The organism is Paenibacillus sp. M2 (genome assembly GCF_046713495.1).
GTDB classification, from domain to species: domain Bacteria; phylum Bacillota; class Bacilli; order Paenibacillales; family Paenibacillaceae; genus Paenibacillus; species Paenibacillus amylolyticus_B.
Map to the genome: position 1 here is coordinate 1,153,431 of NZ_CP169648.1, position 230,686 is coordinate 1,384,116.

The following is a 230,686-nucleotide window of genomic DNA, read 5'->3' on the forward strand; positions in this document are numbered from 1 at the left end:
TCCGGATCGGATCTATGAGCGTCCTGCGGGTTTTTATTTTAGATTCCACAACGCTGATTAGGTGTACGAGCAATTAAAGCAATGTATTCAGTACTTCAAGGGTAACCTTGAGTGGACGATTCATGTAAGTCCGTTAACCAAAAACCAAAATTACGTTATTGAGCCGGCAGATGTTTACCATGCAAAACAAACGGAAGCATATCAGGTGAATTTGGAAATTGAGGAAGTGCTTCAAGATTCATATAAAGAAATCTGTGAGCAAGCGATTCACGACATTCCAGTGTTATGTGACCATATTGAGCAATGGTTCGACTTGAAACATAAACAACTATACCTACCTACAATACCGAATTAAAAACATTAGGATAGAATTATATGATGTAAGAAGGTTTGGCTATGGAACGCTTGGAAATGATTTTAATTGAGTTTAGCAAAAACAGCCTGGATCAATTCATTAAAAATGATTTGAACATTCAGGTGGATCGGATCAAAAGTTCTCACTTTTATGATAACCGTAGTGAAAACGATATTGAATTTCAGCAAATAGAGAGCCTTGAAGAGATTCTTTCTCCTAAGGGAACGGGGAATATATTATTATCTCAGCTTAACCTAGGTCATACCTATAACGACGTGATGATTGTAATTTCATTCGATGAGGAATCTGGAGATATCGTTATGAATTTTCCTGAAGAGGAGTTGTTCAGCGGAGAAAAATCAGAGACAATGTTAAAAGCTCATAAGTTAATAGAGTATATTCTTGATATTAAGAAGAAGTATGCAATTGAGAAAGTTAGAATCGGTTATGAACCAGCTATGGATGATGACACTTGCTTGGTCGAGATTGATAAAGAAATGATGGATACGAATGTTATTGTCTCAAAACTGTTGGCTTAGATCCTTCTGAACCAGAGTTTGATGCAGAACAATTAGACATTAATAATGGCAGAAAGCCCATTTCAACTCGAATACGAGTAGTCATGGGTTATTTTTATCTCCTCATTCCATCCCAACCACTTTACAAAATCAACCCATCGCCCTCCATGGCAAGTGGAATAATGAAAAAAAAGGATATTATGTCGAAAAGCTGGAAAACCTCCAAAGCAGAAAGGATGTTATACCACATGCCTACATACAACAAATTGGTACGGGACAAGATTCCGCATATTATCACATCCAGTGGTAAGGAATGCCGCACACGTATTCTGGACCCAAAGGAGTATAAGCAGGAGTTAAGAACGAAGTTGAGTGAAGAGTCCGAAGAATACATGAGTGCAGGAAACGATCAAGAAGCGTTGGAAGAACTGGCAGACATTCTGGAAGTCATTCGAGCGCTGGCGGAGGTACACGGTGCCAATGCGGCACAGCTAGACAAGCTGCGGGCAGACAAAGCCGAGGAGCGTGGTGGATTCCAGGAACGGGTGTATCTGATCGATGTCGATTAAGCTTAATGTTAAACGCAACTCATTACAGATCACTTGGCAGATGAACTGATCACCCGGATGCATCATGCGTCCGGGATTATTTTGTTACTGTGAAATAGCTTCCCTTGCCGGAAATAATAGTGAGTTCATCAATTCTTACAGTCAAGCGTTGATGTTGCGCTGCTGGTTCTCTGAATGACTCTTCATCTTCATGGTAAATACCAGACCAGACAGGATATAGATTAGGCTTAACAAGAGATAAGGGAGTTGCAGCGAGAAGACGCGATCGAACGTCGTTTCACTGATCCGCACCAATAGCCCACCGAGAAGCGTACCGATGGCACTAATGCCAAAGGATAGAAAGCGAAACACGCTTCCCACCCTGCCAAGCATCTCATTAGGAACGGAACGTTGCAGGATGGAGGAACGGGTAACATTGTAGACAATGATGAAAAAAGCAGCACAGAAATACAGTCCACCTACCATATATGCATTAGTGGTTAGACCCACCATACCGTAGATGATTCCCATGCACAGAATGGAGGAGATAATTAATTGTTTTGTGCTCCATTTCTTGCGCATATATGCAACAGCCTGACTGCCTACAATGCTGCCGATGGTTGCGATGGAGATGAGCATACCGAATGCAAAAGCATCCAACTGAAGCACATCTCGTACAAAGAAGATCTGAGTAGCCAGGATGACGGAATACATCAGCGTAATTGTGACAGACAGAATGGCTAATCCGCGGAGAAAACGATCATGATAGACATATCGAATACCGGACCACATCTCGCGTTTCCAATTATTCATCGGGCGAACTTCCTTCCTAGTTGTTTCGGTATCCCCCGGGTAGAAGTTTCCCTTCATACTGATTAAAAAGAGCAGAGCAATAACAGCCGTTACGGCGTCTATGGCAAAAGGAAAAACAATATGCAGGGTGATGATGAACCCTCCCAGCGCAACGCCCAGAATATCACTTGTGATTAACTGTCCGGCGGTGAACTGCCCATTGGCTTTTTCCAACTTACTCTCATCTACCAGTTGAGGAATCACCGTCTGCACCGTACTGTCGAATACCACCCGGCTAAGGCCGATCCCGAACATGAACAGAGCCAGAATCGGAATGCTCACCCATCCTCCCCAGATACATAACGTCAGAGCGAGCAGAAGAATCATTCGTGTAAAGCCAGCCCAAATCAGCATATGTTTGCGTGAGTAACGGTCGATGAGAACACCCACGGGCAGACTGAAGAGAAGCCATGGTAAACGAAGTGCCGTCATGGTGACAGAGGCATACAGCGTATCGCTTGTAAGAGTGGATATGAGCCAAGGAACCGCAGCAAGCGTAAGTCCATCACCCAAAAATGTAAGCGAAAATGCACCGAATAACTTGGTATAGTTCGACTTAATTTTCATCGTTCCCTCCACCAATAAGATGTAAAGCATAGCTATAATAAGATTGGGAAATAATGTGTTTTCACTTAATAACAATGTAAGTTATTGCAAAATGGTTTTCAATCCTATTTTTACAATAAATAACTTCACAAAACGCTTACAAACTTTCAATTCTACCCTACCTTTTCCGCTGTGAAGCTGAGATAATGGGAGAGGAATAAGGCATGAAACAGATGCGACAACCATGTTCACCAACAGCCCAAAAATAAAAGCTGCACATCCATAGGAGGATTATTAATGACGACACAACCATTGAATCTGATCCAATCCACGGAGGGCCAAGCGTTGCTTGCCCAAATGTATGGACAATCACAAGTAGAGGAACAGACTGCACGTTACACGAAGCTGAACGCAACGTTCCAAGAGTACTTTGGCGCGCAAGAAGGAAGCAAACTGTTCAGCGCGTCAGGACGCAGTGAGATTGGGGGCAATCACACGGATCATAACCATGGGAAAGTGCTGGCGGGCAGCATCACGCTGGATACGATTGCAGTGGCAGCACCAACTGCGGAGTCGGTTATTACCTTTTACTCAGAAGGCTATGACAAGAAATATGTAATCGATCTCACGGACCTCACGCCAAATACGGAAGACGATGGCACAACAGCATTGATTCGCGGTATGGCTGCGGGATTTGGAGAATTCGGATATAAAGTAGGTGGCTTTCAGGCGTACCTGTCAAGTAACGTGTTCTCGGCATCTGGGGTGAGTTCCTCGGCGTCATTCGAGATGTTGATCTGTACGATTTTGAATCACTTCTATAATGATGGAACAATGGATGTTGTTACTTTGGCCAAAATCGGTCAGTATGCGGAGAACCATTATTGGAATAAACCTTCCGGTCTGCTGGATCAGATGGCTTGTGCATACGGCGGGCTCATTTCTATTGACTTTGAAAATCCAGCACAGCCGGTTATCGAGCCAGTTCAGTGGGATTTCCAACAGATTGGTTACTCATTGGTCATTGTGAATACAGGTGGCAACCACGCCGATCTGACGGAAGATTACGCGGCTGTGCCCAATGAGATGAGAGCGGTTGCTCAGGCGCTGGGCAGTGAGTATGTTCGGGAAATTACGGCAGACGCAATCTACTCCAATCTCAAAAAGGTTCGTGAAGCGGCTGGGGATCGTGCCGTGCTGCGCGCGCTTCATTTCCTGGAGGAAAACAATCGTGTCGATGGTCAGGTTCAGGCGTTGCGGGATGGACGTTTTGCTGATTTCCTGAAACTGATTACAGCATCCGGTAACTCATCATGGAAGTGGCTGCAGAATGTGTATCAGAGTGGTGCTGTGAAGGAGCAAGAGATTGGCATCGCGCTGGCACTGACCGAGAATTATCTGCAAAACCTGGGTGACGGCGCTTGTCGTATTCATGGTGGTGGATTCGCAGGGGTTATTCTTACAATTCTTCCGAACGAAAAAGTGGAAGAGTATATGTCCTGGATGCACGACATGTTGGACACGCCAATTATTGTTGTTAATGTGCGTGCACAAGGCGCAGTATGTCTGAATGCATTAATCTCTAACGCAGGCTAAAAGCACTCAGATAAATAGTTCTAACATGTTTCTACGAAGTCCGGGCTAAGCTCGGGCTTTTTGGCCTGTTCATTTTTTGAAAAGACTTCAAACTTTTAAGGTCAGTAATGTGTTATTTAAGTAGTGGTTTAGTTAGGTTGGTAGTGACTAGAATACAGGCGTATTAATGATGGTTCGATTAGGTGAGAGGCTGTATCTCAATAATGTTCTCATGGGAGGAAGGATCAGATGATTACACCTACAGTGGCTGGGCAGGAAGAGGCTCAATTATACGAGGAGATGCGGCGTGCGATCGATGAATTCGAAGAGGGCGAGCAGCGGCAAATCATTCTGAATCGGATGATAAAACAGCTAAGGTTCGCCAAGTGGCGCAAAGATCGGATGTGCAAGGTCGATGCATACTGCCAAAGGATCAAGCCCGCGACACTTTGGATCATATTAGCCACAGGCGCACTTGCACCAGTCTTGTTATTTAGCATGTTCATCTGGGTATCGTTGTGGGTGGAATGAAGCTGTAAAGAAGAGGAAAAAGTGTGAAAGCCAGGCGCTGACTGTGGTGGTGTAAAGTGAATTACTGTGTCTGCTGCTCGTAATCCAATTGATGAATCAGGAGGGCTTCATATTTCACGTATCTGATTCGAGTGAGGAGCTAGCATTATGAGTGTATAGGCAGTGACGAGTGTAAAGATGTATATGAAGCGTCGCTGCCTGAAAAAATTATAAACCATTACTTTCACATATTTATGCAAATTGCTGAAATTATTCTGGTAACAACGTCCTATAACTAATAATGTGTAAGATTTAATGCCTGAAATTTATAAAGACTTTGTGCTCATTTCTTATATGTCGTATACACGATTAACAGAAGATGGACTATAATGATTCTACTTCTTTGGAAAAAAGAGGATGAGATTAGGCTATGAAATCCCTATTATTACATATGAAAGAGCCATGTATCTGTACAAGGCCCTAAAGTTTTGAAAGTTAATATTTCTTATAAACTACTTAAGAGGTTTGATGTCTTCGGGCACTGAGCCTGTTTTGACTTCATAAGTATCATAATCCACCATTGAGAATATTTCTTGGGTCTTATTTCCTTTTACATACCCTGTCAGTGACACCGTATGAGACAAGTCAGACGGAATGAACTTGTGGCCTGTAAACTCAACATCAATTCCATAGGTTTCTTTAAAATAAGTTAGGCTTGCGATCTCGGCTTTTTGTACAATTTCTTTTTGCTGGTTGAACATGCAACCGCAAAATACAGTGATACTTATACTAATCAATATTAATAGGGTTAGAGGTGTACGATATTTAATAATAAGCATATCTACTACTCCTTGTTGGAACTTACTTGATTTTTTGGTCAAGTAACTCTTTCGGTACAACGGCTGTTTGAACTTCAAACGTGTCATAATCAATGAGGATGGTGATTTCGGTTTCTTTATTATTTTTAACATGACCACTCAAACTGATATTGTGACTAAGATCTTTTGGCATAAATTTATGATCAGTGAATTCCACTTCAGTATTATAGTGATCAATAAAGTATTGATGACCCACTTGAGTTGCTTCTTCAATAATTTTGTCTTGATTCGGCATAGAATTACATCCTCCCAATATAAGGGCTAAGATTATAAGTAGAATAGATACAAATTGAATATTTTTAAAAATATTCTTCAACCTCCTATATATGTGAACTTAACACTTTATAAATATACTTTAACTTTTTAGTTCAGTAAACAGAGAGGAGTTTTTATGGATACCTATATAACTGATAAAACATATAAGGAAATTTCGGAACTGGCCTATCTTAATTTGAATGAAGGAGATTACCCTGATACATTGGATTCGGCTAATTGGAAAGTGATTGAGCCAGATGGAGCAAGATTGCATAGAAGGTCTGGGTTCGACGCAGTTGTTTTAAAGAATGATCTTACAGATCAGATTGTCATCGGTTATCGAGGAACTGAACCAGAAGGGAAGTTGACAGATATATTCGCGGATTGGGAGACAGATGCTTTTGATGTCGTAGGAGGAAGAACGAGAAAGCTTGAAGATTCCATAACCGACCCAGAGCGTCATAATATCTTCAAAAATAGTCCATTCAAACTCATGATGGATAATTCAAGTTGGGAAAACAATCAGTTTCATCAAGCTGAAGAATTGTATGAGGCTGTACAGAAGGCTTATCCTGATTCAGATATTTCGCTAACAGGCCATTCTCTTGGCGGTGGTTTAGCTCAATATGTAGCTGCTCGTCATGATGTATCTGGTATGACGTATAGTGCTCCAAGTGTAATGAATCTGCTGGATGATATAAGTTTGGCTAAGGTGAATGAAGGTCACTTTGACAACAAAATGGTTAATGTGGTTCATCCGAGTGATTCTGTAGGAGCTGGCGGAGTAAGTGAATATGACAGGCACGTTGGACTTACGGTGTACAAGGGACAGGATTTTGATACCGCTAATGCAATGTATCAGAACTGGAAGTTTCAATTACAGTTAAAGGTCCCTTTTCAACCTCTCGGTGCAGGCTCCCCGATGTTGGTTCATGACGTTGGAATAGATGTAGATTTAGATAAGCTGTACATTGGAAATATCGTTAGATTATTGGATTCCTTCTCCAAGGACGAAGGCAAGGGGTACCACTCCATGAAGCAATATGAGTTTGATAAGGAGGGCAACTTAATTGGCCCGTTAATCGATCGGAGTACGGGAGAGACGCTTGATATTTCTCCAAGATGGACTGCACATCAGAAAGCAATGGCTGTGTTCTCTAATGTGATGTCTGGTGCAGTAGCTTCGTTTATATCTGGAGTAGGTAGTTCTGGTGGCGGTAAGATTCAATTAACACCGGAAGAATTAGCGCAGTCTGCTCGAGAAATGAGACTGAGTTTGAGCGGATTTTCCAACGATGCACAAGCTTCTATTCAGATGTTCCAGACCCATATAGCAACGAGCGAAAGTCAGTCTTTTACACCTATTGCTTATAATGCAACAGCTACTTTGCAACAAATTAACCGTTGGTACCAGGAATCCATAAGTGAGATTGCAGATTATATTGAACGAAAGAGAGAGGATTTCGTAATCGCCGATCAGTAAAAATAATAATGGAATTTATATAGATAGATTAACAGGAGGAAACTGGACATGGGCAGAATATCCGTATCCCTGTCGGATTTACGAAGAGCCGTTCAACAATGCGAACAATTGCAGCAACGGCTTATACAACAGGAACAGAAGATGCGTACGATTCATGGAAGGTTGCAGCAGGATTGGGTAGGGACATCAGCATCGGTGCTAACTTTCAAGATGCAGTCTTTTGTTGAAGGTGCTGCTGTTAGATTAAGTGAACTTGAAGCTCATAAGGAGGAATTGAAGCAATACATTCGCAAGATGGAGGAAGCGGACAGAGAGGATCAAAGAAATCGCAGCAGGATACAGTGATTGTCTATATCTGCTCACGCGTAAATAGTCAGATAGGAAGTAATCTTCCCACCTAACTATTGTTGCTTCGTTCATACAATTGTATCGATTGAAGTCACTTGCGCAAGCAGCTATTACTAATTAGTGTAAATCAGTATTATTCTTGTTCAAAGTTTGAATTTTCTCTTGGATATACTGGTGGTAATCGTGGAAGCTGCTGATGTGATGCAAAGAATCGGAGTTCTCAGACTGGATCTTAATTTTACCGTCCTGAGGCAAATTTTTCATCTCAGCAATGACCGATTTGGAACCTTGGATATCACCAGACATCTCCTGAATTCGCTGTAATAATGCGGGATGGCCTTCGTACTGGAGCATCTCAGCGAGGGGTCTCATCTCCTCCAACTTTTGGCTCGATCGTTCAAGTGTGGTCATCACCTTGTCTCCATCTGTACTTGCGCTAAGCGAAACCATTCGGTGGATGTGATCTTTCTCCATACGCTCAAGCGCCTCCAAATGGGAAGCTTCCAGTCGTTTGGGATCGCTCCAACTCTCCGATCGAACGGTGTCATTCTGTTGCTGGGAAGTATTATTCGCAGTGCCATTGCCACAGCCCCATAACAGAGATGAGCAGGTTAACACGGCTCCAACGGCGATGATACTTTTTAACCTCATGCTGTCACTCCTTCAATAATTTCCTGAAGGTAGTATGAGCTATATTATCCAAAATCATGCTTCATCTGTTCATTTCTTTCCCATAATTAACAAAGGCAAAGAACGAGCTAACTGTATGTATCATTGCAGTGTAGCCGGATCTTATTTTTTGGGATTGCGGCTATCGATGAACCAACCCGGTCCTGTCACACTGATGACTTCAACTGTGTCATAGTTATATGAAACGGTAATATGCTCATCTTCGTGACCTGTTACATGACCATATAGGTACAAGCGGGAATGGACTGAAGGGTCGTCAATATCATGACTCGTGATGACAAAGTCTGCGTCATAATACTCCTTAATGTATTGGATGCTGACGGGTGTAGCTTTTTCAAGAATGATTTGCTTATCTGATGTGGACAGGCTAGAACATCCTCCGATTGCAAGTGTAAAAACAAGTAAGTATAGAGCCATAAGTTTTGTTTTGATCAAGCTTTCATTCTCCTTTTTGGTGATAAACTCTAACGACACTTTTATTCTAATTTTTCTGCTAGTACAATTGCAACGGTAGTAATGAGGTGAGAAGCTTTATGAATCTTTATACTAATAACATATGGCGCTGGACCATCAACCTTCTTTATCCTGCCATTATCTTTGTCTTTCAGAGCTGGGGACCAATATTGGATTCTTGGACAGGTCCTATTTTGTTCGTCGCGGTGTTCTGCTTTCTGTGGAGCGATGTAAAAGACATGTTCGTTTCGACAGGACTAACATGGTTTATTGCCATCCCGTGCTGGTGGTATTGGATTGAGCGCCCGGAACCATCATTCGGTGCGGAGAATTTTGCCGCGCATCTATGGTTAATTGTACTTATGTACATTGTCTTCGTGCTTATTCCTCAGACCTTAATCCTGACTACGCGGTTGCGGGTAATGGATTATTATAAAAAGTGAAAATCAATTTAGAATAGGCGGACGTACAAGGATTAGGAGGTAGTATATGAGTCGCTTAAAAAGGATCAACAAGCCTTACCTCATTTTCCTCATCTGGAACGTACTCATGATCGGTGCTGTACGTGGATTAACCTTCCAGCATGAGCCGGGTAGAGGGGTATCTGGTAACGGTAACCTGGGACTTCTGGTGTTAGCTCCATCTCTTCTGACCTTTCTCATTCTCTGTATCTGGACGATGTTTCTATCCAAATGGTGGTTGTACGATCAGCGTCAGCGCTGGGGAGGGAAGATACATGCCTGTGTACCCTTCGCGGCTCTCTTGCTGTGTGTGTTGTCTGTCGCTTGGGAGCTACACACCATCAATGACCTACGCCTCCAGCTCAACGGATTTACGAATGATCCGGATTCGGCCGTGTACCGTTTTGGTTGGCTGAACCAGTACACGAACACCTTGTTTTATAACGTTCCGATTCTGCTGTTCGGTCTGTCATTCTCCATATTTATAAGCTGGCTGATGGAATGGAAACTTCGCAGTCCTAGGTCCACCTAATCCGAACTGCAAACGAAATATATCCTTCATCAACACAAACACCCCTCATCCGTCGTATCAGACGGGCAAGGGGTGTTTCGAGTCATACTACACTTTTCTTTTATATTTCCCTGTATACGGGATGGTGAGATGGATTTTCAGATCCTGGATCGAGTCTTCGGTAAGCATCATCTTGCTGCCATTGTTTGATAACTTACGCCAGAGCTTCGGATTTTTGCGATACAGTTTCTCCTGAAGGCCGTAAATATCCACACCACGCTCAAGGCCGTGACGATAGGTCTGCATAATCTGCTCTCGCAACTTCACTTCACTAATCTGGATCATCTCCTCATAAGAGGTGGGCACCAGATATTCATACAGGGCAGTTAGGTATTGGGCGTCAATATTAAACTTGACCTCTTCACCCTGAATGACAGGCTTGATTTTGATCTTTGGTAAACCTACACTGAGTGCCCCATAGATCGTTCCATCCTTCTGCACAAGCAAGGGAGCACGCCGCATGTCCTTGATCAGCCAGTGATAACCGGGAAGCTGACTGCGTGGAAGGTATTCAAAGTCAACACCTGTCTTTTCGAAAAAGGCCCCCTCGATTAGAAATAAATCCTTTTTCTTCTCGTTCTCGGCCCATTGGGAATTGTTCAATGCAATACTGGGCAGATACGTCGTGGTAGCCGGATCATTATGCGTTGCAATGAGCTTGAAGCTAAGCACGGGCGGATACAACGATTCTTCCAGATAAGTCGGGAGCGGATTATGAAGAATGCTATCCAAGGGCGACATATTATAGATGGACGTTGCACTGAGAATTTTCTCCAGTGGTTCGCGGGTTCCGTAGACCCAGGTCGTATAACGGGATTCTGGGAACCGTCCCAGCATATCGAACACTTCTTTGATATGTTTGCTGGTGAGCACACCTTCCGCCATAACGATGGCTGTCACATGCCCCCAAGCCATGTGTAATTGAGCTGTACGAAACAGTTCGTTCAGCGCCAGACTCATGGTTTTCCCTTCGGCATGTCCGACCCATACAGGTGGCGTATCTGCACTTTTGGTTGAACTCTCACTTTTGGCGACACTGGCAAAATCCAGCGTTTGTACATACAGGTGATACATCCCGTCTTTGTAATCAATGCCAAAGGCTTTGGCGTAGTCCACCTGTTGGATCTCAAAGGCACTCCAGCATCCACTTGTCATCACGCACATCGATAGGCTTAACAGACCCAGCGTACATCTCCGCAACAAACGCTTCATCTTCCGTTTCCTTTCTTACGCGGTTCTTGAGTCTCAAGATAGACGGGTCTGCGTTTACCCAACCCTTTTGGCAGTTTGAATAATGAAGCTATCGCTTGTTTAAAATGAAGCGGTGTTAACGGCGTGAGATACGGAATGCCAAATGATTTGAGATCGGTCAGGTAGATGAGGAACAGAATCAACGACAGGATGAACCCAAAGATGCCGAGGGAAGCTCCCAGGACAAAACAAAGGAAGCGCAGGATCAGCACAGAACTGGTCATAACCTGATTCACAATGGTTGCTCCAGCTACGACGGTAACTGCGATGATGACAATCATGAGGGGAGAGACCATGCCGGCTCGAATGGCGGAATCCCCTATGATCAGACCTCCAACCACAGTTAATGTCTGGCCGATGGCACTTGGTAGACGTACCCCCGCCTCTCGGAACAGCTCCATGAGCAGCATAATGAGAAACATCTCCACTCCCGATTCCATTGGCAGTCCCATACGTCCTACCGATATCGTGGCAACCAGTGGGAAAGGAATCTGATCCATATGAAATGAAGTCAGCGCAATATAGAATCCGGGCAGGAACACGGTGATCATCAGGCCAAGAAAGCGCAGCATCCGCCCTACGTTGACAGCTAAGAAGGGAAAGCTGGCATCTTCCGGTGATTTGAGCAAAAGAAACAGATTGACTGGCCCAATAATGGCGCTGGGATTGCCGTCGACAATGAGGATAAAACGTCCGTTCAGGAGACATTCTGCAGCAAAGTCAGGCCTGCCCGTATAATGGGTGACGGGAAACAAAGTGATTTTCGAAGGTGACAGCAATTCTTCCAGTTCATTGGCGGTCAAGATTCGTTCGATCTCAATCTTACGCAACCGATCCTGGACGTCTTCGATCAGCTCCGGATTGGCGATATTTTTGATATACATCAATGCCACCTTGGTTGCAGAACGTGTACCGATCAGTTCGATATTGCAGGCAAGTTGGTTCGTACGCAGACGGGTGCGTATCAAGGCAACATTGACGGCAAGGGGTTCAATGAACCCATCTCTTGCCCCGCGGATCGAAACTTCGGTGGTCGATTCCTCCGGTGTTCGAGTAGGGATGTTAGATATATCAATACTCCACATGGCTTGAAGAGATGGTATACAGATTAGCATATGGCCTTCAAAAACACGGAGAGACATCAGTTCTGTTCCAAATGCCGGATCTTGCAGATCCATTCGGGTCCAATCCAGGCTGATGCATTTTTCAATGTCGGATGTACGGATAAAGTGTGTATCTTCATATGTTCGTTTGAGTTCCGGGAGAATAATATCGTAGATCGCTTCACTATCCACCATACCGCTGCAATAGGTCATAAGGAGTTGCATCGGAGGTTCTCCGAACATGTGACTATTGATGATGACATCATCAGATCCCGCAAAAAAGGTGTTCAGGTTATGCTCGTTCATTCGGAACGGTTCAACTTCACGATTATTCTTGGGCTGGGTTGAGATCGGCACGTTTGGGAGCCTCCTTGTCCTTTTTGTGGATTAATGCGGCAATGGTTAATATCACGGTAACGATTGAGACATAGGCCAGCATGACCGGGAACTGAATATGATCTACGTAATAGTCGACGTAATCAATGCGCCACCATTGCATCGCCATAAAGCTCATGATGACGGTGATGGTGAGAATCGCGATATATCGTTTCTTCGGTCTGCGGAAATTCAGCAGATCCACGATGAGATACATAGATATAGCGACCCTTGCGAAGGAACCACTAAGCCATTGATAGATGGACAAAAAATCAACGTGTTGCAGCAGCTTGCCGATATTCACAAGTTTCCATTGCTCATAGGGACTGTTTCGTTGTTTTGCTGCTTCTTCTGGACCAAACTCGACGATGGCTCCGATCGTGGGACCGATCGCCATACTGAGCATAAACACGCCGAGGATCAAAACATGCCACCAACGAATTTTGCCTTTGACTTCATGTTGGAACAACATAAGAATCCAGATTTCCATAAGCCCGGCAAGAGAGTAGATCATGCCCCGCCATACGGGACCCATGCCGTTCTCCATAATCGGGAACAATAGACTGTAGTCTTTGTATTTCATATTGGCGGACATTACAAAATAACCAAGTAAAATTACAAATGGCAGCAGCAGACTGGAAGTCATCGCAATGGAGCGTATGCCTTTAGCCGCTGCCCACGCGGCAACCAGTGCTCCGCCACCAGCCAGAACGTAAGGTGGCGTGAATTGAAGATATGTGGACACGGTCCAGTTAGTTGTCTCATACAGCGTATGTGTGCCAAGCGTGAACAGTAGAATGGAAGCGGAGATCCGGAAGATCCAGGAAGGAATCGGTCCGAATTCTCGCGTAATCCAATCTGTTAATCGCTGTCCACGTACTCGCCGAATGATGATATACATCATACATAGAAACAGCATGAAAAAAGGTCCTGCCGCCACGACAGACAACCATCCGTCTCTGCCGCCTGCTTCGAGAATTGCTGGGATGGACAAGACATGGCAGACCAGTCCGGCACTTAATAAAATGATGGAAAAGGACAACCAGATGGTAATTTGACCTTTCTCACGACTCATGCGAATCCTCCTTTCCAATGAAGGAAGTTTCCGTTAGGTTGTACAGCATACAGGAAGTTGATTCCTTTTTCAGATTTTTTCACAGAAAGTTGCAACCGATATGGACGGACTAAGCAGAAAGCTTTAACATACAGATATAGCAATGTCGAAGACAAGCACTGAGCGAAGCATAGAGAAATAGGGAGGAAACCTGCGATGACAAATACAACGAAGGCACCTGGAGAGACGAAAGTTGGCTTTATTGGTACAGGCGTGATGGGTAAAAGCATGGCTGGGCACATCCAGCAAGCGGGATATCCGCTGCATGTGTACACGCGAACTGCTGCCAAAGCGGAAGCATTGGTGAAGGAAGGTGCCGTATGGCATGACACACCAGGCAAACTGGCTGCCACGTGTGATGTCATCATCACAATGGTGGGGTATCCGAAGGATGTCGAGGAGATTTATCTCGGTGAGGATGGTCTCGTAGCCAATGCCAAACCAGGGTCATATCTGATTGATATGACAACATCCAGTCCGTTACTGGCTGCACGAATCTTTGAAGCTGCGGAAGCCAAAGGACTGCATGCACTGGACGCGCCTGTATCGGGCGGTGATATCGGAGCGCAGAACGCGAAGCTGTCCATTATGGTTGGAGGTAGTTCGGAGGCCTTTGAAGCCGTGCGTCCGCTGTTTGAGCAGATGGGCACCAACATTGTGCTGCAAGGCAAGGCGGGAGCCGGGCAGCATACCAAAATGTGCAACCAGATTGCCATTGCCTCTGGCATGATGGGCGTGTGTGAAGCACTCGCCTATGCCAAGACGTCTGGTCTGGACGCGGAGACCGTGCTGAAGAGCATTGCTACCGGTGCAGCCGGAAGCTGGTCTCTCAGCAATCTCGGTCCGCGCATGATCGCAGGCGATTATGAGCCTGGATTCTATGTGAAACATTTTATCAAAGACATGGGAATTGCACTGGAGTCAGCAAAAGCGATGGGCATGAAAACGCCTGGTTTGGCTCTGGCTGAATCCCTGTATCAGGAAATAGCGAATAATGGTCTGGAAGAGAAGGGTACTCAGGTGCTCTACACCTATTATCTTCAGGCTTAACATCCAAGAGAACAGCAGCGTATTCTTTTTCTATTCAGGAAAGGGTTGCGCTGTTTTTTTTAATTTTGCGGTTTGTTTATGCGTCTAAAGTCACGGAATTGGTTAAATGTTCATATGTACTTTGCGTATTGGAGAGATTTTGATCGTTTTCCCTTTATTTTTACCCCGCTTTATCCGACATAAGTAATAGAAGTTTACATAATGAATGTGTCAAAGGATGTTATTCCTCCTGTAATGGTCACCCGTAACCCACACTATAATAGAACGGAGCTTGCCCATGTTCAAGAAAATCCTGTCTCTGTTCAAGACACAACCAGAGCTTGCGAACCAGATTACAGCCTCCGCTTCAGCGTTACCATCGACGACAACCATTCCCCCGCGTATGGTCCGTAGTAAGCGCAAGAAAAAGGCGGAAGGGGATTGGACACGCCAGCCGGAGGAACCTAGTACAGCAGATCAGCTGATCGGTCTTCCAAGTCAATATAAAGTGCTGAACGACCTGCTCGTTACCAATCCGAAGTCACGCTCCGGTTATTCGCAGATTGATCATGTCGTAATCGGTCCGCGGGCAATCTTTGTGATCGAAACCCGAAATCTGACAACAGGTGAGATTCGCGGCGGAAGAAGAGAGGCCAATTGGTCAGTCAGCAGCAGTCGGGTCAAAATGTACAATCCGCTTATGCAGCATCGTGCACATGTGGAAGCCATCCATGCGCACCTCGGAGACTACAAAAGAGTACGTCTCGTCTCCATGGTGACCTTCACCAACCGTTGCCGCATCAGTGTTGATCCTGCTGTGAGGTATGTGAATTCGGATGAACTGATCATCTACGATCATGAATTGGTGGAAACGATTCAGCGCAAGACAGAACGACTTGAGAGTGAGGTTCCCGAAACCGTATTTCAAGAGAAGGATATTCAGGCGATCTACGCTCTGTTATCATCGGTCAATTCCACCGATCCTCAGATTCGGTCAGAGCATATGGAGAAGGCAAAAGGGATCAAATAATTACCCTTCACGAACACTGTTGTCCATACGGGCGGCAGTGTTTTTGTGTTGCGGTGGTAGTTAATGTACGAGTAGTAAAAGGCTTTAGACACAGGTATATCGTCGTATACAACCGATTTTTAACTTATGATAGAATGTAGAGCATGTCCAATTGTGTGAATCAAGCATGTTATATGAAAGGATATTTTTGTAAGCGGGTGTTCAAGTCTTGAAGCAGAGGTTAATGGTTCTCAGGAATATACATAGGATAGGGGAAGATTATACATGAAATGGAATTATACGATAAAGACGTTCACAGTTATGCTTGGTTTGGCAGCGATTCTGACAGCTTGTGGTGGCGGAGCGAAAGAGACGTCATCGCCGGAGTCTGCTTCCAGTACAGAAGTTGCTTCATCAGAAACAAGCAGCTCGAATGCTGCCGTAACAGAAACCGCAGCAACCGATTCGAATGGGAGTGAGCAGACAGGTTCAGCTACAGAAGAATCTTCTTCAGCCGACGACGGCAAGATTGGAAAGGACTCCACACTGGAAGAGTTGAAGCAGCAGTATGCGGATAAACTTGGTTATATCCGTATCCCTCTGAATGATTATCCGGTGCGTCGGGTCAGTGAGGAAGGTTCCAAAAATATTAATGTAGCCAACTACAGCGATGCCGTTGTGGACATGAATGCAGGGGTGCCAATTCACTCTGATTCGCAGCAGTTGATTGATGATGCCTTTCCTTTTTTTACAACCGTACAAGCACCTGACGAATCTTATATAACTTGGGGAGAAGCAACCAATCTGGAGCGTGCCATGGTGAAAACGCTGTTTATCGCGCGTGAAGGGCTGCTAATTACCGAAGATGCGATGAAAAATAAGGACTACAGCAGTACATCGTTCCAGGATTCCAAGGATTTCTTCAGGGTCACAGCGAAATTTGAATCGATGGCACCTGTTGCACAGCATCCACGTGACATTACGTTGAGTACGTTATACGACAAAGCCCGCACGTCATGGGGCAAGCTTGCTGCGATGGACCCGGAGCAGGATGAAGCGGCGTTTGCCGAGATGTACAAGACGACGAGAACCGATGCCAATAATGCCATGGGGTTGCTTAATGTTCTATTGTCTACCAATGAGGATGAACGGATCAAAGAGATTTACGGGGAATAAAAATGCCGTGATCCAGAGTTAATCTGGATCATCCCGGTAACAGGTCTGGATCACATGCCTTCAAACTCTGACTACCGATTGAAGCGGGGTCAGGGTTTTTCTGGTTTTTTCCAATAGGTGTATGATATGTTTTTAGGAGTCAGACATGTCCGGAATATAGGTGAGGTGTGTGAAAGATGTGGTGGATGAACTTTTGTAAACGCTTTAAATTTAAAACGAAGCTAATCTTGTTTTTATCTACCGCAACGGTCTTAATCTCCGGAATCACAGGGTTGATCACCTATCGCATCCATATCGATCTGTTCAATGAAGAGGTCAGTCGCCAGTATAGTCTTACCGCAGAGCAGATTCTTGCACGTCTGGATTCCAGGGTACACGACATGTATAAAGTCACCGATTATATCACACTGAATCCCTCCGTAAAAAATGCCATCAAAGCACAGACCTCTGGCATCTCGTCCTATGATCAGATGAAGCTGGAAGATGAACTGGATGATCAGTTGTATCAGGTAAGGCTGGATGCACCGGAGATCATGGGGCTCCGCATATATGACCTGAAGGAAAACATATTTAATCTCGGTGCCTTTGCCGGCTCATTTCAACAGATGGATCCTTCCTATCTGGCAGAGATGGTTCATAGACTGGAAGGAACGGGCGGCGAATATGGTTGGAATCGTTTGGGGCCGGATGCTTTCTTGCAGGAGGAACAAACCAATTGGATTCTGGCGGGACGATTAATGCGGTCTGTTGATCTGGAGACTTATGGCGTCATGTTAATTCTGTTTAACACCTCGTTGTTCGAATCGTATCTCAAAGATCTGCGACTGAATGAGGAAGTTGCTGTCTACTTGTTTGACGCAGATGGTGAGCTTCTTTATGCCTTTCATAATCAGGATGCGGATCCACCACCACTTACCGAGCTAAGCCTAGGGGCGACGGAGATCAGGGACGAGCAGGGAACAACCCAATTGTATACGAAGCAAACGTCAGACAAAGCGGGCTTCACCTTGGTTAGCAAAGTCTCACTCGCTCAGATTCAGAACAAGGGAAAGATCATTGTCAAAGTTGCTGTGTTCTCTGCGGTAGCCAGCATATTATGCTCCTGGTTCATCATTACCATAATTAGCGGCAGACTGTTGCGTCCACTTGCGAGTCTGGTCAACGCGATGAAAAGAGTGCGTGATGGACAGTTCGATACACGGGTTCGGATCGAGACACGGGATGAGCTCGGTTTTATCGGTGAACGATTCAATGCAATGGCTTCCCGGATTGATACGCTTATACATGAAGTGTACGAGCGCGAACTCAGTGAAAAAGAAGCTGAACTCAAAGCTATTCAGGCCCAGCTGAATCCCCATTTTCTGTATAACACGCTGAGCATGTTTTTCTGGAAGTTCTATATGCTTGGCGATGAGAAATCGGCTCGCCTGGTCACTGCCTTGTCCGAGATGCTGCAGTATACGCTGGAACCCGTGCAGCAACTGACGACCGTGCAGGATGAGATGAAGCAAATAGATCACTACCTGCAGATTCAGCAGGCCCGGTATCAGGAAGCCTTGTCGATTGAAATTGCCGTTCCTGCTGAATTGCTTCGCTGTCAGGTGATCCGACTGTTGCTTCAGCCCATCGTGGAGAATGTTTTTGTTCATGCCTTCTCGGACAAAAGGAACAACCGTCATCTGGAGATTCGTGGCTCGCGGCAAAACGGGCATGAAGGAGAGCTGGATCTGCTTATCATTGAAATTTCAGATAACGGCTGCGGCATGCACGCATCGGTCATTGAACACATTATGACGCCAGTGGCACATGCGGGTGAGGAACGTCAGCACATTGGCATGCGGAGTGTACTTCGAAGAATTGAGTTGATTCACGGTGAACCCTACGGTGTACAGATCGAGTCGACTATGGGAAAGGGTACGCTAGTACGTCTTCGTTTGCCTTATCAGATCGGTGAGGACTTATGCCGGGAAATTCAGGTGACTGAGAGGAGTAGGTTCTGTTGAATGGACGTATGCTTGTAGTGGATGATGAAGCATTATTTCGTCAGGGTCTGATTCATCTGGTTCGCAATAACCCCCTCGGTTGGGAGGTTGTCGGGGAAGCGGCCGATGGAGAAGAAGCGATACAGGCTGTACACAGCTGCACACCCGATCTGATCATTACGGATATCAACATGCCTGTGATGGATGGTCTAGATTTGGCCGAACGCATACACGAGAGTGGACTGGACATTATGATTATCATTTTGACAGGTTATCGTGAGTTCGAATATGCACAGCGTGCTATCCGGTATGGAGCAATTGAATTTTTGTTAAAGCCGTTTTCGCTCGATGAAGCATGTCAGGTGTTACAAAAGGCACATGAACGATATCGCCGAAAACAGTCCGACATTCGGATCAGGGAACAATACAGCCAGGTGGACCGTACCGAGCGACTGCGAGAGGAACTGACTTTGTTGCTGCTCCATCATCAATTCGGATCGATAATGAATCGGATCGAGGTGTTGCTGGAAGAAGCGTCCGGGATGAGCTTGTCACAAGGCAAAGCGGAGATTCATATGCTTATGAAGGTCATGACGGACTTACTGGTACAACAGCTTCAGCCTCAGGAATCCGGTGGGATGGACTCAACTGCCCCAGATCCACTGCTCTGGATTCATACCATACCTGAAGTCATCGCTTGGGCCAGATGCAAGAGTGAAGAGTGGGTGGATATGCTGATGCGTCTAACTCAGGAACAGCAGGATCATGTCGTTACACGAGTTATACAGTATATTGAAATGAACTATTCCAGCACATGCACGTTGCAGGCCGTGGCTACCCATGTTCATGTGACACCCAACTACTTGAGCCATTTGTTCAAAAAAGAGACAGGACAAGGCTTCAGCCAATATGTCAGCAAGCGCCGAATTGATAAGGCGAAGCTGCTGCTGCACAGCACTCGGCAGAGCATGGCAGATATCGCGGAACTGACCGGGTTCGATAACTCCAGTTATTTTACAACCGTATTCAAACAGATGACGGGTATATCGCCCCGCGAATATCGCAAGCAAGTAGCCAAGTAAAGTGCCCGGTAGCAATCCTCCTTGAACTGCTGCAGGGTCACAATTAAAGAGAAGCCTCCTCTTAATATCTGTTCGTTTCCAAGTTCAACCCCACCATGTGGGGTTATTTTTGCGTAGAAAATTATAAAAGGATCGTTAAATAACAAATGTTTACGCTTACATTTTTATCTAAAATACAACTATAGTACATCAACAGCAGAGAGGAGTGATGGATATGAAGGGGGAACTGACCGCAGGTCCGCCGTCTGGATTACAACCACCGGATAGTGAAATGAAGCATCGGATTCGGCAGCAGCGGCTTCGACGATTCAAGATGAATATACCGTTAATCTTGATGTTTGTTCCGGTGATTATGTTCTACCTTACCTTTCGTTATGCACCCATCGGAGGGCTGGTCATGGCCTTTAAGGATTACAACTTCTATGATGGGCTGTGGAACAGTCCATGGGTGGGCTTTCAGCATTTTCAGACGCTGTTCAGTGATCCGCGCACGGTGGAGATTATTCGCAACACCTTGTTCCTCAGTTTGTTAAGCATCATTATCGGGTTTCCCATTCCAATTATTCTGGCCATTATGCTGAATGAAGTGCGAAACATGGCCTTTAAGCGAACGGTGCAGACGGTGGTCTATATGCCACACTTCTTTTCCTGGGTCATCATTGCGATGATGATCATGACGGTTTTCTCTTTGGAAAATGGGATCGTAAATCGCTGGGTCGAGGCCTGGACGGGAGCACCTTATCCGTTCATGTACAACAAGGGTTCGTGGGTTGCGGTGTTTGTTGGCTCAGGGATCTGGAAGGACATGGGCTTTAATGCCATCATTTTTCTCGCGGCACTAACGACCATTGATCCGAGCCAATACGAGGCTGCACAGATGGATGGGGCCAGCAAAATGCGCCAGATCTGGCATGTCACCCTTCCGGGTATACGCTCCACCATTATTCTCCTGCTGATTCTATCGATGGGGCGGGTGATGGAGGTCGGATTCGACCAGGTGTATATGCTTCAGAATTCCAATGTCAATGAGATAGCGGATGTCATCAGTACCTATATCTACCGCACCGGTCTTCAGGGAGCACAGTTCAGCCTGACAACAGCGATGGGATTGTTCGAATCACTGGTTGCATTTATCCTCATTTTTAGTGCGAATTATATCGCGCGGCGATTTAACGAAGGTTTGTGGTAGGGAGGGAGAACGGCATGAGAAAAACCAAAGGAGAAAAAGTCTTTTATTTAATCAATTATGTATTGTTGTCATTGGTTGCCGTCAGCTGTATCCTGCCCTTACTGAACATTGTTGCCTTGTCATTTAGTGATGCGAGAGCGGTTGTTTCAGGTCAAGTGGGATTATGGCCCGTCGATTTCACCTGGTTCTCCTATCACAGCCTAATTACCGGAACGCCGATTCTGAATGCATTCTGGAATAGTGTGGAGATCACATTGATCGGTACAGGGCTCAGCATGGCGGTGACGATTATGGCGGCATATCCGCTGTCACGTAGACATTTTTATCATCGGCGCTTCTTTACGATGGCGATGGTGTTCACGATGATTTTTAACGGTGGACTCATCCCGACTTATTTGGTCGTGCAAAATCTCGGTCTTGTGAACAGTTACGGTGCGCTTTGGCTACCGGGCCTGGTGAGCACGTACAACATGCTGATTATGCGATCTTATTTTGAAAATCTGCCAGGGGAAGTGGACGAGGCTGCGCGCATCGATGGTTGTGGTGAACTGGGGCTTTTGTTCCGCATCGTGTTGCCATTGTCCAAACCTTTGCTGGCGACTATTGCTCTCTTTTACGGCGTGGGTTACTGGAATTCGTTCATGAGTGTGATGATTTATATCAATGATACGTCCAAATACAACATGACCGTGCTTGTCCAAAATATGATTATGTCCAATCTGAATGTACAGGATTTTACCGATCCAACGATGATATCGAATCTGACCCCGGAAGGCATTCGGGCAGCAGCTGTCATTGTGATGGTCATACCCATTTTGGCAGTGTATCCGTTCTTGCAGAAGTACTTCGTTAAAGGGGTCATGCTTGGATCAATTAAAGGTTAAAGCAGGCTGTGGGTTAACCCGCATGGGTTCATATTACAGGAGAGAAAGAGGGTCTTATCTATGGCGTTAACGATGAAGGCATGGATGAAGTCGGGTCTCGTTCTGGGCTTGATCGGTGGTTTGCTGGCGGGATGTACAGGAGGTAACGGTAGCGAACAGGCGGAAGGCGAAGGCAACAGGGGGAACATCACGTCAACAATCTATGATCGGGGCGCGGTCCCAAGCGGCATGGGTACAATCGAAGATAACATGTGGTCCAAGTGGATCAACGAGAATGGCCCGGCTAATGTAAAATATACAGCAGTTCCCCGATGGGAGTCCCAGTCCAAACTTAACGTATTATTCGCTTCTGGCAGTGCACCGGATATCATTTTTGAATTCGGTACGCCGATCCGTAACACACTGTTTAATCAGAAACAGCTGATGCCGCTGGATGAGTTGATCGAGAACTCGAGTGTGGAATACAAAGCCTTGATGGAGAAATATCCCCAGCTCAAGAAGGCCGGCATTAAAAGCGATGGTAAGCTCTATGAAGTGGGGCGTATGAACGAGGTGTTTCCACTAACGAGCTTTTTCATACGGGAAGACTGGCTGGAAAAGTTGAATCTGGAGGTACCGACCAATGAGGAAGAGATGCTGGCGGTAGCCAAGGCCTTCACGGAGAATGATCCCAATGGAAACGGAGCTAAGGATACATACGGCATCGGTGGATTTCAGTTCGGCGATACAGCGGGTCTGTTTCGCTATATGTACAACGCCAACTGGGTGAATGTGGAGGACGGGGAGATGGTGGTTGGTCCCAACAACATGAAAGAAGCAACGGCATTCAAACGTGCATTATATGAAGCAGGAGTGGTAGATAAGGACTTACTGACCGACAAGGACGGGGCCAAGGCGAAGCAGGATTTCCTGAATGGCAAAATCGGTATGTACGCGGCCATGACTTCGGATTATACCGGGTTTGCGGCGAAGGAACTGGATACACTGATGCAGAATGTTCCTGAGGCCAAATTAAAGGTCATCGCTCTGCCAACCACGTCCGTAGGACAGCACACGATGGTGTGGAATAACCCGGTTCAGATGACTGCAGCTGTGAATGCACGAGCCAAAAATCCGGAAGCAGTTATGCAATATATCGATTTTCTGACCAAAATAGAGTCAGGCCGGACCTTCAAAAATGGATTTGAAAACACGCATTATACGCTGAACGATCAAGGCTGTCCGCGTATCTCGGATCAGGAGAAATACAAGCAGGAGATCAGCTGGGCAGGGGATTACGCCATGTTGTACAGCCGTCTGGAGGAAGGCAAATGCGGGTACACAGAAATGCTGTTCAGCGAAGAGATTCCGTCACAGAAGGAAGGACTTCGACTATTCAAGGAAGCGCGTGAGGTATATATGACGGATCTTCCGGTAGGAGAGGGTGTTACCCATTCAGAACATATGCCGCAGCTACCGAAGGAACTTCAGGTGAAGTTGACCAATGTGACAACAGCGATCAACGATATTTTTACCCGTTCCATCATTGGCGGAAGCAAATATACAGTCGAACAGGCTGCAACGGAAGCACAGCAGAAGTGGGAGCAAGGCGGTGGCCCGGAGATTGAAGTATGGTACAAAGACTGGTGGAGCAAGGAAAAGAATAATGTACTCGTCTGGGACGATTTCTATGAGATCTATGAACAACAACAGGCTGATTTTGAAAAAGCAGAGTGAATTCAAGGATTCAAATCATTCATAAAATTTATAATTTTGGTGTTGGTAGAAATAAGCGCTCTGATCCCCTGATCAGAGCCTTTTTATGTTTGGGCTTCAAATAGGGGAATATTTGACTGAAAAATGAAGTGAATAGAAAGTTCTCGCCTCTCGCTTGAAACCATATCCAGAACGATGCGTATCATAAGGTATTAATTGTTTTTTAATGTAGAATATTGCCGTATTTCAGAGTATAGTTAAGGAATAATTTAACTTATATTCAATCATGATGTAAGGATGAAAATTACTGAAAACCATGAAAAAAAGTGAAGAACACCATGTATGAAACTATTGGAGGTTGAGTATGAGTTCATTTAAAAGTTGGTTAAATTCAACAAAACAAGGACTTGAAGAGCAAGTCAAAAAGTTTAAAAATAAAGATTTTATGGATGCCGTGGTTGCAGGTTGTGCACTGGTTGCTTTTGCAGATGGTTCCATTGACGAAGCGGAAAAGAACAAGATGGCCGGTTATATCAACCTCAGTCAGGAATTGAAAGTATTCGATATGGCTGAAGTGATTACACGCTTCAATCATTATGTCGCGAACTTTGAGTTCTCTCCAGAGATCGGGAAGCAGGAAGCGCTGAAAGCCATTGGGAAATTTAAAGGTAAGCCAGATGTAGGACGCGTTATTGTGGGCGTATGCAGTGCAATTGGTTCAGCGGACGGCAACTTTGATGATCAGGAGAAAAGAGTTGTTGCCGAGATCTGCAATGTACTTGGACTGAACCCGGGTGAATTCAATCTCTAAGTAGAGTAGATATTTTACATGTGAAGGGAGGTGAAAATCAGTGGCAAGCATTAACTTGGTCAAAGGACAGAAGATTGATTTAACCAAAGGCAATGCAGGACTTACGCAGGTGATTGCTGGTCTCGGTTGGGACCCGGTAACTGCCAAAGGGTTCTTCGGAAGAAAAAAACAAGCGGATATCGATTGTGATGCATCGGCGATCATGTTGAATGAAGAAGGCAAGTTGGTGAAGGACTCCAACCTGGTTTGCTTCCACAACAAGCAAAGTGCATGTGGTTCGGTTATCCACTCAGGTGACAATTTAACAGGACAGGGAGACGGTGACGATGAACAGATCAAAATGGATCTGTCCCGTATTCCTGCTGATGTTCATAAAGTATTAATCGTTGTTAATATCTACGATTGTGTCAATCGCAAGCAAGATTTTGGCATGATAGAGAAGGCTTATATCCGTATTCTGGATGGTAAAAACTCCAGTGAGCTCGTGAAGTTCAATCTATCCGATAACTACACAGGTTCAACAGCGTTGATCTGTGGGGAATTGTATCGTCATGGAGGCGAATGGAAATTCTCAGCAATTGGAGAGGGTTCCCATGCGGTACATATCAATGAACTCGCTCGCAGGTACTCCTAAGTACAAGATTTAACCTAAATCGACAATAATCCTGATATTCATATGTCACGATAACTACAATACACTTAAATAAGCGAGGATGATCATACGATGGCAATTAATCTCTCTAAAGGTCAAAAAATCGATCTGACTAAAACGAACCCAGGTTTGACAAAAATCACAGTAGGCTTGGGCTGGGATACCAATAAGTATGATGGTGGAAAAGACTTTGACCTGGATGTATCGGTATTCTGTGCCAATGCAAACGGTAAAGTAGAAGGCGAGAAAAACTTCATCTTCTTCAACAATCCACAAAATGAAAATGGTTCTGTTGTTCACACTGGTGACAACCGTACTGGAGATGGCGATGGTGATGATGAGCAGATCAATATCGACCTGCCTAACGTACCCGCCAATGTAGAGAAAATTGCATTCTCCATTACGATCTACGAAGCTACAGAACGTAGCCAGAACTTCGGACAAGTCTCCCGTGCTTATGTGCGAATCGTTAACGAAGCAAACAACGAAGAACTGATTCGTTTCGACCTGGGAGAAGACTTCTCTATCGAAACGGGTGTAGTTGTTGGTGAATTGTATCGTCATAACGGCGAGTGGAAGTTCAGTGCCATCGGTAGTGGTTACCAGGATGGATTGGTTGGATTGACACGCGATTACGGTTTGCAATAGGACGTACAGAACGACTTACAGGATGGGAAGAACCGTCTCCTGGGCGGTTCTCCTTTTCATTTAATCACATATCTTGGAAAGGTGGAAAAACAAATGACGATCAGTCTTGCCAAAGGACAACGTATTGACCTGACTAAGACGAATCCGGGCCTTACCCGTGTGGTGGTTGGTTTGGGTTGGGATACAAACAAATATAGTGGTGGAGTCGACTTTGACCTGGACGCTTCGGCTTTTTTGTTGTACGAAGATGGAAAAGCCAAAGGTACGGATGACTTTGTTTTTTACAACAATCCAAGCGGCGGTGCGGGTTCAGTGACACATACCGGTGACAATCGTACGGGTGAGGGTGACGGCGATGATGAGCAAGTTGTTGTTGACTTCAGCAAAATCCCTGCGCACATTCACCGGATCGGTATTACGGTAACCATCTATGATGGAGATGGACGAGGGCAGAATTTTGGACAAGTCTCCAATGCTTTTGTTCGTGTTGTAGATGCTGCAAGTGATCGGGAAGTGCTTCGTTTCGACCTCGGAGAGGACTATTCCACAGAAACAGCTGTGGTGTTCTGTGAGTTTTATCGTGCAGGTGCGGACTGGAAATTCCAGGCGGTAGGCAGCGGCTTCACAGGTGGACTATCTGCTTTATGCAAAAATTACGGACTGGATGCACAATAACTTGGCATAAGAAAGGTGAGTCTGCTATGGCGATTTCTGTCGTGAAAGGCCAGAAGAGTGATCTGACCAAAACCAATCCAGGCTTGTCCCGTCTAACGGTAGGCATTGGTTGGGAGGCAGCCTCGGGTGTGGAGCTGGACACATCAGCATTCCTTCTGGGTTCAGACAATAAAGTGGCTGGAGATGAGGATTTTATCTTCTATAACCAGCCCTCTACCGCGTTTATCACGTATATGGATGGTGGGCAGGTTAGCGGTGAGAAGAAACAGTTCGCCATTGAACTTGGCAAGATCCCTACCCGAATTGAGAAAATCGCCTTCAGCCTGACGATTCATGACGGTGAAGCACGACGCCATCATTTTGGACAGGTTCAGCATGGTTTTCTACGGTTTGCCAATGCAGCTACAGGTCAGGAAGTGATGAGATATGATCTGGGAAGCGGTTTTACAGTGGAGACCGCGATTGTCATTGGTGAATTGTATCGCCATAACGGAGAATGGAAGTTCAATGCAATAGGATCGGGTTTTGCAGGAGGTTTGAATGCACTCTGTGCTAACTTTGGTGTGGATGTGGATGGTGGATCAGACGCTGCGCCAACCACATCAACCGTTCCCCCGACAGCTGCACCGACTCCACCACCCCCAGCACCCGCACCAGAACCGACGCCTGCTCCTGTGAATTCGATCAATTTCAGCAAAATTGAATTGAAGAAGAAGGGCGACACCATTAACCTCAAGAAAAATGCGGGGGGACTTGGTGAAATCCTGATTAACCTCAACTGGAATCAACAGGGTAGCAAAGGATTATTTGGTCGCAGCAAGAGTGTGGATCTGGACTTGGGCTGCCTGTTCGAGATGAAGGATGGTACACGAGATGTGATTCAGGCCTTGGGACAGACGTTTGGTTCACTGAATCGTTTCCCTTATATTGCACTGGATGGGGATGACCGGACGGGATCGGTTAAGACGGGAGAGAATCTCCGGATTAATGGTGCCCGTATCTCGGAAATTGAGCGCATCTTGGTATTTACCTATATTTATGGTGGTGTGGCCAACTGGTCTCAAGTAGACGGTGTGGTAACTATCCAGCAGAAGGACGGCCCGGATATCATTGTCCGAATGAATGAATACGGGAGCCCGCTTGGCATGTGTGGCATCGCGATGTTACGCAATGTGAACAATGAGACATTCAGTATTGAACGAATCGTGCAGTTCTATAATGGGCATCAGGCGTTGGACGAGGCTCATGATTGGGGAATGCAGTGGGTTGCGGGAAGAAAGTAATCATTCGTATTTATTGAATATATAAACGCTGTATCGGTCAGCACCATTGCAAGGATACTGTTGACCAACGTTATCCTCGATAATAGACCATCAATCCCTCCAGACTAAGGAGGGATTGGTTTTTATGCCCCGACAGCTGGAATCAACTATTGCAGATTGGCTATTGCCAAAGGTGCGAGGAGGAGACAAACCTGAAATATTTTAACTTTTTGAGTCCGGAAGAAGAAGATACTTTATTTTTCTCTTCACCCGTCTCGTTCAATCACCGGACTTCCAAAGATCTACTGGCATATGCTGTTGGGGCTGCTTTATATATGCCCGCGACGCGCACACATATCGCGGACGACATTATGAATGGTAAACATGAAGGTCTGACGACCATTATTATTGATCTGGAGGATGCTGTGGGTGACGACCAAGTGGAGTTTGCCGAGCAGTGTCTGGTACAGCATCTAACTCAACTGATGACTTATATGGAGACAGGCATGCTGAGTCAGGATCAAATGCCTCTTCTGTTTGCACGTGTACGTTCACCACAACAGTTGGAACGACTCATTGATACGTTGGGAGAATTGGTGTCCATGCTGACAGGTGTGGCATTGCCCAAGTTTTGTGTGGGCAATGGAAGAGCCTATTTTGACCAGATCCGCAAGTATAATCAACGGAAACCGGATCATTATCCCGTTCTCTATGGAATGCCTATATTGGAAACGGCTTCAATTATATATCGCGAGACACGTTGGGAGACCTTACTGGGCCTTCGAAACATCCTCGATGAACATGTTGAATATGTGCTCAATGTACGCATTGGTGCGACCGATTTCTCCAGCCTGTTTGGACTACGCCGAAGCCCGGAATTGACCATATACGATATCGCCACGATCCGTGACTGCATCTCAGATATTATCAATCTGTTTGGACGAATGGACAAGCCGTATGTGATCTCAGGTCCTGTCTGGGAATATTTCAGTCAGCGGGAGCGTGTGTTCAAACCTCAATTACGACAGACTCCATTTGAAGAAACCCTAGGCAAATCAGGGCTGCATCTGAGAATGAAATATATTACGAATACAATGGATGGATTGATGCGTGAAGTCATGATGGACAAGGAAAATGGAATTGTAGGCAAAACGATCATTCATCCTTCTCATATCAAGCCCGTACAAGCGATGTACGTTGTTACACATGAGGAGTATTCCGATGCCCAAGACATCATCGCCCGTAATGACGGTAGCCTGGGTGTGTTCAAAAGTAATTACTATAACAAAATGAATGAGATTAAACCACACTTGAGCTGGGCAAATCGCATTCTAATCCGATCACAAATATATGGGGTGTTACATGAACAGCAGCATTTTGTCGGGCTCTTGCCCAAGCACGAACAACAACATAACTACGTTCCCAATTCTTGATCAATTCAGTCTGAACGTTCAGGTTACACATAACCCGCTGCAACTTCCACTAGAATCTCTATTTTCCATGGCTGCACGCATCAATAAGAAACGTTCATTTCTGTTTGTAAGCAAACTGCTGGGCAAGCACATCCCGGTTAACCCGTATACCTCGCTTCTGAGTGGTGCAGCATTAGCTGTTCTGTTATATGAGCACCTGACTGAGGAGACGGAAGAGACCAAAGATCAGATCACCGAGTGGAAACGTGAAATGGTCGAAGGATTGATTGATCCCGAGCAAGCTCGGCAAGTGTACAACATGCTGTTGCAAGAAGGCTTGAGCTTGCCGGAAACGATTCGTTTTGTTGGTTTTGCGGAGACAGCGACAGCGCTGGGCCACAGCATGTATGAGATGTTTGCTGATCAAGCTTCCTATATTCACACCACTCGCGAATATGTTCCAGCGATGCATCCAGATATTCAATTTGAAGAAGAACATTCCCATGCGATGGCTCATCGTTGTTATGCGCTGGATCATCAAGCCTTTGCAGGAGAGGGCCCGATTGTTCTGGTGGACGACGAGATTACGACGGGCAAAACGACGTTGAATATCATTCGGGATATTCAGGCCAGATACCCCCGGAAGCAATATGTGATTGCTTCGCTGTTGGACTGGCGTACGGAAGCGGACGAGAATCGATTTGCCGAACTGGAAGCTGAACTTGGAATTACCATTACACCGTTAAGCCTGTTGAAGGGCCGCATTGAAGTGGTGGGTACTCCACAGTTGGAAGCAACACAGCAAGATGAGCAGCTATCTCATCCTGCCGTAACGCTTCATACCTCTACCGTTGCAGATGCCTTCGATCAGCTGCATGCCACTTCGGAGGATGGAGGAGGTAAACGTAGCACAGCGAGCTACGTTCAGCATACGGGCAGGTTTGGTATGCAATCCCGACATAATGACGTATTGCGTGAAGAGATTAGCCGGATTGCAGAACGACTTCGGTCACAGCGTACGGGAGAACGGACGTTGGTGATGGGAACAGGGGAGTTCATGTACATTCCGATGCGTATTGCTGCCGAGATGGGAGAAGGTGTGTTTTATCAATCCACTACTCGCAGTCCAATCCATACACATCCAGCTCCAGCATATGCTGTTCGTAGTGGTGCCGGATATGCTTCACCGGAAGACGCTTCTGTTCGTAACTTTATCTATAACATTGCCCCGGGACAATATGATGAAATCTTTGTTCTGCTGGAGAGACAGATGTCCGAAGAACGAATGGAACCGATGTTGAAGGTACTGGGTCAGTTGGGATGCGGACACATTCATATCATATATTGCGGTTTGCCAGAGAAGACAGGGGACTACGAGCAATGAACTTAACTACACTGGAGCTAATCAGACAACGTGAGATTCAATCTCCCGAACCGATGGGCAGTTATGCTGCATCGGACGTTGTTTTCCTACTGAAGGATATCAGCCATGTGGATCTGGAAAAGGGAACGGGTGAACGGGAGCAGGCGATCCAATCCGGGGTTCATTATTCGGAGATGCTGCCCGTGGAATATCAGCCCACAGCAGAATACATCGAGCTGTTTCATCAAACGCTGGAACAATCCGCTGCAAGAATCGCACGTCATACCGCCATTGTGGCTGAGAAGATTGTAGAGCGCAGGGGACTGAATCTGGTGCTGGTATCTCTGGCTCGAGCCGGAACGCCTGTAGGCATCCTGATCAAGCGTTATATTGAATTGAAATACAAAGTGACGATTCCGCATTATAGCATTTCAATTATTCGTGGCAAGGGTATGGACGAGAACGCAATTTTATATATTTTACAGCAGCATGGTCTGGAGACAGCCATTCAGTTTGTAGATGGTTGGACAGGAAAAGGGGCTATTCGCAAAGTGCTGAAAGAGTCCTGTGACCAAATGGAACGGACTTACGGTGTAAGCCTCGATGATGATCTTGCCGTGTTGGCAGATCCGGGGCAATGCTCAGGCACCTTTGGGACGAGGGAAGATTATCTCATTCCTAGCGCTTGTCTGAATTCCACTGTCTCTGGACTGGTTAGCCGTACAGTACTTCGCGATGATCTGATTGGGCCGGCAGATTTTCACGGGGCCAAATGGTATCGTGAATGGTCCTCTGCGGATGTGTCGACCCAATACGTGGATACTATTGCTCAGCATTTTCCGCAAATGATGGACCTGGCGGAAATTCAAACGGACGACAATGCTACGGATACTTCGGAAATCACCTGGAAAGGCTGGCAAGATATCGAGTCCATCCAGCAATCCTTTGGCATTGCGAACATCAATCTGATCAAACCTGGGATCGGAGAAACAACCCGGGTGTTACTGCGCCGTGTTCCTTGGAAGATTCTTGTGGACCGTCTGGATAATCCGGATTTACAACATATCATGATGCTCGCCAGAGACAGAAATGTGCCGGTTGAGGTATATCCGGGACTAACCTATTCCTGTTGCGGTATTATTCAATCCCTGGGAGGTGGAGGAGAATGATGATCTACGCAAGTGATCTGGACCAGACGCTGGTGTACTCCCGTCGTGCGCTCCGTATTCCCGAAGATACACCGGGACTTGTTCCCGCAGAGTGGATTAACGGCAAGTTGTCTGCTTTTATGTCAGCATATGCACTGGAGCGGTTGCAGTCTTTGCCACAAGACATTGTATTTATGCCTGTGACGACACGTACCGTGGAGCAGTACCGACGTATTCATATTTTTCAGAACGAATGTATCCCGAAATATGCAGTGACGAGTAATGGTGGCAACATCATTGTTGACGGTCAGGTAGACGATGAATGGAATCTGCATATTCGTTCTTTGCTTCGTCAGCAGGCAGCTGCTCCCGAAGAGATCCTGGATTTATTTGACGATGTACTGAGTCCGGAATGGGTGATTAATCAGCGATTATGTGATGAGTTGTTCTACGCATTGCTGATCGAACGTGACAAGCTTCCTATGGAGCGCATTGCCGACAAGATTCGGGTGTTAGAGACACTTGGATGGGAGAGTTCGATTCAGGGGCGGAAGCTCTATCTGGTGCCTTCGGCAGTGAACAAACGAGCTGCAGTGGAGCATATTAGGCAACGCATTGGTGATGTGCCTGTGATTGCTTCGGGTGATTCCTTGCTGGATCGTTGTTTGCTGGACTTTGCGCACCACGCCATTGCTCCGTCTCACGGAGAGTTACATGTGGAGAGACAGCGTGTACCTGAGCAGGTACCGTATCAATTTACCAAACAATTCGGTGCTTTTGCAGCAGATGAGATTCTCGATTACGTTCACCGTATTCATAACGATCAACAGACCCGGATAGACCATGCCGAGATAAGGGAGACCGTATAAATGAAAAAAATGAAGATTTACTTCAACCGTTGGTTCTCTGTAACGTATCATTATATGAATGCGATTCGGGACAATGAGGACGGCATGGAATTTGAGATCTACGGTACTCATCCTGATCCGGGACACATGGCATTACAGGGCTGTGATGTTGCAGAAGTTGAACCGCGTGTAACGGGCCGGGAATATGTTGATTTTTGCCTCGACTTTTGCCGCCGTTATCAGATTGATGTATTTATTCCACGCTGGAACATGCTGGACATCAGCAGACATATCTCCCTGTTCGAAGAGATCGGTACACGGGTTATCGTATGCTCGGACACGGAATTGCTGGAACAATTGATGGAGAAAGACCGATTTTATGAATCGGTGCGTGAGAAAGGCATTATGGAGATTCCGGATTATTTCACAGTTAATAATGCTGCACAATTCCAGCAAGCCTATGAGGCGCTGCGTGCACGTGGACACGATGTATGCTTCAAACCATGTAATGGTGAGGGTGGTATGGGATTCCGGGTGATTAACAATGAGCGTGATCCGTTGCAGGAGTTGTTCGGGTATGCGCTGAACTCGATTTCATATGAAGATGCCCTGCGTGCATTCTCTTCTGCTCCGTCCTTTCCCAATGTCATGGTGATGGAGGTACTGGAAGGATATGAATACAGCATTGATTGTCTTTCGGATCGCAATGGGAAACTATTAACGGCTATTCCGCGTAGAAAAGAAAGAGGACGTTTGCGCTTGCTCGAAGAAAACGAGGAATTGCTGGCGATTGCCCGCAATGTGGCAGAAGTATATCGGATTCCTTATAATTTTAATATACAGATGAAATATCGCAAGGATACACCGAAGCTGCTGGAGATCAATCCGCGTATGTCGGGTGGGTTGCACATGTCTTGTCTGTCGGGCGTGAACTTCCCGTATCTGGCGGTCAAGTCTGCACTTGGCCATGATATTGGACCACTTCATCCGAAGTTTGGCATACTGGGAAGTCATATCGAACAGCCATTTATAATCGACGTTCAGAAGGTAAGCGGAGTACATCACGTCTAGCTGAGAATTTCCCTCAACATTGACACCTTCTGGATGGTTTTTTTACAATACGGATGAGAGGTTATTCAAAAAGTCCACTTTTGATTACGAATAATGCCTTACGGCATCATCAGCATCGAATATGAAATTCAGCCGAAATGTCCGTTGCTCACGTAGTTTTCCTACGCTCCGCTACTCCATTTCTATCTTCATTCCATCTTCTCGGTACTGAAAACAAGACTTTTTGAATATGCACTTTATGTGTTGTTAAGGCAGGAGGACAAGTAATGTTACGGAAAACGAAGATAGGTATAGGCGCATTGGTCGGTTATGGTCTCGCGGCGATCTCGAGTCCCTTTCTACCGGATGTCATCACGTGGGCAATTCCGGCACTGGCAACTGTGGTCGGGGGACTGATTCCTTCACGTTCCACGCCGCGTACACAGGTCCAGGGTTCGTCATCAGCCCCTGTACCCATTACAGATATCGGAAATGAACCATCCCGCTTGAATGGTGGACAAGCGCCGAGCGCAGTGCCAACAGGGGCAAGAGAAGCTTCTCCGGCACAGCCTCATTCGAGCTCCACTCCCGCACAACATGCGGGCTCAGAACAAGCGAAGCCTTCCCGCACCGAACCAGATCCTGTATTTGATCCGGTGATTGAATACCTGGAGGTTCTGGAGGACATGATCATCTCCGAAGGTCAGAAGAACGAGCTGGATAATGAGATCGTGGAGAAATCACTGGCGTTGTTTGCCCGTTTGCAGCGTGTGATCCCTTCTCTTCAGGAGCTGAACAACGGGGATATCAACCATACGGTGCGCAGACTGATTTTGAAAGACCTGAACGGGTTTATTAATCCATTTCTACGTTTAAGTGGAGAAGCCAAACGTAATAATCGGCGTATGCTACTGAATGGTCTTCGAGACGTGGATTCCAAGATATCGGATATTGTATCAACGATTGAACATAAAGACTTAATGGAGCTCCAGAACAAAGCGGAACTAATACATCAACGGTATAACAGCTCTGAATTATAGGAGGGATTGGCATGGCAACGGAATGGGCTCAGTTGAAGCAGGAAGATGAGCAACGGATTAACCAGGAAGCAACGCAGCTTATTCAGAAAGTGTCCCAAAGTGACCCGGCTCATCTGGATACCTTAATGGATGATATCGGCAAGTTGGGCGTGAAAACACAAGAGAGAGCAGGACAGACTCTCAAGCTGCTTGATCGTCCAGTCAATGAACTGATGTCCGGGAATCGGGCGGAGGTATCCAACATGATCCTGAAGCTCCGTGATGAATGCGAGAGTTTGCAGCAGAGTAAAAATGTGAGTTTTGTCGGGAAGTTGTTACGTAAAAGCCCGCTGAAAAACTACGTATACCGTTATCAATCTGTTCGCACGAACATTGATGCCATCATTAACGGGTTGCGGGACGGCAAGGACAACCTGGAAGAAAGCATCGTGAACATGCGTCAATTGAAACGTTCTTCGATTCAGGAGATCTACAATCTGCAGACCAAAATTTCCTTTGGTAATCAATTGAAAGCATTGTTTGAAACTGAGATCGCCAAGCCGGAGAACGAGAATCGTAAAGCACATCTGGAGCGTGGGTTGCGCAAAGTGGTAACACGTACCCAATCCATGACAGAGATGATCATGCTGTACAATCAGGCGATCGCAGCTACCGACATCATTAATGATAACAATGACAAGTTAATTGATTCAGTGAATAATGCCATTGATAAAACAGCGAATCTGATCACCGTTTCGGCCATGATTGCTATGGCACTCAATGATCAGGAGAAGGTCATTTCTGCTGTGGAAGCGACGAATAAGACGATTGAAGATCAATTCAAGGAGAACGCCAGATTGTTGAAGACAACAACAGAGAAAACAAATGAACTGTTGTCCAAACCGGCGATGTCCCTTGAAGCCGTGAATCAGGCGATGGGTGATCTGATGTCTGCGCTGGATTTGTCCGAGCAGTCTAATCGCCGGATCATCGAGAGTTGTAATGACTATACCAACAAGATGACAACCCTTAACGCTAAAATGAGCGATCGACTGGGTCTGGAAGGGCCAAAAGCTGCTGCCATTCCGGAGAAAAATAAACCGGATTCCAGTGCATTAGGATCTTTCCTGGATTAGGGTAATAGGGCGAGACTCGCTGCATAAGCCAGGAGATTGCTAGATGTATATCTTTCTACGAGGGACGCCGAGTGCGTCTCTTTGTTTCATTTGATAGAATAAAGCTAAAATCTGGGGTTATACGAAGGAGCTTGCTGAACATGCTGGACTTTTCATTCGAGATTATTGATGAGACCAAGATTAATATTCAATACAAATATGGCAGTGAGTTCTTTAACTTTAACCTGTATTATGCAAACGGGGAGTGGACACTGCATCCATTTGACGGCATACTGATCCAAAACCGTGAAATGTGCAGTCTGATTGTATCTGAGCTGCTCCGTAACAAAGATTTTCATGTCATGCTGGCCAAAGAGAAAATCATTTTATCCCAACTACGTACGAGTGTTAATCTCCAGTCCAATGAGCCGGATGAATGGGTTGCAGATCGGAGAAACGCAGATTATTCCAGACATGATGATGAGTTGATGGATTACATAGGGAACCACAGTTTCGAAGACATATTACAGCTTGAGCGAGAACAGATTGAGGCCAGAGTGCAATTCTTCCAACAGATCATTCAGAGAATGTTTATGGAGGGGCTTGGACCGGAAGATGCTGATTTTATCAAAGTTCAGGCCGTGATTCGGATATATAAAGAGACATACGATCGCCTGGGAGAGTTGAATGATGACTATCGGGGTGATCGTGGACGCAGAAGATGGTAGTGAACATCTCGCTTGGTATGTAAACAGATAACTATATTTCTGCAAAGTTAGGCAGATGACCTGAGTGCAGATATGCATTTCTTTTTGACCTGAAATATGTCTGTGAGCGGGCGAGCTGTAAGCACTTAACTAGTGTGGGGAAGGGAGACCTTCCTTTTTTTACTGCCAAAATGAAGAGAAGTTTATTGTATTGGGAAAAGTAGGGTAATAAGAATAGAAGCGGCATTGTAAAATACGCTATAATAACCATATGTGTACATAGAAATGATTACATATTGGACGCTGTGGAGAAAACAACATGTCTAATGGAGGCTCTGAGCTGGAACGTGTTATCGGTTTAGGGTGCTCCGAGCCGGAGGAATGCTTATGATCAAGCTGTTGTACTACTTGAAGAAGTACCGAGTTGCCGCGATTGCAGCCCTGGTCATGATGTTAATTGAGCTTGCGGTGGAGCTGGCTCAGCCTTATCTGATCTCCAAGATCATCGATAACGGGATTCAGCAGGGAGACTTATCTGTCGTCTGGTTGTGGGGCGGTGTGCTAGTTGCTAGTGCTGTTGTGGCTTTTGCTGCCGGAATTGCCAGTTCGTTCTTTGCATCCCATGCAAGTCTGGGGTTCGGATACGATCTGCGGGAGAAGTTGTATGAGAAAGTGCAAACGTTCTCTTATGCCGTCTTTAACCGGTTCGCGACGTCGTCCCTGATTACCCGATTAACGGGGGACGTGACCCAGGTTCAGGACACCGTCTTTATGAGTCTGCGCTTCATGACACGTGTGCCCCTGGTGGTGATTGGTAGCATGATTATGGCAGTGATCGTGAACCCGAGGTTGGGTCTGCTGCTGGTTGTCATGGTGCCTGTACTGCTCATTGTTGTGGTGTGGATGATCAAAAAGGCAGCGCTGCTGTTCCGCAATGTGCAGCGTAGACTGGATGCCGTCAATGGAGTCATCCAGGAGAATCTGACAGGCATCCGGCTGATCCGTGTTTTTGTACGGATGGGCCATGAGATTGAACGCTTTGCCGGATTCAGCGGCAAGCTGATGAAAGGCACAATCTCCGCGTTGCGTCTGACGGAGACCACGATGCCGTTCATGTTGCTGATGATGAACGTATGTATCATCGCCGTGTTATGGTTTGGACGAGTCGACATCGCCTCGGGTAATGCAACCGTGGGTGAAGTGGTCGCTGTCATTAACTATCTGCTTCGCACAATTGGTGCCATGTCTGCATTGTCATGGATTCTGGTAACCTTCTCGAGAGCAAGCGCTTCGGCGCAACGGCTGAATGAAGTGTTTAATACGGAGGACACGTCGGAGACTGAACAGACGAAGTCGTTATCAACGTCTGCACCATCTGCTGGATCTATGAAATCTTCGCATTTTCCGCAATCTGTATACCCGGCGAAGAAACAGCGCGCTGTGCAGGGAGCGGTTGAATTCCGCAGTGTGGGCTTCAGTTATCCGAATAGTGAAATTACAGTGCTGGATAACATCACATTCTCGGCAAAAGCGGGGGAACGCATTGCCATTATGGGAGCAACTGGCTCAGGCAAATCCTCGCTCGTACAGCTCATTCCACGGTTATACACAGAGGATCAAGGAAAGGTGCGGATTGATGGTGCCGATGCATCAGAGCTGGATCTGTCCATGTTGCGTGGAGCGATTGGTTATGTGCCGCAGGAGGTTGTCCTGTTTACCGGTTCCATACGGGAGAATATTGCCTGGGGTCAGGAAGATGCTACCTTGGATGAGATCGTGGAAGCGGCTAAGCGCGCGCAGATCCATGAAACGATTGAGAATTTACCAAACGGTTATGATACATTGCTCGGTCAACGGGGAGTGAATCTCTCCGGTGGACAGAAGCAGCGACTTTCCATTGCACGAGCACTGGTACGTAGACCAAGAATTCTGATTCTGGACGATAGCACAAGTGCGCTGGATGTAGCTACAGAAGGCAGACTGCTGGATGCGCTGGAAGAATTGTCGTGTACCACGTTTATCATCACCCAGAAGATCAGTTCAACCACTTCGGCGGACCTGATTCTGCTGCTTGATGATGGACAACTCATTGGGCAAGGAAAACATGAAGACCTGATGGAATCGTCAGAGCTGTATCGTCGAATCCATGAATCACAATACGGGGAGGGTGCACAGCATGTTCAAAGCATTCATTGAGCCTTTCCGTCAGCCGCCACCGCCGATTGATCCGGAGACGTTACGATCAGGTGGTGGTCGCAAACCCAAGGCAAGAGCGAAGAACTGGTCCGGTACGCTAGGTCGTATCTGGAGCTATCTGGCACGGCGCAAGGTTAAGCTGTCCATGGTACTGTTGATGGTGTTAGCCAGCTCCGCACTTGCTTTGCTTGGCCCCTACATGGTAGGGGTGGCCGTGGATGATTTCATTGCGGGTGAAGCCGGGGCAAGCTGGACTCGGTTTCTGATTGGATTAACCGCAGTGTACGTTTTGTTCTCTCTTACATCCTGGTTACAAAATATATGGATGATCGAAATTGCACAGGAAACCGTGTTCCGCATGCGGTATGATCTGTTCTCACATCTGCACAAGCTGCCGATTCCATTCTTCGGTAAACGCCAGCAGGGGGAGATTATGAGCCGGGTAACCAATGATATCGAGAATGTCAGCGGTACGTTGAACAGCTCGGCCATCCAGATTTTCTCGAGTGTATTAACACTGCTCGGAACGTTTGGGGTTATGCTCTGGCTCAGTCCGCTGCTGACCCTGCTTACCTTTATCGTTGTGCCTTTGATGGCCATCGGCATGCGTTGGATTACGCGCAGAACGGGACCGCTCTTCAAGGAACGGCAACGTAATCTGGGTGAACTCAACGGTTATATCGAAGAGACTTTATCCGGGCAGCGGATCATTAAGGCATTCTCCCAAGAGGAGCGTGTGATTCGCGGTTTTGAGGAACGAAATACCCGCATCCGGATTTCCGGTTTCTGGGCACAGACGATCTCCGGTTTTATCCCGAAACTGATGAATGGATTGAATAACCTGAGCTTTGCGATTGTGGCGGGCATCGGTGGTATTCTGGCGATCCAGGGTTCCGTTACGGTCGGGGTGATTATTATCTTTGTGGAATATGCCCGTCAATTCACCCGTCCGCTGAATGATCTGGCGAACCAGTGGAATACGTTATTGTCCGCGATTGCGGGGGCTGAGCGTGTATTCGAGGTGCTGGACGAAGATGAGGAAGCGAAGGATGAAGGGGCAGCGGTATCTCTGGACAAGGTAGAGGGAGCGGTTCGTTTCGACAAAGTATCCTTTGGATACGATGAAGGACGTAACATTTTGCATGACATCAGCTTTGAAGCCAAACCGGGTGAGATGATTGCCCTTGTAGGTCCGACCGGAGCGGGGAAAACAACATTGATTCAGCTGTTATCCCGTTTCTATGATCCTACAGGTGGCACATTAACGGTAGATGGTCGCGATATGACCACCATTCGGCGTGAGAATCTACGGTCACATATGGCATTTGTACTACAGGATTCATTTCTGTTTCAGGGTACGATTCGAGAAAATATTCGGTTTGGCCGTCTCGATGCGACGGATGAAGAGGTGGAAGCAGCCTCCCGGCTGGCGAATGCCCATTCTTTCATAGTGCGAATGAAGGACGGGTACGACAAAGTGCTCCAGGCCGACGGAAGCGGCATTAGTCAGGGTCAGAAGCAATTACTCGCCATTGCCCGGGCAATTCTGGCCGATCCATCCATACTCGTACTGGACGAAGCGACGAGCAGTATTGATACCGTCACAGAGATCAAAATTCAGGAAGGGCTGCAACGTCTGATGCAAGGACGAACGAGTTTTGTCATTGCCCACAGGCTGAACACGATCCGCCAGGCAGATCGGATTCTGGTGCTGAAGGATGGGCATCTACTGGAGCAAGGCTCGCATGATGCGCTGCTGGAACAAGGCGGTTTCTACAGCGAGTTGTATTACAGTCAGTTGCGTAAAAAGGCGCAATAGCCATTTTGGATAATATGTGAGAAGGTTTCATTTTACAAAAAAAGAGCAGGGCTGGGGGCACGAAGCTCCTTACCTGCTCTTTTTTGCATATTGGTTTGAAGCATAAATGGATAATGGAGCCATGACGATATGTAAGCAGATGGATATAATGGAATAAGTTCTTTTTTAAGGGAGGTCAACAGTGAATTGAAAAATGAAAAAGTCGCACACAGGCTTATTTTCTTCAATATCATCTATGCTATTACGCTTTTGCCGTATCCTTTTATATTGATAATGGGTCTATACACATATGTCTACAGTCAGTCGAGTAATCACCCATTGTTGGACATTATAACATCAGGCCTCATGGCTACGTATCCAATTGGTGTGTTAGTCTCGTTTATTTGTTGGGCGTTCTATCATTCCGGCAAATACAAATGGGCTGTGGCAACTGCCAATTTATTTCTGGTCTGGTTAGTTGCTTTTCTAATCGTTATCCTTATTTCTGACTATATTATGGCTTTCTTTTTGTTTAATGGACAGGGTAGTGAAGTAGCAATAAAGTAAAATGATTCTTATGGGAAAGATATGCTTCATACTAATGAAGTGATGCCTTAGAAGAGAGGAGGGCAATGCGGAATGGAATTCAGATTTGGAAATGGTGCTATTCTTCTACCCCCTGTATACATTACGATTATCGCAATCATTATTATTTTCTTTTTAGTAAGGTGGAGCAAGCAATTAGAAACAAGACGTTTTACGGTTTTCTTTTATTTTTTGATTAGTACGTTCATTACTCCAATTTATTCTCAAAGTACAACAAAAGGTGTCTTTGAGCTATGGATTCCTTTAGGATTTATAGTGATTTTCTTTTATTTGATTCGCAGCGAAAGAAATCATCCATCTAAAATGAAAGCAAGTATTCTAGGATTTTCCATAGCCTTATATCAGTTAATTCTTCAATATGTCGGATAACGAGACGGGACAGGATAGTTCAATAAGAACAAGTAAGCAATAGGTTGAAAACAAAAGAGCAGATCCTGATCACAGGACCCGCTCTTTCTCATTTAACTTCCAATAACTTTCCAGTTATCCGCCTGCTCCACTTTTAACGGCTGGTGTCTGCGGATGTAATCCTCCACCAGTGCGGCCATGTCCGTGGCACCTTCGTGCAGTACCTTTTTGCCTGGATACATCGCATAATCCCCGCCGCCAGCAGCGCGGTAGCTGTTCATCACCACAGAGTACATGCCATTCATGTCCATTGGCTTGCCCTCACGTTCCAATTTCACAACTCGACTGCCTACAGGTTGGGAGATGTCCAGCTCATATTCCATGCCAGCCCACATATCGTAATTATAATGTTGGGGTTTGGGTTCCATATAAGCCGGATTGACTGCCACCTCACCAGAAGCATTCACTTCAAAGTAACGAGCCGTTTGTTCCAGTGCCTCCCGGATATCCTGACCACTCAGCTCCAGCACCGTCAAAGTATTAGGATAGATGAAGTTGGATAACACGTCTCGAACGGTGATGTGACTCCCGAAACCGCGAGCTTCTTCACTCAGCATGGCGGTATTGGAGAGCTGCGCTCCAGTCGCTTCCATCTGCACTTGATGTACAAAAGCAATGAATGGATGTGCCTTGAGTCGCAGGGCCGTAGCATTGGTGATGGATAAATCCCCAGCCACCTGCCCAATGGGTTGATCAAGCCATGCTTGTGCCTCAGTTTCCAGATCATCTGTCAGTTTCATGACGGTTGCATCAGGTTCAACCTCATGATGTTCATCCAGAAGTAACAACCGAGCCTTCTTGTCTGTAATCTGCCACTTGCCGCCCGATGATTGTTCCAACTGAATGGATACATGCCCCGCACCATTTCCACTGAAGCCCGGTTGAATGACGGTTACACCATGAATATTAGCGGTAAGCTGACGATGCTGGTGTCCGGTAAGCAACACATCGATGCCTTCGATGTCCCGGCAGATGGCATAACCTTGATTTTCTCCAGTTAACCGTTCGGTGGGCTCGCCTGTCTCCAGATCACTCTCAAATCCGCCGTGATAGCTGACAACCATTACATCTGGTTGTTCATACTCGCGTATATAGTTAACCCATGCACGGATGGTCTCCAAGGCATCAAGGAACTGTAACCCCTCAATATTCTTCGGATGCTCCCAGTTTGGAATGTAATGCGTAGTTGCGCCCAACAGGGCAATTTTGACACCCGTAGACAATGTTTTGATTAGATACGGAGGACCGAAGGCAGGTACGTCTGGTTGCTCATCTTTTACAATATTGGCAGACAGCCAAGGGAAATTGGAAGCTTCAACTGCTCCGCGCAACAGATTCTGACCATAGTTAAACTCGTGATTTCCCATCACCGCAGCATCATAACCGAGTTCATTCAGTACTGTAATGAATGGATGCACTTCGTTTTTGGAAACCTGTGAAGCTGCATAAGAGGCCAAGGGTGATCCTTGCAGCAGATCCCCGTTATCCACCAGCATCAGTTCAGGTGAACGTTCGCGTTCCTTACGAATCAGGGAAGCCAGCAGGGCAAGTCCAGCCGGGCGGTAGGCGTTGGTATTGTAATGAATGGGGCGGATGGCCCCGTGCAGATCACTGGTGAACAGAATGTCGAAGCTTGCCGTATGGTTTGTGGATGTCATTTTACAATCTCCTCTAATATATAAGTTCAGATATATGGAATTGCCATAAAACGGAGAAGACAGAAAAGGCTGAAGAACCGAAGGTTATGCCGTTATCTCCGATGTTCTTCCTATATCTTCAACCATAATGAGCCTATTCTAACAGATACAAGTCCCGCTGACAGCCTGACAGGAAACTTTACAAAACTCCAAATTCCGTTTCACATCGCGCTAATATTTGGCAACTATAGTAGATAAGTACTGAAAAATAGAAACTCTTTGGAGGGTGTTCGTTTGAAGAAGTCTGCTTTATTTTTACCATTGTTGATTTTGGTTATGTTTCTGAGTGCTTGTGGGTCTAGTAGTACAACTGGTTCGGCTAACGGAGATAATGCGAGTCCCAATGCATCCGGTACGTCGACGGCAGAGACAGAGAAACCTGTCGAAGGTTATGTGCCAACTGAACTGACGGTTCAATTCGTTCCTTCCCAGAATGCAGACACGCTTGAAGCCAAAGCGAAACCGCTTGAGAAGTTGCTTGGTGACAAACTGGGCATTCCGGTAAAAGTCAGCGTATCCACCGACTACAACACAATTATTGAAGCAATGGCTTCCAACAAAGTAGACGTAGGTTTCTTGCCTCCGACAGCTTATGTACTGGCGAAAGAAAAAGGCGCTGCACAAGTTATTTTGCAAGCACAACGTTTTGGTGTAAATGATGAGACAGGTGCTCCAACAGAGCAACTGGCAGATTCATATAAATCCATGTTTATCGTGAAAAAAGACTCACCGATTCAATCCATCGAAGACCTTAAAGGTAAAAAAGTGGCTTACCAAAACGTAACGTCTTCCGCAGGTTATGTATGGCCAGCAGGTCTGTTGCTCGACAGAGGGATTGATCCATTGAAAGATGTAACACCTGTAACGTTGAAAGGTCATGACCAAGGTGTCATCGCTGTATTGAACGGTGACGTTGATGCAGCAGCGATTTTCCAAGATGCCCGCAACACGGTAGCCAAAGACTATCCGACTGTATTTGAAGATACACGTGTACTGGCGTTCACTGAGCCTATTCCTAACGATACCATTGCCGTTCGTACAGACATGAATGCAGATTGGACTGCGAAGATCAAACAAGCCTTCATCGATATCGGTAAAGATACGGAAGGTCACCAGATCATCAAAGAAATCTATACGCATGAAGGTTATGTAGAGTCCGATGATAGCAAGTTTGAGATCGTTCGTCAGTATGGCGAAAAAGTGAAAGGTGAATAAATCTGATCCAAAAGTAGTTCGGAATCTGTTCACTTTGTAGTCGCTTTCTTGGATGGGAACAGCTTAATCGTAGCAATGGACAGGCCAGTTCAGCGTGATCTACGCTGCGCTGGCTTGTGCCATTATAGCAAGCACTTAGGTATGGTTGATCATTATGAATGAAAGAAGGATATTGTCATGATTGAGCTTCATAACGTTACCAAAACTTACGCTAACGGCACCAAAGGCCTGGATAATATTAATCTGAAATTTGAGCAGGGGGAATTCATTGCTGTAGTGGGTCTGTCGGGTGCGGGTAAATCAACTCTCCTGCGATCCATTAATCGACTGCACGACATTAGTGAGGGCGAGATTCTGATTAACGGAAGTTCCATCACAAAGGCGCAAGGCAAACGGCTACGTATGATCAGACGTGACATCGGCATGATCTTCCAGAGTTTCAATCTGGTGAAACGGTCCAGTGTACTTCGTAATGTACTCGCTGGACGTGTTGGATATCATTCCACCATGCGTACCATTCTGGGACGTTTTCCAAAAGAGGATATTGAACTGGCATTCACTGCGCTGGATCGTGTGAATATTTCGGAGAAAGCCTATTCCCGTGCAGATCAGCTATCGGGTGGACAACAACAGCGTGTGGCTATTGCCCGTGTACTGGCACAGGAAGCAAAAATTATTCTGGCCGACGAACCGGTTGCTTCACTCGACCCGCTTACAACGAAGCAGGTCATGGATGACCTGAAACGCATCAATCAAGACCTAGGGATTACCACGATCGTCAACCTTCACTTTATTGATCTGGCGAGAGAGTATGCGACCCGTATTGTCGGATTGAGAGCAGGCGAGGTCGTATTCGACGGTACGGTGGAAGAGGCAACGGATGAGCGCTTTGCAGAAATATACGGCAGACCGATTCTGGCTGACGAATTGTTGGACAAGCAGGCTGTGCATGAGCAGGGAGAAGTTGTGGTATGAAGGGGCAGTCCAACGTTCCATTTCAGAATTCAGGCGGAGTGGGGAAGGAACCCGGTTCCAGCCCGGCTCAGGTTGTGAATCGCCCAAAACCGCCTGGGCGTACGAAACATCTGCTCACCTTAGTTATCATTCTGCTCTTATTGTGGGCAAGTGCGAAACAGACGGATGCCAGCTTTACGGAGTTGTTTGAAGGTTTTCCCAACATGTTGGATCTGCTGAAGGAGATGTTCCCACCCCGGTGGAGTTACTTTGATAATATCGTGCAAGGCATGCTGGAAACGATCCGAATGGCCCTGATTGGAACTACCATAGGTGCGATTATTGCGATCCCGATCTCGATCATCTGTGCCGGTAACCTGATGCCAAGTCGCTGGATCTACTATCCGGCGCGCTTTCTGCTGAACCTGATTCGGACCGTGCCAGATCTGTTGCTTGCTGCTTTGTTCGTTGCTGTATTTGGTTTGGGGCCCATCCCCGGAATCTTGGCACTGGCTGTGTTCTCGATAGGTCTGATCGCGAAGCTGACGTATGAGACACTGGAAACCATTGATCAGGGGCCGCTGGAAGCGATGACGGCTGTGGGTATGAACCGGATTCAGCTCATTGTATATGGCGTGGTGCCGCAACTGGCTGCCCAGTTCACATCCTATGTGCTGTATGCCTTCGAAATTAATATACGTGCAGCTGCCATTCTGGGACTGGTGGGAGCCGGAGGAATTGGACTCTACTATGAGGCAACACTTGGATTCCTGGAGTATGACAAGACCAGCGTAATCATTCTGTTTACCCTTGTCATTGTTCTGGTCATTGATTATGTAAGTACTAAGCTGCGGGAGAAATTGCTATGATGAAAAATGAAACAAGCCGCATCCGGCCTAAACCACGGAAGAACCCGCTACGCTGGGTTATTGTATTACTGCTGATCCTTGTGTATGTCTGGGCGCTTGCTGGTGTACCGTTTACTGGTTTCAAGGAAACCGCTGCTCAGATTATGAAGGCCATTGTAGCCGGGATTTTCTCACCGGATTGGGATTTTGTATATTTGCCTGAGGGGGAAGACCTGCTGCGAGGACTGCTGGATACACTGGCGATTTCCGTGCTGGGCACCGTAATCTCGGCTGTGCTCTGTATTCCGTTTGCCTTTTGGTCTGCCCGTAACATGAGTGGGCATCGTTCCATCTCGGGTGCAGGTAAAATGGTACTGAGCTTTATCCGCACGTTCCCTGAGATTATCATGGCCTTGTTGTTCATCAAGGCAGTAGGTCCCGGATCGTTTGCAGGGGTACTCGCCCTTGGATTGCACTCTATAGGCATGTTAGGCAAGTTGTACGCAGATGAAGTTGAAAATATCGACTATGGTCCATCTGAGGCGCTGCTCGCCTCCGGAGCCAATCGTATGCAGCAGTTGTGGTTTGCCATCCTGCCGCAGGTTATGCCTGGATTCCTGAACTATACGTTGTATCGTTTCGAGATTAATGTACGTTCCGCGACTATACTGGGTGTAATCGGAGCAGGGGGAATTGGTACACCGCTGATCTTTGCACTCAGCACCCGGAACTGGCCGCGAGTAGGTATAATCCTGTTGGGTATTATCGTGATGATCACGATCATCGACTTGATCTCGGGGTATATTCGTAAGAAGTTGGTATAGAGTTAATGTGGAGCTACGAATATATATTAGATGAAAATTAAGATAAGTTGATAGAGGAAGAAGAGAGGGCTATTCGGTGCCAGAATATTGGCAGGGGATAGTCTTTTTTTGTGTCTGCAAAAAAAGACGGTGCATTCTTGTTGCTCAGCTAACCGTCGAGGAATAAGAATGTTCAAAGAATATGCATCACAATGATTGAATTATTTTCCAAATACATGTAAGATTAATAGGTTTCTATATAAAGGGAATTAAGGATATTAATTAATACTCCTCTTAGATATCCATACAAGAAATGAGTTTTTCGAAAGGAAGGTGACCTATGGAATTATTTCAATATATATGGATTGGGTTTATGGTACTCCTATTGCTGTACAGAATGATCTTTCAGAAGTTTAAAAAACATAACAAAGAAAATATTGGGCTCAGTGCAATCCTGATCATTTTCACAGGAAGCAGTTATACGATTACACAGATGAACTTAATTCTTGTTATTAGTGTCATCGTCGTGGTCGTTTGTTCTGCGGTATGGAACAGCATTATATTTGTGAGAAATGGATATGAGCCTGAACGTTTGAAATGAACCTAAAAAAACCGAAACCATGTTGCCCTGTGAATCAGGCAATGTTGGTTTCGGTTTTTTAGTTGCTTGTTTAAACGTTAGGCTTCTTTAACTGAGACTTAGCTAGCCAAAGGCAACGCTTTGGTCACTTGAACCGTAATCGTCTCTGTGCTGGTTACGCCTGCCGCGTTGATCAGCTCACCACGGTACGTATACGTTCCGTTAGCGCGTCCCGACAATTCAGTTGTAGCACTTTGAGAAGCAGGTGTAGCGGCTTTCAAAGTTTGTGTATCAATCAACACATCATTCTCATAGAGACGGTATTCGGTTGCGTTTGTACCCCACCAGAGGTTCATGGATACGTTATAGTTGCCGTCACCATCCCAGTTGTTTTGGGACAACGTAGCTTTGCCTGGAGCAGCATTGGTTACTTGTACCGTCAGCACGTCACTGCGTGTTGTGCCTTTGTCATTGGTCAGCTCGGCTACGTAGGTATACGTACCGTTGGCTTTACCTGTAATAGCTGTTTTGGAGGACTGAGCCGATGGTGAAGCCGCAGACAACTTCTGTGTATCGATCAGAACGCCGTTCTCATACAGTTTGTACTCGGAACCGTTTTCGCCCCACCAGAGGTTCATGCTTACGTTATACGAACCTTCGAACAGGCCAGTGGTATATCCATTATCAGAAGAAAGCACCGGTTTACCCGGTGCTCCTGCAGCTGGAGTGGAAGGCACTTCGCCGCCACCTTGCTCTTCAGCAGGTACAAAATCATTCAAGCTTCTAGGTTTCAATTGATATACATCTTTGAAAATAGCGGAAACGCCTGTGATATCGATTTTGTCCCCAGCAGCATAAGGGAAGGAAGTCTCCGTCACACCTGTACGGGTGTCTACACGGATGTGTGTGCTCGTTCCATCTGCTGCTACCGCGTCGAATTCAAAAGATCCAACTGGTGTAGCACTGATGATATTCTCGATCGTTACATTTTTCAATTGAACCAGTTGACCTTGGTTCGCATCTGTAATTGCAGTAACCTCGATTGGAGCAGGTACGGAAGCCGTACCTGTTTTCTCAATGGCAACGATATCGGTAAGCTCGAACTCGCTGTTATAGATGGTTGTTGCTGCTGTTACTTTCACCTTGTCACCAGCATGGAAGCCGCTAGTATGCTGGAATACGTAGATTCCGGCAGTTTCATCTTGAAGATAGAAGGCTTGTCCACCAAATGCACCCGGCTCTGTCGTCACAACACCTTCAATAGTTACGGTAGTGCCAACAGCTTTGGTGCGTGCTTCAGCAACTGTGATAGCCGCTGGAATCGGTCCTTCTTCTTCCGGAAGCTGTTCTGCTGGCACATTGCCAACGGTCACGGCATTGGTGATCAGGTTGCTGCCATTCAGACGCAGACGCAAGCTGGCAGCGCCAGTTGTACCCGGTTTGATGCGGACGTTCAGGTCTTTGATCCCGCGACCTTGGCTGTCCGAGGTTACACTGAATGTGGAGCTATAGCCGTACGAAGTCGGCCAAGTACCACTTTCATTCTGGATCATGGCTACCTGTGTTCCGCCAGTCAGATAGATGCCGGCACTATAACCGGATACGGTTGTGTTTGGAGCCATGTTCTCCACAACGACACGAATCTGGAAGTCTTCTGCGTTCGGAAGTGTATCCTGTTTCACGAAGCTGTAAGCAGCGTTCGCGCTGGATGCAGGTCCACCGTAAGAACCAGCCTTGAACGTGGAACGATCATACCACTTGTAACCTGCAGCAGGTGCGGCCCAAGGTTCAGCCTGTGGCTCTGTGGAAGCAGCCGGCTCTTCGAATGGCAACAGCGCTGTAGCTGTGTCCAATTCAAGTCCGTTTACTTGACTTAGGCTTGTGTAGTTCTCTTGTGTAGCAAGCCAGTTCACGGTGTTCACGAGCAACACGGCATCATCAGCTTCTTTAAAACCATCATAAGTCGTTTTGCGTGTGCCTGTCTCTTCACGCAAGTATTTTGGCGATGCATCTTCTACTGGAGAGGAGTCACCGATGAAGGCAGCTTTACCTGCACCCAGCTTGGATACAGCCACATAAGGACCTTCTTCGATCCCGCCACCGTTGTAGACACCTTGGTCTACCGCGTTATTCCATTTTGCGTTGGTTTTTGGCAAGTAAACAATACCTTTTGCCTTTTCCGGATCAGTGATTGCGAGTGTTGAACCTGCGTGCATGGCTACACCCGACACCCCTTCTGTGATGCCGAATGCTTGATCTGCCGGTACAACGATATTGGCATTGATATCGCCAAGTGCGTTATAGCGGAATCGTACGCCGAAGTTATCGGACAACCAGTCCGAACTGGTTATATTTTGCATCGCTTCAGAATTACGCTCATCTGTGCTCATGCCTTTGGCCGGATCTTCGAATGCTCCCCGACGATAGCCGTTGATGACTTCAGAGCCATCCCAGCGGTTTTTGTTACGGTCAGCATTATAGTGATCTCCAACAAAGAAGATGCTGCCACCCGTTTCAACATATTGTTTGAGTGCTGCTTGTTCGGATGTTTTGAAAGGAATTTGAGGCTCTGCAATAACGAATACGTTATACTCTTTCAGATCATCATAGGTAAATGGAGTTGTCTTGCGAAGTTCTTTGACATAATAACCATCATTCGCGAGTGCATTCCCGAAGTCGGAGAAACCTCCATTAATGACCCAGTCTGCAGCTCCAGCCGTTTGGCCGTGAGAGTTGTCGAACAATACTTTTTTACCTGCATTTTGGTTCACAACCTTTGCCTGGATGAACGGTGCCGGGTCTGTCGGTCCTTCCGCATGAACCGATGCATCTCCGTTCCATAATCCGATCTGAAGCGGCAAAGCCATGGACAATGCCAGGAGTGATTTTAAAAATACTCCTCGCATACCTGTTAATTTACCCAACCAAATCCCTCCCAAATATTAGTTGATTCATGAGTTCGTCCATATTCTACCACACGAAAATCTCACATAGTCATAACAATTTGTAAAAATTAACTCGATATTTGTAAAATTGGGTCTTTTGACATATCCATAGGTATTTCGGTCCCGTCATAATCCATTCATTTCTGCGTGTATATTGATTTTACGCAAATAAAAAGCCATCTCTTATGAGATGACTTTGGCCCGAATTCGATTGACGGCATGGAAGACAGAGGATTTAATCATACCTTCACTACGGTTCACCAGCTCTGCTGTTTCCTTAATGGAGTATCCATGGATGAGCCGAAGTTCTAATATTTTACGATGTTCGGTGTTGTTAATATGGGAGACAAGATCATGAACACCCTCGCTAATTTCAAGGTGGGATGTATCGACGTGATGGGTAGGCACCTCTAGACGACTGTCTCGTCTGAGTGTACGGGTCCGCCTGCGGAAGCTGTCCATCGCCAGGTTACGGGCAATGCGTTTGAGATAATAGAGAATGCGATCTTCAGGGATATCCACGGTAACGTTCATTAGTCGAATGAAACAATCCTGTGCCAGATCTTCTGCATCTTGCGGTTGTTTGACGATATGGGATAGATACCTTGTGATTTCTGATTTATAGTTGACATAAGCATCATTAATTTGTGTGCTGTTCATATGATGTGAATCCCCCTTGGATACAGATCAGGCTTGGGTCCGGTCTGGTATAAGTCTCTTATGATTCAAGTATATCGGGAGGTTGTTTCCAAAAGGTTCAGAGTTGTATCGGAGTTGTAACATTTCGTGCTTCCCTCTATTCAAGCATACGGCTTGGGATACAAAATAAAGGCAGATGAAGGAAATTCATAGAGCAGGGAGATTACGAAAGTATCATGAGACAAAAAGAGATTTTAATTATTGAGGACGAGGAGTCCATTCGCGATATTTTGTCCTATTCGTTACGTAAGGAAGGATTTGAGATCAAGGAAGCAGCTACGGGAAAAGAGGGCCTGGATCTGCTTCGGGATTCGAAGCCGGATCTGATCCTGCTGGATCTGATGCTTCCAGACATGAGTGGTTTTGATGTGTGCAGGCAACTATCCGTGAATTCCAAGATACCCGTCATCATGATTACCGCCAAGTCGGACATGCTGGACAAGGTGCTTGGCATGGAGCTTGGGGCGGATGATTATATCACGAAGCCTTTTGATATCCGTGAGGTGGTTGCGCGCATTCGGGCGATTTTTCGACGGATTGATCTGATCAGCGAGACACTGGAGAATCAGTCCTATGAGGTGGTAAGGCTAGGCAAGCATATTGAGATCCGCAAGGATGAACGGGAAGTGTGGAAAGACGGGGAACGGGCAGGACTCACGAATAAAGAATATGATCTGTTGTTATTTCTCGTGACCCATCATCGTAAGGTTCATACACGTTCTGAACTGCTGGATAAGGTATGGGGATTTGATTTTGCAGGGGATACCCGAACAGTGGACATTCATGTGCAACGGATTCGTAAGAAACTGGATAGTGGTGTGCAAGGCATTTCGATGATTGAAACGGTATTCGGTGTGGGGTACAAGCTGAATATTCAGGTACAGACATGAAGTGGACGATCCAGTTTAAAATGGTGGTGCTATTCTCGGTCATTGTATTTATCGGATTCTCCGTCCTGCTGATTCTGTCCAATAAGGTAGCCCAGGAGAATATGTACCGGGAAGTGCATGAGGATATGGTGCAATCCAAAAGAAATCTGGATATCGCGCTGAATCAGTACTTCTTGATTCATAATAAACGCATGAGCAGAGACTCGCTCGAAGCAGGAAGTCGCGAGCTCGCGGAGCAGATTGGATCAGCCGTTGGTGGGGAGATTACGGTATACCGTCCCGATGCTTCGCCCTACGGATCTGCTGGTAGCAAGGTTAACGTTGCTAAGCGCTCTGACCATCCTGATGTGGAGGAAGCCATACAATCCCGGATCGCTTATACCACAGTTGTGGATAAAGGTCGGGTCACCTCCAGTCTGTCCTTCCCGCTTCAGATGGATCAACAATTGATTGGAATTGTGCAGTTGGAGAAGGATTACACCGACTTGTACAAACGCAATCTCCGGTTCCAGAATACGATCAAGCTGTTTGCAGCGGTTATTTTTGTATTTGTATTTATCGCATCCATCTTTATTTCCCGGAAAATTACACAACCCATCCGTGTACTGACGAAACGTTCTGCGGAAGTGGCCCATGGAAGTTTGAATGCGGACATTCAGATTACAACCAAGGATGAAATCGGTGAATTGGCTTCAAGCTTCACCGTCATGATTGATCGGGTACGGGAGCAGATTGATGTGATTGAGCGAGAGCGGGACGAAGTGAAGCAAGTACAGGCGCGAAGCAAAGTTTTTTTTGATAATGTGACGCATGAATTGAAGACACCCTTAACGACGATTCTGGGATACGCCCAGATTTTACGGGATAACGGATTTACCGACCAGGACTTTTTCGACAAAGGCATGAATTATATCATCAAGGAAAGCCAGCGTCTTAACACGATGGTTGCGGATATTCTGGAGGTGTCGGTCTCTTCTGCGGTCATTCAGGCATACCGGTTCGAACGTATCGATATATCAGATATTATTCGTGAAGCTTGCGAGGACATGTCGATTAAGGCGAGCAAGTACAATATAGGCATTCACTATGAGTTGGAGGAACATCAGTATTTACAGGGAGATCGGGATAAGTTGAAGGAGGTCTTCCTCAACATCCTGGATAATTCGGTCAAGTACAGTGATGTGAACTCCATTATCGAAGTACAGTCCTTCCGGTTAGGTGATTCTATTGCTATTGTGATCCGTGATCAGGGGGAAGGAATCGGAGCTGAAGCGCTCCATCATGTATTTGAACCCTTTTACCAGGATAAAGGAATCAACAGAGCCGAGAAGGGCAGCGCCGGACTGGGCTTGTCTATTGTGAAGAACATCGTTGAGCGTCATGGAGGAACAGTGGAGATGAAGAGCATCATGCGGGAAGGGACACAAGTGAATATCAGTCTTCCGGGGGAAATGAACGCATGAGACATCCTGGATTTTGGCGTAAAAACCGTGACAGATTGATGCTGTCAGGGTTGTTGATCGCATTTGTCAGCGGAATTTTTGGGATTGTGAGCCTGTTCAGTCTCGGAAATCTCAAACCAAGAACGGTGATTTTGCCAAGTGAGCAGTTCAACAGCCGTCTGGCACCACCACCTAGCAGTACGATTCAGATCGAGTCGGCTACCAAGATTCCAAATGACTTTGCGATCTTTGATTTTGAAGTGTTAGACCGGAATACGATTATATTTAATCAACCGGAATTTTCCTATTCAGGGCTCAAGCTGTCTCTCCTGCATCTGGATGATAAGGAAGTGAAGAACATTGCGGCTAATACGGATTACGGTGTAACGATCAGTCCGGATCACAAAAAAATCATATACTCCCAGTATCGGGCAGGTCAGACGCAGAAGACAACGTATGAGTATATGATACAGAGCGGGGAACGTCGCAAACTTCCGTACGACAACTCGTATTATCGAGTGTTTGTAGGGAACGACTCCTACATCGGTCAGGATGATCTGTCATTTAAACAAGTTGATCTGAGCCAGGGGAAGAGTCATGTCATCTACACGTATGAAGAGCTGATGAGCATGTTCACAGGACCAAGACAAGGGAAAGGTTCGAGTGATACGTTTATCGTTATGGATGTGTTGCAGGTCAGTGGGGATCACGAGCAGTTTTATATACTGGTGATGCTGAAAGACAAGTATGCCATCTATCGTGTATCGCTTGAGGATGAGCATGAAGTGAAGGCGTATGCTGCAATGGAAGACATTCAACAGTACAAGTTGCTGAAAAATGGTGACATGCTCATCCAGGGAACGATGAATAAGGTACAGGGCCTGTATCGGTATCATGCAGCAGAGGAGCAGTATGATCTGTTATTACAAGGTTCGATCTGGAGCTTCGATCTGGATGCAGATGAATCCCGAATAGCTTACTTTTTCCCGATGGACAGTCAGAATCAGAAGAATGAGTTGCATGTTGCCTACCTGAATGACAGCAAAATTTCGTCGGATACGGTGATCTATCGCAATATTGATAACTTCATCAGTCTGAAATGGAATGACGATGAATTATTTGCTGTAAGCAGCTCAGTGGATAAAAGTGAAATGTACCGCTTTAGTTTCAGAGCCTGGTAAGCTGCGGAAGGTATACGAATATAAGACCTTGGTCTGATGGAGTGATAGCTGCTCTGCGGACAAGGTCTTTTTGTTATGACATGTTACAAGTTGGATACAACTCCGGCCAGCCCAGATACATCTCCACCCTATAATGAAAAGGGAATGTGCTACGCGAATCTTTTTGAACAACCTCTGTACATATTTAGCAAGTAGAAAGGAAGAAATGTAGTAATGCTTCAAGTTGAACAATTATCCCACTCGTTCCGCAATGGCCAGGGAACCGTGCCGGTGCTTCAGGATATCAACCTGACGATTGGAGAAGGCAAGATGGTAGCCCTGCTGGGCAGTTCTGGTTCGGGTAAATCCACACTACTGAATCTGATGGCGGGGCTGATGAAACCGGATCAGGGCAAGATTCTCATTGCGGGACAAGATATTGTACGTTTCAGTGAAAATCGCCTGGCTGAGTTCAGGCGCAGTCATATTGGGTTTATTTTTCAATCCTATGAACTGCTGTCCAATCTTACGATCCGGGAAAATGTAGAATTACCCTTGGTGTTTATGGGGATAAGCCCTTCGAAACGCAAAGCAAAAGCATTGAAGTTGCTGGAACAAGTGGGACTGGGTGAAAAAGCAAACTTGTTCCCGTCCCAGTTGTCGGGTGGCCAACAACAACGTGTCAGTATTGCACGTTCGCTTATTACCGAACCCTCGGTTATCTTTGCAGATGAGCCTACCGGGAATCTGGATACCGAGACGGAGGAAGAGATTATTGCGATTTTGCAGCAGCTTAACCGGGATATGAATACAACCTTTGTCATTGTGACACATGAAGCAGAGGTCGCGGAGCAGATGCAAGTTGTGCTTACACTGCAACATGGAATACTGGTCGAAGAGGCTGTAAGGGAAGTTTGAGGCAAAAGGAGAGGAAATGTGAGAATACGGGATGTAGCACGTATGGCCTGGGGACAGATCATTCGCAGAAAAATGGTCACACTGCTGTGTATGATGGGGCTGTCCATTGGTTCTGCCGCCATGATTATTGCACTTAGCGTAGGGCAGTCCGTACAGACCTATAGCGAGAAAACATTGAACGACAATTACAAGATGGATGAAATCACGATTACGCCCAATGAAGGCATACGTACCGGGAACGGCAAGGGGAATAGTCAGACATCGAAGTTTGAACGAGGAGCTTTGACGTTGGAAAAGATTCAGATTATCCAAAGACTTCCCCATGTTGTTGCCGTGGCTCCCATGTTAAAGCTGGATTCGCTGGAAATGGTGCTTCCGGATGGTCGCAGCACGTATGTTGAGGTCATTGGTACCCAGCTGGAGACCCTGGGCGGGTTTGGATACAAGTATGCTGAGGGACGTGGGGCAGAGGATGGTCGTATGGCGGTAACCAGTTATGGGGCTGCATTCGGACTCGTGGACCCCAAAGTAACTCAGAAGTTATTCGAGCAGTTGAATGCTGATCCATATAACAACGAGCTTTTGGAACAGTTTATGGAAATGTCCGCCAAGCAGGATCAGCTGGTTCAGCAGCTGGTTCAGTTCCGATATGAAGATTATGCGAATGCAAGCAAAACCAAAATGAGTGGCTCTATACGCGTGTCTGGAGAGTTGACGAAGCCTTCCAACATGGATGAGATGAGCGCTCAAAACGATAAAAAAGTATATCTGCCGCTCGATACAGCTCGTGCATTGCAGGATGAGCTTGGATTACAGCAGGCCGACAGCAGTGCGGCCAAGCATCTTAACTCGGCTCTGGTCAAGGTTGAGGACAAACGTTATGTATCCCAGGTGGAAGAACAGATTAAAAAGCTGACTTTAAATACACAGAGTAATCTGTTCCAGGAAGAAGCGATGTCAGGTCAACTGGCAATGTACCAAAAAGCGGCATTGGGAATCGGCGGTTTTATCATGCTGCTGGCCTCATTATCCATTATTGTAGCGATGATTATGTCTACGCATCAGCGTCGTAAACAGATTGGTGTGATGAAGGTGCTGGGCGCAAATCTGTGGCAGATCCGTCAGATGTTTATTACGGAAGCAGCGATGCTTGGATTAATGGGCGGCGTGGCTGGTGTGGGGATTGCCTTTGCTGCCCTCGGCGGGGTGAACAGTCTGCTGGCGAGTCAGATGGCAGATCAGATGAATGGTCCGATGACCGTCGTTATTCAGCAATCCGCTCTGCCACTCGGCATCGTTTTTGCTGTTCTGGTTGGCATTGTATCAGGTATATATCCGGCAATCAGCGCATCTCGAACCAATGCATTAACTGTGATCAAATCAATGTAATTTTATCAGCGAAAGGGAAATTGGGCACATGAAGAAATGGATTAAAATCATCATCACCGTTGTACTTTTGGCAGGTGCAGGGTACTGGTTGTATGAAAAGTACAAGCCAAAACCGGAGGCACCTATAGAGATTCCGCCCCCGATTACTTTTGATGTGACACAGGAAACGATGACGCAAACGATACAGGTGAAAGGGAAATCCGTATACACCGATCAGACGGATATCTTCGCTCCGTATGCTTCCAACATCAAGCAGTGGCACGTGAAAAGTGGTGAGCAGGTGAGCAAAGGCGATATCCTGTTTACCCTCGACACTTCCACGTTACAAACAGAAGTAGAACAGTTGCAGAGTGATCTGGAGAAAGCCCAGCTGGAAAATAAGATGAATCAGGTTAGCCTGGATCAGGCGAATATGAGTGAGACGCTTGGCGTGACGGAAGAGGAGCGCAAGAAGGCATTTGCAGATCGGGAAGGTAAACGCCTGACGAATGAATTGAATCAAAAAGCGCTGGTCCTCAAGGAGAAGGAGATACAGAAAAAGCAGGCAGTAATAAGTAAGTCTGTTGTGTATGCTTCCGCTTCCGGTATATTTCAGATGAATGAAGAGGATAGCAAGACACGTGCGGTGACGGAAGGACAGCTGATCGGGTCCATTACAAATATCAGCAAACTGAAATTTATGACGATTGTTGGTGAGGAAGAAATGTTCAGGCTCAAGGTGGGCATGCCGGTTAAGGTGCGAATGACAGCACAGAAAGACCTGCAATTCACCGGGAAGGTGAGCAAGGTATCCAAATTCGCCCGCAAGAGTACGGATACGGACCTCAAGCAAGCATCCCAGTTTGACGTGGTCATTGATCTGAAGCCTGACGCCAGAATGTATGGAGGCGTGAGTCTGGAAGGCGATATCGAGACGATGCGGAAGGATAAAGTGACGGTTGTGTCCAGCCTGGCGATTATGCGGGATCAGACCGAGCCTTACGTACTGTTAGACAAGGGCAATGGACAGACCGAGCCGCTGACGATCCAGGCTGGAATGGAATCGGGGGACAAGACGGAAGTAGTTAGTGGCTTGAAACCGGGAGACATTGTCGTTTTGCCTTAGATGTAGGAATTTAAGAATAAGGCATTATATGTAATGACTAGCTAGACGAGCGGGTAAATTCGGCATTGTAAAACACGAGGTTCATTGTGGCAGATTGCCAGGATGGACCTCGTGTGTCTTTTGGAGCAAGGGATGTCCAGAATCCTGCCTGAATTATGGAAAAAAATATAATTAAATTTATATAATTCAATTTACAGTAAAATTTACATGTCGTATAATCAGAACATAAGGAGGTGACACCAAACATCATGTTTGTAGATGGATAGGCGAAGGCCTTTTTTTTAACTGTTTGAAGAAAGCGCTTACCGAATTTAGGATTCAGACATCCCATACGTCATTTTTCACACTTCTTCATGTCTAACACACGTTCAACCACACCCACCATATTATACTCATTCACATGATTCGCCCTCACACACCATTTGTTTGCTCAAGATTCCAGTGATACAACCATTTCTTTTGGAGGTGATACAACCAACTCATCCGAACGTTCTCTTCGTGCTAAGCATCATAATGACACAGAGGATCAGACATGAGTACAACCCAATCTAACTAAAGGAAAGGTGGAACTATGAAGACTAAATTGAAAACCAAATCGAGAGGTAAGAAGATCCTGCGCAAAGGTGTAAAGCAAATGTTGGCAGCAACGCTGCTCGCGGCGGGGATTTTCCCTGGACTGTCTCCAGGCTTGGCTCAGGCGGCTGAAGCACATGTGGATAATCCATTTGTAGGGGCAACGGCCTATCTGAATCAGGACTATTCAGCTCTCGTGGATACGTCCATTGCACTGACCAACGATGCGTCGTTGAAGGCCAAGATGGAGACCGTCAAATCGTATCCAACCGCAGTATGGGTTGACCGGATTGCTGCAATCTATGGCGGTACGGACAACGCTGGTCGCAAAAGTGTAGAGCAACATCTTGATGCCGTTCTCGCTCAAAAGAAACCGGGTACACCGATCACCGCTTCGTTTGTTATTTACAATCTGCCCGGACGGGATTGTCATGCACTTGCATCAAATGGTGAACTTCCACTAACACAGGCGGCACTGCAGACCTATAAAACGGATTATATTGATGTGCTCGCAGATATCTTCGCAGATCCGAAGTATCAGGATATTCGCATTATTGCTGTCATTGAACCGGACAGTCTGCCTAACCTTGTGACCAACCTGAGTACACCAGCTTGTGGTCAAGCCAGCTCAACAGGTATCTATGAGGCGGGTGTGAAGTATGCACTGGACAAGCTGCACGCCATTCCGAATGTGTACAACTATCTGGATATCGGTCACTCCGGCTGGCTTGGCTGGGATAACAACCGCTCTGCAGCAGTCGCGCTGTATACAAGTGTTGTACAAGGGACAGCCGCGGGTCTGAGCAGTGCAGATGGTTTCATTACGAATACAGCGAACACCACACCGTTGGGAGAGCCGAACCTGTCCAACCCGGATCTCAATATCGGTGGACAACCGATTAAATCGGCCAAGTTTTATGAGTGGAATCCTTATTTTGACGAAACCGATTTCACTGCTGCGCTGTATGCCGATTTCGTACAAGCCGGCTGGCCAAGCAGCACAGGTTTCCTGATCGATACTAGCCGGAACGGCTGGGGCGGGGTAGACCGTCCAGCATCCGCTACGGGCAGCAACATTAATGATTATGTGAATTCCGGACGTGTAGATCGCCGGGAGCATCGGGGGAACTGGTGTAATGCCAGTGGCGCAGGTATTGGTGAAGCACCTAAGGCTGCACCAGGACCAGCGCATCTGGATGCTTATGTATGGGTGAAACCTCCGGGTGAATCCGATGGCTCCAGCTCCGAAATTCCGAATAACGAAGGCAAAGGTTTCGACCGGATGTGTGATCCAACCTTCACAACTCGGGATGGTGTATTAACAGGTGCGTTGCCTAATGCTCCGGTATCGGGTCACTGGTTCCATGATCAATTCGTGGCACTGGTGAAAAACGCATTCCCTGTACTTCCTGCAAGTAACGGTGGAGGCAACCCTCCGGGTGGAACAACAGCTCCGGCAGCACCAGCAGCATTGACAGCTTCTGCCGGTAACGCTCAAGTCTCCTTGACGTGGACTGCTTCCACAGGGGCTACAAGTTATAGTGTGAAGCGGGCACTAAGTGCATCAGGTCCATTCACAACAGTTGCAGCTAATGTAAGTGGAACATCTTACAGCAACACCGGTCTGATCAATGGTACAACCTATTATTATGTGGTAACGGCAACAAATGCAGTAGGTGAAAGTGTTAACTCTGCAACAGCAACAGCTACACCTGTTGCAGGTGTAACGGCGCCAGCTGTACCGACTGCTCTCACAGCAACTGCAGGCAATGCACAGGTGAGCCTGACGTGGACCGCTTCTACAGGTGCAACAAGTTATGATGTGAAACGCGCACTGAGTGCAACAGGTCCGTTCACAACGATCGCCGCGAATGTGAGCGGTACGTCCTACACAAACACTGCCCTCACGAACGGCACAACGTATCATTATGTGGTAAGTGCAGTGAATGCAGCAGGGCAAAGCGCCAATTCCGCTGTAGCTTCCGCGACACCTCAAAGTGTCGTTGTACCAACCAGTGACCTTGTTGTGCAATATCGTGCTGGAGATACCAATGCTCAGGATAGCCAGATCAAACCGTATTTCAACATCAAAAATCTGGGTAGTACTGCTGTGAATCTGAGTGATCTGAAGATCAGATACTACTTTTCCAAAGAAGGCTCGGCTGCGATGGATTCTGCCATCGATTACGCTCAAGTTGGTGGAACCAATATCCAGCGGACCTTCACAGACTCGTATGTGGAGCTGAGCTTCACATCTGCCGCTGGCAGCATTCAGGCTGGTGGACAGACTGGAGACATCCAGCTTCGCATGTACAAAACGGACTGGTCCAACTTTGACGAGACGAATGACTACTCTTTCGATCCAACGAAAACATCCTATCAGGATTGGAACAAGGTAACACTCCACCAAGGTGGAAACCTGGTATGGGGTATTGAGCCTTAAACTTTATTTGTAACAGTCTTAACCGCGATCCTCTGTGTGTTAGAGGATCGCGGTTTTTTGCTATGCATTACAAGAGTCATTCTAGATTGAAGTTCTCACATGAAAATGTATTTAGAATCGCTTGAAGATCCGTAATTAGGGATGTAAGAGCGGGCGTATCAGGCTGGGCTGTCCTCTGGTCATGAAAATAATCAAGGGGAGGGGCAACCCTCTTTCTTTCTAACGAACAGAGGGCACACTATTTAGTTGAATTGATACAGTTGAAAATTCTAACGAATCGTAGACACGCTATTCAGTTAATTTGGGTGGATTTTGCCCCGTTTAGACCCGATTTGGTCCAAATAAGGTTGCTGAGATTCGTTAGGATTCGTTGTTGGAGTTTAACGCCCCAATAGGGTGTGTGAGACTCGTTAGAAAAAACTTGGCGGTGAGCTTAAATCACCCTTCCGACCGAAGCGTCATCGGGTTGATTTTCCAAATGACTCCTAAAAACACTGATTATTAATCGTTTTGGACGGATATTTGCCTAGGGTATGGCAGGCAGGATGTCTATAATAGAACCCGATGGGCGGGATCTCCTCGCTCCGATTGGAAAGAGAATGGAAGGGGGACGGCACTCTGGTAGTCGGGCAAGCTGATTTCTCTTTTTTAATTTTGTAAGCGTAATCATTATGGGTTGAAACCTTCTTTCGAAGAAGGTCTGTGTGGATTAACGAACGTCCAATCATCATCAATGTGTATATGCGTTACCCATTCTGTCTCAAGGAGCGTGAAGGTGGATGAACTTAGAAACAACAGCGCCGGTACATAAAGGATCGGCTTCAAGTCAGCAATCCGGTCGCAGGAAGGCTCGTATGCCACTTGCAGCCAAGGTGCTCTCTTCGGCACTTAGCGTAGCTTTGCTCATTGGAGGAACAGCTGCCGTTACGGGAGCGGAAGCTTCCAACGGTAATGGGGCGACGGAGAGTGGCCTGCAATCACATAAGGGGGGCAGTCACATGAAAGAGATTCAACTGGAATATCTGGATCGAGGTCTGGTGGCTGCTTCGACATCTGAAGGTGTGTTTCTCAGCTGGAGATTGCTGGGTGATGAGGCTACAGGGTATAGCGACAAAGGGCTGACAGGTACGGACTTTAACGTCTATCGTGATGGCAAAAAGATCGCTACCGTCACCGACAGCACCAACTATGTAGATGCAACGGGCAAATCGTCTTCCCGTTATGAAGTGGCAGCGGTGAACAAGAAGGGCAAGGAGAGCAAACGCAGTGCATCCGTCAAACCTTGGGCGAACGGGTATGTGGATATTCCACTGCAAAAACCTGCTGATGGCGTGACGCCGGCCGGAGAAGCCTATACGTATTCTGCCAATGACATGAGCGTGGGTGATGTGGATGGGGATGGCCAATATGAGTTTTTCGTCAAATGGGACCCTTCCAACGCCAAGGACGTATCGCAAAAAGGATACACCGGTAAAACCTACATTGATGCTTACACCTTGGACGGACAGTTGCTGTACCGAATCGATCTTGGGGTCAACATCCGTGCAGGTGCTCATTATACACAGATGCTCGTTTATGATTTTGACGGGGATGGCAAAGCTGAGATGATGTTCAAGACCGCTCCGGGAACGAAGATTATCAAATATAACAAAAAAGGAAAAGTAACCTCCGAGAAGTACATCACGCTTCCGAAGCAGGATCGCAAGGCAGGGTACTCGAACGAAGATGATTATCGTTTAAGTGCTGATGGGTACTACGATCACGTGGTGGATATGTTCAGAAATTGGCATAAACATGATGAGGTTGTGAAGGGGAACTGGCCTGCGACGTTGGAAGAGGCTTTTGGAATGGAGAAAAAGTATAACTATCCATTATCTCAGCAGGATGCCGAGAGCTTGGCCGATTACTTCATTGATGTCTATGCGGTAGAACGTAGCAACCGAAATGAGTTGCGCAAGTTTGAGGGTTTTATCGTGGATGGACCGGAGTACGTTACAGTATTTGAAGGTAAATCAGGTAAAGAGCTGGAAACCATTCCCTATGAACCTGAGCGTCATGATGATGGCCTGATGTGGGGCGATTATGCGATGGCACGGATCGAACCCGGGAATCGGGTAGACCGTTTCCTGGCAGGCGTGGCGTATCTGGACGGCAAGAAACCGTCTGCAATCTTTGCACGCGGATACTATACACGTTCGACGATGGTTGCCTACAATTGGGACGGCAAGAAGCTGAAAAAGGAATGGAAAGTGGACAGCGGCTGGACGCCGATGAAGAACCCATTCAATGACGGACCACACGGCGTAGATGGTACAGATCCGCAGTATGGTTCCATCACAACTCAGGGTGCGCACTATTTCAGTGTGGCGGATGTGGATGGAGACGGCAAACAGGAGATCATCTATGGCTCGGCTACGATTGATCATGACGGCAGCGTGCTGTACAGCTCAACAGATCTCATGCCTGCCGAGAGTGCTGCACCGGGAACGATTGCCCGTCTGGGTCATGGGGACGCACTTCATGTGGCAGATATTGACCCGAATCGTCCGGGACTTGAGATTTTCATGGTACACGAGGGTGGTCCGTGGGCTCCATATGGCTACTCCTTACGGGATGCGAAGACCGGAGAAGTGATCTATGGTGGATACACAGGGAAAGATACGGGACGCGGCATGGTGGGGGATGTTGATCCAACCCGTCGCGGTCTGGAGACATGGGCTGTAGGCTTGTGGACAGCACAGGGGCAGAAAATCAGTGATCAGGCACCGGGCACGAATATGAATATCCGCTGGGCTGGCGATATGACGACACAGATCGTAGATGGTGCGATTGATGTTACCCCAACCATCAAGGATTGGAATCGTGGCACGTTGCTGACGGCAACAGGCACATTGACCAACAATCACACCAAAGGTACACCTTCTCTTGTAGCTGATATTTTCGGGGATTGGCGGGAAGAGATGCTGGTGAGAACCACCGACAGCTCAGCGATCCGTATCTATCTGAGTACCGAGAAGACAGACCGCAAGCTGTACACCCTGATGCATGATGCGATGTATCGCGTGGGCATTGCCGGACAGAACAGTGGATACAACCAGCCTTCCTATCCGTCCTTCTACATGGCATCGGATATCGACTGGTCGAAGGTAACGCTACCTAAGTTCTACACGCCAGGTAAGGGCGGGAAATAAACAGGCCGGATCCGCAATAGTAAGAAAGCGTAAAACTCGATCAGATTTGTAACGTAAAGAAGCGACGTCAATGCTTACGAGTAGGCACTAAAGCATTTTGAAGTGCTCTATAGCTCTGGAGTCTCCCATGTGTCTCGGCACATGGAGGCTTCAGAGCTTTTTTACATGAGGCTCTGCGGGTAGAGCTTGGTGTGTTCCAATCCATCCGTGTTACATCATTCTTTTACATCGTTGAAGTTTAGATGCTCGGTAGAAGCGAACGCTTCAATGGTGTAGTTTCCTTGATCATGGATTAGTGTGGTGATAGAGCACTCAGGGATCAATTGGTTCTGCATAGCTATAAAATCGGAATGCAAGACGTTAAGCTCGCGCTCGGTAAAGGTTTGCACCAGAAAATCAGTAATGAGTCCTCCATGTGCAACGACAATAATGTTACGGTTCTCCTGCTCTTCATTAGCCAATTCGGTCAGGAGGGAGGCCAGACGTTCACCTGCCTGTTTGGCCGAGTCTCCCACGGGTGGAATGTAATCGGGGTCAGATGTGCATCGATCCCACATCGCAATGAATTCTTCGAATGATTGATCGGGACAATCTCCCCAATTGGCACGTTCACGCAGGCGAGGATCTTCGGTTATATGGGCATGGGTATGGCGGGCAATCATATTTGCAGTTTCTTGGGCACGCCGAAGTGGGCTGGTAAGAATTTTAGTAACAGTAAGGGCAGCTCTGGCAAAATGAAGTGCTGTGGCTTCGGCTTGTAAAGCCCCTTCGGAAGTGAGGGGGACATCACCGATTCGTCGTTCTTTGAGGCCGTGCCTCACCAGATGAAAGGTGGTACTCATAATTGGAAACCTCCTTAAGTAAAAATAGTTCAAACAAATCATTAGATGATAAACTAATTATATATCTGTCTAATTATAAAACACACTCATCATTTTAGTCAGGATGTTTATATCCAACCTACATAATTGTTACAATGGAGAAAAGTGAGGATCGATCGTTGCAGGACTGGAGGTATATACATGAGCATCTCGAAGCGCTGGACAGGAAGCCTGTATCAGGAGGCATTGCGAACAGAGGATTGCGGGCCGCGTTTTTACGCGTATTATTACAAGCAATGGGACAACTACCGTATGTCCTATCACCATCATGATTCCACGGAGATCATGTATATTATTTCGGGAATGTGCCGGGTGGATGTGCAGATGCCGGATGGGAGTTCGGAACAGGCTGTTCTGAAAAAGGGGCAGTTCATTATGCTCGATGCTGGCGTCCCGCACCGTTTACTGGTGGAAGATGGCGTGCCTTGCCGGATGCTCAATGTGGAGTTTGGATTCTCAGGCTCACCTCCCGGACAGCTATCCATCCGTCAGCTCGCGCTGGAGGAGGAAGAAGTTCACACTCTACTCACTAATGCTTCGCCATATCTGGTACTGCCTGATCCGGAAGAGGTGTACCACATTATGAAAAGTCTGGTGTTGGAACTCGATCAGCGTGGTCTACTGGAGCAAGGAAGATCAACTGTGCCGATGAAGATCATTCCACCAGATGAAAGGTCACATCACCGCGAAGCCCGGAATCTCTCGTCCCCGGAACAGGGAATGTTGGTGCGTACGTTGTTTATCCAGTTGCTGGTCCGTGTTGCGCGTCTGCGCGGAGAAATGAGCCGAAGCGCGCCAGATCAGGCGGAGTTGTATGTCAAACGAACCATTGAATTCATGCATCACAATATGGATCGCAACATTCAGATGAAGGATATCGCGGCAGCAGTTAATCTGCATCCAGGCTATTTACATCGTATTTTTCGTCAGCACACGAAGCGCACACCTACCGACTACCTGACGATGCTTCGAATGGAGAAGGCCAAGATGCTGCTTCAGCAGACGAATATTCCGATTTCGGAGATCTCCGACTATGTTGGGGTAGGCAGTCGTCAGTATTTTCATATGTTGTTCAAGAAGACGACGGGAATGACTCCGGTCGAATTTCGCTCCTCTATGGAACGACATTTTAGTCAGTACCCGACGAATGAATAAGTTAGGATTTTTGACAACAGGGACTTGAACAGGTCATGATTTTGATAACGCTTCCCCTATTGGCGTTGGTACAATGATTTCATGAAGAGAGTCATTAACCGAAGCGAAAGATTCGGATTAGGGGAGGATATAGGCATGTCGTTTAAAGTGGCGTTTATCGGGGCAGGAAGTATCGGATTTACACGAGGATTGCTAAGGGATTTGCTGACGGTACCAGAGTTTAACAACATTGAAATTGCATTCTGTGATATTAACCAGCACAATCTCGATATGGTGACTGAGCTATGTCAGCGGGATATCCGGGAGAATGGATTGAATATTCAGATTCAGCCGACAACGAATCGGAAAGAAGCATTGAAAGATGCGAAGTACGTACTGTGTACGATTCGTGTCGGGGGACTGGAGGCATTTGCAACAGATGTGGATATTCCACTGAAATACGGGGTAGACCAATGTGTCGGCGATACGCTGTGTGCAGGTGGCATTATGTATGGACAACGCGGAATCGCTGAGATGTTGGATATCTGTAAAGATATTCGTGAACATAGCGCACCTGACGTGCTGCTCTTGAACTATTCCAATCCGATGGCAATGCTCACATGGGCTTGCAATAAGTATGGTGGTGTGCGGACGATCGGACTGTGTCATGGGGTACAACATGGTCATCATCAGATTGCTGAAGCTTTTGGATTGAAAAAGAGTGAAGTGGATATTGTCTGTGCCGGCATCAACCATCAGACCTGGTATGTTCAGGCTTCTCATGAAGGCAAAGACCTTACAGGTAATCTTCTCGAAGCCTTCGAAAAACATCCGGAGTATAGCCGCACCGAAAAAGTACGGATCGATATGCTGCGCCGCTTCGGATACTACAGTACGGAATCGAATGGTCACCTGAGTGAATATGTGCCGTGGTACCGCAAACGTCCGGAAGAGATCAACGAATGGATCGACCTGGGCAACTGGATCAATGGAGAGACGGGTGGCTATCTGCGGGTATGTACGGAGGGGCGCAACTGGTTCGAGACTGATTTTCCTAACTGGATGAAGGATGAACCGATGCAATTCATTCCGGAAAAACGGGGCGAGGAGCATGGTTCCTATATTATCGAAGGGCTGGAGACGGGACGTGTCTATCGTGGACATTTCAATACCGTTAATCATGGAGTAATCTCGAACCTGCCAGATGATGCGATTATTGAAGCACCGGGATATGTGGATCGCAACGGCATTTCCATGCCGCATGTAGGCGATTTGCCACTGGGACCAGCCGCGGTATGTAATGTGAGCATTTCCGTGCAACGGCTTGCGGTTGAAGCTGCTGTGAACGGAGACGACCAATTACTTCGTCAGGCGTTCATGATGGACCCGCTCGTGGGTGCCGTATGTAACCCAAAAGAGATCTGGCAGATGGTCGACGAAATGCTGGTTGCACAGGCTCAGTGGTTGCCGCAGTATGGTGACGCTATTGCAGCCGCTGAAGCAAGGCTGGCTGCTGGCAATCTGATTCCGACGAAGTCGTATGAAGGGGCCGCACGTCTTAAAGTAAAAACCGTTGAAGAAATGCAACAGGATCGGGATGCTGCCAACAAAAACGCAGGTGAATCCGATAAAGGCAAAGATCGTGAGAAAGTACAGCAGTAGGTGAAAATATGTAGGGCCTCTCCAAATGGAGGGGCCCTGTTTGTTTTTATTTTTTTTCGACACCACGGATAACAAAGGCAAAAGAAGTATCACCCAAGGAAACCTGCGAATTTTTAGGGGATATCCACCGGGCAAAGGCTCCATAATAATGAGTTCATTTTTCCTGTTCCAACTGGAATGAACCTTCTCGCAAAGAGATGGGACGTGCCTTCCCATTTACATACTCGACCAGAGTGAACTCGTCAGGTGGTACATTTGTATCCAGATGAAAAGCAAGTGAGGAATATTGCTCGATTTGAAGTATATTTACCATGTGATACATATTACCTTTACAGACATAGTAATATGTCTTATAGTATACGCAGGATGGAAGAAAGTCGGTGAAACTCACAGATGGATGTGCAAGTGATTAACAGTGATCTGATTCGGGGCAATATTGACCCCATCATTCTCAGTGTACTTATACCCGCAGATAACTATGGCTACAGCATCATTAAGGAAATCTATCGCAAGAGCGGAGAGCAGTTTGAACTGAAGGAACCCACGCTTTATTCCAGTTTGAAGAGGCTGGAGAAGAGTGGATATGTGGAGTCCTACTGGGGGGAAGAGACGCAGGGAGGACGACGCAAATATTACCGAATTACAACGCAAGGCCTCGAAGCCTATAGAGAGCAGGTTCATGCTTGGCAAGCAGCCAAAGCGCTGATTGATTGCATGATTGTCACTGAAGAAAAAGGAGATGAAGAACTATGAGATTGGAAGCTCGCATCACCCGTCATGTGAATCGTTTGTTCGCTCAAGCACAAGATACATTAGACAACCGAGAATTAAAAGAAGAGATTCACAGCAATCTCGCTGCACGGATTGACGATTATATCTCGCAGGGGATGAGTGAAGAGAAGGCGTTCCAGACCGCCATTCAGCATATCGCTGGTATGGATGAAGTGATGAGTGACCATCGAAGGGTAGAACGTGTTCCTTACTGGACAGCGTTGTTGCAGTCTGCTCTGATTTATAGCCTCATAGCCTGGATCATTACCATTCCAATGAGAGTGCTGATGCAAGGCTCCGCCATAAACAATCTGCTTATGATAGTGAGTCTCATTGTTGGTGGCACATATGTATTATATCTGTTGATTAACAAGTCGAACGATTCTGCAACTTCCGTGAAAACAACGGTTATTCGAATCCCTGCCTTAGTGCAGTGGAATCGCAGAATATGGTGGTTGTGGGCGGCATTAATACTCGTACTATGGGGAACGCAGGCAGCGTTGCGATTTGGAAGCAACATCTGGTTTAATCGACCCATTCAGGTGGATGGACCCTATCAGTTTGCTGTGATCGTCATTGCCTTTGCCATCCCGTTACTAAGCGTTATTATTCCTTTGGTAGTGCATCGTGCGTATCGGATCATTAGCAAATATGAAGTGAGTGATGTGTCATGAGAGGGAAAAATATATGGATTATTGCACTCGTTGTTCTCGGTGTGGTTGGCCTTGTGTACGTTGAGGGTGTCGTTAACCCGGGTATCGAGGCAAAGCAGGATCGGTATGAAGCAGAGCAGCAGAACCCGCTGACGCATGATTTTGCCGCTTTAGCGAAATATCGCAGTCCCTACATGGGTGATAATTCAAACCTTAGTCATCTGAATCAGGCTTTACCTTTACGTGAAAGATTGAATGGTTACCAACTGTACCCGGAGACGTTCACGGCTCAAGTGAATTATAGCTTGAATACGCATGAGATGGATGCAGAGGAACTTGAGCGAATACTGGTATATAATGCGATTGCTAACTTTGTGATGATCGATAATCTGGAGCAGGTCGTCTACCAGTTAGAGAATACAAGCCATACCTTACGTCGTGAAGCCGCCCAACAATGGACAGGTACGGAATTAAAGGAGCTTCAGAACCCGGAATTATGGAATTCGATTGTACGCGACAAGCTGGTGGAACCGGTGCAAGTGAAAGAAGCTTTTTCACAAATTGTTGACAATTAAGTTGCATGAAATAGAAGGAAATAGGCAAGAGACTCGACTCTTCTTCCATGCTATGTTATTATAAATCTCTGATAACGTGGTAACGAACTAAAGCGTTTGGGTTTTGGTTATAGACATGGGGGGTTCGAGAGATGAGAAAAAAAGCGATTCTACTATTATTCATTAGCATATGTGTATTGATCGTGGCTGGTTGTTCCAGTTCCGCAAGCAAAGACGATAACACGATTGTTGTAGGAATTGATGACAAGTTTGCTCCAATGGGCTTCCGGGACGAGCAGAATGAAATTGTTGGTTTTGATATTGATTACGCAAGAGCTGCAGCGGAGAAAATGGGTAAAGAAATTACATTCCAGCCAATCGACTGGTCTTCCAAAGAGTCAGAGCTGAACAGTGGCCGGATCGACATGATCTGGAACGGGTACACCATTACGGATGAGCGTAAAGAGAAAGTGCTCTTCACGAAGCCGTATCTGGAAAACAGTCAGGTAGCTATTACCTTGGCAGACTCGCCAATTACAAAGCTGGATGAACTCGATGGCAAAAATGTGGGATTGCAGGCGCTGTCCTCGGCGGCAGATGCACTGGCAGCTAGTCCCCTGAAGGATAAAGTAAAAGCTTCCGAATTCAAAGATAACGTGCTTGCGCTGACGGACTTGAAAACAAAACGTCTGGATGCGGTCATCATTGATGAAGTGGTCGCGAGATACTACATGTCCAAGGAAGAGGGGACATTCAAACTGATGGATGAATCTCTTGCACCGGAACAATACGGCATTGGTATCAAAAAAGGCAATGAAGAGCTTCTGAATCAACTGCAAAAAGCGCTGGATGAGCTGAATGCAGATGGAACAGCAGCTAAAATCTCCACTCAATGGTTGGGTGAAGACAAGGTTCTGAAATAGGCAGGTTACACACCTGATATATAGTTTGAAACAAAACAGACCCCGTATTCCACGCTGGAGCGATTTATGCCCCAGAGGAATGCGGGGTTAACAGATTAGAGGAGACAAAACAATGAGTTGGGATTATATATTGACCATTTTAAGACCCATGCTTGAAGGTGCACAGACAACAATTATCATGTTTTTGATAGCCATCGTATTGTCCGTCCCACTAGGGTTTGCCGTAACACTTGCCATGAGAAGCCAGTTTAAACCATTTGCATGGATTGCACACACATACGTCTATGTGATGCGGGGAACACCACTACTTCTGCAGGTGTTTTTCTTCTGCTTTGGTCTTCCCTTGCTTCCGGTAATTGGCGAGCATTTGGTGTTTGATCGCTTTGTTGCAGCGGCGATTGCGTTCATCTTGAACTATGCGGCGTATTTCGCCGAAATCTTCAGGGGCGGGCTGCTTTCTATTGATAAAGGGCAACATGAGGCGGCAAGGGTACTTGGATTAACGAAATGGCAGACAATGACCAAAGTCATTATTCCTCAGATGATTCGTGTAGTATTGCCTGCAACAGCAAATGAATCCATTACGTTGGTCAAGGATACGGCATTATTGTATGCTGTTGCTGTACCTGAGTTACTTTCTTACGCTCAGGGGATAGTGAATAGAGACGCTAAATTGTTTCCTTTTTTCTTAGCAGCCATCATGTATCTGCTTATAACATTGGTGCTTACTTTGCTGTTCAAGGCGCTGGAGAAGCGGTTTTCATTTGAATAAATTAAATCTGATCAATCAAAGGACTGTCTGCATATGACACATATAATAGAAGTAAAAGAGTTGAGAAAATCATTCGGTGCACTTGATGTGCTGAAGCAGGTATCCTTCAACGTGGAACCAGGCGAAGTGATTGCGGTGATCGGACCTTCGGGATCGGGGAAAAGTACGATGCTGCGCAGCCTGATTCATCTGGAGGATATTTCGGGCGGAACGATTCGCATTCAGGATCAGACATTGGTCGATAATGGTCGTTACGTGGGTGCCGCGGATATTCGCAAGATGACGGATCGTATGGGTATGGTGTTCCAGCATTTCAACTTGTTCCCGCATCTGACCGTACAAGCTAATCTGGAACTCGCACCAAAGACGTTGAAAAAAGAAAGCTTGGCAATCATCCGGAAGCGCAGTCTGGAATTACTCGGCAAAGTAGGGCTGTCGGACAAGGCTGACGCGTATCCAGCCAATCTGTCCGGTGGACAGAAACAACGTGTAGCTATTGCCCGCGCACTCATGATGCAGCCCGACATTCTCCTGTTTGATGAGCCGACGTCGGCACTCGATCCAGAGCTGACCGGGGAAGTGTTACGCGTAATCAAACAACTTGCGCAGGAAAATATGACGATGATGATTGTCACGCATGAGATGGGCTTCGCCCGTGACGTTGCGGATCGTGTATTCTTCATGGATAACGGCGAGATTGCTGAGGCGGGGCCGCCAGAACAGATCTTTGGCAATCCGAAGCTTGCACGTACCCGGACATTTTTGCAGCGGGTGGAAGTGGAAGGGGAATCTCGTGAAGTTGATTGAAATAATTGTATTATGTGGAATATAACCTGTACGCGACGAATACATCCCAGGGTGGGTGTGTTCATCGCGTTTTTTTGTGAGAAAAATAAATGAATTTGATCTTCATCTTCATATTCACAAAAAAGTGAAGTAATTAAATTAGGTATAAATCAGTCGAATTGATTAATTAACAACTAATTTTATAGCTGAAACCTCCTAATTATGTAGGTGAAAAGTATGTAATTTATAATAAAATCCACTATTTGTTACTTTTTATAAAATTTTATGATATGGTTTAAGAATTATTTATAAGAGGAGGAATAGTATGAAATATAGTTCATTATTGAAACTATGTATGGCTTCTATTTTTTTTATTTCGTCTTTCGCTTTTGGCTCGTCTTCTTCAGCTCTAGCTGATGATGTGACCTACGATGAGGAAAAGTATGAAATTGTCAAAGGATCTTCTAACCTACACCAAGAGAGTGATGAAGCTAATAAAAATTATGCAACAAGCAAAATCTCTAATAGTCTTATATCTTTGGGAGAAGTTAAGTTAACTGATACAAAAACTGGTGAAACTAGCCTTGGTTTAATTGAAAATGTAGAAATTGAGAAACTCTATGACCTAGTAGATAAACAAACGGGTGAGGCAGCTGTACATTATAAAGCAGAAATTATGGCTTCAACAGAAAACCAAGCAAGTGACAATGGAATTGATAAATCTGGAGGATTAAAATATTTTCAAACAATTTATTATACGGCTACAACAAATGTTGTCGATTATATAAATATTAATAAAATTGATTATAGATTTGAAAGACAAGATCCACAGTATGTAGTAACTCAAAAGAAAATGCTCATCAACCAAAGAGGGGCAGGGATTAATGACAATAAGTACAAAGATCAATTTATTACAGTTGATTTAAATAACTCAGGAACGATATTGGTTAGAGATTTTGGATGGGTCGCTACTCGATTTGATCATCAAATAACCAGAATAGGAACTAAAACAACTGCTTTAGTTACAAGAGGGTCGAATTCGTGGGAATTCTCATTTAGCATGAATCCGAGGTGAAAAAAATAATGAAAGGTGGAATGATTTTGAGAAAAACGGGATTTTTAAAAATAATATTATCCGTTCTATTACTTATTTCATTGGGGAATAATTTTGTTCTTGCACAGGAAAACGAACATTCATTTGATACTGAAAAGTATATTATTAAAAGGAGTTATGCTGAGATTGATAAACAGAGTATATTAAATCAAAAAGAGTTAGAATCAAGTCTTCTTGGCCTTACATCTAGTTCGCAAATGGAGATAAAAATGGAGAACGATGTAACTGGTGAGAAAATAATAGGCTCTGTAGAAGAATTACAAACCAATAAACTGTATGATCTCATAGATAAAAAAACTGGAGAAGAAGCAGTCCAATTCAAAACTGAAATTAAAGCATCATCGGATCATCAAACAAAAGGTAATGGATCTGACTCAAATAACGGTATGATTTTTTATGAGACAATTTATTATACTGTAAATCTGGATAATCCCGGATTTAGTTATATAAACATAAACAAAATTGACTATCGATTAGAAATACAAGATTCATTATACAAAGTAACCGAGAAAAAAATGGAGATTCAACAAAATGGTATGGGGATTAACGGTAAGGCAGTGAGTAATCAAACAAAAATTATAAATTTAAATAGCTCTGGTACAATTTTTCCAAGGGATTATGGGTGGACTTCAGTAAATGTCCCTTCTGCCGGTGCAAGAGTTGGTACAAAAACTACGGCGAAAATTGAAGTGAAAGGATCAACATGGAATTTTTCATTTCCCTTGAATCCGAGGTAAAACATAAATGGATTTTGAAGTGAAATATTAGTAAGCCATGCTAAATGAACTGAGTTATCTCTAACTAAAAAAGCAAAGGCGTACCTTAGCCAACTCCTCTGTTGTCCAGAAGAGTGTGTGGCATCGGTACACGCCTTTGCTTTTTATATTCCTTTTTTACAGGTGAATTGCGACTTCACTGCTGACGTTTTCGTTCTCCGTGGTGCGATGCATCAGGAAGTACGTTAAAGTTCCTGCCAGACCCATTAGAGCGAAGATGCACAGAATACCGATCTGATCCCAAGCCACGCCGAACTGTCCGCTTGAGATAACTGCTTTATAACCTGTTACCGAATAGGTCATAGGCAGCCATGGATTAAACACCTTCAACCAGTTTGGAATCAGTTCGAGCGGGAAAGTGCCCGCACTGGTGGTGAGCTGGAAGATCAGCATCAGAATGGCGAGGAATCGTCCTGGATTTTCCAACCAAGTCACCAGTGCCTGAATGATGTACATGAAGCTTAGACTGGTCACAAAGCTGAACAAGAGGAACAGCGGAACGCTCTGAACTTCCAGACCCAAGCCGTACAATACGAGCCATGAAGCAAGCAGGGATTGCACAGCGCTCATGAGCGTGAAAGCCAGCGTTTTGCTCACAAAACGATTCCAGCCACTTGCCTCGCTAACCGTGCTGCCGCGAGTTGGCACAACCAAAGTGGCAATCAATGCCCCGACAAACAGCCCCAGTGACAGGAAGTATGGCGAGAATCCTGTACCATAATTGGGTACCTCATTATATTTATGCTCATCGACCTGAACAGGCTCTGCATACATGGTTACCAGTTCATCGGTCTTTTTCACACTAGCCGTCTGCTCAGCCGCTTCATTGAGCTTAGTGGCAAGTTCGCCAGAGCCGTCGGTTAATTTGAGCGTACCCTCTTTTAACTGACCTGCACCGTCATCCAGCTTATGTGAGCCATCTGCAAGGGTTGTGATTCCATCTGTAAGTTGGCTTACACCCGCAACCAACTTGCCTGCACCCGCATTCAATTGACCTGAACCGTCCGCAAGTTTGGCTCCTCCAGACGCTGCTTCGGATAATTTGGAATTGAATTGCTGTAGTCCCGTCGCAAGCTTTTCATGTCCGGCGGATAATTGCGTGGCACCTTGTACGAGTTGTTGTTCACCCTGTACCAACTGGCTGCTGCCTTGATGCAGTTGCTGCTGTGCAGCGTACAGCTTTTGACTGCCTGCGACCAATTGTTGCCCGCCCTGATACACCTGCTCGCTACCAGCGGCAACTGCCTGACTTGCTGCCAGGAGCTGCTTCATAGCTGGACTTGCGGCCAGTTCTGGACTCGCTTCGGCTAATTGGGCAAGACCTTGCGCAACCGCTTTTGCCCCCTCGCTAACTTTGCCACTGCCCACAACAGAACTTTGCAGCCCAGCAGTCAGCTTTGCGCTGCCTTCCTCGGAAGCAGCCAATCCAGCATCTAGCTTAGCTGCGCCTTCTTGAGCAGATTGAATGCCAGCCTGTAGCTGTTTGCCGCCAGTTTCAGCCTGGGTTGCTCCATCACTCAGCTTCGTGCCTGCTGCTGCGAGTTGGGACAGCCCACTGGAAAGGGCACTCGCGCTCGTATGAAGATCACGTGTGCCTTGGGCGAGAGTGGACGCACCTTCTTTTAACGGAACTATGCCGGTTTCCAGCTTGTCGGTGCCAGCGGCCAGTTTGGACAGGTTCTCTTTTAATGTAGCAGTACCGTCATCCAGCTTGATCGCACCATCATGAATCTGACCTGCGCCATCCCCTGCATCCGCCAAACCGCCAGAGATTTTTTCGATCTGATCCAATAACGTTTCGGTATACGATTCTGTGACTTTGGCAGCGACTTTGGAGCGAATTTGTTTGACCGCCGTGCCACCAATCTGACCTGCGAGGAAGTTGTATCCTTCATTGGGTTCGTAGATCAGGTCGGCCGGCTCGGGGTGCTCATCCATCAGGGTTGTTGCTTTGGTGGAAAAGTCCTCCGGAATCACAATCGTCATATAATACATGTTGTCTTGCATGCCTTGTTCTGCTTGTTCACGAGTCACGAATTGCCAGTCGAAATCATCACTTTTTTTCAATTCATCGACGAGATTCTGACCGACCTCCAGTGATTTGTCATTGTAGACTGCGCCCTGATCCGTGTTGACCACGGCTACAGGTAATTCATTCATTTTGCCATAGGGGTCCCAGAATGCATTCAGGAACAGGCCACTATACAATACCGGAATGAACAGTACAACGAGAATCGGAATAAATACTTTTGGTTTCTTGAAGGCGGACTTCAGATCCTGCCCAAATACGTGGAATGATTTCATCATGTTCTCTCCCTATCCTTACGCTAATCCGTTTGTTCTATCTCTATTAAGTTGTGAATCTATTGGCATGCCTTTCTCTAGGTGGGGGATAAGCCATTCTTGAGAAAGAGGCCCACAAAATCCTTGATCTGATCTTTGTGCAACGTAGGATGCGCTTTGTTCCAATCTGAGGTTAAGGTGACATACAGCTTCAGCAGGACAAAAGAAACCAACTTGGGATCATCCCTCCGAATCTGCTCTAACTCCATGGCACGGCTGACCTGACGCTCCAGATATTCGAGAATGGCTGTCTCCACTTGCTGCAAACCTTCCTTGGCTTGCGGAGTACCGAACTCGTTAACCTCCTGAAAGAGCTTGATCAACAGCTCATGTTCCTCCCGGTACTCCAGCAAAGAATCCATACTCATATGCACGTTATCCAGAAAGGAGTTTTCTTCCTTCACGGTCTGCTCTGTAATCTGTCTCATGTCCGTAATGATTGAACGCAGAATCTCGCTGAACAGTTCTTCTTTATTTTCGAAAAAAGTATAGATCGTTCCCTTGCCCACATTGGCAAGTCTCGCAACCTGCTCCATCGTTGTGGCCTTGTAACCAAACAGGGCAAAGGATTTCTCAGCAGAATCCATCACCTGTTGCCTTCGATCTATGGTTTTCATGGTATATTCACCTCCTTATAGGTTGAAAGGCTAATGGTAAGGTAAATCCTTTAGTGACCGTTTTACTATTATGGTCAGTTGGTCGTTAACAACTGTAGCACTTGAACAGGGAAGATGGATGTGATCTTTGTCATGGTATGGATGGGGGGCGGACAGCGGATCAAGAGGGCAGGGGATTATTTCTCAAAATAAAATGTTAAAAATAAAAGGCATGTGTGATAACCATATTATTGGTCATCACACATGCCTTTGTGGACATAGCAAATATGTTAGATGTCTTGTTATCTTTAATGTTCACGGGTCAAATAGGATGGATTAATCGTGTATTCCTCCACCTGTGTTAGTAGCCCAGACAGGATACCATCCTTTAGCTATATTCTTTGTATTATAGAGAACTAGATTTCCATCATTTTGCATGATTAGCAGGTCGCCCACAAGATTTTCAGGTACATTTCCCGGGCCATACCACGCATTGGCCCACGCCTGATTGTCGGATGTCCAGTAGGGAGTATTGCTATAGTCCGTCAATTTCAGTCTTCCGTTATATTGATCTATAACAAGCATAACAACTCTGCGTTCCTTGAGATTGGTGCTCCAGATCAAAGTTTTTTCTTTACATTTCTCAACTCAACGTCACCTTGCACATTGAAATTGAATAGATATCTAGAATTGTCCGATAATAACCTTGTTGTAAAGGTCATATTCTCAGAAACCGTAAGTCTTTCTTGGAACGCAAATGTTGTTGAGGAAAAAGGGAGAAGTAGTAGGAAAATAGCTAAACTGAGCAAAAATGTCTTTTTCATAATATCCTCTTTTCTGGTTTTATTTTCTAAATGTAGAGTAACTATATCATAGTGAAGTTTTAAAATATATCATTATTTCCATAACTAAAAATAAATTGAATTTATAGAAATTTAAACTTTCAACTCTTGCCCTGCGTCCAAAATCTAAGACCAGAGTCCAACAATTATATATGCAGAAGAAATACTGTCTGTTAAATGATACCGGGAAGTATAAAACTAGAACCTACCCGCCTACCCTGGTAACAACAAAAAAACCAAGGCTTTGAGCGAAGTCACTCATGAGCCTTGGTTTTTACTGTGTCTTATTACTTTTATATAAATCCTACTAATTCTATTCTGCGCGTACTTTAAAGAATGAGATCAGTTCTTGCAGTTGCTCGGATACAGCCGAGAGCTCATCGGAGGCACTCACAATGGCTGCCATGGAGGCTTCCTGCTCATCAATGGACTGCTCAATTTGTTTACTGCTGCTTGCTGCCTTGCTGACATTGGCAGACAGTTCATCGGCCGTGGCAGACATTTCCTGTGTGCTTGCCGAGATCTCTTCCGTAGAACTGGAGATATCCTGAATCTGATTTGCAACTTTATTCGTAGCAGTCAGAATATTCTCGAAGAATACGCCAGTCTCTTGGGTAACTTCCAAGCCTTTGGTAACTTCCTTGGAACCCAACTGCATCGCCTCGGAAGACTGTATGATATCCCGTTGAATTTCTTCAATCAACTGTCGAATTTGCTTCGCTGATTCCTGTGATTGCTCTGCCAGGTTACGTACCTCCCCTGCAACCACCGCAAAACCTCTTCCTTCTTCACCTGCGCGGGCTGCCTCAATGGAAGCATTAAGGGCCAGCAAGTTGGTTTGTCCAGCAATTTCCGTGATTACGTTAACAATGTTGCTAATCTGGTTCGAGTTATTTTCCAAAGACTGAATCGAGTTTGACGTATTTTGCACCGCACCCGAGATCAGGCGCATCTGCTCAATGACTTGTTGCATTACCACATTACCTGTGCTGGAGCGCTGCTCCATGCTGAGTGCTTCATCTGCCACATCGGCTGAACTGCTGGCGATCGTCTGCACTACCGTTGACATCTCTGTCATGGCACGTGCGTTCTCCACAGTGGCTTTGTCTTGTGACACCAGTCCAGTAGATATTTCTCGAATATTGGTGCTGATGGATTGAATGTTCACATTATTTTTCTCGGAAATGCCCAGTAGTTGTTTGGAAGATTCCGAGAGGTGATGCGAAGTATTCTGTACTTTATAGATGGTTGTATTGAATCGATCGATCATCGCATTAAACTTTTCATTGATGATACCCAGATCATCTCGCCCGGTATCGATGGTTACGTCCAGATTACCCGTGCTGACTTCTTCGATACCTTTCATCAGATTGCGGATCGGAAGTAACGTTCTTTTCAGCAAAATGAATTGCAACACCATAAACAGGATCAGGAAACCGATCAGGAACATCAAACCGTACGTAAGCAGTTTGTTCAGGCCTTTTGGAACGGCACTTGCATCTACATCGAAGTAAAGAGCGGCGTACATGGAGCCATCTGCGTTATTAATCGGATAGATCAGAGTAGTCCAAGTTCCGTAGTCATCAGTGTAGAAATCACTGAAGGCCGGCTTTCCGTCCTTTTTCATCTGTTCCAGCACCACAACGTTATTCTGAGGCAGTGGGTACATGGCACCTGCGGGCAGATTGTCCTGCTCGAATGGTTCCAACAGGTTCGTTGGAATCGCGATGATGGACGTTCCGTTTCCTTGCTCGAGTTCTGAACCAAAAATGTACGCTTGCGCGATGTTTGGATAGAATTCATGGATGGAATCGAGATAAGTTTTCATTTCCAGCTGTACAGGACCGGCGTAGCTTTTTTCCTTAGCTGCTTCTGCCACTTTGGCAGTGTCGAGATCATCGTACCATTTCTGGGTGATGACGGTAGCCTGGTCGTGCAACTGTTCAACCAAGATATTTTTTTGCAATTGATACGCGGCAGTAATCAGGATTACACCGATCAACATGATGCTGCCAAATGAAATCACCAAATTTTTGATAAAGAAAGGCATGGTACTCCAGCGAAGCTTATTAAACAAGATGGTTCACTCCTTCTACAAATATGAAAATGCACTATACCTGGATGGGATGCTATACGCTATGTAATCTAACGAATATTTAGTGGGAAAATGCTATCGTACAACTTCTATAATTCTGATTTTTGCTGTGGTTACGTGACATTCTCTCATGCTTCAGTGTGCTTTTTGCATTGTTACAAGTTCTACTTCACTTATAGGACCCCCAGGTAAGTTACTTCGTAGAATATATCGTTATAAAGTCATATTAATATTAGCTTTTGGAGCAAAAATGGTTCTAAGGTACTGGTTCTGTGGGCGTGTTTTTCACTTTCGATCTTTATTATTACGTTTGTTAATGCAAGGTTCTAGTGAGATAGATGAAATTAATTACTATATATCCCAAAAATATTATGTTCTAAGAGGTCCCCATTCGTAAGGGGGCTTTTTGAGCTTGCTTGTCATGACCTAAAGAAAACACAAGTGAACGAAAAGACAGTCCATTGTTGCCCTTTCGCAGGAACGCTAAGATGAAGTTGTTAAAGCGTTTACATCACGTAATGAAGGGAGCTTAAATCGGATGCCAGAAATTACGATCAGATTGTATGAAGGCAGGACGGATGAGCAAAAGCAGGAGATAGTGGAGGTGTTCACACGTGAGCTCTCGCGTATTATCGACCGTGAGCCGGATTACATTTCCATCGAATTCAATGAAATCCCATGGGACGAGAACGTTCCTGATAACTTGAGAAGTGCGCAATCACAGAAGCAGGGAGGGGAGAAGACGTGAAGCCGGCAGATATCGTGCCACCAAGCCGGGGGGCAACCGGACTTCACTCGTCTGGTCTGGGCGTTCGGCTCGGAGATGCGGGACGTTATCTGTGGCGATACCGGATACTATATCTGCTCTCCTTACCGGGTATCCTGTATTTTTTCCTCTTCAAATATGTACCTTTATTCGGTTCAGTGATTGCCTTTCAGAACTACAACATTTTCAAAGGCATCACCGGCAGTGATTGGGTAGGGTTGGAGCATTTCCAGAAGATGTTCAGCCATTATGACTTTTTGCGAATTCTCAATAATACACTTCTGCTCGGACTATATGATCTGGTGATTGCATTCCCGGTACCGATCTTACTGGCCATTCTGCTAAATGAAGTACGGATGATTGTGTTTAAACGGTTGCTGCAAACGATTGTATACATGCCTCACTTTCTATCCTGGGTTGTTATTAGCGGGATCTTCATGGGCATTTTCTCGATGGACGCCGGGGTGGTCAACAAGGCACTTGGGTTTCTGGGGATGCAACCAATCTACTTCCTTGGAGAAGACTCGTACATTCGTTCCATTCTGATTGGTTCCGGCATCTGGCGTGACTCTGGGTATGGAACGATTATTTTCCTGGCAGCCATTGCGGGCATCAATCCCGATCTGTATGAGGCGGCAGAGGTGGACGGAGCCGGGCGTTTGAAGCAAATATGGTCGATTACCCTTCCATCCTTGCTGCCAACGATTATGATTCTGCTGCTGCTGCACATCGGAAAGTTCCTCGATCTGGGTTTTGAGCGTGTGTTTGTGTTCCTGAATCCGCTCAATCTGGAATCGGGTGAAATTCTGGATACGTATATCTACAAAGCTGGACTTCTCTCACAACAATACAGTTATACTACGGCCATCGGATTGTTCAAGTCGGTCGTGGGCTTGATGCTTATTCTACTCGGTAACTTTTTCAGCAAAAAAACAACCGGCGAAAGCCTGTATTAGGAGGCGAGATGGATGCGTACTCCCAGTGTCCGTTACCGTATATTTCGCATTGGCAATCTCGTTTTTCTTACGCTGCTCTCGTTGACGATGATTCTGCCTTTCATTAATGTGCTGGCCCAATCACTTAGCAGCTCGGAAGCGATCATGGGCGGAAAGGTCAGCTTCTGGCCTGTAGCTTTTACCTGGATCAATTACGAATATGTATTCGGCGATGCTGCCTTCTGGCGGGCCTTTGCGGTATCAGTTGGGGTAACGTTAGTTGGTACGCTGGTCAATCTCGCCGCAACGGCATCACTCGCGTATCCCGTGTCCCGTCCAGAGTACAAGGGTCGCTCTCTTGTTGTCATGTTTGTCCTGGTGACCGTCGTATTCTCGGCGCCGCTCATTCCGAACTTTATCCTGATGAAGGAGCTGCATCTGGTCAACAATCCACTGGTGCTGATTGTGCCAGGAGCGATTAACGCCTTTAACTTTTTCGTCATGCGTTCGTTCTTCTCCCAGCTACCGGGTGAATTGATCGATGCCGCCCGCATCGATGGCTGTGGGGAGTTTGGCATCATCTGGCGTATCGTTATTCCATTGTCCAAACCGGCCATGGCATCACTCGGCATTTTCTATGCGGTGGGACACTGGAATGCGTATTCCACCGCGCTTTATTATCTGAATGATCCGGCCTGGTGGCCGATCCAGGTAACACTCAAGAAGCTATTTGAGAGTGACGATATTTCCGTCGATCCGGGTTCTGCCGTCTATAGCACCCTTGCACATACATCGCCGGAAGGCATCAAAATGGCGACCATCATCATCGCCACCTTGCCAATCATTATCATATACCCTTTCCTGCAAAAGCATTTTGTAAAAGGAATCATGGTCGGCTCCGTCAAATCTTAACTACAAGTAGCATACAGATCTGACGGAAACGGGGGAATGGCGATGTTCAGAATCTTGATTACGGACGATGAACCGATGATTCGGATGGGTCTGGCGAAGATGATTGAGCAAGCAGGACTGTTTGATTGTGAGATTCGGCAGGCGGCGCATGGGGAAGAGGCCCTTCAGGTGGTGAAGGACTTTCGGCCACACATCCTGTTCACGGATATTCGCATGCCAACGATGGATGGCATTGAGTTGTGTCGACGTTTATCCGAGCAAGGCAGTACGATACGCATTATTGTAGTCTCCGGTTATTCAGACTTTGAATATGCAAGAGCCTGTATGGATTATGGGGTAAAACGATATCTGCTCAAGCCAGTGGGACGACAGGAGCTTCATGAACTGTTGCTCAAATTGCTGGCATCCGAAGAGGATAAACCTACGGTATCCCTTGTACCCGTGAGGGAGCTGAATGATTGGGCCATGCGTCTGGAAGAGGCTATATGGGAGTTAAGGCAATCCGATGTGACGGAACTGCTCGCAGCATGGTCGAATCGTTATCCGGCATATGCCCTGATGCCTGAGCAGACAGCGGAGCTTTTTCAGGAATTGCTGGAATTGATTGTAGCCAGAATGAACGCCCGTGGCAACGGAACGATGAGTACGTCCAGTGAGATAATTGTAAGCGCTTCCTCAAAAGAGTGCTTCGAGGCTCTGGGCAACGAAATCCAGACGTTGATGAATAGGATCAAGGAAAAGCGGAGTGGCAAGCGCAAGCATCCGGTGGAAGAAGCAAAGGCTTATCTGGAGCAGCATTTGCGCCGGGAAGTTTCACTGGACGAGATTGCTTCCAAGCTTGGACTGAACCCATCCTACTTCAGCCAACTGTTCAAACAGACGACAGGTCAGACCTTTATCCAATACCGAATACGCAGCAAAATGGAACTGGCCAAACGCATGCTGGAACAACCGGGCAACCGGATTACGGATATATCCTACGAAGTGGGGTATGCGGATCATCCACATTTTACCAAGACATTCAAGAAAATTACCGGACTGACCCCGTCCGAATATCGCAGTAAGTTGGGCATTGAATGATGAAGCGCAGCCTGTCGATCCGCTTGTTCTTTCATTTTGCCATCGTAATTACGTTGTCCCTGTCTGCCATTGGCTTGTTTACCTATACCTATGCTTCAACTGAGATGAACGATCAGCTGGCGGACAACATCGCCCAAACGATGCGTAATACGGCGTACCAGACCGATCTGTATTTGCAAAATTATGATCGTGCGACCTACTCCATCCTCTCGAACGGAAGTGTGAAGCACTTCCTCGATATGAATTCGGAGGATAGTTATGCCTATTACGAGTATAGCCGTCAGATTAAAAGGAACGTGTTCCCGCCTGTTTTTATGTTATATCCACAGATCAAGTTTCTGTATGTTATCGGGGAGAACGGGCGGGTTGTCATCGATGACAACCAGAATTCAGCGGGCATACCCGATATCGATGCTGCACAACAGTATAAGGAGCTGCTCGCTGCAACTCCTGCGAATGGCGAATCGACATTGCTCACCCGCAGTATTCGCAGTGGACAGAGTTCGAATGTCATTACGATTGCGCGCCGGATCAGGGGGGTATCCTCCTATACACCAAATGGAGTGCTGGCGATGGAAGTGAATGTGCTGGAGCTTGACAACATCTGGGGAGAACTCGATCTCGGTCAAGGGGGCTATCAGTATGTGATGGATCAGAACGGAAATGTCATCTACACTCCTGGGGACGAGGAGGCGCAGACCGTGATGTCGTCCAGCACCGTGGACAGACTTATGCACATGGAGGCAGGGTCTCTGGAACAGAACACGGATGGTACCAAGCGGCTGTTTATATCGGAGCTGTCTGCCTATTCGGGCTGGCGCTTTGTTGCTTCCGTGCCGCTGTCGGAGCTTCAAAGGCCGATTGCAACGATCCGCTCAGCCACATTATGGGTTGGTGCAGGGACCTTGCTGGCTGCGCTTGTTGTGGCCTACCGGATCGGAGCATCTCAAGTGGAACCTATTCGGGTGCTGATGAACGGAATGAGACAGACGGAGAAGGGAATCTGGAACAAGGTGGAGATGAAGGAAAGGCGCGATGAGATCGGAGTGCTGATCCGCAGCTATAATCTGATGGTCAGCCGTTTGTCGGACATGATTGAGAGTGTATATGAGTCGGAGCTGCGCCGCCAGAAGTCGGAAATTGAGCTACAGCAGGAAGCGTTGGAACGACACCGTGCGGAATTCCAGGCGCTCCAGTTGCAGATCAATCCACATTTTCTCTACAACACATTGGAGACTATCAAATGTTATGCCGTCGTACAGGATTCCGAAGAAATTACGCAGATGGTGGAATCGATGGCTCATATGCTCCGTTATTCCATTCAGACCAATCTGGAGGAAATTACGGTTGCCAATGAGCTGAAACATGTGCTGGCCTACCTTTCCATCATGAAACATCGCATGGATCGGGAGCTTGAAGTGGAGGTCATCATTGCACCGGATCTGTTGCTGGAAAAAATGGTTCGACTCACCCTCCAGCCTCTGGTGGAAAATGTGCTGCAACATGCGTTTCCACAGGGCATGGAACCGGGTCATTTTATCCGCATCGATGCTCGGCGTCTGGAAGATCGATTTCTTGTCATCGTCCAGGATAATGGCATGGGCATGAGCAATGCACGTCTGGAGAAGCTTCGTCGCCGTCTGGAATTGAATCGTCTGGCAGGAGAAGATTCCGATGATGTCTACCATCGTGGAGGCATTGGTCTTATGAATGTCCATCGACGGATTCAACTGGTATTTGGAGAAACGTATGGCTTGATGATTGAGAGTGAGCGAGGCTTGGGAACGACCATTACGATGGCACTTCCGGCGGATCAGCACAGCAAGCGAATTTAAAGTAATTGAAACCAATAACAGGGAGGAAGATCAAACATGAATATTAACTTGCAGAACAAAATTGCATTGGTAACAGGTTCCAGTGGAGGGATTGGCGCTGCTATTGCCGGGTCATTGGCTCGCTGTGGGGCAAAGGTGGCTGTGAATGGTCTGCATAATATGGAGCGGGCGGAGGAAGTCGTGGCAGCGATTCGGGATGCTGGTGGTGAAGCGGCGGCATTTCAGGCCGATGTGACCGATATGGATGCCATAGAATCGATGGTTGGGGATATCACGCTTCGTTTCGGCGGTCCAATTGACCTGTTGATCAATAATGCGGGGCATCTGGTGGAGCGGAGCCCTATTGAAACGATGAGCGAGGAGCTTTACAGCCGGATTATGGATGTCAATCTGAAGAGCGCCGTCTTTGTTTCCAAAGCGGTCATTCCTGGCATGAAGGCGGCTGGCGGAGGACGAATTATCAATCTGACCTCCGTAGCGGCTCATAATGGGGGCGGACCGGGTGCAGCTATATACGCAGCATCCAAGGCGGCTGTCATTGCGTTAACCAAAGGACTTGCCAAAGAATTGGCTCCTGGGGGGATTACGGTTAATGCCCTTTCACCGGGCTTCATTGGACAGACGGCATTCCATGCTACGTTCACCTCGGCAGAAGGCCGGTCTTCTGCAGTAGGCAGCATCCCGCTTGGACGGGAAGGGACTCCCGATGATGTCGCAGGTGCGGCGTTATACCTGTGTTCCGAGCTGGGTACTTTTATAACCGGAGAAACGATTGAGATCAATGGCGGAATGTACATGCGTTGATGTTAAAACATTGCGATAAGGAGGGAACGATACGATGGAATTGAAACGGAAGCTTGCAGAAAGACCGTTGTACCAACCCATTAGTGGGCCTTTCCATGTGGACTATGCCCCTGAAGAGCATACCGTTCTGGCAGAGAATCCACCAAGGTTTACCTGGATGGCGGCACAGCAGGAGGATGAGAATGCCTATCTGCTGCAAGTATCGGCGAGCCCTTCTTTTCAGGAAGAAGAGACGATGATCTTTGCGCCGCTTCCGTATAACTTTTTCACGCCAGACCGGGTGTTTGAACCAGGGGATTATTATTGGCGATATGCGCTGCTTGTAGATCATCTAGTGCAGCAAGGAAGCGAAGCCGAAACGGATGCCGTGCAGGAGAAGCAGCAGGAAATGTCGGCATGGAGTGAGGTGAGGCGGTTTATGGTCCCAGCGGGATTACCGGAGACACCTCTACCTTCCCGGGCACAGCGATACGTTTCCACAGACACGCCTCACCCACGGCTGTGGCTCGGAGAGGATGAGCTAAAGGCACTTGCTGATGGCATTGCGTCAGATGCTACATATTGCGGCTGGAATGTATTTATGGAAAAATCCGTGGAGCCGTGGGCCAATCGTGAGCCCATTCGTGAACCGCAGCCTTACCCGGAGAACAAACGTGTCGCTTCGCTCTGGAGGCAAATGTACATTGACTGTCAGGAAGTGTTATATGCGATTCGTCATCTGAGTATCGCTGGACGGGTGCTTCGAGACGAACGGCTGCTTGAAGCGGCGAAAACCTGGCTGTTGCATGTGGCGGCTTGGGATACGGAGGGAACGACCTCCCGCGATTATAACGATGAGGCGGCCTTTCGGGTCGCAGCGGCGCTTGCTTGGGGCTATGATTGGCTGCATGATGAGTTGAACAGTGAAGAGCAAGATGTGATAAGGCGCAGTTTGCTGCGGCGGACAGAACAGGTAGCCCAGCATGTGATGGTCCGCTCGAAGATTCATCATGTGCCCTATGACAGCCATGCGGTGCGTTCATTGTCTTCAGTACTTGTGCCCTGCTGTATGGCTTTGTTGCATGAGGAGCAGCAGGCTGCAGAGTGGCTGGATTATGCAATCGATTATTATGCCTGCCTGTACTCCCCTTGGGGAGGAAGTGATGGGGGATGGGCCGAAGGCCCGATGTATTGGACAACAGGCATGGCCTATGTGACCGAAGCGATGAATTTGCTGCGAAACTATGCGGGTATCGACTTTTTCCGTCGACCATTCTTCCAGCGTACCGGGGATTTTCCGTTCTACGTCTACCCGCCCGATGCACGGCGCGCCAGCTTTGGGGACCAGTCTACGCTGGGTGACCCGGTAAACTTGAAAACAGGTTATCTTGTGCGCCAACTGGCTGGGGTTACGGGCAATCGCTGGTACCAGTGGTATTTTGAGCGTGTACGTCAATCTGATCCGGGGACAGAGGGAGCCTTTTATAACTACGGTTGGTGGGACTTTAACTTTGACGAATTAGTATACCGTCACGATTATCCGCAGGTGGAGGAAGAGTCACCTGTGAACATCGAGCCGCTCAAATGGTTCCGGGATGTGGGATGGGTAGCTATGCATCACCGGATGGATGACCCGGATGAGCATATGATGCTGCTGCTCAAGTCAAGCCGTTACGGTTCTATCAGCCATAGCCATGCGGATCAGAACAGCTTTACCCTGCATGCATTCGGTGAGCCGCTTGCGGCGGATACCGGCTATTATATCGCGCATGGAAGTTCCTTTCACCGGGAATGGCGCAGGCAGACACGCTCCAAAAATAATCTGCTGATTGGCGGAGCAGGTCAGTATGCCGAGAACAACAAAGTGCTGAACATGGCGGCAACCGGGCAGATCGAAGATGCCTATTGGCGGGATGGCGATGGTTATGTGCGCGCTGTAGCGACCGATGCCTACGCCAGCACCGTACCGCATGTGAAGCGTGTTGTACGGGAAATACATTTTCTGCAATCCTCCTACTTCGTCATTGTGGACCACATTGACCTGAAGAAGCCGGACAGTGTCCAATGGCTGTTCCATGCCCTACACCCGTTACAGCTGAAAGGGCAGACCTTCCGTCTGAACGGTACTAAGGCAGGGCTTGAAGGGACATTCGTATATGCTTCCTCCGGTGAGCTGTCGCTCAGCCAGACAGATCAATTCGCAGAGGTGGACCCGGCAGAGTATGAAGGGCTGGATAGGCATTATCATCTAAGCGCGGAAACGCGGCCTGCCACAAGTCATACCATTGTAACGCTGCTTGTGCCGTATAAGATCGATGAGCCCAAGTATGTCCCTTATTTCATCGATGACCAGGATCACGGCATCCATCTTTATTTTACCGACAATGGTGTAACGAAGAAGATCGAGGTATCCAAGACGTACTAGTTAAGATGAACTGAATATTTACACAAGAACGAAGAGTGCAGAACCCATCAGAAGAAGCGAAGCGTTCGCTAAAAGCTTTCTGTAAGAAAGCTACATCGGAAGCATACACTTATCCCCGGATTTTCCCCTCCGAAAAGGGAATCGAAAAAATCTGGGGATAACAGCGATCGGAAGAGGGTACTGCAATCGCAGTGGCTGAGTGTAAAGTTTGTACGTTCAATTTATATAGTGCTATATGAATGGATGTGGTTGAACGCTGAGTGCTGACCTAAAGAAAACGCAATCTCATCTAAAACATCCCCATTGTTGCAGGCGGTGGGGATGTTTTACCATCTATATGAAAGCGCTTCACCAACGAGTGGTACCTAAATCTAAATCAGGATGAAAAGAGGGGTAGCATGAAAAAGTGGATGGTCACAGGCATGGCGCTAATGCTGGCGGCAACCGTCATGGCGGGATGCAGCACTGGAAGCGGGGCGAAATCCGGTGAGAATGGGGGAGACGGCAAGACGAGGTTCTCCATGTCACTGCGAACGCTGGCGTATACGTATGTGGAGAAGTCGCCCGACATCAACCAGGATAAATGGGTGAAAAAGCTGGAGGATCTGACCAGTACCGATCTCAAAATTGTCCTGGTGCCCCATAAGGAATATGAGCAGAAAATGGTCCAGATGTTTGCCACCAATGATATTCCTGATGTGGTGCAGGGTGATGGCGGCGTCAACGGCAAGGAGATGGCCGGCTCGGTCGAAGCTGGAGTATTTCAGCCGCTGGATGAGTTGTTGCAGCAGTATGGGCAAGATTTGCTGAAAGCCGTGCCGAAGGAAGCCTGGGACCAGGTTACCCATGACGGCCAGATCTATGCCATCCCCGAATATTTATCCAATCCCTCCCGCCGGGCAACCTGGATTCGTAAGGATCTGCTGGATCAAACCGGATTGCCGGTGCCTGCCACGGTGGAGGAGACAATGGAAGTGCTGCGCGCCTTTAAAAAGCTTGGCGTGGAGAATCCATATATGGGGCGTGAGGATTTCAAATATGCGGATACCTTCTTTGGTGCCTATGATGTGCAGCAGTTCCTGTCCATGATGGAGCAGCAGGGTGACCAGATTGTACCTAAGTTCATGGATAACGAGAATATGCAGCAAGCCCTGACGGTCTATAAGACGATGTACGAGGAAGGGCTGATTAACAAAGAGTTTGCGACCATCAACTCCACCGTATTCAAAAATACGATTCTCTCTGGAAAAGCGGGCATGTGGTCCATGAATGCCAACGAACTGATCCAATGGGAGAAGCAGATTAAAGCGTCGGTTCCCGATGCCAAAATCGAGATTATCCCTTCCCCTGTCGGCCCGGACAGAAAAGGCGGTTATTATCTGTACGGTCCGGTGACACGTGCCTACTTTATCAATAAGGATGCGGCTGATCCGGCATCCATTATCCGTTTTTTCAACTGGATGGTGTCTGACGAAGCGGAGAAGTTCTTCACGTACGGCACGGAAGGAGAGACCTATACAGAGGATAATGGTGTGATTGCATATACAGCTCCGACAGACTCTGCTGGCGTGGACGAGGAGCGTTACCGTCAATCCTTCTTATGGTTTGTACAGGACACAACATACAACAAAGGCTCCCTATCCCTGACTGAAGAAGGCAGAAAGTTGATGAATATTTATGATACGGTTTTAGCCAAAGAAGGTCGGGATGGCATCAACTTTGATCCGCGGTTGGAGGCCTTTGTACAGAATCCGGAGATTGCTCCCAATTCGGATACACCCCCTCAGGTATTGCTTACTCACATGATCAAGATGGTTTATGGTAAGGAGCCGATCTCCGATTGGCCGAAGGTAGTTGAGGAATGGAAATCCAAAGGTGGCGATCAGGCCATTGAGGAAGCCACTCAGAAATTCAAGGACGGGGAAGGCATATCTTTGCCGCGTCGCTAGAATTGTGCGGTATAAGCAATGATTACCATGAACAATAGGATGTCCTGCTCACCGTGCGGAAGAAACAAGTCAACAAGAAGCAGCAGCTCTGGAGAACGGACAGATCGCAAAGGTATAACGTCAGAAGATTGGACTACCGTGCGGAGGGGATACAAGTGAATAAATTGTTCAAAACGTGGAAAAAGCGCGTTGTCCTTGTTGCCATGTCTATGATTCTCATTAACGGCACCATCGTTCCCGTGCATGAAGTTCGGGCGATGGAAGATGCTGTTCCTAGCTCTATTCTCAACCCTACACAGGAAGAAAGAGAAAATCTCCCGGAGCCGGCGGGCCCGGAGCTGGAGATTTACGCGGAAAACTTTGATGACCCGGACAATTTTGGCTCTACAGGCGGAATTGCATTGAGAGCTCCCTGGTCGCAGGAAGGGGCAGGTGGAAGCAAGGCCAAGACGTCATCTTCCACCACTGCTCCCTCGCTGCCCAATATGATCAAGATGGACGGAACCGATGCGCTTGCACTCCCTCTAAACTTGACTGGATACGGAAATATACGGCTGAGCTACTACACGCGTGCTTCCTCCTATATAAGTGGAAGTGTGATTATCGAATGGTCGAAGGATGGTGGCACATCATGGACGACGCTGGAGACATTTGAACTTCCCCCGGGCACCCCGGACCTGAAGAATAAGGAAGGTAATACGCTAAAAAGTTGGACACTGGGTTCGGAAGCGAACAATAATAGCACGGTTAAAATTAGATTTCGGACAGGAGATGCCATGCAGGCCAACATGTATATCGACAATGTTGCCATTTACGGTCAGGCTATTCCCGGAATAACGCCTGCCCCCTCCCCAGTGCCGCCTGGAGAAGGGAATACTGAATTTACGCCACCCCAAGGAGTGACTTTGTACGAGGATGTGGAGATCGGCATGGCTGGTGGGCGGGCGATGTATTCATCCATTGCCGTTCCCGAGACAGCGGCAGCTGAACCGATGCCAGTCATGCTCTATATCCATGGAGGTGGATGGAATCACGGGGACCGGAAGCAGGCACTGAACTCCATATGCAATTATGTACTCAAACGTGGTTACATCGGTGTATCTCTGGACTACCGGCTGACACCGGAGGCGCCTTTCCCTGCCCAGATTCAGGATGTCAAACTTGCTATCCGATATTTGCGGGCCCATGCCGCCCAGTACAATCTGGACCCAAGTCGTATCGGCGTCTGGGGATCATCTGCGGGCGGTCACCTGGCCGCATTACTCGGGACCACGGGGGACTTGGTCGCTGGTGATCCCGTCGTGCTTGATACAGGAGTCACGGCAGAGGTACCAGATCTCGAAGGTTCTGGCGGATGGCCTGAATATTCCGACAAAGTGCAGGCGGTTGCCGACTGGTACGGACCCGCTGATTTTACGACGACATTTGCCAATAATTATAGCTCGGTCACGGCTCTGCTTGGCGGTCATCGCGCATTGGATGTACCGGAACAGGCCAGACTTGCCATGCCGGGCTCCTATGCTTCACCGGATGATCCACCGTTCTGGATACGGCACGGTGATGCTGACGCTACCATTCCCTATACCGACAGTGTTACCTTCGCGGGACAGCTTCAATCTGCGGGTGTGCCGATTGTGGATATGAAAGTCGTACCCGGTCAGGGACATGGATTTACAGGGGCGGCTTCCGAGACTGCGAATGCAGAGGCATGGGCCTTCCTGGATGAACATGTGAAGAACCGGATCGTTACGGAGCCAATAATTTTCAAAAGCAATCCCGAAAACACTTCGCCTGGAGATGAAGAAGTGGATGAAGAAAAACGGCTGATTGAAAAGGTCATCGCTAGTAAGCTGCCAAGCGACGATGCGGCGATTGACAGCAGCAAGCCTGACCTGAATTTCAATCAGGCCACGGGCTCCAGCACCGGATTACTAAGCATCTCTTCCACTTCTTCGACCAAGAAATATGTGTATTTCAAATTTGATATGACTGGAAATGAGCCGGAAGGAGATCGGTATCGATTGCGGATTGCCGCCAAGAAAGGCACATCAAATATCGATATTAAGTTGTCTCTGTACGGTTTGAATGAAACAGACTGGAGCGAATCATCGTTAACCTGGTCGAATGCTCCGGTCCAAAGTCTGAGCGAAGGTTCATTACTGGGCACTTTCCAGGTTACGGCAGATCGGAATGGAAGTCCGGCCGTCTATGAAGTGGATGTAACCGATGTTGTGAAGAGTCGTCCAGATGCGGGGCAGGTTGCATTTTTGCTTGCGGATGCGGAATCAACGGGTGTTTCCGTGAACGTATACACCAAGGAAGCGAACGGAACGAGCAATCCGCGTCCACAGTTAGCAGTCATCTCACTGATTGAAGATGGAAGTGACACACAGCCACCCGAATGGGAGCAGGGGGCTGAGCTTGAAATTCGTAACTGGGGGACTGATTTTGCGGAACTGAGATGGCCCGCTGCCAGCGATGATACAGCTGTATCTGCCTACCGGATTTATCGGGATGGAGTTTTGCTGGCTGAACAAGGTAAACAGTCATTTCGTGACAGCGAACTTACAAGTGACACATCGTACACGTTTCAAGTGAGGGCAATTGATGAGGCGGGCAATATCAGCAGTGCTTTATCAACCGATATGATCACCCTTGCGGTTCCGGTATCGTCCCTGCCTGTGGCTTCCGTCACGGCAAGTGGCAGCGACGGCAACCTGGCGACCAATACTCTCGACAATAACAGCTATACACGCTGGTCTGTTGCCGGAGAGGGACAATGGATCACATTTGATCTGGGTCAGGTGCAGTCAGTGGGTTATGCGGGGATTGGTTTTTACAAAGGGGATATCCGAAAGACAATTTTTGAGATGGAATCGTCTGTTGACGGTGAGCAGTGGACCCAGGTATTCAACGGCGAAAGCAGTGGGGATACAACCGAAATGCAGGCGTTTGATATCCCAGACACTTCTGTACGTTATGTACGGATCACCGGGCATGGCAATTCCGATGCAAGTATTTATACGAGTCTTACCGATGTGCATCTGTATGCCCCTTTTGCACGGGGAGGAACACCTGTGGCTCTGATCCCATACATCGTGCCCCAACCACCTGAAGGGACGATGCCCTTTATCGTCCCAGGTCTGACGGAAACAGATGGCACACCACATGCTGTCCATGCTCCACATGCCGTGACCGGACGTACAATTGATGTACGCGAATATGGAGCAGATCCTGCCGACAACACGAGTGATGACCGACCAGCAATACAGGCCGCCATTGATGAGGCTAACGAGGGTGATGAAGTGTTCTTACCCAATGGAGTGTACAATTTGTTATCCGGTCCGGATGGAACCACCAACCTGATGCTCAAATCCGGGGTGAATCTGAGAGGGGAGAGCCGTGAAGAAACCGTGCTCCTGACATCGCTGGATCAGGTGACGAGCAGTGCCGTTCTGAAGGCATCGGCTCAGCACAGCATTCTCGTATCCAACATGACCCTAACTTCATCCTGGTCCGGCAGCTACACGACTGATCATCAATCCAATAATCCCTCCGCAGGGGGGCCGGATAGTCTGATTCATATTGCCAATTATGGCGAGGTACCATCGTATGACATTACGATTGACGGCGTAATTGTGGAAAAGTTCAAACGAATGGCTATCCGAATTGAGCACAGCCGCGATGTTGTTGTGAAGCATGCAACCTTCCGCAATGCAACAGATCTGGGCCCTGGAGGTTCAGGTTACGGAATTTCGATTCAGGGAACGGCCAAGACCGATCGACTCGGCTTTGACAATGATACGTTATGGAATGTGGTGGAGGACAGTACATTTGAAGGTCCTTATCTCAGACATGGAGCACTGATTCAGTTTGTGGCTCACAATAACGTGTTACGCGGCAATACATTTAATGGAATCAAGCTGGATGCCATTGATCTTCATGGTGAACTGGAGTATTTAAATGAAATCTCCGGCAATGTCATTACGGATGTGCTGACAGGTGCAGGGATTGGGCTTGGCAATACAGGGGGTTCAGCGCCCAGCAACCACAGCAAGTCTGGCAATGGGAACTACATTCATGACAACACAATCAAGAACAGCCGGATCGGTATTTCGGTGATGATGGGTACCCCCGATACTCTAATTGAGGATAATCTCATCGAGAATACAACCACGATTGCAGATGCGGCTGGAATCAAAGTATTGAATGGACCGGGTACGGTGATTCGAGGCAATGTGATTCGTAACAATACTGCCAGTGGATACTGGGGCGTACGGCTTGAGCGCGACAAAGGCGACGCTGGAGCTGGCAATATTGGCGAAGGGAACCCCGTGAATGTGTTGATTGAAAATAACCGAATCGAAGGAAACGCGAATGGAATCGGACTGTTTGCCGGAGTCGGCATTCTGCTAAAGGCTAACATTCTAAACAACGTGAATGAGGACTACTACCAAGCAGAAGGAGTGACCGTTATCGAATTATAAAGGATCAGAATAAGTAGCCTGGCAGGTATCTATATAAGTTGAAGCTCAATTTTACACCTAAACGGAGAGTGCAGAACCAATTTGAAGAAGCGTAGCGTTCGCCTTTATCACCGGATTTTCCCCTTAAACGAAGGGAATGATGAAAATCTGGGGATAAGAGCGATCGGAAAATGGTACTGCAATCGGAGTGATAAGGTGTAACATTTATAGTTCAACTTATGTAGCCTGATGGGCTACTTTTTGTTGTGGTCGTTATTTAAGATTCACTAAAGGTTCGTCCCCTACCATGGTTACATAAGCCTCAGTTGCTTAACAGAAACCAAGAAGGAGGATTCATCATTTGAATATACTATTACGAAAATTTGCAGTAACGGCATTGTCCGTGACGATGGTAACGTCATCTTTTGGCCTGATGGCAGGTCCAAATGCGGCATTTGCCGCAGAGAGCACAGCGACAACCGCGAGTGCAAACGTAACGCAAGCGTATGAACCGTTGTTCCAGACGGACAACGTGATTGATGTGAATGTAACGATTGATGATGCAGACTGGAAGAGTATGCTCGAAAGTCCGCTGGATAAGGATTACAAGAATGTGAGTGTGGAAGTGGACGGCAACAAGCTGGACAACGTCGGTTTCTCCACTAAGGGGAACCTGACCCTGAAAGCCGTGGCCTCGATGGAGGATTCGGATCGATACAGCTTCAGACTGAAGTTTGATAAATATGACAAAACACAAACCCTGCTCGGACTGGACAAAATGGTGCTGAATAACAACTATGCTGATCCATCGTACATGCGTGAAGTTCTTCACTATGAGGCGCTGCGCAGCATTGGCATGGATGTACCGATGACAAACTACGTCAATCTGTATGTTAATGGCGAACGGGTCGGTTTCTACACCGGGGTTGAAGCCGTAGATGACAGTTACTTGGAACGCAACTACGGTGAGGATTACGAGGAAGGTGTCCTCTATGATACGGATGAGAAGAGTTATCTTCAATATGAAGAGGGCAGTGACTACAGTACAATCACCAAAGATTTAGGTACAGATAAAGACAAATCCAAACTCAAAACCTTCATCCAAACGCTGAACGAGATGCCAGAAGGTGAAAAAGGTGATATCGAGAGTGTGCTGGACGTGGATTCGGCACTTCAATATATTGCAGGCAACATGGTTTTTGGCAACTATGACAGTTATAACGGCGACAAAGGACACAACTACATGCTCTATAGTGATGCCGATGGCAAGTTCACCGTTGTTCCTTGGGACTTTAACATGTCCTTCAACGGGTACTCGGGTGGAGGTGGACGTGGCACAGCAACCGGATCGACCACGACCAACACGAATGCAACGAACGTATCTGTGGATGAGCCCGTACTGGGCATTAGCATGGAAAATGTACCGATGATTAACAACCTGCTTGCTGTACCGGAGTATAAGGAAAAATATTTGGGCTACGTCAATGAACTGACGGACTATATGGAAGGCATTCAGAATCGTATTACTGACCTTGCCGATATTATTCGTCCTTATGTAGAAGCAGATCCAACGAAATTTTATACGACAGAACAGTTTGAATCCAACATCGCTTATTCTGCAAATGCAGATGCGGCAGGTGGTATGGGCGGTACACCACCAGCAGGATTTGAAGGCTTGACCCCACCTGAAGGCTTGGAAGGTATGACGCCGCCTGAAGGTTTCGAAGGAATGACACCTCCAGATGGAACAACACCTCCAACTCAGCCGGGTGCTGCAACTGGAAACGGTACAACAGATGCAACAACGGCTACAGATAATACGCAGACACGTCCTGGCGGTAACTTTGGCGGTGGGGGAGGAGGCATGGGGTCCATGGCAGCCGGGTCACTAACCACATTTGCACTGAACCGCCTTGCAAATCTGCAAAGGCAACTTGGGCGTGAAGTAACGCCGCTGCCTGAGACTTCGGAAGAGACAGGCTCGAATACTTCATCTGGAACAACCGACAAAACCATTACCGTAACACTCGATGGTAAATCGATCACATTCCCGGATCAGGACCCACTGCAGCAAAGTGGCCGAGTGATGGTGCCTGTGAACGCAATCCTCGAAGCAATGGGTGCAGAAGTGACTTGGGACAAAACGGCGAAGACGGTAACAGCAGTTCTGAATGACCAGACCCTTGTGCTCAAGATCGGAAGCAGCACCGCAACCGTAAATGGAGAGACACTCGAAATTGATGCACCAGCGATCATTCAAAACAGTCGCACACTCGTGCCTGTACGCTTCATCTCTGAAGGACTGGGACTTACCGTGAACTGGGATCAAACCGCTGCACAAGTAAGCCTTACATCCAAATAAGAAATATCACCTGCAGATCAACGTTGTTGTATGCAGAATAAAAAAAGGGACTTGGTGGTCAGATCGAATCCCTTTTTGTTCTGCTTTTCAGGTTAGACGGAGCGAACATCCAGCAAAATCCGGCCTCGTCCATGTCAGACCTCACTTAGTCCATTTAAGATTTACTATCTGTTACAATAGGGAAAAGGAGGGACTGCAATATGGCTCCTGATAAAACAAAACTTTTCCCAAATGAGAATATCCGCACCGTATGTTACATTCAAAACCTGCCACCACGTTCCAACGTGGACATTGGTGATTATACGTATTATAGCGATAACACCAATCCGCCAGAGCAATTCTATGATCGGATACAACATCATTATGACTTTATTGGTGATCGCCTGGTTATTGGCAAGTTCTGTGCAATTGCGGAAGGTGTGACATTCATTATGAATGGCGCGAATCATCGGATGGAGGGCATGACGACGTATCCGTTCAACATTTTTGGTGGAGGATGGGAGCGTGTGACACCTACACTGGAACAACTTCCATATAAGGGTGACACGGTACTGGGGAACGATGTATGGCTTGGACAAAATGTAACGATCATGCCTGGTATCACGATTGGAGACGGGGCAATCGTTGCCTCCAATTCAACAGTTGTTAAGGACATTGAACCCTATACGATTGTTGGTGGTAATCCAGCCAAGACTGTTAAAAAGCGTTTTGACGAAGCGACGATTGCACTGCTGCTGGAATTGAAGTGGTGGGATCAGGATGAGGAATGGCTGGATGCGCATTTGGATCGTCTGGTCTCTACATATGATCTCCATATCTTGCGCGAACTTTTGAACAGTAAATAGGATGGTTATGCATAAAAGATAAAAAAAGCTGGTTCCTGACAGAGCTGGCTTCCAAGCAAATCAGGCCCTGGACCGTTTTGAGCGGATCAGGGCCTCTTGTTGTCCAAGATGAAATGTTAATTTAGCGGGTGGGTGGTCGTAGGGTACAATCAGACTTTGCTAGTGGGGGCTTTGAATGAGTATGAGCTTCTGCATGATCCGTGTTTGTCTGTTTGCCTGAATAAAAGTTAATGATATCATCAACGGTAGTAAACACGACATTTAAATCCATATTATCATTGTGTGTTTGAATAAAAACCTCTTTTCAATGGGTTGTTACGTTTGTTACGTGGTTTAATTTAAAGCTTCTTTCATGCTTAAACCTGCTGTGAATACAGGAACTTTACCTGCAGGTAGTTGAATTTCTTTGCCTGTTTTCCGGCTTTTTCCCGTTCTTGCCTCACGTTTCTGTACTTCAAATTTCCCGAATCCAACTAGTTGAACTTCTTTGCCTTCTTTGAGAGCTTCGAGAATCGAATCCAATACAACGGTTACAGCTTTTTCAGCATTCTTCTTGGAGAAACCGCCAGCCTTGGCTACTTCTGTGATCAATTGTTCTTTATCCATGGGGAATACCTCGCTTTCATTCTTGGGATGTAGAAACTTTGCTGTGACACATATGTGTAAATAAAAAGCTGCCTTATTAATAAGGCAGCTTTCATATAATTAAAGTTTAGTAACGTTCTCAGCTTGTGGTCCACGGTTACCTTGAGTTACTTCAAATTGAACGCGTTGACCTTCGTCCAAAGATTTGTAACCTTCACCTTGAATTGCACTGAAATGAACGAATACGTCTGTTCCTTCTTCAGTTTCGATAAAGCCGAATCCTTTATCCGCGTTGAACCATTTCACTGTACCTGTTTGCATGTGATTCCTCCAAAAAATAAGTTTTTAGCCGATCATTATGACGAGTATAATTTAAAATTGACACTCACCTGGTGCATTTAAACCACGAACTTGATGTCCGCTAATGTATCGATTAATATGATAATACCATGTCCGCTAATATAAGTCAAGATTTGGAGGTATTTTCTAATGAATCAGTCATCAGGGGTTTCGGTGCAGCGGGAACCGACAGTAGAGGAATTCATACATATGCTTGCTAATGAGGGAGAATTACATCCCAAAACCGTGAAGGAATATGCAAGTGATCTGAAACACTTTATCGAATGGTACAAGGAAAGCACCATGCTCAGCGAAGAGTTCTCACTGCGAATTGAAGATGTGGATACATCCACTTTAGTCAGTTATCGTGAAGATGCTCACAAAGTTATGTTATTGAAACCAGCCACCATTAACCGGAGGTTGATTACGCTGAAGCGTTTTTTCAAATGGGCTGTCTTGGAATCCAGGCTCAGTCATGATCCTTCCAAACCATTAAAATTCATTCCGGAAGACAAAGTAAGTCCACGTCGAATGACATTTGAAGAAGAGCAGGCATTCCTCGCGGCAGTGGAGTATGGTAATTCCCTTCGTGATCAGACCATCCTGACCCTTATGTTTCACACAGGCTTGCGAACGATGGAGGTATGCAACCTCAAGCCTCATGATATCGAACTTGGTAGACGAAGCGGTCACCTGACAGTGAGAGCCGATAAACGCAACGTGCAACGTAAGATCCCTTTGAATATACAGTGTGTTGTCATGTTGAATGAGTACTTATCTGATCTTGATAACGATCCTGCTTACCTTTTTCCTTCCGAGAAGACAAATGATCGTTTAACGGAGAGAGCACTGCGCCACCTGATTAAAAAAGTAATGATAACAGCAGGGCTGGAAGGACTGAGTTCACACGACCTGCGTCATCGTTTTGGCTACGCCATGGCCGAGCACACGCCTCTGCACCGTTTGGCCGAGATAATGGGACACACCAACCCAGATACAACAATGATATATTTTAAAGCATTAAGTACGAATCATCGTAAAGAACCAGAATAAAGTCTGAATTATAGTCAGAATCAAAACACCTCTTATTACTAGTACTTCGAAATTTTCCGTGTTTGTATTACTTTAACCTACCTTTAGCATTCATATACGATCCTTCACATTTCACTTAGGCACTGCCCGACAGGGTTGCCTTACCTCTAATAAAGAAAGCGATTACATATTCCTGATAATATTGTATATTATGATGGCAAACTTGGAACTGATCAACATGAGCCCGTAGCATTTGGCATATTTGATGAGCAATAAGATATCCAATGATTCACACTGTCACACATATATTAGTTGCTAGGGCATAAAGCCAGTCATAAAAAGGAGGAATCCGAACGTGTACCGGGTACTGCTGGTGGATGATGAAGAAGATGTGCGTGAAGGACTTGTTGTAGAGGTCGATTGGGAAGCGCTCGATCTGCGGATTGTCGGTTTGGCTGAGAATGGGCGGGAAGCATTGGAGATGGCGGAGCGGGTAGAGCCGGACATTGTGGTGACCGATATCAGCATGCCATTCATGAATGGTTTGGAACTCGCACAAAGATTAAGGAAGCGTAATCCTCTCGTGAAGGTGGTCATTTTGACTGGATATGATGAATTTGATTATGCGAGGCAAGCCATCTCGTTAAGTGTGGACGAATATCTACTGAAGCCGTTCTCGGCAGGACATCTCACAGAACTGCTCACAAGACTGCGCGCCCAGATGGCGGCTGAAGTGGCTGAGCGTGAAGATGTACAACAGCTGCGTGAGCACTATCACACCAGCCTGCCGTTACTGCAGGCAGATCTGATGGCGACCTTGCTCCATCGGCAAAAATCCTCTACATATATTCATAGTAAAGCCAAACAATGCGGATTGGATCTGACAGGAGAACGTTATGGGGTGTCCGTATTGACACTGCATATGGATGGAGATGTACAGAAAGAGAAACCTGAGGGAGTATTCAGCGAGCCCCCACAACGACATAACAAAACAACATCCGAGGTAGCGGATCAGTCTGAGATATTCATTCCCGGAGGTTCCTTGCGTCAATCTGAGGATGCTGAACTGAAACGCTTTGCTGCACTTAACATTGCGGCAGAAGTTTGGGCGGAGCATGGGGCTGGTCATGCCTTTATGCATCAGGAGACGATTGTCCTGCTCTATGTGGATCGTACGGGCGGTACAGATGGAGCGAAGCGGCAACAGAAGGCATTGGAAAATGTGATGCGCAGCATCAACCACTATTTACGTATTCCGGCTACGGTGGGCTCTGGACAGATTGTGGATACACTCGCGGATGTGAATCATGCCTATGAAGATGCCCTGCTGGCGTTGGATTATCGGCTTGTGCCCGGGACGGATTCAATCATATACATTGCGGACGTAGAGCGACAGACGGCGGGCAAGTTGCGGTTCGACGAATTGAAGCAGCAGACGCTGACACGATGCCTGAAGGCAGGTACACAAGCAGAGCTGGAGGAAGCACTGGCGATCATTTTCGGGGAAATTACAGTGGAACACGGGCGAAGTGATATTCAGCTCTATTTAATTGAAGTATTAACAACAGTATGGAAGGCAGCACAGGCATCAGGGGAGGAGATGGAAGACATCTTTGGTGCAGGTTTCCAGTTGTATGCGGATTTGTTCCGACTGCCGGGTCTTACTGAGGCACAGAAGAAGGTACAGGAGGTCTGTCTACTCGTACAACATCGCATTGCCAGCGGACGGCAGCATGTATATAAGGATATTGTCGAGCAGGCGTTGGTCTTCACGAAAGAGCATTATGCCGACCCTGACCTGTCCATTCAGAAGGTGTGCGGGCATTTGCATATCAGCTCCGGTTATTTTTGTGGCATTTTCAAAAAAGAAGTGCAACTTACCTTCCTGCAGTACCTGATGCAGATCCGAATGGAGGCAGCGCGTGAACTGCTTCGCTCGACAGAGCTGAAGTCGTTTGAGATTGCGGAGCAGGTTGGTTTTGCTGAACCCAATTACTTCAGTTTTTGTTTCAAAAAACATATCGGCGTCTCGCCCAAAGAATATCGTAAACAGGCTTCCCAGGCAGCAAGTGAAGGTTCACTCCGATGAAGTTCTTGTCGAGGTGGGTGAAATCCATGGGAGTTCAATTACGCTCCAGGATGCGTTCGTCCAGGGTCAGCAGTATCCGGTTTATTATTACGTGGTCCTTCTCCGTCTTCATCGTTCTGGTGCTGACCATCATGGCAATGCTTCTGCATGACAAGTTCACACAGGCTGCCGAGCGAAGTGCGGAACTGACGACGAGACAGATTGTGGATCAGGTCAGTTATAACCTGGAGGATTACGTTCGCAGTATGTCTCATCTGTACCGTGCCATTGAGGAACATATGCTGCGTGACGGGACATGGGAAGGGGAACTGGTGGACAAACAGCTCGACACACTGCTCAGCAGTCGTGAAGATATCATCTCGATTACTCTGCTCGATTCCACGGGAAAATTGCTCAAGAACCGACCTACAGCCGAATTAAAACCGAGTGCCCATGTGACACAGCAAGGGTGGTTTCAGTCTGCGCTTCGTGTGCCGGATCACCTGAGTTTCTCGTTACCTCATATTCAGAATATGTACACAGGCCCATATAAATGGGTCGTTTCCATGAGCAAAGGCATAACGATACGGCAAAATGGTCAGGATCGGCAGGTTATCCTGCTGGTCGATATCAATTTCAAGCAGATGGATGAACTGAGCCGTCGGGTCAGTCTGGGGCAACGGGGATATGTCTATATCATTGATGAGAGCGCGGGCAATATTGTGTACCATCCTCAGCAGCAATTGATGTATATGGGGCTCAAAAGCGAGAATATCGAACAGGCTTTGGTGGCTTCCGGCAGTTATGAAGATGAGGCAGATGGACAGAAAAGGCTGAATACCGTAAAGTCCGTTGCCAATATCGGGTGGAAAATCGTCGGTGTTGCTTATCTGGATGAGATTATGACGACTCGTCAGGAAGTGAACGGATATCTCATACGTGTATTGATCGTTGTACTGGTGCTGGTCATTCTCGTATCCCTGTTCCTATCCTCCAGTCTGACTCGTCCGATCCGGCGAATGGAACGTAAGATGAAGGCGGTGGAGCGCGGGGATTTCAACGTGGAGTTGCCTATTGAAGGGCCGCTGGAGGTGGAACGACTATCCCGTCGCTTCAACCTGATGGTCAATAAAATTCGCACCTTGATGGATGAGATCATTCATGAACAGGAACAGAAGCGGCGTCTGGAGCTGGAAGCTTTGCAGGCCCAGATTAATCCACATTTTCTATACAATACGCTGAATTCCGTGGTGCGCATGGTAGGCATGAGTCGCAATGAAGAAGTGATTACGATGATTACATCTCTTTCGCGCCTGTTTCGCATCAGTCTTAGTCAAGGCAAAACGATTATCACGATCAGGGAAGAGCTGGAGCATGCGCAGCATTATTTGACGATTCAACAGATGAGGTTCAAGCGTAAATTTAACTTTACGATTAAAGCCGATGAGACGCTTCTGGATTGCCTGACATTGAAGCTGGTGCTTCAACCCCTGATTGAGAACTCCATTGTTCACGGCATCGAGTACCACATGGACGAAGGAAGTATTGAGGTCGATGTTTATTGTGCGGACAACAAGCTGGTGTTTCGCATTACAGATAATGGGGTCGGCATGACGGAAGAACAGATGTCGGGATTATTGAGTGGTCGTCCTGTGGTCAAAAGCGGTGCAGGCTCCGGCGTAGCGGTACGAAACGTCCATGACCGAATTCGGCTCTATTATGGGGAGGGTTACGGACTTGAATTTGCAAGTGAGTTGGAAGAAGGCACCACGGTCTGGATTCGGATTCCCATTCAATCGCAGCAGAAGGAGGGCGAGCCTGATGACAGACAAACAGGTGAATAGGAACGATGCCCATAAAGGTGAAGGATTAAATATCCGTACGTTTTGGAAAAAGGTTGCTGCGGGCTTCCCTGGAATCCGGAAACGTCGGTTAGTAACCCTGACAGCTGCAAGCTGCTGTCTGCTTATATGCAGTGCCTGTGGCTTATCGAGTCCCGATGCTGCGGCAGTACCATCACGTATTGCGCTGATTACACCAGCAGGCACTGGCGAACTTGCGGAAGCCATCCGGCTTGGTGCCGAAGCGGCTGCCAAAGAGAGTGGGGCGGAACTGATTACCGTGGAAGCATACCCTTCCGAGGGTCATGTGTACACACCTGCCCTTCTGGACGCTGATCGAAGTCAGATGAAGGTCAAACAGGCAAATCCGAACAGCCAAACGTTGTCTCGCAGTGTGCGAGAGCAGGCTCAAGTGGAGGCCGCCGCATCGGCTCTGAAGCAGGGGGCATCAGCTCTATTGGTTGATCCACTAAGTGAGAAGGCACTTAGTGACATCATTCAGGAGGCACAGAAAACAAATTCCGAGGGAACCATTATTCCTGTCATTGTGCTTAACGATGAATTTCCCGTGAAAGGCATCACCAGTTTCATCTCGATGGATAATGTTGAGGCGGGAAGACAGGCCGGTCAGGCTATGGCGGAGCTTCTGGAAGGGAAAGGGCATGTGGCCTTATTGGGCCCCGATCCTCTCAATTCTGGTCTTATTCAGAGAGAGCAGGGAGTTATGGAAGCCTTGGTACAGTATCCTAATATTCAAGTGGAACCCAAATCGATATGTAATACACGGGACGGATGTTGGCAGACTGCGAAGCAATTGCTGGACCAGCAGGAGGTGGATGGCTTTATCACTCTTCAGGAACCGGCTTCCCTGGGAGCAGCTGATGAACTGAATCGACGCAGCTTTGCAGACAAGGTAAGAATTGTTGGATTCGGCAGTGAACAACAGCAACTGGAGCAATTGCAAGAAGGGGTCTTTGATCATCTTATCGTTCAGAATGGATATAGCGCAGGTTATCTGGGATTGAATCAAGCCGTTGCGCGGCTGAACAATCAACAGGTGCAAGCGAGAGTTCTACTTGAGACCAAGCTGGTTAGTACAGACAATATGTTCTGGATGGATAACCAGAAGCTGTTGTTTCCTTTTGTACAATGAACGAATGCTGGAACGAGTGCCGGAACGAATACTGAATGAAGAAATGAAGCTGTTTTTTAACTTGAGGAAGATTTCGATAGAACAGGTGAAGATATTGTATTCGAATTTAATGTAAACCCTTTCATAATAAAGACATCGGTGAAGCCGAATGAACTTGGGGGAGGTCATTAGGATATGAAGAAAACTTGGATGACACTGTTGATTACGGCATGTATGGTTGTGGCGGCGGGGTGTAGCAGCGGCGGAGACAGTGCAGGTGGAAGTACGGGAACAGATACAGGAGGCCAGACAGCAGCTGGGACGGAAACGCCCAAGATTGGAGTTGCCATCTACAAATTTGATGATACATTCATGACGGGTGTACGTAATGCCATGACAGCAGCAGCGGAAGGTGTCGCGACTTTGGATATCGTGGATAGCCAGAATGCACAGCCGACCCAGAACGAGAAAGTCGATCTGTTTGTGTCCAAGAAATACAATGCAATGGCCGTGAATCCGGTCGACCGGACGGCAGCAGGTGTCATCATTGACAAGGCTAAGGCAGCGAATATTCCAGTGGTATTCCTCAACCGTGAGCCAGTGGCTGAAGATATGAACAAGTGGGATAAAGTGTACTACGTAGGAGCAAAAGCGGAGGAGTCCGGTACGATCTCTGGACAGCTGATTGTAGATTACTGGAAAGCACATCCGGAAGCAGACAAAAACGGCGATGGCAAACTGCAATACGTCATGCTGAAAGGGGAACCGGGTCACCAGGATGCAGAGCTTCGGACCAAATATTCGGTTCAGGCGATCCAGGATGCCGGTATCGAAGTGGAAGCACTGGCGGAAGACACGGCGATGTGGGACCGCGTGAAGGGGCAGGAGAAAATGCAAGCGTTCCTGGCATCCCACGGCGACAAGATTGAAGCCGTTCTTGCGAACAATGATGACATGGCCTTGGGTGCCATTGAGGCATTGAAAGCAGCCGGATACTTCAAGGATGGCAAATCGATGCCGGTTGTAGGTGTGGATGCAACAGCTCCAGCCATTCAGGCTCTGCAGGATGGTACGATGCTGGGCACGGTACTCAATGATGCCAAAAATCAGGGTGCAGCCACGGTGGCACTGGCTTCCGTACTTGCCAAAGGTGAGACACCAACGAAGGAAAATACCAAATACGATATTACTGATGGTAAATACGTCTGGATTGCATACAAAAAGATTACCAAAGACAACATTGCCGACGCCCAATAACAGCACGAGACAGGGACGTCCGACATTCGGGTAACGTCCCTTTTTTGCCGGTCATATGGAAGGGAGGAACCAAGATGGAGTCACCTTACCTGCTGGAGATGAATGGGGTTTCCAAAGCATTTCCGGGTGTGCAGGCACTAAGTCAGGTCACATTGAAACTGAAGCCCGGTACGGTTCACGCCTTGATGGGAGAGAATGGAGCGGGCAAATCCACACTAATGAAATGTCTGTTCGGGATGTATCATCCAGATGAAGGGACGATACGCATCGAAGGAAAGGATGTGGATATTCCAAATTCCAAAGCGGCACTTCAGCAAGGCATATCCATGATTCATCAGGAGCTTAATCCGGTCCCACATCGTCCGGTGATGGAGAATATCTGGCTGGGTCGATTTCCAATGAAGGGAATACTGGTGGACGAGAAACGGATGTATACCGATACACTGGCTCTGTTCAAGGACCTGAATCTGGATATTGATCCGAAGGCTCAAGCGGGAACATTGTCTGTCTCCAAGATTCAATCGATGGAAATCGCCAAGGCGGTCTCGTTCAATTCCAAAGTTATTGTCATGGATGAACCCACCTCCTCCCTGACAGGCAAGGAAGTGGAGCAACTCTTCGCCATTATTAATGAATTACGCAATCGGGGTGTGTCCATAATCTACATTTCCCACAAAATGGAGGAGATCCTGACGATCTCGGATGAAGTGACAATCATGCGTGATGGCTTTGTTGTCGGGACTTGGGATGCTGCGGATTTAACGACAGATCTGATTATTACGCGCATGGTGGGTCGTGATCTGGACGAACGTTTCCCGGAACGGACCAACGTACCCGGTGAAGTGATATTGAAGGCCGAGGGTCTGACATCCAACCAGTCCAAATCGTTTTGTGATGTATCCTTTGAGCTGCGAAAAGGTGAAGTACTCGGCATTGGCGGGTTGGTTGGAGCACAGCGGACAGAACTGATGGAGTCCTTGTTTGGACTGCGCGGACTCGCTTCAGGTACGATTTCGATTCATGGGCGCAAGGTGAAGATTAACTCCCCCGCAGCAGCGAAGCGTCATAATATCGCGTTGCTCACGGAAGAACGAAGGGTTACAGGGATATTCCCCGTGTTGTCGGTGTATGAGAATACGATCATTGCCAGTCTGGGGCGCTACCAAAATCGAGTGGGCTTGCTGGACGAGAAAAAGGGACGGGAAGAAGCACGGGAACAGACGCAGAAGTTCAGAACCAAAACGCCTTCAGTTAACACGCTGATTCGAAACCTGTCTGGCGGTAATCAACAGAAAGTTCTGCTGGCCCGCTGGTTGCTGACCGATCCGGAGATTCTGTTGCTGGATGAACCGACACGTGGAATCGATGTAGGGGCCAAGTTCGAGATTTACACTATTATTACGGAACTGGCTCGTCAGGGCAAAAGCATTATTATGATTAGTTCGGAGATGCCTGAACTGCTTGGTATGTCGGATCGCATTATGGTGATGAGCGAAGGGCGTCTAACCGGAATCGTGGACGGAGCCGAGGCAACAGAGCAGGATATTATGAGGCTGGCCGCACAGCAGCGGATGGCTTAGTCAGGAGGGAAACAGATGAACACACAGATGATCAATCAAGTGAAAAATTATGTAACACAACGCGCCATCTTTATCGTATTGATCCTGCTCATCATTGGTATAGCTATTGCCGATCCGAATTTTCTGGCCTTCTCTACACTGCGGGACATCTTACAGCAATCCTCCACACGGGCCATTATTGCACTCGGTGCAGCCTTTATCCTCGTCACGGGTGGGGTCGATCTGTCCGCGGGAAGGGTGGTTGGTCTGACGGCTGTTGTATCGGCATCGATGCTGCAAATTGATGAGTATGCGAACCGCTTCTTCCCCGATCTGCCCCACTTATGGGTGGGTCTGCCAATCCTTGTCGGGATTACCGCAGGTCTGTTTGTGGGATTGGTAAATGGACTCATTGTCGCCAAATTACATGTGCCCCCTTTTATCGCAACGCTGGGTACAATGGTTGCCGTGTATGGACTGAACTCCATTTATTTTGATACGGAACCCAACCAGTCACAGCCGATCGGAGGATTAAGATCCGATTTTACCGTCATTGGCTCTGGATACATTGATCTGGGCGGGGGTTATTCCATCCCGTATATTGTCCTGATTGCTATTGCGGTGGCATTAATCTGCTGGGTGATCTTTAACAAAACACGTCTCGGCAAAAATATGTACGCGATCGGCGGCAACATTCAGGCAGCGCATGTATCCGGGATTCATGTTGCACGCAACCTGGTTGCCCTGTATGCCATTGCCGGTGCACTGTATGGTCTGGGTGGTGTACTTGAGGCAGCACGCACAGGTGGAGCAACAAACAATTACGGTAACATGTATGAGCTGGATGCGATTGCTGCATGTGTGGTAGGCGGCGTATCGACAGCGGGTGGTATTGGAACGGTACCTGGAGTTATGGCGGGTGTGCTGATCTTCGGGGTCATTAACTATGGTCTAACGTTTATCGGTGTAAGTCCGTACTGGCAATTGATTATCAAAGGATTGATCATTGTTGCTGCGGTGGCTTTTGATATCCGTAAGTATATGGCGAAAAAATAAGATGAGCCTCAAGAGGTTACACCAGTCACTCCGATGACAGAACAACCTTCTGATCGCTGTTATCCCCAGATTTTTTGATTCCCTTCTAAAGAAGTGAAAATCCGGGGATAAAGGCGAGGTGCATGCTTCCGAAGTAGCTTTCTTTCAGAAAGCTTTTAGCTCCGCTTCTTCAGGTTATTTCTGTCCTCTACGTTATCGTGTAAACAATTTGTTCATCTTATATGGAAAAGCAACAAAGAAGCCAGCCCTCGGGATATAGAGAGCTGGCTTTAATTGTTTAACCATTGACCATCCAATCGATAACGGGGATAACTGGTCCAATGATGCATAAGAGCAACATGAATCCGGCGACGTTATAAGATACACTTGTGCCATAATGTGAACGATTTTTTTTGGCGATCAAGAAGGCTGGAATCCAGAAGAGGGCTGCTACTACAAAAGGAATGTGAAGTCCTTGAGTTCCGTTGCTATAAATAGGTATGTTTATTAAGTTAAAAAGATAGTGACTGATCATAAAATTTGCATTGCCCCATTGGAAATTAAAGGCGAGACCCATCAAAAGTACGAGTAGAGAGAGCGTTCCGAGGCCCAGTGGTTTTCGTTGTGTTGTCATGTGATATCCTCCATAACCAAGTATTTATCCTAAATTAATCCATTAATGTATTGTACCACAATAATGATCCATGCGAAGAGGAATTGTTTCACTTTTGTTGATTACAATTACATCATATGTCCTATTGCCTTCATAAATTATACATTCATGTGAATTTGACCAGCCTCCATTAATCGACAACATCAGCTAATCATAATCGATATAATACATGTACATAAGTTGTTTGATGTGAGTTTTATGTCAAAGGGGGCGAGGCTGTTTGCTTAGTTACACGATGAAAATGGTGATATTCCCGCTAGGTTGTCTGCTTGTCATTCTGTCCTCTTATGTTCTCAGGCTTACCCCTCATATGGCAACAATGTCACTTTCGGCGACATTATTGGTAGCAAGTATTTATGGGGAGAGACGATATCCTGTGCTGCGAAAATTTCAGTGGATTTTTCTCGGGATATTCCACTATTTCAGTGAACTGAACTGGTGCAACATGCTGTATTATATGCTCATTATTTCAATGATCCAGGACAAACCAAGGTTGGCGCAGACCTTGCCGATTTCGTTGCTGCTTATGCTGCAATATACGTTGATTCGGCTTTCGTATGTGCCTGTAGATACATATGCTTTGCTGGTTTCGTTATTTGACCTGTTAACCTCGGTTGTTATCATTTTTTTGTATCATACCTTAATCAACAGTGAGGTCGAGAAGCGCAGGCTTCGGGAAAAAAATCGGTTCCTGACCCTGCATGATCCGCTTACCGGACTGTTGAATTACGAAGGTTACATGGAGGTGTTACATAAGACAGTAGAAGAGCAGCGGTCTTTTTTGCTTGTCCTTTTGAACGTCAATAACTTTAGCGGCTTTAAAAAAGATTCAGAAGATCCTTGGTGTACGGTAATCACAGGTACAGGTCAGATGATTAGCAATCATTTCACCGAGGCCTATGGCATATCCCGGTATGCAGGAGACCGATTTGCGGTCGTTTTGCCGGAGATACAGGATGTGGAAGAACGAATGTCGTCACTGCTATCCGTGCAGCTTCAAGGACTCCAGGTAAGCTATAGCATCTCCCTGTACCCGGAAATGTCGGATTCGTTGCAGCACTTTATGACGGTAGCTGAGGATAGGCTGCTTCAACAACAGCGCAGCAAATGGCTGAAAAATGAAGAAGAAGTATTTCGTTCCGAAAGACTAAGGGCTGTAGGTGAACTGGCCGCGGGTATGGCTCACGAAATTCGGAACCCGCTTACCGCAATTCGAGGATTCCTGCAGCTTTCCCGTGGACAAGCCTTTAATATCGCGCCATGGTATGAAGTGATTATGGGTGAGGTGACGAGAGTAACCGATCTGACGGCTGAATTTTTGCAGTTTTCCAAACCACATGCCAATCATATGAAGCCTGAACATTTGGGTCACTGCCTTGAACGAGTGATGTCTCTGACCGAGTCAGATGCGGCATCTCGAGGGCATCAAATTACACTTGAAATGACTAATGAGCCAGTTGTGATCATCATGGATCGGGATAAAATTGTACAGGTACTGATCAATCTGATTCGTAACGCTTTTGAAGCAATGACAGACCCTGGTGAGGTTCATATGGATTTGTTGCAGGACGGAGATGCAGTACTCATTTCAATTACAGATACAGGAAGCGGCATTCCGGAAAATTCGCTATCCACCATCTTTAATCCATTTTATACAACCAAAGAAGAAGGTACGGGACTGGGACTTGCACTCTGCCAGAAAATCGTTCAGGATCATAATGGTAAAATTACCGTCCATAGCGAAATGGGGGTGGGTTCCACCTTCACGCTTCATCTGCCAATGGAGACGTAAATCATATAACTTACCCAGAGATAGCAATTAAATAGTCATTAGACAAAAACATAAAAACGCCGCATGGGTCCTGAAGAACCCCGTGCGGCGTTTAGTATTTCGATTAAACTATTGTGCAGTAGCTATGCAGACACACTTTAGTTCGACTTATTGAGCTGTCCCTGATGTAACTGATAATAGTAGAATCCTTGTTGCTGCATCAACTCGTCATGGCTGCCCCGTTCAGCGATCTGTCCATCATCAATGACGAGAATCTGATCGGCTTCACGAATCGTGCTCAGTCTGTGGGCGATGACAAAGCTGGTGCGGTCTTTCATTAAAGTGCGCATTGCTTCTTGGATCTTCATCTCTGTACGCGTATCAATGCTGCTTGTTGCTTCATCCAGAATAAGAATGGCCGGATCAGCCAGAATTGCCCGGGCAATGGTTAGCAGTTGTCGTTGTCCCTGACTCAGGTTACTTCCCCCGGAAATGATGGGGGTATCGTAGCTCTGTGGCAGTTTTCGGATGAACGAATGTGCATTCGCCAGCTCAGCCGCTTGCCTGATCTGTTCATCGGTTGCGTCGGGCTTGCCGTAGGCGAGATTGTCGCGAATGGTACCCGAGAACAGGTAGGCATCCTGAAGTACAATGCCGAGTTGCCGACGGAGTTGATCCTTCTCCAGTTCAGAGATGTCACATCCATCAATGGTAATCCGTCCACCTGTAATCTCGTAGAAACGGGGTAACAGGTTGATAATGGTCGTTTTACCTGCACCGGTGGGTCCAACGAGTGCAATCATCTCGCCAGGTTTTGCGGTAAAGCTAACCTTCTTCAGAATGTCTCGCTCCGCACTGTACCCGAAGGACACATCCTCAAATACAACTTTACCTTGAATCTGATCCAGTTGTTTTTTCTGTTCCTCCACGTATTCGCCAGGCGTATCCATAATGTGAAACACACGTTCAGCACCTGCGATTGCAGCCTGAATCAGATTGTACTGATTGGCCAGATCGTTGAGAGGTCGCTCAATCTGGCGGGAGTAAGCGAGAAAGCTGACGATTAGTCCGATGGATGTCAGATCATGATAAGCCATCCATCCACCTACAGAAGCCAGTATGGCAAACCCGATATTGTTCATCACGTTCATCGTAGGCCCAACCAAACCCGAAACGGTCTGGGCCTGTGTGCTGGATGTGCGCAGTTTCTCGTTCAAATTCTCAAAATGTTGATGTGCCTGATCCTGACGGTTATAGGCCGCTACGACTTTTTGTCCAGCAATAGTTTCCTGAGCATACCCATTCAGTTCACCGAGCAATTTCTGCTGGGCGGTGAAGTGTTTGCGTGTTCTTGACGCGATCAGGCGAGTGGCGATGGTAATCAACGGTACCGTTATCAGACTGAGCAGGGTAAGCCGAACATCGAGTGCAAACATGATCGACAAGGAACCAACGAGCAGGATGGCACTGGACATCAATTGAGTTACGCTTTGATTCAACGTTGTAGATACGTTATCGATATCATTGGTGGCCCGGCTCATCAGGTCCCCGCTTTGATTTTTATCAAAAAAACTGACAGGCAGCTCTTGTAGTCGGGAGAACAACGCATGTCGCAGATCCTTAACGGTCAGTTGGGAGACACCAATCATGACATAGGATTGAGCCCACATCAGGAGTGAGCCAAGGACATAAACACTCAGCAAAAGAAGACATTCCTTCAGCAAACCCGCTGTTACTTTGGGCACGATATGTTCGTTAACGGCGCGGCCGAGAAGATAAGGTCCTGCCAGATTGAGCAGTGTACCAAGAGCCGTCAGCACTAATGCAGCGATAACTCCTTTACGATGACGTCCCATATACGACCACACCCGAAACAGGGCATGGCGAGCATTTTTCGCTCGGACTTTGGGGACAGGTCCTCTGCCCGCTGGTCCGGGTCTTCCGATGGGAGGCACGACCGTTTGTTGTATGGAGGAAGATGCAGGTTTAGCCAAATTGAACATCCTCCTTCCGTTGCTGCGAATAATAGATCGATTGGTAGTGTGATGAATGTGCCATAAGGTCATCATGTGTGCCCCTGGCAACGATCTGTCCTTCATCAATGACATATATACAGTCTGCATCCTTCACGGAGGAGATCCGCTGTGCAATCAAAAAGGTGGTGCTGTCTTTCATTAAGGACTGCAAAGCCTTCTGAATACTTGCTTCCGTGCGCAGATCCACAGCACTGGTGCTATCATCCAGAATCAGTACTTCAGGTCGCATGAGCAGGGCGCGTGCAATGGAAATCCGCTGTTTCTGTCCACCAGACAGATTGACCCCGCGCTGGCCCAGTTCCGTGTCATAGCCATCCTTTAGTTTCATAATAAAATCATCCGCAGCCGCAGCCTGTGCCGCAGCACGTAATTCAGCATCCGTTGCATTGGGCCGGCCGAAGCAAATGTTATCCCGGATGCTGCCGCTGAACAGAATGGATTCCTGGAGCACAATGGACACACGGCTGCGAAGATCCTGAAGATCCCAGTTGCGTACGTTCACTCCATTCACGAGCACTTCACCCTGCGAAGCATCATACAGACGGGGAATCAGCTGCACCAGCGATGTTTTGCCTGAACCTGTTGAACCGATCAGGGCCACTTTCTCACCCGGGCGAGCGATCAGATTAATGCCGGTAAGTGCATGTTCTCCGTCATAACGGAAAGATACGTCTCTGAATTCCACTTGACCGCCTGTGTGCGAGGGAAGGGGAGACGATTGGTATGTGTTCTGATCACGGATAGACGGCAGTGACTGTACTTTCCCGGAGTTATCGGTTCCTGATTGAATATCCGGCTGTGTATGTAACACCTCGTTGATCCGGGCGGCAGATACCTTGGCGCGGGAGAAACTCATCATCATCATGCCGATCGACGTGAGGGATGAGAGGACAACCGTGACATAGTTGATAAAAGCAATCAGATCTCCGGCAGCAATATCGCCTCCAACTACCTGGAAGCCTCCGAACCACAGCACCGCTACAATGGTAGCGTTCAGCATCAAGCTGAGCACAGGTGCATTCAACGTTACAATACGCCAGGCTTTGACGGCGGTAGAAGTATAATCTTCGTTGGATTGCTTGAACCGCTTTTTCTCCAGACGTGCACGTGCAAACGCTTTGACGACGCGGATGCCTGCTAGATTCTCCTGGAGCACGGCGTTGACCTGATCAAGCTTGCTCTGCACACTGGCGAACAGCGGATAGGAAGCTTTTATCAGAATAAATAAAATAATAAACAGTACAGGCACTGTGGCAATAAGAATCAAAGCCAGTTTCACACTAATCGTAAATGCCATGATGATACTGCCGATGATCAGCATCGGCGAACGGATGAACATCCGCAGCAGCATCTGTACAAAAGTTTGCATCTGGGTAATATCACTGGTCAGACGAGTGATCAGAGATCCTTCCTGAAACGTATCCAGATTGCGGAAGGAGAAGGTCTGAATATGATCAAACAGTTCCTGACGCAGGTCCGTGCCGTATCCCACGGCAGCTTTGCTTGAATAGAGTGTGCAGCCTGCGCCGCCAACCCAGCCGATTAATGCAACAAGTAACATGATCAGACCTGTAGTCACAATATGGGGCAGGTTCCCTGCAAGCACACCATCATCCACGATGCTGGACATCAGTTTGGGCTGGAGCAGGTCCATGGTTACCTCAAGTACCATGAGCAGAGGGGCGACGATCGCCGCCGACTTATACGGGGTCAAGAATCGTTTTAACGTCCACAATAGGAAATCACCTCAGTTTTAATTGCATAAGTGAATCAATTTCATCAACCTTTAGTTGCTTCAAGCCAGTTGTTATTAGCGATGTCGAGAGTTTGCATCACCTCAGGATTTACTCAGGTTTTGTAGCATACGCTGTGCAAGTGCAGACATGATCTCGGATTCTTCCGGTGTAAAATCTTTCTGAGCCTGCTGTTCCAACTCCTGAATCACGATCCTCAATTCTTGCAGCGCGGAGCGTCCCTGATCCGTCAGGTATACCCGCAGACTGCGCAGATCCTTCGGGTCTGCTTCACGTCTCACATAACCGGATGTTTCCATGCGCTTGAGCATGACGGTTACTGTTGCGGGGCTTCGCTGAAGTTGTTCGGCCAGATTTTTCTGGGATTGGCCATCCTCCCGTTCAAGCTGGAACAGCAAAGGGGGCTGCCCCGGGTATAACTCGGGGTGGTTTACAAGTTTCTCATGAACTTTGTAACGTTTCAGTTTCACGAGCTCGGATAGCTGTCCCATTAACCGCTCATTTTGGACTGGGTTCATATCATCTACTCCATTTCTACCTTCATTCGATCTTCTCGGTACTGAAAACTAGACTTTTTGAACACATCATTTAGTTAGTCGACTAACTAAATTTTAAGTTTGATTTGACATATCGTCAAGTGAATACAGATCATTTATTTTGGATTGGAAATATTGACCTGAGATAAAACGATGTGATAAATTGATATTATCTAATTGTTAATAACAAAACGTTAATAACAGAATGGGGTTTATATCGTATGACTAACGAAGGTTCCTCTGGAGGAAATGCTCCCGATTACCAGGAGCATCGGGATCAGGCACATATTAGTGAAGAACAGTTTTTGGACAGCTATGATGCTGGCGATTATGAACGTCCTTCCGTCACCGTGGACATGTTGGTCTTTACGATTCGCAGTGAAGCTCAGGAGAATTATCGCAAGCTTGCGGAACCCGAACTCCAGTTGCTGCTGATTCGGCGAGGTGGCCATCCCTATCTGGGACAGTGGGCTTTACCGGGCGGATTTGTCTCCATGCAGGAATCATTGGAAGATGCTGCTCGGCGGGAATTGTTGACGGAGACGGGGCTGGATGATATTTATCTGGAGCAACTGTACACCTGGGGAGATGTCGATCGAGATCCACGTACACGGGTTATCAGCTGTTCCTATATGGCGCTGGTGGATAGCAGCGAGCTGGAGCTTCAGGCCGGTGATGATGCCAGTGAGGTCAATTGGTTTCGTGTGGAGCAGCGTCTTCTGGAAGAGAAACGCCATATCCATGAGCGTGGACGTGTGACAGAACGCAGGCTGCAATTGATTTTGACCAATGGAACAGAAGAGTTGTCGGCCATTGTTGAGACAAAAGAAACGATAGAAGGAAAAGTGCGGAGCCATCATTTGGCGTTGGGTGAGGTTCAGGGGATTGCATTTGATCATGCCAAAATCATTCATTACGCACTTGAGCGTCTGCGATCCAAGATCGAGTATTCAGATATTGCATTCAATCTGATGCCGGAGACGTTCACACTGACTGCACTTCAGAAAGTACATGAGATCATCAGTGGCAAAAAGCTGCTGGCTGCTGCTTTCCGGCGCAAAATCGCCGATTGGGTCATTGAGACGGGGGACTATGCGAGCAGTGCCGGTCATCGACCATCACGTTTATACAGATTGAATCCAGAGAGGCATACACCATAGAAAAACGGTAGGAATCAATGAACTCGTACGAAGTGACTCAGGCCAGAGGCCCGGATCGCTGTATACATGAGGAGCAAGTAAAGAGGGGATATGGATGGAAAAGTTTACGTTTTTCTGGCGGACTGCATCGCCGTTCTCACAGTGGCACCCGGCGGACTTTACCGTGAACGGGGTTCACTACACGAGTGCGGAGCAATACATGATGCACCAGAAAGCACTGCTGTTTGGGGATCAGACCATCGCAGACAAGATTTTGAAGGCAAGCTCTGCTTCGGTACAAAAAAAGCTGGGCAGACAGGTCGCAGGTTTCGACCAGACGTTATGGGAAGCTGAGTGCCAGCGCATTGTTTACGAGGGGAATTGGGCCAAATTTACACAAAACGAAGAACTGCTAACCGCGCTGCGTGCCACTCGTGGAACGACCCTTGTGGAAGCAAGCCCGGAAGATCGCATCTGGGGTGTGGGACTGGCGGAGGAAGACCCGCGCATTCGCAATCGAAGAACATGGCGGGGAACCAACTGGCTGGGTGAGATTCTGACCCGTCTAAGAGAAGATATAGGAAGTGATTCAGATGAGTGATCAACAACAGGATAAGAACAATAGCAGCAAAAACAAAAATAGCAGTGGACGTTATAGCCACGACAGTAAACTCGATAGATCAACTGGTAATGGTGGCTCCAATTCACGTTCCAAGCGGGCTAATATCGCACAGCAGACGTTGACTATTTTGGATGAAGGGCAATATGTAAATGGTTATGATCGCAAGGTTGAGATAAGTATCGATGTGCAGCAAGCGATCCGAAATTCGGTCTTATACCGTCCAGCAGAATTGTCCGCGCTCGGAGAAAAGCGTCGTACAGAAGCTCACGTTGGAATTCAACCCGTAGCTTCATCCGCTGAGGTTGAAGCTGTGTCAGTTCGCATTGAGGTTACTGGCGAGACTACACTTGGAGCCGCTTCACGTTTGACGGTAGCAGAAGGAAGAGAAGATGTGGTCTGTTTGAACTTTGCCTCGGCAAAAAATCCTGGCGGTGGCTTCCTTGGCGGAAGTCAGGCACAGGAAGAGAGTCTGGCCCGAGCGACAGGACTATACCCGTGCATCGCTCAAATGGATGAAATGTACGATTACAATCGCAAACAGCGATCGGGTCTATATTCGAATTATATGATCTATTCACCGGATGTTCCGGTGATCCGTGATGATGAAGACCGACTGCTGGACAAGTATTATGTATCATCATTCATTACTGCGCCGGCGGTGAATGCGGGTGTGGTGAAAGAGCGTGGAGAAGCGGATGATCTACAGATTGAGTCGGTGATGAAGGAACGCATCCGTTATATTCTGGACGTGGCTTCTGCGAATGGTCACCGCACGATTGTTCTGGGCGCGTACGGTTGCGGCGTATTTCGCAATGATCCGGCAGTGGTAGCGAAGTATTTTCATGATGTGTTAGTGGGAGAGGCATGTAAGGACGCCTTTGAACGAATTGTATTTGCCGTATATGATCGATCAGCAGGTCAGAGAACATTAAAGGCATTTCAACGTTTTTTGGCAGAGGTCTAATAAATAAAATAAGGATCTCGATATGTTGAACTAATCATTTGCACGATAACGGAGAGGACAGAAAAAACCTGAAAAAGCAAAGCGTTCGCCTTTATCCCTGGATTTTCCCGTCTAGAAAAAGGGAATCGAAAAAATCTGGGGATAACAGCGATCGGAAGGTTGTTCTGTCATCGTAGTGTCAGTGTAAATAATCTTTAGTTCAACTATTGAATGAGAGCGCTTGATAAAGGAGAGGAATGCGATGCAGTTCCATGAGAGACAACAAGATTTATTTGATTTGGGAGATGATTACATGCTTGCGCACTGTATATCAGCTGATGCAAGGATGGGCAAGGGCATTGCGGTACAGTTCTGCGAGCGATTTGGTTTGGAGAATCTTCAAGAACAGGCCAAACAAGAGCCGCTTGAGATTGGACGATGTTATCCGGTAGAACGGACGCTGAATTTGGTCACCAAGGCAAAGTTCTCCAATAAGCCGACGTACCAATCGTTGACGAATGCGGTAAAATCTATGCGGGACGTATGTGTGATGGAAGGCATCACTAAGCTGGCTATGCCCCGAATAGGATGCGGGCTGGACAGGCTGAAATGGGAGAAGGTCAGTCCGATTATCCAGGAAGCTTTTGCCGATACGGATGTTGAGATTATTGTCTGTACAGTGTGAGCGCGCTTGGTGGAAGAGGATAGATTGCAGCTTGCTGGCAGATCCAAAGAAAAAAACCTCAGCTTTGAGGGGAATAGAGTGTACGTATGATTCATACAAACGCTGTTCCGATTTCAAAGTGAGGTTTTTTTTGGTTATTTTTTGGAGAACATTTCTTTCGCTTCATCCATGGCCATTTTATTACCAATCGATGAGTAATCGAGCCAAGGTTGTGCCCCAATCGGGTAGACATGACCGGCTTTGACGGCTTTTAGACCTTGCCAGATCGGATTGTTTTGCAGCTCCTTAAACATGGTTTGGGCTTCATCATCCGAATTCACAACCACAAAGATTGCATCTGCATTATAGTCCGGCAATATTTCACGGGAGACGACTTGATACGGTTTAGTCGAATCAATATCTGTAATCCCTTTGGCAGGAGTCAGACCAAGATCATCATACAAAATGGGACCCATGGGACGGCGTGTACTGAACACACGTAATTCTTTGGCACTAACACGAATCGCCATTACGGTACCATCACCAATCGTGTCATGAATCAGAGATTTCACTTCTTCCGTCTCAGTCGCGTAGTCCTGAATGTATTGCTCGGCTTCCTTCTCGCGATTCACGAGTTTGCCAATGTCTTTCAGATGGTCGCGCCATGTACCGTCATCCAGATTGAAGACATGCACCGGAGCAATTTTTTCGAATTTGGCAATATCACCACCGGAGAATTCTTCGTCCAGATAGATCACATCGGGTTTCAGGGCAAGCAAAGCTTCCATATCCGGGTCTTTAACCGGACCAAGTGGCGTTGTATTTTGAAGTTGATCAGCAACATGGGACAGGAAACCTTTGGCTTCTCCACCGATAACAGAACCAACCGGCGTAATGCCGAGAGACAGCAGATCATTGGTCAGGTGGATCGACATGGAGGCAATGCGTTGCTCTCCCGTATTTGCACTGTTGTCTTGATTGTTGGTTGAAGTATCCGTAGACGAACCACCAGAAGCAGATGATGAATCATTGGCCGTTCCACAGGCAGCGAGTACAAGCACCAGACAGATACTCAGGACAAGCATAAGATTTTTCTGTAACATAGGTAGTCACATTCTCCTTGAACATCTCTTGGATGTCTTTATTGTTTTTTGAAAAAAAGATCACTTGCTTCGTACTAACAGGTACAAAAAGTAAGGTGCGCCAATCGCAGCAACCACTACACCTGCCGGAATGGCGTTAGGCTGAAAGATCGTTCGCCCGACCGTGTCGGCGGTCACCAGAATAACCATGCCGATGAGCCCGGCAGCAGGGATCAAATGCCGATGCATCGGACCAACAAGCCTACGCGCCAGATGTGGTGCGGCCAGACCGATAAAGCCGATCCCACCAGCCATCGATACACTTACGGCAGACAAAGCCACGGCACAGAGCAGCAAAATCACACGCTGGGATCGGACAGGTGTCCCGATACTGGTTGCGGCAGCATCTCCAAGATTGAAGGCATCGAGTGTTTTGGATCGACTCCAAATGTACGAGATACATAGCACCACCCAGGGAAGCAAAGCTTGCACATGAATCCAATCCCGGCCCCAGACGCTTCCTGCGAGCCAGCGAGCGGCAAAGGAATAAGTGTCTTCATCCAGACGCAGGGATAGATAGAGTGTTAACGCATGGAACCCGGCCGCTACCGCAATTCCCACCAAAATCAGCTTAATGGGTGATACGCCGTTATGGCGATCATAAGACAACAGCATGATGATTAGGGCGGCGGCAACACTGCCTGCAAAAGCGAACAACGGAATCAGCAAGGCCACAGAGCCATCCATCGTAAAGGAGAGACTAACAAACACCATTAGTCCAAATGCTGCCCCTGCATGTAATCCCAGAATGCCCGGGTCCGCCAATGGATTGCGGGTGATCCCTTGCAAGGCTGCTCCGGCAATACCAAGTCCCGCTCCGGCCAGTACAGTTACCAGAATGCGAGGCAGTCGGTAATCAAACAGTACTATCTGATCATCCGAACTGCCATTACCAAGCAAAGTCTGGAACACAGCCGCTGGGGAGAGACGAATGGTTCCCGTGTTCAGGCTGATCACAATAACGGCAATGGCGATGCAGAGCAGCGTGATACTGACGATTATTGAACGTTTACCTCGTGAAGGTGTATTAAAATTCATCACTACAAGGCCCTCCTTTCTTTACGGGCCAGATAGAGGAAGAACGGTACACCGACAAAAGCGACCATAATGCCTACCGCGAGCTCCTCGGGCGGGTTCACAATGCGTGAGCCCAGATCGGCGAGCACCAGTAATATCGCTCCAAGCAGAGAAGACATCGGAATGATGAGTCGATAATCCACACCCACCAGTTTGCGGGAGATATGAGGGATGACCAGTCCGACAAATCCAATCGAGCCTACTGCCGACACGGACACGCCAGCTAGCACAACAACCGCTGCTAGGGCGAGAAACCTCGTCCAGCGCAGGTTGATCCCCAGATTAATCGCCACTTCTTCACCTAGTGACATAAGCGATACACGCCGAGCGAGTGGCATAATCAGCACCAGTGTCACGAGCAGCACGGGAAGAATCAGCTTGAGATGCTTCCATTCAATTCCGCCAAAACCTCCTGCATACCAGAAGGCCAGATCCTGACTCAGGTCAAAATAAATGGCAACGCCTGTGCTGAGCGAGGTTAACATGGCTGCAATAACGGCCCCTGCAACCGTCAGTCTGATGGAATTCAGACCACCCGGTGCTGCCATGCCAAGCAGGAAGATAAGCAGTGTGCCCAAGACAGCCCCCACGAATGATAAAACCATGATCCAGCCGTATGGCAGTCCGGGCCAAAAGGCGAAGCTCAGTGCTACCACAAAAGTGGCTCCAGCATTGATGCCCAGAATGCCCGTGTCTGCCAGCGGATTACGTGTAATGCCTTGCATTAAAGCTCCTGCAACAGCAAAGGCAGCACCGATAATAACCGCGGCAAGGACACGAGGCAGCCGCAGTTCATGAATAATCTGATGTGGTGTCAAAGCTGGGTTGTACTGAAATATGGCAGCCCATACGGTTTCCAGCGTTAGCCCTTTGGCACCTAAAGAGATGGCGACAAACATACTTAGCAGCAGTATGGCTATGGCAGACAAAAACGTCAGCCCAACGGTCACTGGAGATTTTCTTGAATTAGACGGACGATGTGGCAGTCCCGGATGTTGAATACGGGTCACTCCTTTGGTACCAACAACGTATTTCATTGTTATTGATTATCATTATCAATTAGTGATCATTATAGAATCTTAATTCAGGCCCGTACATGGCATAAATTAAGATTTTGGAGATGGACATTTTTTAGATTACATAAGTGAAGGTTTGTTCGTCAACATAGAGAGCGCTTCATCGAGCTGGATGTTGATGGAATATGGAGCATATACGACCCACGAGTTCCAGTCGATGAGATGTACACGTCCGTTTTTTACCGCAGGATGGCTGTTCCACAGTGGATTCGAAGCCATCTCTTTCAACAGTGTTGCCTTTTCATGCATAGAATTAATCGCCAGTACCAGCACATCTGCCTCCAGTCCGTCCCATTCTCCTGGTGTGAAGGGCAGCCAGTTGAATCCAACGCCGGGAGATTTGCCAGCCAGTTCGGTCTGAATGCGCTGAGGTGCGGCCAAATGCAAGGTTCTATAAAAGACATGTCCAAAGTTCCGATGACTGTACATCCGTGGACCTTTAGGCGTTAACGTGCCAACGGCAACGGTGATATCCCCGGCCAATTCCTTGATTTTTTTGCGTGCACGCTCTGCCTTGCGTTCATGTCGATCCAGCCAATCTGTGGCTGCTTGGGTACGATCCACAATGGATGCAATCTGATGCAGATGACCGAAGACATCTGTCTGGTTCCAGGGAATCGTGATGATGGGAGCGACATCGCCAATATGCTCCATCGCTTTGGCAGCTGCATTCTCCTTGGTCAGAATCAAATCAGGATTCACATCGAGGAAAGCCTGACGTCCCTGTTCCCACGGTTCATAAGCGTGGAAGGGCAGTGCCAGCGATTTGGGCAGATGAGGCAGGTGACCCTGGATCTGAGCTGCACATGGCGTGATGCCAAGTGTCATCAGGTGGTCCGTGTATGGATAGGAGAGTGACACGATATTTCGGTGGACCTGCTTCGAATAGGAAGTTGGCGCATAACCGGCATGGTTTCGGAAACGTCTGCTGAAATAAAATTCGTCACGGTAACCCACTTCACGAGCCACATCACGGATACGCAGATTGGAAGTGAGCAGCAATTCCTTGGCCCGGTTCATCCGCAGATGAGTGATATATTCAATCGGATTTTTCTGCATGCGACTCTTGAATAGCTGTGAGTAATAGGACGGATGCATGTCAGCCAATTCGGCCAGATTTTCCAGCTTGATCTCGTGCATGTAGTTTTCGCGCATGTATTGCAGGGTGGACCTGAGCCACTGTTCCGGTTCATCCTGTCCAGCCGTTTCGTCAGTGGGGTCTTCTTGAGGCCAGAGCATATGTAACAGTCCCGTCAGGAGGAGCTGTGCTTTCAAGCCTGTTTCCAAACTTTCGCTGGTTAATTGTGTAAGCTGTGCAGCAATGCGCTGTATACCGTAAAATGGGCCCTGAATCCAGCCTGTAACAGGTGAATTGAGCTCACGTTCGTAGATTCGTCTGGCTTTTGTTTTCTCCGTAGCCCGATACAGATCGAAATGAATGATATATAGTTCAATATCATGTTCTTCATCTCCGATCAGCTCGATTGCGGTTCCTGGTGTGCACAGACAAGCTGATTTGCGAGCCATGTGGGATTCGGTCCCATTTATGATTAGTTCGCCTGTGAATTTGTGCATGTATATAAAGGTATGATGAGCAAGTTCAGTAGTGGACCAGCGCCATTTTCCATGGTTTATATGTTCTGCCTGACGAAGTTCGATCAGGGTATCATTCAGGAATGCATCCAGATCTGCCCGGTTTAAGGGTTCCTTTTCTAAATTGGGACTCGTCTGCTGATGCAACAGGTGTGGATTCATGCCGCTATGGGCTGTACCAGGGATGGTAGTCATGGTACTATGCGACCTCCTCTCTTATGAAAAGTTATTTGGTTAATGATTGAATCGGGAACGGGACTATATTCGCTCGAATCCGGATCATGCCGTGTGGACACATATGCAAAATCTGGATCGCGCTTTGTGATAACTATACCAAGAGTTTACCGTCAGCTCGGAGACGCTGGAGTATAATTATTGGCTGTCTTGTCTGTCAGGGCCCGTTCGCAGTATTGTCAGATATTTTTTTAACCTGTAAGACAGGGATAGGATGTTGTTGATCAGGTGTGATGGTTGATTTAACAGGATTATTGCTGGTTACAACCATGCCAAGGGACAAGACCTTTTGGCTCCTCGTCTGCTGATAATCTTAGCAAATCTACTGGAGAATTGAAATGTACACAGAGATGTTCGAGTCCCTGATGAACTGGAATTCTAATGAGAACACATAATCGAAATCGTTTTCTGACGTAAGCCTTTCTTTTTGGTAAAATAAAGGGGATAACCTGTTGGCCTGATCTGAATCATGAACCTTTTTAACACCATTTGCAGTAGGGAGGCTTTAATATGACAGAAGTAGCGGGACGGGAAAAAGTACGTTGGGGCATTATGGGCACGGGATGGATTGCATCCCAGTTTGCAAGGGATTTGGAGCATGCAGGAAACGCTGTGAAAGCAGCGGTAGGTTCACGGACAGCGGGAAGTGCGGAGAAGTTTGCAGCTGAATATGGTTTTGCACGCGCTTACGGTTCTTATGATGAGATGCTTCAAGATCCTGAAGTAGATATTATCTATGTGGCAACACCTCATCCTGTGCATAAGGAAAATGTAATGGCTTGTCTGGAGGCAGGCAAGGCGGTGCTCTGTGAAAAGCCGTTTACGATGAATGCACGCCAGTTGGAGCAACTGGTGGAGACGGCACGGGAGCGCAATCTTTTCCTGATGGAAGGGATGTGGACACGCTTTTTGCCGCCGATTGCTCAAGCCAGAGCATGGATCGCAGAAGGTCGAATCGGTGAAGTACGTTTGCTGCAGGCAGACTTTGGATTCCGAGTCGGCTGGGAGCCGGAAGGAAGGTTGCTTAATCCGGATCTGGGTGGAGGAGCTTTGCTGGATGCAGGGGTGTACCCGATCTCCTTTGCTTCGATGATCTTTGGCGAACAGCCCCAGCATGTATGGAGTACGGCCAATATCGGTGAGACGGGTGTGGATGAGCAATTTTCCGTATTGTTATCCTATTCCGAGGGGCGTTCTGCCTCACTGAGTGCTGCCATTCGTCTGAACCTCAGTAATGAAGCGGTCATATACGGTACGGAAGGCAAGATTCGTCTGCCTTTATTCCTGGCGGGTAAAGAAGCCTATCTGCATGTGAATGGTCAGGACGAGCCCGAGAAGTTTACGGATGATCGAACATGCATTGGTTATGCTTTTGAGGCAGAAGAAGCGGGACGTTGCATCCTGGAAGGCCGCACGGAGAGCCATACTATTAAACTGGACGAATCCCTGGAAATCATGAAGCTGATGGATACGATCCGGGGCCAGTGGGGATTGCGTTACAAATCGGAGTAAACAGACAGGAGCTGACGTGTGATGGTGAAAATTCTGATATCCGGGTTTGAACCTTTTGGCGGAGATGCGGTGAATCCGACGGGGGCGTTAATGGAGGCTCTTGCAAACGAAGTGATCGAGGGTGCTGAGCTAAAAACAGTGTTGTTGCCCGTGCACTTTGATGAATGTGCAGACCTGCTGATCGCAGAGATGGAAGCCTATCGGCCAGATGTGGTCATCGCCTGTGGGCTGGCCAAGGGCAGAACGTGCATCACACCGGAGCGGATTGCCGTTAATGTCAAAGACATTCCGCCTGGCTCCTATGCAGATAACCAAGGACAGCATCCTGTGGACGAGCCAATTGTAGATGGCAGCCCGGACGGTTTGTTTTCCACGTTGCCCATACGTGCCATGGTGAATGACATGTCCGCAGCGGGTATTCCAGCTACCGTGTCTAATACAGCAGGTACATATATCTGCAACAACACGATGTACCGGGTACTGGATCACATTCGAGTAGGGCAACTTCCAATCCGTGCCGGATTTGTACACTTTCCGGCCTCGACAGCGATGGCTGTGTTGCAGCCTTCCGTCCCTTCGCTACCAATTCCCATGATGCTGGATGCGCTGCGGATCATGATTCGCACGGTTGCGGCTGATTCGTAGGGATGGTTGCGGTCGTTCGGCTGCGGTTGCAGCAGAGCGTAGGCGATGGTTTATTCGTATCGTAGACCGCAGTTGTGAATGGGAGAACGGTGAGTTGGGAAGGGTTACAGTAGGGTTCAAGATGACGTGGAGAGCGTGGAGTCGCATGGGTTTCTTTCTGCTTCTATCCTGGGTTGAGTAGGATGATAGGTATGAGTGTAAGTATGAAGTTAGATATAAAGTGAAAAAAGAGCTGTCCCATCGTCGTGAGTCTGACGTTAGGGGACAGCTCTTTCTATGTCTTGTCTCATGTTTAGCCGAAATCGTTAGTGAGGCCACTCGTTTGCAGCAAGTATCTGATGCTACCAAAGCCCTTATAGAAACAAGAACCTAGGACACCACCATCACCCTGGCTAGCTAAGTTCGTTAGATTTAGAGCGTACAGATATAGTTGAAAAAACAATAAATATTAGATTCGCAACAGATCAAGGTCGAACTCGGGAACGAGTCCTTCTTTCATGGCACGGCCAAGCAGTGCAGTGATTGCACCGTAACCATCATCGCCCAGATTGGCGCTGAATTCGTTGACATACAGTCCGATATGCTGTGCAGCAACGTCAGGGTCCATTTCTTGGGCGTGTTCCATCACGTATGCTCTCGACTCATCCGGGTGCGCCCATGCATATTCAACGGAGGCGCGTGCCCATCCGGCGAGGGCGTGAGCATCCATGTTGCGACGTGCAATGATTGCTCCGAGCGGAATCGGAAGACCCGTATCGCTTTCCCACCAGTTACCAAGATCCGTCATCAGTTTGAGATCATAGTTCTGGTATGTGAAGCGTGCTTCATGGATAACAAGTCCGGCATCGATCTTGCCGTCTCGAACAGCAGGCATGATCTGGTCGAATGGCATGACAACAATTTCACCTACGCCGCCAGGAACATTTTGTGCTGCCCATAGACGGAACAACATGTATGCTGTCGAGCGCTCGCTTGGTACAGCGACTCTCCGTCCAGACAGATAGGCTGGATCGGTCGTGCCATTTGCGGTAAGAACCAAAGGACCGCATCCTCTGCCGAGTGCGCCACCAGCAGGGAGTAGAGCATAGTCAGACAACACATATGGCAATGCTGCATAAGATATTTTCATTACTTCAGGTGTGTCGGGTCCATCGGGATTTGCCGCCAGACCATTGGTAATATCAATATCCGCATAACGGACATCCAGCTCAGGTGCGCCCGGGATCAACCCGTGCACCCACGCGTGGAAGATAAATGTATCATTTGGACAAGGGGAAAATGCAATTTTCATGATGTAATAACCTCCCGTAAAATGGAACTTGCAGCCTGAAGCGCATCGAGGGCATCCTTGATGCGCCAAGCGTCGCGGTCGCGTGGACCGACCGCGTTGGATATGGCCCGCAGTTCGAGTGCTGGCACGCCGAACTGCTGGGCAGCAGTTGCCACGCCGAAGCCTTCCATACCTTCGGCGGCGGCATCCGGCACGCGGCGCAATAGCTCCGCGGCCGTCTCCGCTGTTCCGGTCGCCGTGGACACGGTGATCGCAGTGCCTCCGCTGACAGCGAGCCCGGCCCGCTGCAGCTCATGGCGCAGGCGAGCGGCAAGCTCCGCGTCCGCCGCCACAATGGACGAGCCGAATCCGAGCTCGTCCACACTAAGGAAGCCGTCTGGCGTCTGCGAGCCCAGATCGGCGGCAACCATGGCGTCGGCTACCACGAGGGAGCCAACGTCTGCCCGGCCGGGGAACCCGCCGCCGATGCCGGCACTGATCACCAGCATGTAGGCTGGTGAACTACCGGTCCCGGCAAGGGGCCCCGGCCTTGAAGATGTGGCAGATGTCTGTGCCACATCCGATGGGCTTGGCGCGGTGGAACCGTGCGCCAACGCCCTAGTGCTTGCAGCCGCTACGGCATATGCCAATGTAGCTGCTGTTCCTGCTGCGGCCGAGGCTGGGCCAACGCCCGCAGCGATGACGTCAAATCGTTCTGCGGCCGTGTCTCCCAAACCGCGAAGGATCGCATCTTTCTCCGCATCAACCGCGGTTACAATTAACACACGCTGTGATGAATTGGTTTGGACCAGACTTATATCTGAAGTGGTCGTATCCCCGGTTAATTTCCCTTGTTGCCCACTGGTTTCTGGTGATGTGTTTAGTTTATTATTCTGCTTTTCACCCTGTTTATGTTCATTCATCTCGGATTCTCCTTGTGAGGTATTAGAAGAGACATGTATAGCTCAATTTATATAAGTTGAATTCGTGCATATATTTGTCCACTACAAAAGGACATTTATCTTAATTTTGTCTTTCAAAGAGTGGACACTTTTTCTAAAAAGATACTATATCCATTCAGAAAAATGAAACACTACATATAGATGAATTCAGAAATAAAATTAAAAATGATCTGTATGTAGAATATCAATTCCTAAGTGCTTTCTCATGTCCGTGTCCACCCTTTGAAAGACAAATATGCAATATGTATGCTCAGTGAGGACAGTAAGAGCTTGCGCTTCGAACAAACAGATTTAACAATTAAAATGATGAAGACTGTCCCGACCCAATCAACGCTAATCATATATCGGCCATCGGATTTTCACCAACAAGCCAAACGAATAACGGGTCGAGTCTACACTCGATCCCTACATAGTAGCTCATTTGTGCATACAGTGATTGTCGAACACTTCATCTCCATCATAACGGAAGGGGAAAGACCTGAACAACCTTTACATGTAATTCTGACAAAAGTGGTAAAGCAAAGGTTTCGGTTAGCCGCATCACTTCAAGTAGCCACATCATAAGCGGGAATTAACCTGCTCCCAAAAGTGATATATGTCAAATGTACCATATGTTCTATCTTTCTTAACGTACTCCGAATAGAACAAGAAGTCAAAGTCAACGGTTGACAATCTGATTTAACTGTATTAATAATAGTAGTACAGTTAATACACCTAATACACTTCAGATACAGTCATTTAAACCCATAGGTTATTTCACACATTTACAGAAAGGAGGTGCGGGATGTTCGAATTAGATGTACGCAGCCGTAAGGCGATCTACGAGCAACTGGTGGACAAAGTCAAAGAAATGATCGTATACGGTATTCTAAAGCCCGACGAGCAGCTTCCTTCCGTTCGTGCGTTATCCACGCAGCTGACCGTGAATCCAAATACGATTCAGAAAGCGTATCGTGAGCTTGAACGTGAAGGTTACATTTATTCTTTGCAGGGAAAAGGGAGCTTCGTATCATCGTCAGTGGAACATCCGAATGAAGCCATGAGAGATGAGATCAGAGAGTCTCTGGTGAAGTTGATTGCAGAAGCTTCGTATTCCGGTTTGACAAAAGCGGATATGACGCTTTTGTTTGAGGAAGCGATGGCCCGTATAGAGAAGGAGGAGCCTCATGATTGAGCTGAATCAAGTCGTCAAAGCGTTTGAACAGGAAAAGGCAGTGGATGGCGTAACGATGAACATACATAAGGGGTCGATCTATGGTTTGCTCGGTTCCAACGGGGCAGGCAAGACATCGCTGCTCAAAATGATGGCTGGTATTTACCGTCAGGATAGCGGGACTGTTCGTATCGAGGATGCTGAAATTTATGAAAATATGGATCTCAAAGGCCGCACCATTTTCATGGCAGATTCGCCCTACTTTTTCCCGCAATCTTCAATAACACAGATGGCTGCATTTTATCGTTCCGTATATCCACGCTGGAATGAGGAACGGTTCAAGCAACTGGCCACCGTGTTCAAATTGGACGTAAAACGCAAGCTGCATCGCATGTCCAAAGGCATGCGCCGTCAGGCAGCCGTATGGCTGGGACTTAGCTGTATGCCTGAAGTGCTGCTGATGGATGAGCCGATTGACGGCCTCGACCCGGTCATGCGCCAGCAGATCAAAAACTTGCTGTTCCAGGAAGCAGCTGAGCGTCAGGTAACCATTGTCATCTCGTCGCACAACTTGCGTGAGATCGAAGATCTGTGTGACCATGTGGCGATTATGCACAAAGGCCGAATTATTGTAGAGAAGGATCTCGATGATCTGAAGGCCGATACGCATAAAATCCAAGTTGCTTTCCGCCACCCTGACCATGCCAAAGCCATGGATGAGCAGATTAATATTTTGCATGAAGAAAATCGGGGAAGCGTATCCCTGTACATTGTCAAAGGCAACCGACAACAGGTAACCGATCAATTCCGTATACATGATCCGTACCTGCTGGATGTACTGCCTTTGACGCTTGAAGAAATCTTTATCTACGAAATGGAGGACGCAGGGTATGATATTCAACCGATTGTTCTGTAACCGGGGCATCCTGATCCAAAATTTCAGACAGCATGGATGGATTGGCATTTTGTATCTAATCACGTTGCTGTTCTCGTTACCGTTATATATTGGAACACAATATATAGAAGTACCTCTGGAAATCAACAGTTTGTTTCAGGCCAATGAAATTCATCTGCTATTTGCGCTGACCTTTCCTGTCGCCATAGCTCTGCTTCTCTTCCGCTATATTCAAACTGGTGCGCCTGCGGACTTATACCACAGTCTGCCCTTACAGCGTAAACATCTGTTAACGATGAATCTGTTGACCGGATATGTCATGATTCTGCTTCCGATCTGGATAACCACCGGGATTACCGGGTGGGTATGGGCGGTGCTCGATCAACCATCCTATATTTTCAGTGGTCATGATATCTGGATGTGGGGCGTGACGATGAGCATCTTCTCATTGTTTATGTTTACCCTGACGGTTGCCGTGGGAATGTGTATAGGCCAATCTATTCTGCAAGGACTTACAGTTTTTGGTCTAATATTAATTCCGGTGATCTTTTGGGGAGTTTATGAGCTTCATTTACAACGTTATTTGCTTGGCTTTACGTACAATAATTCGAGTAACTTTAACATGGAAAAAACATCCCTGCTCTTCCGAATGAGCTCTATGGGTTATTATCCTCCAGAATGGGGGGAATTAGGAATTTATGCAGCTATAACATGTATACTCTTCGTGTTGTGTTATGTGCTGTATGCGAGAAGACATGTAGAGTCGGCGACACAAGCAATTACGTTCAGGATCGTCAAACCCATCTTCCGTTTTGGATTCATGTTCACATTGGTATTATTAGGAGGTGCCTACTTTACCAGAATTGCTCCTGAAGGATCAGGTGTATGGGGTATCTTTGGTTATCTGCTAGGTGGCGTGGTTGGTTATATTGGTGCTGAGATGATTATACGTAAAACATGGCTCATCTGGAGCAGCGGGTTACTCCCCCGGTTTGCAGTATATGGTATCGTGGCAGGATTAATTTTGTATATCCCTGTAGCCGATTGGAACGGTTACGCTAATAATGTGCCCTCAAAGGAAAATGTACAAATGGTACGACTGGGAGGAGACCATTACATCTATGTGAATGATACAAGTGTAAAGCTGGATGATAGCCCGTTTTATTCAGATACTCCGGGTTATGTGGATGCTGTGCTTGCACTGCATCAGAAAATTGTGCACTCCGATCTGCCTTTGCTCGAAAGAGTACGTAATCAGAACAGCGGTCGGAACAGAAGCAACGATGAATATGTATTGATCGACTACCAACTCAATAATGGGAAAAAGATGACACGTAGGTATCAGATTCCCGAAGAAGAATTTAGGCAGGAATTAGCAGAGGTGAAACAGTGGGAAGATTATAAATCAACGACTTATGACACCTATGCACTGGATGAAGATGTTCGCAGTATTGGTATTCGATCCAGCCTTAACTCGGAGCGTAAAGTATTCATTAGTGATCCTAAGCTGATTCGTGAATTCAAGGAACTGTTGAAGTCTGAAATACTCCATCAGACATATGAGGACCAGCTATCCTCATGGGAATCGTTTGCTTCGATAGAAGTCTATCAGGATTATCTTGATGAAGCATCTTCCAAAGAAAAGCTGGATCGACCGAGCCACAGTGTGAGTTATCAGTTCAAGGCAAGCTATGGCCGCTTGATGGAATGGCTCAAACAGAACAATCTCTATGATCAACTTACGGTATCGGCTGTGGATATGGCTTCTGCCCAATTTGTTAAACAGGAGATTGATAATCCAGGTAAATACAGAATGGTGTATCCTGAGCCTAATTTTGTGGATGTAAATATCGATGGTAACAGACAGGTCGCTACCAAAAACAAAAAAATAATCAGCGATCTGCTACTGCGACAAAGAACCGGTATTTACACCGATCAGGATACGGTTTACCAAATCAAGCTCAACTCAGTAAGAGGACCAAACATCTACATGATGCTAAAAGAAGAGGATCTGACCGAGGAAATGAAAGCTATTTTGGTCAATCAATAAGCTGAGCTGTATCAGTTGTTAACTATAAGCGGGAAGGGTTCTCCCGTTGATCAAAGGTTTGATATTGGTACAGTGAAACCAGATTTACTTGACCAGATACAACGAATGGAATATATTAGAAAAAGGAAAGGTTCGAGCGACTCGTTCAATCGAATCTTATATGGAACGGCTTATGAGGGAAGCACCCGTAAGAGCAGGCTAATGCCTGACTTGCGGGTGCTTTTTTGTCGTTTGCTGATTTCGTTGGCTATTCTGCTACATATTTTAGAAGAAAGGGTGTAGAGACACATGCAAACAGAAGCATGGAAGGAAACGATAGGTGATCAGGAGGCGATGCTAGCCATGGTATGTGGTCGTTCCCCATTGGAACGATCAAGCTCACATCACTTCATGGAACATCATGGCTTGGTAGAAGGAAAGAAGGGTCGACAGCATATCGAAGATATAGCTACAGAAGATATATCTTTAATGGAGACGAGTGACATTCTATTCCCTTCTCCAATAGCAGGTAGCTATAGTCAAATGATGGAACAAAGTAACGTCCGGCGTCGTCAATTGCCATCATTCGCTCATCTTATTTTCGGATCACGCCTGCTCATAGGGCTTGTAATTCTGTTCAGCGCAGGCACGATCTATTTTGCTTCTTCAGTGGAGGCTGCGGGCATAGATCTTGGCGTAACCGCGCAAAAAGCCTGGGATTCCGTTTTGAACAAAGCCGATGCACAAACCAAGTTAACGTTGAAGCAAGCGTACGAGAAAGTGGGGAACTGGAAGAGACAAGAGCAGGCTTGGGAACAAAAAATAAAGACACTTCATGCCGCCAATACCGCGGAATTGGAGCGATTACGTGTAGAAATAAGACAAACCGATGACGCGAAGGTCGCAGCTCTAGCTGAAAAGGTAAAGCAAACCCAAGCCCGATATGAGCCGCTATTCGCCCTCTATAGTTCAGTCAATCGACAGTTGGATGCAGCCAAAGCCATCAAAAATAAGGAATGGACTGCAGCGATCCGTACTCAGGCAGAGACGTTGAGATCCGTTGTGAAACTTGCCAGAGAAGACATCCGGATCAAGAAAAAGGAACTTGCTGAAGCACGTAAACGGAAGAACACTGAAATAAAACGCTTACGAGCTATGCTAGCAGGGGCCGACTCGGCGAAAAAACAGATTCAAACGGCTAAAAAACAGGCAACTCTGGCAAAAGAACGATATTCCAATGCTCTACAACAGTTCAAACAGAATACAAAGCAAGGCCAAACGTCACGTGTACTCAGCTCATTGAACACATTGGCTTCTGCAGCAGAGAAGTGGACAGGCACAAAACAAAACATTCATACACTGGAGCAAAAAGTATCTACTACGTATGTGAAAGTCAGACAGGAAATCGCGAAGAGACCCAAATAAGAGGAAACCTGATTCTCCCTGCTACGTACACCACTTTAGATGTAAAGACGCTTCGATGATGATGGAACGAGGTGGAACTATTGCAGTCCAAATTGGAAACGAAACGTACGGGGGCAAAAGGTTTTAAACGTAAACGGTACTGGATTCCCAGCGTTGTACTCATTTTGATCATAGGTTTTATTGGGATTGGTGCACAATGGACACCTAAAATAACGGTGTTTTTATTAAAATCATTTATTGAGATTTCTAATCCAGATACGAACGGCAAGGATAGTATGATCTCGGGAGGCGTAACTCGTGTTGTGGATGTACCCTATGTAGATGAAGGGCGTAATGACAGTACGCTGGATATCTATTATCCTTCCGTAACTTCGGAACCTTTGCCTGTCGTGCTATGGGTTCATGGCGGTGGATGGGTCTTGGGTGACAAAGAGGACATCGCAGATTATGCCGTACAATTAGCCAAACAGGGTTACGTTGTGGTCAGTATGAATTATGCGCTCGCACCAGATACGAAATATCCCACTCCCGTGATCCAAACGAATCAGGCTTTGACTTACGTGAAGAACCATGTTAGTGAGTATAAGGGTGACCCGCAAAACATATTTCTCGCAGGCAATTCGGCAGGTGCCCAGATTGCAAGTCAGACTGCGGCAGTGGTGACCAATCCTTCTCTCGCCAAACTGATGAATATAACACCAGCCGCCCAGCCGGAAGAGTTGCGTGGGGTTCTTCTATTCTGTGGTCCTTATAATCTGAGTACAGTAGCGGAAACGGGATTTCCGCTCATACGGACATTTCTCTGGTCATACACCGGAATCAAAACATTTGAAGACTATCCACGACTGAATGAAATGTCGACCGTGCTTCAGGCCACAGCAGCGTATCCACCTGCATTCATTACCTCAGGCAATGATGACCCGTTGACCAGTCAATCGATTGAACTGGCACAAGTATTGAAGCGCCTTGATGTTGAGGTGGAAACCTTGTATTTCTCGAACTCATCAGAGAAGCTGGGACATGATTATCAATTTGATCTGGAGAGTGACGCTGGACAACAGGCGATACATTCGGCAGTACGATTCATGCAACAGTATAGTCGATGAGCAGACAAGTCTGTGGTACACTCGAAGCAAATGAGGGCGCAGGAGGAGAAGCATGGCAGACAAAGAAGATTTGACCCGGTTCGGGGTGGCGTTTCCTACACCTCTGATTGAGCAGTTTGACCATTATATTGAGGAACAGGGATACAAAAACCGATCTGAGGCTTTCCGTGATCTTGTTCGCAAAACATTACTGCAACCTTCTGCATTACAATCCGACCAGGATGTGGCAGGCACCATTGTGATGGTCTACGATCACCATATCAGCGATCTTCCCATTCGTTTGATGGAGCTGCAACATGAGGCGCATCATGACATCATTTCCAATATGCACGTGCACCTGAACCATGACCAATGCCTGGAGGTTATTGCCGTACGAGGGAATTTGGGGCGATTGCGTCATCTGCATCAGCAGATCCAGGTGCAAAAAGGTGTTTTGTATGCGGAGCTGTCTGTGACTTATGTAGATGAACTCAACAAACTGGCTCATGCTCAGAGTAGCGGTCAGGATGGCAATCCAATTCAAAGTCTGGATCATAATCACAGTGCGGGGCAGCATGGTCACAGCCATCATCATCATCATCGCTCTACGGAGTAAGACAAATACGAGTGTAATTTCTATGAAAATATAGCAAATCTTAAAAACAGACTATTGGTTAGATGCCAACCGTCTGTTTTTTTTGTTTGTTATAATACCTGACTTTATGGAGCGCTACAAATGCTCGGTTATATAAGTTTTTATTTATTGATTCTGAAAAATGAAAAAATATGGATTGTGAAGTGAACTTTGTTGACATACGATTTATGTTTTGTGCTACAATTTCTCTAAAAAGTAACACGAAAAAAGGGAGTGCAGCACATATTTAGAGGGGGAACGACCAGAATGGGCAGATTTTCATGGAGATGGGGAAAACGAAAAGGTAGAACAGGATTAGGCATTTTGCTTGTATGTTCCATTGGTTTATCTGGTTGTGCACAGGGCACAGCGCCAACAGCTTCGTCATTAGAGAATGGGCAGTCAGGAACAAACTCAACCAAAGACGAATTGGTGCTGGCCGTTGGCACCGAGCCGGAAGGCGGGTTTGATCCGACAACCGGATGGGGGCAGTATGGTTCACCACTTTTCCAGAGTACTTTGCTAAAGAGAGATGCCAAACTTCAACTGGTTAACGATCTGGCTACTGAATACTCCGTTAGTGAAGATGGGTTAACCTGGACAGTTACGCTTCGAGATGATGTGAAGTTCTCTGATGGAGAGTTTCTAACGGCTGAGGATGTAAAATTTACGTTTGAAACAGCTGCCAAGAGTGGGTCCGTGATTGATCTGACCAATATGGCTGATGTACAGGCACCTGATGATAGCACGGTCTCATTTACACTGAAGTCGCCGCAATCTACATTCATCAGCCTGCTGACGACACTTGGCATTGTGCCTGAACACGCCTATGGCGCTGATTATGCAGAGCATCCGGTTGGATCAGGACCGTACAAGCTGGTTCAGTGGGACAAAGGACAACAGGCCATCGTTGAAGCCAATGAAGAGTATTACGGTAACAAGTCTGCATTCCACAAACTCACCTTTCTCTATCTGGATGAAGATGCGGCCTATGCCGCTGCACAGGCAGGTACAGTGGATATCGCTGCGATCCCGGCAGCATTTAGCAAACAACAGGTGAATGGCATGACATTGGAGGCCGTAAAAACCGTAGATAACCGGGGCATCATGTTCCCCATGCAGCCTGCTGGTGCCAAGTCGGGCGATGGTCTTCCCGCAGGGAATGATGTGACATCCGATCTGGCCATTCGCCAAGCGGTGAATGTTGTGATTGATCGTAAGGCTTTGGTTGAGGGTGTACTGGAAGGGTATGGTCGTCCCGCTTATTCCGTCAGTGATGATCTGCCTTGGAGTAATGTGGAAGCTGTATTTACGGATGCCAATCTCGAAGAAGCGAAGCACATTCTGGCGGCTGGTGGCTGGGTGGATGTAGATAGTGATGGTATCGTCGAGAAAAACGGTGTTAAGGCCGAGTTCAATCTGCTTTATTTTGCAGGTGATTTAACAAGACAATCTCTGGCACTGGCTGCTGCGGATATGGTTGCCCAGGCTGGAATTAAAATCAATGTTGAAGGCAAAAGCCGTGAAGAGACGAAGAAGATGGCTTACTCCAACGCTGTATTATTTGGTTGGGGCAGTCATGATCCACTGGAAACCTATAACCTCTATAGCAGTACCCACAAGGGAGAAGGATATTACAATGTAGGACTGTACAGTAATCCTGTTGTGGATTCATGGATGGAGAAGGCCCTTCAGGCAACCAGTGAGGAAGAGGCATTGCCCTTCTGGCGAAAAGCGGAATGGGATGGCACAACAGGTTTCAGTTATCAGGGGGATGCACCTTGGGCGTGGCTTGTGAACATAGATCATCTGTATCTGGTTACGAATGGACTAGACATTGGCGAGCAGCAGATTCACCCCCATGGTCACGGCTGGCCAGTGACATCCAATCTGGAGGAATGGTCCTGGGATAACAGCGCGAAATAAGAAGCATAGCGGTAGCTTTAGCCTGAATTGGGGAGAGATTGGATGACGGGCAGGAATGGATGGGCCAGATTTGTTGGTAATAAAGTGTTGCGACTCGTATCTCTATTGATTGGAGTCAGTGTGGTGTCTTTTATATTAATGCAATTCTCTCCTGTGGACCCGATCGAAGCTTACATTGGTGGAGATATGATCAGGGTAAGTGCCGAACAGCGCAGTTTAATCGAAGAGCGTTGGGGGTTGAATGAATCTCCAATGGAACGATTGCTGACCTGGGGACAAGCACTTATTCAGGGAGATTTGGGAACATCAATGATCTACAGACAGCCTGTAGCGGGTATTATCCAGGAACGATTCATGAATTCTGTCGCGCTTATGGCAGTAGCCTGGCTACTGTCTGGTATCTTCGGGTTCACTCTTGGTGTAGTTGCTGCCATGAAAAGGGATTCAAGGCTGGATCGCCTGATCTGCTGGTATTGTTACACGCTGGCCTCCACGCCGGTATTCTGGATTGCGCTGTTGCTGCTAATGGTATTTGGGGTGTGGCTCGGATGGCTTCCAGTTGGCCTTGGGGTACCCGCAGGGATGTCGGCTGATCAGGTGACCTGGGGAGATCGGGCTATTCATATGATTCTGCCAGCGTTGACTCTCAGTCTGACCGGAGTAGCTTCCATCGCTTTGCATACCCGGCAGAAGCTTACGGATGTGCTGGAGTCGGATTATATTCTGTTTGCGAGAGCGCGGGGTGAGCGTGGATTTCAGCTGTTCCGTCGACATGGGTTCAGACATGTTGTTTTGCCAGCCATCACGCTGCAGTTTGCTTCGTTCAGTGAACTGTTCGGTGGGGCTGTGCTTGCAGAACAGGTATTTTCATACCCAGGCCTTGGTCAGGCAACGGTTCAGGCGGGGTTGCGTGGAGATGTTCCACTGCTGCTTGGACTTGTGATGTGCAGTGCGATTTTTGTTTTCACAGGTAATATGGTTGCCGACATTCTGTATCGTATGATTGATCCACGGATGAAGGAGGAGCTGATGTCATGAAGCAGACGCTAGAACGCTCCTCCGAGCAGACGGCAGAAACAGCCGAAGTACAGAAAGTGAAAACTGCGAATCAAGAGGTACGGTACATGGCCGCCAGAAACCAACATTCCCGCAATCCTCGCCAAAGAGCGGTGATCTGGGGAAGCCTTGCGGTGATCTGGATTGCCGTTGTGTGGTTGACGGGCAGGCTGCTTCCGGCTGGTTCTACGCTGACTTCATTAATGGATCGGAATTTGGCTCCAACCTGGGCGCATCCATTTGGCACGGATTGGCTCGGAAGAGATATGTTCATGCGTACATTAAAAGGTTTGGCAACCAGCATTCAAGTGGGATTGCTTGCTGCTTGCGGTGGCGGATTGATCGCACTAGTGCTGGGTCTGGGGGCGGCTTCCAGCCGAGCTGCTGACCGGGTCATCTCCTGGATTATCGACCTGTTTCTCAGTGTGCCTCATCTGGTATCACTCGTTATGTTGGCCTTTGTATTTGGTGGAGGTTTGGCAGGAGTGGCGGCAGCAATTGCCCTGACGCACTGGCCAAATCTGGCCCGGATTGTACGAGCAGAGATGATTCAACTGAAATCCGCAGAATACATTCAGATCTCACACAAGTTGGGTCAATCGCGGTTACAGATTGCGGTGCAGCATATGCTGCCACATCTGGTCCCACAACTGTTTGTGGGCGTACTGTTAATTTTTCCCCATGCGATTCTGCATGAGGCAGCCATTACGTTTCTGGGGCTGGGGTTGTCCCCGCAGCAACCGGCAATTGGCATTATTTTGTCAGAGTCGATGAGATATTTATCTGCTGGCATGTGGTGGCTCGCCTTTTTCCCGGGACTGGCATTATTGCTGGTTGTTCGTGCGTTTGATGTGTTGGGCAACAGTCTGAAGACGTTGACGGGTACAGGTAGTTCAAGGGAGGTGAGGTAAATATGGCTCTTCTTGATATTGAGGGGGTATCGGTGTCATTTCGGCGCGCTCGTGGTTGGTTTGGACACGAACAGATTGATGTCATTCAGAATCTGGATCTTTCCATAAACGAGGGTGAGATCGTGGCTGTAGTAGGCGCAAGCGGATCAGGTAAAAGTGTACTTGCGCAGGCCATTATGGGCATTCTGCCTGCCAATGCCAAGTTGGAAGGTAGAATGAGCTATAATGGTGAGCCTTTGACTCCAGAGCGGCAGCTTCATCTGCGTGGTGATGAACTGATGTTAATCCCGCAATCCGTCAGTTATTTGGACCCGCTGATGAAGGTGGGGAGGCAAGTTCAGCCGATAACTCGAGATTTGGAAAGGAAGCGTAGATTCATGAATCAAACCCACTTGAAAAAGACAGAGCAGGAGCTGACGGATCGTTATCATCTTCCTCAAGGAACAGCCGGGAAATACCCGTTTGAGTTGTCCGGAGGTATGGCAAGACGGGTGTTGATGGCTACAGCGACATCAGGCCAGCCGAAGCTGATCATTGCCGATGAGCCCACACCGGGTATCCATCCCGAAGTGCTGGTCGAGACGATGAGGCAATTTCGTGAGCTTGCGAATCAAGGCGTAGGCATTCTATGGATTACCCATGATGTCACGACTGCCCTGACGGCTGCTGATCGCATCGCTGTATTTTATGCGGGTGCCAATGTAGAGACAGCGCAGGTGGATGATTTTACGGGGAATGGAGAACGACTGCGCCATCCGTATACGAAAGCCCTCTGGAATGCGTTGCCGCAGAATGGATTTCAGCCACTCCCAGGCTCCCAGCCGTTAGCGGGTCAAGAGATCATCACAGGATGTTCATTTGTTCCCCGATGTAGCTCAGCAACCGTTGCATGTACCCGCGAACGTCCTCCGCTTCGTCAGATACGAGGCGGAGAAGTGAGGTGTCTCCATGTCACTTGAAGCACAGGAAGTAAGTTATCGTCACGATCAGAAATCGTGGGTGTTTCAGCAGATGAACATGCAGGTGCAACAAGGCGAAGTCGTTGGGTTGTGGGGACCGAGTGGCTGTGGGAAAACAAGCCTTGGGCGCATCCTTGCAGGATATGCCGAACCCGTGGCAGGACAAGTATTACTGGATGGTGAACCACTCCCTCGTACAGGAGTATGTCCGGTTCAGCTGGTATTCCAGCATCCGGAGAAAGCTGTGAATCCACGCTGGCGGATGCGGCGTGTACTTCAGGAGGCGGCTGTGCAGGATGAGCAGTTGCTCGAAGCTTTGGGGATTCAGCAAGCTTGGCTGGACCGCAGACCGGGTGAATTATCCGGTGGGGAACTGCAACGATTCTGTGTGGCGCGAGCACTCGGTACATCGACACGTTATGTGATTGCAGATGAAATGACCACGATGCTGGATGCGATCACTCAGGCACAGATCTGGCATACCGTGATGGAAGTGGCTCGCCAGCGTGATCTGGGATTACTGATCATAAGCCATGATCGGGATTTGCTGAACAGGTTATGCGACAGAATTACACCGATGCCGATGTCGATGTCACTGTAGTTTTAATTAGTTTTGAATAAATAAAATGATTGAATACAAAAGGGCACCCCTTGTGAAGTCATTGACCATGAATGTGAGTCATGGACTTGACTACGGGGCACCCCTTTTTCCATTTTACAGATATTCACCATTTAATGAACAGTACACGTTTTGTTCGAAACATACATAGATGTAATTGACAGCTTATTTGCCCGACACATTGCTTAACAACACAGATAATCTGCGCATCGCCTCTTCAACCGTAGAACGTGGACAGGCTACATTAATACGCATGAACCCTGTACCCTCCGTTCCAAAGAAGCTCCCGTCATTGAAAGCAAGCCCTGCTTCATGAAGAAGCATGTTGCATAGTTGTGCATGTGGGATATTCAGCTCCCGGAAATCCATCCATAACAGATAGGTCGCTTCGGGCAGATGCATTTTAATCTGAGGCATGTGTTCCGCGACATATTGCTGTACATACTCCATATTTCCACGGATATAGGCAAGGCACTCATCCAGCCATTCCTCAGCTCCGTTGTAAGCAGCTTCAGTTGCAACAGCACCCAGTGTGCTGATACTGGCAAGTCCCATCGTTTTTACACCCTGCGCGAACGATTCCCGTAACTTGGCATTGGGGATAATGATGTTGGATGTGCAGAGGCCAGGAATATTGAACGTTTTGCTTGGAGCCGTACAGATGATACTTAGATCAGAGACGGCGTCCGAGATCAGGGTCAATGGTGTATGAGTTCCCCGCTGATGAACAAGATCGGCATGAATTTCATCTGAAACCATCAGTACGTTGTATTGCAGACACAGTGACGTAAGCCCTTCAAGCTCCTCACGAGTCCATACCCGTCCAACCGGGTTATGAGGACTGCACAGAATCAGCATTTTGACCCGACCGGTCTGCAAGCTGGATTCCAGTTGTTCCAGATCCATCGTGTAATGACCGTCATTCTCTACCAGAGGATTGGTGATCAGTTCACGACCTTGACCACGTACTACTTCATAGAAGGGCGCATACACTGGAGTTTGGATGACCACTGCATCTCCCGGCCCCGTGAATCGTTGTACAGCAATACTGAGTGCGGGCACAATACCTGGAGTGAACACAATCCAGTCATCGTTAATTTTCCAGTTGTGGCGCCGTTCCATCCAGTCTGCAACAGCGGCATGATACGCTTCAGTCCGCACTGTATAACCAAAAATCCCGTGCTCCATCCGTGTTTGCAGGGCCTGAATGACGGATGGTGGAGCAGCAAAATCCATATCGGCCACCCACATCGGAAGCGCATCAGCAGCACCGAAGATCTCCTCAAGCGCATCCCATTTTTCTGATCCGGTAGAGATCCGGTTAATAGACTGATCAAATGTACTGTTATTGTTATTCATCGTATTTAATCCCCCTTGAGTTCCGGTCCTTTGACCACAAATCGACAAATAATTATCTAATACATTGGTTAATTTCGCAACTGTTGTGCGTGTATGATTAGCTTCATATGTATGGTCCGGAATTCAGGACTTTATTCATATAAGAACAACTTAACGAGCCAGAGAACAGCAGGCATACAACAAAGACTATTTTTGTACGCCCTTGGTCCTGTTTTGTTCATATATTATTTACAACCCCTTGTCAGATGCTATTATATTGCTAACATTTGGTGGAACAACGGGCTGTTATCCGAATAAGCTCGTATCCATACATGATGAGCATAACTACATGAGTCTTTCGTGTACATCGAGTGATCGTCTTGAATCGTATTATGCATAAGGCTGACATTTGAACTCAGGAGGCGTTTAAGGATGAAAAGCAAAAAGTGGTTGATTACTGCGGGTGTGTTTGGCATGGTGTTAACCGGATCGGCAGGTGTATATGCAGGTACACAACTGGAGACGATCAAAGCTTATCTGAACCATGGGCTCGCCATCGAAGTGAACGGGCAGAAATTTACACCGACAGGTGACCAGGGCAAAAAGCTTGCGCCAATTACATATCAAGGCAGTACATATCTCCCCGTTCGTTCGATTGCCGATGCGTTGAAGACCGAAGTGAAGTATGATTCCCAAAACAATAAAGTAAGCATCGGTTCTTCAAGCTCTTCTGGCGGGTCCACATCCACAGGCAATAGTGGATCGACATCGCTCTCAACAGGTACAAACACACAGGCGGCAGGCGTGAAGTCCAAGTATCTGCCAGCAGATTTCCCATTACCGAAGGATGCGAAGGCGACAAGTCTCATTGAGAACATCATGGATGGTAACAAAAAAGTAGTGCTCACGTACACAACCAAAGAAACGTTGCTAACCGTTGGAACATCCTACAAAGACTATTACCAGACCAAAAACTTGAGTCAGAACACTCAGGATATACAGGCAGACGGCTTCAGCATCGTCGGTCGTGAAGATGGCAAATATGCCGTAACCATCACGGGTTCTGTGTCTGCGACCAACAAGGACCTGAATGAAGTTACCGTAGTATGGGGCGAAGAGTAAGCGACGAATATAATCACACGCCCTAATACTATCCTGCTTGAGTTGTTCAAATTATAGTGATCCGTATCCTTCTATTATTCATAAGGTAACGCCAAAGCCGCCCGTTGAAATCATTACAGATTTCATTGGACGGCTTTTAGGGTTGAATCCATATCTGGTTCTATACTCTCTGAATTAATAGTATAAATAGTAGTCCGTTACAGGTACTCGTTAAACCATCCGGCAATATGCTCCAAACGGCGTACCCTCAAGTGAGGGTGACCTCCGCGAGACAACTCGTGGTTGGCCCCTGGGAAACGAACGAGACGAGTGGTCTGCTTGCGCCGTTTCAACGCAATGTATAATTGCTCGGCCTGTTCAATTGGACACCGCAGATCCTGTTCGCCATGCAAAATGAGCAGCGGAGTACTGACGTTGCCGACATAAGCGAGCGGGGAATGTTTCCACAGCTTTTCCGTGTCATCCCACGCGTTACCGCCAATCTGATCTTCCGTGAAGAAATAGCCAATGTCACTGACGCCATAGAAGGATAGCCAGTTGGAGATGGAACGCTGGGTAACAGCGGCCTTAAAGCGGTCCGTGTGTCCAACAATCCAGTTGGTCATGAAGCCACCATAACTGCCCCCGGTTACGCCCAATCTGGATTCATCGATAAACTCATATTGGGATAGGGCATAATCCACGCTCTCCATAAGATCGCGATAATCGCCACCGCCATAATCTCCGCGACAGGCATCTACGAATTGCTGCCCGTATCCGAGCCCTCCGCGTGGATTGATATACACAATAGCGTAGCCTTGTGCGGCGAGAATCTGGAACTCGTGCATAAATGTAAAACCATACATCATGTGCGGTCCGCCATGAATCTCCAGAATGGTCGGGATTTTGACCCCGTCGACCATGCCATGAGGTTTCATGATCCAACCTTGCAGACGCAGGCCATCTGAGGAATTAATCCAGAAAGTTTCCGGTGTACTAAGGTGGATCTCATCCTCAAGCTGTGGATTGCTGCGGGTGAGTTGAATCGGTTCTACCCCGGGATCTTCCGGTTGTTCATACATATAGAGATCACCAGGATTTTGTGTATCGGCAACAGCAGCAACGATCTGCCCGTTTTCCAACTCGGCAAATTGATAAATCTCCCGTTCGTCAGGCCATATATAGTCGGCACTGCTGCCGTCTCGTGCGAATTTGGCGATGCGTACACTACCATGGATAGTCGCCAGACAGAGGATGGATGAACCATCCCTGCTGAATACAGGTCCCGTGGTTGTCAGATGTGATCGCATGTCACCAACAATGCTGTGATTTAACTGTACGTCCCAATCCGTGCTTAGACATACGGGTTCACCACCTGATATAGGAAGGGAATATAGCTTCACAAGCGTGGCATTTCCATAAGAACGGTCACTGGCGAGCAGTGCAAGAGATTGTCCATCCGGTGCAAAGGCCAGTCGGCTGAACGTATACCCTTCCGGGGTCAACTGCTGCACATCCGATCCGTCTGCCTTGGCAAGGTACACATGATTAGTCAAGGTGTAATCATTATGGTCCTCACCTTCTTCGGGCATCTGCGTGATCCAAGCGATGGATGTTCCGTCCGGGGACCAGGCGTAGTCTCCAACGTCATAATGACCTGTAGTTACAGGTATTGCTTCCGCATCGATTGGTGCGAGAGCGAAAAGGTGGGAACGTCGACCGTTCCATAATCCACTGGCATCTGATTTCATGCGAATCCGGTCTACGACATGTTCTTGCAGCAGTTTGGGTTTATCGTCTATAGGATCTGTATGTTCTGATTCTTCATCTCCGCTCATATCCACGGATGATTTCACAAGTATGGTATGACCGTCTGGTGACCAGAGCAAGGAGCTGACGCCATGTGTCAGGTGACTGATTTGCTGTGCTTCTCCGCCATCTGATGCGATAATCCACACTTGGGATTTCCCATTAACCTCTCTTAAAAAGGCCAGCTGAGATCCATCGGGTGACCAGGCAGGGGAATGATCCTTCTCTCCAGAGGTAAAGGGCCTGTCCTTTTGACTCCCCAAATGCAGCAGTCTCAGGTGAGAACAATAACCGTCACGTGCTTCATTCGTTTTCCGGCTTACATATACCAGTTGTCCGCCTTGAGGAGACGGAGTTGGATCATTAACCCATGTAATCTGATAAAGATCTTCCGATGTTATGCCGCGCTGACTCATCATTGCTTGTCCTCCCACCATGAATTAGAATTGGTTAATTTCCTAACCTTTCCATTTATATTAACGGAAAGCAAGGAACAGGACAATAAGTGTAATGAAGGAGGAGTAAGACATTTAACAATGTATATTAATTGAATTAAATATTTGCACGTAACGTAGAGGACAGAAATAACCTGAAGAAGCGGAGCGTTCGCCTAAAAGCTTTCTGAAAGAAAGCTGCATCGGAAGCATAGGCTTCCCCGGATTTTCACTTTGAAAAAGTGGATTCAAAAAATCTGGGGATAACAGCGATCGGAAGGTTGTTCTGTCATCGGAGTGACCCATGTAAATATTCTTTGTTCAATTCATATAGGTGTGTTAAAAGGATTTGCTCGAAGGATGACGAATCCTAATGTTGAATAACCGCAGAAATGACGGAAAATGGTCTTAATTCAATGTTTAACATTGGTGAATTTGGTTTAATGTACAATGCAATTCATGTTCTACATTTAAGTATTTGGTTCATAGCCATTCGTTTATATAGAACTTGTATGATTCAGTCGCAATGGAGGAGGAACGTCACGTTGAGCACATCCTATGAGCAGCATGTAGAATATCCAAACCGGAAACGAATGGCGTGGCTTACGGCAGGGGCGGCACTTTTTGTGGCAGCCGGATTTTTTTTGATTTTTGATCGTTCTTCAGGTACGAATGATTCCATCCTTTCGGATGTGATTGGACTTCTATCCATTTTGTTTTTTGGGCTATGTTTCTGCTACAGTCTGGTAAAGATGATTAAGAAGGAACCTTCTTTTGTCATCAATGAGGATGGGTTTGTGGATGCATCTTCTTATACCGCAGGAGGAGCCGTGGCCTGGAGAGACGTTGAGAATATTTTTATGTATGAATTAATGGGACAGAAAATGATCGGGGTCAAATTACGGGATGAGAAGGCCTTTCTGGATCGCCAGAACGGGATGAAACGCAAATTGATGACGGTCAACAGCAATATGGTCGATGCGACCATCAGCGTTGCCCAAAGTAGCCTCACAGTGCCACTGGATCAATTGTATATCATGATGATGAACCACTGGAGACATGTGAGTGATAACATGATATATGATTCGTATAACCGTCGTTAGAGAGGTCAGAATGTCCATAAGTCTTCAGAATGGAGGAATATAGATGATGCATGGTAATCCAACACGCACGATTCTACTTCCGGATGGAACTGCCCTGCCTGCGATAGGGCAAGGCACATGGAACATGGGAGAGAAGCAATCCAGCCAAGAAGAAGAAATACGGGCACTGCGTTCCGGTATTGAACTGGGAATGACCGTGATTGATACGGCGGAGATGTATGCAGAAGGTGGGGCAGAAGTTGTTACGGGAAAGGCCATCTCGGGCCATCGTGACGAAGTTTTTCTCGTATCCAAAGTGTATCCCCATCATGCGGATCGCAAGCAGATGATTACGGCCTGTGAGCGCAGTCTTACGCGTCTTGGTACAGATCGTCTGGATTTGTATTTGCTCCACTGGCGCGGGGGAGTGCCACTCGAAGAAACGGTTCAGGCCTTGGAGCAGTTGAAGCAATCTGGTAAAATCCTTCGCTGGGGTGTATCGAATCTGGATACAAGGGATATGCAGGAGTTATGGAGTCTGCCGGAGGGGTCTCAGTGCATGGTGAATCAGGTGCTTTACCATGCAGCTTCGCGTGGTATCGAACATGATCTGCTTCCCTGGATGCGCGAACGTAGCGTTCCTGTTATGGCGTATTGTCCACTGGCACAGGGCGGCAGACTTCGAAGTGAATTGTTGGAGCATCCCGTCATTCAGGAGATTGCGCAGGATCGAGGAGTTACGACTTCGCAGATCGCATTAGCCTGGGTGATCAGGGACGGAGATGTGCTGGCGATTCCCAAAGCGGTACAGCTGAATCATGTGGCAGACAATGCAGCAGCAGTGAATATCGTTTTGACACAAGAGGAACTCGCCCGTTTGAATGAGGCATTCCCTGCACCTAAAGGCAAAGTACCTCTAGATATCGTGTAGCTGGCTCTTTTTATGGGATAAGCATATGAATAAGATAACAATACGATTAATAATGTTATGCAGAGCAGATCTTCACGATCTGCTCTTTTTTTTGTATGGATATCAATAGCGGAAGCTTGCCCTTCGATTAAGCGAATATATATTTTAACAAATGGGCTTTACAACACTATTTCACTAGTGTACTATGTAACTAACACACCAGTACAGAGAGGAGCGAGTGCTTTGTGACTATGGAATTTGATAACAACTTACCAATATATCTGCAGATTATGCAGTACATCAAGAGACAGATTGTAACCGGGACACTTCAGGCAGGTGACAAAATCCCTTCGGTTCGTGAACTGGCGGCTGAATTACAGATCAATCCCAATACAGTACAACGGACATTTCAGGAACTGGAGCGAGAAGAAGTGGTCGAAACCAAACGGGGCTTGGGCAGATATGTAACCAGTGAGGAGCGGAAGATTATGACGATCAAAAAAGAGATGGCTGGTGAATTGCTGGAACGCTTTCTGACCGGAATGCAGGAACTGGGGATTGAAGAGCAGGATATCTTATCGATCGTAGCCGATGCCGTTGCGGAAGGAAAGGGAGGAAAAACGCATGAGTAACATTCTTGAACTGAACCAGATTAACAAGACATATGGCAGTAAGAAAGCGCTCAGTAATATCACATTGGATATTGCTCCTGGCCGAATCGTAGGTTTGCTGGGTAGCAACGGCAGTGGCAAAAGTACGCTCATGAAACTGGTTGCAGGTTTGCTGCATCCGAGCAGTGGAACGATTCAAGTCACAGGTAAGCCTGTTGGGCTGGAGACGAAGTCACTGGTTTCATTTATGCCGGATCGTCCATTAACCGAGAAGTGGATGAGAGTGCGGGATGCGATTTCGTACTACCGCGATTTCTATGCTGATTTTGACGAGGAGAAGGCACGGGAGATGCTCGATTTCATGAACCTTGTCGAGAGTGATCGGGTGCGGCATCTATCCAAGGGTATGAATGAACGACTGCAACTAACACTGGCGCTATCCCGTAAGGCTCGTCTGTATCTACTGGATGAACCGATTGGCGGAGTAGATCCGGTTGCGCGTGGCAAGATTCTGGATGCGATCGTCAAATTCTATGATGAAGACAGCAGTCTGATCATTTCCACACATCTGGTGAATGATATCGAACGGATTTTTGATGAAGTGGTCTTCATTCGTGAAGGTCAGCTGGTGATGCGGGAAGAAGTGGAAACGCTCCGTCTGAAATATGGGAAAAGTGTGGATGAGATGTTCAAGGAGGTCTATGCGGAATGATGACATTATTGAAGTATGACTTTAGAAGGAACTGGAATACACTGCTGGCCGGGCTGGTTATTTTGATTATTGCGCAAGTGGCGCTTTCCCTTTTCATGTCTGAGGTCGCAGGGGTTGTGCTTGGCATTATGGGTTATGTTGGGGTAGGTGTGGCTGTTTATGTGAAAATGATCAAAACATACACGTCCAATATCCGCTCTTATAATCGCCGTCTTTTACCCGTAACGGGCCTATCCCATGTGTTGTCTCCTTTGATCTTTGGAGCTCTTTGCGGGTTGGGATTAGTTATTATATTTACGACTCATGCCTACATCTATATCTCAATAAAACTCCGAATGAACGTGGTTACCAATATTGATCTTTCGGGTCTGCATGTTTCGGATTATGTTAGTTTGTTACTGTTTATTGCTTGGGTTATGGTATTCATGACTGTCATCATCTTCCTTTCGATCTCGATTGCAGGCAGCTTCCGTTGGAGAACTGGACCATGGATCGGAATCGTTGCATTCTTGGTCCTCGTTAATCTGATTGGCTGGTTGGAGAATATAATTACGACAGGACGCTTCAGTCCAAATGAGATGTTCCGTTACACCGAAGAAAGTACAGGTATTGCAATCACAGCCAATGGCGTATTATGGTCGGACGGTATGTGGGGGAGTATTGTATTTGAAGTCATCGTAGCAGTTATCTTGGTGTGGGCTACCATTTATCTGAACAACAAAAAAGTTGAAGTCTGATGACAGGATAACTTGAACGTGATGCGGGCAACCAGGGTTGCTCGTTTTTTTTTACATCCAGTGATGATCCGATTTTTGAATCCAACCCCATTAATTGTACGTAAATATAGATATAATGTGTGTACGATGTGAGACTGGGTTAAAGAGAACGAAAGGGGATATGTAAGAGAAAGGAGAACGTATTATGGAACTATACTTCAGGGATAATTTTTTTAACGCGGGTTACACCGAGATTATGAATCCGAATCAGGAACAGGCAGGACATCTGGATTTGAAAAGTGTTTTTGGTTCTTCGCTCGATGTATCCGATAACTCGGGATTGGTCTGTAGCGGCAAATTCCGCATGTTAACCAATCGTTGGGATATCACTGCAGCCGATGGGAGACATCTGGGAGTATTGCGAGCGAGGTTTAGTTTCTTTAGCAAAAAGTATGAGTATGATGCCGGATCGCGCGGTACGTACGATGTGTCTGCTCCGGCATTCTCGCAGGAATATGATATCAGTGGAAGTGGTGGACGCATCGTGGCAAGTTTCCGTCGCACCAGCGGCTGGTTTAGTTCAGGGGCATTTGTATTGGATAACCAGTCGGACCAACTGGACACATATGAATTAATTGCAGTGGTCATGGGAGTGCATGCGATTAACAAGAGACGAAATTCAGCTGCCAGCAGTGGTGGGACCTAGTCAGGCTCATGCACAGCAAAAAGGTTTGGATGAGATCATCCAGACCTTTTTGTATACGGGTTTGTTTTTGAGCAAAGGGCTAGGGTTAACCGACTTTTACGAAATCAATGACCATCGGCTTTTGCGAGCGGTTTTTCCTCGGGTTGGCGGTGCTGAACTTCATTGGAGTATTCGGCATGTTTATCAGGCTCTTTTTCCGCATAACGGGCCAATGCCTTGGCAGCTGTTTCGGACATTCGCTCCCGCATCACTGTGTGGTCAGCAAATCGAACCCGTTTACCGAGAAAACGCATTTTGGATAAGACGTAATCCATCTCATTCCGTGGAACGGTCAGCTCGATCCGATATGTCTGCTTGGTTTCCATGTACTCGACCTGTTTCTCGAAGCAGGAGAAGGCATAGAGGATTCGGGACAGCTCCTGATTGAACTCAGGCAATACTTCGATGGTGATGGTCGTTTTACGCTTCTCTGTTATCGCAGCAATTCGGGCACTGTAGCCTGAAGCGCTATCCGGCTCAACCGGTTGGGCTTCCACGGTAACGATGCTGTGCAGCTTGGTAGACATGAGTTTGTCGAAGCGAGGCGCGTACCAGAGCACGTACCATTCTTTTTTGACCATGGAATACTCCAGTTTATACGGGAAACCAAATTCATCCTGGCTTGTGCGTCCATTGCGGACGCGGCCTGTCATTCGAAATCCCTGATGATGCAGAATGATTAGTCGTAACTGTCTGAGGAGTGGATGAGAGACACTGTTTTCCTCACTTTTGGCTTTTTCGGTCAGGTAATCCTGAAGGTTCAGGTCCTGCTCACCATTTAACATGTTGTGCATTTTATCCAACGTTACAGCGCTCAGGGCTTCTCTTGCGGCAGGGTGATTCAGCATCATGCGAAGCCAGGCCCGTTCCTGTGAGGTCCAGGTGAACAGTCCGGTTTCATTCAGTCGGGTCATCATCTGGTAATTGAACATCTTCTCGAACAGGTTCATAATATCCCGCAATCTCCTTCCATTCCTTGATCATCTCCTGGCGTAGTCTCTGAGGTGCGATGATTTCGCAGCTTGAGCCAAAACTTCGTAACCACGGTTTGATCTCGGTGGTACCGTTGACCTGGATTTCGTAGAGAAAGGTATGATCCGTTTCGGGTATGATCTTGCCCCATTGACCTTGCAGACGAACCCGATCCAGAATGAAGTTGCGCTGACCACGCTCCGGGTGGAAAAAGCGAGCTTGAACCGTCACGGTATTCCCCGTATCTACCAGCCAACTGTAGCGACTGATGTCAGTCCACTGCTGCTTCAACTCGAGCATGTATTCCTCTTCTACAGAATCCTCTTCCTCCAGTTGGGTTATGCCTTCCATGCGGAATTTCACGAAGCCGCGGCGACCCTGATATCCAATGACATACCAACGACCATACTGATGGTCATAAATCACTTCAAGGGGCACGATCCGGTTGGATCGTCCGCCTGCCTCCCGTTCAAAGCGTGGATTCGTATTCTGTGAACTGTAGCTGGATGGTTTTTTCGGTGAATAGTATAGGAACTGCACACGCTTGCGCTGACGAATCGCACTAAGCAGCGTGTAGAGATGAGCTTCGTCCAGGATACGAGAATAATAGTGATACTTATAGATATAGGGTTCGGTCGCTTCTTCTTGAGGAAAACTTGCCGTAATGGCTTTCTTCAGACTATCCCGCAACAAGTAACCTTGGACAGAAGGAACCTGGGTGTTCGCCATCATATCCACAAAATCATACAACTCCAGCTGTTCCTCCACTGTTAATTCGGTAAGGACATCCTGTTGCAAGGCATATCGATACGGTCTGCCACCAGGCTCTTTTCGTATAACCCCAACCTCTTCCAAATACTTCAGGTCGGAGCGAATGGTTTTCTCGTCAGGTAACGCCAGATCTTCCGGCAGATCAGCACAGCAGGCGTCAAGTAATTCCATTGCGGTCAGGGCTGTATCCTGTAGGGTATGCAAAAGGACAGAAAGGCGCTGAACTTCAGTCTCTTTCATCGACTTGGCGCGGAAGAGGAAGAGCAGCATGGGCTCTGCAGATTCTCCGTACTGGAAACGAACGAGGTCAGCTATTTCCCGACTTGCTTCGGCACCTGAACGTTGATCAGCGACGGTCTGCATGATTTCTTTTAACCGACGATTGGTTTTATCAAAGGTATGTACGGATATGCCAAGCCGTTCGGCGTACTGTTTGCGGTTATACGCACCGCTTGTTAGGGATAACATGCGTAAGAACTGAATTTCTTTGTCAAAACTCTCTCTTGCCATGAACATTCACTCCTTGTTATCCCTTCATTGTAGCAGGAAGAGTGGCGGGTTTCATTTAAACTTGTGAAGATTGACTCAATTTCAGAAAATGATTCGTCGCCATACTTTCGCCATGTTCGCGTGCAGATGTGTGAGGCATAATGAGGATGTGAAGCGGGGCAGCAACAAGCACTGTGGATCAAGGTTCCGAGGCGCCAGGGAGGGTTACTTCGACTGTTAATCGACCAGGTCGTTGGTTCGAATCCAATCGCCGCCGTTCATGGCGGTGTAGCTCAGCGGTAGAGCGGGTATTATACCTTCCCACCTTTTTCCTCGGAACATTTTATTATTAAAGTACAGCCATTAGACTCACACCAGGAGGTCATGAGTGATGAGCAGAGCGAAACAATTATTTAATCAACCTCAGCCAACGACACGTAATCATGGGGGCTACGGAGCCTATGAGCGATTGGTGGAGGAACAATATATACAGATGTTGATGACCAATACATTGAACAATACGTTCTATACCGATACCCAGCAACTGATGGACGACGCGATGGTCAGTCATCAGGAGATGGCTGAGGTGGATGTAGGGTTTATGGCGAGGGCTCTGGTCTATGCTCGTAATGAAGGTTTGATGCGGTTACAGCCTTTATATGGTCTGGCACTATTGTCCAAAGCGGATGTGGATCAGTTTGCCAAGGTGTTCTCCCAAGTGGTACAGACACCGGCTGATCTGGCTGATTTTCTGACTATTCTGAGAGGATTGGGGCGGGGGCAGGGCGGCCGAGCGGTGAAGCGTCAGGTGAGTCTCTTTTTGAACGGGATCAGCGAATACTGGGCGATCAAATACAACGGACACGGGCGAGGATACAGTCTGGGGGATATGATCGCTACAGCACACCCCAAGCCGATTGATATGAAGCAGCAAGCCTTGTTTCGTTATTTGCGCGGGCATGAGGTGGATCTTACGGAACTGCCGCAGTTGCAAGCGCTGGAAGAACTGAAAGCTACGCCCAACCCCGCAAGCCGGATGCATCTGATCGAGAAAGGTAAACTGCCGTATTCGGTGGTCACATCGATCATGCAGCCGACACGTACGGTATGGGAGGCGTTGATGTCCCAGATGCCAACCTTTGCATTGTTGCGCCATCTGAATGCAATGGATCGAGCGGGAGTTTTTGAAAAATCGAAAAATATCGATTACGTAACAGGTCGTTTAACGGATGCAGAAGCCCTGCGTAAGTCGCGCATATTGCCATTCCGTTTCGCCAGTGCGTATGAAATGATTGCGAGGGAAGAGCTGCGGGATGCTTTGCGACAAGCGGTAGAGCTATCCATTGGCAACCTGCCAACGCTGCCGGGAAGAACGGCTATTTTCCTGGATCGTTCCGGTTCCATGCAAGGGAATTATTTACGGATTGGTTCGGTGCTGGCACTGGCGCTTTACAAACAAACAAGAGGTAACGCACTGTTCTGGTTATTCGACCATATGGTTGAGGATGCTCGTCCCAAGATGGATGAGAGCATCCTTTCCCAAGCTCACCGGATTCGCGCACAAGGTGGAACAGACACGGGGCGGCCTGTACGCGAGCTTCGGGATATCGGAGAGAAAGTGGATCAGATCATGATGATCACCGATGAACAGCAGAATGAAGGCAGCCCGTTATATGCCGAGCTTGAGCGATATCGCCGGATGATGAATCCGGAGTTGAAAGCATTTATTGTGGATATAGCACCTTATCGGCAGGCAATGGTACCGCCACGGGATGGCAAAACCTTTTACATCTACGGTTGGAGTGAAACGGTATTGACGTATATTGCCGAGACTGTGGCCGGATATGATACACTTGCGAACCGGGTGAGAGCGATGGAGATTTAATTGTGGGGATTTGGAGGCGGCTGACTATGACCTACGTTCATGAAGAAATGAGAGATACGATTAGACAACAACTGAAGCAGATTGAACAGGAGGAGCAGGTACGGATCATCTATGCGTGTGAATCGGGCAGTCGAGCGTGGGGATTTCCTTCCCAGGACAGCGATTATGATGTGCGTTTTCTGTATGTAAGACCACTGGAATGGTACTTGTCGATTGAGGATAAGAGGGATGTGATCGAACGTCCAATAAGTGATCAGCTCGATATCAATGGTTGGGATCTGCGCAAGGCGTTGAAGCTGTTTCGCAAATCAAATCCGCCACTCTTGGAGTGGCTGCAATCCCCGATTCAGTATGATGAAGAGTATGGCGTGGCACAGCATATCCGTGCACTGTCGCCTTTGACCTTCTCGCCCAAGTCCTGCATGTATCATTATCTGAATATGGCAAAGGGGAACTTCCGCGATTATTTACAAGGTGAGCAGGTGAAGATCAAAAAGTATTTCTATGTTCTACGTCCATTGCTCGCTTGTGGCTGGATTGAACGTTATGATGCGATGCCACCAATGGCATTTGAAGAGCTGGTGCAAGAACTTGTACCTGCGACTACACCGCTGTATACGGAGATTCATGAATTGCTGCGCCGGAAAAAGGCGGGCGAGGAACTGGATCTGGAGCCGCAGTTGCCAGCAATACAGGCTTTCTTAGCCGAGAAGATGGAGCATTTTGAACGACTGGCTGGCCAGATGGAGAATGAGCAGATTATTCAATTTGAAGAATTGGACCGGATTTTCCGTTTGGCATTGCAAGAGGTGTGGGGGAACAATTAGGGCTTGATAACAACGGAAATCATAAAAGAGAATTAATTGAATAAAAGGAGGAGAACGGATGCATTTGATCTTGAAAGCAAGCGGCGCTGACGCGGGGATTGTATCCCATTTGTTAGCGAAGAACCCGCTGAATATATATGACCGCGTAGACAAAGGCGTACGTGTAAGAATGGTGTACACCACCGCTACAGAGAACGAAACGGAAGTGCTGATTCATGCCGAGCCTGATCCTGTGGATCTGGTCAGAGGCACACCTGATGGATATGACATTACGCAATATATCAATGATCGTGAGTTCGTGACCAGCAGCCTGTTCTGCTCCTACATACGTGGGGCGTTAGGAACGGCCCTGAATGGCAAGCCCAAGGAAGGCTATGTGCAATGGGTAGGTCACTCTTTCGAATTGGAACTGACCTTTGGACCGGTGGCATCCGACCTGCCGGATCGGGTTGTGGAGGAATTATTCTCGCCATTGGGATACGCAGTTTCGATGGAACGTGGAGAGCTGTCTTATTCCTTTGATCTGAAAAATAAAAGCACAGTTCGCCATATCACCTTGCGTGGTCGTAACACGGTACAACATGCATTGCGTCAGCTTTTTCTGCTGATTCCAGTGCTGGATAATTACAAACACTATTTCATCAGTGAAGATGAGATCGATAAAATCAAACGTTACGGTGAAGGGTGGCTGGATGCTCATCCACTGAAAGAGCTCATTGTGAAGCGTACGCTTCGTTTTGCCGAATTGATCCGGCAGTATGAGCGACAAGAGGGTGCCTTGTCTGCGTCTCTTGGACAGGAGAGAGAAACAGGTCACACCTCAGACACGGTTATTCAGGAGAATAACGTGGGACATCAGGAAGACAGAGAACAAGATCAACGTGAGTCCGAGTCCGTTAGCAATGGCGTACAATCAGAAACTCCTGTGCGGTTAAACGAGTTGCGTTATCGAGCGATTACGGATGTGGTGTCAGCGTTGCCAGTCAAACGAAGCATTGTGGATATGGGAGCGGGTGAGGGCAAGCTGTCCGCTCGTTTGGCGTTCGTTCCCGGTGTGGAATCGATTCTGGCCGTTGAACCTTCCGGTCAGTCGCGGCTCCGGGCCATGGAGCGCTTCGCGAAGCTGGAGGGTCGTTCTGGAATGGTGGCTATGCCGGAGCCGATCATCGGTTCACTTTTTTATTTTGACGAGCAGATGCAAAACCAGGACGTCATGATCCTGTGCGAAGTGATTGAGCATATTGAGGAATACCGTCTGAACAGAATTATGGATACAATCATGAACGAATATCAGCCAGAAGTGCTGCTAGTCACTACGCCAAACAAGGAATATAACGAAGTGTACGCAATGGAGCAGGAAAGCTTCCGTCACCATGACCACCGTTTTGAGTGGACCCGTGCGGAGCTGGCTATCCGGTGTGAGGAATGGACGCAACAGGGGAGCTATGGCTACGAGATTAAGGGTATTGGTGAGAATGCAGAAGGCTATGGACAACCTACCCAACTGGTCATTTTTGAGCGGAGAAAGGAGAGTCAATCATGAGGAGAAAAATGAGACCAAACGAAATCTCGGATGAAGGCAGAGAACGTCAGGATCGGAAAAGTGTGACGGAGGAAAGACAGCGTGAGATTCGTCTACCCCACGCAGGCATTGTCGTTCTCGTCGGCCCATCCAACAGTGGCAAAAGTACGTTGCTGGATCGTCTCGTTGAAGAAAGCGTCATTCGGCGCACGGAAGCCGTCTCGTCCGATCAATTCCGCATGCTGGTTGGAGATGATGAGTATGTGGATTGGAAACACCGTCCCCGCAGTGAAGCGGATGTGATCTATGCCGAGTATCAGCAAGTATCGGCCAAAGCCTTTGAAGCGATGGAGGCGATGCTCGCAACCCGCTGTCGTCTGAACAAGCTGACCTGGGTGGATGCGACACATCTGTATCCAGAGGATCGGGAGCGACTGATTCAGGTGGCAAGAAAGGCTCATGTGCCTGTGATTGCTGTTGTGCTGGATATTCCGGAAAAAGAACTGCTGGAACGTGATGCCCAGCGGGAGTATCCGCGTGGACGTCAACGGGTGAAACAACAGGTGCAGCAGTTCAAGCGCACATTGCGCTCGATCCGTGAGGATGGCTTTGATGCCAGTTATGTGCTGAAGCAACCGGATGAGATTACGTTTGTCCGCACATCCAATCCGCTGGTGACTGACATGGGTACAGGTATAGATATCATCGGAGATATTCATGGTTGTTACGAAGAAATGATGGAATTAATCGTGCGTCTCGGGTATGTGGACGAGGATGAAAGTGGCTTGTACCGTCATCCTGAAGGACGAAAATTGGTTTCAGTCGGTGACGTAACGAGCCGTGGGCCAGAATCATTAAAATGTCTGTTGTTCTGGCAACGTCATTGTGTCGCCGAGCTAGCCTACATGATTGACAGTAATCACGGCTGGAAGATTGCACGTTATCTGGATGGTCGTGATGTTACGCTGAATCATGGTGACGAACGGGTAGAGATGGAGTTGCGACAGTTTGAGCAGGAGCACGGTCAGGAGACGGCGAAGCGAGTACGTGCGGAGCTTAGGTCATTTCTGCTTGAAGCACCATCTCATCTGGTGTTTTCCCGGGACGGGGTAAGACAAGTCGTTGTTGCACACGCAGGGATTCGAGATCATTTTATCGGCAAACAGTCCAAACGCATTCAGGATTACTGCCGATATGGCGATGTGGATGGGATGGATGAGCAAGGTCGGCCGGTGCGCAAGGATTGGTACGTGGATCACAATTCGGGTGAATGCATTGTTTGGGGACATGATCCTCGTCCATATCCTACAATTGTGAATGATACAGTCAATATTGATCAAGGTGTCGTTTTTGGTGGCATGCTCACTGCTTGGCGAATGCCAGAACGTGAGGCAGTCAGTGTTCCGGCGAAGCAGGATTATGCGGGAGATCCGGATAGTCCATTAAAGCGCTGGGAACAGCGGCGTTTTGCTCCGCCTAACATACGTAAGTTCAAGGAGGGTTTCACGGTTCAGACAGCATCCAAACTGGATGTATCTGTGCACGGTGAGGTGGCGAAGACGGCAATTGATACGTTTTCCCATTATACTGTACTGCTGGAAGAACTGCTCTACATCCCGCCTACGATGAGTCCACCGCCGGGTGTATGTTCTGTAGAGGGATACCTGGAGCATCCACAGGATGCATTACAGTATTATCGTTCTCAGGGAGTTACCCGTATGGTTGCCGAGAAGAAACACATGGGCAGCCGGGCCATTATACTTCTTTTCCGTGATGAGCAAGCTGCGGTGCAACGAGTGGGCCGACCCATGCTGGGGAACATCGTGACAAGGACAGGACGATCCTTTTTTGATCCTTCGACAGAGCAGAGTGTGCTCTCGAAGTTACATGCGGACTTGACCGCAGATGGTTATTTTGATCGTCATCAGACGGAATTTGTACTGCTTGATGCCGAGATTGTTCCTTGGAATCTAAAAGCGCGTGAGCTGATTGCTTCACAATATGCACACGTTGCCGAAGCCTCCATGATGGATCGCTCTACGGTGCTGGACAAACTGCGTGAAGCTGAAGCAGCAGGTCGGAATGTAGATGAATGGTTGCAGGAGACAGCAGGAAAACTTGCTAATACCGAGACGTTCCGCGATGTATTCCAGAAATACTGCTGGGATGTGGAGGATATCGGGGACATTCGAATTGCACCGTTCCACACACTAGCACATAGCACGGGAGCATTTTGGGAGCAAACACATGAATGGCACATGGAACAAAACCGTGAGTTCGCTCGCATGTCGACCATGATAATGGAGACAGAATATCGCGTAATTGCAAATGAGGCGGATGAAGCGGATGTTATTCGTTGGTGGAATGAGATTACAGCGGAAGGACATGAAGGTATTGTCATCAAACCTGAAACGTTCCGCGCCTGGAATAACAACAAAATGATTCAGCCTGCGATTAAAGTACGAGGACGTGCATATTTGCACATCATCTATGGGATGGATTACCTGGCACCTGAGAATTTATCCCGACTTCGTAAACGCAAAACGTCCAAAAAAGAACGTCACGCCTTAATGGAGAGTGCTTTGGGTATGGAGGGGATTGAGCGCTTTATACGCAGAGAGCCGGTGGAACGAATTCACGAATGCGTGCTGGCGACGTTATCGCTGGAGTCGGAGCGAGTAGACCCACGTTTGTAACTGTTAAAGTAAAAGAATAAGAAATAAAGATGAAGCTGGTTCGGAGTTAATCCAAACCGGCTTCATGTGCGTATAAACTTGGTTAAAGTGAAACCTCATCAGGCCATTTTACTTGGCGCTGCAACTTTTGACATGACTTGGATCAGTTGGTATGAGCAACGGCGCGAATCTCAATCAGTTGATGAGGAAAGGCGAGTCCGGATGTGCCAACCATCGTGACAGCCGGACGATGCGTACCGATGTACTCTTTGTACACGGCAACACATGGCTGAAGATGTTCCTGAGGATGAACCAAAAAAATCTCCAGTTCAGCAATATTCGACTTGGTTACGTTGAATCCTGCGAGCACGCGATCCAGGTTATCCAGTGTCTGGCGAACCTGCGCTTCAATATCATCGACACCAATAAAGGCTCCCTGCATATCATGCGAAAATTGTCCTGCAATGTAGATTGTACCGTTAACACTGTATCCCTGAGCAACGCTAAATGCGTCTTCCCACGGGACACCGTGGCTATATATTTGAGCTGTAGACATATATTTCTCTCCTTTGGGAATTCAAGATAAGGTTAGTATAAACGGAGAAAAACGATTTGGGCAGTACGCACTTTCATGACAGTGACTATCCATTAGGATAGTGTGAACGCAGCGTTTGTAAGCCTAACGACTCATTCCAGAGAATCTTTATATCAGGATATTTAATTTAGGTATAACTAACTTAAGTCCTATATCCTTCCACTAGAATCTGGGTAATAATTATAGTAGGCAAGTGATTAATGGAATCTCATAACGTAACGATAGGGGGTAACCTGTATGGCATCTGTGATTCTGCTGGTGAAACAGACGGAGGACGATGAGAAGGTTATTTATCGCTTCGGACCGAATGAGCGAAAGATGGGGCTCATTGAGATGAATAAGATCAAGGAAAGTGTGAGGGAACTGGAACCTGTCCAGGTGGATGGGGTAAGTCCGAGTTTTTTCTTTAACCGAGCCGCGCAGCGACTGGTACGATGTTTATTCAGGGAAGGCGGCAAGTTCCCTGAACGAACGACGTTTGAAACATAGTTTCAGCAACACAAAATAAGTCCACAACCCTGCTCATGGGTCATGGACTTATTTTTCATTTCAGAACGTTTTGGCATAAGAGATCAGTGCCGTAATTGTGATGATATTAAGCAACGTTGAGATCAGCACCGTCTGGGCTGCAAAATCGGGTTCGTTATCGTATTCTTCCGCAAGGATGGATGCGTTGACACCGGTCGGCATACCCGAAGCGATAATGAGTGCTTGTGCAGCGATGCCTTCCAGTCCAAGCATTAGCACAATTGAAATCCCGATAGCCGGGCCAATCAGAAGTCGCAAAAATGTGCTAATATACACATCAAGACGGTATAGTTGAATTGGATATTTTACAATCTGTGCTCCGAGTGTCAGAAGCGCCACGGCAACCATACTTTGCTGCGCATAGGTCAGCGGCATGGACAGGAACGTAGGCAAGGGAACTTTCCACATATGTAACAGAATCCCCAGCAAGAGCGCATACGGAACAGGCATTTTAAGAAAACCAATAATCACCGCACGGTAGTTACCTTTGAGCTTCGCGCCCTGAATGGACAACACGCCATAGGTGAAAGTCAGTAATGCCTGCAAAGACATGACCAGTGCCTGAATGGAAGAGGCGAGTGGATCGCCGCGGAATACCAGTGCATTGATGGGCAGTCCATAGTTGCCTGCGTTATCCAGCATAATGCTGTTGTTGAAAGCAGCCTTCATGCCTTTATTCATCCGAAGCGAGCGCGCAAATACAGAACCTACAATATAGAGAATCAATACATATATCGCGTAAAAGAGTGTCACGGTCCCAAGCAGTTCGCCCGACATATCCGAGTGGTACATGCTCATAAAGACGGCTGCGGGGGTAATACAATAGAAATTGATTTTGGCGAGGGTGTACAAGTCCAGCTTGAACACCTTTTGCATCCAGGATCCGACGGCGATCAGGAGAAAGACGGGCAGGACGACTTCAAGCATGATGTCTGCAATCATTAGTTCAGCTTCCTTTTTCATGAAAATTTCATCCGATTTCGAAAATGCTTTGCTTATTATATCATTTTATACACAACCAAATGTGGGAACAGGCTAAAAAAGATCAGGAGGTGTTGCATCATGATTCCAGATCATCTGGATGTTGGTTTATCGATATTGTTTATTGGTTTTAATCCGAGCATTACGTCTGGAGAGACGGGTCATCATTATGCTTACAAAGGTAACCGGTTCTGGCGCATCCTTGAACGGTCGGGATTAACCCCGCGTTTATACGATGCACAGGAGGATGGAGAGTTGCTGAAGCTGGGATATGGATTCACGAATATTGTGGCCCGTCCCACCAGAGGTATGGAGGATATTACAAAGGAAGAGTACGCAGAAGGACGACAGATTTTACGGCAAAAGCTGGAGAAATACCGACCGGACATCGCTTGTTTTGTCGGAAAAGGTGTATACACCCAGTACAGCAAACGTGCCAAAGTGCAATGGGGATTCCAGGACGACCCGATCGTCAAGGAAATTCAGGAGTTCGTCGCTCCGTCGTCCAGTGGACTCGTGCGTATGTCGATGGATGAGATTGTGGCGATCTATTCCCAGCTTGCTGATTTTGTTGTGGAGAAGAACAGGGAAGATTAAGAGGCAATTAAGCAGAGTTCACCCAATCGGCTTCGCCGATGAGGGCGAATTCTTTTTTTTGGATAAAGTGAGAGGTTTCGGGAACGGCTTCCGTCTATATAGTACAGAACCATGCATGGAAGCTGTAGAGAAGGGGGATTACATGACTCAACAGATACCGGAGGAGGAGCTCATTGAGCGCATTGTTGCAGGGGATAAGCAATTGTTCTCCGTGCTTGTGGATCGATATAAAAATAAAGTCTACGGCATCATGCGTGGAATGGGTGCGAGTCATCCGGATGCACAGGATCTCGCTCAGGATACGTTTATTCGCATCTATCGCTATCTCCCGTCGCGGCGGGAGGGGAGTCGTTTCTCGTCGTGGGTGTACACCATTGCGGTGAACCGGATGCGGGATTTTATACGGGAAAAGAAACCCGTCATGTCTCCGGTCGATCAGGGGATCGAACCTGTCAGTAATGAAACACCGGAAAAGCGTGTGCTGCATAAAGAGATGCAGCGTGAAATATATCGCCAACTCGAACAGTTACCTGAATTGTATCGCCTGGTGTTATTACTGAAGTACACAAACGAGTTGAGCTATGAAGAGATTGCAGACATTACAGGCATGAGTTCAACCAAAGTGCGCAACGCCCTTTATCGCGGGAAAAAAACGCTGAGGAAGCAAATGGAACGCAAAGGAGGTTTAGCCACGTATGAAGCCTATTTCAAAGGATGAAGATCGGTTGTGGGAAGAGCATTTGTATCGAGAGGAGCCGGATGCGGATTTTACGCTTAAGCTCATGCAGAAGCTGGATGGCGTGTCCATGGAAAGTGGCGAAGACGGAAGTCCATTCGTAAAAAAATCCATGAGAGCACATTGGATACGCCGGACTGGAATCGCCGCAGCGGCTGTTGTGGTTCTTGCGGGAGGGGCCTGGATTGCTTTTGACCGAGCAACAGAGTCAGCGCAACCCGTGGTAAATGCTGTGGATCAGCGGCTTCCTGACATACCTGTACCGGAAGAGATAAGATCTGCTTATCTAACGGACGATTACAAACGTCTGAAACCACTTGATCTTGTAATTAACCCGAATATTCAAATTCTAGATCAGGGGTATACACTCAAGATTAGCGATGTCCTAGTGGATCGTTCACAAATTATTATTATAACAGAACAAAGCAACCCTGAAGGAAGCACAATACCGATTGTTTATCCGGAAGCGGGAAGGATTCATGTTACAGATGAAAAAGGGAACAGCGTTGCTTCCATGGCGGTGGATACGAGACTTAGCAGTGGGAAGTATCAGAGGTTTGTATTCCAACTGAATGATGATATTCCAGATCACGTATTTGTACGGGGAGAACTAAGTTATTTAAAAATTCCAGATCATTATAATCTTGATACTGGGGAAATCACAGCAAGTAATACAACGGTGGATTGGAGCTTCCAATTCAACATCGATATGACCAAAGCCAAATTAATGGCCGTTGAGGCTCCCATGAACAACACCTATACTACTCCTGAGGGCTTGAAACTAGATATGACACAGCTTGTACGCACGCCAAACGGGACTCGCCTTGACATGAACATCAGTCTGGATGATCAACTTCGTGCCAAGGTCGGAGAGAATTGGGCGGATGATATGGATTTAATGTATCATATCGAAATTCCGGAAACGAATGAGTATCGAATTTTTAACGAGAACAAACCCAATGCCCGTCAAGCCAAATTTCGGTTACGAGATATGAGTAGACTGAGTGAGAATAATGATGGTCAGATGAGGCTTTCTGAGACATGGGACCCTGCTTATGTTACGGTGGATGCGAAGAAGATTCGCTTTGTCCTCGATGGCTACACCATCCCGGTGTGGGAGGAGAAGTCCGTGGAAGTGGATTTGGAAAAGATGCGTAAGGATGCTGAATTCTACACCTACGTACTACAGTTTGAACAGTTTGGAGATGAAATTTTATTTTCCAGATACAATTATTGGCCAGTGCAGCAATCATTAAAGCTACCTGAAAGAAACTTTGAAGGGATTTCTTCTCTTGTTTTGGAGGGAGTAGGGACTTTCCAAAATGATATTAATGGAGATCAATGGGTGGCTATAGATCATGAAGGAAAGGAGTATCCCGTTGAAGTGATGGGAACTACGAATCAGCCTAATAAAAACGAAGAATACATCGTAGGTGATCTCAGGTTGATTATCCATGGTTATAAAAAAGAAAATGGAACGAACTTCACTTTGAAACGAACCGCAGTTAACCGAGAGTATCGCGATGTGAATTGGGAAGTGGATCTTCCGTCGTACAATAGCCTGCCTTGGCTGAAATAACCACTAGTACAATTCTCAGACATGAAGTATATGAAGCTTCGAATGGAAGATATAAGGATGGATTGGTCAACAGATTTAAGTGTGAATGTAAAAGAAATATAAGGATATAAGCCTAATATACGAAAGAGGCCCTGCATAATGGTATGCGGGGCCTCTTTCGTATGGATCAGATTTAATGGGAAAGCAAATACCTAACGAATTCATCTTAAGAACAGAGCGGTTACCCGTACCGGATTACGCCGATTCCCTTGGAATCAACGTGGTCGATAACATAACCGTCTCTTTAGGTGTCCCCGGGCGTTCGATCCGACGTTGTAAAGCTTCAACGGCACGTTGTCCGAGTTCCTCTTTGCACAGATTAACCGTTGTCAGAGGCGGGGAGGAAGTCACCGCAGAGTGTACATTGTCGATACCGATGACAAGGCAATCTTTAGGTGTGGAGATGCCCATCTCCTGTAATTTGTGCATCCATTGCAAAGCAATATCATCATTAACACCAATCCAGGCATCGGGACGTTCGTCTTCTGGCATGTTTTGAATGTTAGTGGCTAACTGGTTAACCCATTCCCCGTTCTCATACGGAATATTCCATTCTCTGAAGCTGGTCGTATGACTGGTATCCACATGGAAATGATTTAAGGCCAACTCAATCCCGATCTTCCGCTGCGCGAAGCTCGCAGCACGACCATCATCTGTGATGAGGCCGATCCGTCGGCAATTCATAGACATCAAATATCTCGCAACAGTAATACCAGCTTCCAGATTATCATGGCTGATCGTATCACAATTCAGCAGTGGCTCCTGATGATCTACCAGAATAATAGGCCGACCCGTCTGAGAGAGTCTTTGCAGTACCGTATGAGAAAAAGCACCCATGACAATAATTCCTGCACAACGTTCCCAGTCCAAATGAGGAGCAATAGCTTTTTCGGGAGAAGTGTTCTCGTCTGTCACTCCGAGTGAGGGGGATACAATGGCATGATGCCAACCACGCTCATTACAGGCGGAGATCATGCCTGACAGAACACGTTGCCAGTAGTGGGGTTCACCGCGATTGAGCTGATTCATGCATATGAGAGCAAACGGTGGATCGGACGGGTCTGCATGGTTTGCAGTAGCAGGACTATTGCTAGCACCAGGAGTACTTTGGCGATATCCCAAAGCCCGAGCGAGTTCCAGTACCCGTGCGCGTGTCGCTTCACTGACACCCGTCTTGCCACTGAGTGCGCGGGAGACGGCATATTTGGATAATCCGAGCTGGTCAGCCAGCGTCTGAATGGATACTTTGCGTGACATATCATTACTCCTTCGTATGTAAGCGAACTGCATAAATCCATTGAGATGACCTCTAAGAATTGACGATCCTCTTCGGACACAGTACACTTACAAATAATAATGTTATTATAAATTATCATAACAAAAATAACAATAGAGTTATAAGGAGACGACATCCATGGAACAGTTCAGATTACCGAAAATCCCTATGCCACAACTGGAATTGCCACAAGCTGTGCAGGATATTCTGACTGAGGCGGACGAGCGTTTGCAACATCGACCGAGATTGCTGGCTCAGTTTCGAAATTGTTTTCCGAATACACTGGAAACGACCACGAAGCTACTGGAGGATGGGACAACCTTTGTGATTACAGGGGATATTCCCGCCATGTGGTTAAGGGATTCCGTAGAGCAGGTCATGCATTATGTTCCGTTTGCGAAGGATGATGAGAAGTTGCAGCGTATTATCGGAGGCCTGATCAAACGGCATACGTTCTACGCTGATATGGATATCTATGCCAATGCGTTCAATGAAACGGCGAATGGATGGCATTGGGATGCCAATGATGAGACGCAGATGTCACCGTGGGTATGGGAACGGAAGTTTGAACTGGATTCTCTATGTTTCTCCATGAAGCTGGCTTATACATATTGGCGGGAGACTGACCTGACGGATATATTCGATGAGCGATTCAAGAAAGTGATGGAGAATATCGTACAACTATGGGAGACGGAGCAGCATCACGCAGAGCAATCACCTTACCGGTTCATGCGGCGCAATTGTCCTGCCCATGATACGCTGCGTAATGAAGGATTGGGTATGCCGGTGAATTATACGGGGATGATCTGGTCCGGATTTCGTCCGAGTGATGATGCCTGTGATTTTCATTATAATATTCCGGCGAACATGTTCGCTGCGGTAACCTTGCGCCAGATGGGGGAGATCGCGAAGTGGGTGTTCCGGGATGAGCAACTGGTGAGTCAAATGGCTCGTTTGGAAGAAGAGATACGACACGGCATTTCTCTGTACGGTACATACCGTCATCCAGAGTATGGGCAGATCTATGCTTATGAGACGGACGGTTACGGCAACTTTTGTCTGATGGATGATGCGGGCACACCTGGACTGATGTCCATACCGTATATGGAGTTTTCTTCGGTGGAGGATGCTGTGTATCAGAACACACGCCGATTCATTTTGAGTAGGGAGAATCCGTTCTACTATGAAGGGAAGGTAGCCAAAGGGATCGGTAGCCCGCACACCCCGCCGGGATACATCTGGCACATGGCGTTATCCATGCAGGGTCTGACCGCAGACAATGATGAGGAAATGCTGGCCATGATTGAATTGCTGGAGAACACGGATGCGGATACGGGATATATGCATGAAGGCTTCCACGCCGATGATCCCAGCACGTTCACTAGACCATGGTTTGCTTGGTCCAATAGCCTCTTCTCACAACTGGTGTACAAGGCAATGAAAAAAGGAATTTTATAAAAGATACATTATAAAAAAAGAGTTCTTACTGCTCGAGAAGCAGCCGTTCCGGTTACGAATCGTTCTTTTGATCGCTGTTATCACCGGATTTCGACTTTTGTAAAGTCGAAATCCGGTGATAAAGGCGAACACTTCGTTTCTTCAGAATCGATTTCGTCCCCTACACTACTTCGTGTTTGTCAGAAACTTTTTTGTACCTTGTATAGGAGAGGGGAGTAGGTAAAAACAATAAAGCCCAAACTGCTGAACTTTGCAGTTTGGGCTTTGTTTAATTGAAAAACACAGGCGCTTTGCTATGTGTTTTTCAGTAGATCGGCGATGAAGACTTTCTGGCCTGTGCGGGCGCTTTCCAGGGAAGCGAGGACCATGGCCATGCTGAACTGGTTATCACTGCAATCGGTCTCAGGTAATCGTCCGGATTCCAGTGCGGCGAACATGTCTTCGAGACAGCCGTGATGACCTGTTTTGTCCATGACAGGCAGTTCCGCTTCAATCCGCTCACTTGGTTGGAAAAAGGATGGTTTGCCGTCAGCATCCAGGCTTTGCGCAGCAAGCACCTCAGCATAGATGTCATCATGACCATCCCAGATGGCGGTTCCTTTTTCACCGATTACGCGCCAGCTTGCTTCCCATGATGTGGGTACACCCTCCGCGCACCAGGAACCGCGATAGTTGAATACGGACCCGTCGGACATCTCAAATATACATAACGCCATCGCATTGCCCTGATACCAGGAACCTGGAGGATTGAACTCATGGCAATACACCGATAAAGGGTTGGCTCCGAGAATATATCGTGCCTGATCAAATGTATGTATAGCCATATCGAGCAGCAGCGGGCTATCCATCAGATCCCGGAATCCGCCAAAGTGTGGCCCGAGGAAGAAGTCAGCCCCTGCGTAACCTACCTGCCCTATAGCTCCGCCGGAAATGAGGTGCTGGTAGGCGCGGATACGCGGATCGAAACGGCGGTTCTGCATGACGGCTTGAATGTGTCCTGTACTGCGAGCGGTTTGCACAATATCTGTGCAGTCGGAGAAGGACTCTGCCAGTGGTTTTTCGCCAAATACATGACAACCTTCCTTCAGCGCTGTCATAGCAATGCCGTAATGACTCGACGGAATCGTGACATCGAATACGATATTAGCACCAGTCGCTTGAATGGCTTCACGGATATCGGTGAACGTAGGGCAGGTGAGCCCATGTCTTGTAGCAAAAGCAAGGGCTGTCTGTTCATACAGATCGACCAGTCCCACGATTTCTGTATCTGGCCTTTGCAAGGCATAATCCGCCCACGTGTTTGCCATGGCACCGCAGCCGGCGATAATTACCCGATAAGGATGAGTCATGTTCTCATCTCCTTCGCATGGATTGTGTTATACAGCTCGCATGGTTTCCTATACCGGATTGGGCACAAAATCGCCGCCGCGGCATTGTTTCAAATATCGTAATGCATGCACCTGTCCGGTCATTTCAAGTTCGTCTTTGTAGACGGGATCATGCCAGCCTTCAATATCAATCGTGCCCTGATAACCGTTCTGACGCAGAATGGTGATAATGTCTGCCCAGTTGTTATCCCCGAAGCCCGGGGTGCGGTGCCAGACAAATTCCCGTGGACCGTGTACGCCGTATTCCTTGACAATGTCCCAGGCAATCGTGGCATCTTTACCATGTACGTGGAAGACTTTGTGAGCCCATTTGCGCAGCTGTGGAATCGGATCGATCAGGCTGGACATTTGATGGCAAGGCTCCCACTCCAAACCAACATTTTCATCAGGGACAGCATCAAACATCATCTCCCAGGCCGTTGGGTTATGGGCAATGTTCCAGTCGCCTGTCTGCCAGGTTCCCCCCATATCACAGTTTTCAAAAGCAATCCGTACACCCCGGTCTGCTGCCCGGCGTGCCAGTTCACCAAATACTTCCTTGAACCGGGGGATGGACTCGTTAATGGGTTGGTCGGTTAATCGTCCGGTGAACCCGGAGACGATATCTGCACCAAAGAGCTGTGCATGATCGATCACCCGCTCCCAGCTCGCCAATGTATCGGCGTTGTCTCCGGCTCCGGTGAGCGGATTACCAAATACACTCACCGCGGAGATGACGATACCTTGTTCGTCCACGATTTCACGGACACGTTTGGCTGTCTCTGCCAGGTCCAGGTCGCCAGTTGTTTGCCAGAAGGTCAGGTTAAATGATTCGAAGCCGTGTTGCATGATCTGCGGGATAACGCGGACGGCGTCCTGCCCGCCTACAAGGGTACCGATGCGTAATGATTTATTCATGGTTGTATTTCACTCCAATATTGGCTTATAGTACTTCGTGACACATTCATTATAGCCGTGGATTAAAGGGATGGCTCTAAACAATCTTGTGTAATAATAGTCGGATCTTGTGAAGAGGGGGAAGAAGTCGTGCTGGATCTGAAAGCGCTTCACGAAAATACCCGAATTGACCATAAATCACATCCATTTCAGCTGTTCCAAAATCGGTGTTCAGATATGAAAGCGGAAGAATGTATTCTGTATCTGCATTGGCATGAACATTTTGAGCTGATTATCATGCGCAAGGGAAGTGCGCTTTTTCATATTGATAGCAAACCTTATGTGGTTCGAGCAGGTGAGGTCATTATCATTCCTGGAGGTACATTGCATGTCGGATATGCTCTGGATGACGAGGATGTGCATTATGATTCCGTTGTGGTCAACCGTGCACTGTTCCATGATTTCACTCATGATCCTGTGCATGAGCAATATGTCGCGCCGTATTTGGAAGGAAGGGTGAGGTTTCCGGTCAAACCGGCAGAGGAAAACAAAGCCTGCACAGGCTATTATTCTTTGCTGAATGAAGCTGTGGAGGAAATGGCGTTACAGCCCCCGGCTTATCAGCTGGTAGTGAAGTCCAAACTGCATGCTTTGTTCACCCTGCTTGCGCGAACCTTTATGCCACAGCAGTTGCCGGATCGATCAGTGGGATCGTATTTTCCCAATCGCGAACGTTTCAAACAGTTGATTGCACAGATTGAAGCGGACCCCACAGGTAAAATGTCTGTTACGGAAGCGGCAAGCCACGTGGGATTGAATGCGTATCACTTCTGCAAAATGTTCAAAAAGCTGACCGGACGTACCTTTGTTGAATACGTGAACGGGTGCAGGATGAGTGAGGCAGAGCAACTGCTGCAAGGCAGTAGTCTGACCATTACTGAGATCGCCGCCAGAGTCGGCTGCGACAACGCCAACTATTTTACGAAACTGTATAAGCAATACAAGGGGATGACTCCCTCCCAGGGGCGGTTGAAGAAAGAAGGTTGAGTCACAAAAATGTTCCGTTCATCGTCATGTATGCATCAAGCGGAAGGGATTGATATACATGATACAGAATCACAATAAGCCGATATGGGATGTTGTCATTGTGGGAGCAGGCATTGCCGGATTAACCGCCTCAATATATCTGGCACGGGCGGGCCAGTCTGTACTGTTGCTCGACAAAGGAAAACATCCCGGAGGCCGGGCTATTTCGACTGAAATCGCAGCCGCACGCGTAAACTTGGGAGCCCATGCTCTCAGTAAGAGTGCGCTTCCCATTCTGAAAGAGGTAGGCGTCACACCTACCGGATCAGTACCGAAACCGCCAGGCACATTGGTGTTCGAAGGAACAAACGGCGGTTATAGGGCGATTCCTCTAGCACAGCTCTTGCTCGGATCGTTTTTGAAATGGGGGGAGAAGTGCCAGCTTCTTCGGTTCTACAGTTCTCTCCGAAAGGTAGATACATCCGTTTTGCATAACGTTAGTTTGCAGACTTACCTGGAAACCCTGGTTTCCAGTCCACGTGTACGTAGTGTCGTATTTGGGCTCGTTCGTTTGAGCACCTATTGCGATGCTCCTGATCAGGTAAGTGCTGGCGCTGTCATTGAACAACTCAAACAGGACCAAGTGTTGTATATAGATGGAGGCTGGCAATTCCTCGTTAGTCGGCTGACAGAACAAGCTCAGCAGGCGGGTGTATCCATCCGCACAAGCTCGGTCGTACGAGAAATTGTCGGAGGTTATCCCCAAATGATGGTTTCCTTAAAAGATGGTTCACAGTTGACGACTCGCCACGTGATATCCACTGCCGGTCCAATGGATACGTTAGCTCTCCTCAATCCCGCTCTTACACCCATGGAAGTGGAAGCCTATAAAAAGTTAACTCCTGTTCGTGCCGCGTGTCTGGATCTTGTCGTAACGGGGATGCCTCAACCAAAGACGAAATTTGTTTTAGGCGCCGATTACCCGTTGTATTACTCCAACCATTCCGCCGCGGCTTCCTTATCAGAGAACCCGGCAAACGAGGTTGTGCATGTCATGAAGTATTTGTCGGCTTCAATCCATTCGGACCCCACGCAGGATGAACACGAGCTTAAAGGCTTTCTTGATTTCATTCAGCCGGGGTGGCGCAAGCACGTCGTTCAGCAGCGTTTCCTTCCGCGAATGCTTGTCTCGCATGGCATCGTCACCGCAGCGAATGGCGGCCTCCCGGGCAGGCCTGGACCTGCGGTCAAAGGAAGACCCGGACTCTATGTTGCTGGCGATTGGGTAGGAGCTGAGGGGATGTTGATTAACGCATCTTTAGCGAGCGCGAAAGAGGCTGCTCAAATGATAATAGCAGGTAGAGAAAAAGATAAGGAAGGGATGTATCATGGAGCTTGATGTGGTATACAGAACGTACAGACCTCTTCTTCTTTCCATCGCATATCGTATGTTAGGATCTGTCACTCATGCTGAGGATTTGGTGCAGGATGCATTTGTAACGGTACAACAGCAGGATATCCATAAGGAGGGTGGCCCTGTTCGTAACCTAAAAGCGTACTTATGCAAAATGGTTACGAACCGTTGTCTGGATTACTTGAAATCAACACGTAAAAAAAGAGAGGTATATATCGGACCATGGCTGCCCGAACCTCTAGTGCAAGACTACATGGTTGCTCCAGGATCGGCTTCAGCAGCGGGGCAGGATCCACTCCAAACGATTGAACTGGAAGATACGATCTCGTACGCCTTTCTTGTCATGCTTGATCGGCTAACTCCGATTGAGCGCGCGGTATTTGTTCTACGAGAAGCCTTCGAATTTGATTATTGCGATATTGCAAACTTCGTGAACAAGACGGAGCTGGGATGCCGCAAGATTTACAGTCGTCTCAAACGTAAAATCCAAGACGAGCCGGAAGTTGAGTTGACCCCCAGCGCACAGTCCGAGCAGCTTGCACTTCGTTTCCTCCAGGCCACCTCTACTGGTGATATGGAAGAGCTCTTCAGAATGCTTTCGGACGATATCGTGCTGTATAGTGATGGTGGCGGTAAAGTCATGGCAGCAATTAAACCCGTTACATCAAGCCAGCGAGTTCTTGCGTTCATTCAAGGGCTTGTATCCAAAAGTGACAGCATGGGGGCTGTGCGGCTCGTCAAGATCAACGGACAACTTGGATTTGTATTAAGCAGCCCCTCCGAGGCATTCCCAACTGTTGTCAGTCTTGCGTTCAGAAACGACCGCGTTCAACGGATTTATCTCATGCGTAATCCAGATAAGCTGCGGCATTTGAATTTAGGGTAAGGTTTATTTGGGAGAGATGGCATTAGACAAACAAAACCCGGAGGATCGCCAATCTCTGGCGATCCTCCGGGTTATTTTATTGGAGTGAGTTTGCAACATGCTTATTTCATAAACCTGGAGAACAGACGATTGGCTTTCTTGGCGAGGTCGTCCATTTTGACATTGGCATGATCAAGCTGATTGTACCCCCATTTGATCGTCTGCAGCATGCGCGGAGATATGGGCGTTCCTTTAATCCGCGGATAGATGTTGTGATAAGCCCAGACGAGATGCTCCCAGCGATTGTCATTGCCGTCCTGAATATACTCGGATACGTCAATCACTTTCCCGCGTCCGTTCTGGAGAATTACATTTTTCAGATGAATGTCGCGAGGGTTCAACCCGCGGCTGCGAACGGCTTCTCGCGCTGCGTCCACATCGAGCATCACCTGCTCGGGGACGGGGATTCCCTTTTCCAAACATTCCAGCAACGTATCCCCGGGTTCAAAACTGATCACGAGCACATTCCGGCCGCTGCCGTAATAGGTAGGGAAGTATGGCAGGCCTTTGAGCTGCTCGTATACCTGTTTTTCATTTTCGAGTTTGTCCAAGGCATGATCCGAGTACATCTTGAAGGCATACTGCGGCAAGCCGTCATACGTAAATACAGCCGCATCCGTACCGGTGCCAATGCAATTCAATCCTTCTGCATCTCCGATGATGTTCACGAGCTCATTCCGGTCGCTTCCGATGACTTGGATCTGTTGTAATGCTTCTTCCGCCTGGAACCAATCCGGTCGATTCATGGGTGGTGCCTCCTTTTAGGATATGCCTGTACAATTTTTTTTCATATAATCTTTTTCTAATTAGCTTGTCTGGGGTTCGTTAGATTCCGTAAAACCTCGTGATCCACGTGATAAGGTGTGTGAGATTCGTTTGCGCTGGGCCCGCACTGGCCCCGGGCTATACCCGTACTAGCATCCAGGTCCCGGATTCGCTGCCCTCTATAAAGTATATTAAGCGTTCTGCTCCGCAATTTCATCTTTTGGTGATGTTACTATATAAACGATACGGATCGAATCGGAAACGGTTGCGTCTGAAGAAAATAACGGAAGTGCGCTTGCGGCAATGTTGCCCGGGCTTTATACTGTGAGCATTAAGGGATCTCATGCAGGTCCGGCATACAGAAAGGCAGATTACTTATGGCACAATACCCGCAGTGGTCTTATTCGCAGTCGCGGGCGAGTATGTTCGATGAGTGCCTGCGCAAATATTATTATCATTATTACGGTGCCCATAACGGCTGGAAGACAGACTCTGCTGATGAGATGCAGGTTCGTCTGTACCGTTTGAAGCAGCTCAGCAATCTGTACCTTGTCTTCGGGGACCTCGCGCATCGGATGTGTGAGTCGGCAGTACGCAGCAGGGAAGAGGGCAAAGATAAACCGCGTGAACATTTCCTGGAACAGACGATACGCAAGCTGCTGAATCAGGCGTATGTGGAATCCATGGACACGGATCAGTGGCGGCTTAACCCCAAGAATCGCACGATGCTGTCCGAGATCTATTACGGCGATGATACGTTGAATGACCGGATCGCCACGATTAAGGAACGGGCTTCGGCCTGTGTCAGTAACCTGTACCAGACGCTTACATGGGAGGACTTGTCCCGGGCAAGTACGGACATTCTGGAGATTGAGAAATGGGATACCATGATGCTGCACGATACACGCGTTTATGTGAAGATGGACTTATTGTATCGGCGCAGTAACGGCAATATTGTCATTGTGGACTGGAAGACGGGCAAGGAAGATGACTTCTCGGATCAGCTAATGCTGTACGCATCCTATGTGAGAGAGCACTACCGGGTTCCCTTGGAGCAGATTGAGCTGCGAGTGGAGTACCTGTTAACCGGGAAGCACCGAGAGTTTACCGCAACGGAAGAGGATATACAGAAGGTAGAAGAGAACGTAGGACGTTACATCGAGGAGATGCGATCCTGCGTGGAGGATGAGTATTATAACCGCCCCAAGGACGTCACCTACTTCACAGCGATGCCATCGCACCGGTCTTGCCGGGATTGTAACTTCCGCGAAGTATGCAGTGAGCGAGCAGTCTGAAGCGCCAAAACCGGAGACCAAAAGGCCTTATGCCAACCAACAAGCTATCATATATGTGAAAAAAATCAAGAAGCGCCAGCCGGGTACATCATCTGCCCGACTCGCGCTTCTATTGCGTTCCACAGGCCTGGCGACTATGCGCCGGGTGGAACGATCAGTTCAAGATTACTGGACGGCGGCGGCATTCTTCAGCGCCTGACCCGCAGGAACATAGGCATGCCCGAGATCCCGGGCAACCGCCTCATAAGTGATGTGTCCATTCAGCGCATTGACCGCGCTGCGAATGGACGAACTGCCGCGAATCGCGGCGGCTGCACCGTGGTTGGCCAGCTGCAGCGCATAAGGCATGGTGGCGTTGGTCAGCGCCACCGTAGATGTACGCGGCACAGCGCCTGGCATGTTCGCCACCGCGTAATGCACGACACCATGTTTCACATAGGTCGGTTCATCGTGGGTTGTGATATGATCAATGGTCTCAACGATCCCACCCTGATCAATCGCCACATCCACAATGACCGAACCCGGTGCCATCGTCTTAACCACTTGCTCGCTGACAAGTGTTGGCGCCTTGGCGCCCGGAATCAGCACCGCACAAATCAACAGATCTGCCGCCGCAACAGCTGTTGCAATGTTGGACGGGCTGGATACCAGCGTGTGGATCTGATTGCCAAAGATATCATCCAACTGGCGCAGACGATTCAGATTCAGATCAAGGATGGTTACATCCGCTCCAAGGCCAATGGCAATCTTGGCTGCATTTGTTCCCACCGTACCGCCGCCAATAATGACCACTTTCCCCCGACTGACACCGGGTACACCGGACAACAGAATACCCTTCCCACCTTCGGTCTTCTCCAGTAACTGTGCTCCGATCTGGGAGGCCATGCGGCCTGCAACTTCACTCATAGGGGTTAGCAGGGGAAGAGCACTGTTGACCTCCAACGTCTCATACGCAATAGCCGTTACCCGACTTTTAATAAGGGCTTTGGCAAGCTCCGGTTCCGCTGCGAGGTGCAGGTAGGTGAACAGAATCAGTCCCGGACGAAAATATCCATATTCACTGGCAAGTGGTTCTTTCACCTTGATGATCATATCGGCTTCGGTCCACACGGACTTGGCATCAATCCGAATCTCGGCGCCCGCAGTTTGATATTCATGATCCGTGAATCCACTGCCGATCCCGGCGCCTTGTTCAATCAGTACCTGGTGACCGGCTCTGATGAAATCAGCAGCCCCGGCTGGAGTCATTGCTACACGATTCTCATTATTCTTGATTTCTTTGGGAATTCCGATTCTCATCACCATGCACCTCGTCCATTTATTGGTTGTTAGCTTATACTACAAGTTTATGACTTGAATAATCGTTTTGCACCTTACTTGATGTCTAATTTTTAGGGATTGAACTCAACATATTGTCGAAAAAGACTGTTCAGGACATTTGTCCATGGATTATAATGTAAGAAAAAATAACACGAAGAGGGATCGCCATTGCGAAATGACCGTGTGTTTACGATCAAAGATATCCTTGCACGTCCGGTATTTGGCCGAGCACGACTAGCGGCAGGGAAGGATGGAGTGAACCGTCAGGTTGGCTGGGTTCATGTATTGGAGATTACGAATGTATCTCCATTCGTAAGCCCCCATGATCTTATTTTATCCACTGGACTGTGGCTTCAATCGGAAGAAGGGCGTGAAGAGTATCTGCTCCAGCTCATTGGCAGTGAGGCAGCGGGGTTATGTGTGGAGTTTGGTACCAGCATATACGGGATCCCGGAAGAACTGATTGAACTGGCGGACAGACACCAGTTTCCGCTGATCGTATTTGAGCAACCGGTCCGTTTTGTCGAGATTACACAGGATATTCACTCTCTGCTCATTAATCATCAACATCAACTGCTGAAAAGTCTCGAAGCATACTCCCGTCAGCTTCAGCAACGAACATTACAGAGTACGGATATGTCTGCTGTGCTGAACCTGCTACATGAGTATGCCGCCAAACCAGTGGTGTACATTTCGTCCATGGAGCCGGGCAGTTTTGTGCCCGAACTTCTTCCGGAGATGGAACAGGCCATCTATACCTGGTATGAGCAGGAGGTAGAACATCTGGATTTGAATGATTCAGATACCGAATTATGGTTCCACATAGACGAAGAGAAGGCTCTGTTGTGTCATCCGGTCGTCTGTTTTGGCCAGGTATTTTCGGCTGTAGGCATGATTGTACATCCCGCAGCTCCAGTAGAATATCTCAAGCTGTTGCTCGATTATACGGCGAAGGCGGCGGCAGCGCTCACGCTTCGTTCCCAGTTTCTTGAGGAGAAGATGGTCCGCAATCAGAATGAACTGATCCAGGATCTGATGAATGGCAACATCCATCAGGAGGAACAGGCTCAGACTCGAATGGGGCTTCGTTTGCTGGTGAAGGGGCAGTACTGGTTTGCAGGAGGGGTCATCGAGATTGAGCATCGATTGAAGGGTACAGGCCGGGAGCGAATGGAAGCGAATCATCAGGATGTTCTTGTCCTGCTGCGTTCCCTGCTCAAGAAGAATAATCTGCCTAGCTTGATTATGCTGAAGAACAACCTGGTATATCTGTGCTGTGCGAAGGAAGCGGTAACGGCCGCTGCACGTCATCAACTGCTGCGATTACTGGAAGGGATTGCCCAGGATGTAAAACGGTTTGCCAATCGTAACTTGAAACAGGTTATGATTCATGTGGGATTTGGCAAGTTACGCAACCGTTTGACCAGCCTGCCGGAGAGCCTTCAGGAGGCCTACCAGGTGATCGAAGTTTCGAGATCGGTAGATTCGATGGAACATGTTCACTTTTACGAACGTATGGGTATATATCAAATGTTAAAGGCGTTACCCCAATCCTTCCTGCAACCCTTTGTCCAGGATCACCTGGGTATGTTGATTGAACATGACCAAACGCATCACCTGCGATTGGTAGAGACGTTAGATGCTTACCTGCAGAACTTTGGTTCCAAGCGGGATGCGGCCGCCCAGTTATTTATTCATCGGCAAACGTTGTACAACAGACTGGAGAAGCTGGAAGAACTGATGGGTCCAGGTTACATGGATCAAGGGAGAAGAATCTGTCTGGAGATGGCGCTGCTGGCGCACGCGATGATTGAGAATGGACAGTGGCAATCCTCTTGATGAGGTGAATGGATGAGGACAGACTGTGCATCGATCTTACACTACCTTGAGCACAGTCTAGCAGTTTTTACTAATTCGCCGGGTATGTCGTAATGAAGCAGGCAGGCGTTGCAGAGTGGAAGTGGAGCGTCGGCCCCGAAAAAGCTTCGTTTGACCGGAGGAAGGTGCCAGTGATAATGAAGAAGGAGCAGCCAGCCGATACGGGGGTGACGACCGGTCGGGACGTCCTTCCTGTTCTGCTTCATTATCCTCCATTGAAATGCCACTTTGGTGCAGCCATTCATTAAGTCGTTTGGGATTGATTCCAAGTTGTCCGCTCAGATTACAGATATCGAGGTTTATTCTCACACAAATCCGCCTTTCCTGGAATATCGGGCTGGTAGTAGGGAATGAAAGGGAAGCATGAATTCGAGATCAGTAAATGCTCATATGCATGTTGGCTGTGCTTGATCGGCGGAATGATTCATTACGTTGAGAAGAAGCGTGGAGGCGTCTATATACCGTGTTAAACGTTTCCATGTCCGCTGTTTTGAATATTTCCTATAAATTGGCTTTTAACAAGATTCTATCACTTCACATGCAATTGCGCGTCTCAATATAGTCTCAATTTTGTGAGAAAAAAAAGTATATTAAAAGTACCAGTATCTAGTACGGAGGACATATATGGGAAACAGTACTGAGGCTCAATACGACAAATATGTTGAGGATGGCAAACGTTTCATTGGTCGAACCAAAGAACTGACGACACTGGAGCGGTGGTTCAATCATCCGGAAGCCCCATTAACCATATTTTCAATTACGGGCATGGGAGGCATTGGTAAATCTTCCTTGCTTTCAGAGATGTTATCTGTCTCTCGGGATCGAGGTGCGACGGCAATCTGGATGGATGGTCGATCATGTGGGGCGACTCCTTCCGTTTTTATGGATTATTTGTCCTCGACATTAGGCTTGGAAACAATGGATAGTGAAGGATACCCGCGACCACTCAGCTTGCTGAAAGACACTTCGGTTGATAAACGATTGGTCCTGGCCGTGGATAATTATGAAGAACTCGCACTGCTGGAAAGTTGGTTCATGGAAGTCTTTATATCCAAACTTCCGTTAAGAGGGATACTTGTCATTCTTGCATCACGCCCGGAACTGGCATCCACCTGGCGGACACATCCCCGATTACATCAGAGGTTTATACAGATGCGGCTTCAACATTTCACAATTGATGAGATTACGGAATATATCACGGTGGCAGGCTTTCTGAATCAGGGGATGGCAGGTACCATTACGAGAATGACCGATGGACATCCGCTGGGACTGGCCCTGGCTGTAGAAGCTGCGGATCAGAGGAGGAATCTTCCGCAGTCGGAATGGGCTGAACTGTCACATATGATCAGTGCTCGATTATTATTGGAGCTTACGACACCCCGTCTGCATCCCGTAGTGGAGGTACTGACACTGCTTGAGACAGCCAATCAGGAATTATTATCATCCGTATTGGATATGAACGTGACAAAAGAAGAGTATCATATGCTGAGACAGATGTCGTTTATCCGTTCCGGCCCGGATGGTCTTGCCCTGCATGATATGGCCAGGGTGCATCTGTTGCGGGATTTCCGTCAACGTGAGCCACATCGGTTGCAGAGCATGCGTATCAAAATTGCGAAGTTACTGAAACAGCTGCATGAACAGGCAGGGTGCCATGAGCGTCGGCAAATAGCCCGTAAAATGCTGTTGCTCTGTCAGGAATCGATGCTTCAACACCGTAAATACGCGGATGTGTCTCGTGATTCCTTGTTCTCACCTCTTGAACCGATGAGAAGCGAGGACCTGCCAGTTCTACAGAGTTTGTTACAGCAATGGTGCGATTACAGCGTGGAACCATGGCAGGCATTATCCTATGGCCCCTTCCTGGATGAACTGGCACAACGTTATCCCGAAGGGATCGTATTGATGCGTGACAAGCTCGGCGAGACGATCGCCATGTTTATCACAGTACTTGTACATAGGGATAGCAGTGAGCTGCTCCTGAAATATTTTCCGAATGAGATACATGAATGCTTCACACCACAGGAGCTTGAGAGTGATCCGGATCAGAGTGATACGCACTTTGCTTTGCTGGCTGCGGCAAGAGATGACGTGCCGGGTTATACACGAGAAGAACTGGTAGGATACATGGCACTAGACCGACTGTCTCTGCTGGGTGATGGTGCGCGAGCCATGCTCGTTGCAACGAACCCTCACCTGAAACTATTTTTGCAAAGTATTGGATTCCGGATGCGAAGAACCCGCACTCGTGTCTGTGACAGATATGAAGACCAAGCGGACGTACTTGATTTGGATTTGCGTAGTGGACAATTCGGAGAGTGGGTCATGTCTCTGCTTGATCCGGAATCAACAGAGAATCGGATACAGCCGGAAACAACGGAATTGGATGGTGTAATTTGGACTGAACAGGATGTTCGCAAGATGTTGGGGGATCTTCGTTCCCCGGGAGAATTGCATGAATATGCTGGCAGGGTTAGAGGAGTAAAGGATGGAATCCAGTTACAGCTGTATGTCATGGATCTGTTGGAAGGCAGAGTACATGGCCTTTCTCCACAGGATCAGATGCTGTTATACGCGGCCTACTGGACGCATGCTGGCAATCCAACTGCCGCAGCCCAGACGTGTTCCATGAGTCGGGCGACATTCTATCGCCATATCAGAACAGCGCTGACTCGCTTGGCGCGGATTTTGTAGGGTTCTATTCATTCATATACTGATAATAAAGACAAGAAGAGGCTGGTCATAGACCAAGCCTCTTCATGCGATTATAGAGCGTTGCCCTGGAGATGCCAAGTTGCTTGGCGAGTGTTCGTTTGTTGCCACCTGCTGCTTTCAGATATTGAATTAGAAGTTGGGCCTCATGGTTGTCCAATTTTTGCTGGTAGGTAACACCGGAGACAAGTTCGGAATCATCGGAGTGATCTAATTCGTCCACATTTGCAACCGCTCGAGGTTCTTTTTCTGCTCTTGCTCCCACCGAATCCTGACGTTGCTGATTTTCGCTCTTGGCATGTGAATGAAATCCAGATGTCAGTTGAACTTCGGACTGTTCTTGCATCGTGAGGGAAGTGAGGGTATCAGGCAGATATTCCTGCTTCACCTCACCATCTGTCGTCAGAATGGTCAGGCGTTCGATCACATTTCGTAATTCACGTACATTGCCTGGCCAATCATATTGGAACAGCAACTTGAACACTTCAGGTGGAACCAACTCAATATGACGGTTATAGAGCAATGAGAATTCTTGAAGGAACGTCTGGGTTAATTCATATATATCTTCCTTGCGCATACGCAGAGGAGGGATGACAAGGTTAATGACATTCAGTCGATAGTAGAGATCTTCTCGGAATTGATTGCGAGCAATCATACGCTGTAGATTCTGGTTGGTCGCAGCGATAATCCGGCAGTCGGCCTGTTTCACTCGTGTTCCCCCCACAGGAAAGTAACTCTTCTCCTGCAACACCCGAAGCAGCTTCACTTGCAATTCCAATGGCATCTCACCGATCTCATCCAGAAAAAGAGTACCCCCTTCGGCAAGCTCAAACTTACCCTTTTTTCCTTTGGGATCCGCTCCGGAAAATGCACCTTTCTCGTAGCCGAATAATTCACTTTCAAACAATGAAGCAGGGATTGCCCCGCAGTTAATAGCGATGAACGGTGCAGTCTGCAATTCACGGAGATCATGAATGGCTTTGGCGAATAACTCCTTGCCTGTGCCGCTCTCCCCGAGAATAAGTACGGTTGCTGAGGTGGTACTGATCTTGCGAATGGTCTCCATGCACTGCTTGATGACCGGGCTGCTGCCCTTGATTCTGGCAAATGGATCTAATTCGGGACGTAGCCGAGCAACGGCTTTCTCCAGATGCTGGACTTTGGAGGTCATATGTAATAGTTCCTGATGTAGTCGGATTTCAGTTGTTATATCCACTTCGGCAGCAACTGCACCCACAATATGTCCATCCAGTTGGACCGGACGAGCATTAATCAGGGCGAAGAGGTCGGGCCGTGGCTGATGCTGTTTGCGATAGACCGTTTCGCCGGTATACAACGTCTTGAGAGATTGTAACCGATCTGGAGGGAAAAAGTCCGCTGCGGGTTGTCCAATGATGTCTTTTTTGCTGATCGAAAAAACATGCTCCGCGCCAGTTGTCCAGTAGGCCACTTTGGCATCTTCATTAATTAATGTCAGAGCTGAACCCGCTGTCTCCAGTGTGGTCTCAAAATAAGCTTCTATCAGGCGATGCGCATGCATCATGGCATGCAAAACATCGGATACGGCGATATATCCCAATAGGGGTCCATCATCCTGAATGAATAAATAAGAAGATGTGTCGAATAAGCAGAAGGCATCTACCAACGATGTTGAGGACGGAATGGTAAGTGTGGAGAGGTCCGTATCCAGAACATCCATATCCGTACGCAGTAAAGACATTAAATCTGGAAGTAAATGTTTCATCGATATCACCTCAGTTAGGGCATAACTTTCAGAACTGTACCTATTATAAGGAACTCTTATGATTTGAGTAGATGGAAATATTTGAGTGAGATAGTTAACCATATTATAGCTTTCAAAGTGAAATGTGTATAGATTTTTTGACATGAATCATACATAAGACAATCGGAAATAGTGGTTAATTTTGTTTTTGTGATGCTGAACTACGCGGTGTTTTTCATCGTGGCAGGTGTACAGGCGAACCAATTCACCCTTTATCAAAACGGTGCCCATTCATTACGGAATCATTCACTGCATCGGCAGTTGATCTGCAGACCCTAGCAGGCGGAATACAGATCAATGCGAATGCCTCTATCCTAATGCTACAATTAGGTTAACTTTTGAATAATAAATGGGTGTGTCCAGAAAATTAGACATTTAAAATTGTGGTTCTCTCTCTTTTAATTAGTGGTTGACAGTCTTCGGACGTAAATCATGGGAAGTTCTTAACTTTTCCTTATCTCATGTATGACTTTGTTACAGCCTTGGTTTAAATGTATCTTGATGCTCTCTCAGGAATGCATCGAGCGAGCGCGGCACTCTGCCAAGCAAGCGTTGAACGGTATCCGTCGGCTTCTCTGGCACAACGGTAGACATCGTCTGAATTTCCACAACGTGGTCTGCAAGCCAAGGAGGCATCTGTCCATGTTCGATCAGATCCGTTCGAAGCTCCTCGGGTTTGAGGTTGAGGAATCCGATCGGTCGATTGAACAGGGTGGACATTTTATCTGCAATCTGTGCATAAGTGAATGCTTCGGAACCCGTCAGCGTATAGATGCGGTTCGCTGGTTTGGCTCTAGTCAGCACTTCTGTGGCAATATCTGCGATGTCTCGGCAATCAATGAAGTTGCATGGGGAATCTCCAATGCAGCCGAAGAATACATCTTGGGTTGTAATGGTTGGTGCGAGTCGGAGCAGATTTTGCATAAAAGCATAGGGCCGCAGCATCGTATATGTCATCCCGGATTTCACTAGAGCTTGCTCGATTTGTTCATGCCAGCCTGCTACAGCTACTGGTGAACGTTCGTCATATGCTGGGCTGGATATTTTGACGACATGCTCCACTCCTTCTTGCACAGCCATCTGAATAATGGATGTCTCTAGTTCCACTTGTTTAGGGTCGTTGGATAATGCTAGAAATAGTTGACTGGTACCCGCCAAAGCTCTGCGCATCGATTCGGAATCATTTGCATCGGCAGCACGGGTTTCAATCCCGGACAATGCCAAGTCCGCCATTTGTTGACGAAGCTTATCCGGCTTTCTACTTACTGCCCGTACGGGAATACCTCTTTCCAGCAAACGTCTCAAAAGTGCATTTCCAATCATGCCTGTTGCTCCAATAATAGTAATCATGTTTCAATCTCTCCTTATAATGAACTTGTTTATTTGGTAATGTAAGTTCGCCAGCGCCATGACATGATCGTACAAGCTATTGCACCAGACAATGGAAAATCGAACCCAATATGATCCAACCAAGCCCATGAAGAACTCGGGTTTACGATCTGCAATACATTAGAAATCCCCCATGCCGCCACAAAGCCAAACCCCGCGCCTGCAAGTGCCAAGCAGCCCACCACAATGACTCGGGGTGCTTTCGTCACCCACCGTGGGCGGTTCTCACGGTTGCGAAGCCAGAGTCCGGCACATAGAGCCATAAGCAGAGACGCCCCTCCAATCGTTGTTAAAGCTCGTAACTGAAGGACTTTATCAGCGGTGACGATTCCCCCGATGCTTGCCATGATGGCAGGAGACAAGTAGGCCGGGATTAATTCACGCCACAGCACAAAAGGTTTTTGGGGAGGATTAGCGGCTCGGTTTGGATAAGCTTCCTCGGAATGAACGGGGTCATTAAGGTTAACCATATCACTACTCCTTTTTTTGTATAGAAATCACTAATTTGCTTTCATCTATATATAATTAGGGACCTAACTATATGGGGTGAAAATGGGCTAGTTGAACTAGCCCGGTTCCCTTTCTTCGTTATGCTCCTAGGATTTTGGTTCGAAGAAGTCACGTGACTCATCTGTAAGTGCAGCAATACCTTGTGTAACACGCCCCAGCAGGTTGAGAAACACACTCCTTTCCTCGATCGTAAGTAATCCGACCATCGCTTCCAGTCTGGCAAAATGTTCCGCAGCCATATCCGTTAGCTTCTTTGCACCTTTGGCGGTCAAAATGACTGACTTCTGACGACCATCAACGGAACTCGTCCGACGAGCAACCAGTCCGTCTCGTTCTAAAATCTCGATTAGACCAGTTACAGTAGCACGGGTTACACCCAGATTTTCCGCCAGTTGGGAGGGCAGTTCTTCCCCTTCGTGATCTTCAAGATCTGCCAACAGACGATATCGACCTGTAGATAAACCGAATCTGGAGAAATGGATTTCCGCAGCATGCCCAAGTTTGGCTCCTGCTACCATCAGTCTGGATGCGACAAGCACGGCTTGTGCATCCACGTCTAATTGATAGCGATCAACCTGACGCTTCGTTTGTACTAACGAAGGGATGAGGTACATATCAGTTGTTGATTTGTTTTGATTGTCCATAAATATAGTATGGTACCTAACTATATAGTTGTCAACTTTTGTTTAGACCATTCTATCCAGAAGCCAGGGATATATGAAGAAGTTTTATTTTGTCGATTTGGTCGATTTTCAGAATTTGGAGCCATTTTATGACGCAATAACGTTACTGAGGTTCCTAGGTTGGATTCTCTCGTAAAGTGTTCGTACTGAAAAAACCATGTGCCCAGAAAAAAAGAGGCAACATGGTTTCTTTTGTCTTTTTTTATATATTGATCCAGCTGGAGAATAATTATCGGAACATATTCTTAACGACCATCCAGAGATTAGCCGGTTTTTCGGCCAAACGGCGGGTATAGTACGGATACCACATGGTGCCGTAAGGTACGTAACAGCGAATGCGATAACCTTCTTTGGCGAGACGTTCCTGTTCGCTCATACGCAGACCATATAACATCTGGAATTCAAAGGCATCCGGCGAGATTCCCCGATCCTTGGCGTATTGTTTCGTCCAGTTAATGATGTGATCATCATGCGAGGCAACCGCAGTGTATACACCCTGATCGAGGTGATTACGAATCATCGTTTTGAATTGATGAATGACTTCAGAAGTATTCTGATAGGCGACTGATCCGGGTTCTTTGTAAGCACCTTTAACCAGTCGAAGCCGGATGCCTTCCCGAATCATATCACGCGTATCTTCTTCGGTGCGATGCAGGTAGGCTTGTAAGACTGTGCCCGTATTGTGCAGTCCTTCCGAGTGCAGTCTTCGAACAATATCCAGCGTTGCTTGAGTAAATGGACTATCCTCCATATCAATTCGGACAAATAGATCATGCAATTTGGCTTGTGCGGCAACGGCCCGGATATTTCGATAGCCCTCTTCCGGGTCCAGTGCGAGGCCCATCTGGGTTGGTTTCAGCGAGACGTTGGAGTCTACGCCTTCACGTGCAATGCCTTCTACCAGTCGTACATACTCATCCCTGTACAATGCCGCTTCGCTCAGGCGGGTGATGCCTTCGCCAAGATGATCGAGCGTAGCCATAATGCCTTTATTATTGAGTATGCGGATCTCTTCGAGAGCTTCTTCCAAGGTGTTTCCTGCAATAAATTTGCCTGCCAGCTTCTTACCATATCTAATGGACAGGTTCTCTACAGCTTTGTTGCCTGCCACGGTTAATAAGGTTTTGCGATATATTTCCGTTCCCACACTCATTTTCGTCTCCTCCTTCAGCATTGTGCATCCTTAATTCAAGCAAGAAACGTGCCAGATTTGGTGATGGTCTACTATTTTTCATGGAGATTTTAACTTTATAAAAAGGAATCAAAAAATCTGGGGATAACAGCGATTGGAAGGTTGTTCTGTCATCGGAGTGGGCAGTGTGAACTTTCTTTAGTTAAATTTAATAAGAAAAATATTTCAGTTCCAACCGGAGTTGGCACGGATTTTGCTACATATATTTGGTGATGAGTAACATGCAAAATAATTCAGGCGAGCAGCCAGCGAATCCCACATCCTGAAGGAGGAATCATTGATGAATATCCCTTTTGTTAACGAACCATTCACACCCTTTGCGGTCCAGGCGAACCAGGAAGCATTTGAAGACGCACTTCGTCAGGTAGAAGCTGAACTTGGGCAGGAATACTCGATTATTATTGGTGGGCAAAAAATAACAAGCAGCCGCACGTTAACGTCCGTGAACCCCGCGGCCAAGAATCAAGTTGTCGGAACGATCCATCAGGCAGATCAGGAATTGGCCGAAAAGGCCATTCAGACAGCAGCGGAGACATTCCACACTTGGAAATATACCGATCCGAATGAACGGGCTCGTTATCTGTACAAAGCAGCTGCCATTATGCGCCGTCGCAAGCATGAATTCTCCGCATGGATGGTCTATGAAGCCGGCAAGACCTGGCCTGAAGCCGATGCGGATACAGCGGAAGCCATTGATTTTATGGAATTCTATGCACGGGATATGCAGCGATTGAGTGAACCCCAGCCCCTCGTGCGGATTGCAGGGGAAGATAATGAACTGAGTTATATACCGCTGGGTGTTGGCATTGTTATTCCACCTTGGAATTTCCCGCTGGCGATTATGGCAGGCATGACCTCTGCTGCACTGGTCTCCGGCAACACGGTGGTGTTAAAGCCAGCAAGTACAACTCCTGTGATTGCGGCGAAGTTTATGGAACTGCTCGCAGAAGTGGGCTTGCCAGATGGCGTCGTCAACTTTTTACCAGGGCCAGGTAGTGAAGTTGGTGATTATCTCGTGGATCATGCGCTTACCCGGTTTATCAGTTTCACCGGTTCCAGAGATGTAGGGCTGAGAATTAATGAACGTGCAGCACGTACAGCTCCAGGTCAGAAGTGGATAAAACGGGTTATTGCAGAGATGGGCGGCAAGGATTCCATCGTAGTAGACAGTGACAGTGATCTGGAACTCGCGGCAGAGTCCATTACCGCTTCGGCATTTGGTTTCTCTGGACAGAAATGTTCGGCGTGTTCCCGTGCCATTATTCATAAGGATGTATATGATGAAGTATTGCAAAAAGTGATTGAACGGACACAGAAACTGACGATGGGCAGTCCACTTGAAGTTGGCAGTCAGGTCGGTCCGGTTATTGATGACAAGGCATATGCAAAGATCACGGAATATATTGAAATCGGCAAGGGTGAGGGGCGTCTTGTGCACGGTGGCGGGACAGGGAATGTTGAAGGTTATTTCATTGAACCAACCATAATTGCCGATGTGGACCCGAAAGCCCGGATTGCTCAAGATGAGATTTTTGGACCTGTGCTTGCGTTCATCAAAGCAGAATCTTTCCAGGATGCTTTGGATATCGCCAATAATACAGACTATGGTCTGACCGGCGCGGTGATCTCACGTAATCGTGAACATCTGGAACAGGCAAGACGCGAATACTTTGCGGGTAATCTGTATTTCAACCGGAAATGTACCGGAGCACTGGTGGGCACGCATCCATTTGGTGGATTTAACATGTCAGGTACGGATTCCAAGGCAGGTGGAAGAGACTATCTACTGCTGTTTACACAGGCGAAGCTGGTATCGGAGAAATACTAAACAGATTATCCATGATCCGACTGAAATCTGCTTACAATCGTTTGAATAGTATGCTATTATCCCTGCAAATCCTTTTGTTCGTATAAGAAACACAGATGCTTATTGCCGAAGGCATAAGGAGGGTAACGGATGTTAGGTGTTCAGTTGGTACAGGAACAACGTATTCGGCTGTCCATCACGCCGGAGATGAAACAATCCTTTCATTTGCTAACGATGTCCGGACAGGATCTGACTCGTTACTTGCTGGATGCGGCGGAAGAAAATCCAGTTCTTGAACTGGAAGAACAAGCTGCGCCCCTCCCCCGGATTCCACGGCGAATGGACCAGCGCAGGTATGATTCCTACGATCCGCTGCTTCAGGTCAGAGGTGCAGAACCTACCCTGGAAAAGTTGCTGATTGCCCAAATTCGAGTGATGACACTTCCAGTCGAAATGGAAAATATGGCAGTATATTTGGCAGGGTGCGTTAATGATGATGGTTATCTGACAGTTGAACTGGCAGAGGTGCAAGCAGCAATTGAGCAACCGATGAGCAAAATTGCAGCGGGACTGGAGGTTCTCCAATCACTGGACCCTGCTGGTGTAGGAGCGCGGAATTTGCAGGAATGTCTGTTGCTCCAGATTAGACGTGATTCATCGGCTGCGCTGTATGCGGAGCGGATGGTGGAAGCGGGATTGGAAGCACTGGTTCCTTTTCACCCAGGTAAAACAGGGAGTCGATTAGGCATGACTTCACGGGAAGCTCAGACTGCCTATGACTATATTACACGTCTTGACCCCAAGCCCTGTCGATCCATCGGATGTACAGAACGACCACATTACATTATTCCAGATGCCATCGTAGGGTTGCGTAACGGTGAGGCCCATTTTAGCCTGCATGTGGCAGGTAACCCTCGTGTATCGATGAATGAAGCGTGCATCCGCTGGATCAGGGAAGAGGCTCCGGACACAATCTGGTCTACCCGCGTGGTAGAGGCGAGGGCGATCATTCGGAGTGTACACTTGCGGCGCAGGACTTTAGTGCGTGTGCTGGCGGCAGTGATGGAAGAGCAGAAGCACTTTTTGGTCAAAGGCCCATCCACGCTAAAACCACTTAATCTGGCTGTTATTGCAGAGAAGATTGGCATGCATGAATCAACGGTAAGTCGTGCGGTGAACGGTAAATACATTGAGACCCCGCACGGTGTATATGAACTCAGGGCTTTTTTTGCCTCGGGAATCCGTACAACGTCAGGGGATAAAACATCAGCATCAGCGGTGAAACGTAGATTAAAAGAAATCATTCGCACGGAACAGGCTCAGCGTCCATACTCGGATAGTCATTTAGCCACACTGCTCGCCGAGGAGGGGATTGTCATCTCCCGCAGAACGGTTGCCAAGTACAGGGAGGAACTTCAGATTCTGCCTTCCCTTGAGCGTAAACGGTGGGCTTAATCGAATAGCTGGCGTCTTATCTTCTCTGAATAAAAGAACCCCCGCAAACCGGATGAACGGTCTGCGGGGGTTCTTGGTAATTATTCGTGTTTGGGTTGCTGCATCAGTTTTCCTGATTACCTACATACGTTCCATATTACGCAGGAAGTGTTCTCCGGCAATCCCTGGTGTAGTCATCTGTTCCGGATGAAGAATCTCTTCCAGTTCTTCCGGTGTCAGCAGTCCGCGTTCCAGAATGATTTCTTGCAAGGTAAGTCCAGTTTTGAGCGCTTCCTTCACAATGGAAGCCGCCACATTATAACCTAAGTGTGGGTTTAACGCCGTAACCACACTGAAACTTTGTTTCATGATTAATTCGCAGCGCTCTCGGTTAGCTTCCATCTCTTCAACCGCATAACGTGTGAAAACATCGATACCGTTATTCATAATTTTCAGGGATTGCAGCAAGTTGAACGCAATAACTGGGCCCATGACATTCAGCTCGAATTGACCGGCTTCACACGCCATACAGATCGTATGGTCGTTCCCCATCACCTGGAAGGATACCTGGTTAATGACTTCCGCCATAACCGGGTTGACTTTGCCTGGCATAATGGACGAACCTGGCTGACGCGGTGGCAAGAGCAATTCATTGAATCCTGCACGCGGACCTGAAGCCATCAAGCGAATATCATTACAGATTTTGGAAAGGCTAACCGCACATACCTTCAGCGCCGCTGAAAGTTCCAGATAGGCATCTGTGTTCTGCGTTGCATCCACGAGATCCTCAGCTGTTTGTAGTGGTAGTCCGGTAACATCAGACAGGTGCTCTGTAACCTTGACGATATATTCGGGTTTGGCATTGAGTCCTGTACCTACCGCAGTTGCACCCATGTTAATGGTAAGCAAGCGGCGATTGGCGAATTCAAGACGCTCAATATCCCGTCCGATTACACGGGCATAAGCTCCGAATTCTTGTCCAAGGCGAATAGGTACGGCATCCTGAAGATGGGTACGGCCAACCTTGACCACATCGTTGAATTCCACTTCTTTTTTACGGAACGCATCCTGTAGTCTCTTCATGGTAGCGAGTAACGTCTCCGACAGTTGGTACGCCGCAATGCGCAATGCTGTAGGTACCACGTCATTGGTGGACTGGGACATGTTCACATGATTATTGGGATTGCAATGGAAGTAGTCTCCCTTGCTTTTGGTTAACAGTTCCAGTCCGCGGTTGGCTAAAATTTCGTTCATATTCATATTCATGGAGGTGCCTGCACCGCCCTGAATGGAGTCTACAATAAAATGATCCATATGATGGCCTTTCATCATTTCTTCAGCGGCCATAACAATCACATCGCCAATCTTGCTCGGCAGCATCTTCAACTCCATGTTGGTAATGGCTGCCGCCTTCTTCACCGCAGCCAGAGCCGTGATCAGCTCCCGGTGTACCGGAACGCCGGTAATCGGGAAGTTTTCCACGGCCCGGACCGTCTGAATTCCGTAATAAGCATAAGCCGGGATTTCTTTTTCACCGATAAAATCTTTCTCCGTCCGTGTGGACATAGTAGACATCTCGTTCGCCTCCAGTGGCATCAATAAAAATAGTTCGGCTTCAGCATTGCTGAAGCGCACTCAGTATATCATTTAAGCAAAATGGATGCCAATCTAAATCATTTGGCCTCTTGTGCCGATAATAAATAAAATTAGGGATATTAAATGGAATATTATTCAATTTTCAAGAAAGGGGGGGAGTGTCCAAGCTTGTCTTATACATTATGCGCTTTATGGTAGAGAAGTCATGCATGAACGGCAAGTATGGGGGGAATAGAACGTTTTCAGTGATGTATATCACATGATATTTGGTACTTGATTGGTAAAATAGGAAAAAAGGACTACGGGGTGTGCACATGAAATGGACTTTAGGAGCAAAGACTGTCGCAGGTTTGGTACTGATTTCGATTATTACCTACGGAACTAGCGGCTTTTTTATATTTTTTGTCAAAGACTGGATTACATTAGATATTCCGAATTGGGTATACATATCGATCATTTTAATCATGGGAGTATGCTGGAACGGGATTCTGGGATGGTTTGCATCACGCTGGCTGACTCGTCCAATCGTTCATCTGTCCCGGGCTGCACAGCAGGTTTCAGCGGGGGATCTGACAACCGAAATTCCGCAGCGACGCACGCAGGATGAACTTACCGTATTATATGATGCTTTTCGCGCAATGGTATCTAACCTTCGAAGCATTGTAAATGATATTGCAGACAGTACAAGAACGACTTCACAGAACGCACAGTCTCTGAGTGAAGCGATTACCCAGGCCGCTGAACAGATCGAAATGATGTCGGATGCGGTAGATCATATTGCGGTAGGCGTAGAAGAGCAGAAGGTCACTTCCCATCAATCTCTGATTACGGCGGATGAGATGCTGAACGATTTCCAGCGTATGCATAGTCAGTCCATGGACATGACAGAGATGTCGGGTCAGATGGAACGATCTGTGGATCATACAAAACAGACTTTCTCATCGTTGATGAAAGGGATGGACGAGCTGGCCGAGTCGCACAATCGTTCCCGCGATATTATGTTGTTGCTGGAGAAGGAAGCCTCCGATATCGAAGTAATTACCCAGTCTGTCAAAAACATCGCAGAGGAAACAGGGTTACTTGCCCTGAATGCTTCCATTGAGGCTGCACGAGCTGGCGAAGAAGGTTCTGGTTTTGCAGTCGTGGCGCAGCAGATCCGCAAGCTGGCAGACGAAAGTAAGGAATCGGTACACCGTATTAATGAGCTGATTAGTCGTGTGCAGCAGCGGATCAGGGAGACAGCCCAACTGTCTCATGAGCAGCATGGTCTCGTGGTTAATGAATCGGAGCGGACCGTCTCTGTGGATCAGACGTTGCATGAACTGACAGGAACAGTGGAAGTATTTATGAAGGGTGCGCATGATATCGGTTCCAAGATTGCAGAACAGACCGGTCGCGTGGAGCAAACGCACGGTCATGTGAAGAAGATCCAGGGGAAAGCCGGATCGTTCTCGGATGAGGCGAGACGAATTATGGATGCCGCACACGAAGAGACAGCCATCATGGAGGAGATTTCATCCTCGGCTGAAGAACTGAGACAATTAACCGATCGGTTATTGGACAAAACCAAAGCATTCCGGATGCAGCCTTAAGCTGTGTTCGGAATTTTTTTTGTTTTTGGAGAACAGTTTTGGCATGATAATTTGCTTATTCTGGTTAAAGCCGAACGTTCTTTCGTGAAAACGAAAATTTGTAAAGATTATTTTATGAAAGATTAACAAATTCGCAACTTGCAGGCGATAAATGAAGATATAATAGGATTATCACAACAGATAAAGGAGCCCAGTATATTGAAAACTTGGACAGGTATCCTGCTGATGATTATTTTGGCGGTAGCTACGATTAGTACAACTTCGGCTGCCAGAACCATGAATGAATCGCAAAAACAGCTTAACATAGATGATCAATCCAGCCAGACTGAAACGGTCGAGGCTTCCAATATAGATAAACTGCATGACACAGCGAAGACAACACAGGAATCCATTCCCGTGAAAGAGGAATACGTTTCGGTAGCTCCAGAGAATGAGAACGTCAGATTATACCCTATGAAAGTTGAGGGTTCAGGATATATATATAACGGAATGATTTTGGAAGTGGACGGCAAAGTGCAAGAATTTAGTGATTGGCAGGGAGAAGGCGGGTCTTACAAACCCGAAGTGCACGAGCTGGATCTGAATGGAGACGGCCAGAAAGAAATTATTGTTTTGTACACAGAAGGTCATGGAACAGGTATTTATTTGGGACAAGCACGTATCATTAATCCGGTAACGCTGGAAGAGATGAAGATGCAATCTCTGGATGAGATTGCGAAACAGCATGTGAAGTCAAAAGTTACGGTTAGAGCAGACCGTGTGGATGTTGATGTCGCCGTTGATGGTGTTCAAGCAGAACCTTTACGGATCGAGGAAGATACGAGTGGCGGCGTGTATAACAAAGAGTTGGGATTCGGTGGAGTAACCTATTACAGTGTGGAGGATGGCCAACTTGTCGTATCAGCAGCAGGATCTTACGGTGCGGCTTTGTATGCGGGTGATCTGACATTCACTTATGAGTATCAAGATGGCGAGTGGAAGGCCGTAGATTTGAAGTACAGCATGGAAGTGTATGAAGAAGAATATTATGAATCTTTTGATTGATATCATCCTGTTGATATCGTAGTGCATCGGGAATTGTAAGTTCTCAAGTGTGGAGTTAAGTGAACATCTGACAGAATATCTTCCTTACTCCGTATACGGACAGTGGGAAACTGGGCGAGGCTGAAAAAAATCAGGACATACAGCCTCGTTTTGTGCTGCCCGGAAATAGGAACAGGGTACTAAAAATGCAGTAAACAATTGACATTATCACTTTAGTCGTTTAAATGTATAAAGGATAAATCATTTTAACATTCAGGAGGGATTTTGATGAAGAAAAAGGTTGTACTGGGTTTGATGGTAGGTACATTAACGCTTGGGATCGGGACGGGTGCGCTCGCAGCAACAGGGTTGGAGCAGATCAAAGCCTATCTAAACAGCAAAATTACGTTGAAACTGAATGGCGAGACCGTAACAGCGAAGGATGCTAACGGCAAGACCGTATTGCCGATCACGTATAACGGAACAACGTATTTGCCAGTTCGTGCGGTTGGAACACTGCTTGGAACTGAAATCAATTATGACGGTGCAACTTCTTCCGTCCTGATTGGCGGAACGAATGGATCTGCACCCGTAACCAACGGAAAAGTAACGCTGAGTGCACTTGGAACATCCGTACTGGGATCTACCGCTTGGCACACCAAAGATCCTAAGGATACCACATATAAAGGCAAGGATTACAAGGATGTTTATCTGCATAATGATCCTGCGAAACAGGGGGATGATATTCAGATTAATACGGGTAAAAAGTATTCTTCTCTGCACTTGGAACTTGCCGCGCTGAAAGGGAATCAGGAAATTCATATCTATGATCAGGATCTCGCGACACTCAAAAAGTTCAATATCACTCCAGAAAGCGGTATGATGAGTCTAGATGTGGATGTTAAAGGTACAGATGCTGTCTATGTCGAGATTGTATCTGAAGATCCAGGTTCATCGCTGTTTGTGCCTCTTACCACATCTTACTTGGTTAAATAAAATAGACGTAATAAAAAAACGATTATCAACAATGAGGTAGCTGGATCAAGTCCAGAATACACATGGTGATAATCGTTTTTGGGTTTAACGAATGACGGTATCCAGCGGTTTGAGATTGGCTTCAATCTCGGCGCGGCGACCTTCGAGGAATGGAGGCAAAGCAAGCGATTCACCCAGATGCTCCATTTCTTCATCTGTATCAAATCCCGGACCATCGGTTGCAAGTTCGAACAAAATACCGTTTGCTTCACGGAAATACAGGGAGCGGAAGTAGAAGCGATCTACAAAACCGGAGTTAGGGAATTGGAAGTTACGAACCCGTTCCACCCATTGTTTCAGTTCTTCTTCGTTATCCACACGGAACGCAACATGGTGTACGCTGCCACGTCCAGGACGCTCTTGGGCAAGGTCATTCCGTTCCTCAACATGCACCTCGGAGCCGCTACCACCTTCGCCGGATTCAAAAACGAGTACATCAGGTTGACCTGAAGTAAAGGCAGGGTAACTTCCTTTCGCTCTGAAACCGAGCAGTTCGGTAAGAACCGGAGCGGTAAGGGAAGCATCTTTTACCGTAAGATGGATAGGGCCAAGGCCAACAATGCCATATTCGGCAGGCACAGGGCTCTGATCCCATGGTTTACCACCAGCGACACCTGTATTGTTTTCATCCGAGACCAGAATCAGACGTTGTCCTTCAAAGTCTGTGAATGAGAGCGTCGCACGACCACCCCGTTCAACAATCTCTCCATGTGAGACATCGAATTCGTCAAAGCGCTGCTGCCAGTACGTAAGTGCCGCATCACTTGGAACGCGCAGTGACGTTGCCGAGATGCTGTTCACACCTTCACGAGTCTGTCCGGCCATCGGAATCTCGAAGAAGGTAAGTTCGGTACCCGGATTACCTTTTTCATCGCCATAGAAGAGATGGTAGACGGATACGTCGTCCTGGTTGACCGTTTTTTTAATGAGGCGCAGGCCCATGATGTTGGTGTAGAAACGATAGTTCTGATCGGCATGTGCTGTTAGAGCGGATACGTGGTGAAGTCCTTTGATTTGCATAATAATTCCTCCTAGATGAAGTGGGATAGTGTAAATGTTCAGTTGAACATTTGTTGAGTGCTGTATTTTTATCATTTCTATTAAGAAAGTTACTAACTTTTCGTTTGTTTTGGTTCTGAATTTATCTTAACATAAAGATATTTAAATTACAATGCTTATTTAGAATTCCAACTGGACAGCAATTTCATTCAATGGCAAAATGAAAAAGTTAACATTAAAGAGAGATAATGTTGGTGAGATCCTTGTAAAGGAGAGAAGAGATGCATGGCGTATCCACCATGGCTAGACCCTTATGATGCAGAGCCGTTTGTTCTGTTCTCCACTTCACATATCGTTTCGATTAGCGTAATTACAGCATTAATTGTACTGATGTTTTTGCTTCGACACCATCTTCGATCATGGTCAGAGAGGGCACGCCGCATACTGCGGATTGTTCTGGCCTGTATCATGTTTGCCTGCGAAATCGTGCTGCAGCTCTGGTATGTGTATGGAGGGATATGGAGCCTGCAGACGTCACTGCCACTCGAACTATGCAGTCTGTCTCTGCTATTATCGGCGTTGTTACTACTGACACGCAGTCGACTGTTACATTCTGCGCTGCTGTTTGCAGGCATTGCTGGAGCCCTTATGGCGATCCTGACTCCTAATCTGGGTTATGGTTATGCACATTTTCGATTTATTCAATTTTTCGTTGCTCATGCCTGTATCATTCTGGCTTTACTCTACATGACCTGGGTGGAACAGCTGCGACCTAGCTGGAGATCTGTAGCAGGTTCCATGATATTTGTGAATGTGGCGGCATTAATCGTATACGTTGTAGATGTCATGCTTGACGCGAATTACATGTTTCTAAGATATAAACCAAGTACACCCTCGGTGCTAGATATGTTAGGTCCGTATCCCATGTACATCCTTGGGGAAGAGATCCTGGCGCTAGTTTTGTTCTCGCTAATGTACGTTTTGCTCTTTGCCATTCCAGACTGGTTGAACCATCGTGTGAAAAAAGGTAAAAGCAATGCAGTTTAGCGGTAATCCTTGCATGCACCCGCCCGTATTATAATTCTCAGCATTTTGCATAATTCGAATTCTACCGCTCACTGGATTTATGCGAAATGCTCTTCACTATATATAAAACATCCCGCAGTAATCTGAACGGATCAGATCGCTTGCGGGATATTCGGGCGTTGTCCCTGAATGAGGCCGGGCCAACTTTTATTTATATGTTATCCACGGAGCAGAGATTCCGCACCATCCACATAGATTCGTGTACCTGTAACATGGGAGGCTTCATCGGAAGCGAGGAACAGAACGAGGTTCGCCACTTGCTTCGACGTTCCAGGTTCGCCCTTGAGCGGATGTTCGTGACCCTCAGGGAATTCAACAGGAATCTGTACTTCTTTCAGATCATCCGACGGGTAGGTGTTATCATCAATGTTGGTATCGATGGCTCCTGGGCAAACGGCATTTACACGGATCTTATAACGAGCCAGCTCCAGTGCAGCCATCTTGGTAAACGCAGTTTGTCCCGCTTTGCTGGAAGCGTATGCAGAGAATCCGATTCCTGAGAAGACCCGGTTACCGTTGATAGAACTGGTGATTATGATGCTGCCACCATGTTCTTTTAGATGGGGGATGGCATATTTGACGGTTGCAAAGGTTCCGCGCATATTGATCTCCATCGTCTGGTCCCAGTCCTCCATTTCCATCGTTTCAATCGGGGCCATCGTTCCGTTAATGCCTGCATTTGCAAATATGATATCCAGTTTACCCGCTTCAGCCGCAGCCTGATTGATCGCCTTCTGCACATTATCCGGTTTGGAGATATCACATTCGATCACATACGCTTCTCCGCCAGCCTTTTCAATAATCTGCTTCGTTTCCTCGGCAGTTTCGGGTGTACGATCCAGCATGTACACTTTGGCTCCATGTTCGGCGAAACGAATAGCCGTAGCCTGACCAATACCCGATCCACCTCCAGTTACTATTGCGACTTTGCCTTCCAAACGTTGTTCAGTCATCTCTGATCCCTCCGTATGGTTAGATTATCGTTGTACGCTCTACTTCTACATACCCGGCTCAAGACTGATGAATCATATGTATCTATATCAAAAAGAACAGGACCGCAATGCGGCCCTGTTCTGTGAGCAGATCAGCTTCATAATCTGTCTGCTGTAATATTATTTTGGCTTGTGTGATAGAAGACACCCTTAGGTCATGCCTTTGTTTACTTATGTTTCTTCCAGTCCATAGCGCTGTTATTCAGCAGATATTCGAAGTCGTTATCCCGGCGCTTCTGCTCCGCTTGGCGAGCTTCTTCTGCTTGCTGACGTTCCTGCTCCTTAAGTGCCGCTTCGGCAGCCTTCGCCTCATCTGCCTGAGCTTTCAGTTTCTCCAGCACATCACTGCTTAGCAGATCTTTCAGTGTTGTAGGTTTATCCTGTGCTGCTACTTTGGGAGCAGGGGGGCGTTTTTTGGATTTTGCCATAGGAAAATCTCCTTTCCAAACATGAATCAGGTTCCATTTATCGTACAGTAGTCATAGTATATCAGGTTCCCGTAAAGCATTCCATGAATCTGCGGAACAAAAGCAGGAAAACGAGGGTTGCGTGACGAATGAAAACGGGTATAAAATCATATACTATTACCGATACTGCGACTATTCCCTGGAGAAAGGAGTCGTTGTTCGTGGAAGTAAATCGTGGTTTACTGAAAGGGCTTGCATGGGGTGTTGCCTTTAGCTGCCCGTTATGGATTGCGATTATCGGCTGGTTACGTTTGATGGGATGGATGTATTGAGGATGATGCCGGAAGAGGTCATTTTTTATAAAGTCATATATGTAACCGCTATCATTAAAATCAATAAATAAAGCTCTGCCTTGCGAGATACGCGCAGGACAGAGCTTTTGTTTGTTTAGACTTCATTAAGGCATTTTTACCGGTTCTGGATATTCCAGACCGTGGGTGTCTACCGTGACTTTTTTCATAACTTGATCCTTAACGGGTTTGTCACCTTCACCTATTTCCTGAGCAGCAATGTTATCCACAGTTTCTATGCCTTCCGTTACTTTACCAAAGGAAGCATAGGAATTATCCAAGTGATCGGCATCCGCGAGCATGATGAAGAACTGGGATCCGGCTGAATCCAGATTATCCCCACGCGCCATGGAGATAACTCCACGAGTATGCTTCAGGTGATTTTTGTGACCATTAGATGTAAATTCACCCTTAATCGCATATCCCGGGCCACCTCGACCATTGCCCTCTGGATCTCCACCCTGAATCATGAAACCTGGAATAACACGGTGAAAGATTGTGCCATCATAGAAACCCTGATTCGCTAGTGAAATAAAATTGTTCACCGTATTGGGTGCAATTTCGGGATACAGCTCAATGACGATCTTCTGTCCATCGGCCATTTCAATGGTAGCTATCGGATTTGGACCCGTTGGTTCAACTGGAGCTGGTGTTTCTGTAGCGCCATTCGAAGGGCGTCCACAACCACTAATGACGATAAGCAGCATCGCGAGAACCAGCGAAACTACTGTGTTTTTTTTCCACTGTAAAGACATGAAAACGTTCCTCCTTGCATCTCTGCATTATATATTTTCTCCAAATCATATTTGGATATTTACCCAACTATCATACCGTTTTTGTGGACAGGATGGCAATGTAATACATGTGTTTGTGGTGAACAAGGGATGGTCTTCGTGGAATGATGGGTGTAAAATAAGGGAAATGCTTCCGCATCGGGACGTACGGGTCTGTTCCGTCCGCTCCAATACACGGCAGTCCCGGCGTCAGTAACGGAAAGGGCGTGCGGGTATATGAACTTCTCGTGGAAGCGCAATCTGGTCATATTGTGGATTGGTGTATTTTTTTGTAGCACCGCGTATTCGATCTCGATTCCATTTCTGCCCCTGTTTCTAAGTGCTGACTTGGGGGTTCGTGATCACCTGGAGTTATGGTCAGGACTGGCATTTGGCATTACGTTTCTCGCGAGTGCACTCGTGTCTCCGTTCTGGGGATCCCTGGCTGATAAATACGGACGCAAGCCCATGCTGATCCGGTCGGGATACAGCCTTGCCGTCTTGTATTTAATCAATTATTTCGTGCAGGACCCGTATTCGCTGATTGTTGTTCGATTGTTTCAGGGTCTGCTTGCAGGGTTTGTTCCGGCAGCGATTGCTCTGGTAGGTACGAATACACCTGAAGAGAAGACTGGTTATGCCCTTGGTATTATGTCCACTGCAGGAGCCACTGGTGGTATTATTGGACCGTTAATTGGTGGCGTGGTAAGTCATTATTATGGCAACCGGAATGCATTTTTGTTTTCAGCTATTGTTGTGTTAGTATCAGCAATCATCGCAACCTTCTGGGTAAAAGAAGAGAACTTCAACCGGAACAAAGCTCGTTCCCACGTCATGGATGACATTCGTGAAGCGAGAGCGAATCGTTTGTTTATGACGGTGCTTGGCATGATGGGTATATGTACGTTCTCCGTCATGATTCTGGAGCCACTATTGACGGTATATGTGATGGAGATGGGCGTTCAGCCGGATCGTGCCTCACTCAGCTCGGGTATTATTTTCTCAGCGGTGGGGGTAGCAACCGTTATTATGGCGCCGCGGTGGGGCAAGATTGGTTCAAGGATTGGATACGGTAAAGTGTTGATTATTGGACTGGTTGGTGGGGCTGTAGGGAATCTTCTGCAGTTCTTTACAACAGGTTATATCGCATTCGGCATTTTACGATTTGTGTATGGTTTATTCTTTGCGGCTGTATTTCCGGCAATTAACGCCATGATTGTGCAGGCTACCGCATCGAGTTTCCGGGGCAGGGCCTTTAGCCTGAATCAGTCCGCTGCCCAGATCGGGACGATGGCAGGGCCGATCATTGGTGGTGTACTTGGGGGCTGGCTGCCGATACGCTGGATATTTATTATTAATGGAGTGGCATTGATCATCACTGCGATTGTAGCGAAGTGGTCAGGATTGGATCACAAACTGCCCGTGGCAAGTAAGGTTCCCGCTAAGCGATGATGCTGAATCACTAAGAGTAAGTGAACTTACAGGTAACAAAAAAGATGACGCTGTGAAATTACAGACGTCATCTTTTTTAAGTCTACTACGGATCTATATAAGTTAGTCATCCGTAGAGGGCTTACGAGAAGCCTTCTCTTTGGGAATGGCATGCTCGACCGCATCACGTTGATCCTCATCCTCAAGTGCTTCGGGGAAGGAGTCCTCAGTGAATAGTCCGAAGTCCGGGTCAATATCTCGTTCGGTCACGAGATTATCCGGTTCATGCACATGCTTTTGGCGATCTTCCTTCATCGTGTATGCACCTCCTCATTCAGGATGTCATAACAGCCGTTAATGGCGTGGTGGAATGTCGTTCTCTGGTTTGGCATCTGCACCAGCACCATTAAGCAGATCGGTACCATGCAACGCATCCGGATCGGGTGCAGCAGGATCAACCGGACTGTTCGGTTGCAGAAGATCTGCATCAGGTACAGATTCCAGCGGTGTCTCAGCCAAACGTGAATCCAATTCCGGCTCGTCCACAGCGGCTGCGGCTACGGGTGCCAGATCCGAATCTTCCGTTACAATCCGTCTGCCGGAAACTTCATCAAAGGTATCCATATCGCCTTCCGGGACTTCCGTCTCTGGGGGAATATCGCGGGACCTCTGATAACGGTCATAATAGCGGTCGCTCTCTTCGTTACTAATTGGTTTGTCAGACATGAGTAACACTTCCTTTCATTGTCGGTTGTCCAAAACTTCTTACCCCGTAGTTACCCAAAGCGCTAGTGTTGTAATCTTGCACAGGTTATTATCTCCGGGTGTTCACTACGATATGAATGCCTTAGAATTTGGGGAATACATATTTAACCAAGAAGTATAAGAATCCAAAAAAGATAATGATATATGCGGCATATTTAATAAATGTGGAAGCGACCATACTTGAATCCGATTTATGCTGAACATCCTTATGTTCCACCTCAACCGTACGATGTGGCTCATTCATTGTAATCATCTCCTTAGCGTGTTTGTTTGCTTTGAGAAACCATTACACCCGGAGCAAAGGATTGAATCGCAGCCACCGTTTTTACAGCTTTTCCTGTTTTGCCTATGTTATGATTAAGCTTGAATATGTAAGGGAGGAATTTCATGTGGACTGGTTCACACTGGGCAATATGATCACACGCATCCGTATCGGACAAAAGGCGTCCACACCCGGGTTCTCCCGTACCGTCATCCGTCGTCCGGATGGTTTGTTTTGGGTAGGCGGTATATGGTCCGGGCAAGTTGTACAGTTACGGGATTTCCTTTTTTCCGACATATGGACCATCTATGATGATGAGGAGACAGAGCAGTGGCTTGAATTTCGCAGTCAAGTTGAACAGAAAGAACGGGAAATGATAGTGAACCAGTTCGAAGACTTGCGTGATTAACCGGATAACTTTAACAATAAAATGGAAATAAGACTATAAATCGACTTAAATGTGAAATTTAATTTTATCTCAAGAAGGTGACGTGACAAACGGTGGCGAATGATAAATGAGAGAATCTAAGATAGGGAAAATTAGAACTTTGAGGTGCTGTGAATGAAAAATGTGCCCAAAGCTATCGTCATCTTATGGATGAGTGTATTGATTATTCTAGGCATGCCACATGGGATAGTCTTTGCAACTACAGGAGCGGTTCAGCAACCTGTATCCATTACAGGGTGGGAAGTAAAATGGGGGAACGTTGACGATCAAGGGTTCATCAGTGAGGTTAAGGGAGCAGACGAGATATGGGAAAAGCAAGGCAGCGATAAGTTAGAGTATAGCAATACGGATCGATCGAATTCTTTATGGACTCGCCTGACCATCCCTGAGTTGAGTGAGGAAAGTTCAGCCATTCGATTTGAGAACATTAAAGGCAATCATATTGTTGTTTATCTGGAAGACCGCAAGGTCTACGAAAACTATCATTACAATTATGATAATAATGCTGTGTTGCTGCCCTTATCCAGCGAAAATTCAGGTGACACGCTTTATGTATGGTCACAAAATGAAAAAGGCCGTCTGGGGATACAAGGTACTGTTCAGGTTGGACCTTATGCCGCGTTACAGGAGAAATATATTCATAACGGACTTATTGATGTGATTTTGGGCGCGACCTTTGTTTTCACAGCGATTACGATGCTGAGTTGTACGTTCTTCCTTGGCAAATTCCATAAGGGATTATGGATCTCGCTATGCATCGTGATGGGTTCCATCGGCACGATGATCATCACGTACTCGCAATTTTTGTATACGTTCTATCAGGTATATGGTGACTTGTATTCCGTAGTCTTTGATCTGGCGATGCTGCTGGGTATGCCAGCGCTATGTTATTTTTTTGAACAGATTATCGGGCCAGGACTGCATGGAATCTTCACCAAACTGCGAAAAATACTATTCATATATTCAGTTATCGCTGTGTTCTCTCTATTTATCTATGTTACTTCAGGTGGGCAATGGGAGATCCTATACAATCTGCTCGTGCAGCGTGTGGTTGGCATTGTGCTGGTCATTCTACTGACGATCCTGCTGGTGGGTACCATCGCCAAAGCGCTGCAACGAAATCGGGAAGCTATGCTGCTTGCGACGGGATTTGGTACATTTGCCTTGATCAGTGTGGCTGAACTGTTGTGGTATTATCAGCGGAGTGGGACGTATCATCTGTTATGGTGGAAATGGTCCATGGTTGCATTTGTGATCTCGTTGATTGCCATTCTCGGAAGTCGTTTTGCCGAAAAACATACTAAAGTTCTAGAGTATTCCAAGGAACTGGAGTTGTTCAACAATGAGTTGCAGCGTTCCGAGAAGATGGAGATTATAAGCGAATTGGCTGCTTCCGTTGCCCATGAAGTACGAAATCCACTTCAGGTGACAAGAGGGTTTCTGCAACTTATGACAGAGCAGGAAGACAACAAAAATAAGGGGTATGTGCGTATTGCACTGGAAGAACTTGATCGGGCTTCGGGCATCATAACGGATTTTCTTACCTTTGCCAAACCTGAGTTTGACCATATTATCTCGCTCAATATTTCGGATGAATTCAATCATATTGAAGGCATTCTTGTACCGATGGCTAATCTGGAGGGTGGTAAAATCACCACCGACATTCCGCCAGATCTATATATTCGAGGCAATTCCTCGAAGTTCAAGCAGGCTTTTATCAATATTATCAAGAACAGTATTGAAGCTTTTCAGGGACAAGGCCAGATTGATATCTGGGCGTACAAGCAGGATGGAATGATTAAGGTGCATGTCAGGGATAACGGAGAAGGGATGGACGAGGAAGCACTCTCCCGGTTGGGCGAGCCTTATTTCTCCAATAAAATCAAAGGCACAGGCCTGGGCATGATGGTGACATTCCGAATTGTTGAAGCGATGCAAGGACAGATCAGCTTTACAAGCACCAAAGGGGTAGGAACAGAAGCGGTTGTATCTTTTGCCGAGTTCGTCGAATGACGAACTCACAGAAGGATACTGCGGCTTTTTTGTTCCTACCCCTGATTTCTTACCTACAAGATTAGCTCAACCCGAATTAACTTCTCCAAGGTCCGCAATTCACATCATAATTTACTTTGGAAGGATTGGGAGGTATGACAAGCACATAGTCATTTTGCTGCTCCTCAACAGTACGTACCTGAATGTGCTCCGGAATTACGATGCCGAACGCTTCACGAAGCGCCTGCTTCGGATTGGAATGCAATTGTTGTCTGAAGTGCTCGTCAGTCCAGGCCTTTTCAATAATATCCTCATGCAACGTTTTCTCTGATACCATCATCGTCAACATTCCCTTCATATTTAGAATTAAACTGAACCAGCTTAGTCCTTATGCTCAGAATCCCAACTGTTGCTCGCTAATCCAGTGATGAAACCCGCCTTGGAGGAGCCGTTTCTTCCGTTGTGTAATGTCCTGAATAGCTTGTACTAAAGTGCTACATAAATAAGAATTAAACGCCTCAAGATGCGATATTCCTAAGTTAGACGATGTTAGTGTACGATCATAGTGATAAGCAATGTCTACGTAAGAGTTCATGAGTTGTGTATTGTATACATTGTCATGTATACGGTCGCTTAGAGGATGAACTGGATAGTTGTGATTCAGTGCTGCGGATATGTGGGAGAGGTAGCTGTTGTAGTTTCCATGCACAGCATCTTGTTGCGTGTCTGTGAAGTCATCGGTCATCTGGAGGGTCATGAGTGTGATGTTGATGGCAGAACACACAGGGATGATCCGGTCGGACTGATTCAGCAGAAGCAGTGCACCAGTAGCTCCAATGAGCAGAGGGGCAGCCTTTTGCGCAATCAACAAAGGATTCTGTTGGAAAAAATCAATGGAATGCTCACCCGTAACACTCACGGCCCAATCCACTACATATTGTCTGAAATAGACCCAGAACGTGGAGGAAGGATCGAATAATTCCGAGTAAGATTGAAGTGCATCCATGTAGTATAGATTACCAAGAGATAACTTCAATGTGGCATTCTCCGGTTGTTCATCCATCACGTCGTCCTGATTCAGAAAATATAACATGTGAATGAGACAGGCTGTACTTAATTGGTGTGCTTTCTCTGCGGGTAGTTTATCTGAGTGTTGCATCCAAAGTGGAATGATGTACCCGATGTAACTGTGTCCCGAATCTCGTAACAGCGGATTAACCGAACGAAGCTGCTCTAATGCATGTCCTGACAAGGGTTCGGGATATTCCCGTACGAGTTGTTCCGCTGAAGCAAACACGACCTCCAGATCGGATCTAAACGGATCTAACCAATCTTTCCGCATTATTACATATCGTCCTTCCTGCGATAAGGTGGTCCAGGACTGTTCAACTGATATAGATCATGAAGTTACATTCATTATAGCGGAAATAAAATGAAAAAAATAGGATTTTTTGTGATCAATTGTGAGAAAAATGATGACTTTTGTATTTTATGGCATAAAAAAGTGGATTTTAGGCTCAAACTAGGAAGGCACAGGATTTCGACATCGGAAAGGCGGCAGAAAAATGATAATGAAATGGAAAACATGGATGGCAGCCGGATTGGCAGCCGTAGTCATAACAGCAGCAACAGGACTTGTGGCATTTGCTGATCCAGCACTTCGAGTTGAGGAACATGAAGATGCGTCTAGCGCTACTTCCTCAGGCAAACAAGCGAAGCCATGCATGCAGGCAGGACACGGTTTGTTTATGATTGGTGAAACGGCAGACCTGCTTGGGATTGGCCTTCGGGATCTGAAATCACAGATGGAACTGGGTAAGACGTTGTCCCAGATTGCCAAAGAGCGCAAGGGACTTAGTGAGGAGCAGTTATTGCAGAAGTTGAAGCCTACATTGGCGCAACGTCTGGATCAAGCCGTAGACGAAGGTTGTCTCACCAAGGAACAAGCTGCAGCTACGAAGGCGGACATGGATACCAAGTTGAAAAAGGTCATCAATACCCCACTTCGTGATTTACGGCGTGAATTTGCCCACCATGGCAAACGTTCCATGGTGGATAAGGGCGAAATTGCCCGGTTTATTGGAGTCACGCCTGCTCAATTGCACGAGCAACTTCAGGGAGGGAAATCTCTGGCTGAGATTGCTCAGGCAAAAGGCATTAGCGAAACGCAGCTGGTGGACAAGCTGAAGGAACAATTAACGGGTGATCTGAAGAGATTTGTGAATCAGAAGGGCAACGTGCATCCAGCCCCGGGTCCCCAGGAACCTGTTCCTGGACGATCAACTTCGAGTGAAGTGAAATAAAGAAGAGCGTCTCCATAAGGGGACGCTCTTCTTTTATTTTAAAACGGCTTACTCGTTCCCGGACTGCGAGTTGCGCCGGGTGACGGAGTTCGCTCAGGTGAGTTTCTTTTGTCCACAGCAGCTGTTGGATTGGGGGTTGAACGTGGTTTGCGCATTAACCCTACCGTGAAACGTGAGCCAGGAAGCTTGGATAATACCCAACTGATTGCAAGAGCAATACCAACCGTTACAAGGAACGATAGCAACGTTACAGGCAGATGCCATCCACTGAGTTGAAGCGGTCTGGTTACATAAGCGATCGCGTAGATCACCAGTGCATGAACCAGATATCCACCAAATGAATAGCGGCCAATCCAGGCTAGCAATCGCTGAAACCGTGTATCTTTGCCCTGCATCAGTACAAGGAAACCATACATCATAAGCATTTGAGCCATAATGATCAGGAATGTGGTTGGTTTCAGATAGGTGGAGATATTCAGATTAACAACATCCCCGGAACCGCGCAGCACATCGTAACCAAGCCATATATACATCCCTATAAACAGACAGATCGTCCATGGCAGTACCTTCGTAGTCCAACTCCTCCAGCTATCCACTGACCAGGCACATACGGCACCCAGTAAAAAGTAGAACCAGTACATCACCCATGAATAGGAGCGATATTGCAGCAACGTTGACCAAGGCTCAGACATGGATTCTGTCCAGCCCCCCATATTATAGTAGGACCATTTCATAAGCAGGCCGTAGAATGAAGCTGCCAAGACAATGAGTGCCACAATGATTTGCATGGGCGTGAAACGTGAGGCGTTCTGGATACGACTCTGGATGGCTTTTGCTCCTGTCCAGAACAGGGGGAACAGAATATAGAACTGAAACACCATAATGACAAACCAGAGATGATATCCCGTCTGCGGGACAAACAGTTCACGAATCAGACTGCGAAAATCCGGTATGCCTGCAAGCCAGAACGCGGGGGTGAAGATACGGACAGACAGCCAGTAGATCAGTGTCCATACAACAAACGGCATATAGATATCGCCAAATCGCTTTCGAATGAAGCGAGGATATTCCGGTTTGGTGTTACGATGATGGTAAAACAACATTACACCCGATAGAAATACAAACGTTGGCGTACCAAATCGGGTCAGATGATAAATCATGGTCAGCATAATGGAATCCGGTTGTTCAATATCAGCGCGATAGATATACTCAGCGATACTATGCTGCATAACGATTGCCAGAAAGGCAATGCCCCGCAGTTCGGTCCATTCTGCTATTCGCGGTTTTTTCACACGTAATCCTCCCTCCAGGAACCGGAGTTCATCATATAAGGGTACCCGTTAAACATTAAGGCTGCATTAAATGGAGAAAATAGGTACCAAAAAAAGACGGCTTCAGCCGTCTTCTCTGTTGATATATCTCATGCTTGTTTTAGTTCTGTTCCCCTGATGATGGAGTCTCTGAGGACTCGGCATCTTCTTCAAAAAGTTGCTGAATGTAGGACTGGAGTTTGGTCACATCAACACCCAGCACCTGAGCTGAGCCGACCAGTTCATTGGTGAGTAGTTTGTTCGGTGGAATCTGCTGCTGATCGATATCGTTCGCATGGATATCGAAGCCAAGTGATGCGAGTTTTAACATCTGGGTTGGACTAAGGTCTGTCTCAATATAGGGAGCGATGGCTTCCAGGATATCCGGGATTTTGAAAAGCGAAGTGGTGCTCTGCATTTTCTTGGCCAGCTCGGTCATGAAGATCCGCTGCCGTTCGGTGCGGGTAAAATCCGAGGTGGCATCATGCCGGAACCGAACATATTGCAGGGCGGTTTTGCCGTCCATATGCTGCAACCCTTTTTTCAAGTCAATGTCGTACATATGTTTATCAGCTTTACTGGTGTAATACATGTCTTTCTCCACGTCAATCTCAATACCGCCTACCGCATCAACGAGTGCCATGAAACCTGTAAAGTCTGTGTAGACATAATGCTGAATGGGAATACCGAGCAGATCACTGACAGTTTGTTTGGTCAGCTCCGCACCCCCGTAGGAAAAGGCTGCATTAAGTCTGCTTTTGCCATGCCCTGGAATGGCTACATAGGTATCACGCAGTACGGAGAATAGATGGGCTTTCTTGGTGACCGGATCAATGGAAGCGACCATGACGGAATCTGAGCGTCCTGCATCGTCGCCTCTTGAGTCTCCACCAAGGAGCAGAATGTTCACCCGTTCCTGGCCCTCCCATCTGGGAATCGTTGTAGATGGTGTGTCTGAATCGCTGTCTGTGCCGGAAGAGGACGAGTTGGATGAAGTCCCGGAAGCCGTGGAGATGCTATTGGCAAAATGAACAATCGAATATCCGTAATATACAACGACACCTGTAATCGCAAGTGCCAGGGTCAGGGCTGTACCCCATAACCATTTTTTAAGCATAATCTTCACCTTTCTATGATTGAACTGATATGTAACCCAGATTAGTTTAACAAAAAGAAAGCAAAATGTCCCCTTTGATTTCGTAACTTCGGTCAATGTGAGGATTGTTTGACAAATAGTTAGTGTATATTTATTATGTAAAAAATAATCTTGTTTTGTGTAATGGGGGTATTGAAAGCCAGTTATGAATCAATCACTATTTAATTGGATTAATCAGTTTGCAGACCAAATACCGTTTCTGGACTGGTTTATGATCACATCATCCGAGTATGCGGTTTGGGTCATGATTGCACTGCTCGTTATCGTATGGTTTCTTGGCGATCCATCGAAACAACGCATTGTTTTTTATGCCTGTGTGGCTTCCATTGTAGCGCTAGTTCTGGCCAAATGGGGGATATCACCAGCGGTCGGTCATCCAAGACCTTTTGTAGAAGGGACTGTGCATCAGCTGGTTGCCCATGTACCTGATCCTTCTTTTCCAAGTAAACATGCTTCCTTTGTATTTGCTCTAGCGGCTGCTTCATTCTTTATTGGACGTCGCTTCGGGTTATGGATGTTGTTACTCGCTGTGTTGACAGGGGTGTCGCGTGTATATGTTGGTGTGCATTATCCAGGAGATATTCTGGGAGGATTCATTCTCGGAAGTCTGCTTAGTGTGGTTCTGATTACAACCCGAAATTATACCAAGTCGATTCCCGACTTCTTCATTAACATACACCGACGTGTTTTTCGTTAGCGATTGAAAGCGATGTGTGGGGAAGTTGCTGTAGTTTAGATTATTGAAAGAAGTCTCTTATCTCTGGTTCTGCCAAAGATGGGAGACTTTTTTTGCTTTATTTTCGAAGTTACATGAAATTTCTAGAAATTGAATTCTAACATCTACAATTCATGACTAGAGGTGACGATATATTATTCATATGCATTAGTTTATGCGCTAAGTTGAGGAGTGGGACACATGGAAGACACGCGGGGGAATAAGTTGGGGATATTCAAGTTAACGATTCGAGGCAAGTTACTGACTGGTTTTTTAATCGTGGTGGCTCTGCTGGTTGTTGTAAGCGTCTATGCGTTAGTCCAGATCCATCAAATGTCAAACAAAGCTAATGATGTGGATCAGACCTGGATGCCGAGTGTAAGCCTCTTGGGCTTGATGAATGGTGACGTATCAGACGTAGAACGATTGGCGCTGGCGATTATCGTTGAACAAAACGAAGAAGAAAACGTCAAGGTGAATGAAGCGTTAAAGTTGCTCCTCACGAAGATTGAAGATGAGCGTAAACAGTTGCTAACGTTCATTGAGAGCAATGATGAAGCGATGAAGCTCTACAATGATTTCAGTACGAATTATGATGCTTATGTGGAGAAAATGCCAGCATTCATAGAATTCGGTATTGCAAATAACTATGAAGAAGCAAGTAGACTGCACACTGAAGCCTATCCAATGTGGTACACAGCAAACGACTCTATCACCAAGTTAATCACTTTAGGTAATGAAGGATCGCAAGCCGCAACGGGTGAGTCTGTCGTGATGGCGGAGAATACATTTAATGTGATTTTGGCAGTGACGATTTTTGCCTTCCTGGTTGCGATATTCATTGCATTCTTCATTGCAAGCATCATCTCACGTCCAATCAAAAAGATGAATGAAGCGGCCATGGCTATTGCCAATGGTGATCTCACGGGTGAGACGATTGTGCTCAAGAACAAAGACGAATTGGGAATGCTGGCGGCTTCCTTCAATACCATGAGTGGCAATTTGCGCTCCATGATTGAATCAGTATCAATGACTTCGGAACAGGTAGCGGCTTCATCGGAGGAGCTTCTTGCAAGTGCAGAGCAAAATACTCAAGCCTCGGAACAGATTTCCCAAACGGTTGAGGAACTGGCTGTAGGCACGTCGGATCAGGTGGATATTGTGAAGCGCTCTTCACAGGCGATGAATGAGATGGCTCTTGGATCAGAGCAGATTGCCGAGCTTGCTCAGAGTGTATCCGTATCTGCTGTAGATGCGGCGAATCAATCTTCCGAAGGAAATATGATTATTCAGCAAGCGGTTGAACAGATGGGTTCTGTTCGAAATTCCATTGCTTCGCTTACAGAATTGGTTACAGGGCTGGGGGAACGTTCAGCAGAGATTGGTACCATCACCGAGGTAATCAACAACATTGCCCGGCAGACCAATCTGCTTGCACTGAATGCAGCCATTGAAGCCGCACGAGCAGGAGAGCATGGACGTGGTTTCGCCGTAGTTGCGGGAGAAGTGCGGAAGCTCGCTGAGGAATCTTCTACATCTGCGCAACGAATTACGGATCTGGTTCAATTGATTCAGAAAGATACGGATCATGCTGTTCAGGCAGTCAAAGTGAACAGCAGTGAGACAGAAGCAGGAATCGAGATGGTTACTGCGGCAGGACAAGCGTTTGAGCAGATCTCGGATGCGGTCAACAAAGTTGCGGGTGAAATCCAGGAAGTGTCTGCAGGTTCAGAGGAAATGTCGGCGAGTACAACTGAGGTTGTAGGATATGTAAGTCAAATTTCCAACATTGCTGGAGAGGCAGCGGGCGGGGTTCATAATGTATCTGCCGCAACTCAGCAGCAGTTGGCTTCGATGGAAGAGATTGCTTCATCCGCAGGTTCATTATCCAAAATGGCCGAAGAACTGCAGGAGCAGATTAACAAGTTCAAAGTGTAACCAATAAGATGTTCTGACACCTAAGGTGTACAGAAACATACTGATGAGATGGTCAGAATACCACTCGATCTGTGGTTTCGATTACAGCAAGGGCGAGAAGCTGTTTCTCTAACGCGCATATGCGTTAGAGAAACAGCTTTTTTTGTCGCTTGACGCAGAGCAGGTCACAACAATGTTATTTCAGAAGTCACCAACGCTTATATAGCTGGTGAAACAAACGGCTATAATGGTAATTAATGGTGGAACTTACACTCAAATACACCATGGGGAGGAGAGATATAAACTTGCAGTCCAGAGTAATGCATACGGAATATTGATGAAGAGGAGATGAATAGTTGAACATGAAGGGGAGCTGGTGGAGACGAGTCGCTATGATCGCGTTATCGGCAGGACTACTGGCAGGAAGTTTATCGATGGGCACAGGAATTCGTAAGGCGGATGCGGCCGCCGGAAATCAGAACTATGCTGAAGCACTGCAAAAGGCCATTTATTTCTATGAGGCACAGCGTTCGGGTCCGTTGCCAGCCAGTAATCGGGTCGAATGGCGCGGTAATTCGGGCATGCAGGATGGAGCTGATGTAGGCGTTGATCTGACCGGAGGATGGTATGATGCCGGAGATCATGTGAAGTTTGGTTTTCCGATGGCTGCTTCCGCAACGATGCTCGCCTGGTCTGTCGTGGAATACAGTGACGGATATGATCAGGCCGGACAACTGGAGGAGATCAAGGATAATATCCGATGGGCGACCGACTATTTTATGAAAGCGCATACTAAACCAAATGAATTATGGGGACAAGTGGGGGCAGGCAATACCGACCATGCCTGGTGGGGACCCGCAGAAGTTATGCAGATGAACCGTCCTTCGTTCAAGATTGATGCTTCATGCCCGGGCAGTGATCTGGCGGCAGAAACTGCTGCAGCGCTGGCAGCGTCATCGATTGTATTTGCAGATGATGATCCGGCATATTCGGCCAGACTGCTTCAACATGCCAAAGAGCTGTACAACTTTGCAGATATGTATCGTGGGGAATACACCGATTGTATCACGGATGCCGCAGCGTTCTATAACTCGTGGACAGGATACGAAGACGAGCTGGCATGGGGTGGCGCATGGCTTTATTTAGCTACTAATGATAGCGCTTACTTGTCCAAAGCCATTGCAGCTACGGACCGTTGGTCTTCTAGCGGAGGCTCAGCCAATTGGCCGTATACCTGGACACAAGGTTGGGACAGTAAACATTATGGTGCCCAGATCCTGCTTGCCCGAATTACATCCAGTTTGAACATGCCGGAGGCGACGAGATTTATTCAGTCGACTGAGCGTAATCTGGATTATTGGACGGTTGGAGTCAATGGGACACGAGTCAAGTATACGCCAGGAGGTCTGGCGTGGCTGGATCAGTGGGGCTCGCTCCGATATGCAGCGAATGCATCCTTTATTTCTTTTGTATACTCCGACTGGGTCAGTGATCCTGTGAAAAAGTCAAGATATCAGGATTTTGCTGTCTCACAGATGAATTATATTCTGGGCGATAATCCGCGTCAGAGCAGTTATGTGGTCGGATATGGGCAAAATGCACCTCAACATCCGCATCATCGGACCGCTCACGGTTCATGGCTGAATAACGAAGATATCCCGGCTAACCATCGCCACATTCTGTATGGTGCCATGGTCGGTGGCCCGGATGCATCGGATGGATATACCGATGATATCGGAGATTACGTGAGTAATGAGGTCGCAACTGATTACAATGCTGGTTTTACCGGCGCACTGGCAAAGATGAATTTGCTATTTGGTCAGAATCATCAGCCCCTTGCGAACTTCCCTGCACCTGAGGTTAAGGGTGATGAGTTTTTTGTGGAAGCTGCAATCAAATCATCCGGTTCCAATTATACGGAAATCCGGGCACAGCTTAATAATCGTTCCGCTTGGCCTGCCCAAATGGGAGATCAACTGTCTTTTAAATATTTCCTGGATTTGAGTGAAGTGTATGCTGCCGGACGTACGGTATCGGACGTTCAAGTGACAACCTCCTATACGGAGGGGGCGACGGTATCCCAACCCGTTGTGGTGAATGCAGCCCAGCATATCTATGCCGTTACGGCGAACTTTGGTAATACGAAGATCTATCCAGGTGGGGAAGGGAATTATCGCAAAGAAGTACAGTTCCGCATTACAGGCCCGCAGGGTGCATGGAACGCAAGCAATGATCATTCGTTCCAGACGCTGACTACAGGCAATCCTGTGAAGAGCGTATACCTTCCAGTCTATGATGCAGGGGTGAAGGTCTATGGACAGGAGCCTGGTGTGGCACCAGTCACGGTTCCAGGCGCACCTGCTGGCGTGAAGGCTGTAGCGGGAAGCAGTCAGGTTAACCTGACCTGGGCCGCTGTATCCGGGGCCGAATCGTATACGGTGAAACGTTCCGAGGTGAGTGGAGGACCATATACAACTGTTGCGACAGGGGTTAATGGATTGACCTACACAAACACGGGACTGACCAACGGGACGACTTATTATTATGTAGTGACTGCTGTGAATTCAGCAGGGGAATCATCGGGTTCTGTGCAGGTGTCGGCTACCCCGCAAGCAGCTTCGACGGTGCCGGGAGCACTGACTTTAAGTGGGATAGCTGGTAATGCGCAGTCGGTCCTGACTTGGACAGCAGCCTCGGGCGCTACTAGCTATAAGGTACAACGTTCGGTGGCAGGTGGGACGTATGCTGATGTGGCAACCGGATTGTCCGTGTTGACTTACACCGATACAACAGCGCTGAATGGCACCACGTACAATTACCGGATTGCAGCCATGAATGCGAACGGACAGACACTGTCCAATGTCCTGGCACTGACGCCTTCTGCACCTCCGGTGACGACCGGTACACTCGAAGTGCAGTACCGCAGCGGTGGGTCCGGGAATTCAAGTAATGCGGTGACTCCGCAGTTCAACGTTAAGAATACCGGAACACAGGCGATTGATCTCAGTACCGTGAAGATCCGATATTATTTCACCAAGGATGGTGCGGATCAAATGACCTTCTGGTGTGATTATGCCGAGATGGGCACGGCCAATGTTGAAGGTACATTTGTCGCAGTGAATCCGGCGAAGGGTACCGCAGATACGTATCTGGAGATTAGCTTCAAGTCAGGAGCAGGCAGTTTGGCCGCTGGAGCAGAGACCGGCGTGATTCAGGCACGCTTTTCCAAAAATAACTGGAGCAATTTCGATCTAAGTAATGATTATTCCTATGATGCTTCCAAGACGGCTTTTGCCGCATGGAACAAGGTAACCGGGTATCAGGGAAACACCAAAGTATGGGGCTTGGAGCCGTAACTGGCTGAATCATCAGCCAAAGAGCAGCATGGGCAGACCAACAGCACTTATATTCAATTTCCATTATTCCAGGGAGGTATATATTCATGTTGAAATCAGCTGCGAAAAAAAGTTTAACAGCCATGCTGGCGGGAACCGTCATGTTGACCGGATACACCGGACTCTGGGCAGGGCCGCAAACAGCACATGCCGCAGATCAGGCCATTGAGATTCAGGCAGACAGCATTAATGAAGTTCGGTTTTTGCAATTATATGATCAGTTGAAAGATCCGGCGAACGGATATTTTTCGCCAGAGGGTCTACCGTATCATTCCATTGAGACACTGTTGAGTGAGGCCCCGGATTATGGTCATATGACGACGTCCGAGGCATACAGTTACTGGCTGTGGTTGGAAACCATGTATGGCCACTACACGGGAGATTGGTCCCAATTGGAAGCAGCTTGGGACAGTATGGAGAAATACATTATCCCGGTCAACGAAGGTGACGGCAAGGAAGAGCAGCCTACGATGAGCTCATATAACCCGAACAGTCCTGCTACGTATGCAGCGGAAAAACCTTTCCCTGATCAATATCCATCGCAACTTAATGGTCAGTATGCAGCGGGTAAAGACCCAATTGATGCTGAACTGAAGGCGACCTATGGTGACAATCAGACCTATCTCATGCACTGGCTGGTCGATGTGGATGACTGGTATGGGTATGGTAACCTGTTGAATCCATCACATACGGCTACCTATGTGAACACGTTCCAGCGTGGGGAGCAGGAGTCTGTGTGGGAAGCCATTCCGCATCCATCCCAGGATGATAAATCTTTTGGTAAGGCAAACGAAGGTTTCATGAGCTTGTTCACCAAGGAAACGCAGGTACCATCAGCACAATGGCGTTACACTAACGCAACGGATGCCGATGCCCGTGCTGTACAGGTACTGTATTGGGCGAAGGAGATGGGATACAACAATCCGGAATATCTGGATAAAGCGAAGAAGATGGGGGACTATCTGCGCTATGGCATGTATGATAAATACTTTCAGAAAATTGGAAGTGCAAAGAGCGGTACACCAACTCCGGGTACAGGCAAGGATTCCAACATGTATCTCATGGCTTGGTATACGTCTTGGGGCGGTGGCTTGGGTCAAGGTGGGGATTGGGCTTGGCGCATTGGAGCGAGCCATACCCATCAGGCTTATCAGAACCCGGTTGCAGCGTATGCTTTGTCTGATCCGGCAGGCGGCCTGATTCCGAAATCAGCAACAGCGAAGGCAGATTGGAATGCTACGCTGAAACGTCAGTTGGAATTCTACACTTGGCTACAATCCCATGAAGGAGCCATCGGCGGAGGAGCAACGAACAGCCTGGATGGTTCATACAAAGCCTATCCGGCAGGCGTAAGTACATTCTACGACATGGCTTATCAGGAGGCACCTGTATATCGTGATCCGGATTCCAACACCTGGTTTGGATTCCAGGCATGGCCGCTGGAGCGTGTAGCCGAGATGTACTATATTCTTGCGGAGAGCGGTGATTTGACCTCTGAGAACTTCCAGATGGCCAAGAAGGTAATCACGAAGTGGATCGACTGGAGTAAGGATTATGTATTTGTAGGTGAGCGTCCGGTGACGGATGCGCAAGGTTATTATCTGAATGCGGCTGGACAGCGCATTGTAGGTGGAACTAATGTTCAGGTAGCGACAACACCGGCTCCGGGAGAGTTCTGGATTCCGGGTGGTCAGGAATGGCAGGGTCAACCGGACAAGTGGAATGGATTCAGTTCGTTTACGGAAAATCCGAACTTCCGTGTAACGACCAAAGATCCAGTGCAGGACACAGGAGTTCTGGGAAGTTACGTTAAAGCTCTGACCTTCTTCGCAGCGGGAACACAGGCAGAGAACGGCACACTTAGCGCGGAAGGCCAAGAAGCCAAGGATTTGGCCGAGGCTCTGCTGGATACAGCTTGGGATTACAATGATGGTGTGGGGATTGTTACGGAAGAAGAGCGTAAAGACTACTTCCGCTTCTTTGCCAAAGAGATCTATATCCCGGCGAACTGGTCTGGAACCTTTGGTCAAGGCAACACGATTCCAGGTACAGCAGGTGTACCTTCCGATCCGGCGAAAGGTGGCAATGGCGTATACATTGGATACTCCGATCTGCGTCCGGCCATCAAGCAAGATCCGGCATGGGCTTACCTGGATAATCTGTACAAAACGTCATATAACCCAACCACGAAACAGTGGGAAAACGGTGCACCTACCTTTACGTATCACCGGTTCTGGTCACAGGTGGATATGGCTACAGCGTACGGTGAGTATGATCGTCTCCTCGGAGATTCGGATAGTCCGGAAGTGGAAGTACCCGCTGCTCCTGCTGGCTTAACAGCAACTGGAGGAAGTGAGCAAGTGGTTCTGAATTGGAACGCAGCCGCTGGTGCAGCCTCGTATACCGTGAAACGTGCAGAGGTTAATGGTGGTCCTTATACGTCTGTAGCGACAGGGGTCACAGGATCAACATTCACAGATACAGGCTTGACCAACGGCACAACGTATTATTATGTCATCACTGCGGTGAATGCCGTAGGTGAGTCTGCACCGTCGACACAGGCATCTGCAACACCACTCGCAGGTATCGTTGTGCCAGGCGTATTCAACCTTACTGGAACGGCTGGCGATGCCCAGGCGGTACTGACATGGACTGCATCAACTGGAGCATCAAGTTATAAGGTACAACGTTCGGTAGGTACCGGGGCATATGCTGATCTGGCGACAGGTTTGACCGCACTAACGTATACCGATGCTACAGCGGTGAATGGTACGGCTTATAATTATAGAGTCGTAGCCGTTAATACGAGTGGTCAGACGAATTCAAATGTATTGGTGTTGACACCATTAGCACCTCCAATCACAACGGGAACGCTTGAAGTACAGTACCGTAATGGTAGTTCAGGAACTTCAGTCAATGCAATCACTCCACAATTTAATGTGAAGAATACAGGTACAACTGCTGTGGACTTGAGCAAAGTGAAGGTCCGGTATTATTTCACCAAGGATAGTGCCGCTGATCTGAGTTTCTGGTGTGATTATGCACAGATTGGCAGTGGTAATGTAGAAGGGCATTTTGTTTCGATAGATCCGGCCAAGGGCACGGCAGATACGTATCTGGAGATTGAATTCAAAGCAGGTGCCGGCAGTTTGGCCGCAGGTGCCGAAACCGGAATCATCCAGGGACGTTTCTCGAAAAACAACTGGACGAATTTTGATCAAACGAATGATTATTCCTTTGATTCCACCCAAACGGCCTTCAGTGCCTGGACAAAAGTGACAGCTTATCAGGATGGCGCAAAGGTATGGGGAATTGAACCTTAAATGAGTTGATCGACCAGCTGTAGAGTGATGTTACTCATCATACAGGTTAAGCCGGGGAGAAATCCTTGGCTTTTCTTTTTTTTATGGAAAAGTAAAAATGAAATACGAAATAATCAAACGGACACTGCTGATAAATCGATCCGTATCGAGGCTGGAGGCCAAAATGTGAATTTGGGGAACGGTAATCGGCAAATGAATCATAGTAATGTTTACCATATTTGATATTTTAAACATTAAAATCTAGGTCATATGGCATATACCCTGAATGAGAAACGACCTAACTCTTTTATCACGGTAAAATGAAGCATATCAAATAGTTACAATAATTTAACCTTTCAAAAAGAAGGGATCAGCAGTGAATTTTTCCAGCAGGTTATGGACACACCCTAATACTTAGTGCTCAAGTTCGCCTATATCAATACAGGACTTTCGACTGATGAACGTTATGGATAGCCCGTTTACAATGGGGCAAGCCCGGGAGAACCAAGCCAGGTTAAAATTCTGTAACATCAGGGGGAACTCGACATCATGAACTGGAAAAAAACGATTATTACGGCAAGTGTCACAGCATCGATGCTGATGGGAAGTCTGACAACAGGAGCACTAACGGCACAGGTATCGGCAGCTGCTGTTAACAATTCACAAGTAAAAGTAATTTGGGGCGTAAACCTACGCACAACACCTTCTTCTTCTGCAAAGATTGTTCGCATGGTCGCTAAAGGGGAGACGGTAACGGTGCTTCAGCAATCCGGTTCGGATTGGTATAAGATTAAGGATTCTGCTAACCGGACAGGCTACATATCTTCTTCATCCAAATACACACAAGCGATTAGTGGCGGCACAAGCGGATCGGGTTCGAATAGTGGTACATCGGTGACCGGCAATGCATCTGTAGAAAAAGTGATTGCAGCGGGAATGAAATATTTGGGAACACCTTATGAGTTCGGAGCCAGTCGTAACAGCACAGCTACTTTTGACTGTTCCAGCTTTGTACGTCAAGCCTTCATTGATGCACTTGGCATCAAGCTTCCAGCGGATTCCCGCAAACAGGGAGACTATGTAAAAGCCAAGGGTACAGTTCAGACGAACTGGAAAAACCTGAAACGCGGCGATCTGATGTATTTCATGTCATATAAAGGCAGCTCTGCATCATCGTATTCGGGTGTGAATAAATCTACTGCAACGATTACTCATACAGGGATTTACCTGGGCGACGGCAAGGTATTACATACGTATTCCAACGCTGGCGGTGGTGTAACAACTAGTGATATCTCCGGCAAACACTGGGAGTATCGCTTCCTGTTTGGTGGCAGTGCGCTGTAGGTTAGAACAAGAATCTTCTTAAATAATCCACGCATGTTCATATGCATACAAAACACCTCCCATTCTGCCTTTGACAGGCGAGTAGGAGGTGTTTTGGTGTTATTTATTATTTTGAAGAACTCAATCGTGATAGTACAGTCGGAACAGGATATCCTGATTGTAGTTGCCGAATCCCTCGCCATATAAGGTAAGCCCGCCTACATGTTGAGCATCTTCCTCCACCGAAAGACGAAGAGTCCATTGGTTGCGTTCGACCGGGATATCTGCGAGTGTAATGTCGGATAGATGTTGTCCATCAATAAACGTACCCTCATGGGTAATTCGCAGTACCTTGAGCATGCCGTACTGATTGACACTGTCACTCCACCATTCCGGGGTGAACATGCCACGTCCGTTGCCTGAATCTCCAGGGCTTGTCCATTCCCCTAATCGGATGCCATTCAGCATGAATGTAATATCCGAGGGCCAATTTGGATTCACTGAAGGTGCTTCTGATCCGATCTCAAGGGACAATTCAATGGCATTGATCTGCTGTCCGGATAAGATATAGTTTGGAATTTTGTACTCCACAAACCCACGACCAAACCATAAAATATGGGCATGCATCCGCTCAGGGTCGAGGAAATAACGAGGGTCATCATACTGACCGATAACATGATTGGACGTAGCCAGACCACATGTCGGATAGACGTCAAAGTGAGTATAGTGTCCCACAGGGACGGAAACCTCGTGCAGCTTGCGGGCTGTCCCGCTTTCCTGCGGCATGGAGATGCCAATCCAGTCTACAGCAAGGCTGTTCATTTTATGTGTACCGCCGTCTTTACGTATCATTTTGGACTGAATAATGCCCACATCCTGAAGTTTGCGGACATGCATGGTCACGATGGCACTACTCAGACCCAGTGAAGCAGCAAGGTCCTTCACATTCATCGGAGTCTCTGCAACAAGGCGGATGATCTGTAGACGGACTTCACTGGCAAGTGCTTCATATAGGGGTAGCCATTCGGCATCGGTATTTGCTCTGATCACAGTTGTTCCTCCATTTTATCTGTATAGAATTAAGTTAAACATAAATTCAGTAAAAAGAATAACATTTTGCAAAATTCAGGTTGAAATTAAGGCTATAATCGATTTTAATATAAATATGAATGTTGATCCATAGAATATCAATTAATTTTTATATTAATCTTAGGGAGTTGAAATTCATTATGGAAAAAGCAAAAATGACGGTAGATAAAGATTTTACAATTGGTGTAGTGGATAAGCGCTTGTACGGATCATTTATTGAGCATCTGGGACGTGCCGTCTACGGCGGGATTTACGAGCCGGGGCATCCATCAGCGAACGAACAGGGTTTCCGCACGGATGTGCTGGAGATGGTCAAAGAGTTGAATGTACCGATTGTACGTTATCCTGGAGGTAATTTTGTATCCGGTTACAATTGGGAAGATTCGGTTGGACCTGTGTCAGAACGCAAACGCAGACTGGAACTGGCCTGGAGAACGATTGAGACCAATGAATTTGGCTTCAACGAATTCGTGGACTGGGCGAAACAGGCTAATTCTGAAGTCATGATGGCCGTTAATCTGGGAACACGGGGTACGGATGCAGCTCGCAACATTGTGGAATACAGCAACCATCCAGAAGGTTCGTATTATAGTGACCTTCGCATCAAACATGGATACAAGCAGCCACATGCGATCAAAACATGGTGTCTGGGCAACGAGATGGATGGTCCTTGGCAAATTGGTCACAAAACGGCAGATGAGTATGGACGGTTAGCTGTTGAAGCAGCAAAAGTCATGAAGTGGACGGACCCGACGATTGAGCTGGTAGCCTGCGGAAGTTCGAATCTGAATATGCCATCATTCCCGGAATGGGAAGCAACGGTGCTGGATCATACGTATGATCACGTGGAGTATCTTTCCTTGCATCAATACTACGGCAATCAAGAGCAAGATACGCCAACGTTCCTGGCACGCTCGCTTGAAATGGATCGTTTTATCGATACCGTGAAGGCAACTTGTGATTATATCAAAGCGAAGAAACGCAGCAAAAAAACGATGTATCTGTCCTTTGATGAGTGGAATGTATGGTATCACTCCAATGAAAATGATTCGAAGATGGACCCTTGGCAGATTGCTCCGCCACAGCTGGAGGATATCTACAATCATGAGGATGCACTGCTTGTTGGATGTATGTTGATCAGTATGCTCAAACATGCGGATCGGGTTAAAATGGCATGTCTGGCACAACTCGTTAACGTAATTGCACCAATCATGACAGATACGGGCGGTGGCTCATGGAGACAGACAATTTTCTATCCATTTATGCATACGTCCCTCTTCGGGCGTGGAACAGCATTGGTGCCATTGATCCAGTCTCCAAAATACGATACAAAACAAATCACAGATGTTCCTTATCTGGAAGCTATTGCAGTTCATAACGAAGAGCAGGGTGAAGTGACTGTATTCGCAGTCAACCGTCATCTGGAAGAATCCCTTCCGCTCGAAGTGGATCTGCGCAGCTTCGGGAAGTGTACCGTGATCGAGCATATCGTGCTGGAGAGTGATGACCTCAAAGCATCTAATACGGCAGCACAACCAAACCGCGTTGCCCCTCATAATCGCGGAGGTGCAGTTGTATCTGATACTCTAATTACGGCGAGCTTGGCGAAAGCATCATGGAACGTAATCCGTTTGAAAGTCCAGTAATGGTCAGAGTGTTTCTTGAATCAAAAAAAGCTGAGTGCGAGTTCATCGCATCCAGCTTTTTTTCGTTGTATTTATAGGGAAAGGAATGCATGGGAGGTGCGTACGCGCTTTCGCTTTAAAACTCAAAAATTTCGCCGTCACGCGGAATGAGCACCTGACCATCCATCTGCTCGGATGCCAGATAAGTCGCAAGATCCGTACGAGACATCATACAATGATTAATCGCATCCATGTGCACAGCGATGACATGAGCAGACGGCGCATGGCGCTTCACGGCTACAACGTCAGACCCGTCCATTGTAATGGGATCACCCTCCAAGAAGCGTGCGCCGCCGGCATTCACAACAATGACATCAGGCGTATATTGACGAATGGCCTCAGCAGGTTCTTCACACCAGATGGTATCCCCAGCGATATAGGTGACGGGTTCTCCGTCTGCTTCAAGTACGAAACCGGACACGTTGCCCATACGTTCTCCGATTTCACCTGTACCATGATGCCCGGATGTACGGGCGAATCGGACAGAGTGATGCTCATGTTTTTCATCTACAGCTGTTACATTTGTGAATCCGGCACCCAAAAATACATTTTCATCCCCGGGCTGGCAGAACAGAGGAATGTCTTTATCAAGTTGTTTCGCTGCTGCTTCATCCCAGTGATCCGGATGAGTGTGTGTCACAATCAACAGATCCGGATTCAGGTAATCCGTTTCGGTTTCAGGCAGAGCTACTCTTGGATTACGTAACTCATTGGGTGTATTGGGGATTGCGGGGATGACTTCGGCGTCCATCAGCATTGGATCAACGAGAATGTTAAGCCCTCCGTATTCCAGCCACAGTGTTGCATTGCGAATCAATTGAATTTTCATTATATTTGCACTCCTTCGGGTTGTTTAATAGTATTACCCTATATGGTATACAACCCGTTTAACGTAGTACATAACATGATGAATGGAATTAGGCTATGCTAATTTCACCGTGAAAGGATTGCTGAAGCAAGATGAATGAAATGATAGATGACACGGATATCCGTATTTTGCAGATCCTGATTCAGGATGCCAAACGTTCTCACAAAGAGATCGGTGAACAGGTTCATCTCACGGGACAGGCCGTCGGTGCAAGAGTGCGGAAGCTGCAAGATCTGGGTGTGATTGAAGGGTATACGGTAAAATGGAACCCGGAACGCCTGGGCCTCGGCCTACAGGCATTTGTCACGGTTTTCTTGAACTCCGGTGACAGACATGCTGCCTTTCGTACATTCATTGCTGATCGTAAGGACATCGTTGAAGTCCATCGCGTCAGCGGGGAAGGCTGTTATCTGATGAGAGTGCAGACCGGCACCACAGAGCAGCTTGGCCAACTGCTTGAAGCATTGCTACCTTACGGCAATTACAAAGTCAGCCTGTCCATAGGTGTAGAGAAATCACAGTGATATGTGGGGAGCTTGTCCTCATCCATCCCGGTACTCAACGATCCTGCTTCTGTTCTTGCAAAGTCTCCTGAAGAAAAGTCACAGCCTGGTTCAGCTCTTTTTTGCTCAGCAGATGATCTGTCTGAATATGAGAACGTGTGCCGTCCTTCAGGAACAGAACGATCATGGGAGAAGCAGACAGGAGCCACTTGCTGCGGGCAGGTGAGGCGAGTTCAACTTTGCGAATCTGGCTCCAAGAAATCTTCCGTTTGCCCATGCTCAACACATCATCATTCCAGGATAACAACACGGCAGGGGTTCTGGTTAGTCGTGACACAAACATGAAGAATAGTGGTCCAATCAACCACATACCCAGTACGGCTGCGATGAAATAGTATATCGTCTCAAGTCTTTCCGCTTGTCCGTCCACGATGATCCATAATAAGCTCACGCACAAGAGAAGGAACAGGAAGCATAAACTTCCTTTCCATAGAGCTGTGCTGCGTCGGTAACGAATCTGCTGATGGTCACGCTTGGGTGTTTCGGGTTGATGCATAGATGTTCCTCCTAATTAACAATGCTGATCGATATGCCAAACGTGCCGCCTGCATAAGCAGAGCGGCATGTTCAACGTTATTGGCTATAACACAGAAGACAGACTCAGATGAATTCATTAGCCCGATCTATAGTTTAACACGAACTTAATTCAGGTCCATTACCCTGATATAGCTGAATTTTTACCTGCATCACGCGCATGCGTGTACAGATCGGCATATACGCCTTGAGCTTCAATCAGCTCCTGGTGTGGCCCTTCCTCCACAATCTCACCATTCTCCATCACCAGAATTCGATCGGCATGCATCACCGTGGACAGACGATGGGCAATGACAATGGTGGTGCGTCCCTGGGATACCGATTCCAGCGCCTGCTGCACAAGCTGTTCCGTGTGTGAGTCCAGATTGGCGGTTGCCTCATCCAAGATGAGCACTCGGGGCTGGAACACAACGATCCGGGCAAACGATATCAACTGCCGCTCCCCGGCGGACAGCCCGCTTCCGCGTTCAGACAGATGTGTATCATATCCTTGTGACAAACGCGAAATCATGGCATGTGCTCCGACAAAACGGCAGGCTTCAATTGCCTGCTCTCGCGTAATATCCTCACGAAACATTCTCACATTATCAATAATGGAACCGGAGAACAGGAATGGTTCCTGTTGAATTAGACCCACAATCCGATGAAGTTTGGCCTGCGGCAGATGCCTAATATCGGTACCATCAATTTCGATACTGCCCTTGTCTACATCGTAGAAGCGATTGAGCAGGGAGATCAGGGTGCTTTTGCCAGCGCCCGTTGTGCCCACGATACCTACCATTTCACCCGGATAGAGGTGCAGATTCATATGCTGGATCAGGGGCCGATCTGCCCGATAACCAAAAGACACATCATTAAAATCAATCTGGCCCATCACGTTCCGAGGTTCAAGCGAAGAGGCCATCATAGGCTCAGGATCGGCAACTTCAGGCCGCGTATTCAGAATGTTCCAGATGCGATCCATGGATACGGTGGTGGACTGGAATGTATTCCACTGCATCGTAATCTGGTTAATGGGTTGGAAGAACTGACGAATATAGCTGATAAACGCATACAATACCCCGACTTGCAGAGACTCACCCAGTACGGCGCGACCTCCAAGCCAGACCATCATGACCAGTGCCGCATTGCCAAGGATATCAAAGGTCCGGTTGAATATGACATTGGAGCGGGCTTGAGCAATGTTGGCTTTCAGATGGAGCGCATTTTGTTCCGAGAAACGTTTCTTCTGTTCTTCTTCCTGGTGAAAAGCCTGAATCAGGAACATGCCGGACAAGTTTTCCGCCGTAAATGCGATCAAACGGGAAAGACGGGTACGGGCATTCTGATAGGCTTTCCGCAGTCGGCTACGAAATAATACCGCAACCACAGCAATGACAGGCAGGACGATGAGGGAGTAACCCGCCAGCACAGGATCAAGTTGGAACATAAAGACGATAATGAGCACCAGCATCATACCATCTCGAATCAGACTGAGTAGGACTTGGGTGAAAAAGCTGCTGATGGTCTCCGTATCACTGGATACGTTCGTAACCAGACTCCCGATATGGAAACGGTCAAAGAAGGACATGGACATCTTGGAGATATGTTTGAACAGGTCCTTTCTAATCCGGGATACAATGTTCTGTCCCACATGCTGCAACAGATTATTCTGGATATAGGTAAAAATAAAACTGATGACAGCCAGCCCAAGAAAGATGGCTGCGAGCTGAACGAGAAAGCCCACGCTGGTCTGGCCTACGGCCAGATGATCATCGATGGCGATCTTCACCAGATAGGGTTGCAGCAGATCTGCCGATATGCCAAGCAGTGAGCAGAAGAAGATACCGGCAAAAGCCCATTTATGCGGTTTGGCGTATGCCATCATCGCTTTAAACGAAGTTCGTTTACTTTGATCGGCCTCTGCATCTGGGTGAAGTTCAGCGTTAGCGTTAGACATGATGTAATCCCTCCTCCTGCAAACGGTAGGTGGCCGCATATAACCCCTTGGCAGCCATCAACTGCGCATGTGTTCCCTGCTCAGCGACTCGCCCTTCATCCAGAACGATGATATCGTCTGCATGACGGACCGCGCTGATGCGATGAGAGATGATCAATGTGGTTTTGCCCTTGCCGATCTCGCGCAAACTGCGCAGAATACCACTCTCGGTGACAGCATCAACTGCGCTCATACTGTCATCCAGAATAAGTAACTGTGCTTGTTTGATCAGTCCTCTTGCAAGGCTGGTTCGCTGACGTTGTCCACCAGACAGGGTGAGTCCGCGTTCGCCAAGCCGTGTATCGAAGCGATCAGGAAAACGGACAATATTGTCATAGATCATGGCTTGACGTGCACTATGTTCCACCGTATCCAGCGATACTTCCCGGTCGCTGAATGCGATGTTATCCCGGATGGTGGTGCTAAACAGGAAGCCATCCTGAGGGACATAGGCGATGCGCGATCTCAGACTTTCCAGCGACAGCTGCCGAATATCGGTGCCATTGATGCGGATTGTTCCTTCAGGTGGTTCATATGTACGCAGCAATAGCTTAACGAGGGTACTTTTACCTGAGCCGGTCTTGCCTACAATACCCACCGTTCGCCCGGCACGAATATGGAGTTGAATGTTTTTGAGAGCAGGAGATGAACTGCCAGGATAGGAGAAGGTTAGATTCTCCATGGTGATATCTTGTACGGTATGGAGCGCTGTGGCTTCGGGAAGTTCACGCACATCCGCTACTTCGCTGAGCAGGTCATTCACCCGCTCCAGTGATGCGCCTGAGCGCTGAACGGTATTAATAACATTGCCGATCTGTTGAAGCGGTCCCATGATCATGCGCAGATATAAGGTTAAGGCGACAAAACTCCCGAGTGTAATAGAATTCTGCATGGTCATAATACCTCCGACAAGCAGAGAAACGACCAATGAGATAGCTCCCAGCAGCGGGAGCAAAGCCTGAAACAACGAAGACAGACGAACCAGACGAAGCTGTTTGCTCTTAATTGCATCGACGGTGGTTCCAAAGCGTGCACGAGCACTGTCTTCGATGGCAAACGTCTTGGTTACGCGAATGCCACCCAGCTGCTCTTCTGCCGATTCCGTCATGGTAGCAAGAGCTTCCTGCACGTCGCGAGAGCGCTTGCGAATCCGTGGACCAAAAAACACGACCAGAAATGGAATCGCCAGCAAAGGAACAACACTGATTAGAATGAGCGTCAACGGAATCCCGCTAAGCAGCATCATGACAATGCAGGACAACAGCAGGAAGGTGGCATTGGTCATGAGCGTCACACCATTGGATATCGCTTCACGTACGGAAGTAACGTCATTCATGACATAACTCAGCAGTTTTCCGTTTCCTTGTTTGGAGAAATAATGTTCGCTAAGTTCGGAAAACTTACTGAATATACGCTCACGCGTCATGAATTCGAAGCGTCGACCGAGCTTCATAATCATGAATTGCCCGGTACCGAACAGCAGATTATACCCGATGGCAATAGCCAGAAGGGACAGGCTGTACTTTACGACTGTCTGCATCTGAAGTGTGTTCTGCATCAACTGATCCGTGAAGCTGCCGAGTATGCGGGGCAAGGATGCTTGCCCGACATTGGAGGCGATGATCAGAAGAACAGCAACCAGATAAACAGGCCAGTTCGACACAACATAACCGCGAAGTAATCCTTTCTTGGACATAAGCGTTGTTCTCCTTTTGTTATAGGTGAAGTCAGTTCAGCAGGTGGAGTCAAGAAAAGGGCCGACACCTGTTATTAGCGCGTCGTGCCCTCTTACTGTATGCGATCTAGTTCGTTGTTTATCCGTCATCCGATAGATTTCTCTATTCTTATTTTTGCGCTAATCCGATGGGATGTCAACGAAGCCAGTTAGCAAACCGTAGGTGAATCGGATTAGCTACGACGGAGAAGAGTTCTATGCCGTGTTCCCGTGTTGTATTCACCACATGTCGAAATTACTGAAACATTTTCTGAGGGTATCCCGTCTGTAGGAATGAAGAGGTAAAAAATAGGCTTTACTAATCATATGGAGGTGCCAGGAAATGAAACATAAAAAAGGATTGGCTGCAACGCTTGCACTCTGCGTTTCTTTGACAGCAGGAGGTGCATCGGTATTTGCTTTTACAGATGTGAAGGATGAAGGTCAGAAGTCGGTTGTGGATTCATTGAAATCAAAAGGCATTGTTAACGGAGTAACAGCGGATCTGTTCCGTCCAGATCTTGCATTGTCCGAGCCTCAGGGTGTTCAACTGATTGTGAACGCATTTGGTCTAAAAAATGAATTTGCGGAAGCATTCGCTCAGAATAAAATCAGTCCGGATACGTGGTATGCCGATGCGGTGCAGGCCGCTACTCAGAATGGACTGTCCATTCCGGTTGAAGTGAACCCACAGGGCAAGATGACGCGTGAACTGTTTGTCATTTTGCTACATGAAGGGATTAACACAACCGGGAATTATCCGGTCATCATGAAGTATAATCTTGTTAAGGACGAAAATAAAATCGGTAAGGACGCCATATCTGCAGTCCAGAACCTGCTGAACATGAACATCATTGAACTGGATAAGGACGGGAATTTCCGTCCAGATCAGTCGCTTACCCGTATGGAGGCTGCAAGCATGATCTTTAATGCACTCGAATTTGTGGATAAACACGGCAATGGCGGCTCAGCAGAGCCAACTCCAACCAATCCAGGTGAAGGCCAACAAGCGATTGTACCTGAAGTAACAACGACCAAGGTTGATGACAAAACAACCAAAGTTAAACTTAGTGCTGAAATGCCGCACCCTGGTTATGGATTGAAGATTGATGATGTGAAATTGGAGAAGGATGGACGCGCCATCGTGCTCTATTCCATTATTCAACCTGATCCAGACATGATGTATCCGATGGTTATCACAAATGTGACTGCAGAAACGGATATCCCAACAGGCTATACAGCAGAAGCTCAACCTTCTGGTAAGTAAATTCCTGCAAACCCTACAACTGAACATGGTTAAAACGGATGTGTATCTTCAAAACGACTCTCCATACATGTATGGAGAGT

General features: G+C 47.3%; 197 protein-coding genes (1 of these 197 running past the window's edge). 134 read left to right on the forward strand and 63 right to left on the reverse strand.

Features of this window, described 5'->3' with window-relative positions; translation table 11 throughout:
* From ACETMN_RS05225 to ACETMN_RS05240, 4 genes are all read left to right on the forward strand, one after another.
* Nucleotides 1-61, forward strand: the final stretch of a protein-coding gene (locus ACETMN_RS05225; protein ID WP_179198492.1) for a hypothetical protein. 113 nt of this gene lie to the left of the window's left edge; only the last 61 of its 174 coding nucleotides appear in the window; its start codon lies beyond the left edge, outside the window; it ends in the stop codon at nucleotides 59-61.
* Complete coding sequence (locus ACETMN_RS05230; RefSeq protein WP_091015840.1) at nucleotides 62-355, forward strand: hypothetical protein; 294 nt, start codon at nucleotides 62-64, stop codon at nucleotides 353-355.
* A gap of 41 nt (nucleotides 356-396) precedes the next feature.
* A complete protein-coding gene (locus tag ACETMN_RS05235; protein WP_091015839.1) occupies nucleotides 397-894 on the forward strand; it encodes a hypothetical protein in 498 nt (165 codons plus the stop codon).
* 227 nt (nucleotides 895-1,121) lie between these two features.
* Entirely contained in the window at nucleotides 1,122-1,442 is a 321-nt protein-coding gene (locus tag ACETMN_RS05240) for a nucleoside triphosphate pyrophosphohydrolase (protein WP_091016222.1), read from the forward strand.
* A 141-nt stretch (nucleotides 1,443-1,583) separates the two neighbouring features.
* Here ACETMN_RS05240 and ACETMN_RS05245 read toward each other — a convergent pair whose 3' ends face one another.
* Nucleotides 1,584-2,840 (reverse strand): MFS transporter, encoded by a 1,257-nt coding sequence (locus ACETMN_RS05245; RefSeq protein WP_179198491.1) that lies wholly within the window; start codon nucleotides 2,838-2,840, stop codon nucleotides 1,584-1,586.
* A gap of 276 nt (nucleotides 2,841-3,116) precedes the next feature.
* Between ACETMN_RS05245 and ACETMN_RS05250 the strand changes: the two genes are divergently transcribed.
* Nucleotides 3,117-4,415: a galactokinase gene (locus ACETMN_RS05250; protein ID WP_091015835.1), complete on the forward strand. Its 1,299-nt coding sequence runs from the start codon at nucleotides 3,117-3,119 to the stop codon at nucleotides 4,413-4,415.
* 228 nt (nucleotides 4,416-4,643) lie between these two features.
* The gene (locus ACETMN_RS05255) at nucleotides 4,644-4,925 is read left to right on the forward strand and encodes a hypothetical protein (RefSeq protein WP_091015833.1); all 282 of its coding nucleotides are present in this window, start codon (nucleotides 4,644-4,646) and stop codon (nucleotides 4,923-4,925) included.
* Between the two features lie 491 nt (nucleotides 4,926-5,416).
* Here ACETMN_RS05255 and ACETMN_RS05260 read toward each other — a convergent pair whose 3' ends face one another.
* Complete coding sequence (locus ACETMN_RS05260; protein WP_091015831.1) at nucleotides 5,417-5,743, reverse strand: hypothetical protein; 327 nt, start codon at nucleotides 5,741-5,743, stop codon at nucleotides 5,417-5,419.
* 22 nt (nucleotides 5,744-5,765) lie between these two features.
* Nucleotides 5,766-6,017, reverse strand: coding sequence for a hypothetical protein (locus tag ACETMN_RS05265; RefSeq protein WP_091015829.1), 252 nt, complete (start codon nucleotides 6,015-6,017; stop codon nucleotides 5,766-5,768).
* Between the two features lie 156 nt (nucleotides 6,018-6,173).
* On the opposite strand from ACETMN_RS05265, the gene ACETMN_RS05270 reads away from it, so the two are divergent.
* On the forward strand, nucleotides 6,174-7,520 hold the full coding sequence (locus ACETMN_RS05270; RefSeq protein WP_091015828.1) for a lipase family protein: 1,347 nt from the start codon (nucleotides 6,174-6,176) through the stop codon (nucleotides 7,518-7,520).
* Between the two features lie 48 nt (nucleotides 7,521-7,568).
* The gene (locus ACETMN_RS05275) at nucleotides 7,569-7,865 is read left to right on the forward strand and encodes a WXG100 family type VII secretion target (RefSeq protein ID WP_091015826.1); all 297 of its coding nucleotides are present in this window, start codon (nucleotides 7,569-7,571) and stop codon (nucleotides 7,863-7,865) included.
* 120 nt (nucleotides 7,866-7,985) lie between these two features.
* Here the strand turns inward: ACETMN_RS05275 and ACETMN_RS05280 are convergent, their stop codons facing one another.
* A complete protein-coding gene (locus tag ACETMN_RS05280) occupies nucleotides 7,986-8,519 on the reverse strand; it encodes a hypothetical protein (protein WP_091015825.1) in 534 nt (177 codons plus the stop codon).
* Nucleotides 8,520-8,660: 141 nt separating this feature from the next.
* Nucleotides 8,661-8,993: a hypothetical protein gene (locus tag ACETMN_RS05285; RefSeq protein ID WP_256975097.1), complete on the reverse strand. Its 333-nt coding sequence runs from the start codon at nucleotides 8,991-8,993 to the stop codon at nucleotides 8,661-8,663.
* Between the two features lie 98 nt (nucleotides 8,994-9,091).
* On the opposite strand from ACETMN_RS05285, the gene ACETMN_RS05290 reads away from it, so the two are divergent.
* Entirely contained in the window at nucleotides 9,092-9,454 is a 363-nt protein-coding gene (locus tag ACETMN_RS05290) for a hypothetical protein (RefSeq protein WP_091015823.1), read from the forward strand.
* A gap of 46 nt (nucleotides 9,455-9,500) precedes the next feature.
* Nucleotides 9,501-10,004, forward strand: coding sequence for a hypothetical protein (locus tag ACETMN_RS05295; protein ID WP_091015821.1), 504 nt, complete (start codon nucleotides 9,501-9,503; stop codon nucleotides 10,002-10,004).
* 87 nt (nucleotides 10,005-10,091) lie between these two features.
* Here the strand turns inward: ACETMN_RS05295 and ACETMN_RS05300 are convergent, their stop codons facing one another.
* From ACETMN_RS05300 to ACETMN_RS05310, 3 genes are read right to left on the reverse strand one after another with little or no spacing between them, the layout of a single operon-like run.
* Nucleotides 10,092-11,255: a Ger(x)C family spore germination protein gene (locus tag ACETMN_RS05300; protein WP_091015819.1), complete on the reverse strand. Its 1,164-nt coding sequence runs from the start codon at nucleotides 11,253-11,255 to the stop codon at nucleotides 10,092-10,094.
* Nucleotides 11,252-12,754 carry a spore germination protein gene (locus ACETMN_RS05305; protein ID WP_256975096.1) on the reverse strand — a complete coding sequence of 501 codons (1,503 nt, stop codon included), beginning with the start codon at nucleotides 12,752-12,754 and terminating at the stop codon, nucleotides 11,252-11,254. Before ACETMN_RS05305 ends, ACETMN_RS05300 begins: the two co-directional genes overlap by 4 nt.
* A complete protein-coding gene (locus ACETMN_RS05310; protein ID WP_091015818.1) occupies nucleotides 12,726-13,847 on the reverse strand; it encodes an endospore germination permease in 1,122 nt (373 codons plus the stop codon). The genes ACETMN_RS05305 and ACETMN_RS05310 overlap by 29 nt, the downstream gene beginning before the upstream one ends.
* 195 nt (nucleotides 13,848-14,042) lie before the next feature.
* Here ACETMN_RS05310 and ACETMN_RS05315 point away from each other — a divergent pair, with 195 nt between their 5' ends.
* The 25 genes from ACETMN_RS05315 (at nucleotide 14,043) to ACETMN_RS05435 (ending at nucleotide 41,611) form a co-directional block, all read left to right on the forward strand.
* Nucleotides 14,043-14,936, forward strand: a complete 894-nt coding sequence (locus ACETMN_RS05315) for an NAD(P)-dependent oxidoreductase (protein ID WP_091015816.1) — start codon at nucleotides 14,043-14,045, stop codon at nucleotides 14,934-14,936.
* 277 nt (nucleotides 14,937-15,213) lie between these two features.
* Nucleotides 15,214-15,945, forward strand: a complete 732-nt coding sequence (locus ACETMN_RS05320; RefSeq protein WP_036606252.1) for a nuclease-related domain-containing protein — start codon at nucleotides 15,214-15,216, stop codon at nucleotides 15,943-15,945.
* 264 nt (nucleotides 15,946-16,209) lie between these two features.
* Nucleotides 16,210-17,100, forward strand: coding sequence for a hypothetical protein (locus tag ACETMN_RS05325; protein WP_091015813.1), 891 nt, complete (start codon nucleotides 16,210-16,212; stop codon nucleotides 17,098-17,100).
* A 272-nt stretch (nucleotides 17,101-17,372) separates the two neighbouring features.
* Nucleotides 17,373-19,103, forward strand: a complete 1,731-nt coding sequence (locus tag ACETMN_RS05330) for a sensor histidine kinase (protein ID WP_411735855.1) — start codon at nucleotides 17,373-17,375, stop codon at nucleotides 19,101-19,103.
* Nucleotides 19,100-20,164 carry a response regulator gene (locus ACETMN_RS05335; RefSeq protein ID WP_091015810.1) on the forward strand — a complete coding sequence of 355 codons (1,065 nt, stop codon included), beginning with the start codon at nucleotides 19,100-19,102 and terminating at the stop codon, nucleotides 20,162-20,164. Before ACETMN_RS05330 ends, ACETMN_RS05335 begins: the two co-directional genes overlap by 4 nt.
* Nucleotides 20,165-20,435: 271 nt before the next feature.
* Nucleotides 20,436-21,353 carry an ABC transporter permease gene (locus ACETMN_RS05340; protein ID WP_047844113.1) on the forward strand — a complete coding sequence of 306 codons (918 nt, stop codon included), beginning with the start codon at nucleotides 20,436-20,438 and terminating at the stop codon, nucleotides 21,351-21,353.
* Nucleotides 21,354-21,367: 14 nt separating this feature from the next.
* Nucleotides 21,368-22,237 carry a carbohydrate ABC transporter permease gene (locus ACETMN_RS05345; protein WP_036606256.1) on the forward strand — a complete coding sequence of 290 codons (870 nt, stop codon included), beginning with the start codon at nucleotides 21,368-21,370 and terminating at the stop codon, nucleotides 22,235-22,237.
* A gap of 72 nt (nucleotides 22,238-22,309) precedes the next feature.
* On the forward strand, nucleotides 22,310-23,953 hold the full coding sequence (locus tag ACETMN_RS05350; RefSeq protein WP_411735856.1) for an extracellular solute-binding protein: 1,644 nt from the start codon (nucleotides 22,310-22,312) through the stop codon (nucleotides 23,951-23,953).
* A gap of 343 nt (nucleotides 23,954-24,296) precedes the next feature.
* Nucleotides 24,297-24,743 carry a tellurite resistance TerB family protein gene (locus tag ACETMN_RS05355; protein WP_091015805.1) on the forward strand — a complete coding sequence of 149 codons (447 nt, stop codon included), beginning with the start codon at nucleotides 24,297-24,299 and terminating at the stop codon, nucleotides 24,741-24,743.
* Nucleotides 24,744-24,783: 40 nt separating this feature from the next.
* Complete coding sequence (locus ACETMN_RS05360; protein WP_091015803.1) at nucleotides 24,784-25,377, forward strand: TerD family protein; 594 nt, start codon at nucleotides 24,784-24,786, stop codon at nucleotides 25,375-25,377.
* A gap of 90 nt (nucleotides 25,378-25,467) precedes the next feature.
* Complete coding sequence (locus ACETMN_RS05365; RefSeq protein ID WP_091015801.1) at nucleotides 25,468-26,043, forward strand: TerD family protein; 576 nt, start codon at nucleotides 25,468-25,470, stop codon at nucleotides 26,041-26,043.
* Nucleotides 26,044-26,136: 93 nt separating this feature from the next.
* Entirely contained in the window at nucleotides 26,137-26,718 is a 582-nt protein-coding gene (locus tag ACETMN_RS05370; RefSeq protein ID WP_036606267.1) for a TerD family protein, read from the forward strand.
* Between the two features lie 26 nt (nucleotides 26,719-26,744).
* Nucleotides 26,745-28,001, forward strand: coding sequence for a TerD family protein (locus ACETMN_RS05375; RefSeq protein ID WP_091015800.1), 1,257 nt, complete (start codon nucleotides 26,745-26,747; stop codon nucleotides 27,999-28,001).
* Nucleotides 28,002-28,210: 209 nt separating this feature from the next.
* On the forward strand, nucleotides 28,211-29,413 hold the full coding sequence (locus ACETMN_RS05380; protein ID WP_411735857.1) for an HpcH/HpaI aldolase/citrate lyase family protein: 1,203 nt from the start codon (nucleotides 28,211-28,213) through the stop codon (nucleotides 29,411-29,413).
* Nucleotides 29,343-30,776, forward strand: a complete 1,434-nt coding sequence (locus ACETMN_RS05385; protein ID WP_341072556.1) for a phosphoribosyltransferase family protein — start codon at nucleotides 29,343-29,345, stop codon at nucleotides 30,774-30,776. The genes ACETMN_RS05380 and ACETMN_RS05385 overlap by 71 nt, the downstream gene beginning before the upstream one ends.
* Nucleotides 30,773-31,924, forward strand: coding sequence for a cysteine protease StiP family protein (locus tag ACETMN_RS05390; RefSeq protein WP_091015797.1), 1,152 nt, complete (start codon nucleotides 30,773-30,775; stop codon nucleotides 31,922-31,924). The genes ACETMN_RS05385 and ACETMN_RS05390 overlap by 4 nt, the downstream gene beginning before the upstream one ends.
* Nucleotides 31,924-32,772, forward strand: coding sequence for a hydrolase (locus ACETMN_RS05395; protein WP_091016215.1), 849 nt, complete (start codon nucleotides 31,924-31,926; stop codon nucleotides 32,770-32,772). Before ACETMN_RS05390 ends, ACETMN_RS05395 begins: the two co-directional genes overlap by 1 nt.
* Complete coding sequence (locus ACETMN_RS05400; protein WP_091015795.1) at nucleotides 32,773-33,822, forward strand: ATP-grasp domain-containing protein; 1,050 nt, start codon at nucleotides 32,773-32,775, stop codon at nucleotides 33,820-33,822.
* 266 nt (nucleotides 33,823-34,088) lie between these two features.
* Nucleotides 34,089-34,841: a hypothetical protein gene (locus ACETMN_RS05405; RefSeq protein ID WP_149846316.1), complete on the forward strand. Its 753-nt coding sequence runs from the start codon at nucleotides 34,089-34,091 to the stop codon at nucleotides 34,839-34,841.
* 11 nt (nucleotides 34,842-34,852) lie between these two features.
* Nucleotides 34,853-35,956, forward strand: coding sequence for a toxic anion resistance protein (locus ACETMN_RS05410; protein ID WP_036606281.1), 1,104 nt, complete (start codon nucleotides 34,853-34,855; stop codon nucleotides 35,954-35,956).
* A 140-nt stretch (nucleotides 35,957-36,096) separates the two neighbouring features.
* The gene (locus ACETMN_RS05415; protein ID WP_091015790.1) at nucleotides 36,097-36,663 is read left to right on the forward strand and encodes a hypothetical protein; all 567 of its coding nucleotides are present in this window, start codon (nucleotides 36,097-36,099) and stop codon (nucleotides 36,661-36,663) included.
* A gap of 366 nt (nucleotides 36,664-37,029) precedes the next feature.
* Nucleotides 37,030-38,838, forward strand: coding sequence for an ABC transporter ATP-binding protein (locus ACETMN_RS05420; protein WP_091015789.1), 1,809 nt, complete (start codon nucleotides 37,030-37,032; stop codon nucleotides 38,836-38,838).
* Complete coding sequence (locus ACETMN_RS05425; RefSeq protein ID WP_091015787.1) at nucleotides 38,819-40,657, forward strand: ABC transporter ATP-binding protein; 1,839 nt, start codon at nucleotides 38,819-38,821, stop codon at nucleotides 40,655-40,657. Before ACETMN_RS05420 ends, ACETMN_RS05425 begins: the two co-directional genes overlap by 20 nt.
* A gap of 186 nt (nucleotides 40,658-40,843) precedes the next feature.
* The gene (locus ACETMN_RS05430; RefSeq protein WP_124117244.1) at nucleotides 40,844-41,203 is read left to right on the forward strand and encodes a hypothetical protein; all 360 of its coding nucleotides are present in this window, start codon (nucleotides 40,844-40,846) and stop codon (nucleotides 41,201-41,203) included.
* Nucleotides 41,204-41,275: 72 nt separating this feature from the next.
* Nucleotides 41,276-41,611, forward strand: a complete 336-nt coding sequence (locus ACETMN_RS05435) for a hypothetical protein (protein WP_341072558.1) — start codon at nucleotides 41,276-41,278, stop codon at nucleotides 41,609-41,611.
* Nucleotides 41,612-41,703: 92 nt separating this feature from the next.
* Here the strand turns inward: ACETMN_RS05435 and ACETMN_RS05440 are convergent, their stop codons facing one another.
* Nucleotides 41,704-43,308: a bifunctional metallophosphatase/5'-nucleotidase gene (locus ACETMN_RS05440; RefSeq protein ID WP_411735858.1), complete on the reverse strand. Its 1,605-nt coding sequence runs from the start codon at nucleotides 43,306-43,308 to the stop codon at nucleotides 41,704-41,706.
* 258 nt (nucleotides 43,309-43,566) lie between these two features.
* Between ACETMN_RS05440 and ACETMN_RS05445 the strand changes: the two genes are divergently transcribed.
* From ACETMN_RS05445 to ACETMN_RS05465, 5 genes are all read left to right on the forward strand, one after another.
* A complete protein-coding gene (locus tag ACETMN_RS05445) occupies nucleotides 43,567-44,562 on the forward strand; it encodes a phosphate/phosphite/phosphonate ABC transporter substrate-binding protein (protein WP_373419829.1) in 996 nt (331 codons plus the stop codon).
* Nucleotides 44,563-44,739: 177 nt separating this feature from the next.
* Nucleotides 44,740-45,537: a phosphonate ABC transporter ATP-binding protein gene (gene phnC, locus ACETMN_RS05450; RefSeq protein ID WP_411735859.1), complete on the forward strand. Its 798-nt coding sequence runs from the start codon at nucleotides 44,740-44,742 to the stop codon at nucleotides 45,535-45,537.
* The gene (gene phnE, locus ACETMN_RS05455; RefSeq protein WP_091015781.1) at nucleotides 45,534-46,385 is read left to right on the forward strand and encodes a phosphonate ABC transporter, permease protein PhnE; all 852 of its coding nucleotides are present in this window, start codon (nucleotides 45,534-45,536) and stop codon (nucleotides 46,383-46,385) included. Before phnC ends, phnE (ACETMN_RS05455) begins: the two co-directional genes overlap by 4 nt.
* Nucleotides 46,382-47,188: a phosphonate ABC transporter, permease protein PhnE gene (phnE, locus tag ACETMN_RS05460; protein ID WP_017690380.1), complete on the forward strand. Its 807-nt coding sequence runs from the start codon at nucleotides 46,382-46,384 to the stop codon at nucleotides 47,186-47,188. Before phnE (ACETMN_RS05455) ends, phnE (ACETMN_RS05460) begins: the two co-directional genes overlap by 4 nt.
* Nucleotides 47,189-47,507: 319 nt before the next feature.
* Nucleotides 47,508-47,768: a hypothetical protein gene (locus ACETMN_RS05465; protein ID WP_411735860.1), complete on the forward strand. Its 261-nt coding sequence runs from the start codon at nucleotides 47,508-47,510 to the stop codon at nucleotides 47,766-47,768.
* 98 nt (nucleotides 47,769-47,866) lie between these two features.
* Here ACETMN_RS05465 and ACETMN_RS05470 read toward each other — a convergent pair whose 3' ends face one another.
* Both ACETMN_RS05470 and ACETMN_RS05475 read right to left on the reverse strand, forming a co-directional pair.
* Nucleotides 47,867-50,653, reverse strand: a complete 2,787-nt coding sequence (locus tag ACETMN_RS05470; protein WP_411736401.1) for a DUF5689 domain-containing protein — start codon at nucleotides 50,651-50,653, stop codon at nucleotides 47,867-47,869.
* A 222-nt stretch (nucleotides 50,654-50,875) separates the two neighbouring features.
* A complete protein-coding gene (locus tag ACETMN_RS05475) occupies nucleotides 50,876-51,352 on the reverse strand; it encodes an RNA polymerase sigma factor (RefSeq protein ID WP_076253376.1) in 477 nt (158 codons plus the stop codon).
* 215 nt (nucleotides 51,353-51,567) lie between these two features.
* Between ACETMN_RS05475 and ACETMN_RS05480 the strand changes: the two genes are divergently transcribed.
* The 8 genes from ACETMN_RS05480 to ACETMN_RS05515 all read left to right on the forward strand — a co-directional run bounded on the left by ACETMN_RS05480 (nucleotide 51,568) and on the right by ACETMN_RS05515 (nucleotide 64,502).
* Nucleotides 51,568-52,281 (forward strand): response regulator transcription factor, encoded by a 714-nt coding sequence (locus ACETMN_RS05480; RefSeq protein WP_036606313.1) that lies wholly within the window; start codon nucleotides 51,568-51,570, stop codon nucleotides 52,279-52,281.
* Nucleotides 52,278-53,744: a sensor histidine kinase gene (locus ACETMN_RS05485; RefSeq protein WP_192132787.1), complete on the forward strand. Its 1,467-nt coding sequence runs from the start codon at nucleotides 52,278-52,280 to the stop codon at nucleotides 53,742-53,744. The genes ACETMN_RS05480 and ACETMN_RS05485 overlap by 4 nt, the downstream gene beginning before the upstream one ends.
* Nucleotides 53,741-54,904 carry a hypothetical protein gene (locus tag ACETMN_RS05490; RefSeq protein ID WP_411735861.1) on the forward strand — a complete coding sequence of 388 codons (1,164 nt, stop codon included), beginning with the start codon at nucleotides 53,741-53,743 and terminating at the stop codon, nucleotides 54,902-54,904. The genes ACETMN_RS05485 and ACETMN_RS05490 overlap by 4 nt, the downstream gene beginning before the upstream one ends.
* 213 nt (nucleotides 54,905-55,117) lie before the next feature.
* Nucleotides 55,118-55,801, forward strand: a complete 684-nt coding sequence (locus tag ACETMN_RS05495; RefSeq protein WP_091015773.1) for an ABC transporter ATP-binding protein — start codon at nucleotides 55,118-55,120, stop codon at nucleotides 55,799-55,801.
* Nucleotides 55,802-55,819: 18 nt separating this feature from the next.
* Nucleotides 55,820-57,190, forward strand: coding sequence for an ABC transporter permease (locus ACETMN_RS05500; RefSeq protein WP_091015771.1), 1,371 nt, complete (start codon nucleotides 55,820-55,822; stop codon nucleotides 57,188-57,190).
* Nucleotides 57,191-57,218: 28 nt separating this feature from the next.
* Nucleotides 57,219-58,295: an efflux RND transporter periplasmic adaptor subunit gene (locus ACETMN_RS05505; protein WP_192132791.1), complete on the forward strand. Its 1,077-nt coding sequence runs from the start codon at nucleotides 57,219-57,221 to the stop codon at nucleotides 58,293-58,295.
* Nucleotides 58,296-58,866: 571 nt separating this feature from the next.
* Nucleotides 58,867-61,311, forward strand: coding sequence for a glycoside hydrolase family 6 protein (locus ACETMN_RS05510; protein ID WP_411735862.1), 2,445 nt, complete (start codon nucleotides 58,867-58,869; stop codon nucleotides 61,309-61,311).
* Nucleotides 61,312-62,165: 854 nt separating this feature from the next.
* Nucleotides 62,166-64,502, forward strand: a complete 2,337-nt coding sequence (locus ACETMN_RS05515) for a rhamnogalacturonan lyase (RefSeq protein WP_411736402.1) — start codon at nucleotides 62,166-62,168, stop codon at nucleotides 64,500-64,502.
* A gap of 215 nt (nucleotides 64,503-64,717) precedes the next feature.
* Here the strand turns inward: ACETMN_RS05515 and ACETMN_RS05520 are convergent, their stop codons facing one another.
* Nucleotides 64,718-65,344: a histidine phosphatase family protein gene (locus ACETMN_RS05520; protein WP_091015767.1), complete on the reverse strand. Its 627-nt coding sequence runs from the start codon at nucleotides 65,342-65,344 to the stop codon at nucleotides 64,718-64,720.
* 180 nt (nucleotides 65,345-65,524) lie between these two features.
* On the opposite strand from ACETMN_RS05520, the gene ACETMN_RS05525 reads away from it, so the two are divergent.
* Complete coding sequence (locus ACETMN_RS05525; protein WP_411735863.1) at nucleotides 65,525-66,538, forward strand: AraC family transcriptional regulator; 1,014 nt, start codon at nucleotides 65,525-65,527, stop codon at nucleotides 66,536-66,538.
* A gap of 135 nt (nucleotides 66,539-66,673) precedes the next feature.
* A complete protein-coding gene (locus ACETMN_RS05530) occupies nucleotides 66,674-68,179 on the forward strand; it encodes an alpha-glucosidase/alpha-galactosidase (RefSeq protein WP_411735864.1) in 1,506 nt (501 codons plus the stop codon).
* A gap of 154 nt (nucleotides 68,180-68,333) precedes the next feature.
* Here ACETMN_RS05530 and ACETMN_RS05535 read toward each other — a convergent pair whose 3' ends face one another.
* Nucleotides 68,334-68,492, reverse strand: coding sequence for a hypothetical protein (locus ACETMN_RS05535; protein WP_411735865.1), 159 nt, complete (start codon nucleotides 68,490-68,492; stop codon nucleotides 68,334-68,336).
* 80 nt (nucleotides 68,493-68,572) lie between these two features.
* Between ACETMN_RS05535 and ACETMN_RS05540 the strand changes: the two genes are divergently transcribed.
* The 8 genes from ACETMN_RS05540 to ACETMN_RS05575 all read left to right on the forward strand — a co-directional run bounded on the left by ACETMN_RS05540 (nucleotide 68,573) and on the right by ACETMN_RS05575 (nucleotide 74,489).
* Nucleotides 68,573-68,932, forward strand: a complete 360-nt coding sequence (locus ACETMN_RS05540) for a PadR family transcriptional regulator (protein ID WP_411735866.1) — start codon at nucleotides 68,573-68,575, stop codon at nucleotides 68,930-68,932.
* Nucleotides 68,929-69,624, forward strand: a complete 696-nt coding sequence (locus ACETMN_RS05545) for a permease prefix domain 1-containing protein (RefSeq protein WP_411735867.1) — start codon at nucleotides 68,929-68,931, stop codon at nucleotides 69,622-69,624. Before ACETMN_RS05540 ends, ACETMN_RS05545 begins: the two co-directional genes overlap by 4 nt.
* The gene (locus tag ACETMN_RS05550; protein WP_411735868.1) at nucleotides 69,621-70,178 is read left to right on the forward strand and encodes a DUF4825 domain-containing protein; all 558 of its coding nucleotides are present in this window, start codon (nucleotides 69,621-69,623) and stop codon (nucleotides 70,176-70,178) included. Before ACETMN_RS05545 ends, ACETMN_RS05550 begins: the two co-directional genes overlap by 4 nt.
* 131 nt (nucleotides 70,179-70,309) lie before the next feature.
* Nucleotides 70,310-71,080 carry an amino acid ABC transporter substrate-binding protein gene (locus tag ACETMN_RS05555; RefSeq protein WP_036606344.1) on the forward strand — a complete coding sequence of 257 codons (771 nt, stop codon included), beginning with the start codon at nucleotides 70,310-70,312 and terminating at the stop codon, nucleotides 71,078-71,080.
* A 112-nt stretch (nucleotides 71,081-71,192) separates the two neighbouring features.
* Nucleotides 71,193-71,852 (forward strand): amino acid ABC transporter permease, encoded by a 660-nt coding sequence (locus ACETMN_RS05560; protein ID WP_091015756.1) that lies wholly within the window; start codon nucleotides 71,193-71,195, stop codon nucleotides 71,850-71,852.
* A gap of 33 nt (nucleotides 71,853-71,885) precedes the next feature.
* The gene (locus ACETMN_RS05565; protein WP_411735869.1) at nucleotides 71,886-72,659 is read left to right on the forward strand and encodes an amino acid ABC transporter ATP-binding protein; all 774 of its coding nucleotides are present in this window, start codon (nucleotides 71,886-71,888) and stop codon (nucleotides 72,657-72,659) included.
* A 304-nt stretch (nucleotides 72,660-72,963) separates the two neighbouring features.
* Nucleotides 72,964-73,713: a hypothetical protein gene (locus ACETMN_RS05570; RefSeq protein WP_411735870.1), complete on the forward strand. Its 750-nt coding sequence runs from the start codon at nucleotides 72,964-72,966 to the stop codon at nucleotides 73,711-73,713.
* Nucleotides 73,710-74,489 (forward strand): hypothetical protein, encoded by a 780-nt coding sequence (locus ACETMN_RS05575; protein WP_411735871.1) that lies wholly within the window; start codon nucleotides 73,710-73,712, stop codon nucleotides 74,487-74,489. Before ACETMN_RS05570 ends, ACETMN_RS05575 begins: the two co-directional genes overlap by 4 nt.
* A gap of 156 nt (nucleotides 74,490-74,645) precedes the next feature.
* Here ACETMN_RS05575 and ACETMN_RS05580 read toward each other — a convergent pair whose 3' ends face one another.
* From ACETMN_RS05580 to ACETMN_RS05595, 4 genes are all read right to left on the reverse strand, one after another.
* Entirely contained in the window at nucleotides 74,646-76,832 is a 2,187-nt protein-coding gene (locus tag ACETMN_RS05580) for a YhgE/Pip family protein (RefSeq protein WP_411735872.1), read from the reverse strand.
* Nucleotides 76,833-76,909: 77 nt separating this feature from the next.
* Nucleotides 76,910-77,488 (reverse strand): TetR/AcrR family transcriptional regulator, encoded by a 579-nt coding sequence (locus ACETMN_RS05585; protein WP_411735873.1) that lies wholly within the window; start codon nucleotides 77,486-77,488, stop codon nucleotides 76,910-76,912.
* A gap of 315 nt (nucleotides 77,489-77,803) precedes the next feature.
* Complete coding sequence (locus tag ACETMN_RS05590; RefSeq protein ID WP_411735874.1) at nucleotides 77,804-78,091, reverse strand: hypothetical protein; 288 nt, start codon at nucleotides 78,089-78,091, stop codon at nucleotides 77,804-77,806.
* 531 nt (nucleotides 78,092-78,622) lie between these two features.
* A complete protein-coding gene (locus ACETMN_RS05595) occupies nucleotides 78,623-80,359 on the reverse strand; it encodes a methyl-accepting chemotaxis protein (protein ID WP_411736403.1) in 1,737 nt (578 codons plus the stop codon).
* 583 nt (nucleotides 80,360-80,942) lie between these two features.
* On the opposite strand from ACETMN_RS05595, the gene ACETMN_RS05600 reads away from it, so the two are divergent.
* The 11 genes from ACETMN_RS05600 (at nucleotide 80,943) to ACETMN_RS05650 (ending at nucleotide 98,762) form a co-directional block, all read left to right on the forward strand.
* A complete protein-coding gene (locus tag ACETMN_RS05600) occupies nucleotides 80,943-81,152 on the forward strand; it encodes a tautomerase family protein (protein ID WP_091015745.1) in 210 nt (69 codons plus the stop codon).
* 56 nt (nucleotides 81,153-81,208) lie between these two features.
* Nucleotides 81,209-82,126, forward strand: a complete 918-nt coding sequence (locus tag ACETMN_RS05605; protein WP_197997778.1) for an ABC transporter permease — start codon at nucleotides 81,209-81,211, stop codon at nucleotides 82,124-82,126.
* A gap of 12 nt (nucleotides 82,127-82,138) precedes the next feature.
* The gene (locus tag ACETMN_RS05610) at nucleotides 82,139-83,017 is read left to right on the forward strand and encodes a carbohydrate ABC transporter permease (protein WP_074093756.1); all 879 of its coding nucleotides are present in this window, start codon (nucleotides 82,139-82,141) and stop codon (nucleotides 83,015-83,017) included.
* Between the two features lie 42 nt (nucleotides 83,018-83,059).
* Nucleotides 83,060-84,097 carry a response regulator gene (locus ACETMN_RS05615; RefSeq protein ID WP_091015741.1) on the forward strand — a complete coding sequence of 346 codons (1,038 nt, stop codon included), beginning with the start codon at nucleotides 83,060-83,062 and terminating at the stop codon, nucleotides 84,095-84,097.
* Nucleotides 84,094-85,932: a sensor histidine kinase gene (locus ACETMN_RS05620; RefSeq protein ID WP_091015740.1), complete on the forward strand. Its 1,839-nt coding sequence runs from the start codon at nucleotides 84,094-84,096 to the stop codon at nucleotides 85,930-85,932. Before ACETMN_RS05615 ends, ACETMN_RS05620 begins: the two co-directional genes overlap by 4 nt.
* A 36-nt stretch (nucleotides 85,933-85,968) precedes the next feature.
* Entirely contained in the window at nucleotides 85,969-86,736 is a 768-nt protein-coding gene (locus ACETMN_RS05625; RefSeq protein ID WP_091015737.1) for an SDR family NAD(P)-dependent oxidoreductase, read from the forward strand.
* Between the two features lie 34 nt (nucleotides 86,737-86,770).
* Nucleotides 86,771-89,140 carry a DUF4962 domain-containing protein gene (locus tag ACETMN_RS05630; protein ID WP_411735875.1) on the forward strand — a complete coding sequence of 790 codons (2,370 nt, stop codon included), beginning with the start codon at nucleotides 86,771-86,773 and terminating at the stop codon, nucleotides 89,138-89,140.
* A gap of 398 nt (nucleotides 89,141-89,538) precedes the next feature.
* On the forward strand, nucleotides 89,539-91,089 hold the full coding sequence (locus tag ACETMN_RS05635) for an extracellular solute-binding protein (protein ID WP_411735876.1): 1,551 nt from the start codon (nucleotides 89,539-89,541) through the stop codon (nucleotides 91,087-91,089).
* A gap of 53 nt (nucleotides 91,090-91,142) precedes the next feature.
* Nucleotides 91,143-95,576: an alpha/beta hydrolase fold domain-containing protein gene (locus ACETMN_RS05640; RefSeq protein WP_411735877.1), complete on the forward strand. Its 4,434-nt coding sequence runs from the start codon at nucleotides 91,143-91,145 to the stop codon at nucleotides 95,574-95,576.
* A gap of 340 nt (nucleotides 95,577-95,916) precedes the next feature.
* The gene (locus ACETMN_RS05645; protein ID WP_091015730.1) at nucleotides 95,917-97,917 is read left to right on the forward strand and encodes a CotH kinase family protein; all 2,001 of its coding nucleotides are present in this window, start codon (nucleotides 95,917-95,919) and stop codon (nucleotides 97,915-97,917) included.
* A gap of 200 nt (nucleotides 97,918-98,117) precedes the next feature.
* A complete protein-coding gene (locus ACETMN_RS05650; protein ID WP_091015728.1) occupies nucleotides 98,118-98,762 on the forward strand; it encodes a Vat family streptogramin A O-acetyltransferase in 645 nt (214 codons plus the stop codon).
* Between the two features lie 333 nt (nucleotides 98,763-99,095).
* Here the strand turns inward: ACETMN_RS05650 and ACETMN_RS05655 are convergent, their stop codons facing one another.
* Nucleotides 99,096-99,368, reverse strand: coding sequence for an HU family DNA-binding protein (locus ACETMN_RS05655; protein WP_091015726.1), 273 nt, complete (start codon nucleotides 99,366-99,368; stop codon nucleotides 99,096-99,098).
* 99 nt (nucleotides 99,369-99,467) lie between these two features.
* Nucleotides 99,468-99,668 carry a cold-shock protein gene (locus ACETMN_RS05660; protein ID WP_017690333.1) on the reverse strand — a complete coding sequence of 67 codons (201 nt, stop codon included), beginning with the start codon at nucleotides 99,666-99,668 and terminating at the stop codon, nucleotides 99,468-99,470.
* A gap of 168 nt (nucleotides 99,669-99,836) precedes the next feature.
* Here ACETMN_RS05660 and ACETMN_RS05665 point away from each other — a divergent pair, with 168 nt between their 5' ends.
* The 7 genes from ACETMN_RS05665 (at nucleotide 99,837) to mglC (ending at nucleotide 109,631) form a co-directional block, all read left to right on the forward strand.
* A complete protein-coding gene (locus tag ACETMN_RS05665; RefSeq protein ID WP_091015724.1) occupies nucleotides 99,837-100,739 on the forward strand; it encodes a tyrosine-type recombinase/integrase in 903 nt (300 codons plus the stop codon).
* Nucleotides 100,740-101,073: 334 nt separating this feature from the next.
* Nucleotides 101,074-102,807: a response regulator gene (locus tag ACETMN_RS05670; protein ID WP_091015722.1), complete on the forward strand. Its 1,734-nt coding sequence runs from the start codon at nucleotides 101,074-101,076 to the stop codon at nucleotides 102,805-102,807.
* Between the two features lie 26 nt (nucleotides 102,808-102,833).
* On the forward strand, nucleotides 102,834-104,630 hold the full coding sequence (locus tag ACETMN_RS05675) for a sensor histidine kinase (protein WP_179198486.1): 1,797 nt from the start codon (nucleotides 102,834-102,836) through the stop codon (nucleotides 104,628-104,630).
* Nucleotides 104,608-105,780: a substrate-binding domain-containing protein gene (locus ACETMN_RS05680; RefSeq protein ID WP_179198485.1), complete on the forward strand. Its 1,173-nt coding sequence runs from the start codon at nucleotides 104,608-104,610 to the stop codon at nucleotides 105,778-105,780. Before ACETMN_RS05675 ends, ACETMN_RS05680 begins: the two co-directional genes overlap by 23 nt.
* Before the next feature lie 174 nt (nucleotides 105,781-105,954).
* Nucleotides 105,955-107,016 carry a galactose ABC transporter substrate-binding protein gene (locus ACETMN_RS05685; RefSeq protein ID WP_036606548.1) on the forward strand — a complete coding sequence of 354 codons (1,062 nt, stop codon included), beginning with the start codon at nucleotides 105,955-105,957 and terminating at the stop codon, nucleotides 107,014-107,016.
* A 74-nt stretch (nucleotides 107,017-107,090) separates the two neighbouring features.
* Entirely contained in the window at nucleotides 107,091-108,596 is a 1,506-nt protein-coding gene (locus tag ACETMN_RS05690) for a sugar ABC transporter ATP-binding protein (protein ID WP_091015716.1), read from the forward strand.
* A 15-nt stretch (nucleotides 108,597-108,611) separates the two neighbouring features.
* Nucleotides 108,612-109,631, forward strand: a complete 1,020-nt coding sequence (gene mglC, locus ACETMN_RS05695; RefSeq protein WP_091015714.1) for a galactose/methyl galactoside ABC transporter permease MglC — start codon at nucleotides 108,612-108,614, stop codon at nucleotides 109,629-109,631.
* A gap of 277 nt (nucleotides 109,632-109,908) precedes the next feature.
* Here the strand turns inward: mglC and ACETMN_RS05700 are convergent, their stop codons facing one another.
* On the reverse strand, nucleotides 109,909-110,244 hold the full coding sequence (locus ACETMN_RS05700) for a hypothetical protein (protein ID WP_091015712.1): 336 nt from the start codon (nucleotides 110,242-110,244) through the stop codon (nucleotides 109,909-109,911).
* A 274-nt stretch (nucleotides 110,245-110,518) separates the two neighbouring features.
* Here ACETMN_RS05700 and ACETMN_RS05705 point away from each other — a divergent pair, with 274 nt between their 5' ends.
* A complete protein-coding gene (locus ACETMN_RS05705) occupies nucleotides 110,519-112,075 on the forward strand; it encodes an ATP-binding protein (RefSeq protein WP_223199856.1) in 1,557 nt (518 codons plus the stop codon).
* 137 nt (nucleotides 112,076-112,212) lie between these two features.
* Here the strand turns inward: ACETMN_RS05705 and ACETMN_RS05710 are convergent, their stop codons facing one another.
* The 3 genes from ACETMN_RS05710 to ACETMN_RS05720 all read right to left on the reverse strand — a co-directional run bounded on the left by ACETMN_RS05710 (nucleotide 112,213) and on the right by ACETMN_RS05720 (nucleotide 116,362).
* Entirely contained in the window at nucleotides 112,213-114,048 is a 1,836-nt protein-coding gene (locus ACETMN_RS05710) for an ABC transporter ATP-binding protein (protein WP_411735878.1), read from the reverse strand.
* Nucleotides 114,041-115,825, reverse strand: a complete 1,785-nt coding sequence (locus ACETMN_RS05715) for an ABC transporter ATP-binding protein (protein WP_222215965.1) — start codon at nucleotides 115,823-115,825, stop codon at nucleotides 114,041-114,043. The genes ACETMN_RS05710 and ACETMN_RS05715 overlap by 8 nt, the downstream gene beginning before the upstream one ends.
* A 102-nt stretch (nucleotides 115,826-115,927) precedes the next feature.
* A complete protein-coding gene (locus ACETMN_RS05720; protein ID WP_091015707.1) occupies nucleotides 115,928-116,362 on the reverse strand; it encodes a MarR family winged helix-turn-helix transcriptional regulator in 435 nt (144 codons plus the stop codon).
* 239 nt (nucleotides 116,363-116,601) lie between these two features.
* Here ACETMN_RS05720 and ACETMN_RS05725 point away from each other — a divergent pair, with 239 nt between their 5' ends.
* The 4 genes from ACETMN_RS05725 to ACETMN_RS05740 all read left to right on the forward strand — a co-directional run bounded on the left by ACETMN_RS05725 (nucleotide 116,602) and on the right by ACETMN_RS05740 (nucleotide 119,769).
* The gene (locus ACETMN_RS05725) at nucleotides 116,602-117,540 is read left to right on the forward strand and encodes an NUDIX domain-containing protein (RefSeq protein WP_411735879.1); all 939 of its coding nucleotides are present in this window, start codon (nucleotides 116,602-116,604) and stop codon (nucleotides 117,538-117,540) included.
* A gap of 94 nt (nucleotides 117,541-117,634) precedes the next feature.
* Nucleotides 117,635-118,120: an NADAR family protein gene (locus ACETMN_RS05730; RefSeq protein ID WP_411735880.1), complete on the forward strand. Its 486-nt coding sequence runs from the start codon at nucleotides 117,635-117,637 to the stop codon at nucleotides 118,118-118,120.
* The gene (locus tag ACETMN_RS05735; protein WP_411735881.1) at nucleotides 118,113-119,105 is read left to right on the forward strand and encodes a TIGR02452 family protein; all 993 of its coding nucleotides are present in this window, start codon (nucleotides 118,113-118,115) and stop codon (nucleotides 119,103-119,105) included. The genes ACETMN_RS05730 and ACETMN_RS05735 overlap by 8 nt, the downstream gene beginning before the upstream one ends.
* A gap of 241 nt (nucleotides 119,106-119,346) precedes the next feature.
* On the forward strand, nucleotides 119,347-119,769 hold the full coding sequence (locus ACETMN_RS05740) for a macro domain-containing protein (protein ID WP_091015701.1): 423 nt from the start codon (nucleotides 119,347-119,349) through the stop codon (nucleotides 119,767-119,769).
* 134 nt (nucleotides 119,770-119,903) lie between these two features.
* Here ACETMN_RS05740 and ACETMN_RS05745 read toward each other — a convergent pair whose 3' ends face one another.
* The 4 genes from ACETMN_RS05745 to ACETMN_RS05760 form a co-directional block, all read right to left on the reverse strand.
* The gene (locus ACETMN_RS05745) at nucleotides 119,904-120,851 is read right to left on the reverse strand and encodes an iron-hydroxamate ABC transporter substrate-binding protein (RefSeq protein WP_091015700.1); all 948 of its coding nucleotides are present in this window, start codon (nucleotides 120,849-120,851) and stop codon (nucleotides 119,904-119,906) included.
* 60 nt (nucleotides 120,852-120,911) lie between these two features.
* Nucleotides 120,912-121,928, reverse strand: coding sequence for a FecCD family ABC transporter permease (locus ACETMN_RS05750; protein ID WP_091015698.1), 1,017 nt, complete (start codon nucleotides 121,926-121,928; stop codon nucleotides 120,912-120,914).
* Between the two features lie 2 nt (nucleotides 121,929-121,930).
* Nucleotides 121,931-123,004, reverse strand: coding sequence for a FecCD family ABC transporter permease (locus ACETMN_RS05755; protein ID WP_091015697.1), 1,074 nt, complete (start codon nucleotides 123,002-123,004; stop codon nucleotides 121,931-121,933).
* A gap of 99 nt (nucleotides 123,005-123,103) precedes the next feature.
* On the reverse strand, nucleotides 123,104-124,831 hold the full coding sequence (locus tag ACETMN_RS05760) for an AraC family transcriptional regulator (protein WP_091015695.1): 1,728 nt from the start codon (nucleotides 124,829-124,831) through the stop codon (nucleotides 123,104-123,106).
* Between the two features lie 549 nt (nucleotides 124,832-125,380).
* Here ACETMN_RS05760 and ACETMN_RS05765 point away from each other — a divergent pair.
* Both ACETMN_RS05765 and ACETMN_RS05770 read left to right on the forward strand, forming a co-directional pair.
* On the forward strand, nucleotides 125,381-126,382 hold the full coding sequence (locus ACETMN_RS05765) for a Gfo/Idh/MocA family protein (protein WP_091015694.1): 1,002 nt from the start codon (nucleotides 125,381-125,383) through the stop codon (nucleotides 126,380-126,382).
* Nucleotides 126,383-126,403: 21 nt separating this feature from the next.
* Entirely contained in the window at nucleotides 126,404-127,027 is a 624-nt protein-coding gene (locus ACETMN_RS05770; RefSeq protein ID WP_179198483.1) for a pyroglutamyl-peptidase I, read from the forward strand.
* A gap of 448 nt (nucleotides 127,028-127,475) precedes the next feature.
* Here ACETMN_RS05770 and ACETMN_RS05775 read toward each other — a convergent pair whose 3' ends face one another.
* Together ACETMN_RS05775 and ACETMN_RS05780 are read right to left on the reverse strand one after the other, a co-directional pair.
* Complete coding sequence (locus ACETMN_RS05775; RefSeq protein ID WP_091015692.1) at nucleotides 127,476-128,318, reverse strand: 1,4-dihydroxy-6-naphthoate synthase; 843 nt, start codon at nucleotides 128,316-128,318, stop codon at nucleotides 127,476-127,478.
* Nucleotides 128,315-129,220: a futalosine hydrolase gene (locus ACETMN_RS05780; RefSeq protein ID WP_091015690.1), complete on the reverse strand. Its 906-nt coding sequence runs from the start codon at nucleotides 129,218-129,220 to the stop codon at nucleotides 128,315-128,317. The genes ACETMN_RS05775 and ACETMN_RS05780 overlap by 4 nt, the downstream gene beginning before the upstream one ends.
* Nucleotides 129,221-130,043: 823 nt before the next feature.
* Here ACETMN_RS05780 and ACETMN_RS05785 point away from each other — a divergent pair.
* The 11 genes from ACETMN_RS05785 (at nucleotide 130,044) to ACETMN_RS05835 (ending at nucleotide 141,933) form a co-directional block, all read left to right on the forward strand.
* Nucleotides 130,044-130,433 carry a GntR family transcriptional regulator gene (locus tag ACETMN_RS05785; RefSeq protein ID WP_036606399.1) on the forward strand — a complete coding sequence of 130 codons (390 nt, stop codon included), beginning with the start codon at nucleotides 130,044-130,046 and terminating at the stop codon, nucleotides 130,431-130,433.
* Entirely contained in the window at nucleotides 130,426-131,328 is a 903-nt protein-coding gene (locus tag ACETMN_RS05790) for an ABC transporter ATP-binding protein (RefSeq protein ID WP_091015689.1), read from the forward strand. The genes ACETMN_RS05785 and ACETMN_RS05790 overlap by 8 nt, the downstream gene beginning before the upstream one ends.
* The gene (locus tag ACETMN_RS05795) at nucleotides 131,303-133,357 is read left to right on the forward strand and encodes an ABC transporter permease subunit (RefSeq protein ID WP_091015688.1); all 2,055 of its coding nucleotides are present in this window, start codon (nucleotides 131,303-131,305) and stop codon (nucleotides 133,355-133,357) included. The genes ACETMN_RS05790 and ACETMN_RS05795 overlap by 26 nt, the downstream gene beginning before the upstream one ends.
* 288 nt (nucleotides 133,358-133,645) lie before the next feature.
* On the forward strand, nucleotides 133,646-134,761 hold the full coding sequence (locus ACETMN_RS05800) for a hypothetical protein (RefSeq protein WP_091015686.1): 1,116 nt from the start codon (nucleotides 133,646-133,648) through the stop codon (nucleotides 134,759-134,761).
* A gap of 92 nt (nucleotides 134,762-134,853) precedes the next feature.
* A complete protein-coding gene (locus tag ACETMN_RS05805) occupies nucleotides 134,854-135,867 on the forward strand; it encodes an alpha/beta hydrolase (protein WP_143786506.1) in 1,014 nt (337 codons plus the stop codon).
* A gap of 52 nt (nucleotides 135,868-135,919) precedes the next feature.
* Nucleotides 135,920-136,462, forward strand: coding sequence for a nickel-responsive transcriptional regulator NikR (nikR, locus tag ACETMN_RS05810; protein WP_091015683.1), 543 nt, complete (start codon nucleotides 135,920-135,922; stop codon nucleotides 136,460-136,462).
* Between the two features lie 285 nt (nucleotides 136,463-136,747).
* Nucleotides 136,748-138,406, forward strand: a complete 1,659-nt coding sequence (locus ACETMN_RS05815) for an ABC transporter substrate-binding protein (RefSeq protein ID WP_091015681.1) — start codon at nucleotides 136,748-136,750, stop codon at nucleotides 138,404-138,406.
* A gap of 42 nt (nucleotides 138,407-138,448) precedes the next feature.
* Nucleotides 138,449-139,444 (forward strand): ABC transporter permease, encoded by a 996-nt coding sequence (locus tag ACETMN_RS05820; protein ID WP_091015679.1) that lies wholly within the window; start codon nucleotides 138,449-138,451, stop codon nucleotides 139,442-139,444.
* Entirely contained in the window at nucleotides 139,441-140,373 is a 933-nt protein-coding gene (locus ACETMN_RS05825) for an ABC transporter permease (protein WP_218780900.1), read from the forward strand. The genes ACETMN_RS05820 and ACETMN_RS05825 overlap by 4 nt, the downstream gene beginning before the upstream one ends.
* A gap of 2 nt (nucleotides 140,374-140,375) precedes the next feature.
* On the forward strand, nucleotides 140,376-141,332 hold the full coding sequence (locus tag ACETMN_RS05830) for an ABC transporter ATP-binding protein (RefSeq protein WP_091015678.1): 957 nt from the start codon (nucleotides 140,376-140,378) through the stop codon (nucleotides 141,330-141,332).
* Nucleotides 141,322-141,933, forward strand: coding sequence for an ABC transporter ATP-binding protein (locus tag ACETMN_RS05835; protein WP_091015676.1), 612 nt, complete (start codon nucleotides 141,322-141,324; stop codon nucleotides 141,931-141,933). The genes ACETMN_RS05830 and ACETMN_RS05835 overlap by 11 nt, the downstream gene beginning before the upstream one ends.
* 183 nt (nucleotides 141,934-142,116) lie before the next feature.
* Here the strand turns inward: ACETMN_RS05835 and ACETMN_RS05840 are convergent, their stop codons facing one another.
* Nucleotides 142,117-143,310 carry a MalY/PatB family protein gene (locus tag ACETMN_RS05840; protein WP_091015674.1) on the reverse strand — a complete coding sequence of 398 codons (1,194 nt, stop codon included), beginning with the start codon at nucleotides 143,308-143,310 and terminating at the stop codon, nucleotides 142,117-142,119.
* Nucleotides 143,311-143,721: 411 nt separating this feature from the next.
* Between ACETMN_RS05840 and ACETMN_RS05845 the strand changes: the two genes are divergently transcribed.
* Nucleotides 143,722-144,411 carry a stalk domain-containing protein gene (locus tag ACETMN_RS05845; protein WP_091015672.1) on the forward strand — a complete coding sequence of 230 codons (690 nt, stop codon included), beginning with the start codon at nucleotides 143,722-143,724 and terminating at the stop codon, nucleotides 144,409-144,411.
* A gap of 197 nt (nucleotides 144,412-144,608) precedes the next feature.
* Here ACETMN_RS05845 and ACETMN_RS05850 read toward each other — a convergent pair whose 3' ends face one another.
* Entirely contained in the window at nucleotides 144,609-146,618 is a 2,010-nt protein-coding gene (locus tag ACETMN_RS05850) for an alpha/beta hydrolase family protein (RefSeq protein ID WP_091015670.1), read from the reverse strand.
* Nucleotides 146,619-147,178: 560 nt separating this feature from the next.
* Here ACETMN_RS05850 and ACETMN_RS05855 point away from each other — a divergent pair.
* From ACETMN_RS05855 to ACETMN_RS05880, 6 genes are all read left to right on the forward strand, one after another.
* Entirely contained in the window at nucleotides 147,179-147,736 is a 558-nt protein-coding gene (locus ACETMN_RS05855) for an STM3941 family protein (protein WP_091015669.1), read from the forward strand.
* A 46-nt stretch (nucleotides 147,737-147,782) separates the two neighbouring features.
* The gene (locus ACETMN_RS05860; RefSeq protein ID WP_373419833.1) at nucleotides 147,783-148,646 is read left to right on the forward strand and encodes an aldo/keto reductase; all 864 of its coding nucleotides are present in this window, start codon (nucleotides 147,783-147,785) and stop codon (nucleotides 148,644-148,646) included.
* A 224-nt stretch (nucleotides 148,647-148,870) separates the two neighbouring features.
* Nucleotides 148,871-149,257 carry a GntR family transcriptional regulator gene (locus ACETMN_RS05865; RefSeq protein ID WP_091015665.1) on the forward strand — a complete coding sequence of 129 codons (387 nt, stop codon included), beginning with the start codon at nucleotides 148,871-148,873 and terminating at the stop codon, nucleotides 149,255-149,257.
* Nucleotides 149,250-149,948, forward strand: coding sequence for an ABC transporter ATP-binding protein (locus ACETMN_RS05870; protein WP_091015664.1), 699 nt, complete (start codon nucleotides 149,250-149,252; stop codon nucleotides 149,946-149,948). The genes ACETMN_RS05865 and ACETMN_RS05870 overlap by 8 nt, the downstream gene beginning before the upstream one ends.
* Entirely contained in the window at nucleotides 149,945-150,685 is a 741-nt protein-coding gene (locus tag ACETMN_RS05875; protein WP_105600855.1) for a hypothetical protein, read from the forward strand. Before ACETMN_RS05870 ends, ACETMN_RS05875 begins: the two co-directional genes overlap by 4 nt.
* Before the next feature lie 184 nt (nucleotides 150,686-150,869).
* Nucleotides 150,870-151,370, forward strand: coding sequence for a hypothetical protein (locus ACETMN_RS05880; RefSeq protein WP_091015661.1), 501 nt, complete (start codon nucleotides 150,870-150,872; stop codon nucleotides 151,368-151,370).
* A 104-nt stretch (nucleotides 151,371-151,474) separates the two neighbouring features.
* Here the strand turns inward: ACETMN_RS05880 and ACETMN_RS05885 are convergent, their stop codons facing one another.
* Both ACETMN_RS05885 and ACETMN_RS05890 read right to left on the reverse strand, forming a co-directional pair.
* Nucleotides 151,475-152,359, reverse strand: coding sequence for a WYL domain-containing protein (locus ACETMN_RS05885; protein WP_091015659.1), 885 nt, complete (start codon nucleotides 152,357-152,359; stop codon nucleotides 151,475-151,477).
* A complete protein-coding gene (locus ACETMN_RS05890; protein WP_091015657.1) occupies nucleotides 152,307-153,662 on the reverse strand; it encodes a helix-turn-helix transcriptional regulator in 1,356 nt (451 codons plus the stop codon). Before ACETMN_RS05890 ends, ACETMN_RS05885 begins: the two co-directional genes overlap by 53 nt.
* Nucleotides 153,663-154,032: 370 nt before the next feature.
* Here ACETMN_RS05890 and ACETMN_RS05895 point away from each other — a divergent pair, with 370 nt between their 5' ends.
* The 4 genes from ACETMN_RS05895 (at nucleotide 154,033) to ACETMN_RS05910 (ending at nucleotide 160,571) form a co-directional block, all read left to right on the forward strand.
* Nucleotides 154,033-155,526 (forward strand): TROVE domain-containing protein, encoded by a 1,494-nt coding sequence (locus ACETMN_RS05895; RefSeq protein ID WP_091015656.1) that lies wholly within the window; start codon nucleotides 154,033-154,035, stop codon nucleotides 155,524-155,526.
* 26 nt (nucleotides 155,527-155,552) lie between these two features.
* Complete coding sequence (locus ACETMN_RS05900) at nucleotides 155,553-156,353, forward strand: nucleotidyltransferase domain-containing protein (protein ID WP_091015654.1); 801 nt, start codon at nucleotides 155,553-155,555, stop codon at nucleotides 156,351-156,353.
* 58 nt (nucleotides 156,354-156,411) lie between these two features.
* Nucleotides 156,412-157,896 carry a 3' terminal RNA ribose 2'-O-methyltransferase Hen1 gene (locus ACETMN_RS05905; RefSeq protein ID WP_091015653.1) on the forward strand — a complete coding sequence of 495 codons (1,485 nt, stop codon included), beginning with the start codon at nucleotides 156,412-156,414 and terminating at the stop codon, nucleotides 157,894-157,896.
* Nucleotides 157,897-157,958: 62 nt separating this feature from the next.
* Nucleotides 157,959-160,571: a polynucleotide kinase-phosphatase gene (locus ACETMN_RS05910; protein WP_091016202.1), complete on the forward strand. Its 2,613-nt coding sequence runs from the start codon at nucleotides 157,959-157,961 to the stop codon at nucleotides 160,569-160,571.
* A 142-nt stretch (nucleotides 160,572-160,713) separates the two neighbouring features.
* On the opposite strand, the gene ACETMN_RS05915 is transcribed toward ACETMN_RS05910, so the two are convergent.
* The gene (locus ACETMN_RS05915; RefSeq protein ID WP_091015651.1) at nucleotides 160,714-161,106 is read right to left on the reverse strand and encodes a RidA family protein; all 393 of its coding nucleotides are present in this window, start codon (nucleotides 161,104-161,106) and stop codon (nucleotides 160,714-160,716) included.
* 276 nt (nucleotides 161,107-161,382) lie between these two features.
* Here ACETMN_RS05915 and ACETMN_RS05920 point away from each other — a divergent pair, with 276 nt between their 5' ends.
* Nucleotides 161,383-161,634 carry a hypothetical protein gene (locus ACETMN_RS05920; RefSeq protein ID WP_091015650.1) on the forward strand — a complete coding sequence of 84 codons (252 nt, stop codon included), beginning with the start codon at nucleotides 161,383-161,385 and terminating at the stop codon, nucleotides 161,632-161,634.
* Nucleotides 161,635-161,694: 60 nt separating this feature from the next.
* Here the strand turns inward: ACETMN_RS05920 and ACETMN_RS05925 are convergent, their stop codons facing one another.
* Complete coding sequence (locus tag ACETMN_RS05925; protein WP_091015648.1) at nucleotides 161,695-162,615, reverse strand: AEC family transporter; 921 nt, start codon at nucleotides 162,613-162,615, stop codon at nucleotides 161,695-161,697.
* 120 nt (nucleotides 162,616-162,735) lie between these two features.
* Here ACETMN_RS05925 and ACETMN_RS05930 point away from each other — a divergent pair, with 120 nt between their 5' ends.
* The 3 genes from ACETMN_RS05930 (at nucleotide 162,736) to ACETMN_RS05940 (ending at nucleotide 165,566) form a co-directional block, all read left to right on the forward strand.
* Entirely contained in the window at nucleotides 162,736-163,251 is a 516-nt protein-coding gene (locus ACETMN_RS05930; protein ID WP_091015646.1) for a mismatch-specific DNA-glycosylase, read from the forward strand.
* A 142-nt stretch (nucleotides 163,252-163,393) separates the two neighbouring features.
* Complete coding sequence (locus ACETMN_RS05935) at nucleotides 163,394-163,969, forward strand: RNA polymerase sigma factor (protein ID WP_091015644.1); 576 nt, start codon at nucleotides 163,394-163,396, stop codon at nucleotides 163,967-163,969.
* Nucleotides 163,947-165,566, forward strand: coding sequence for a hypothetical protein (locus tag ACETMN_RS05940; protein WP_091015642.1), 1,620 nt, complete (start codon nucleotides 163,947-163,949; stop codon nucleotides 165,564-165,566). Before ACETMN_RS05935 ends, ACETMN_RS05940 begins: the two co-directional genes overlap by 23 nt.
* A gap of 234 nt (nucleotides 165,567-165,800) precedes the next feature.
* On the opposite strand, the gene ACETMN_RS05945 is transcribed toward ACETMN_RS05940, so the two are convergent.
* A complete protein-coding gene (locus tag ACETMN_RS05945; protein WP_179198482.1) occupies nucleotides 165,801-166,862 on the reverse strand; it encodes a LacI family DNA-binding transcriptional regulator in 1,062 nt (353 codons plus the stop codon).
* Nucleotides 166,863-167,019: 157 nt separating this feature from the next.
* Between ACETMN_RS05945 and ACETMN_RS05950 the strand changes: the two genes are divergently transcribed.
* Nucleotides 167,020-168,339 (forward strand): glycoside hydrolase family 125 protein, encoded by a 1,320-nt coding sequence (locus ACETMN_RS05950; RefSeq protein ID WP_091015639.1) that lies wholly within the window; start codon nucleotides 167,020-167,022, stop codon nucleotides 168,337-168,339.
* Between the two features lie 293 nt (nucleotides 168,340-168,632).
* Here the strand turns inward: ACETMN_RS05950 and ACETMN_RS05955 are convergent, their stop codons facing one another.
* On the reverse strand, nucleotides 168,633-169,688 hold the full coding sequence (locus ACETMN_RS05955) for a Gfo/Idh/MocA family protein (protein ID WP_091015637.1): 1,056 nt from the start codon (nucleotides 169,686-169,688) through the stop codon (nucleotides 168,633-168,635).
* Nucleotides 169,689-169,736: 48 nt separating this feature from the next.
* On the reverse strand, nucleotides 169,737-170,624 hold the full coding sequence (locus tag ACETMN_RS05960) for a sugar phosphate isomerase/epimerase family protein (protein WP_076214488.1): 888 nt from the start codon (nucleotides 170,622-170,624) through the stop codon (nucleotides 169,737-169,739).
* Nucleotides 170,625-170,753: 129 nt separating this feature from the next.
* Between ACETMN_RS05960 and ACETMN_RS05965 the strand changes: the two genes are divergently transcribed.
* The 3 genes from ACETMN_RS05965 to sigJ are packed head-to-tail and all read left to right on the forward strand — an operon-like array spanning nucleotide 170,754 to nucleotide 173,929.
* Entirely contained in the window at nucleotides 170,754-171,650 is an 897-nt protein-coding gene (locus ACETMN_RS05965; protein WP_091015636.1) for an AraC family transcriptional regulator, read from the forward strand.
* Between the two features lie 58 nt (nucleotides 171,651-171,708).
* Complete coding sequence (locus ACETMN_RS05970; RefSeq protein WP_091015634.1) at nucleotides 171,709-173,028, forward strand: phytoene desaturase family protein; 1,320 nt, start codon at nucleotides 171,709-171,711, stop codon at nucleotides 173,026-173,028.
* Nucleotides 173,018-173,929, forward strand: coding sequence for an RNA polymerase sigma factor SigJ (gene sigJ, locus ACETMN_RS05975; RefSeq protein ID WP_091015632.1), 912 nt, complete (start codon nucleotides 173,018-173,020; stop codon nucleotides 173,927-173,929). Before ACETMN_RS05970 ends, sigJ begins: the two co-directional genes overlap by 11 nt.
* A gap of 101 nt (nucleotides 173,930-174,030) precedes the next feature.
* Here sigJ and ACETMN_RS05980 read toward each other — a convergent pair whose 3' ends face one another.
* Complete coding sequence (locus ACETMN_RS05980; protein ID WP_091015630.1) at nucleotides 174,031-174,714, reverse strand: serine/threonine protein kinase; 684 nt, start codon at nucleotides 174,712-174,714, stop codon at nucleotides 174,031-174,033.
* Nucleotides 174,715-175,110: 396 nt separating this feature from the next.
* Here ACETMN_RS05980 and ACETMN_RS05985 point away from each other — a divergent pair, with 396 nt between their 5' ends.
* A complete protein-coding gene (locus ACETMN_RS05985) occupies nucleotides 175,111-176,028 on the forward strand; it encodes a PD-(D/E)XK nuclease family protein (protein ID WP_411735882.1) in 918 nt (305 codons plus the stop codon).
* A gap of 165 nt (nucleotides 176,029-176,193) precedes the next feature.
* Here ACETMN_RS05985 and ald read toward each other — a convergent pair whose 3' ends face one another.
* On the reverse strand, nucleotides 176,194-177,327 hold the full coding sequence (gene ald / locus ACETMN_RS05990; RefSeq protein WP_411735883.1) for an alanine dehydrogenase: 1,134 nt from the start codon (nucleotides 177,325-177,327) through the stop codon (nucleotides 176,194-176,196).
* 189 nt (nucleotides 177,328-177,516) lie between these two features.
* Here ald and ACETMN_RS05995 point away from each other — a divergent pair, with 189 nt between their 5' ends.
* Complete coding sequence (locus ACETMN_RS05995) at nucleotides 177,517-179,187, forward strand: PucR family transcriptional regulator (RefSeq protein WP_105600831.1); 1,671 nt, start codon at nucleotides 177,517-177,519, stop codon at nucleotides 179,185-179,187.
* Between the two features lie 57 nt (nucleotides 179,188-179,244).
* Here ACETMN_RS05995 and ACETMN_RS06000 read toward each other — a convergent pair whose 3' ends face one another.
* Nucleotides 179,245-179,535, reverse strand: coding sequence for a hypothetical protein (locus ACETMN_RS06000; protein ID WP_143786504.1), 291 nt, complete (start codon nucleotides 179,533-179,535; stop codon nucleotides 179,245-179,247).
* 315 nt (nucleotides 179,536-179,850) lie between these two features.
* Between ACETMN_RS06000 and ACETMN_RS06005 the strand changes: the two genes are divergently transcribed.
* Nucleotides 179,851-181,920: a hypothetical protein gene (locus ACETMN_RS06005; protein ID WP_411735884.1), complete on the forward strand. Its 2,070-nt coding sequence runs from the start codon at nucleotides 179,851-179,853 to the stop codon at nucleotides 181,918-181,920.
* A 46-nt stretch (nucleotides 181,921-181,966) separates the two neighbouring features.
* On the opposite strand, the gene ACETMN_RS06010 is transcribed toward ACETMN_RS06005, so the two are convergent.
* From ACETMN_RS06010 to ACETMN_RS06030, 5 genes are all read right to left on the reverse strand, one after another.
* A complete protein-coding gene (locus ACETMN_RS06010) occupies nucleotides 181,967-183,682 on the reverse strand; it encodes a sigma-54 interaction domain-containing protein (protein ID WP_411735885.1) in 1,716 nt (571 codons plus the stop codon).
* 513 nt (nucleotides 183,683-184,195) lie between these two features.
* On the reverse strand, nucleotides 184,196-185,071 hold the full coding sequence (locus ACETMN_RS06015; protein ID WP_411735886.1) for an SDR family oxidoreductase: 876 nt from the start codon (nucleotides 185,069-185,071) through the stop codon (nucleotides 184,196-184,198).
* A 29-nt stretch (nucleotides 185,072-185,100) separates the two neighbouring features.
* On the reverse strand, nucleotides 185,101-185,580 hold the full coding sequence (locus ACETMN_RS06020; protein ID WP_411735887.1) for a hypothetical protein: 480 nt from the start codon (nucleotides 185,578-185,580) through the stop codon (nucleotides 185,101-185,103).
* Between the two features lie 126 nt (nucleotides 185,581-185,706).
* Nucleotides 185,707-186,264, reverse strand: a complete 558-nt coding sequence (locus ACETMN_RS06025) for a MarR family winged helix-turn-helix transcriptional regulator (protein WP_091015616.1) — start codon at nucleotides 186,262-186,264, stop codon at nucleotides 185,707-185,709.
* 268 nt (nucleotides 186,265-186,532) lie between these two features.
* Nucleotides 186,533-187,456 (reverse strand): proline dehydrogenase family protein, encoded by a 924-nt coding sequence (locus tag ACETMN_RS06030; protein WP_091015614.1) that lies wholly within the window; start codon nucleotides 187,454-187,456, stop codon nucleotides 186,533-186,535.
* Nucleotides 187,457-187,775: 319 nt separating this feature from the next.
* Between ACETMN_RS06030 and pruA the strand changes: the two genes are divergently transcribed.
* Nucleotides 187,776-189,323, forward strand: coding sequence for an L-glutamate gamma-semialdehyde dehydrogenase (pruA, locus tag ACETMN_RS06035; RefSeq protein ID WP_411735888.1), 1,548 nt, complete (start codon nucleotides 187,776-187,778; stop codon nucleotides 189,321-189,323).
* Nucleotides 189,324-189,452: 129 nt separating this feature from the next.
* The gene (gene rpoN, locus ACETMN_RS06040) at nucleotides 189,453-190,757 is read left to right on the forward strand and encodes an RNA polymerase factor sigma-54 (RefSeq protein WP_411735889.1); all 1,305 of its coding nucleotides are present in this window, start codon (nucleotides 189,453-189,455) and stop codon (nucleotides 190,755-190,757) included.
* A 120-nt stretch (nucleotides 190,758-190,877) separates the two neighbouring features.
* On the opposite strand, the gene ACETMN_RS06045 is transcribed toward rpoN, so the two are convergent.
* Nucleotides 190,878-192,311, reverse strand: coding sequence for an aspartate ammonia-lyase (locus ACETMN_RS06045; RefSeq protein ID WP_091015610.1), 1,434 nt, complete (start codon nucleotides 192,309-192,311; stop codon nucleotides 190,878-190,880).
* Nucleotides 192,312-192,646: 335 nt separating this feature from the next.
* Here ACETMN_RS06045 and ACETMN_RS06050 point away from each other — a divergent pair, with 335 nt between their 5' ends.
* The 3 genes from ACETMN_RS06050 to ACETMN_RS06060 all read left to right on the forward strand — a co-directional run bounded on the left by ACETMN_RS06050 (nucleotide 192,647) and on the right by ACETMN_RS06060 (nucleotide 195,943).
* Complete coding sequence (locus ACETMN_RS06050) at nucleotides 192,647-193,924, forward strand: methyl-accepting chemotaxis protein (protein WP_017690252.1); 1,278 nt, start codon at nucleotides 192,647-192,649, stop codon at nucleotides 193,922-193,924.
* Between the two features lie 198 nt (nucleotides 193,925-194,122).
* A complete protein-coding gene (locus ACETMN_RS06055; RefSeq protein WP_091015608.1) occupies nucleotides 194,123-194,968 on the forward strand; it encodes a hypothetical protein in 846 nt (281 codons plus the stop codon).
* Nucleotides 194,969-195,235: 267 nt separating this feature from the next.
* Complete coding sequence (locus ACETMN_RS06060) at nucleotides 195,236-195,943, forward strand: stalk domain-containing protein (protein WP_091015607.1); 708 nt, start codon at nucleotides 195,236-195,238, stop codon at nucleotides 195,941-195,943.
* A gap of 84 nt (nucleotides 195,944-196,027) precedes the next feature.
* On the opposite strand, the gene ACETMN_RS06065 is transcribed toward ACETMN_RS06060, so the two are convergent.
* On the reverse strand, nucleotides 196,028-197,002 hold the full coding sequence (locus tag ACETMN_RS06065; RefSeq protein ID WP_091015605.1) for a ring-cleaving dioxygenase: 975 nt from the start codon (nucleotides 197,000-197,002) through the stop codon (nucleotides 196,028-196,030).
* Between the two features lie 264 nt (nucleotides 197,003-197,266).
* On the opposite strand from ACETMN_RS06065, the gene ACETMN_RS06070 reads away from it, so the two are divergent.
* Complete coding sequence (locus tag ACETMN_RS06070) at nucleotides 197,267-198,028, forward strand: TIGR02206 family membrane protein (RefSeq protein WP_091015603.1); 762 nt, start codon at nucleotides 197,267-197,269, stop codon at nucleotides 198,026-198,028.
* A 197-nt stretch (nucleotides 198,029-198,225) separates the two neighbouring features.
* Here ACETMN_RS06070 and ACETMN_RS06075 read toward each other — a convergent pair whose 3' ends face one another.
* The 3 genes from ACETMN_RS06075 to ACETMN_RS06085 form a co-directional block, all read right to left on the reverse strand.
* The gene (locus ACETMN_RS06075; protein ID WP_105600805.1) at nucleotides 198,226-199,020 is read right to left on the reverse strand and encodes an SDR family oxidoreductase; all 795 of its coding nucleotides are present in this window, start codon (nucleotides 199,018-199,020) and stop codon (nucleotides 198,226-198,228) included.
* A gap of 206 nt (nucleotides 199,021-199,226) precedes the next feature.
* Nucleotides 199,227-199,487, reverse strand: a complete 261-nt coding sequence (locus ACETMN_RS06080; RefSeq protein ID WP_091015600.1) for a YqkE family protein — start codon at nucleotides 199,485-199,487, stop codon at nucleotides 199,227-199,229.
* A 436-nt stretch (nucleotides 199,488-199,923) separates the two neighbouring features.
* Nucleotides 199,924-200,571, reverse strand: a complete 648-nt coding sequence (locus ACETMN_RS06085; RefSeq protein ID WP_411735890.1) for a peptidylprolyl isomerase — start codon at nucleotides 200,569-200,571, stop codon at nucleotides 199,924-199,926.
* 255 nt (nucleotides 200,572-200,826) lie between these two features.
* On the opposite strand from ACETMN_RS06085, the gene ACETMN_RS06090 reads away from it, so the two are divergent.
* Nucleotides 200,827-202,041, forward strand: a complete 1,215-nt coding sequence (locus ACETMN_RS06090; RefSeq protein WP_091015596.1) for an MFS transporter — start codon at nucleotides 200,827-200,829, stop codon at nucleotides 202,039-202,041.
* Nucleotides 202,042-202,143: 102 nt separating this feature from the next.
* Here the strand turns inward: ACETMN_RS06090 and ACETMN_RS06095 are convergent, their stop codons facing one another.
* The 3 genes from ACETMN_RS06095 to ACETMN_RS06105 form a co-directional block, all read right to left on the reverse strand.
* Nucleotides 202,144-202,335 carry a hypothetical protein gene (locus ACETMN_RS06095; protein WP_091015594.1) on the reverse strand — a complete coding sequence of 64 codons (192 nt, stop codon included), beginning with the start codon at nucleotides 202,333-202,335 and terminating at the stop codon, nucleotides 202,144-202,146.
* Between the two features lie 39 nt (nucleotides 202,336-202,374).
* Complete coding sequence (locus ACETMN_RS06100) at nucleotides 202,375-202,746, reverse strand: hypothetical protein (protein ID WP_091015592.1); 372 nt, start codon at nucleotides 202,744-202,746, stop codon at nucleotides 202,375-202,377.
* Between the two features lie 121 nt (nucleotides 202,747-202,867).
* Entirely contained in the window at nucleotides 202,868-203,029 is a 162-nt protein-coding gene (locus ACETMN_RS06105; RefSeq protein ID WP_017690239.1) for a hypothetical protein, read from the reverse strand.
* 145 nt (nucleotides 203,030-203,174) lie between these two features.
* Here ACETMN_RS06105 and ACETMN_RS06110 point away from each other — a divergent pair, with 145 nt between their 5' ends.
* Both ACETMN_RS06110 and ACETMN_RS06115 read left to right on the forward strand, forming a co-directional pair.
* A complete protein-coding gene (locus tag ACETMN_RS06110) occupies nucleotides 203,175-203,456 on the forward strand; it encodes a hypothetical protein (RefSeq protein WP_017690238.1) in 282 nt (93 codons plus the stop codon).
* 153 nt (nucleotides 203,457-203,609) lie between these two features.
* Entirely contained in the window at nucleotides 203,610-205,508 is a 1,899-nt protein-coding gene (locus tag ACETMN_RS06115; RefSeq protein ID WP_091015590.1) for a sensor histidine kinase, read from the forward strand.
* 76 nt (nucleotides 205,509-205,584) lie between these two features.
* Here ACETMN_RS06115 and ACETMN_RS06120 read toward each other — a convergent pair whose 3' ends face one another.
* Both ACETMN_RS06120 and ACETMN_RS06125 read right to left on the reverse strand, forming a co-directional pair.
* Complete coding sequence (locus ACETMN_RS06120) at nucleotides 205,585-205,845, reverse strand: NHLP leader peptide family RiPP precursor (protein WP_223199858.1); 261 nt, start codon at nucleotides 205,843-205,845, stop codon at nucleotides 205,585-205,587.
* Between the two features lie 36 nt (nucleotides 205,846-205,881).
* Nucleotides 205,882-206,829, reverse strand: coding sequence for a hypothetical protein (locus ACETMN_RS06125; protein WP_091015586.1), 948 nt, complete (start codon nucleotides 206,827-206,829; stop codon nucleotides 205,882-205,884).
* A 223-nt stretch (nucleotides 206,830-207,052) separates the two neighbouring features.
* On the opposite strand from ACETMN_RS06125, the gene ACETMN_RS06130 reads away from it, so the two are divergent.
* Complete coding sequence (locus ACETMN_RS06130) at nucleotides 207,053-207,790, forward strand: hypothetical protein (RefSeq protein WP_091015585.1); 738 nt, start codon at nucleotides 207,053-207,055, stop codon at nucleotides 207,788-207,790.
* A gap of 38 nt (nucleotides 207,791-207,828) precedes the next feature.
* Here the strand turns inward: ACETMN_RS06130 and ACETMN_RS06135 are convergent, their stop codons facing one another.
* Both ACETMN_RS06135 and ACETMN_RS06140 read right to left on the reverse strand, forming a co-directional pair.
* Nucleotides 207,829-209,082, reverse strand: a complete 1,254-nt coding sequence (locus tag ACETMN_RS06135; RefSeq protein WP_091015584.1) for an acyltransferase — start codon at nucleotides 209,080-209,082, stop codon at nucleotides 207,829-207,831.
* Nucleotides 209,083-209,221: 139 nt separating this feature from the next.
* Nucleotides 209,222-210,217 carry an LCP family protein gene (locus ACETMN_RS06140; protein WP_091015582.1) on the reverse strand — a complete coding sequence of 332 codons (996 nt, stop codon included), beginning with the start codon at nucleotides 210,215-210,217 and terminating at the stop codon, nucleotides 209,222-209,224.
* A 184-nt stretch (nucleotides 210,218-210,401) separates the two neighbouring features.
* Here ACETMN_RS06140 and ACETMN_RS06145 point away from each other — a divergent pair, with 184 nt between their 5' ends.
* The 5 genes from ACETMN_RS06145 to ACETMN_RS06165 all read left to right on the forward strand — a co-directional run bounded on the left by ACETMN_RS06145 (nucleotide 210,402) and on the right by ACETMN_RS06165 (nucleotide 220,929).
* On the forward strand, nucleotides 210,402-210,953 hold the full coding sequence (locus ACETMN_RS06145; RefSeq protein WP_051449605.1) for an undecaprenyl-diphosphatase: 552 nt from the start codon (nucleotides 210,402-210,404) through the stop codon (nucleotides 210,951-210,953).
* Nucleotides 210,954-211,172: 219 nt separating this feature from the next.
* The gene (locus ACETMN_RS06150; RefSeq protein ID WP_091015581.1) at nucleotides 211,173-212,909 is read left to right on the forward strand and encodes a methyl-accepting chemotaxis protein; all 1,737 of its coding nucleotides are present in this window, start codon (nucleotides 211,173-211,175) and stop codon (nucleotides 212,907-212,909) included.
* Nucleotides 212,910-213,250: 341 nt separating this feature from the next.
* Entirely contained in the window at nucleotides 213,251-216,244 is a 2,994-nt protein-coding gene (locus ACETMN_RS06155; protein WP_256975120.1) for a glycoside hydrolase family 9 protein, read from the forward strand.
* A gap of 86 nt (nucleotides 216,245-216,330) precedes the next feature.
* Nucleotides 216,331-219,606, forward strand: coding sequence for a glycoside hydrolase family 48 protein (locus tag ACETMN_RS06160; protein WP_411735891.1), 3,276 nt, complete (start codon nucleotides 216,331-216,333; stop codon nucleotides 219,604-219,606).
* Nucleotides 219,607-220,134: 528 nt separating this feature from the next.
* Complete coding sequence (locus ACETMN_RS06165; RefSeq protein WP_105600791.1) at nucleotides 220,135-220,929, forward strand: C40 family peptidase; 795 nt, start codon at nucleotides 220,135-220,137, stop codon at nucleotides 220,927-220,929.
* A 120-nt stretch (nucleotides 220,930-221,049) separates the two neighbouring features.
* Here ACETMN_RS06165 and ACETMN_RS06170 read toward each other — a convergent pair whose 3' ends face one another.
* Nucleotides 221,050-221,958, reverse strand: a complete 909-nt coding sequence (locus ACETMN_RS06170) for an ArsR/SmtB family transcription factor (RefSeq protein ID WP_105600789.1) — start codon at nucleotides 221,956-221,958, stop codon at nucleotides 221,050-221,052.
* Nucleotides 221,959-222,137: 179 nt separating this feature from the next.
* Between ACETMN_RS06170 and ACETMN_RS06175 the strand changes: the two genes are divergently transcribed.
* Nucleotides 222,138-223,643, forward strand: a complete 1,506-nt coding sequence (locus ACETMN_RS06175; RefSeq protein ID WP_100526926.1) for an alpha-N-arabinofuranosidase — start codon at nucleotides 222,138-222,140, stop codon at nucleotides 223,641-223,643.
* Nucleotides 223,644-223,758: 115 nt separating this feature from the next.
* Here ACETMN_RS06175 and ACETMN_RS06180 read toward each other — a convergent pair whose 3' ends face one another.
* Nucleotides 223,759-224,511, reverse strand: a complete 753-nt coding sequence (locus ACETMN_RS06180) for an MBL fold metallo-hydrolase (RefSeq protein WP_411735892.1) — start codon at nucleotides 224,509-224,511, stop codon at nucleotides 223,759-223,761.
* 131 nt (nucleotides 224,512-224,642) lie between these two features.
* On the opposite strand from ACETMN_RS06180, the gene ACETMN_RS06185 reads away from it, so the two are divergent.
* Nucleotides 224,643-225,074, forward strand: a complete 432-nt coding sequence (locus ACETMN_RS06185) for an Lrp/AsnC family transcriptional regulator (protein WP_091015568.1) — start codon at nucleotides 224,643-224,645, stop codon at nucleotides 225,072-225,074.
* A 34-nt stretch (nucleotides 225,075-225,108) separates the two neighbouring features.
* Here ACETMN_RS06185 and ACETMN_RS06190 read toward each other — a convergent pair whose 3' ends face one another.
* From ACETMN_RS06190 to ACETMN_RS06200, 3 genes are all read right to left on the reverse strand, one after another.
* On the reverse strand, nucleotides 225,109-225,609 hold the full coding sequence (locus ACETMN_RS06190) for a hypothetical protein (RefSeq protein ID WP_105600786.1): 501 nt from the start codon (nucleotides 225,607-225,609) through the stop codon (nucleotides 225,109-225,111).
* Nucleotides 225,610-225,768: 159 nt separating this feature from the next.
* Complete coding sequence (locus ACETMN_RS06195; protein WP_091015565.1) at nucleotides 225,769-227,586, reverse strand: ABC transporter ATP-binding protein; 1,818 nt, start codon at nucleotides 227,584-227,586, stop codon at nucleotides 225,769-225,771.
* Complete coding sequence (locus tag ACETMN_RS06200; RefSeq protein ID WP_091015563.1) at nucleotides 227,579-229,321, reverse strand: ABC transporter ATP-binding protein; 1,743 nt, start codon at nucleotides 229,319-229,321, stop codon at nucleotides 227,579-227,581. The genes ACETMN_RS06195 and ACETMN_RS06200 overlap by 8 nt, the downstream gene beginning before the upstream one ends.
* A gap of 361 nt (nucleotides 229,322-229,682) precedes the next feature.
* On the opposite strand from ACETMN_RS06200, the gene ACETMN_RS06205 reads away from it, so the two are divergent.
* Entirely contained in the window at nucleotides 229,683-230,606 is a 924-nt protein-coding gene (locus ACETMN_RS06205) for an S-layer homology domain-containing protein (RefSeq protein WP_411735893.1), read from the forward strand.
* Nucleotides 230,607-230,686 lie beyond the last annotated feature (80 nt).

Excerpts from the sequence above, each read along its gene's own strand:
- ACETMN_RS05235 (WP_091015839.1), top strand. The coding sequence starts at position 397 with ATGGAACGCTTGGAAATGATTTTAATTGAGTTTAGCAAAAACAGCCTG.
- ACETMN_RS05240 (WP_091016222.1), top strand. The coding sequence starts at position 1,122 with ATGCCTACATACAACAAATTGGTACGGGACAAGATTCCGCATATTATC.
- ACETMN_RS05245 (WP_179198491.1), bottom strand. The coding sequence starts at position 2,840 with ATGAAAATTAAGTCGAACTATACCAAGTTATTCGGTGCATTTTCGCTT.
- ACETMN_RS05250 (WP_091015835.1), top strand. The coding sequence starts at position 3,117 with ATGACGACACAACCATTGAATCTGATCCAATCCACGGAGGGCCAAGCG.
- ACETMN_RS05255 (WP_091015833.1), top strand. The coding sequence starts at position 4,644 with ATGATTACACCTACAGTGGCTGGGCAGGAAGAGGCTCAATTATACGAG.
- ACETMN_RS05260 (WP_091015831.1), bottom strand. The coding sequence starts at position 5,743 with ATGCTTATTATTAAATATCGTACACCTCTAACCCTATTAATATTGATT.
- ACETMN_RS05265 (WP_091015829.1), bottom strand. The coding sequence starts at position 6,017 with ATGCCGAATCAAGACAAAATTATTGAAGAAGCAACTCAAGTGGGTCAT.
- ACETMN_RS05270 (WP_091015828.1), top strand. The coding sequence starts at position 6,174 with ATGGATACCTATATAACTGATAAAACATATAAGGAAATTTCGGAACTG.
- ACETMN_RS05275 (WP_091015826.1), top strand. The coding sequence starts at position 7,569 with ATGGGCAGAATATCCGTATCCCTGTCGGATTTACGAAGAGCCGTTCAA.
- ACETMN_RS05280 (WP_091015825.1), bottom strand. The coding sequence starts at position 8,519 with ATGAGGTTAAAAAGTATCATCGCCGTTGGAGCCGTGTTAACCTGCTCA.
- ACETMN_RS05290 (WP_091015823.1), top strand. The coding sequence starts at position 9,092 with ATGAATCTTTATACTAATAACATATGGCGCTGGACCATCAACCTTCTT.
- ACETMN_RS05295 (WP_091015821.1), top strand. The coding sequence starts at position 9,501 with ATGAGTCGCTTAAAAAGGATCAACAAGCCTTACCTCATTTTCCTCATC.
- ACETMN_RS05300 (WP_091015819.1), bottom strand. The coding sequence starts at position 11,255 with ATGAAGCGTTTGTTGCGGAGATGTACGCTGGGTCTGTTAAGCCTATCG.
- ACETMN_RS05310 (WP_091015818.1), bottom strand. The coding sequence starts at position 13,847 with ATGAGTCGTGAGAAAGGTCAAATTACCATCTGGTTGTCCTTTTCCATC.
- ACETMN_RS05315 (WP_091015816.1), top strand. The coding sequence starts at position 14,043 with ATGACAAATACAACGAAGGCACCTGGAGAGACGAAAGTTGGCTTTATT.
- ACETMN_RS05320 (WP_036606252.1), top strand. The coding sequence starts at position 15,214 with ATGTTCAAGAAAATCCTGTCTCTGTTCAAGACACAACCAGAGCTTGCG.
- ACETMN_RS05325 (WP_091015813.1), top strand. The coding sequence starts at position 16,210 with ATGAAATGGAATTATACGATAAAGACGTTCACAGTTATGCTTGGTTTG.
- ACETMN_RS05340 (WP_047844113.1), top strand. The coding sequence starts at position 20,436 with ATGAAGCATCGGATTCGGCAGCAGCGGCTTCGACGATTCAAGATGAAT.
- ACETMN_RS05345 (WP_036606256.1), top strand. The coding sequence starts at position 21,368 with ATGAGAAAAACCAAAGGAGAAAAAGTCTTTTATTTAATCAATTATGTA.
- ACETMN_RS05350 (WP_411735856.1), top strand. The coding sequence starts at position 22,310 with ATGAAGGCATGGATGAAGTCGGGTCTCGTTCTGGGCTTGATCGGTGGT.
- ACETMN_RS05355 (WP_091015805.1), top strand. The coding sequence starts at position 24,297 with ATGAGTTCATTTAAAAGTTGGTTAAATTCAACAAAACAAGGACTTGAA.
- ACETMN_RS05365 (WP_091015801.1), top strand. The coding sequence starts at position 25,468 with ATGGCAATTAATCTCTCTAAAGGTCAAAAAATCGATCTGACTAAAACG.
- ACETMN_RS05370 (WP_036606267.1), top strand. The coding sequence starts at position 26,137 with ATGACGATCAGTCTTGCCAAAGGACAACGTATTGACCTGACTAAGACG.
- ACETMN_RS05375 (WP_091015800.1), top strand. The coding sequence starts at position 26,745 with ATGGCGATTTCTGTCGTGAAAGGCCAGAAGAGTGATCTGACCAAAACC.
- ACETMN_RS05385 (WP_341072556.1), top strand. The coding sequence starts at position 29,343 with ATGAACAGCAGCATTTTGTCGGGCTCTTGCCCAAGCACGAACAACAAC.
- ACETMN_RS05390 (WP_091015797.1), top strand. The coding sequence starts at position 30,773 with ATGAACTTAACTACACTGGAGCTAATCAGACAACGTGAGATTCAATCT.
- ACETMN_RS05395 (WP_091016215.1), top strand. The coding sequence starts at position 31,924 with ATGATCTACGCAAGTGATCTGGACCAGACGCTGGTGTACTCCCGTCGT.
- ACETMN_RS05400 (WP_091015795.1), top strand. The coding sequence starts at position 32,773 with ATGAAAAAAATGAAGATTTACTTCAACCGTTGGTTCTCTGTAACGTAT.
- ACETMN_RS05405 (WP_149846316.1), top strand. The coding sequence starts at position 34,089 with ATGTTACGGAAAACGAAGATAGGTATAGGCGCATTGGTCGGTTATGGT.
- ACETMN_RS05410 (WP_036606281.1), top strand. The coding sequence starts at position 34,853 with ATGGCAACGGAATGGGCTCAGTTGAAGCAGGAAGATGAGCAACGGATT.
- ACETMN_RS05415 (WP_091015790.1), top strand. The coding sequence starts at position 36,097 with ATGCTGGACTTTTCATTCGAGATTATTGATGAGACCAAGATTAATATT.
- ACETMN_RS05420 (WP_091015789.1), top strand. The coding sequence starts at position 37,030 with ATGATCAAGCTGTTGTACTACTTGAAGAAGTACCGAGTTGCCGCGATT.
- ACETMN_RS05425 (WP_091015787.1), top strand. The coding sequence starts at position 38,819 with ATGTTCAAAGCATTCATTGAGCCTTTCCGTCAGCCGCCACCGCCGATT.
- ACETMN_RS05435 (WP_341072558.1), top strand. The coding sequence starts at position 41,276 with ATGGAATTCAGATTTGGAAATGGTGCTATTCTTCTACCCCCTGTATAC.
- ACETMN_RS05440 (WP_411735858.1), bottom strand. The coding sequence starts at position 43,308 with ATGACATCCACAAACCATACGGCAAGCTTCGACATTCTGTTCACCAGT.
- phnC (WP_411735859.1), top strand. The coding sequence starts at position 44,740 with ATGATTGAGCTTCATAACGTTACCAAAACTTACGCTAACGGCACCAAA.
- phnE (WP_091015781.1), top strand. The coding sequence starts at position 45,534 with ATGAAGGGGCAGTCCAACGTTCCATTTCAGAATTCAGGCGGAGTGGGG.
- phnE (WP_017690380.1), top strand. The coding sequence starts at position 46,382 with ATGATGAAAAATGAAACAAGCCGCATCCGGCCTAAACCACGGAAGAAC.
- ACETMN_RS05465 (WP_411735860.1), top strand. The coding sequence starts at position 47,508 with ATGGAATTATTTCAATATATATGGATTGGGTTTATGGTACTCCTATTG.
- ACETMN_RS05470 (WP_411736401.1), bottom strand. The coding sequence starts at position 50,653 with ATGCGAGGAGTATTTTTAAAATCACTCCTGGCATTGTCCATGGCTTTG.
- ACETMN_RS05475 (WP_076253376.1), bottom strand. The coding sequence starts at position 51,352 with ATGAACAGCACACAAATTAATGATGCTTATGTCAACTATAAATCAGAA.
- ACETMN_RS05480 (WP_036606313.1), top strand. The coding sequence starts at position 51,568 with ATGAGACAAAAAGAGATTTTAATTATTGAGGACGAGGAGTCCATTCGC.
- ACETMN_RS05485 (WP_192132787.1), top strand. The coding sequence starts at position 52,278 with ATGAAGTGGACGATCCAGTTTAAAATGGTGGTGCTATTCTCGGTCATT.
- ACETMN_RS05490 (WP_411735861.1), top strand. The coding sequence starts at position 53,741 with ATGAGACATCCTGGATTTTGGCGTAAAAACCGTGACAGATTGATGCTG.
- ACETMN_RS05495 (WP_091015773.1), top strand. The coding sequence starts at position 55,118 with ATGCTTCAAGTTGAACAATTATCCCACTCGTTCCGCAATGGCCAGGGA.
- ACETMN_RS05505 (WP_192132791.1), top strand. The coding sequence starts at position 57,219 with ATGAAGAAATGGATTAAAATCATCATCACCGTTGTACTTTTGGCAGGT.
- ACETMN_RS05510 (WP_411735862.1), top strand. The coding sequence starts at position 58,867 with ATGAAGACTAAATTGAAAACCAAATCGAGAGGTAAGAAGATCCTGCGC.
- ACETMN_RS05515 (WP_411736402.1), top strand. The coding sequence starts at position 62,166 with ATGCCACTTGCAGCCAAGGTGCTCTCTTCGGCACTTAGCGTAGCTTTG.
- ACETMN_RS05520 (WP_091015767.1), bottom strand. The coding sequence starts at position 65,344 with ATGAGTACCACCTTTCATCTGGTGAGGCACGGCCTCAAAGAACGACGA.
- ACETMN_RS05525 (WP_411735863.1), top strand. The coding sequence starts at position 65,525 with ATGAGCATCTCGAAGCGCTGGACAGGAAGCCTGTATCAGGAGGCATTG.
- ACETMN_RS05530 (WP_411735864.1), top strand. The coding sequence starts at position 66,674 with ATGTCGTTTAAAGTGGCGTTTATCGGGGCAGGAAGTATCGGATTTACA.
- ACETMN_RS05535 (WP_411735865.1), bottom strand. The coding sequence starts at position 68,492 with ATGGTAAATATACTTCAAATCGAGCAATATTCCTCACTTGCTTTTCAT.
- ACETMN_RS05540 (WP_411735866.1), top strand. The coding sequence starts at position 68,573 with ATGGATGTGCAAGTGATTAACAGTGATCTGATTCGGGGCAATATTGAC.
- ACETMN_RS05545 (WP_411735867.1), top strand. The coding sequence starts at position 68,929 with ATGAGATTGGAAGCTCGCATCACCCGTCATGTGAATCGTTTGTTCGCT.
- ACETMN_RS05550 (WP_411735868.1), top strand. The coding sequence starts at position 69,621 with ATGAGAGGGAAAAATATATGGATTATTGCACTCGTTGTTCTCGGTGTG.
- ACETMN_RS05555 (WP_036606344.1), top strand. The coding sequence starts at position 70,310 with ATGAGAAAAAAAGCGATTCTACTATTATTCATTAGCATATGTGTATTG.
- ACETMN_RS05560 (WP_091015756.1), top strand. The coding sequence starts at position 71,193 with ATGAGTTGGGATTATATATTGACCATTTTAAGACCCATGCTTGAAGGT.
- ACETMN_RS05565 (WP_411735869.1), top strand. The coding sequence starts at position 71,886 with ATGACACATATAATAGAAGTAAAAGAGTTGAGAAAATCATTCGGTGCA.
- ACETMN_RS05570 (WP_411735870.1), top strand. The coding sequence starts at position 72,964 with ATGAAATATAGTTCATTATTGAAACTATGTATGGCTTCTATTTTTTTT.
- ACETMN_RS05580 (WP_411735872.1), bottom strand. The coding sequence starts at position 76,832 with ATGAAATCATTCCACGTATTTGGGCAGGATCTGAAGTCCGCCTTCAAG.
- ACETMN_RS05585 (WP_411735873.1), bottom strand. The coding sequence starts at position 77,488 with ATGAAAACCATAGATCGAAGGCAACAGGTGATGGATTCTGCTGAGAAA.
- ACETMN_RS05595 (WP_411736403.1), bottom strand. The coding sequence starts at position 80,359 with ATGCCTTTCTTTATCAAAAATTTGGTGATTTCATTTGGCAGCATCATG.
- ACETMN_RS05600 (WP_091015745.1), top strand. The coding sequence starts at position 80,943 with ATGCCAGAAATTACGATCAGATTGTATGAAGGCAGGACGGATGAGCAA.
- ACETMN_RS05610 (WP_074093756.1), top strand. The coding sequence starts at position 82,139 with ATGCGTACTCCCAGTGTCCGTTACCGTATATTTCGCATTGGCAATCTC.
- ACETMN_RS05615 (WP_091015741.1), top strand. The coding sequence starts at position 83,060 with ATGTTCAGAATCTTGATTACGGACGATGAACCGATGATTCGGATGGGT.
- ACETMN_RS05620 (WP_091015740.1), top strand. The coding sequence starts at position 84,094 with ATGATGAAGCGCAGCCTGTCGATCCGCTTGTTCTTTCATTTTGCCATC.
- ACETMN_RS05625 (WP_091015737.1), top strand. The coding sequence starts at position 85,969 with ATGAATATTAACTTGCAGAACAAAATTGCATTGGTAACAGGTTCCAGT.
- ACETMN_RS05630 (WP_411735875.1), top strand. The coding sequence starts at position 86,771 with ATGGAATTGAAACGGAAGCTTGCAGAAAGACCGTTGTACCAACCCATT.
- ACETMN_RS05635 (WP_411735876.1), top strand. The coding sequence starts at position 89,539 with ATGAAAAAGTGGATGGTCACAGGCATGGCGCTAATGCTGGCGGCAACC.
- ACETMN_RS05650 (WP_091015728.1), top strand. The coding sequence starts at position 98,118 with ATGGCTCCTGATAAAACAAAACTTTTCCCAAATGAGAATATCCGCACC.
- ACETMN_RS05655 (WP_091015726.1), bottom strand. The coding sequence starts at position 99,368 with ATGGATAAAGAACAATTGATCACAGAAGTAGCCAAGGCTGGCGGTTTC.
- ACETMN_RS05660 (WP_017690333.1), bottom strand. The coding sequence starts at position 99,668 with ATGCAAACAGGTACAGTGAAATGGTTCAACGCGGATAAAGGATTCGGC.
- ACETMN_RS05665 (WP_091015724.1), top strand. The coding sequence starts at position 99,837 with ATGAATCAGTCATCAGGGGTTTCGGTGCAGCGGGAACCGACAGTAGAG.
- ACETMN_RS05675 (WP_179198486.1), top strand. The coding sequence starts at position 102,834 with ATGGGAGTTCAATTACGCTCCAGGATGCGTTCGTCCAGGGTCAGCAGT.
- ACETMN_RS05680 (WP_179198485.1), top strand. The coding sequence starts at position 104,608 with ATGACAGACAAACAGGTGAATAGGAACGATGCCCATAAAGGTGAAGGA.
- ACETMN_RS05685 (WP_036606548.1), top strand. The coding sequence starts at position 105,955 with ATGAAGAAAACTTGGATGACACTGTTGATTACGGCATGTATGGTTGTG.
- ACETMN_RS05690 (WP_091015716.1), top strand. The coding sequence starts at position 107,091 with ATGGAGTCACCTTACCTGCTGGAGATGAATGGGGTTTCCAAAGCATTT.
- mglC (WP_091015714.1), top strand. The coding sequence starts at position 108,612 with ATGAACACACAGATGATCAATCAAGTGAAAAATTATGTAACACAACGC.
- ACETMN_RS05700 (WP_091015712.1), bottom strand. The coding sequence starts at position 110,244 with ATGACAACACAACGAAAACCACTGGGCCTCGGAACGCTCTCTCTACTC.
- ACETMN_RS05705 (WP_223199856.1), top strand. The coding sequence starts at position 110,519 with ATGAAAATGGTGATATTCCCGCTAGGTTGTCTGCTTGTCATTCTGTCC.
- ACETMN_RS05720 (WP_091015707.1), bottom strand. The coding sequence starts at position 116,362 with ATGAACCCAGTCCAAAATGAGCGGTTAATGGGACAGCTATCCGAGCTC.
- ACETMN_RS05725 (WP_411735879.1), top strand. The coding sequence starts at position 116,602 with ATGACTAACGAAGGTTCCTCTGGAGGAAATGCTCCCGATTACCAGGAG.
- ACETMN_RS05730 (WP_411735880.1), top strand. The coding sequence starts at position 117,635 with ATGGAAAAGTTTACGTTTTTCTGGCGGACTGCATCGCCGTTCTCACAG.
- ACETMN_RS05735 (WP_411735881.1), top strand. The coding sequence starts at position 118,113 with ATGAGTGATCAACAACAGGATAAGAACAATAGCAGCAAAAACAAAAAT.
- ACETMN_RS05740 (WP_091015701.1), top strand. The coding sequence starts at position 119,347 with ATGCAGTTCCATGAGAGACAACAAGATTTATTTGATTTGGGAGATGAT.
- ACETMN_RS05745 (WP_091015700.1), bottom strand. The coding sequence starts at position 120,851 with ATGTTACAGAAAAATCTTATGCTTGTCCTGAGTATCTGTCTGGTGCTT.
- ACETMN_RS05750 (WP_091015698.1), bottom strand. The coding sequence starts at position 121,928 with ATGAATTTTAATACACCTTCACGAGGTAAACGTTCAATAATCGTCAGT.
- ACETMN_RS05755 (WP_091015697.1), bottom strand. The coding sequence starts at position 123,004 with ATGAAATACGTTGTTGGTACCAAAGGAGTGACCCGTATTCAACATCCG.
- ACETMN_RS05760 (WP_091015695.1), bottom strand. The coding sequence starts at position 124,831 with ATGACTACCATCCCTGGTACAGCCCATAGCGGCATGAATCCACACCTG.
- ACETMN_RS05765 (WP_091015694.1), top strand. The coding sequence starts at position 125,381 with ATGACAGAAGTAGCGGGACGGGAAAAAGTACGTTGGGGCATTATGGGC.
- ACETMN_RS05770 (WP_179198483.1), top strand. The coding sequence starts at position 126,404 with ATGGTGAAAATTCTGATATCCGGGTTTGAACCTTTTGGCGGAGATGCG.
- ACETMN_RS05775 (WP_091015692.1), bottom strand. The coding sequence starts at position 128,318 with ATGAAAATTGCATTTTCCCCTTGTCCAAATGATACATTTATCTTCCAC.
- ACETMN_RS05780 (WP_091015690.1), bottom strand. The coding sequence starts at position 129,220 with ATGAATGAACATAAACAGGGTGAAAAGCAGAATAATAAACTAAACACA.
- ACETMN_RS05785 (WP_036606399.1), top strand. The coding sequence starts at position 130,044 with ATGTTCGAATTAGATGTACGCAGCCGTAAGGCGATCTACGAGCAACTG.
- ACETMN_RS05790 (WP_091015689.1), top strand. The coding sequence starts at position 130,426 with ATGATTGAGCTGAATCAAGTCGTCAAAGCGTTTGAACAGGAAAAGGCA.
- ACETMN_RS05795 (WP_091015688.1), top strand. The coding sequence starts at position 131,303 with ATGATATTCAACCGATTGTTCTGTAACCGGGGCATCCTGATCCAAAAT.
- ACETMN_RS05800 (WP_091015686.1), top strand. The coding sequence starts at position 133,646 with ATGCAAACAGAAGCATGGAAGGAAACGATAGGTGATCAGGAGGCGATG.
- nikR (WP_091015683.1), top strand. The coding sequence starts at position 135,920 with ATGGCAGACAAAGAAGATTTGACCCGGTTCGGGGTGGCGTTTCCTACA.
- ACETMN_RS05815 (WP_091015681.1), top strand. The coding sequence starts at position 136,748 with ATGGGCAGATTTTCATGGAGATGGGGAAAACGAAAAGGTAGAACAGGA.
- ACETMN_RS05820 (WP_091015679.1), top strand. The coding sequence starts at position 138,449 with ATGACGGGCAGGAATGGATGGGCCAGATTTGTTGGTAATAAAGTGTTG.
- ACETMN_RS05825 (WP_218780900.1), top strand. The coding sequence starts at position 139,441 with ATGAAGCAGACGCTAGAACGCTCCTCCGAGCAGACGGCAGAAACAGCC.
- ACETMN_RS05830 (WP_091015678.1), top strand. The coding sequence starts at position 140,376 with ATGGCTCTTCTTGATATTGAGGGGGTATCGGTGTCATTTCGGCGCGCT.
- ACETMN_RS05835 (WP_091015676.1), top strand. The coding sequence starts at position 141,322 with ATGTCACTTGAAGCACAGGAAGTAAGTTATCGTCACGATCAGAAATCG.
- ACETMN_RS05840 (WP_091015674.1), bottom strand. The coding sequence starts at position 143,310 with ATGAATAACAATAACAGTACATTTGATCAGTCTATTAACCGGATCTCT.
- ACETMN_RS05845 (WP_091015672.1), top strand. The coding sequence starts at position 143,722 with ATGAAAAGCAAAAAGTGGTTGATTACTGCGGGTGTGTTTGGCATGGTG.
- ACETMN_RS05850 (WP_091015670.1), bottom strand. The coding sequence starts at position 146,618 with ATGATGAGTCAGCGCGGCATAACATCGGAAGATCTTTATCAGATTACA.
- ACETMN_RS05860 (WP_373419833.1), top strand. The coding sequence starts at position 147,783 with ATGCATGGTAATCCAACACGCACGATTCTACTTCCGGATGGAACTGCC.
- ACETMN_RS05870 (WP_091015664.1), top strand. The coding sequence starts at position 149,250 with ATGAGTAACATTCTTGAACTGAACCAGATTAACAAGACATATGGCAGT.
- ACETMN_RS05875 (WP_105600855.1), top strand. The coding sequence starts at position 149,945 with ATGATGACATTATTGAAGTATGACTTTAGAAGGAACTGGAATACACTG.
- ACETMN_RS05880 (WP_091015661.1), top strand. The coding sequence starts at position 150,870 with ATGGAACTATACTTCAGGGATAATTTTTTTAACGCGGGTTACACCGAG.
- ACETMN_RS05885 (WP_091015659.1), bottom strand. The coding sequence starts at position 152,359 with ATGAACCTGTTCGAGAAGATGTTCAATTACCAGATGATGACCCGACTG.
- ACETMN_RS05890 (WP_091015657.1), bottom strand. The coding sequence starts at position 153,662 with ATGGCAAGAGAGAGTTTTGACAAAGAAATTCAGTTCTTACGCATGTTA.
- ACETMN_RS05895 (WP_091015656.1), top strand. The coding sequence starts at position 154,033 with ATGAGCAGAGCGAAACAATTATTTAATCAACCTCAGCCAACGACACGT.
- ACETMN_RS05900 (WP_091015654.1), top strand. The coding sequence starts at position 155,553 with ATGACCTACGTTCATGAAGAAATGAGAGATACGATTAGACAACAACTG.
- ACETMN_RS05905 (WP_091015653.1), top strand. The coding sequence starts at position 156,412 with ATGCATTTGATCTTGAAAGCAAGCGGCGCTGACGCGGGGATTGTATCC.
- ACETMN_RS05915 (WP_091015651.1), bottom strand. The coding sequence starts at position 161,106 with ATGTCTACAGCTCAAATATATAGCCACGGTGTCCCGTGGGAAGACGCA.
- ACETMN_RS05920 (WP_091015650.1), top strand. The coding sequence starts at position 161,383 with ATGGCATCTGTGATTCTGCTGGTGAAACAGACGGAGGACGATGAGAAG.
- ACETMN_RS05925 (WP_091015648.1), bottom strand. The coding sequence starts at position 162,615 with ATGATTGCAGACATCATGCTTGAAGTCGTCCTGCCCGTCTTTCTCCTG.
- ACETMN_RS05930 (WP_091015646.1), top strand. The coding sequence starts at position 162,736 with ATGATTCCAGATCATCTGGATGTTGGTTTATCGATATTGTTTATTGGT.
- ACETMN_RS05935 (WP_091015644.1), top strand. The coding sequence starts at position 163,394 with ATGACTCAACAGATACCGGAGGAGGAGCTCATTGAGCGCATTGTTGCA.
- ACETMN_RS05940 (WP_091015642.1), top strand. The coding sequence starts at position 163,947 with ATGAAGCCTATTTCAAAGGATGAAGATCGGTTGTGGGAAGAGCATTTG.
- ACETMN_RS05945 (WP_179198482.1), bottom strand. The coding sequence starts at position 166,862 with ATGTCACGCAAAGTATCCATTCAGACGCTGGCTGACCAGCTCGGATTA.
- ACETMN_RS05950 (WP_091015639.1), top strand. The coding sequence starts at position 167,020 with ATGGAACAGTTCAGATTACCGAAAATCCCTATGCCACAACTGGAATTG.
- ACETMN_RS05955 (WP_091015637.1), bottom strand. The coding sequence starts at position 169,688 with ATGACTCATCCTTATCGGGTAATTATCGCCGGCTGCGGTGCCATGGCA.
- ACETMN_RS05960 (WP_076214488.1), bottom strand. The coding sequence starts at position 170,624 with ATGAATAAATCATTACGCATCGGTACCCTTGTAGGCGGGCAGGACGCC.
- ACETMN_RS05970 (WP_091015634.1), top strand. The coding sequence starts at position 171,709 with ATGATACAGAATCACAATAAGCCGATATGGGATGTTGTCATTGTGGGA.
- sigJ (WP_091015632.1), top strand. The coding sequence starts at position 173,018 with ATGGAGCTTGATGTGGTATACAGAACGTACAGACCTCTTCTTCTTTCC.
- ACETMN_RS05980 (WP_091015630.1), bottom strand. The coding sequence starts at position 174,714 with ATGAATCGACCGGATTGGTTCCAGGCGGAAGAAGCATTACAACAGATC.
- ACETMN_RS05985 (WP_411735882.1), top strand. The coding sequence starts at position 175,111 with ATGGCACAATACCCGCAGTGGTCTTATTCGCAGTCGCGGGCGAGTATG.
- ald (WP_411735883.1), bottom strand. The coding sequence starts at position 177,327 with ATGAGAATCGGAATTCCCAAAGAAATCAAGAATAATGAGAATCGTGTA.
- ACETMN_RS06005 (WP_411735884.1), top strand. The coding sequence starts at position 179,851 with ATGGGAAACAGTACTGAGGCTCAATACGACAAATATGTTGAGGATGGC.
- ACETMN_RS06010 (WP_411735885.1), bottom strand. The coding sequence starts at position 183,682 with ATGAAACATTTACTTCCAGATTTAATGTCTTTACTGCGTACGGATATG.
- ACETMN_RS06015 (WP_411735886.1), bottom strand. The coding sequence starts at position 185,071 with ATGATTACTATTATTGGAGCAACAGGCATGATTGGAAATGCACTTTTG.
- ACETMN_RS06020 (WP_411735887.1), bottom strand. The coding sequence starts at position 185,580 with ATGGTTAACCTTAATGACCCCGTTCATTCCGAGGAAGCTTATCCAAAC.
- ACETMN_RS06025 (WP_091015616.1), bottom strand. The coding sequence starts at position 186,264 with ATGGACAATCAAAACAAATCAACAACTGATATGTACCTCATCCCTTCG.
- ACETMN_RS06030 (WP_091015614.1), bottom strand. The coding sequence starts at position 187,456 with ATGAGTGTGGGAACGGAAATATATCGCAAAACCTTATTAACCGTGGCA.
- pruA (WP_411735888.1), top strand. The coding sequence starts at position 187,776 with ATGAATATCCCTTTTGTTAACGAACCATTCACACCCTTTGCGGTCCAG.
- rpoN (WP_411735889.1), top strand. The coding sequence starts at position 189,453 with ATGTTAGGTGTTCAGTTGGTACAGGAACAACGTATTCGGCTGTCCATC.
- ACETMN_RS06045 (WP_091015610.1), bottom strand. The coding sequence starts at position 192,311 with ATGTCTACTATGTCCACACGGACGGAGAAAGATTTTATCGGTGAAAAA.
- ACETMN_RS06050 (WP_017690252.1), top strand. The coding sequence starts at position 192,647 with ATGAAATGGACTTTAGGAGCAAAGACTGTCGCAGGTTTGGTACTGATT.
- ACETMN_RS06060 (WP_091015607.1), top strand. The coding sequence starts at position 195,236 with ATGAAGAAAAAGGTTGTACTGGGTTTGATGGTAGGTACATTAACGCTT.
- ACETMN_RS06065 (WP_091015605.1), bottom strand. The coding sequence starts at position 197,002 with ATGCAAATCAAAGGACTTCACCACGTATCCGCTCTAACAGCACATGCC.
- ACETMN_RS06070 (WP_091015603.1), top strand. The coding sequence starts at position 197,267 with ATGGCGTATCCACCATGGCTAGACCCTTATGATGCAGAGCCGTTTGTT.
- ACETMN_RS06075 (WP_105600805.1), bottom strand. The coding sequence starts at position 199,020 with ATGACTGAACAACGTTTGGAAGGCAAAGTCGCAATAGTAACTGGAGGT.
- ACETMN_RS06080 (WP_091015600.1), bottom strand. The coding sequence starts at position 199,487 with ATGGCAAAATCCAAAAAACGCCCCCCTGCTCCCAAAGTAGCAGCACAG.
- ACETMN_RS06085 (WP_411735890.1), bottom strand. The coding sequence starts at position 200,571 with ATGTCTTTACAGTGGAAAAAAAACACAGTAGTTTCGCTGGTTCTCGCG.
- ACETMN_RS06090 (WP_091015596.1), top strand. The coding sequence starts at position 200,827 with ATGAACTTCTCGTGGAAGCGCAATCTGGTCATATTGTGGATTGGTGTA.
- ACETMN_RS06095 (WP_091015594.1), bottom strand. The coding sequence starts at position 202,335 with ATGAAGGAAGATCGCCAAAAGCATGTGCATGAACCGGATAATCTCGTG.
- ACETMN_RS06100 (WP_091015592.1), bottom strand. The coding sequence starts at position 202,746 with ATGTCTGACAAACCAATTAGTAACGAAGAGAGCGACCGCTATTATGAC.
- ACETMN_RS06105 (WP_017690239.1), bottom strand. The coding sequence starts at position 203,029 with ATGAATGAGCCACATCGTACGGTTGAGGTGGAACATAAGGATGTTCAG.
- ACETMN_RS06115 (WP_091015590.1), top strand. The coding sequence starts at position 203,610 with ATGAAAAATGTGCCCAAAGCTATCGTCATCTTATGGATGAGTGTATTG.
- ACETMN_RS06120 (WP_223199858.1), bottom strand. The coding sequence starts at position 205,845 with ATGAAGGGAATGTTGACGATGATGGTATCAGAGAAAACGTTGCATGAG.
- ACETMN_RS06125 (WP_091015586.1), bottom strand. The coding sequence starts at position 206,829 with ATGCGGAAAGATTGGTTAGATCCGTTTAGATCCGATCTGGAGGTCGTG.
- ACETMN_RS06130 (WP_091015585.1), top strand. The coding sequence starts at position 207,053 with ATGATAATGAAATGGAAAACATGGATGGCAGCCGGATTGGCAGCCGTA.
- ACETMN_RS06140 (WP_091015582.1), bottom strand. The coding sequence starts at position 210,217 with ATGCTTAAAAAATGGTTATGGGGTACAGCCCTGACCCTGGCACTTGCG.
- ACETMN_RS06145 (WP_051449605.1), top strand. The coding sequence starts at position 210,402 with ATGAATCAATCACTATTTAATTGGATTAATCAGTTTGCAGACCAAATA.
- ACETMN_RS06150 (WP_091015581.1), top strand. The coding sequence starts at position 211,173 with ATGGAAGACACGCGGGGGAATAAGTTGGGGATATTCAAGTTAACGATT.
- ACETMN_RS06155 (WP_256975120.1), top strand. The coding sequence starts at position 213,251 with ATGAAGGGGAGCTGGTGGAGACGAGTCGCTATGATCGCGTTATCGGCA.
- ACETMN_RS06160 (WP_411735891.1), top strand. The coding sequence starts at position 216,331 with ATGTTGAAATCAGCTGCGAAAAAAAGTTTAACAGCCATGCTGGCGGGA.
- ACETMN_RS06165 (WP_105600791.1), top strand. The coding sequence starts at position 220,135 with ATGAACTGGAAAAAAACGATTATTACGGCAAGTGTCACAGCATCGATG.
- ACETMN_RS06175 (WP_100526926.1), top strand. The coding sequence starts at position 222,138 with ATGGAAAAAGCAAAAATGACGGTAGATAAAGATTTTACAATTGGTGTA.
- ACETMN_RS06180 (WP_411735892.1), bottom strand. The coding sequence starts at position 224,511 with ATGAAAATTCAATTGATTCGCAATGCAACACTGTGGCTGGAATACGGA.
- ACETMN_RS06185 (WP_091015568.1), top strand. The coding sequence starts at position 224,643 with ATGAATGAAATGATAGATGACACGGATATCCGTATTTTGCAGATCCTG.
- ACETMN_RS06190 (WP_105600786.1), bottom strand. The coding sequence starts at position 225,609 with ATGCATCAACCCGAAACACCCAAGCGTGACCATCAGCAGATTCGTTAC.
- ACETMN_RS06195 (WP_091015565.1), bottom strand. The coding sequence starts at position 227,586 with ATGTCTAACGCTAACGCTGAACTTCACCCAGATGCAGAGGCCGATCAA.
- ACETMN_RS06200 (WP_091015563.1), bottom strand. The coding sequence starts at position 229,321 with ATGTCCAAGAAAGGATTACTTCGCGGTTATGTTGTGTCGAACTGGCCT.
- ACETMN_RS06205 (WP_411735893.1), top strand. The coding sequence starts at position 229,683 with ATGAAACATAAAAAAGGATTGGCTGCAACGCTTGCACTCTGCGTTTCT.